Raw genomic sequence first — 230,686 nt, 5'->3', positions numbered from 1 at the left:
GCACACGGGCAAATAAGGCGTTATCGACTTTGCCAAAATAGTCTTCCAGTAATTCCTGCTCAATTTGCGGCGTAAAGAACATTTCGCCAAACCACAATGCCAGTTCATAGCAGCGATCATTATTCGAGGCATATTCAAAATCCACCAGCCGAATATCATCGCTATCATTAAGCATGAAATTACCCGCGAGGGTGTCATTCATGCAGGGCACCAAATCCAACCCTCCGCCCTCTAATGCGCGCTGCGCACGCTTGGCCTGTTTGTGCAACCAGGCGGCATCGGCGGAGAACGGTACGTTCAGCGCCGTCACCTGCTCAATGTGCTCATCCAGCATGTCGAACACGGTTTTATTCTGTTTGAGCAGCGGTTGATCGTTGAAACTCTTCAACCCCTGTAACGCACGATGGCGAATGGCCCGCTGCTGAAAATCGAGGTTCGAGGAGGCGCGCCAGCCGTCAATAAATTCAAAGATCTCAACGCCCAGGTCGCGCAGATAAGCCACCACCGGCACACCATAACCGGTTTGTGCCGCTTTCAGACTGGCTTCATGCGCGGTATCACGATTGATGAAACGTTCTGTACCTTCACCCGGAATCTTCACAAAGTAGGCACAAGGCGCACCCTCCACCGCAACGTGCCAGTTTGCGTTGGAGATCCCGCCACTGACCGGACGATAGTGCACTGCCCTACCCTGCCATTCCGGCATCGCTGCAATCGCTTGTTCAACCCGCTGCTCTTGCCAGCTCTGCGCTTCACCCAAGGATTTACTCATTTCGCCTTCTCCGCAGTCAGGTTCAACCAACGTTCAAAACGGGGATCGCTCACACTCTGGCGACAACGCAACAACTGCCATTGCCCGAGTTTGGCAAACTCCAGCCCACGCGGGCTGGTCGCGCCGTTTAGCATGCCCCACAGCGTCCAGTGATAATCATCAACGAAGGCATACAACCGGCAGCGTGCCACATCGGCTTCACTGCAACTGCCGCGCCACGTCCGGATGGCATCACGCCAGCGATCGTCAGTGGGCAGCTGTTCATGGATTAACGTGGCAATATCGTGCCAGGCATCACCTTGTGCAGCGTAATCAAAATCGAGTAAACGCCATTCGCCTTGCGGGTTCACTACCCAGTTGCTGGCGATGTTGTCCCCGTGGATCAGCACCGGCTCAAAAGGGGTGGCATTGATTGCCTGCCAGGCGAGATCGACACACTCCCCCAGCCAAAGCATCTCATCAGGCAGCACCAGCGCCGCCTGCTCCGCTAACCCGCGCAGCCGCAGCATATCTTGCTGACGAGAGTGTGAGGGCAACGGCAATCCGGATTGATGCAGTCTGTCCAGGGTGCGCGTCAACGCGGCAAAATGTTGCGGGTCACGCAATTGTTCCAGCCTGGCCCAGTGAAAATCAGTATCCAGTGCCGTAAAGATCAACACGCCTGCAGCTGAATCGACATGACATAACGTTGGCGAGATACCGAGTTCGCCTGCCTGTCGACTGATTTCAGCGCTGCGTTGAATATCAATCAGTGGCTGTTGGTCATCAAATAACACTTTGGCGTAATAGTGCTGACCGTTCGAGGTCAGACGAAATCCTGCCCACTCCGTCGCTAAACGATGCGGTGAGGCAACTCCCGCCGTTCCCGGCTGAAAATCAAACTCAAGTGCTGGCTGCCAGCCCGCCAGCGCCTGCTGCAAACGCGTCAACATGGGGTGCCCTCGCTGGTTAGACAGAGTTGACTCAACAACGCCATCAGTAAATCGAGACCCGTATGCAGGTCAGCCGTGGCGGTAAATTCGTGCTCGTTGTGGGAAAGCCCACCGGCACTGGGTACGAACAGCAGCGCACTGGGGCAGTGATAGCTGAGGCTGATAGCATCGTGCCCCGCCACCGATCGCATGGGCATTGCGCTTAACCCCAGCGCCGTTGCCTGAACAAGCACCAGTTGGCTCAAATCAGCATCCAGTTGCTGGCGCGGACGATAGTGCGCGCGGTCGAGGCTGACATCCGTTGCCGTCATCTGAGCAATCGATTGCATCCTTTGGCTAAAGCTCTCCTGCAACTGTTTTAACAACGCCTCATCAGCTGAGCGAAACTCAATAAACAGCGTGGCTCTTGACGTCACCACGTTGGGGGAATTCGGGGCAGTTTCCACTCTGCCCACCGAGGTATGCAGGATGTCGCCATAATGGTCAGCTTCGGCGCGCACAGCGACAATGGTGTGCGCGGCGGCCAACAGCGCATCACGCCGGCGATGCATTAATGCGGGGCCCGTATGGTTCTGTTCGCCACTGAAGGTGACCTGCCATTTTAGCGCCGCCCAGGTTTCGGTCACCACGCCGATCTGCTTGTGTTGCTGCTCCAGGTGCGGGCCTTGCTCGACGTGGAGTTCGAAATAGGCTGATAAGGGCAGCGCCGGTAACGGCGTACCGCAATAGCCGATGTCATGTAAGGCGGTTTGTAGTGAGATACCGTCGCCATCCACACAAGCCAAAGCCTGCTCCAGCGTCATCGCACCGGTAAATACTGAACTACCGGTCAGGCTGGGCTGAAAACGCGCACCTTCCTCATTGGTCCAGTTCACCACCGCCAGATTGCGCTGAGCAGATTGCGGGCTATCACGCAACTGGCGCACCAAAGAAGCAATGGTGGTCGCCGCACCGGTCACACCGTAGGCACCATCAAAACGGCCACCCAACGGTTGGCTGTCCAGATGAGAACCGCACAAAATCCACGGCGCGCCTTCTCGTAACGACATCAGGCCAAAAATGTTGCCAATTTCGTCGATATGAACCTGAAAACCTTGCTGCGTCAGCCAGGTACAAAAGGCATCGCGCATCTGCTTATCGGCCTCGGAGGCCGTCAGGCGATGCAAGCCTCCTGCGGGCGTCGCACCAATACGGCTACTGAGGGCAAATAGCGCATCAAATGCCTGATAATCTTGCGCTGTCATCCGCGGCATTACCGGGATGGAGGATGTTGACATGTGCGTTCTCCAGACTCGCTACAAAAGCTGCCGCTGGTGGCGCATTGGTCACTAAGGTGTCGACCGCGCTAAACGGCAGCGTATTCACAAACGTTCGCAGTCCAAATTTGCCTTCATCTGCCAGAATCACACTCTGGCGACAGTGCGTGCTCAGCACGCGCCTCAATAACGCCTCAGGCTCTTCGTAATCCATAAACCCGTTCTCCCGATCCACGGCACCAATCCCCATAAAGGCGATGTCGTAATGGAACTGTCGAGCGAACTCCAGCGTATGGGGGCCAATCAGTGCGTTATCATTTCGCCGTACGCGCCCTGGTGTTAGCGTGACAGCATTCTCGCTTTGCTGCGTTAACAGCGCGGCGATATCCATTGAGTTCGTGATCACTTTCAGACGCGAAAACCGCGTTAACTGCTGCGCCAGGGCCAGCGTCGAGGTGCCGGTATCCAGAAACAGCGCCATCCCCTCTTCCACCAACTCGCTGGCCAGTTGCCCGATGCGTACTTTGGCACGCGGCTTAATACGGCTACGGATCTGTAATGGCTGCTCCTCACTCGGCACCGGTAAAATTGCGCCACCGTGTACCCGTCGCAACACGCCTTGCTCTTCCAGATACTTCAGGTCACGGCGTATCGTCTCTTCCGATACCACGAACTTTTGCGCCAGCTCCGTCACGCGCACCCGTTTTTCGTGGCTCAAAATCCGTTTTATTTCATCGAGTCGTGGCTGATTAATCATGCTTACCTTCTGTTTATCTACGCCAAACTCGCAGTATACCTTCGTGTGGTCGCAAGCGGCTTCCTACAGAGCGGGTTGATGTTGATCCCATGGCATCAGTGCTTCCAGTGCAGCGCAGAACTGCAAGACATCGCCTTCCGCATAGCGACGGCCAATTACCTGTAATCCCACTGGCAGCCCTTCTTTGGTAAAACCACAGGGAAGGGTTGCTGCCGGATTGCCACTTAAATTGAAGGGCCAGGTGAACGGCGTCCATCGTGCCCACTCCACGCCACTGTTGCCGTTGGCTTGCGTCTCCGGTACGTGACGATCGGCCGCGAAAGGCAGAATCGGTAGCGTGGGCGTAATCAGTAAATCGATCTCATCAAAGAGCGCATGCACCTGGCCGTTAAAGGCCGCACGCTGTTTTTGTGCCGCCAGGTAATCCGCCAGGGTCAGGCTTTGTGCACGTTCGATCAGGGCAGTAAAGCCGGGATCGAGTTGGTCAAGCTGCTGTTGCAAAGCGGCACCATAGGCCACGCCACGCCCACCGCTCCATAAGGTATCGAAAGTATCAAATGGCGATGACCAGGCGAGTGGACCGTTGCTAAGCGTTACAGGCAGCGCATGCGCAATCTGTTCCACCGCCTGTTCAACGCAGGCGGCAATTTGCGCATCCACCGGCGTATTAAACAGTGTTGGGCTGAAGTGAACCCGCAATCCAGATAAGGGCTGATCGCAACGCGCCAGCCAGGATTCCGTTTTGGCGGGCAGCGCCTGATGATCGCGTGCATCCGGACCGGAAAGCAGATCAAACAGCAGCGCACTGTCGCGCACCGTACGTGTCATCGGCCCGGCGTGGCTCAGCATCTCGGTGGCGGACCACGGCCAGGTGGGAATCCGGCCCAGGGAAGCCTTGAGCGCGAAAATACCGCAAAAAGCGCCGGGTATACGTACCGAGCCGCCGCCGTCAGAACCCAGCGCCGCTGGCACCATGTGGGCAGCCACACTAATAGCCGAACCGGAACTGGAGCCGCCGCTGGTTAATGCCGGGTCCCAGGGGTTGCGGCCATGACCAAACAAGCGGGAGTAGCTCGAACCTGTCCAGCCAAACTCGGTGGTGGCGGTTTTGCCGATAATGATCGCCCCTGCCGCTTTTAACCGTTCAATAATGGGCGCGTCGCTATCCGGCACATTGTTCAATGATGTCAGTGACCCTTTGGTGGTACGCAGTCCCGCAGTGGAAAACAAATCTTTAACGCCGAAAGGCACACCATGCAGCGGTCCACGGATTTTGCCCTGCTGACGTTCGCGATCGCAGATAACCGCCTCTTCCATTGCCTTCTGGTCATACACATCACCAAAGGCATTTAATGTGGTATTGTGGGTTTTAATCTGTTTCAGGCAATGCCCAACCAGCGCTTCGCTACTGCTCTCACCCTCACGGATTTGCTGAGCTGCGCTGAGCACATCGGGAATACGCTGGGATAAATTCTGCTTAACCACCATCTTCACACCTTACTGACAGACCACACTATGAGGGTGATAGTCGCAATAGTTGATGTGTGAATCAAGACCGTCAAATGTGGCAAATGTGGGATATGTTGTATTTAGCCAAGTGGAGTAATAGGAAAAGCTGATGATTAAAAAGTCAGCAATGTGACAAGGAAGTGGCAGCTGAATGAAGGTTTAAATCCGCAAGGCGCATCAGCATTCACTTGCGGGCCAATCGGTCTTTTCACTAAACGGGGCGGTTTTTGGCGGATTCAGGCTTCACTGCGTTGCCGAATCGAACGCAGTGATAACAAAATCATTTGGAAGAAAATCCTTGTGGCTTTACAGCCAACCCGCTTTTTTCAAGCGTGACCACATCAGGCCACAAATCATCAGTGTGACAATCAGCACCACCGGATAGCCAAAATGGGTTTTCAACTCGGGCATGTCCGAGAAATTCATACCGTACATACTGAAAACAATGGTGGGCACAATCAGTACGGCCCCCCAACCAGCGAGCTTTTTGTTCACTTCACTCTGCTGAACCGAGACTAATGCCAGATTGACCTGCATGGCGCTGGTGAGCATTTCCCGCATGTCTTCGGCATCAATCATCACATGGTGTGCATGGTCCTGAATATCACGCAGGTAAGCGCGCAGGTTTTTCGGAATAATATCTTCATGGAAGCGAGCCAGCTGCGCGCAGATTTCGGTGACCGGCATGGCAGCGTTGCGCAGCGAAAGTAATTCACGCCGCAAGTGGTAAACGTTCTCCAGCGTTCTACTGTCGAAACGCGTGGTGAACATGCCGTCCTCCAAATCCCCAATGCGAGAACTGAGTGATGCGGTGATTTTGCTGTAGTTATCGACAATAAAGTCGAGGATGCAGTAAAACGCATAGCCCGGTCCCTGGCATAGCATGGTGTGATTTTTTTCGGCTTTTGCGCGAATCGCTGCATACCCTTCTGAAGAGCCGTGGCGCACCGTAATCAGAAAGTTTTTCCCGAGGAAAAAGTGAGTTTCTCCAAAGCTGATACGCTGCTGATCGTCAAGGTGAGCGGTTTTCACCACGATAAACACCGACTCGCCATACTGTTCAATCTTCGGGCGCTGATGGGCCACCAGCGCATCCTCGATTGCTAACTCATGCAGACCAAACTCTTCCTGCAAAGTCTGCATAAAAGCCGGTTCGGGCTGGTTCAGGCCCAGCCAGATGAAAGAGCTTTCCTCTTTTAACACTTCGCTGATGTCGGCGACATCGACATGTTCTTCACGTTTGCCGTGGCGATAGGCCACGCAGTTAATCACCATTTTGCTGCTGTCCATGTTGTTATTCACTCTCTTCATCATAGTGTCAGCATCATCTCGACGCAGGGAAGATCGGCTTTGGCTAACGCGGAGGGGTATAAGGCTTCTCGCACCGTGCTGAAACCGTGTCGGAGGTAAAAGCCGCTGGCATTCGGGGTAGCAGCCAGCGTCAATTGTTTGAAACCGCGCTGGCGGGCTTCGTGGATAATCGCCGTCATAATCGCACTGGCGTAGCCCTTACCGTTGCACGCGGGCAAGGTGAATATCGCCTCGACGCTGCCGCTCCTGAGGTCCAGAAAGCCTGTAGCCGCCACGCCATGTTCAGGATCGTCAATCACGAAGAACGGATTCCCTTTAATCGCTTCAAAGTACCCCGCAGGTAACGCATCGGGCGTCCACGCGGTGATCACCTCAGCGGGATACACCGACTGGCAACCATGGCGAATGGCAAGATTGCGGATGCGCCAAAGTACGGCGGCTTCGTCAGGGCGTGCTAAGCGCGGGGTCATATGTCCTTCTCTTTAGGCGATTTCCGGATGCTTCACAGTAACAAAATCGTTGCGCCGCGTTTGTTTATTTTGCTCACGGCACCCCAAAGTAGCGTAGCAAAGCCGTCATCACTGCCGCGCCGATGATCACCAGGATCAGCGGGGTACGACGCCACGCCAGGAACACGGCAAACAGCACGCCAGCAATACGCGCCACGCCGGCAAAGTGACTGCCTTCAAACAGTGCCGTGGTGACGGCAACCGCTAACAACAACACCGTAGCCGCATCCGATAGCATGTTGCGCACGCTGTCTGACATCTGTATCCGGCTGCCCAGGCGGTAACCGGCAAAACGCATCGCATAGGTGCCCACCGCCAGCAGTGCGATACCCGCAATCACTAAGTTATTGTGCATTTTTACGCTCCCGCCAGCTCAGCAAACCCAGTAAGGAGAACAGCACCGGCATTCCTGCTGGCACAAAGGGGGTGACTAACACGGACAGCGCCGTGCCCAGCGTGGCCGGAATGCGCGTACGACGCTGACGCAAAGCAGGAAAAATCAGGGCAATCAGGATCGCAGGGAACACAGCGTCGAGGCCAATGGCGGAAACATCCGGAATAAACCGCCCGATCACCGCACCGCACACCACGCTCAGTGGCCAGATGGCAAAAATCCCTAAACCACAAATCCAGTACGCCGCACGGCGCTGGCCGATTTTCTTTTGGGAAATGCCGAACACCACGCTTTCATCATTCATGATGTGGCAGCCTAGCAGGATACGACCGCCCTGCCCGACCAAATCTTTGACGGCAATACCAAAAGGCAAATGGCGCGCGTTGACCAGTAAACCGGCCGCCGCTGCGGTTAATGGGCTGCCTCCTCCGGCGACAATACCGATAAACAGGAACTCTGAAGCTCCCGCCAGCACCAGCGTGGAGAGTGCAATCGGCACCCACAGTGGAAAGCCATCCGCCGCCGCCAGCGAACCGTAAGAAAGACCGACAATGCCATCGGCCAGACAGACAAGGAAAATCGCTTTTAAAACGCCGCGATCAAGCGGAACTGCACCCAGACGCATCACAATTTGATCTCATATCGAACATGAAAGTCGTTATAATGAACGCCCCTCGGATGTTTTACAAGATGAACAAATCGTTCGATATAAAGAACAGGAGTAACTGTGACACCACCGATTGACCTTATTGCGGCCGGCTTAGTGCGTGAGCGCCAGCGTGCCGGGCTGTCACTCACGGAAGTCGCTCGTCGCGCCGGGATCGCGAAATCAACGCTGTCACAGCTTGAATCCGGCAATGGCAATCCCAGCATCGAAACCCTGTGGTCACTGTGTGTGGCGTTGAATATCCCTTTTGCGCGCCTGATGGAGCCAGAAGTGAAACGTTTGCAGGTGATCCGACGCGGCGAGGGCATGATGGTGTCGGCAGAGTTAGCGGATTACCAGGCCGCGCTGTTAGCCAGCTGTCCGCCGGGCGGTCGTCGTGATCTTTATCTGATCACCAGCCAACCCGGTGCGCCACGTGCATCGCACCCTCATCCGCCGGGTTCAGTTGAGCACATTATTATTGCCCGTGGCCGCGCACGCGTTGGACCCACGGATGCGCCTGTTGAACTGCATCCCGGTGACTATATTTGCTATCCGGCTGACGAACCGCACATCTTTGAAGCGCTGGAAGCGGACACCATGGCGGTGCAGTTGTCAGAACAGAATTAGTCATAATAATTTCCTATCGTTAAACCCGATGATCGGCGCGTAACACAGTGGCATGCTGTGTTTTTCGTATGATGATTATCAGGAACAAATGGACATTATTCCCGCTCGCCCGCATCACGCCGCCGCCATTCAGAAAATCTATGCCTGGCATGTACTTCATGGCACCGCCACCTTTGAAACGGAGCCGCCCAGCGCAAGTGAAATGGAAAACCGTATCAAGGATGTACAGCAGCGTGGTGGATTCTGGCTGGTGGCACAAGAGAATCAGCAGGTGCTGGGTTACTGCTATCTCGCGACCTATCGCCCTCGCTACGCCTATCGCTTTACGCTGGAAGATTCAATTTATCTCGATCAGCAGCAAACCGGACGCGGCATTGGCCGTGCGCTGTTGCAGAAGGCCATTGCGCTGGCGGAAGCGGCAGGGTTTCGCCAGATCATCGCTATCGTCGGTGATAGCGCCAATCAGGGATCGCTGGGATTGCACCGGGCGCTCGGCTTTGAGCACACCGGTGTAATGAAGTCCGTGGGTTTTAAACATGGCCGCTGGCTCGACACCGTGGTGATGCAACGTTCATTAGGTGCCGGAGATAGTCAGCCACCCGAACGTTAAGCCGCCTGCATCGCCAGCACGCGATGGGCGCTTTTTTCCAGCAAATCGCGATCGTGGCTCACCAGCAATACTGCACACTGCTGCTCACGCGCCATCCCGGTGATGAGTTGCAAGGTTTGTTGCTGTACCACCGGATCGAGCCGCGATGTGGGTTCATCGGCGAATAAGAACACTGGCTCAAGCAGCATCACGCGTAACAGCGAAAAACGCTGTAACTCACCGCCGGATAGTGAATCGGGGCGACGTGTGAGTAACGAGGCATCCAGCGCCAGCTGTTCCATCAGTTTATCTCTTTGCAGCCGGGCGATGCGGTGCTGTCGCAGAACATCATCCAGACTTTGCGCCAGCGTTTGCACAGGGGGAAACAGTGCAGAGGGGTCCTGATAGATCTTTTGATACTTCAACCTGTCAGCGGACGCGAGGCGTGTGATGATGCCTTGCTGCGGCTTTAATAACCCCAACAACACATCGCCAAAGCTGCTTTTACCGCTGCCGCTCGCTCCCTGTAACCCGACGATTTCACCGGCATGCAGCGTGAAATTTTCCGGTACGCCCAACGCTTTGCCGCCACGCTCCAGCCTGATGCCTTGAGCCTGAACCACCGGCTTGCTGCGAATCACCGCGGGTTGCCGTGCGGGCCAGTTGGCAGGATCAGCCGCCAGCAACTCGCGCGTGTAGCGCTGAACTGGCGTCTGCAACACCTGCTGCGCCCTGCCCTGTTCAATCACTTTACCCTTGTGCATCACCATAATGTCGCCGTCCAGCTGACGTGCCAGCGCGATATCGTGGGTGATGGTGAGTAACGTGCCGCCCTCCGCCACTTCGCGGCGCAATAAAGCAGAGACTTCATCACGCCGTGACACATCCAGCCCTTTGGTGGGTTCATCTGCGATTAAAATCTGTGCACCGCCCGCGCGAGCGGCGGCAAAGGCCGCTCGCTGCGCCATACCGCCAGAGAGTTGCCAGGGGTATTTATGCGCTGACGCTGCTAAACCGAGTTGTTCAAGGTCATCTTGCGCGGCAGCCTCGCTGCGATTGTCTGAATGCCCCCGCACGAAGCGATAGCCCTCAGCGACCTGCTGCTGGATCACCATCGTAGGGTCCAGCGCCCGCCAGGGTTCCTGTGGCAGCGACGCGAGAGTGCGCCCCCACAAGCCACGCAAGGCTGCACCGTCCTGCGGCAATTGATAGTGCTGACCGTTAATGATCAATGTGCCGCTGGCTTGTAATCCCTGCGGCAAAATCCCCATCACCGCTTGAGCCAACAGACTTTTTCCCGACCCCGTTTCACCCAGTAATGTCAGCGGCAGACCGGGTTGCAGCGTGAAATTCACCGGCTCCACCAGCGTGGCGTCGTCTGCCATGACCGTAATACCGATGGCCTGTAATCCTTTCATTTACCCTCCTTTTTCATCATCAGATTGAGGCTAATCAGCAGTAAGAACAGCGCGATAACCGGTTGGAGCAGCAACCACGGCGCTTCCCAGGCAAACGGCAACAGTTCCGTCATCATCAAACCCAGTTCAGGCGTGGGCGGACGCACACCGACGCTGATAAAGCCCAGCGCGGAGACGGCCATAATGGCGCTGCTGAACGAGAACAGCGCTACCGTTAGTAACACCGGCGCCAGCGCGGGCCATAAATGACGACGGAAGCGATACAATGGCGAGAAGCCCAGCAGTTTCGACGCTTGCATGCCCGGCGCGTCGATGATGGGGCGCAGCGTCGCCCGTGTAACGCGGAAGAACTCCACCCACAGCACCAACGAAATCCCCAGCCACAGCATCTGCGGTGAATCTGGCGCAATAGCGGCCAGCAATAGCACCAGCAGCAAACCAGGCAGTGCCAGACACATATCAGCCAGCATACCGATCACTCGGTCCAGCATGCCGCCGTATAGCGCGCTCAGCACGCCAGCCAGCACGCCGGTTATCAAAGCGCTGATCACACACAATGCGGCAAGGCCAAGGGAAAGGCGCAACGCAGCGCTTAAGCGTGGCAACATGTCGCGACCAAGATGGTCAAACCCCAACAGATTGGCATAGCTGGGAGGCTGCAACATATTCAACAGTTCCTGCTGCAAAGGATCCCCGAAGTGAAACAACGGCAGGAGAAATGCGTATCCCAGCAGCAGGACTAACAGTAAAAGGCCCGTTCGGCGTGAATTCAGTTTCATGCGCGCGTCCCTCGCGGATCGAGCCAGTGGCAACCTGCATCCACCAGCATGTTAAGCCCAACAAACAGTAAGCCAAGCGTCATCGCGCTGGCCTGAATTACCGGCACATCGCGAGCAAAGATGGCGTGTACCAGCGCATGCCCAATGCCCGGCCAGGCAAACAGGGTTTCCACCACCACCACGCCCTCAACCAGCCAGACAAACTGCATGCCAAACCAGGTGAGGACCGGCGTGCCGAGATTGCGTAACCCGTGACGACGCAACAAGGCGACAGGCGGTAAGCCTTTTTGCGCCCCCCAGCGATAATAATCAGCATTCACCACCTGGAAAGTCGCCTCACGCACCACGCGCACACCGACGGCAGTCAACGATAGCGCCAGCGTCAACGCGGGTAGCAGGAAATGACGCAGCTCGCCGTGTCCGGCGCTGGGCAGCCAATCCAGTTGCAACGCAAACACCACAATCAGCAGCATGCCAAGGGCGAAATGCGGCACAGATTTCAGCAGTGATGTCAGCCAAAACAGCAGACGATCAAGCTTGCCATTGGCGTGGCAACCGGCCCAAATACCCAATGGCAGCGTGAGGATCAGTGCCAGCAGCAGCGAACATCCCGCCAGTGCCAGTGTCTGGCTTAGCTGCCAGCGCAATTCATCCATCACCGGTTCACCTGAAACCAGAGAACGACCAAAATTGAATTGCAGCAGATCGAATAGCCACTGCAGCAGAGCACTCGCGTGATCGGTTGCGCCGCTTAACTCTTGCTGCACGCGCGCCACCGCATCGGCATCAACCCGGTCATAGCCGTAGCGTCCGCTGGCAATACGCCACGCCATATCGCCCGGCAGCGCCCGCACCAGAAACCAGGTCAGCAATCCCACCGACAGCATCACAAACAGCGCCTGCATCAGTCGCCAGCTCAGTTGTTTGATCATCACGGCTCCCAGTGCATGTTGCGCAGGCCAAAGTGACGCTCAAAAGGATCGAGTGCGACGTCTTTTAGCTGGCTGTTAATAGCTGCCGATTGCTGATACCAGGCAATGGGTATGACCGGAAGTTCCTGTTGCAGCGCTGTGGTGATCAGTACGCGTGCCTGTGCGCGTGCGGCTGAGTCCGTTGATTGGGTCAGCGTGTGGAGTGCGGCACTGAAGCCAGCGGGATGCCAGTTCATTGCGCCCCAGTCACCGCCGTTTTCCGCGTAATCCTGCAGCAATGTGCCGGTTGGGTCAGGCGTCAGTGCAAAATTGCGTGAGAACAGCGCCATTTGCAGTTGCCCGCTGTGGTGTTGAGCCGGAATTTCGCTGGCGTTGGTCGAGTTGATCTTCACCTCAATGCCGACTTTGCGCAGCTGCTGCTGGATGACCATGGCCATTAATGGCAGCTCGGGGCGATCCGGGAACGTCAGTAGCGTGACGCTCAGACGTTGGCCGTTGCGCGTTAATACACCATCAGAACCGGCCTGCCAGCCCGCTTGTTTTAAATGTTGCGCCGCCCCTTCGGGTTGATACTGCAACGGCTGCAATGCCGCGTTGTGCCACTCCCCCATATTCTGTGGAAACAGTTGTGTGGCAGCTCCAGGGTAACGCAACACCGCCATTGCCATTGCGTTGCGATCGATAGCCATGCTGATCGCCTCGCGCACGGGGAGTTCAGCCAACAGTGGGTCGCCAAGATTGAGTTTCAACATCAACGTGCGGGGAACAGGAATCGCGGGTATTTGCAGCGTAGGCTTACGCGCCAGCCGCTGACGACTGGCTGCATCGAGATTGAAAACATAATCGGCATCGCCACTGTCCGCCAACAGTGCACGCGTTTCTGCGCGTCCGGATGAGAGATAACTGGCAGCCGCGATCTGCGGTTTTTTGCCCCAGTAATCTTCAAAACGTTTTACCGCCAGCGACTGCGGCGGCTGGAAGCCCGTCAGCATAAAGGGACCTGAGCCGATAATTTGCGTGATGTTGCCCTGCTGATCCCAACTGGATAACGCCAGAATTTGCGAACGGCTCTCCGCCAACACCGAGAGTAACGGGGTAAACGGCTCACGCAGCCTGATGGTCACCACCTGCCCTTCCCCGCTGATATCACTGATTGGCGTTTTATCTAATAAGCCCGCTTTGCTGCGCGCGGTATTCAGTGATTTCACCACGGCTTGCGCATTCAGCGGTGAGCCATCATGAAAGCTCACGTTATCGCGCAACACGAATTGCCAGCGCAATCCGTCATCGGATACTTGCCAGCTCGCAGCCAACGCGGGGATCGGCTCAGCGTGTGCATCCACTTCCACCAGCGTTTCGACCACATCCATACGTAAAAGGATGTCGCCCGACAACGCCGGATCTGCGCCTTTAATCTCAAACGGTGCGGCAATGCGCACCGTGTTTTCCTGATGGGGCGCCGCCAATGAGGCGCACGAAGCCAGGCCGAGCGCCGTAGCGATCAGCAATTTTTTCATTGATTTCATTATGATTTCCGAAAAATTACACGTTAAAAACCCAGAGTGTTTACGTTATAACATAACAATACACATTTAAACACAGATCCCCTGCAGGGATAAACGGTTTGAGAGAGGTTATGACAAATTGTCGCTGCGTGAGCGGCCTTGGCTGGGTTATGCTGAAACCCGAATCTGAACCCTCAAAGGAGACACGGATATGCCAGAAATCGTTGTTTATGCTGCGGAAGGTCGCACAGTTGAGCAGAAGAAGAAGTTATTAAAAGCAGTAACCGTTGCAGTGGCGGAATCGTTCGAGATTGATGCCAACTCCGTGACGGTATCGATCATTGAAACGCCAAAACATCATAAAGCTAAAGGTGGCGTACCTTTTGATGAGCGCTGAGTGAAAGGTAAGATATCACAGGCGGCCAAAAGGCCGCCGCTACAACAGAATGCACTACTTCAATGGGGGGAAAATTCAGTATCATAACCCCACCGATTGCCTATCTCATTGAGTGTCACTGTCTGCTATGACCGATCACGCTACCCTGTTTTCGCGGCTCACCCACACGCTGGCGGAAGAGAGCCGTACGCCGCTGTATAAGCGTTTTGCCGTGGCAATCAAAGATGCAGTGCGCGATGGCACGCTGGTGAATGAAGAAATTCTGCCCAGCGAGCGCGATTTCAGTCAGTCGCTCAACATCTCACGCATTACCGTGCGCAAAGCCATGGATGAGTTGGAAAAGGAGGGTGTGGTATTTCGCTCTCGCGGTTACGGCACGCAGATCTGCAGCCAGTTTGAATATTCGCTGAAAGAGCCAAAAGGCTTGTCGCAGCAGGCGGTGCTACGCGGTAAAAAGCCGGATACCGTCTGGATTAACAAAAGTAAAATTCAGTGCAGTGCGGAGATTGGTGAGAAGCTGGGATTAGACAAAGGCAGCGATGTATACCAGCTCAAACGCATTCGCTATGTCGATCAGCAAGCGGTTTCGGTGGAAGAGTCTTGGGTGCCTGCGCACTTTATCGCAGACGCCGACGAGATTGGGATTTCGTTGTATGACTACTTCAACAAACAACACATCCTGCCGGTTAAGTCGCAAAGCAGAGTGAGTGCCCGCATGCCTGATGAAGCCCTTAAAATGCAAATTGCCCTGCCCGACAATGTGCCGGTGCTGGTGATTAAGCAACTGGCACTCGACGCGCAAGGCAATCCGCTGGAATACAGTATCAGTTACTGCCGCAGTGATATGTACGTGTTTATTGCTGAGTGATTCTTTGCTGCCAGTAAGTCTGCAACGCATCGCGATCCGGCGCGCAATCCCCCCCGCGCTGCGAAACCACATAAGAAGCCACGGCATTGCCCAGCGCAACACTCTCCGCCAGCGACCAGCCAGAAGCTAACCCTGCCAGCAGTGCCCCGGCATGGCTGTCGCCCGCGCCGATGGTATCGACCACTTTCGTGGCCAGCGCGGGCACCCACCCCTGGGCATGTGCATCGGCAAAACCCGCGCCTTCACTGTCCAGACGCACCACTATCGCGCCACCAAACTGCGATTGCCATTGCGCCATTAACTGCCTGGCATCAAAGGGTTCAGCCTGGTTCAAACGCTCACGCCACAGCAATTCCGCTTCTTGTCTGTTCACTGTAATCAGTGGTTTTCGCGCCATGATGCGGTCAAATTGCGCATCGCCGATATCCGCCAGACGCGGCCCGAAGTCCACCAGCAGCTGATAGCTTTGCTCCTGCTGCTCAAGCCAATCGATCAGGACATTGCCGCTTTTACTGGTGAGCTGATAGCCGGAAAGATAGATCCAGCGATCTTGCGGCTGCGGCACCGCGCGCAGCAGTTCCGCATCCCATAGATTTTCCACGCCACTAACGGAGAGAAACGTGCGCTCACCGTCCGGCTCCACCAGCGCCAGGCACCAGCCGTTATCACCGTTGGGCGCTTCCAGTACGCTTTCAATGCCATATTCCGTCAGCTTTTGCCGCACAATGCTGGCCCAGGTTCCGTTACCCAGCGGCAGTGCGTTGAATGATGGGATCCCGAGACGATGCAGTGCGATCGCCACATTCAGTGCGCACCCTCCCACATTGACGCCCTGCTGGTGGAGTTCAATGTCACTTCCCCGATGGGGTAAGGAATAGGCATCGGCAATCACATCGACAACCGCGGCACCAATCACGCACACCGGCAATCGCGCTTGCAGCCGATTCAGGTCATCAGGCGTCAGCATAAGCGGCCTCACGCTGCTGGCGAAAACGGATAAAGGCGCTGCTGTAGCGCGTGAAATCCAGTGCGTTCGCCGCATCCAGTTGTGCTTTGAGATCGGCATCGATGTCGTCGATACCGTGAAGCGCACCGCAGATCGCTACCGCCATCGCGCCAATGGTATCGGTATCTCCCCCTAAATTGGCGCAGAGGATCGCGCAACGATTGGGGTCAGTGGCGGCCAGTTCAACCATGGCAATAGCTGCGGGCACCGATTCGATGGTGCTGGTTCCCGTGCCGACCAGGTCATATATCTGTTGCATGGTCGATTCCACCCCCCTTCCATGCGCCACCACCGACAAGGCTAGCTCAACACGCGCAGCCATGGATGCGCTAAAGGTGGTAACGCGTTTTTCCTGTGCTGCGCGCGCAATTGATGGCAGCTCATCGCGGATCATTGTCCAGTTGGCCCCATCAATGGCGCGTGAAACCGCCCAGGCAATCACTGTCGCCCCGGCGATGGCAACATCAGATTTGTGCGTGGGACTGGATGCCAGTGCGACGGCATCAATAAAGGCACTGAGGTCACGCGCAGGCAGCAGACAGCCAAGAGGTGAAACGCGCATTGCCGCACCATTGGTCATGCCGTTATTGTCCAACTGAGCCACGGGGATACCGTTTTTCAAAGCATTGAGCGCGATCTTTGAGGTTGGCCCCAGCACGTTTTTATTGAAGGCATCAAAGGCTTCTGCCCAATGCAGAATATTGGCGCCAATGGTTTCCGCATCGATTTCACCGTGATGGGTCATAATGGCATCGGCCAGCGCCAGTGCCATCGACGTATCATCCGTAAAGGCCGCCTGACCGAAATAACAGGCGGCATTGTTTTCTGCTGGCCCCGGCAGGAAGCGATCAATCCAGCCAAAATGCTGCTTAACACGGCTACGCGGCCATAATTCTGAGGGCATACCCATGGCATCGCCCAGCGCCTGACCGTAAAACGCGCCTAAAATCCGTTTTTCCTGGAGTGTCATCGTCATCATTGCTTCTCTTATTTATGGCTGTCAGCGGTGGTTGATTGTTCAAAGGAGGTTAATTCGTCACTGCGTTTTTTACCGTCACGGAACAGTACGATGAAGGCGACAGTGATAATGATGATCATCACGCTGCCAAACATCCACATACCCGCCCAGTTAAACGTCTGTCCGTTGCGCGGTTGGTCATAAGCGAACATCTCCTGCATCAGATAGCCTCCCAGGCGATAGCCCAACAAGCTACCAATCCCCTGACAGGCGAGCGTGATCAAGCCCTGAGCGGCATTGCGCATGGCAACGGGCGCTTTTTTATCGACGTAAATGTAGGCGGTGATGAAGTAAAAGTCATAGCTGACGCCGTGCAACAGGATGCCCATAAACAGCATGCCCATGGTCAACATGTTTTGATCGCCGCCAAACACGAAGAAGATGTAGCGTAATGCAGCCGTGGTTAAGCCGAGCAACAGGACTTTGCCGATGCCGTAGCGTTTGATAAAGAACGGCAGTGCCAGCAGGAAGAAGATTTCGGATACCTGGCCAAGTGTCATCCAGCCGGTGGCATGCGGTAAGCCCACCTCTGTTAAATAGCCCTCAGCGAAGATGTAGTAAAACGCCAGCGGCATACTGAACAGGAAGGAACAGACAAAGAACACCAGGAAGCTACGATCTTTTAACAGATGCAGCGCATCAAGCCCCAGCGCCACGCGCAGGCTGAATTTTCCGGTGCTTTTGGGTTCGGTGGCGGGCAGAGTTAAAGCAAAGATCCCTAGTACCAGCGAACTGGCCGCAGTGATCAGCAGAGGAACGTTACTGGCGGAGATATCGCCTAAGCCCATCAGAGGAGGTAAGAAACCGCAGGCGATGCCTGAAGCTATCCAGCCTAACGTTCCCATCACGCGTACTCGTGGGTAATCTCGCTCTACATCGCCCACATGGGAAAAAGCGATACTGTTAGTCAACGCAATGGTTGGCATGTAAGTGAGCGCATACAACAATAGCAGTGGGAAGAAGCTACTGAAGTGGGTTTGCTGGGCGGCGAAGTACATCAGAATCGAGCCGACGATCATCAGTAACGACAGTACCTTTTGTGCCTGGAAGAAACGGTCTGCCAGCGATCCAACCAGGATCGGTGACAGGATGGCGGCAATCGAGGTACAGGCGTAGCACCAGGCGATCTCAACCGGCGAGAAGCCGTTTTTGCTGAGAAAGGCCCAGAGCGGTACAAACCATGCTCCCCAGATAAACCACTCGAGAAACATCATGAACGATAATTTTGGGATTGTTGTTTTCATTAAAAAGGACTCCCCGGTGTAGGTGAGGCCAATCTAGCACCATTAACAATACCTTTATAATACCACTGGCGGAATTTTTGAGCTGGCCCACAACAATTTTAACGGGGAATTTACAGCAGAAGAGTGGCAATGCAGAGGAAATGGGCGCGAGGTTCGCGCCCAGAGAGGTTTAGCGGCGGTTTTTCCAGACGGTCTGGATGTTACAGAATTCGTGCACGCCGAAGCTGGACAGCTCACGGCCATAACCACTTTTCTTCACTCCACCGATTGCCACACGGGGATCTGATGCACCGTTACCGTTAATAAATACCGCACCGGTTTCCAGTTTTTCCGCCAGGTCATTGGCAACGCTTTCGTTAGCGGTCCACACGGTGGCACTCAAACCAAATTCGCTGTTGTTTGCCAGTTCTAACGCATGCTGCGCATCACGAGCGACAGTGATTGCCGCAACAGGACCAAAGATCTCTTGCTGGAACGCGGCCATCTCCGGCGTCACATCGGCAAGGATCGTTGGCGCATAATAGTTACCCTCACCTTCGATCTTATGACCGCCTAAAACCAGTCGGGCACCTTGTTTCAGGGTTTCCTGCACCTGGCTATCCAGCTCATCACGCAGATCGTAACGTGCCATTGGACCAATGAAAGTCTCTTCGTTCAGTGGATCGCCGATCTTCAGTGCCTGAACCGCAGCGCTAAAACGCGCCTCAAACGCTTCTGCGACACTCTCTTCGATGATGAACCGTTTGGCCGCCATACATACCTGTCCGGTGTTCTGGTAGCGTCCTACGACCGCTGACGCCACTGCTGCGTCCAGATCGGCATCCGCCAGCACGATAAATGGATCTGCGCCGCCCAGTTCAAGCACGGTTTTCTTCAAAACAGCACCGGCTTGTGCCGCAATTGCCCCACCCGCTCTTACGCTACCGGTGACCGCTACGGCAGCGATCCGTGGATCTTTAATCGCTTGTGACACACCGTCGTTATCCACGTTGATCACCGTGAAGCCACCTTTGGGCAGATCGGTCGCATCAAACAGTTCTGTCATCAGGTGAGCGGAGCCCATTACGCTCGGTGCATGCTTCAGCACATAGGTGTTGCCCGCCAGCAGCATGCTGACTGCACCGCGCAGAACCTGCCAGTAAGGGAAGTTCCATGGCATCACGGCAAGAATGACGCCTAAAGGACGGAATGATTGCCAGGCTTGCTGATTCTCCACCAGCGAAGGCTTGTCTGCCAGAATGGCTGGACCGTGTTCTGCATACCAGTCACATAAGTTTGCGCACTTCAGCACTTCAGCGCGTGCTTGCGCGATAGGTTTACCCATTTCGAGGGTTGCCATTTTAGCGAGTTGGTCCTGACGCTGGCGAATTTGCTCTGCTAACTGACGCAACACGATCACGCGCTGCTCCATGGTGGTTGCACGCCACTGTGCAAAGGCTGCAGCACTCTGTTGCAGTGCAGTTTCTAACTCAGCGGCACTCTGCAGCGGATAGGTTGCGATGATTTCGCCCGTAGTTGGATTACGTGAGATGACGTTGTCAGTCATAAGATGCCTTCCTAAATGTTTAATAGGGTCATGTTGGATTTCACCTTACGCCTGCCAAAGGTTGATGAAAAATGAATAATAATGAGGAAGTTGTTCATCTTGAAAGAATCAGCAGGATCTTTCTCGCGCAGAACTTATGTTTATCTGTGTTAGTGAGGGTGGCTTTCAAAAGCGGCATGTTTTGACAGTTTCGACCCACAGATGTCGATTCATCATAGGGTTATGCAGTTATACAGTGAATAGATCTCTATTAAAGATCATAGAGAGATCTTAAAGAGATCCTAAGAGATCCCCGATCGTCGCAAGCCGCACCACACAAGGCCTGAGAAGGTGATCGCGTTCACTATAATCAGATAAACGCCCACTGTAGTCAGTACAATATTCACTATAGACTGTAGAATGTTCACTATAAACAGTGTTAATGTTCACTGTAATCAGAAATCGATCCTTTTCATCCACAGAATGAAGACCTCAGGCTATGGCAGATAAAGAGAGTGAAAACAAAGCGTTACTAGAACCTTTTCTGTCGGTGACAAAAAATAGTGGTGAAGTTATCCAGCTCCACCCTAATAAAAATAACACCGTACAACCGGTCGCTTTGATGCGCCTGGGACTGTTCGTTCCTACCTTGAAATCTACCGCACGCGGCAAGTCGGGTGCGATGGCCTCAACAGACGCCACCAAAGAGCTTAAGAACCTCTCGCTGGTTAAGTCGGAAGGTTATGAAAAGATTACCATTACCGGCGCGAGGCTGGATATGGATAATGATTTCAAAACCTGGGCTGGCATTATTCAGTCATTTTCGCGTTATCCCTCAAAGGGCGATACCGTCACGCTGCCATTTATCGATTTCGTTAAAATGTGCGGGATCCCTTCGGCTAACTCATCTGCAGCGCTACGGAAGCGTTTAGATGCCTCTTTGCGACGCATCGCGACCAACACCTTGTCCTTTGAAGGTAATGGCAAAGCGTACCACACCCACCTTGTGCAATCGGCGTATTACGATCGCGAAAAGGATCTGGTACGTATCCAGGCCGATCCTAAGCTGTTTGAGCTGTATAACTTTGACCACAAGGTTCTGTTGCAACTGCGTGCTATTTCCCGCCTTAAACGCAAAGAGTCGGCACAGGCACTCTACACCTATCTGGAAAGTCTGCCGACGAATCCGGCGCCTATCTCGCTAGCGCGTTTACGCATGCGTTTAAATTTGGGTTCTAAGACTACGACGCAGAACCACGTTGTCAGACGCGCGATGGAGCAGCTGAAAGAGATTGGCTATCTGGATTACTCAGAAGTTAAACGCGGTCGTTCGGTGTTCTTCATCATCCACAGCCGCACGCCAAAACTTGATGGAATGAGCAATCTTGAGAGCATCGACTCTCTAGAAGAAATTGAATTCGAAGACTGATTCTCGCATTCACTGTAATCGGAACGCCCCTGTGGCAGTGTCACTTTTTGGGCAAAAGTGACACTCGCTCTCTTCATTATGTTCACTGTAATCAGCACTCCCTTCCTCATTCACTGTAATCAGCACCATTCACTGTAAACAGTAGATCGCGCTTATCCCGGAACGCACCGCAATACTGTCCATCTATAGCTTGCCTATTTATATAGCTATTCACGATAGTAAGTACTTACCAGGTGGCTATTCCACACTCTTAAGATTTCCATGTAAGGTGGATTGCTGATTACAGTGAACATACAGGGCTCGATATCAGTCTACTGATTACAGTGAATCCCTTGAAAGAGCGGTGTGCTGACTACAGTGAATGTTTTTATTCAACTTATTGTTTATATTGAGTTTTATTCGTCTTTCTTATGACGTTCACTGTAATCAGTAAATTACCTGTAAAAGTAAACAGTAAAAGTGACAGGGTTCGTCACCTAAGCTGATTACAGTGAATGTAAGAACCTTGTACCGATTACAGTGAACATTTTACACCGCCCTCCATCGACGTATTTATCACGATCTTTGCGGACGTCACGCTGTCACTGATTACAGTGAATCTTCTGGCTCCCTCCCCTCCTCCGGCTTCTTGAATCTGATCATTACAGTGGTGCTGGGTAAGTCATTTACTGATTACAGTGAATGGTTGCTGCAACGTGATTAAGCGCTTTCTACTGATTACAGTGAATGTCTGTTGCCATGTGTTTCTGCGTGGTGAGGATGAAGCGCATATCAGCTTACTGATTACAGTGAATGCTTCAACGCAATATCTGGTTTACTCACACAAAACACACTCACTTGTGAGAGCCAACTTCAGTGGCTAAGACGCTGAGATTTACTGATTACAGTGAACGCTGTTGTGGTTGTTAACTCACCCGGATGGACCTGCCTTTGAATGCACTCACGCGCGGACCGGCAAACATCATGCAGTGTCTGCTGATTACAGTGAATGTTTTACTCGCCTGCAGAGTGGGATTTTTACTGATTACAGTGAATGTTTGCGGAAGGTGTATCCATCAATGGCCAAGAACAGAATGCGCTGCGTCCAATGAGTACTGATTACAGTGAACGTTCTCTATGACGGTTGATTTGAGTTACTGATTACAGTGAACACTCTAAGATGAAGTGTCCGGACTGACTGATGCAACGAATCTCCAGTCAGCGGGTAATGTACCGCTTTGCTGATTACAGTGAATGTTTATATCTCACCGTGAATGAGAATGTGGGGTATTCACTGATTACAGTGAATCTTTCATCTCTCGCGGTGAACAGAGGATGCGGGACGCTTACTGATTACAGTGAACGTTTGAGGTTAACGTGGGGGGCTAAAGAACTGCGTACGATGGCTCTGAGAGGTCAGTCCTGGAGAGGTTTACTGATTACAGTGAATCTTTCACATCGGACTACTGATTACAGTGAACCTTACACAGATTACAGTGAATGTTTACTGGTTATAGTGAATGTTGTGCAGATCACAGTGAATGCATGCACGATTTCAGCCGCAATGCCCTGCTCTTTTTGATGAGCTATCTTCTCATCCACTGAATACCAAACTGCTGATTACAGTGAATGTCTGCCATCCGTTGGAAAGCTGAAGGAGATCACAATTTCATCAATTTCAAACGTCTGGCTAAAATGCATTCACTGATTACAGTGAACGTTTGCATTAACTCGCTCTTACCTAACGTATTTTCTCAACACTAAATGTTCCTCATTAAATGAGATAGATTTGCCTCATGTGTAGGATTTCGGTATAAAGTCATAAATCCTACATGTGTGGAGCAAGTATGGCTAACGATGAGAAGCAAGTTCTGAAGGTCGCACAACGTTCAGAAAAGATGCTGATGAGCCTGACAGAACAAATTCAGGCACAAAAAGAAGAGTTGCAGGAAAACACGTTTTATCAGGTTTACGCAAAAGCGGCGTTAGCCAAATTGCCTAAATTAACGCGTGCGAGCGTTGATTACGCTGTAAATGAGATGGAAGAAAACGGATATCCGTTCGACAAGCGCGCGGCAGGCAGTTCAACCAAGTATGCGATGTCGATTCAAAACATCATCGATATCTACCATCACCGTGGTGTGCCTAAGTATCGCGATCGCCATCAGGATGCGTTCACGCTATTTGTGGGTAACTTGAAAGGCGGCGTGTCCAAAACGGTATCGACCGTGTCGCTGGCTCATGCTTTGCGAGCCCACCCGCATCTGCTCTATGAAGACCTGCGAATTCTGGTTATCGACCTCGATCCACAGTCTTCCGCCACCATGTTCCTTAATCACGAACGCTCGGTTGGGTTGGTAGAAGCGACCGCTGCTCAGGCGATGCTGCAAAATGTCGGGCGTGAGGAATTGCTGAACGAATTTATTGTTCCGTCAATCATCCCAGGCGTGGATGTCCTGCCAGCTTCCATTGACGACGCTTTTATCGCTTCCCGTTGGGAAGAGCTTTGCAGCGAGCATTTACCGGATCAGAACGTACATGCCGTGTTGTATGAGAACGTTGTGGCCAAACTGAAGAAAGATTATGACTTCATTTTCATCGACAGTGGTCCGCATTTGGATGCCTTCCTCAAGAACGCGATTGCCGCTTCTGACCTGTTGATGACGCCAGTTCCACCTGCACAAGTGGATTTCCACTCCACTCTGAAGTATTTGACTCGTTTACCAGAGCTGATTGGCATTATTGAGGAATCGGGCGCGTCATGCCGCTTGCAGGGCAATATCGGTTTTATGTCTAAGCTCTCCAATAAGGCCGATCATAAGCTGTGCCACAGCCTGGCGAAGGAGATCTTTGGTGGCGACATGCTGGATGCCGCATTACCCCGTCTTGATGGCTTTGAGCGCTGCGGAGAGTCGTTTGACACGGTGATTTCTGCTAACCCCTCCACCTACGTGGGTAGCACCGAAGCCTTAAAAAATGCCCGTTCGGCAGCGGAAGATTTCGCTAAAGCCGTATTTGATCGCATTGAATTTATCCGCCTGAACTGAGGTTACTATGAGCGCAAAAAGAATCACGATTGGCCGAACCTTCAGCCAAACACCTTTGCAAACTGAGGATGCTTCAGAAGGCCATTCTCAGACGTTTATCCTTTCGACCGGTAAACGTGCCCTCTTCACGCTTGAGCACATTGCGGCGAAAGAAATTGAAGAAAAAACCTATGTGGTGATGGAGACCAATGGCCGCGACCAGTCTGGCCTGACGCCTGAATCGCTACGCGATATTATTCGCACTATCAAATTGCAGCAATTTTTCCCTGCAATTGGCGTCCAGCGTGGCGACCGTATCGAAATTCTTGATGGTTCACGCCGCCGTGCAGCAGCCCTGCACTGCAAAACCGGCTTAGATGTGCTGGTCACAGAAGTGGCGATCTCTGCTGAGGAAGCGCGTCGTTTGGCGCAGGATATTCAGACTGCTCGTGAACATAATCTGCGTGAAGTGGGCATGCGCTTGTTGTCGCTAAAAGAGAGTGGCCTTTCGCAGAAAGACATCGCACAGAGTGAAGGGCTGTCACAGGCCAAGGTGACGCGCGCACTGCAAGCCGCCAGCGTTCCGCTGGAGTTGGTCACACTCTTCCCCAATCACTCTGAGTTGACCTATCCCGATTATAAAACGCTGCTGCAGGCTTATGAGAAGTTGCAGGAGACGGGCCAGACAGTCGATGCTTTGATTGATACCATCGGGATGGATGTTGATTCTGTTTGCGCACGTGATGGTCTGGCTGAAGATGAAGTGAAAAACGGTATTTTACGTCTGGTGCGCAATGGTAGTCAGACGCTGATTCAGTCTCCCGCCAAAGATAAAGTCGTGGCTACACCATTGTGGACTTTTGCGGACAAAGACCGTTATGCACGTAAGAAGACGCGTGGTCGTATGTTCAGTTACGAGTTTAACCGTCAGTCGAAAGAGTTGCAGGAAGAGTTGGATCGGGTCATCAACGAAACACTCAGCAAGTACCTTAATCAATAATCGAAATGCCGCCTCAGGGCGGTTTTTTTTCGTCCTTAACGGGGGGCTTCGCCAGCCTAATTTCATCGCTAACTGTATGAAAATTAACTGGCATGCGTTGAAATTTCAGGCTGAAATCGCCACTAATTTCATCATCCAAGTTTGTCACTGCCGCCTTCAATCGCATCCAACCAGATCGGTTGCAGCTAAAGTAACCAGCTGAATATCAAATCGCCTAAACAGCATTCTTGCGGAATTCAAGATGAAAACACGCCTACAACTCACACTGTTCGCTGTACTAATTTCACGTATAACTATATGAATTTATAGCGTTTGTTTTTAAAATTTCAGGGTGAAATCGCCATCTTTCACTAAGGCTACAACGTTTGCCAAAAGATACAAACTTGGTTTAGTCAGATGATATTCAATGATTTATCCACAGAAAAGGTGGATAACTCTCATCGTCTCTTAAGCTGTCAGCGTCAGCGAGGGAGAAAACTGCCAGACCGCATCCCGAACACGGACAGGTTTATTTATCAGACCCAAGGCATAGAAACGATCGGCGATAATCTGCTGCTCTTTTATCACTTCAAATGCCATGGCTCGGGTTCTATGACTACGGCGGCTAAGCGCCCTTTCTACAGCTGCTAATTCCAGTCCCAGCTCCTCAGCGAGCAAGCCCGCCGCTTCCTTGCGATGGCTATCAATGAACAATCCGGTTTGCTGTAAGCTTTCCACCAGCTTCTGCACCACATCATCATGCTGAAGTACGTAATCACGGCGAGCAAGATAGAACTGGTGATTACGCACGCGCCCTTCGCCATTTGCTAAAACTCGCAGTTCAGCATTGGACTCAGCTGCACTCAAAAGTGGATCCCACATCATCCAGGCATCCACCGCCAGATAATCACTGGCGGTTAAAGGGTATTTTGGCGGCGCATAAACGACTTTCACCTCATCCAACGCGATGCCGGCTTCTTCAAGCAGTTGCAGCAGAAGCCAGTGAACGTTTGAGCCTTTATTAATTGAAATGCGCTTACCGCGTAAATCCGTAAGGGTTTGAATATCACTGTCATACGGCACCACCAGACCCACGCTGTTCGGTGCGGGAGGTTCCCAGGCAATATAGGTCACGGCATTGCCCCCAACCTGAGCAAATATCGGCGGGACTTCACCGGTGGTACCAAAGTCAATTTCGTTGTTTTGCAGCGCGTGGAGTAATTGAGGTCCGGCTGGATATTCACTCCACAACACGCTGACGCCTTGCTGAGAAAAACACTGCTCAAGGCTTTGGCGTGCTTTTAACACCCCCAGGTTGCCAAATTTCTGATAACCAATACGCAGTTCACGTTCCTGACCGTTCGCAGACACAGATGTGACTGGAGCGCTGCTGGTGGTTTTTCGACGGCCTTTAATCATGCCCTGATGGGCAAGTTGAGTACGTAAGGTGTGACGACTGATGCCGAGTAAAGCCGCAGCCTGAGTCTGATTCTGATCCGTAAGTTCAAGCGCATTATTAATCAAGCTGGCAACCACACGATCAAACAGTTGATGCGGTTCTGACGAAAGTTGCTGACGCAGAAAACTGTCCAGCGTTGAGTCTGCAAAAGAGATAAATCGATGTTCACTGTAACCGGCAAGTCGCAGTTGCGCGGGAGTCAGCGTTTCCTCACGACTGAGAAGTACCGCGTTATGCAGGGTGTTTTCAAGTTCACGGATATTGCCCGGCCAGCTGTATTCGTGCAGCGCCTCAAGCGCGTCGGGAGAGAGTCGTCGTGCAGGACGCCCCAAACGTCGTGCATACAACGTCAGAAAATGTTGTGCCAGAAGAGGAATATCATCCCGGCGCTGCCGTAAAGGCGGCAACGGCACTACGGCGATGTTGAGTCGGTAAAAGAGATCTTCTCTGAATCGACGTTCACGGATCGCCTGAGCTAAGTCCACATGTGTCGCCGCAATGACGCGCACATCCACTTTAATCGCTTTACGTGAGCCGACACGGTTGATCTCTCGCTCCTGCAACACACGCAATAATTTAACCTGCAATGGCGGGCTAAGTTCACCGATTTCATCGAGGAGCAGCGTGCCACCCTGCGCGGATTCAAACCAGCCTGGATGTGCCTGCGACGCACCGGTGAAAGCCCCTTTCTCATGACCAAAGAGCTCAGCCTCCGCCAGACTCTCGGTGAGCGCTCCACAGTTGACGGCCAGAAAGGGGCCATGGCGGCGCGCGCTATGGTGATGTAGATAGCGCGCGACAACTTCCTTACCGGTGCCGGTTTCACCCACAATCAACACGGTGGCATCCGTGGGGGCAAATTTATCGAGCAGTGATTGAAAGGCAAGTGAAGCCGGGTCGACTAAACGAGGCGAATCGGTGTGGTTGGCGTAGGTGTTGAGCATGGTTTGATTTCCTTTCAGGAGCATCATCACACGCTAAACATTCAGGTTCACTGTGAACAGCAGGAAAAAAGCATAAGCAGTTGCATATGCAGCAATAGCTGTTGACGTGAAGTTGTGAATGCAACAACGCTTAACGGAGTAATCAGAGCTAAATGTCTGAAATCCCGCAAGTAAGGGCAAATACCAAACTGGCACGCTTTTCGCTAATAGCCATATAACTAAATAAACAGTCAGAAATGACCAATTTCGAATAAAGTTATATAGGAAAAGCATAATGGCCGATTCCGCTAACAACGCTATCAATGTCTTCTGGTTTCTCCCTACTCACGGCGATGGCCGCTATCTGGGCACCACCGAAGGAGGTCGCCCGGTTGATTTAGCCTACTTACAGCAGGTGGCCTTGGCTGCCGACAATCTCGGATTCTACGGTGTGCTGATTCCAACCGGTAAAAGCTGTGAAGATTCATGGCTGGTTGCGTCAGCGCTGGCACCGATTACGCGCCGTCTGCGCTACCTGGTTGCGGTGCGCCCAGGCTTGCAACCGCCAACGCTGGCGGCACGCATGGCTACCACTCTTGATCGCTTGTCTGAAGGGCGCCTGTTAATCAACGTGGTGACGGGCGGCGATCCGGTTGAGAACAAGGGCGACGGCATCTTCCTGAATCACAGTGAACGTTATGAGGTGACCAAAGAGTTCCTCGACGTCTACAGCCGCTTAATGCGCGGGGAGAAAGTCGACTATCAAGGAGAGCACATTCATGTAGAAGGGGCCGAAGTGCTGTTCCCTCCGGTACAAGAAAATGGCCCACCGCTCTACTTTGGTGGATCTTCTGAAGCGGCGATAGACGTTGCGGCACAACAAATTGATACCTACCTGACGTGGGGCGAGCCACCAGAGCAGGTGGCGGAAAAAATCGCGGTAGTGCGTGAACGTGCCGCCGCACGCGGACGCAAGCTTGAGTATGGCATTCGCTTGCACGTTATCGTGCGTGAAACCGAAGAGGAAGCGAAAGCCGCTGCAGACAAGCTGATTGGTCAACTGGATGAAGAGACCATCGCGCAGGCGCAAAAGATCTTTGCCCGCATGGACTCGGCAGGGCAGGCGCGTATGAGCGCGTTACACAAGGGTTCACGCGATAATCTCTACATTGCGCCAAACTTATGGGCGGGCGTGGGGCTGGTGCGCGGCGGTGCCGGAACGGCACTGGTGGGGAGCCCGCAGCAAGTGGCAGAACGCATCCGCGAATATCAGGCGTTGGGTGTGACCAACTTCATCTTGTCAGGCTATCCGCATCTGGAAGAGGCCCATCGTGTGGCAGAATTGTTATTACCGCTGCTGCCGTTGGCGCACGGACAACAGCAGCGAGCGCGCACGTTCAATACCGGGCCTTTTGGCGAAACCATCGGTGGCGATAAGCGTCCATCGAAGCAAACGAGCGCCAGCTAATGCAGGAGAAGGCAATGGCGATAGCACATGTGATGATTGTCGGTGGCGGCTTTAGCGGCACGGCGCTGGCTATTCATCTTGCGCGTACCGCAGCCAGCCGATTACTGATTACAGTGGTCGAGCCGCGCGATCGCCTTGGCGGCGGTGTTGCCTACTCGACGCAGGAGCCTGCGCATCGTATTAACGTGCCCGCATCGCGTATGCATTTAAGCGGCGATGAGCAGGGTGCATTTGACCGCTGGTATCGTCAGCAGCCGGAATGTTCACTGGACTCCGCAGCCCATTGCACCGACGGATCGGTCTATCCTCAGCGCGGGTTGTTTGGACGCTATCTGGCGGAACAGTTTGCGCTCGCCGCACAAGCGCATCCACTTGTGACGCTACGACACATTAAGGCCAGCGCCATCGCATGGGAGGGGCAGCAGTTGCTACTCAGTGATGGTGAAACCCTGAAGGGCGATGTGCTGGCTTTGGCGATTAGCCATCCACCGCCTTCATTGCCAAATTCATTACAGCCCCTGGCACAGCATCCGGCCTTGATCGCCAATCCCTGGCAGCAAGGCGCACTGGATGCTATCGATCCTGACGCATCGGTGGCGATTATGGGCACCGGGCTGAGTATGGCTGATGTGGTTGCCTCACTGGCCACCCGCCAGCATCGAGGCCCGTTAACGGCCTTCTCGCGCCGTGGGCAGCTCTCACGCGCTAATCTGACAGGTGAGTGGCCTGAATGGACGTTAGCGCCGCAGAACGCCGCAGAGACGCGTTTGTGGCTACACCATATTCGCGCCGAGGTCGATCGTGCTGCACAGCAGCAATTGCCCTGGCAGCGCGTACTGGATGAAGTCCGTGTACAGGGGCAACGTATCTGGCAATCATTGCCGTTACGCGAACAGCAACGGTTTGTGCGTCATCTGCGCTCCTGGTGGGATGTACACCGCTACCGCATTGCGCCTCAGGTGTCGGCGATCATCACTCAACGTCAGCAGCAGGGCAGTTTGCAGGTGCTGGCGGCCAGATTGCACGCTATCACTGCGCGCGCTCATCAGCTGGAAATCACACTGCACACTCGGCAAGGTGAAACACAGACGCAGCTACTGGACCATCTGATCGTCACTACCGGTCCAGGTCACGATGCGTTGACCCACAGCCAGCCGCTATTACTTTCGTTGAGTGAGCAAGGCCTGATACGTGCCGATGCACTCGGCTTCGGTCTGGATGTGGATGAACAATCCCATGCCCTTAATCATCAAGGCCAGTCCAATGCCCGGTTACTGGTGGTTGGCCCCGCCGCACGCGCACGCTTTGGTGAGCTGATGGGCTTGCCGCAAGTCGCCGACCATGCCGCGGCCGTGGCGCAGCAAATCCTGAAAGAACTGCATATCGTTCATGCCGAGCGATGTCCCCCTTCTGATTCTTAATCTCTCAACATCTTAAAAATTAACTGACGAACGCCGGGTCGTAGCACGATCACGGCCTCGCTATGGAGATTGCTATGCCATCGCAACGTGAAATTCGCTTGAATGCATTTGATATGAACTGTGTCGGACACCAGTCACCTGGACTGTGGGCCCACCCGCGCGACCGCTCCTGGCAGTACAAAGATCTGGAGTATTGGGTCGATTTGGCGCGCCTGTTAGAACGGGGGAAATTCGATGGGTTGTTTATTGCCGATGTGCTGGGCATCTATGATGTGCTGAATGGTAATGGCGATGCCGCCATCCGCCAGGCAACGCAGGTGCCGGTCAACGATCCGCTGGCACTGATCACACCGATGGCGCTGGTGACCGAACATCTCGGCTTTGGTCTCACCGCGTCGCTGTCATTTGAGCACCCTTATCCTTTTGCGCGACGCCTCTCCACGCTCGATCACCTCACCAAGGGACGCATTGGCTGGAACATTGTCACCTCGTATCTGGAGAGCGGCGCTCGTAATATTGGCCACCAGGCACAGACCGATCACGACAGTCGTTATGACTACGCCGATGAGTATCTGCAAGTGGTCTATAAACTGCTGGAAGGGAGCTGGGAACAGGATGCGGTTCTACGCGATCGCGAACGTCGCATCTTCAGTGACCCTCGCAAAATCCATCCGATTAATCATCAAGGCACCTTCTTCAATGTGCCCGGTATCCACCTGTGCGAACCCTCGCCGCAACGGACACCGGTGTTGTATCAGGCAGGGGCTTCAAGCCGCGGTAAGCAGTTTGCCGCTGAGCATGCAGAGTGCGTATTTGTGGCGGCACCGTCAAAGGTGCTGTTGAAGAAAACCGTGGCCGATATTCGCCGTCGTGCCGAAGAAGCAGGACGTGATCCGCGCAGCATTCTGATCTTCAACCTGCAAACGGTGATTGTCGGGGAAACCGACGCGGCGGCGCAGGCAAAGTGGAAAGAGTACCAAAGTTGGGTCAGCTACGAAGGTGCGTTGGCGCTGGTGTCTGGCTGGACCGGTATCGACTTCGGACAGTATCAGCCAGATCAAGTGTTGAAGTACCTGCACACCAATGCCATTCAATCTGCCGTGGAAACCTTCTCGACTGCCGATCCCGATCGTCAATGGACGGTCAAAGCGTTAGCGGACTGGGTAGGTATTGGCGGTTTTGGTCCGCTGATTGTCGGCAGCGCTGAAACGGTGGCGGATGAACTGCAAAGTTGGGTCGAAGATACCGATGTGGATGGCTTCAACCTGGCCTATGCGTTGACGCATGAAACCTTTGAAGATGTGGTTGAACTGCTGATTCCGGAACTGCAAAAGCGCGGCGTCTACAAAAAGGATTACGCACAAGGCACGCTGCGCGAGAAGCTGTTTGATGCGGGACCTCAGCTAACCGCACCGCATCCGGGTGCAGGCTATCGCGTGAAAAGCCGTGTGCAGCAGGAGGTCTCATGATTGAGATTGAACAGCTGAGTAAGCAGTATCGCAGCACTGATGGCCGCGTGACTGAGGTGCTGAAAGCGATAAACCTGCAGGTGCCTCAGGCCAATATCACGGCCGTGGTGGGTCCAAGCGGAGCCGGTAAATCGACGCTGGCAAAATGCATCAGCCTGCTGGAACAGCCCAGTTCCGGCAGCATTCGCGTGAACGGCAGCGATCTTTCCCGGCTGGATGGTGAGGAACTGCGCCTTGCACGTCGATCGATTGGGACGGTGTTTCAGTCATCCGCACTGTTGCAACGCAAAAGTGCGTGGGAAAATATCGCGTTGCCTTTGCGCTATCTCGGCGTGGTAGAGCGTGATATTGCCGCGCGCGTCGGTGAGTTGCTGGAGAGTGTCGGCCTGAGCCACAAAGCCAACGCCTACTCTGGGCAGCTTTCCGGTGGTCAGCGCCAACGGATCGGTATCGCGCGTGCACTGGCATTGCGTCCTTCGGTGCTGTTGGCCGATGAAGCGACCTCAGGGCTTGATCCTGAGGCAACCCTCACCGTGCTCGATCTGCTCAAAAAACTGCGTGACGACTATAAGCTGGCGATTGTGTTGATCACCCATGAAATGGATGCGGTGCGTCAGGCAGCCGATGCGGTGGCCGAGATTCGCAATGGGGAAATTGTGCAGTACGGCGTGGTGAAAGACTTACTGGCTGAACCGGATTCAGCGCTGGGGCAACGCCTCTTCCCGCTGGTGGCTAAGCCGGGTGTCGCAGAACTGATCCTGCAACTTAGCTATCGCACCGATGTGCCGGTCGCCAGCGACTGGATTTCGCGGCTTAGCCAGCAGTTTGCGCTGCGCATTGATCTGCTCGGCGCGCATATCGAACAGGTCAATGGCATTCAGGCCGGACGCTTGCAGGTCGGTATTCACTTCCAACAGGAGCGCGTGCCGCTTGCACGGTTACTGGCGCAACTAGAACAATTCGGGTTAGTCGCCAGTGTCTCTGGCAGCGTGCTGCCATTACGGGAGGCGGTATGAGCGTCTCCGTAATGAGTCAAGACACGCCATGGCTGGAAATCCCAACCTTGATGCTGCCTGCGTTGGGCGAAACCGCGTTAATGGTGGCAATCGTGATGCTGTTTGTCGTGACCTCCGGCGGCATGGTCGGTGTGGTGCTGTTCAACACCTCGGCTCGCGGGCTGTTTCCCCATCGCGGCGTGCATCGGGTGTTGAGTTGGATGGTTAACATGGGGCGCTCACTGCCGTTTCTGGTGCTGATGGCCGCGATCATTCCGTTCACCTTCTGGCTAACCGGCACCACCATCGGTATTCCCGCCGCGGTGGTGCCGATGATTGCCGCTGGCATCCCGTTCTTTGGTCGGCTGGTGGATAACGCCTTGCGCGAGCTGCCTGGCGAGGTCACTGCGGTGGGGCTGGTGTGTGGTGGCTCGCGTTGGCAAATCATCCGCTCGGCGCAACTCAGTGAAGCCTTGCCCGCCATCGTTGCCGCTATCACGCTCAACCTGATTTCGATGATTGAGTATTCGGCGATTGCCGGCACCATCGGCGCGGGCGGCATTGGCTATCTGGCCGTGGTGTACGGCTACCAGCGCTTCGACAACCACATCATGATCGCCACCATCGTAGTGTTAATCGCTCTCATCCAAACCATCCAATTTCTCGGTGACCGACTGGTTACCGCATTGCGCCATCCTCAGGGGACATCCATATGACAACACAAGAGTTTGAATTACGTAAAACCCGCCGCTGGCCATGGCTGCTACTGATTATAGTGGTCATTGCACTGGCCGCTGCGGCCTGGTTCTGGCGCAGCCAGCAGGCACAAACGGTGGTCTTTGGCAGCACCTTGCAGGTGCACTTTGAGCCAGCAATGGCCGGTGAACAGAAGTTGATTGAGTATGTCGGCGAGCATATCGCACCTGACTACGGCCTGAAGCTGCAGGCTGTGGGTGTGCAGGACCCGGTGCAAGCTGACCGTGCCGTCGCCGAAGGACAGTATGCGGCCACGGTTTATCAACATCAGTGGTGGCTGAAGCAGGTGGTCGATGCCAACGGCTTTAAACTCACTTCTGCTCTACCGCTGTTCCAGTGGGCATTTGGTATCTACTCGGACCGCTATAAATCGGTGGCCGATCTACCGCAGGGCGCTACCATCGTGGTTCCCGATGACGGCGCCAACCAAGGTCAGGCACTTTGGTTACTGGCACGTCAGGGATTGATCACGCTTGACCCCAACGTTGAACCGCGTACCGCCAAACTCAAGAATATTGTGGGCAATCCGCACGGCTTCGTTTTTAAAGAACTCGACTTGTTAACGATGCCGCGTGCGCTCAATTCTGTCGATGCCGCGATTGGCTACGTCTCACAGTTTGATGCCGGCAAAGTCCCGCGTGATAAAGGCATCCTCTTCCCGCCAGCACCGCGTACCTTTGCATCGCAGTTGGTGATTGGCACACCGTATCTGGAGCAAGAAAATATCGTCAAACTCAAGCAGGCGTTCTCCGATCCGCGCGTTCAACAGTGGTTAAAAACCACCGATGACCCGCTGGTAAAAGGTGTGCTGGTGCCTGTCTCTGCTGAGTAATCCCCCCGCTTTTAATACGCTCCCCGGACTCGCGCTGCGCGTTCGGGTTTTTGTGCTTGTTTTGATTTTATATTATTGATATATAACACATTAATATCACTATTTGTTGTTTTGGTCCTGTCAGTTAAACGTTTATAACAACCTCACCTGCATAACTAAAAATAACGTGAGGCGTTATGAGTACTCTTCCTTTAGAAAACACCCTGCCGGCTTCCGAGCCGGTGCGTTCGGTCAGTGATGTGGCAAGGCTGATCAACACCCGCAGTGACAAAAACAACTATGCGCGCATGATTGTGTTCCTCGCGCTCGGTGGCGTCTTCCTTGATGCTTACGATCTCACCACGCTCTCCTACGGCATTGATGACGTGGTACGCGAATTCCAGCTAAGCCCTTTCATTACCGGGCTGGTGACCTCTTCGATTATGGTCGGCACTATCGTCGGCAACCTGATTGGTGGCTGGCTCACCGACAAATATGGCCGCTACTCGGTGTTTATGGCCGATATGTTGTTCTTCGTCGTCTCCGCTATTGCCGCCGGATTAGCGCCCAATGTCTGGGTACTGATTGGCGCACGCTTCCTGATGGGGATTGGCGTCGGCATCGATTTGCCGGTGGCGATGTCCTATCTGGCGGAGTTTTCTAAGTTTGCGGGCAAAGGTAACAAAGCGGCGCGTCTGGCTGCCTGGTGCCCGATGTGGTACGCCGCTTCAACGGTGTGCTTCCTGCTGATCTTCGGCCTCTATTTCCTGTTACCGAAAGAACATCTCGATTGGTTATGGCGCGCTTCACTGCTGTTCGGGGCGGTCCCTGCGTTGCTGATCATCGCCGTGCGCAGCAAGTTTATGAACGAATCACCGTTGTGGGCCGCCAATCAGGGGGATCTGAAATCAGCGGTGCGCATCCTGCGGGATTCTTATGGCATTCATGCGCATGAAGCCGAGCCGGAAGCGCCACCAGCAGAAGCCGCGCCGAAGGTGAGTTTCCGCGTGCTGTTCCAGAAACCCTGGCGTGAGCGCACTATCGTGGCCGGTGTGATGAACATCTGCATCTCATTTGAGTACACGGCTATCGCGTTCTTCCTGCCCTCAATTCTGGCGCAATTCCTCGGCGCTGGTGTGTTTGAAACCATCTCTGCTTCGCTGGGCCTCAACGCCTTGTTCGCCTTTACCGGCGGTTTGTTAGGTATGCGTCTGGCATGGAAATATCCGTCACGCCACGTGGCTATCGCCGGTTTTGCCTTGCAGTTCTTTGCCCTAATCGCGCTGGCGCTGATTGGGCATCCTGAAGCCATCGCCGGGATTGTGTTCGCGATACTGATGCTGGGCTTGTGGCTGTTTGCCGAAGGTTTTGGTCCTGGCGCACAGCTGATGGTCTATCCGGCGCTCTCGTATCCCACCTCCATTCGTGCCACCGGCGTGGGCTTTAGCCGCGCACTTTCCGGTATTGGCAGTGCGCTGGCGCTGTTTATTCTGCCGATTTTGCAGTCGGCGTTGGGTACCAACATGTTCTGGGTGGTATCACTTGCCGCCATCATCCCGATCTTCTTCCTGCTGGCGGTACGTCACGAACCGACTCGCCACGACATCGACGATCTTTCTCATCAGGAGTGACCATGAGCTTACTTTCAACAGGTACTGATTACGCTGCACTGGCAGCCCATTTCCGCCCGTTGTTTGCCCGCATTGCCGAGGGCGCAGTGGCGCGCGAACGCAGCCGCACCTTGCCGCATGAAGCCCTGACGTGGCTAAAAGAGTCCGGCTTTGGCACGGTGCGTATCCCTAAAGAGAAGGGCGGTTGGGGCGCATCACTGCCGCAACTGTTCCAACTGCTGACTGAACTGGCGGAAGCGGATTCTAATCTGCCACAGGCGCTGCGTGCCCACTTCGCTTTCGTCGAAGACCGCCTGAACCAACCTGACAGTGAAGAGCGCGACCGCTGGTTCGGCCGTTTTATCGACGGCGAGCTGGTCGGCAGCGGCTGGACGGAGACTGGCGTGGTGAAACTCGGTGATGTGATCACGCGCGTCACGCCGATGGCAAACGGATGGACCCTGAGCGGAGAGAAGTTTTACAGCACTGGCACGCTGTTTGCCGACTGGATCGATGTCTATGCGCGTCGCAACGACAACCAGGGTGACGTGATTGCTCTGGTGAACACTCACCAACCGGGCGTGACGCGTGAAGACGACTGGGATGGTTTTGGCCAGCGCTTAACCGGGAGTGGCACTACACGCTTCGATAATGCACATGTTGAACAAACGCATGTGTTCGATTTCGCCACGCGCTTCCGCTACCAAACGGCGTTCTATCAGCATGTGTTACTGGCTACGCTGGCAGGAATTGGCCGTGCGGTGGCACGAGACGGCGCGCAGGTGGTTGCGGCTCGCAACCGCATTTACAGCCACAGCAACGGTGGTGCGTCACGCGACGATGTGCAGGTATTACAGGTGATAGGCGAGATCACCAGCCTGGCATTTGCTGTTGAAGCCACAGTGATCCGTGCAGCACATTCACTGCAATCAGCGTATGAAGCACACTTAAGCCACGATGAAGCGCAGCTTCTCGCCGTGAATGCGTTGGCGGAAGCGGAAGCCGGGCAGGCGCAGGTGATCGCCAGTGAACTGGTGCCACGTGCTGCTACTGAGCTGTTTAATGCGCTCGGTGCATCGGACACGCGCATCAGCAAAGCGCTGGACCGCCACTGGCGTAATGCGCGTACGGTGTCATCACACAATCCGGTGATCTATAAAGCGCGTGATATCGGTGGCTGGAAGGTGAACGGCACGCCGCCAACCGGGATTTGGCAGATTGGTCGCGGAGGCGAATAAAAGCCTGTAGGTAGAGGCGGCCTTCAGGCCGCCTGTTATGAAAAAAGCAATTTACTTCTTATCCAGCGACCAGGTCGCACTGCGCACATCCACTTTCACCGGCAGCAGTCCTACGCGGGTAAACGTATCTGCCAGCGCTTGTTGCTCGTCGAATACCTGCGGAGTCATGCGCGTGGCACCGTAAGGCAGACGTTTTAAGGTGGTTTGCCAGATGGTTTTATCCAGCCCGGTGGATTTTGATAAAATCGCGGCTGCCTCATCCTGATGCTGGTTAGCCCAGTCACTCAGTTTGCTTAACTCATCCACGACCTGTTTAGCCGTATCCGGGTGGCCTTCCGCAAACGGGCGGCTGGCGAGATAGAAGGTATAATGCGGTACTAACCCTTCGGCATTGCGAATTTCACGGGCATCGGCGTTGGCTTCCACTTCAGCCAGGAACGGATCCCAAATCACCCAGGCATCAATCGCCCCTTTCTGGAAGGCGGCACGCGCATCGGCGGGTGGCAGATAAACGGGTTTCACATCTTTGTAGTTTAAACCAGCATCTTCCAGCGCCTTAACCAGCAGATAGTTCACGTCAGAGCCTTTATTCAGGCCAACGCGTTTACCTTTCAAATCCGCCACGCTTTTAATCGGGGAATCTTTAGGCACCACAATCGCTTCGGTTTTTGGGTTAGCAGGGGAGTGGCCAAGGTAGATCAAATCGGCTTTGGCGGCTTGCGCGAATGCTGGCGGGGCATCGCCAGTGGCGGCCAAATCAATGCTGCCGACGTTCAGCCCTTCCAGCATCTGCGGACCCGCAGGGAACTCCACCCAACGCACATTGATGCCCTCTTTTTTGAAGGTTTCATCCAGCGTGCCGCGATACTTTAACAGTGCGAAAATATTGGCTTTCTGATAACCAATGGTGACGGTTTCTGGGTTGGCGGCAAAGGCATTTGCAGAGAGCAGGCCGATGCTGAGGGCCAGCGTGCTCAGAACAGGAATTTTAGTTTGCATGATGAGTCTCTCGTGGTTTTTTCTCACCATAACAAAGCGCTTATATAACCAATAAATAACTAATTTCGATCGCTTATAACCTAATTTTTGTGATCGCGATCATTCACTGTAATCAGTATGTCATCTCAATTTGCATAGATGCCCAGATAATTAGCACGGTAATAATTTGTATAACAAATCAAAATGTCATATCGATAGTCTTCTGTCAGGATAGGCACTTACGTTGCCTGCTATGGGTTGCTTTCGCTCTATGAAGTGGTTTTCACAAAGTGCAGTGTTGTTCTCTGCCAAAACATGTCTTGCTGCCTTTCTGGCTTTTTACATCGCTCTGGAACTCAATTTAGACAAACCGGCCTGGTCACTGACTACAGTGTACGTTGCCTCGCAACTCTATTCGGGGTCCACCGTTTCGAAATCGATATTTCGCTTCTTTGGCACCGTGCTTGGCGGCTTGTTTACCTTGCTGATTTATCCCACCACCGTCGAGTCACCGATGCTGTTTAGCCTGTGCATTTCACTCTGGGTGGCGGTGTGTCTTTATCTGTCCCTGCACGATCGCACACCGAAAAGCTATGTGTTTATGCTGGCAGGTTACAGCGCGGCCATCATGGGTTTTCCCGATGTCACTGCGCCCACAGAAATCACTTATACGGTGATTTCGCGCATTGAGGAGATCACGGTTGCCATCATCTGCAGTAGCCTGGTACACCGCTTGATCATGCCGGTGTCGATGCGGAATCTGCTGGAGCAAAGTGTCAGTCAGTGGTACCAAAACGCGCGCAAACTGTGCAGCGAATTAGTGACGGCAATGCCCGCTGAGAAATCGCTGGAGCGCGAAGATATCCTGGTACAAATGGCTAACTATCCGCTCAATGTCGAGACGCTGATTACCCACTGCGTGTACGAAGGCGATGCGGCACGCCGCCTGGTGCGACTGGTCAGCGTGCAGTATCAGCATCTCTCTTATCTCATTCCTACACTGACTGCCATTGAGTCACGACTCAACCTACTTGCACAGCAGCAAATCCGCTTTCCTGAGCATGTTGCAGAGGCTTTCCAGCAGTTTTTGTTATGGCTGAATGGCGATGATAGCGTGCCGGTGCGCGATATTCTGACTGTGTCACAAGCGCAGTTAAAACAAGCCTGGCAGGAAGGGCGCTTAAACAGCGAAGAGAGTATTTTGCTGATTGGCTTACTGGAACGTTTGCTTAATTTCGTGCGCATCGCGGATGCCTATCAAAGCGTCAGCGAGCGCGTGAGTGAGTGGACACCCACCGTGAAGGCGGGCAAACCTGCACGCGCGCACAAGCACGTTGATAAGGGGTTACTGCTACTGTCTTGTTTCACGGCGTTCTTTGCCACTTTCGCCACCTGCCTGTTCTGGATTGGCAGCGGCTGGAAAGATGGCTCGACGGCACCAATGATGGCGGCGGTGCTCTGTTCCTTCTTCGCAGGAATGGATAGCCCAATAGCGCCGATGAAGCTGTTCCTGAAAGGGGTGCTGATCTCTATGGCGATCAGCCTCCTCTACGTCACGGTGTTGATTCCGCAAGCGGTGACATTTGAGGCAATGGTCATATGTCTGGCTCCCGGTTTGTTTGCTTTGGGATTAGTGATTGCTAATCCTTCGACCAATCTGATTGGTTTGATCGTGGCGACACAGATTCCCGGTTTGATCGGCATGAGCCATCACTTTAAGCCAGATCTTCTGCTTATAGTGAACGCGATGATTTCGACGCTGGTAGGCATTGTTATCGCCCTGGTGCTCACGCTGCTGATCCGCAACAAGCGCCCATCCTGGACGGCGAAACGCGCGGTACGTAAAGGGATTCGCGATTTGCTGCAGTTCATCGCGGTGCTGCGACTGAATACCGTCACCATGACGGCCCGCCAGCAGTTTGTCGCGCGGACGCTGGATAAGGTCAACATCATCTTGCCGCGCAAACGCGTTGATCCGTCACCCGACCTGATATCTGGCGGGAATCTGATTGCCGAAGCCTGGTTAGGGGCTAACTGTTATGACTACTACACCCGACACAAGGCGCTGTTGACCGCAAATGGCATTGAAAGTGCGGCTATGTTCCATGAGCTAAGTGTGTTCCTGAAACAGCGTCTGAAGTCGTTGCACACGCAGCCTCAGCCCGCGCTTTTAGAGGAATTGAATCGTCTGTTACTGCGTCTGGATGCGGGTGCTCGCCAGGAGCAGGCCCTGTTCGCGCCGATGTTCCATCTGTTTAATGTTCGCTTATCGCTGTTTCCTTCAGCGCGCTGGCCAGAAATCCCGTACAGTGCAGAACAAGCTCTATAAAGGATGATGACAAATGAAAATGATTGGCTTAATCGGTGGTATGAGTTGGGAATCAACGGCGCTCTATTACCGCATTATCAATGAACAGGTAAAGCAGCAGCTCGGCGGATTGCACTCGGCGCGTAGCCTGATGTACAGCGTCGACTTTCAGGAAATTGAAAAGCTGCAGGTTGCGGGTGAGTGGCAGCAAGCCGGTGAGATTCTGGCGGATGCGGCGCGCAGTCTGGAGAAGGGTGGGGCAGATTTTATTGTGCTCTGTACCAATACCATGCACAAAGTCGCCAGTCAGATTACCGATTCGGTGGGTATTCCGCTGCTGCACATTGCGGATGTCACGGCGCAGCGCATCCGCCAGGCAGGCGTTAAACGCGTAGGGCTGCTGGCGACCGCGTTTACCATGGAGCAGGATTTCTACAAAGGTCGTCTGGCGCAGTCTGACATTGAGGTGCTGGTGCCTGCTGCCGCAGGGCGCAAAGCAGTGCACGACATCATTTATCAAGAGCTTTGCCTCGGTATTATCCGGGAGGAATCGCGAGCACGTTACCGTGAGATTATTGCTGAGCTGGTGGACCAGGGTGCCGAAGCCATCATTCTGGGCTGCACGGAAATTACTTTGCTGGTGAAGGCTGAAGATGCCAGCGTGCCGCTGTTTGATACCACATTGATCCACGCCGAAGACGCGGTGAAACTGGCTCTGGCAGGAAAATAACTATCCTGCTAATTATAATTTGTGTTATTATTTATTCATTGAAGGCACAACGTCTGACCCCACATGGTCGTACAGGGATGTGCCAGAACTGGCTGCCAGTATTAGCAGCCTTTTTTGTGGTCAGAATGCTGTTTCCAGTGAATCTGTGACGCAATATTGGTCATCCACCAGCGGCAAATAACGCCATTTATCGAACGCCGTGCAGGGATGTGAGATACCGCATCCTACCCAATCCCCCGGTTGCAGCGTTTCATCATCAGGCAACAGTAAATAAGCGTGCTGATCATTTACGTCACTGATCCTCAGGTGGGTTGCGCTGCGTGCTTCACTCCCATCAGCGTTGCGAATCCATAATGGATTAGGCAAGTCCTGATCGAAAGGCACGTCACGGCGACCAAAATCAACAAATGCCAGACCCGGTTCAGGGCGGGATAACACGCGTCCCCAAATCTCCAGCGCCGCTTCAAAATGGTGATGAGCGCCAGGTTGCGCGAACGGCGCGATACGCGCATACAAACCGCTGTCGTGCGCCATGTACGCGCCGGAGCGAATCAGTGGTGTCATCGGCAACGGCAATGCAGCTGCGGTAAAACACTCCGTCACCACATCAAACCACGCGCCGCCGCCAGCACTCAGAATGATGTGTTCACTGCTGAACAACTGTTTCTCCGCCAGCAGGGCGGCCGTGTTCACCATCATCTGGCAGTAATCTTTGACCTTTTGCATCCCCGCCGCATCACGACCTGCCCCGAGCGCGCCTTCGTAACCGGCTACACCCACCAGATTCAGCGCGGTGCTGGCCTGGATTGCCTCGGCAATCGCCAGTGCTTCCGACTGTGAACGGCATCCGGTGCGCCCACCGCTGACCGACATTTCCAGTAGCACGGAAATGCTCGCGCCACCAAGATGCTGCTCCAGCAGTTTGACGCCCTGCAGTGAATCGACGTAGCACAGGAATCCGTGATCGGGATGCTGCAGTTGCCATTGGCCTATCCAGCGTATGCCTGCCGGATCGACCAGCTCGTTGGCGAGAAACACGTTACGAATGCCGAACTGGCGCAGCGCTCGCACTTGCGCTGGCGTCGCGGCACCTAATCCCCATGCGCCACCTTCAGCAATGGCGCGGCGTAAAATGGCGGGAGACATCGAGGTTTTGCCGTGTGCCGCTAACATAACCCCCTTTTCCCGACAAAAAGCTGCCAGTTGGTGCAGGTTATTCTCCAGCGCTGACTGCTTCATGATCATCAACGGTGAGAACACCTCATCACTGCTGAAAATGTCGGTGCCCTGCGCTAATGGCGCGTTACCTGTCCCCGCGACAGATTTAAAACGCGGTGCGGATTGCGGGGCATCCAGCAATCCGTCCGCGTGCAGTGGAAATTGAATCGACATGCTCTCTCCTGTTAGTGCTCAAGCACGCGCGATAAAAATTGCTGGGTACGCGGGTTCTGCGGATTAACAAAGATCTGCTCCGGGGAACCCTGTTCAGCGATGACCCCCTGATCCATAAACACCACGCGGTCAGCGGTTTTGCGCGCAAAGCCCATCTCGTGAGTTACCACGACCATGGTCATCCCCTCGCGTGCCAGGCTGCGCATCACTTCCATCACCTCACCGACCAGTTCCGGGTCCAGCGCTGAGGTGGCTTCATCAAAGAACATAATTTTGGGTTCTACCGCCAACGCACGCGCAATGGCCACGCGCTGTTGCTGACCGCCGGAAAGCTGCACTGGATAGTGATGCGCGCGCTCGGCGAGTCCAACACGCGTCAGGGCAGCCATGCCGCGTTTGTTGGCTTCGGCTTCAGACAGCTTTTGCGCTTTAATCAACGCCAGCGTGACGTTACCTAACGCGGTTTTGTGTGGGAACAAATTGAACTGCTGGAACACCATGCCCACGTGGCCGCAAATCTCGCTGCTGCGTTTACGGTCATGCAGCGGCACTTTATTCACCCAGATTTCACCGCCGTCGGCCGTCTCCAGGCCACTCATGATGCGCAGCACGGTACTTTTACCGGAACCGGAAGCGCCAATCAGCACCAGCACTTCGCCGGGTGAAACATCGAGGCTGATCTCTTTCAGCACTTGGGTTGAGCCAAAGGATTTGGTAATGCGGCTCAGCGTAATCGCGGATTGGCTCATGATAACTGGCTCCTGGTTTGATGATGTTGAACCCAACGTGATAATGGGAAGCAAATGGCGAAGTAGAGCAGGGCCACCAGACCGTAAATCACCACCGGCTGTCCGATGCGATCGACAATCGCCTGGCCTTGATGCATCAGTTCGGACATGCCGATCATGCTGACGATCGAGGTGTCCTTAATCAGAGAAAGATACTGACCCGCCAGCGGCGGTAACACGATGCCGCGCGTTTGCGGCAGCACAACACTCATAAAGGTTTGGCGTTTGGAGAGGCCTAAAATCCACGACACTTCCCACTGTCCTTTCGGCACGGCTTCAATCCCGGCACGGAACACTTCGGCGATATAAGCGCCTTGATAAATGCTCAGGCCCAGGATCCCGGCGGCAAACAGGTTGATCTCATAACCGAAGTAGGCGACGCCAAAGTAGATAAACATCAGGGTGATCAGCACCGGCGTGCCACGAAATAGCTCGGTGTAGAGCACGGCAATCTGTTTGGCGACTGGCAACCGGCTGGTGCGCAACACCGCGGCCAGCAAACCGAGCAAGGTACTGCCGATGATCGCGGCGATGGACAGCAACAGCGTGATACCCAACCCCTTGAGCAGGATGGGGAAAGAGCTGATGATTAATTCGCTCATAACGCATTCTCCCGTTTCACTGGATTAGTCAGCCATTTTTTTGCCCACCACCAGGCGGACTTTTTTACCGGTGTCACCAGCGGCGGATGGAACATGCGCCGTCCTGCAACTGTGCCCAGCCAGGAGAACAGATTGCTCAACACCAGATACACCAGTGCGACGACGCTAAAGGTCTGGATATAAAGCAGAGTACGGGCATTGATCACCGTCGCGGTCCCGGTCAACTCTGGCAGCGCAATGGCCGAAAGCAGCGAAGTGCCGAGCAGCAATTGAATCAGGTTATTGATAATTGCGGGCCACACCGCACGTGCTGCCTGAGGTAACACCACGCTGATAAAGATCTGCCGACGCGGAATGCCGAGAATATAGGCGGCTTCCAGCTGTCCTTTTGGCACCGACTGAATCCCCGCGCGGAAGGTTTCGGACAGGTAGGCCCCGACGTTGATCCCTAGCGCCAATATGCCTGCTGTAAAAGCACTCATGGTGATACCGAGAGAGGGCAGGCCGAAGAAGATGATGAAAATCTGCAACAGCACAGGCGTATTACGGATAAATTCGACGTAGCAGTGGCTGATCCAGCGTAGTGGGGCAACAGGCGACGACTTCGCGAGTGCCGACAACAAACCCAGTGCCACCGCCAAAATGAAGGCCAGCAGCGTCACCTGTAATGTCAGCCAGGCGGCTGCCAGAAAGGTGTCAGCGTAACGCCACAGGGTTAGCCATTGATAATTCATGGTTTGACTCCTTCGAGCGGCGCGACAGCAACTGTCGCGCCGCGGCAATCAGTTAAAACTGCGGGTTCAGCGGGTAACGTGGTTTGCTGCCAAACCATTTCTGATACAGCTGGGCGTTTTCACCTGATGCGTTGATTTCAAACAGGAACTCATTCAGGTAGTTAGTCCACACCTGATCACCCTGTTTCACGCCAAAGGCGTTATATTCCAGCGGTACCAAGGCTTCGTTGGTCACCGTCAGAGTAGGGTCGAGTTTGGCCTGATAGGCGAGGAAGTTGTTATCTTCGATCATGGCATCAGCCTGGCCTTGTTTAACGGCGAGGATGGCGGCCTGCGATGAGTCGTATTCTTGAATTTTCACATCAATGCCGAGGTTGCGGACTTCATCACCGTTGGTGGAGCCTTTCACGGTGGCAATCGTCTTACCTGCCATATCGTGTGCAGATTGAATGCCGCTGTTATTACGCACCAGCATCGCTTCACTCGCCACCACATACGGGTTGGTGAAACCGATCTCTTTGGCACGTTCCAGATTGCGCGTGAAGTTACAGAACACCACATCGACTTTGTTGGTTTGCAGGTTAGGAATGCGGTTCGCGCTGGTGGTATTCACCATCTCCAGCTTCACGCCCATCTCTTTAGCCAGTGCTTTCGCGAGATCCACGTCATAACCATCCGGGTTGCCGTCTTTGTCGTAAAAGCCAAACGGGGCAAAGCTCAGGCAGTCACCCACTCGCAGCGTGCCGCGTTGCAGTACGTTCTGCAAAGCGGATTGCGGCGCGGCTCCCGCCTCTTTTTTCTCTTCAGCCGGGGTGCAGCCTGCTAAAACCAGTAACGCCAGCGCAGCCGCGCCGAATTTAAGCGATGTTGTGTTCATTTCATGCTCTCTTATAAAATTTAGACGAGACGGTTTACACCGATATTTCACAGAAAAATGAAAAGCATCAATTAATAACAGGCTGTCCTGGTGTGGGCGAAGAAATAAAAATACGCCAGCCTGTTTTAACCGTAATAATTATTTACGATCGGCGCGGAAGCACTTCATGTCGACTTCCACTTTGCAGTCGACCACTAAATCCTGCACGCTACAAATACGTGCGGGTGGGTTTCCGCTAAATATCTCACTGAATACTTTATTAAAGGAGCTGAAATAGCGCGCATCGGTTAATACCGCAGTGACGTGCACCACATCCTCCACGCGATAGCCAGCCTCACGCATGATGTTCAGGCAGTTATCGAACGCCAGCTGCGTTTGTTCAATGATGCCGCCTTCTACTACTTCACCGTCGAGCATGGGGGTCTGGCCCGAGATATACAGCCAGCCATCGGCTTCTACGGCGCGCGCGAAGGGCAGCTTTTGCCCACCGGTGCCGGTTCCGCCTTCAATGCCATAACGTTTAATCGCCATGCAATTCTGCCTCGTTTCCGTGTTGATTGGTTGTCCGGTATATCAGACTAGAATCTGCAATACCGGATAGGGCCAGATTTGCACAGGAAATTAGCTTTTGCAATATGTGACGCGCTATTTAATTTTTTGTGATGTCGGCGGGATCGCAAAATAAATCTCTTTGCATAATTTTGCTTAACAGGAGTGTGACCGTTGTCGTGATTTCCCATTTATAAAAAAGTAAGGCGTGCGCCAAAATGAGGCCCCAAAATAGATCGTCATAATATAACGGGCGTGACGACTTTTTATTTTTACGGGGATGGGTAATTGTTGCATTGGGGTGTATGATGCATCTCTTTTTTAGCGTATTCCATTCGCAGACATGCAACAGGGGAGTGAGCGTATGCCGGATGAAAAACCGTCACGGGCGCGCGGCGTTGACCGGGTTATTGATATTTTTCGTCAACTGCATATTGCCCGTCAGCCGATGGCGATGCGGGATCTGATTGATGCCACCGGCGCACCGCGTTCCAGCGTGTATGAGCTGGTAAGCTTATTGAGTGAAGCGGGTCTGGTGGAGTTAGATGCTGAAGGCGCGGTGTTCTTTGGTCGTGAAATGCACTATTACGGTGCGGATTATATGGCGCATAACGATCTGATCCGGCGCGCACATCAACTGATGGTTGAGATCGTGGCACGTCACGGCGAAACCATTCAGCTTTGCATGCTGGAAGGGGATAAATACACGGTGGTGCTGTCTGAAAGCAACGCTCACCCGTTCAAGATCAGCTCCGATATTGGTGTGCGAGTGCCGATCACCTGGACGGCAACGGGACGTTTACTGCTGAGTAACTGGTCAGACAGCGCCATTCTCGATCTGATCCCAGAAGAGGATTATCGTCTTGCCAGCGGCCAGATTCTCGATAAACAGGCCTTTCTTGATGAGATCCACCATGCGGGCAAACTGGGCTACTGCATGACGGAAGGGTTATCCGAGAGTTTTACCTGCTGCATGGCGGCACCAATCCGTTCGCGTAGTGGTCAAGCGGTGGCCGCCATCTGCTTTATGGTCAGCCGCGATACCCCGCAAGAGCGTCGCCAGATGTTGTTGCAGGAGCTGATCACCTCTGGGCAGAAGCTGTCCGATTTTACGTGATGCTGTTTTCCGGTGCGCATCAAGGTGCACCCTACGAAAACCGCGATCGATCGTCTTAGGGTTGCCATTTATGGCAACCGAAAAGCGCTTAGCCGACACGCCTTACGCCATTGATGGCGACCCTTATCATTCCCACTCTTTGTCGCATTCCGTTACAACCCATTGCCCTGACGTTTATTTTCACTGCTTAAGGTTGTGTTAAGGTAATTGATAATAATAACTATTCTTTTTACCACGGAGTTTTAGGATGAAAACGCGCCTGCTACTGGCAATGGGGTTACTGGCTTCCACCGCGGCTTCGGCCACGACTTACCCGCTCACCGTCACCGACATGGACGGTCATACGCAAACCATCAATAAAGAGCCGCAACATATCATCCTGCAGGATGGTCGCGATATTCTGACGCTGGCACTGCTGGACCGCGATGATCCTTTCAAACGCGTCGTTGCCTGGAATAACCTGCCGAAAAAACAGGACACCCAAACCTGGGATCTGCTGAAGGGCAAATGGCCGGAAGCGACCAAAATTGTCGATATGGGCTTTAGCGATCAAGGCCAGGTGAATCTGGAAAGCGTGTTGGCGCAAAAACCCGACATGATGATTGCTCAGCTACGCGCAAAACCGGCACTGGAGCAGTCTGGCGTACTGAATACGCTGAACAACCTGCATATCCCGGTGGTGTTCGTGGATTACGAACTGCATCCCGCGCAGAATACGGCACCCAGCGTGACGCTACTCGGCAAGATCCTGAACCGTGAAAGTCAGGCCAAAGCCTACACCGATTTCTACCAGCAGAAGTATGACCACATCATGAAAGGCGTGGCTGAGGTGAAGAACAAACCGACCGTCTTTATTGAGCCGATTGCGGGTAACAGCGATAACTGCTGCTTCACGCACAGTCATAACGGCTGGGGTGGGTTAGTTGAAGCGGTGGGGGGCAAGAATATTGGTTCTGAGCTGCTACCGGGCAATGCCGGATTTGTGGCACTGGAAAAAATCATCGCGATGAAACCTGATGTTTACATCATGTCAGGCTCTAAGCGTCCGAACACCAATGTGCTGCCATTTGGTTATGGCGTGCAGCCGAAAGAGATCAACGCCACTTTCCAGACGCTGCTGAAACGCACGGGTCTGGCGCAGATTGAGCCAGTAAAAAATGGTCGTGTATACGGTGTGTACCACCATTTCTATAACCATCCGTACAACATCATCGGAATGGAAATTCTGGCGAAAGACCTCTATCCGCAGCAGTTCGCCGATCTCACGCCTACCGCTGATTTCCGTACTATTGTGAAAACCTTCACCAAGTTGCCAGATCAAGCCATCGACCTGAGCTACCCAGACAACAAGTAATGCTGTTGAGCGGGAGACTGAGGGCTCAAGGCTTATCATCCCTGCGTGTTGTGGTCGCCATTCATGGCGACCCAACCACCACTAAAAAATCTCTGACAACATGACATTTATTATTGTTATGTTATAACATAACAATAAACAGGGTTGCGATCAGTTGGCTGACGCAACTGGATTGGTCATTTTGAAGGAGTTGCAATGTCATCACTATCCCCAGACTTTAAAAAATTGCCCGTCACGGTGCTCTCCGGTTTTCTTGGCGCAGGAAAAACCACGCTGCTTAACCACATTCTCAATAATCGCGAAGGTCGCCGCGTGGCGGTGATCGTCAACGATATGTCGGAAGTCAACATTGATGCAGCTCTGGTGCGAGAGGGCGGGGCAGAGCTGTCACGCACCGATGAGAAACTGGTGGAGATGAGCAACGGCTGCATCTGCTGCACACTGCGGGAAGACTTATTACTGGAAGTGGATCGTCTGGCGAAAGATGGCCGCTTCGACAATCTGGTCATTGAATCCACCGGGATTTCTGAACCTTTGCCGGTGGCAGAAACCTTCACCTTTGCCGACGAAGAGGGGCAGAGCCTGTCAGAGGTCGCGGCGCTCGACACCATGGTGACCGTGGTGGATGGCTTCAATTTCCTGCGTGATTATGAATCCAGTGAGAGCATTCAGTCGCGTGGCGAATCCATGGGTGAAGAAGACGCGCGTACCGTGGTGGATCTGCTGGTGGATCAGATTGAGTTCTGTGATGTGCTGATCCTGAATAAAACCGATCTGATTGATGAGGCGGAAAAAGCGCGCTTAATGGCGATTCTGCGTTCGCTAAATCCTCGTGCGCGCATTGTCACTTCTGAATTTGGCAAAGTGCCGCTCGATCAGGTGCTCGATACCGGTTTATTTGATTTCGAAGCGGCTTCACTCGCGCCCGGTTGGTTGCAAGAACTGCGCGGTTCACATACGCCAGAAACCGAAGAGTACGGGATTCGCAACTTCGTTTTTCGTGCGCGTCGGCCATTTCATCCCCTGCGTTTTGCTAAGGTCATCGAAGGTGATCTGCAAGGGGTGGTGCGCTCGAAAGGCTACTTCTGGCTCGCCAGCCGCCCACACCATGCCGGTTCCTGGTCACAGGCGGGCGGTGTGTCGCGTCAGGGCTTAGCGGGTTTGTGGTGGGTAAGTGCGCCAAAAGAGCGCTGGCCGCAAGACGCCGAAACGCTGGAATACATCATGGAAAACTGGGTGGAAGGCAGCGGCGATGCGCGCCAGGAGTTGGTGTTTATCGGTATTGAGATGGATGAAATGGCGCTGCGCAGCAAGCTGGAACAGGCGCTGCTCACGGACGAGGAGATGGCACAAGGAAAGGAAAAGTGGGCAGAGTATCTGGACCCGTTTGAGCCTTGGTTTCAGTGAATAAAAGCCGTTTCGGTCGCCATAAATGGCGACCCTACAATGATTGTGCGCTGTTTTCGTAGGGTGCGCATGAATGCGCACCGACATTAATATTCACTTTTTGCACTGATTACTGTGAATGTCCCAACCACATTGAGACTTCTACGCCGTCATTAAAGGGCAGAGACATATAGCCGCGTCCGCTGTGCACGCGCTCCAGATACTCGGGGCTGAAATCGGCATCGTCGGCGATAACCAGCGCGCCTGGGCGGAGATGTGGCTCGACCAGTGCCAGTATTTCTGGGTAAATCGCCTTCGCGCCATCCAGCACCAACATATCGATTACATCAGGCAGATCGCGGCTCAAGGTGTCGAGCGCATCACCAACGCGTACTTCAATCAAATCACTCACACCAGCATCGGCGAAATGGTTACGTGCCAGCGCGACTTTACCCTGCTCAAATTCACTGGTGATGATCTGCCCGCCGCCGTTATCACGCACCGCGGCCGCCAGATGCAGCGTCGAAATGCCAAATGAGGTGCCAAATTCCACAATAGATTGCGCATTGCTGCTGCGCGCCAGCATATACAGCAGTTTGCCGGTTTCACGCGATACTGCCAGCGGCACATTTTTCAGATGACCATAAAGTTCGAGGTAGTCCGTTTTGCTCTGCATCAGGCGATTTTGCTCTTCATCAGACATGACGCGAAAAGCTTCATTGGTCGGATGCGCCATGTTGTCAGCCAGTTCGAACAGATAGTTGAGCAAAGGGGCTAATGGCGCAGACGTTAAGGTATTCATGATGTTTCTCCGTGGATTTCTCTGTGCGAACAGAATACGATGAATCATTCGCATTTCACTATTCGTGTTCAGGAGCGAGCGATGGCTGAGCGTCGTAATACTAAGATTTCAGAGAGAAAAAGGCCGCAACAGGCACGCTCCAGCGAGCTGGTTTCTGCCATTTTGCAAGCCGCTACTCAGGTTCTGGAGCTGGAAGGTGCCACGCGATTCACTACGGCACGTGTCGCGGAGCGTGCGGGCGTCAGTATTGGATCGCTCTATCAATATTTCCCCAATAAAGCGGCTATCCTGTTCAGACTTCAAAGCGAGGAGTGGCAGCGAACCGGGGATTTGTTGGGATCGATTTTGCGCGATCGCAGCGTTCCGGCGCGTGAAAGGCTGCAACAGCTCACACGCGCTTTTTTGCACTCAGAGTGTGAAGAAGCGGCGATGCGTACCGCGCTCAACGATGCAGCCCCCCTGTATCGTGATGCGCCGGAAGTGGCAGCAGCGCGTGCGGCGGGAGAGAACGTGGTGGGTGATTTCTTACAGGAGTTGTTGCCGAATCTGGAGGAACAATCGCGCCTCAGGGCGGCAGATTTGATCAACAGCATATTGGGTAATGTCGGTAAGCATTTTTCCGAAACGCCGCGCTCTGATGCCGAAATTCAAGCCTATGCCAGCGATATGGCAGACATGTTCTGTGCCTGGATCAGGGAATTGGGGGCCGAATTGCAGTAAAACATGGGCCTGGAAATCTCTGAAAGCAGTAAACAATCTCATTATTCGCATTCTCATTAATCCACACCGCGAGTAAGCTTTATGAAAACCTTTTCACAGCCGGATGGAAACACGGCCAGCAGATATGGGAGAGCAAAATGGCAGTAAAAATGATTGCGGTGGATATGGATGGCACTTTTCTCGACGATAACAAGCAATACAACGCGCAGCGCTTTTCGCGTCAGTATGCGTTGCTGAAAGAGAAAGGCATCCGTTTCGTGGTCGCGAGTGGCAATCAGTATTACCAGTTACAACGCTATTTCCCTGAGATCAAAGATGAGATCGCCTTTGTTGCCGAAAATGGCGCATGGGTCTCTGACAGCAATGAAGAAATTTTCTGCGGCCAACTGGCACCCGAGCGTGTGCATCAAATCCTCGATATCCTCGCTAAAGAACCGGACATCAGCACCGTAGTATGTGGCCGTAACGGCGCGTATGTGCATACCTCGATGCCTGAAGAGGTCATTGCGATGTTAGCCAATCACTACCATCGCCTGGAAAAACGCGAAAATCTGTATGACATCGATGACACCATCTTTAAGTTTTCGCTTAACCTGGCGCACGAAGGGGTGGATGCGTTACTTGAGCGCCTGCACGCTGAGCTGGGTGCGATTGAAAACATCATGCATCCGGTCTCCAGTGGCTTTGGCTTTGTTGATTTGATCATTCCCGGCTGCCATAAGGCGCACGGCATTGCGCTGCTGCAGGAAAAATGGGGCATCGATGACTGTGAAGTGCTGGCGATCGGTGACAGCGCCAACGACCTAGAAATGCTGCGCCAGGCCTGCTACAGCTTTGCGATGGCCAACGCAGCAGAAGCTGTCACCGCCGTGTCGCGCTACAAAACCGACAGTAACAATGACGAAGGCGCATTGAACGTAATCGCCCGTTTGCTGGCACGCGAAGAGCCGTTTAGCTGAGTCAAAATTTGGTAGGCTGCTCGCCGCCACCATCGGGTTTGCCAAGGCACGGCCCTTGCAAACAACGGTAGCGGCGTGATTTATCGCGCGTTCTTCGGCCTCTAACGGTTCGAAAGTTACGCAATAAATTGCGCCGCTACGTTTATCTTGTCGCAGTCATTTATTGAAATACCCCGCTTCGCGCATATCCTGTAGCAGACCTGGCCCTGTCGGCTGCCAGTTAAAGGTTTGGCGCGTCCATTCACTGGAAGCTGGGTTATCCACGGAGGCAAAGAAGGCCATCCAGCCGAGCCACGCTTTGGCCTCTTCCTGCGTCAGGCTTTTGACTGGCAAGGATAAGCCGGTGCCAATGGTTTCGGCGATCTGGCGAAACGCGATGCCTTCCTCCTGAATTGCATGCAGAATTGCCCCGGCTTCTGCTTTCTCCGCCGCCAGACAAAACAGCTCAGCAGCATCATCACGATGCACCGCGGGCCAGCGATTGCTGCCATCACCGATATAGACCGCCGCCCCTTTCTCCTTCGCCATATTGATGATCATCGGCACAAATCCGTGGTCTCCCGCGCCATGCACGGTAGGTGGCAAGCGCACCAGCGACACGCGAACCCCTTTTTCGGCCATCGCCAGTGCAGCGATATTAGAGTCAGAGCGGGGATGGTCGCCCGATACCGGTTGAGTTTGTTCAACGGCGAGGCGGCCGGGCGACACCAGTGCGGTGCCGGTGGTGACGACCAATGGGCGGTTAGATCCGGCGAGCACCTCGCCCATGGCCAGAATCGCTTGTTGATCGATCGCCGCCGCATGATCCATACGGCTGAAGTCATGGATGTAGCCGGCATGAATCACGCCATCACTCTGTTCAACGGCGGTGCGTAAGCTGGCAATATCCTCTAAATCCCCGCGTATCACCTGTACACTCTGGTGTTGCAGTTTTTCGGCGGAAGCATCACTGCGCGCTAACCCGAGTACGTCCACGCCACGCGCCTGCAATTTTTTCACAATGGCAGAACCGATAAATCCGCTCGCGCCGGTCACAAAAAGTCGCATATTGGTACTCCTCTTTCTGGCTGTTGAAGCACTATGATAAAAGTCTGCGGCGCGGCGAAAAGTCGTGAGCTTATACAGGTATATGCACTAACAGGATAACGCCATGCCTCTGCAAGACGACAATCTGCTCGGAAACTATCTGCGTGAACGCCGCCAGCGGCTGGATGCCGGCAAACTCGGTTACCCGCTGCTGCGACGTCGCACGCCCGGATTACGCCGTGAAGAAGTGGCGGTGCGCGCGTGCGTCAGTACCACTTGGTACACCTGGCTGGAACAGGGCAGGGGAGGCGCGCCCTCAGAGGAGGTGTTGGAGCGTTTAGCCAAAGCGCTGGAGTTGAGCGCCGCCGAGCGTGACCATCTTTTTCTGCTGGCGCAAAACCGGTTGCCGGGCGTGACCTGGCAGGCGGGTGTGGATGTCTCACCCTCGTTACAGCGAGTGCTGGATAGCATGACGCACACTCCTGCGCTGGTGAAAACCGCAGAATGGCAGGTGGTGGCCTGGAACCATGCGGCAACCAAAGTGTTTGTGGATTACGCGCAACTGCCGCCAGAGCAGCGCAACATTCTGCTGATGATGTTCAGCAATGAAGAGATGAAAAAGCGGCTGCCGGATTGGCATCACGTCACGCGCGGCATGGTGGCAAACTTTCGCGCTGACGTCGCACGTACCGGCGCCAGCGAACATGTGCGGGCGCTGGTGGACGAACTCAGTGAGATGAGTGAGACCTTTCGCCTGCTGTGGCAATCGCAGGAGGTGAGCCAGCACGGTGAAGGGATCAAACAACTGTGGTTACCCGACGAAGGTGTGCTGGAGTTGGAGTACAGCACCTTCGCCGTTGAGGGTAAACCTGGTTTAAGTCTGGTGGTGTTCAATCCTCGCTTACAGAGGGATTGTGAGACGGTTGCGCGCTTGATGGCGCGTCCGTAGCGGTTCGTAAGTTGGCTTCCATGGCATCCAATGCGGCCTGATTTTCCAGCCCCCACTGATACATCTGCTCAATAGGCTTCGCGAAGGTCAGCCCCAGCGGCGTTAAGCGATAGTCTACTTTGGGGGGGATCACATCATAAACGTGGCGCGCAATCAGGCCACGCTGCTCCAGCTCTTTCAACGTTTGAAACAGCATCTTCTTGGAGATGCCCTGCAAGCTACGCTGCAGTTCGCCGGTGCGCGCTCGCTCCCCCGGCCAGTGGTAGAGCGCATGGAGTACCATGCTGCTCCATTTCAGCGAGAACAGATCCATCAGACGGCGCGGCGGCGAATCCGCGAAAAAAAACAGTTTTCCATCGACCCACGCTGGCATGGAAATCTCCTCTTATGGTTACCATTTGGTAACTACTATCATTATCGAACCAGGTTGACTATAGTCTGCCGCCTTCAATTCAATAACGCCAGCTCATGGCGGAGGCAGCATGAAAATCAACGCATTAGTGGCACAAGACGCAGCCAAACCTCTGGTATCCAGCCAGATAGCGTTGCGCCCACTGCAACCTCAGGATGTCAAAATTGATATCCTTTACTGCGGCGTATGCCACTCCGATCTGCATATGGCGCGCAATGAGTGGGCGGTCAGCCGCTATCCGCTGGTGCCCGGTCACGAGATTGTTGGTCGGGTAAGGGAAACCGGTGCTGCTGTAACAAACTTCAAAGTGGGTGATGTGGTGGGTGTCGGGGTAATGGTCGATTCCTGCCGTGAATGTCACTTCTGCCAGCAGCAGGAAGAGCAATATTGCGAAGCCGGTTTTACTGCCACCTACAACGGCATTGATAAACACACGGGTGACAGCACCTGGGGCGGCTATGCGCAGAATGTGGTGGTCGATCAACATTTTGTGGTGTCAGTGCCGCAGAAGTTGCCGCTGGCAGGCGTCGCGCCATTGCTGTGTGCGGGCGTCACCGTTTGGTCGCCGCTGCGTCACTTTAAGGTTCAGGCCGGTGATAAAGTTGGCGTGGTGGGCTTGGGTGGTTTGGGCCATATGGCGGTGAAACTAGCGAGCGCGATGGGAGCGGAAGTCACGTTATTTACCACTTCACCACAAAAGGGTGCGGATGCGAAACGTCTGGGCGCCAGCCGCGTGGTGGTATCTCGGGATGCAGAGCAGATGGCGGCAGCACAAACCTCACTCGATTTCATCATCGACTGTGTTTCAGCACCACACGATCTCGATCCTTATCTTGCCACGTTGAAAACCAATGGTCGTTTAGTGCTGGTCGGTATCCCCGATCAACCCCATCAATCCCCTGACGTGACGCCGATGGTCTTCCGTCGCCTGAGCATCAGTGGCTCTTCAATTGGCAGCATTAAAGAGACGCAGGAGATGTTGGATTTCTGTGGCGAACATAACATCACGGCGGATATCGAATTAATCGCTGGCGAAGCGGTAGAAGATGCCTTTGCACGTATGCTGAAAGGCGATGTGAAGTATCGTTTTGTGATTGATGTAGCGGCCACGCGCTGGTGATAAACGTTGGCGATTTCAGCCTGAAATCGCCATCAAAAAGCTAGCTCAGCTGCATTCCATCATGCAGTGAAAAGTGCTGCACCAGCTGCGCCGCACTGGAATTGTCGTGATGCGATAACCCCGCCGCGACAATCTCCAGTACATTCTCACCGCAGGCGATATAAAGCGGCTCTGTAGAGAGAATCGTGCCCGGCGCATGCTGATGCGGCTGGGTAATGACGCGGCTTTTCCACACGATAAAGCGCTGATCGTCTACCTCGCTGTAAGCGCCTGGCCATGGGTAGGCGACTCCCCGAATAAGCCGATGAATATCGTCCGCCGATTGCTGCCAGTGAATGTGGCCATCTTCAGGTTTTCTTTGACCAGGCTCACTGGCCAGCGCTTCATCTTGTGCGCGCTCCACAAGACTTCCGGCCTGCAAGCCACGCAGCCACGCTGGTAGCTGTTCACGCGTGGTGCGCACCAGTTTGCGATGCAGTGACAGTGCATCATCTTCGTCGGTAATGACAACACGGCTTTGCGCCAGGATCGGCCCGCCGTCAGGGATCGGGCTGATGCGATGCAGTGTCACGCCGGTTTCGCGTTCGTTACGAATAATCACCCAGTTGAGATGTGCTCTGCCGCGATAGGCCGGCAAGAGGGAAGCGTGAACATTGAACGCGCCTTTTTTTGCCGTGGCGATCAACGCAGGTGAGAGCATTTGCCGATACGATAAGGTGAGAATCGCGTCGGGCTGCAAGGAGGCGACTATCGCGATCCATTCCGGCGTGTTGATATCCTCGGGGCAATACACTGGAATCTGTTGCTGGTGGGCCAGCGCTTCAACCGATGCAAAGAAGCTGTTCTCTTGATGAGCACCGGCGTGGGTGAACACGCAAGCCACTTCGAATCCTACTTCCTGCACACTCTCTAGCGCCGCGCATCCCATTTCGTGATACGCACATAACACGACTCTCATTTTACCGCCTGCTCATGCTGATTAACGTCTGCTGCCAAGCATAGCAGGAGAAGATTATGCCTGGCTTAAACCGCTTCGATTGAAATGCGCCGATTTTCTGAGCACTACTTTGCTTGTGGCGGGAACTGGCCAATCTGCTGGAACATCGCCATCCAGTCTTCCATATGCCAGGTGGTCGTCACACGCTCGCCGTTAAGCAGGTGAAATTCATGTAGCCGCACGCTGATGCGCTTGCCGGTGGGCGCGATGCCCATAAATTCCCCTTGGTGCGTGCCGGTAATTTCAGCGCGTACCGCTATTTTTCCTGGTTCCTGTAGCATGTCGTGCACGATGATGTTGATATCGGGGAAGGCCGCGATAAAGCCTGCCAGCAACGGCTTGAAACCTTCAGGACCGGGCCCTTGTCCAGGCGCCAGCGGAATATCTTGCCAGTCGGGTGTGACCGCCAAATCCAGCAGATCCGGATTCTTATCACTGAAAGCACGATACAGATTTTCTACCGCTGCACGTTCAGCTTGCAGACGAGAAGTGGGTTGAGTCGCAGACATGTTGGACACCTTTTGATGAGTTAGCGGTGCAGTTCACCGGCTTGTGCAGTATTCCCGAAGCTGCCACTATCAATCCAACAAATGAACGGTATAGAGCATTATACAAAAAATGAATTTCGATGGTTTCGATCTCAATCTGCTGGCAGCATTCAATGCGCTTATGCTGGAGCGTAACGTCACTAAAGCGGCCGTACTGGCCGGGGTGAGCCAACCGGCGATGAGTGCCGCTTTGGGTCGCTTGCGTCGTGCGTTTGATGATCCGCTCTTTATCCGCAGCGCCGAGGGCTTGCGGCCGACCGCGAAAGCACAGGAGATCGCCATTCCGATTGCTGAGGCGTTAGGGCAGGTACGTCAACTGATGAAACCCGCTGAGGTATTTGATCCCAACGCGAAACCCCGCACTTTCACTCTGGGATTGACGGAATACCCACTGCATGTGCTGTTACCGGCATTAACACAAAAGCTCGCGGTACTCGCGCCCAACTGCACGATCCACGTGCGTTATTTTATTGACCGCGATGAAGTGGTGGCGCTGCTGGACGCCGGCAAGATTGATATGGCTGTCGGCGTCCCGCCGACCAAAGCAGAAAACCGTATTCTTTCCCAACCGCTGTTACGTGATGATTTTGTCACCATGGTGGGACGCGATCATGCGATCGCGGGTGAGAAAATGAGCCTGCAGGCATTTTTGTCGATGCGGCATATTCTGGTGTCACCCGAGGGCCAGCATTATGGATTGGTGGATCAGAAACTGCGCGAGCAGGGGCTGGCAAGAACCATCAGCCTGACGCTGCCCACCATGTTTACCGTCCCCGATCTTCTGCGAGGCACGGATTATGTGGCGACGGTGCTACGCCGAGTCGGCACCACATATGCTCGCCAGCAAGATATCATCATGTTCGAACCACCACTGACGCTGCCTTATGTTCCCTTTGATCTGCTGTGGCATCGCCGTACTCAGGATAGCGCGGCGCACCGTTGGTTGCGGCAGGTGATCGAAGAAGTGGGAAGTGGCGTATAGTGGCATCATAAAAATAATGTTTCAGGCCATTCTAACCATACAACATCAGACCAGGAGTTCACTTTCCATGCTGGGGATTATTCGTGTATTAACCCATCCGGATCAGCACTTTGTCGAAGAACATGCACGGCTGATCCATCAGGAATACGGTATCAATGCCATCAGTCGGGCGATCCCCGACCAGCACAAAGGCATTTACGATGACGCCAGTGAAGCGCTGGCAGTGCCAAAAATTGTTGCGCTGGGCCAGCAGTTTGAAGCCGATGGCTGCAACGCGCTATTTCTCAGCTGTGCGGCCGATCCGGGCCTGGCATCATTGCGTGAAGCGGTATCGATTCCGGTTATCAGCGCCGGTTCTGCCTCGGCCAGCATTGCACGCATGCTCAAGCGCCCGGTGGCGGTAATGGGCATTGGCGCGACGGCCCCGGCGCCATTCCGTCAGCTATTGGGTGAAGACGTGCGTTATGCCCGTCCTGAAGGGGTATTGAACACCATCGATCTCCTGAGTGCAGAGGGGCGGGCGAGTGCACTGGCCTGCGCAGACAGGCTGTATCGTGAAGGCATCGAAGTGATTGCTTTCTCCTGCACCGGTTTCTCCACCATTGCGTTGGGCGATAGCATTCGCCAACAGCTGGGCAAAGTGGCGGTGGATGCAGTAAGCGCCGCCGGTTTGTTTATCAGCCAACTCGCGCCTGCCACATCAAGATAAAAGCGTTGCGCCGTTGATGAACGGCGCACATCAATCAAAAAAATATTTGTGCGACGGGCAATAAACAATTCCTGCCGCGTTCCGATAACTCCTCTCGCAAGCTCAACAAAAATAACAAACGCAGGGGAAGAAACATGGGACTGGTTTCACGATTACGCAATGTGCGCATTACCCGCAAATTGTCGGCAGGGTTCGGGATTGTGCTGTTGCTGGTGGCACTCGCGACGGGAATAAGCGTGCAGCGCTTCACCGCCATTCACGATATTTATCAGAAAACCAATCTGATATATGACATCAATATTGAGGTGTTTCAGGCCAAGATTAACCGCCTTAAATATCTCTATGGCGATGATAAATCGGGCAAAGTCATGGCCGATTACGTGACGCATGCACAGCAGCTAAACCGTGAAGCTAAACAACTCAGCTGGACTGACAGCGCCCGTGCGCTGGTTGATGAGCTGGATACCCACCTCGCCAGCTTCCAGAACAGCATCGGTGCGATGACGCAGGCGACCCAACAATTAAACAGTCTGCGCACACAGCTTGATTCCCTGAGTCAGCAGGACATGACCTCACGCTACACTCAGCTGATCCGCACGCCGGTGACCAATCCCGAGCTCACCAATCAGATTTATGAGCAGCTGTTTGCCATTAGCAACGTGCGTGAAGAGGCATGGGCGCTGCGCTTCAATGTGACTGACACGCTGCGCAAAACGCTGCAAACCCATTACCAGCAGGCCGATCAAGGCATGAAAGCGCTGCTGGCTCAGCTGCCACCGGAACAACAGGGCGGATTTACCGCGCTGTGGCAGGATACCGAACGCTTTAAAGATCTCAGTCTGCAAGCCGCCGACAGCTACGGACAATTGCGTCGTTCGGAAGACACCGTCAAAGTGGCGGGTGATAAGAGCAGTGCGGTGATCAAAAAGATCATCACCATAGTGAAAGAGCGTAACGATGAGCTGGCGAACGGTTCTGCTACGCTGTCGTTGCTGATTGGTGGTCTGGCGATTCTGTTTGGCGTGTTGGTGGCGTGGTACATCATTCGCCAGATTACGCGTCCGGTGTTCCATAATCTGGAGCTGGCGGAGCGCATCGCCAGCGGCGATCTCAGCTCGCAATTCACCACTGACCGTCACGATGAACTGGGCAAACTGACATCCGCAATGGGCCGCATGAACGAACGTCTGCGCAGTATGATTGGCGATGTCCTGAGCAGCGTCAGCAGCGTGTCGCAGGCCGCCAGTGAGATCAATCAGGGCAACCTGGATTTGTCATCGCGTACTGAGCAGCAGGCGGCAGCGGTAGTGGAAACCGCTGCGAGCATGGAGCAGTTAACGGCAACGGTGAAAAATAACGCCGCGAACGCCCGTCAGGCCAGTCAGATCGCCGCAGAAGCCTCGCAAAATGCTAATAAAGGCGGTATTGCTGTGCGTGATGTCGTGAGCACCATGGGCGAAATCTCGGATAGTTCGAAGAAGATTGCTGATATCACGGCGGTGATCAATAGCATTGCCTTCCAGACCAACATTCTGGCGCTGAATGCCGCAGTTGAAGCGGCTCGTGCCGGTGAACAAGGGCGTGGATTTGCAGTCGTTGCCAGCGAAGTACGTAACCTGGCACAGCGCAGTGCGGGCGCCGCGAAAGATATTGAACAGCTGATTAGCGAATCGGTCAGCCGTATCAGCAACGGTCACCAACAGGTGGCGCGTGCCGGTGAAACCATGGATCAAATTCTTGGCAGCATTGCGCGCGTGAACGAGATTATGGAAGAGATCTCCGCCGCATCCGACGAGCAGAGCCGTGGTATTGAACAGATTGCCCGCGCGGTCGGTGAACTCGATACCACCACACAGCAAAACGCCACGCTGGTGAGCGCTTCGTCGCATTCGGCAAACTCGCTGGAAGAGCAGGCAATGATGCTGGAGCGGCTGGTGGCGCAATTCCGCTTACAGGGCGCGGGGCGGTAATTTTCCGACAATTGCAAAGGCGGCCTAATGGTCGCCTTTGTTATTTATAACGGCTTGAGATGGTCGTCTTTTTTTAACGTCAGCAGTGCAACAAAACTCACCAGCGCGGTGGCCATCACATACCAGGCGGGAATGTCGGCGTTACCGGTCTGCTTCATCAAACCCGTAATGATCAATCCGGCACAACCTGAGAACAGGGCATTAGAGAGAGAGTAGGCCAGCCCGAGACCGGTATAGCGTACGCGAGTGGGGAACATCTCCGCTAACATCGCCGGACCAGGACCCGCCAGCATCCCGACCAACGCACCCGCGACGAACACCACCACGGCTTTAATCAGCATGCCATTTTGAGGATCTTGCAGCACTTTTAGCAGTGGAAAAGCCAGCACCAGCAATAAGAACGTCGCGAACAGCATCACGGATCGGCGGCCCAGGCGATCGCTGAGAATGCCTGCAGGCAGAATCGTCGCCGCAAAGCCAAGATTAGAAATCACCGCAATCAGCAGAGCCTGATTAAAGCCTGTGTGCAGTGCAGACTGCAAATACGTCGGCATGATCACCAGATAGGTATAACCTGCCGCTGACCACACCATCAATCGACCAATCCCTAGCGTAATGGCACGCAGCGTTGCCCCCAGTGCAGCCTGCTCAACGCTCACGGACTTTACCTGTTGATACTGTGGCGACTCCTCAAGCCCAGTTCGCAGCCACAACGCGATCGCACCCAGCGGAAGGGCGAGTAAAAAAGGAATTCGCCAGCCCCAGGCCATCATCGCCGCATCGCCAAGTAGCAGGGGCAATAAGGCCACTACCGCCACGCCTGCCAGTAAGCCAAAAGCCACGGTCAATGACTGCCACGCACCGTAAAAGCCGCGTTTACCTGGTGGCGCAAATTCCGTCATCAGTGATACCGCACCACCATATTCACCTCCAGCAAACAGTCCTTGCAGGATACGCAGTGCCGTAATGATAAGAGGCGCAGCCACACCAATAGAGGCATAAACCGGCACCAGACCTATTGCGACTGTAGCAAGCGTCATCATAATCAATACGGCAATCAGCACAGGTTTGCGACCATAGCGATCCCCGAGTCTGCCGAACAGCACCGCACCTAATGGACGGAAAAAGAAAGCGACGGCGAAGGCTGCATAGGTGAGGATTAAACTGGTCAGGGCGCTTTCCCCTTCCAGTTGGAAAAAGTTTTTCGCGATCAGCGTTGCCATAAAGCCGTATACGGCAAATTCATACCATTCAATAAAGTTACCAACCGAACCGGCAATCAACACCCGCTTTTGTGCAGGTGAAATAGGGGCAGCTGAGGACATCGCATTCTCCTTGTTGTCAGTGAGTCATTAACTATCCTGTCGTTAACTTAATACAGTGACAATGATGAGCGATTGAAAATCGCTGTGGGTTCATAGTTTTAACTGATGAAAAGTCGCGTGATGCGGGCCATATTGCTGTTCTTTGCAGCGTTAAGATAAGTTTTTGCACTATTAGTTAAGCGCAAGGTAAATATTCTTAAAATAAAGCGCTGCGCTTGTCCCTTTTGCCGTTAAACTGCTTTTCTTGTCGATCAGATTTTTCCTGTGAATGAATTATTACTCGCCTGATGATAGCCACCTGAAGCGGCGTTCGGAGCGCTTCGTTCGTCGTATGTTTATCATGCGCCAGCTTGGCACAATTTTATGTTTCTTCCCGATTCTCTCTGTATTGATGGAGATGCATCGAGGCGTTGCCTTCAGCGCCTTACTGTTTGTGAATGCCTTTATCTGGCCGTGGCTGGCCTATCAGCGAGCACTTCGTGCTGAAGACCCAACCGGTACTGAGCGCCATAACCTGACCCTTGATGCTGCATTCGGGGGAATTTGGGTGGCGCTCATGGCGCTGAGTCCGCTGCCTTCATTTGTCATTATGGCGGTGCTGGCTTCAGATCGTTATGCTGCGGGCGGTGCAGCGCAGTTGATCGCCGCTATGCAGGCGTTTCTCTGCGCCTTTGTGATGGTGTGGCTGGTGGATGGCGCAGCGGTGAATCTAACATTCAGCACACAAACCGTGTGGCTGACGTTGCCGCTGGCAACCTGCTACATGTTGGTACTCAGCGTGACCTCATACAATCTGACCTGGCATCTGCGTAAACGAAATCGCGAATTAGAACGTATAGCACTGATGGATCCGGGTCTGGAAATCCCTAACCGTCGTCTGTTTGAACGCCGTCTGGAGAGTGAGTTTCTCAGCACCCGTCGCGGCGACAGTGCAGGCTATCTGTTGCTGATGGATCTGGATTACTTCAAATCGGTCAATGATACCTGGGGTCATGAAGCAGGAGATTTCCTGTTGGCCGAGATCTCAGCGTTGCTGCGCAACGTGGTGGGTTTGCAGGATATACCCGCGCGCTTCGGCGGTGATGAGCTGGGGGTGATTGTGCACCATGCCACGGATGAATCGGTGGTGGCACTGGCGGAACTGCTCAAGGATAAAATTGCCCAGGTGCGATTACCGGCATCGGCTGATTTTCGCTGCTCGGTCAGCATTGGTATTGCATCTGCTGCGGGTGCTGAATCTCTGCGCCATTGGTTGCGGCATGCGGATGAAGCGCTGTATGAAGTGAAACGCGCCGGTCGTAATGGGGTGCGTCTGTGGCAATCACCCCTCGCCGGCGCGGCATAACTATGCGAAGGTGGGTTCGCAATCTACCGGGAAATTGAGTGAATTGGCGATGAAACAAGCTTCATGCGCCTGATGATGTAATGCGCTTGCGCGGTCCGCATCTGCCGGATTGCGCAGCGTAATATGTGGCTTCAGAGTGATCTGGGTGAAACGCCCGCGCGTCCCTTCCTGCATCGTCCCTTCTGCGGCATCTTCGTAGGCTTCCACAATAATGCCCGCAACCGCACACAGATGCAGATACCACAATTTATGGCACGCCGATGCGGAGGCCAGCAGTAACTCTTCAGGATTCCAGCGTGAATCATCCCCCAGAAATGCAGGGTCCGCACTGAGTGCAACGGTGGCTTTGCCGTCTGCCAGCAACTCGCCATTGCGATCGTAAGCCGTATAAGATGAAGTGCCCTTACCGCGATTGCCGGTCCAACGTACTGTGACCTGATAATGGTGTTCCTGTGCCATGCCGAAGTTCCTTTCATTACGTAACAGGCGGACAGTCTATATCAAACAGGCTCATTGTAGCGGCGCAATTTATTGCGCATTTTCTTGCGATACCTGGTAAGAACAAGCTTGATAAATCACGCCGCTACACGCTTTTGGCAATGGTATGGTGGTAAGAAGTACAGTCATCAGGAAGAGGGTGATGGCGTGAGGGTCGCTTCACCCTGAGCGATTATTGGTTGAGTTCCTGTAGTAGCCGAGTATTCATATACAGTTTCTCGCGCCCGTAGCTTTTCTCTTCTAATACACCAATCTCGACCAGCTGTTTTAAGTAGCTGGATGCCGTCTGGCGTTTCGCGATATTGCTTTCAACCAGATTTTCAATGCGGCAGTAGGGCTGTGCGAACAGCACCTGCATCAGTTCATGGGAGTAAATTTTCGGCAACGTCTCACGGACGTACGCTGTGACTTCAGAAATCAGCGCGCGAACGATGGCAATTTTCTGCGTTGTCCAGATTGCGGTATTTTCTACGGCTTCCAGCATGAACAGAATCCAGGCTTCCCAGTCACCCTGTGCCGTTACGCCACGCAGCAGAGTGTAATAGTCGTCCCGATTTTCCAGAATGAATCGGGAGAGGTAGAGAATCGGTAACGAGAGCAAATCGGTTTGAATCAAATAAAGAATGTTCAGGATGCGGCCAGTACGGCCATTGCCGTCAGGGAAGGGGTGAATGCATTCAAACTGGTAATGCGAGATGGCCATTTTAACCAGCGGATCGATATCATCTTCTGCATGGATGAAACGCTCCCAGTTTGCCATCAAATCGCGAATAGCCGCTTCCCCAACGGGTGGCGTATAGACCGTATTATTATGTTGATCACGCAGTACCGTGCCGGGCGTTTTTCGAATATCGCTTTGCACCGCGCGCAGCTTAGTACAAAGCGCGATCGCGGTATTGGTGCACAGCGGGTAAGCATCAAGATGCGTGAACCCTTCGAACAGCGCCGTGCGGTAACGCAGCGCCTCTTTTGTCGCAGGATCCGCATTCTCTTCATGGTCGGCGTACTGGAAGAGTTGATCGCTGGTGGTGACGATGTTCTCTATACGTGACGAGTCCTTCGCTTCTAACATGGGAAGGATATTAATCAGCAACCCTTGGTCGGGAATCAGTTCTCCGGCAGTTTTCAGCTCTGCCACCGCGGCGCGAGCCGTGATGCAGGCTTTCAATACCTTACGTGTCTCTATCTTTTCAAGATCAGGCGGCAGCAAAGGCAAGGCGTTATAGGGCGTTTCTGGATTCCAGACCATATGTTTAAAAAATCCGATTTTATCGACATATGGCCATAATATGTCGATGCCATAAACATGTCACGGCCATATGTTTAAAAAAATGGATTTTATCGACATATCGCCAAAACGTGTCGATGCCATAAACATGTCACGACCATATGTTTAAAAAAATGGATTTTATCGACATATCATCAAAACGTGTCGATGCCATCAACAGGTTCACGTCTTTACATCACCCAATAGCAAATCCAGATCGTTGTCAAAAAACGGTCAACACCTGGTTGCACTGATGTCATGCCGATGTCATTAGTGTTGCACCTCTATGGCACTTTAATTCTTTCAAGCGCCACGCCTTCTTGGTTTGAATATTCACCATCTCAATGAATTAACGATGAATTTTATAAATTCTTAAACATGGCATGCATCCTGCTTTGTTAGTTACATGTCAAAACGTAGTGCAATGACAGCTCAATAACATTGAATCCACTATGAATGCGAAAACAGACTTTTTTAATGCCATCGAAGCGGCCTATTGCCATCAGACGCCCAGCGAAAAACGGGTCAGTGCCTGGCTGCTGAGCCATCGGGAGCAGATCCCGTTTGAAACAGCGGACAGCATCGCGCTGGCCACCGGGACCAGCGGTATTACCGTCGGCCGCTATCTGCGCAAGCTGGGGTTTCGCAATCTGGACGACGTCAAAAATGCGCTGCGTGAGCTGCCCAACACGCCTTACAAGCACTGGGGCGTCATTGATCGTCTGGATGCGTGGGATCAGCAACAGTCGCTGCCCGATCGGGCCAACCAGTCACTGCAAATGGAGTTGGATGCGATTCGTTACGTCTACCAACTGGCGCAGAGCGACACCTTTGCCCGCGTCAGCCAGCACATTGCGCAAGCTGATGCGGTGATCATCCTGGGGATTCAATCGACCCGCGGCATCGCCCATACCTTTTTCAGTCATCTGGAGTATCTGCGCCCGCGAGTGAGCTACGCCGATGGCAGTTCTGGCAGTTGGCTCGAATCGCTCAACTCTGAGTATGAAAAACCCTATGTGGTGCTGACTGATACGCGCGCCTACTCCACGGTGGCACGCCAGTTCTGTCGGGTGGCAAGCGAACGTCAGCTCCCCATGGCACTGGTAACCGATATCTGGTGCCCATGGGCGCGGGACTACCCGCTGGATTTACTGCAAGTGAAAACCGATACCGCCAACTTCTGGGACTCACTGGCCCCGGTGAGTTGCTTGTTTAACTTACTGCTCTCTGCCGTGGTTGAACGCCTGGGGCCGCAACTGTCTGTGCGCCTTGCAAAGAATCGCGCGCTACAGCAGGAATTTGGCCAGTTTGAGCGCTAAACAAACAGGAAATTGAACATGAATCAGGATACGCACCTTGTCGATCTGGCTGAGACATTCCCTCAGCTCAACATCGATATGAAATATGCCACCGCGGACAACATCACCGGCCAGCCGATCTACAGCGTGGCGCGCTGCTTATTGCACGTCGATGCCGCCAACGCACTGGAAAAGAGCATTGAGATCGCACGGGTAGCCGGTTTCACGCTTCAGGTACTGGACGCCTATCGGCCACAAAAAGCGCAGGCTTTGCTCTGGCTGGCCTGCCCCGATCAAAACTATGTGGTGCCTCTCTCACAGGGCTCCAATCATAGCCGGGGCACCGCCATTGACGTCACCCTGATCGATGCCGACGGCAACGCACTGGATATGGGAACCGGCTTTGATGAGATGACCGAACTTTCCCATCCGTACCATCCCGAACTGGCGGCCTCTTTCCAGCGCAACCGACTGCTGCTCAATGCCGTGATGTTCGGTGGCGGATTCTGCGGTATTGCGACGGAGTGGTGGCATTTCGAATTACCGGGAGCGGCGGCCTATCCGCTCATTGACGATGTTTTCACTTGTATTTCCCCAGCACAGACTGACGGAGTATTACCATGAAAATGAAGTTCAGCGCCTCCAAAGGCTTTCTCTCTCTTTTGATTGCAGCAGCAGTAACCACCGCCAGTGCACCCGCCTGGTCAGCCGTACCCAAAGATATGTTAGTGATTGGCAAAGCGGCCGATCCGCAGACGCTGGACCCAGCGGTGACCATTGATAACAACGACTGGACGGTGACCTATCCGGCCTATCAGCGTTTGGTGAAGTACAAAACCGAAAACGGTAAAGGTGCTACCGATGTGGAAGGCGACCTCGCCGAGAGCTGGCAGAGTGAGGATGAGGGTAAAGTGTGGACCTTCAAACTGCGCAAGGGTGAGTTTTTCGATGACGGTTCGCCGGTGACAGCGGATGCGGTAAAACTCTCTTTTGAACGCCTGATGCGCATCAAGCAAGGCCCATCAGAAGCCTATCCCGCAGGACTGAAAGTTGAGGCCGTGGACCCGCAAACGGTTCGCTTCACCCTCGATACACCTTTTGCGCCTTTCCTTTATACCCTGGCAAATGACGGTGCCTCGATCATCAACCCCGCTGTGTTGAAAGCCCATGCCACCGATGATGCACGTGCTTACCTCGCTGAGCACACGGCCGGTTCCGGCGCCTATATGTTGCAACGCTGGCAGAAGGGACAACAGTTGGTGTTGGTGCCGAACCCGCATTTTGCGGGGAACAAGCCGGCGTTTAAGCGTGTTTCGGTCAAAATCATCAGCGAAAGTTCTGCACGTCGCCTGCAACTGGAGAAGGGTGACCTGGATGTGGCGGATTCACTGCCGGTCGATCAATTTGCGGCGTTGAAGAAGCAGGGCGACGTAGCGGTGTATGACTATCCTGCCTTGCGCGTGACCTACCTCTATCTGAACAACAGCAAAGCACCATTGAACCAACCCGATTTACGCCGCGCGGTCTCCTGGGCCACAGATTACAAAGGGATGGTCTCCGGGATTCTGGGCGGCAATGGCAAGCAGATGCGCGGTCCGATCCCTGAGGGCATGTGGGGCTATGACGCAGGTGCCATGCAATACAGCTTAGATTTAGCGAAAGCGAAAGAAGCCTTCAGCAAAGTCGCAGACAAGCCGAAAACCCTGTCATTCCTTTATTCGGATAATGACCCTAACTGGGAGCCGATTGCGCTGTCGATGCAGGCCAATCTGCAAACGCTGGGCATTAACGTCAAACTGGAAAAACTGGCGAACGCCACTATGCGTGAGCGCATTGGCAAAGGCGACTATGACATCGCGATCGGCAACTGGAGTCCAGATTTCGCTGACCCGTACATGTTCATGAACTACTGGTTTGAATCCGACAAAAAAGGGCTGCCGGGCAACCGATCCTTTTACGCCAATCCGCAGGTGGATAGCTTGCTGAAGCAGGCCGTCTCTACACCGGACCAGGCGCAACGCACTCAATATTATCAGCAGGCGCAGAAGGTGGTTATCGACGAAGCCGCCTACGTCTATTTGTTCCAGAAGAACTATCAGGTAGGGATGAATAAAGCGGTTAAGGGTTATGTGTTTAACCCGATGCTGGAGCAGATCTTCAATCTTTCTGAGATGAGCAAATAGCGATTGATATTAATCCTTAATCAGCAGGGTCAATTCTGACCCTGCTAAGGCAGGCAATATGAGTTTCTGGAGTTTGATCAGACAGCGCAGCTGGGGACTGATATTGGTGGTCGCTGGCGTCTGCGTGATTACGTTTATTATTTCGCATCTGATTCCCGGCGATCCCGCGCGATTGCTGGCAGGTGACCGCGCCAGTGATGAAATTGTGCAGCATATCCGGCAGCAGCTGGGGCTGGATTTACCGCTGTGGCAACAGTTTATTCGCTATGTCGAACAACTGCTGCATGGTGATCTCGGCATGTCTATTCGCACTGGCCGCCCTGTGCTGGAAGACCTGAAGAACTTCTTCCCGGCTACGCTGGAGCTGGCTTTTTGCGCGCTCTTGATTGCTTTAGTGGTTGGCGTGCCGCTTGGCGTATTGTCGGCGGTGTACAAAAACCGCTGGCTTGACCATCTGGTGAGACTGCTGGCGCTGACCGGTATCTCAACTCCGGCCTTCTGGCTTGGTCTGGGCGTGATTGTGTTGTTCTACGGCAAACTCAATTTGCTGCCCGGCGGTGGTCGTCTGGATGACTGGCTGGATCCGCCGGCGCGGGTGACGGGTTTCTACCTGATTGATTCCTTGCTCAGTGGCGATCTGGAGGTGTTCTTCAACGCCTTGACCCACTTGATATTGCCCGCTACCACCCTGGCGTTTGTACACCTTGGGATTGTGGCGCGCCAGATCCGTTCCGCAATGCTGGAGCAGCTCAGTGAGGACTATGTGCGTACCGCGCTCGCTAGCGGGCTGAGCAAGTTCACTATCGTGGTGCGCTATGCCCTGCCTAACGCGCTGATCCCGTCTGTCACGGTGTTGGGGTTGGCATTGGGTGACCTGCTGTATGGCGCCGTGCTGACCGAAACGGTGTTTGCCTGGCCGGGGATGGGCGCGTATGTGGTCTCTTCCATCCAGGCGCTGGATTTCCCCGCGGTGATGGGCTTCGCCATTGTGGTGTCGTTTGCTTACGTGCTGGTGAACCTGTTTGTTGACCTGCTGTATCTCTGGATCGATCCGCGTATGGGTCGGGGAGCGGAGAAATGATGCTGACACAGGAACAGTCAGTAACCACCCGCGGACGTCCGTGGCTGCAGGCGTGGAAACGTCGATGCTGGTTGATCAGCCGAAGCCCGCTAACCGTAATTGGCGCGGCCATCATCGTGCTGATGATGTTATTGATGATTTTTGCTCCGTGGATTGTGCCGCAGGATCCTAATGCCATCAATCTGGCCGAACGCTTACAGGCCCCGAGCGCGCTGCATTGGTTTGGTACCGATGAAGTGGGACGCGATCTCTTCAGCCGCGTGATTGTTGGCTCACAGCAATCGGTGGCGGCGGGTCTTGCGGTTGTGTTGCTGGCAGGCGTGAGCGGTTCACTGTTGGGCTGCTTGTCGGGCGTGTTAGGCGGACGCAGCGATGCGGTGATCATGCGCTTGATGGACATCATGCTGTCGATTCCTTCACTGGTACTGACCATGGCGCTGGCCGCCGCGCTGGGACCGAGCCTGTTCAATGCGATGCTGGCGATTGCCATTGTGCGTATTCCGTTTTATGTGCGTCTGGCGCGCGGTCAAACGCTGGTGGTGAAGCAGCACACTTTTGTTGAAGCCTCTCGCACATTTGGCGCGTCGCGTTGGCACCTCATTAGCTGGCATATCCTGCGCAACGCCATGCCACCGCTGGTGGTGCAGGCGTCGTTAGATATCGGCAGCGCGATCTTAATGGCGGCAACGTTAGGATTTATTGGCCTGGGCGCGCAACAGCCCACGGCTGAATGGGGCGCAATGGTCGCGGTAGGACGTAACTATGTGCTGGACCAGTGGTGGTATTGCGCATTTCCCGGTGCTGCCATTTTAATCACCGCCGTAGGATTCAATCTGTTTGGCGACGGCGTGCAGGATTTGCTTGATCCGAAAGCGGGAGGACGCAACTGATGAGCGACAGCATCCTGACCATCGAAAATTTACGGCTGAGTTTCCCGATTTATCAGGGCGAAGTGAAAGTGCTGAATGGCGTCTCTTTACACATCAACCGCGGCGAGATTGTCGGCGTGGTTGGGGAGTCGGGTTCGGGGAAATCAGTCACGGCGATGCTGGCGATGCGCCTGATCGCGCCAGGCAGTTACCGTGTGCAGGGCGGGTCACTGGAGATACTGGGTAAAAACGTACTCACGGCCAGCGAAGCAGAGATGCGCCAACTTCGAGGTAGCAAGGTGGCGATGATATTTCAGGAACCGATGACGGCCCTCAATCCCACACGCCGCATTGGGAAGCAGATGGTGGACGTGATCCGTCAGCACCAGCCGTTATCCACGAAACAGGCTAAAGCACGCGCCATCGAACTGTTGAGCGAGATGCAGATTGCAGATCCGCAAAGCGTACTGGAGCGTTATCCCTTTGAGTTGTCCGGCGGGATGCGTCAACGCGTAATGATTGCACTGGCCTTCTCCTGCGAGCCGGATTTACTGATCGCGGATGAACCTACCACGGCGCTGGATGTGACGGTACAACGCCAGGTGTTGCGTTTACTAAAACAAAAGGCGCTCTCAACCGGCACCGCCGTCCTGTTCATCAGTCACGATATGGCGGTGGTCTCGCAGGTTTGCGATCGTCTTTATGTGATGTATGCCGGTGCGGTGATTGAGAGCGGGGCCACCGATAGCGTGCTAACGACGCCCTGTCACCCTTATTCGGCGGGGTTGCTGGCGTGTTCCCCGGACGGTAGCGAGCCACGCGCCGAGCTGACTTCGATTCCTGGTACCGTGCCGAATCTCGCCAAACTGCCCACCGGCTGTGCTTTCCGCGAACGCTGCTTCGCGGCAGGTGAAGCCTGTGGTATCACGCCCGAACTGCACACCGCAGGGCAATCCAATCGTCAGGTGGCGTGCTGGTATCCGCAACAGGAGCGCATCCATGTCTGAAGCACTGCTTGAAATCAGTAATGTGCACGTCAATTTCCCCGCCAAAACCAACTGGCGCGGCAAAGTGACCGAACGGGTGCATGCGTTGAATGGGCTCGACTTACGAGTTGAACGCGGTGAGACACTGGGCATTGTTGGCGAGTCTGGCTGTGGGAAAAGTACCTTAGCCAAACTGCTGATGGGCATGCTTAAACCCAGCACCGGCCAGCTTGAATTAACGCGCTCCCCGAATTCATGGCTGGGACGTGGCATGCAGATGGTGTTTCAGGATCCGCTCTCCTCGCTGGACCCCCGTTTACCGGTCTGGCGTTCCATCACCGAACCGGTATGGATTCAGTCCCGCAGTTCGGAAAAAGAGCGGCGCGCGTTGGCGGCAACACTTGCAGCACAGGTGGGGATTCGCCCGGAATACCTTGACCGCCCGCCGCATGCTTTTTCTGGCGGGCAGCGCCAGCGTATTGCCATTGCCCGCGCACTCTCCGGTCAACCCGACATTATGGTGCTGGATGAGCCGACCTCTGCACTGGATATCTCAGTACAGGCGCAAATTTTGAATTTGCTGGTGGAATTGCAACGGCAGCGCAATCTCACCTATGTGTTGATCTCACACAACGTGTCCGTGGTGCGCCATATGAGCGACCGCGTGGCCGTGATGTATCTCGGGCAGATCGTTGAATTGGGTGAAGCAAAGCAGGTATTAGATTCGCCAAAACACCCTTATACGCAATTGTTGATGGAGTCTGTGCCGCGCATTGGTGCAGCGCTGGACGGTGCGCCGACCAATACGGAACTGCCAGGAAATAGGGTGTTGCCGGAGGGGTGCTATTTCAGAGATCGCTGCCCGCATGCGGGTACGGGGTGTGAAAAACCTCAAACGTTGCAAAAGTTGGAGAATGGCACATCGGTTCGGTGCATTCGTGTGGAATAATTTTTAAAGAATGACATTTCAAAATGAAATACTTATTTGTAGTGGGTTTATTTTTTAAGATAATAAGTATTTCATTTATCTAATAAACTTGGCCATTAAAAGCATTACTTTCTTTAGTGCTACTAGTGTTGTCATTTTTAAAGAAGACGATTGTGCATGTCGTCTCTAACCTCACTTTCTCTCATTTATATCGATAAAATCATTACTTTCAATGTGACCTTGCTATCCTTGCAAAGGTGGATTCTTTTGAACTTTTAAAATATTTTATTTTAGGCTTAATAATCAACTCCATAAAAATTATAAAAATCCGCTTAATGATACTTTACAGTAGCTTGCAGTGAATTATACGGATCGAATAATCAGTGCCAATCATTATCATTGTTTGGTATACGGATAAAATCACTATTAACAGTGCCTTGAGTATTTTCTGGTAATTACTTAACCCTCTGCTATATTTCGTTTTGACTCGTAATTGCATCTGATTTGCACCTATAGCCAAGGGTGGGGCTTCTCTCGCTCTCCGCCGGGATCAACGATTTAACCAGGGATTTGATATGTCTGGTACGTTCATTGGTTTTATTACGCAGACTTTGCAGACAGTGCCGGGCTTAGCCATTTTTCTGGCACTGACATTAGGCTACGCCATTGGTCAAATACGTTTAGGTCCTATCCAACTTGGCGGTGTGTGTGGAACGCTGATCGCGGCATTACTTATTGGTCAACTCAATATTTCCGTTGACACTGACATCAAAAATATCTTCTTCATGTTGTTTATTTTTGCTTTGGGTTACAGCGGTGGCCCGCAGTTTTTTGCCAATTTAAACGCTAAAAATATTCAGCTGGGTATATTTTGTTTGATCGAGGTTGTCGTTGTACTGGCTCTGGTGCTCACCGCGACCGCTATCATGCATCTGGATCCCGGTACGGCTGCAGGCATGCTCGCGGGGGCGGCAACCGAGTCTGCGGTGGTAGGCACCGCGACGGATGCCATATCCCGCTTAGATTTACCCTCCGGCGAAATTCTGCGGTTGCAGGGCAACGTGGTGACGGCATACTCGATTACTTACATATGCGGACTGATCACCATCGTCATTATTACTAGCCAGATATTCCCGCTGCTCCTGCGCGTTAATTTGCAGGTGGAAGCTGAAAAGCTTTGGATTGCCATGGGCGGGCGTATCGAATCCGAAGGAAATTCAGCCCTTCCCTCGGTTGTCGGGCGAGCCTATTGGGTTGATGCCGCGGCAGGAATGACGATTGCCTCCCTCCAACAGCGTCTGACTCAGCAATGCAGCATCGTACAAGTGCAACGTTATGGTCGCATCGTTACGTTATCGCCCAACCTCAAACTGAGGCGCGGTGATAAAATTCTGCTGGTAGGGGAACGCGGTTCTTTGATTGAAAAGGCAACGTTAGTGGGGCGCGAAGTCGACGATACCTCTTCCCTGGCGATGGCGCTCGCAACCTACAATGTTGTGTTGTTGGAGCCTGAATGGGCTAACCTGACTTTACAGGCACTCCCCCTTCCGACAGGAACACATGTGGTCGCCATCCGACGCGGTGAAGCCCTTTTACCTGCACTACCCGCCACGCGCGTGCAATTAAACGACGTATTACAGATTTACGATGCCAGTTCCACGCATGGTCGCGCATCCGCTCCGTTGCTGAGTCACATCGGTAAAAGACTCCCCGACAAACTCTCAAGCAATCTTGGTATTGCTGGTGTGGCGATCGCACTGGGAACCTGGCTTGGCAGCTTCACGCTCACTGTCGGTGGTATTCCATTTTCGGCGGGAACCGGCGGTGGGGTATTAATTGTGGGCTTGGTGCTGGGCTGGTATCACGCCAAACGGGCGGATCGGCACGGAGTGAATACTGATGCGTTGTTGTTACTCAAAGACCTTGGACTGGCGGGATTCATTGCTGGAGTGGGGCTCTCATCTGGACCTCAAGCGCTGGCATTGATCATGCAGTACGGGCTGACACTTCCTTTGCTTGGCATCGCGATTGCCGTGATTCCAGCATCCATTTCGCTACTGATTGGCCATCGTTGGCTCAAGCTTAATGCGCCGGTGCTATTGGGCGCTATCGCTGGGCAACAGTGTAGTACCCCAGCACTGAGCGCCATTCAAAATGCCTGCGGCAACACCACGCCGCTGCTCGGTTACACCATTACCTATGCAATATCCAACGTCGTATTGCCCCTTATGGGGCCGTTAATCGTCGGGCTGGCCAGTTCGCTTCAGCCTGGTTAGCTGTTCGTCTTGTTCTTTCTGAACCTGAGGTGCGCACATGAACTGGTTACACGATTTGTTCCAGAAGTCACCCGAGATTGCGTTGTTTTTATCGATAGCGGCCGGTTATTACATCGGGAAAATCAAGTTCGGTAAATTTCAGTTGGGTGGTGTAGCGGGCTCGCTGCTGGTTGCGGTTTTAGTGAGTCAGGTTGGCGTAGAGATAGATGCTGGTGTGAAGTCGGTAATGTTCGCCCTGTTTATCTATGCGGTAGGTTACGAAAGCGGACCCGATTTTTTCAGGTCGCTCGGTAAACAATCGATCAAAGAGATCATCCTTGCTGCAGTACTTGCCATCACCGGATTGCTCACGGTGGTGCTGCTAGCCAAAGGTTTCGGGTTGGATAAAGGTCTGGCTGCGGGCGTTGCTGCCGGTGCACTGACACAGTCGGCGATTATTGGCACCGCAGGTGATGCTATCGCCAAACTGGGATTGGGAGCCGACGAGGTTGCGCGTTTACAAGGGAATGTGGCGATTGGTTACGCCGTGACCTACGTGTTTGGATCGTTTGGCGCGATATTGGTGTGCGTCAATTTGTTGCCCAAATTTATGGGACGCAGCATTAAAGAGGATGCCTTAAAAGCCGAAAGCGCCTTGCAGACAGGCGTACGGGTTTATGGGCCAGGTCAAGAAGCCGCGGCGCCAGAATTGGTCGGCAGGATTTTTCAGTTAACGGCCAACCCCGCTTCGACTGTCCAGGCGATTGAGAGTGCGACAGACATTCCGGTGACCATCGAGCGCGTGAAAAGGGGAAAACAGGTGATGGTGCCTACACCGGACATGCCCCTTCAGGCTGGCGATATTGTACTGGTGGTTGGCCGACGCGCTGCGGTGGTCAATGTTGCCAGTCGTTTAGGTAAGGAGTTGCAGGAAGAAGAGGGCATGGAGCTGACCATGCAAAAACGCGATGTGGTGATCACCAACAAACAACTCGATAGCCGCACTTTTGGCGATATCCGAGAGGCTGTCGCCAAAGAAGTGCGCCATGGGGTGTATGTCTCGCAAATTACCCGGCAAGGGAAGGCACTACCGCTGGCGGCTGAGACGCTCATCATGCTGGGGGATGTGGTGACGGTGTTTGGTGCAGAGAACGATGTTAAACGGGTGGTAGAGCAAGCCGGGCATGCCATTGTGCCCAGCGCGAAGACAGACTTTGTGTATATGGGGGCGGGTTTGGTGGTGGGTTTGCTGATTGGCATGCTCACCGCGAAAATTGGTTCGATTCCGCTGACGTTGGGCAGCGGAGGCGGGGCATTGCTCTCAGGTTTGTTGTTTGGCTGGTTCCGCTCTCGTCGTCAGTCTTTCGGCTACATGCCTTCTGGTGCCGTTCAGATATTAAAAGATCTCGGGCTGGCCGCCTTTGTGGTCGTTGTGGGAATTTCATCGGGTTTACAGGCGGTGCAAACCGTTGAAAGCCAAGGGCTGAAGATCCTCATCATTGGGGTGGTTGTGACCATCCTGCCGTTAGTGCTCACCATGTTATTTGGCCGATATGTTCTGCGCTATGACAACACAGCCGTCTTTGCGGGCGCTCTGAGTGGCACCCGCAGTGCTAACCCTGCGTTTGGTGAGATTCTGGATAAAGCCGAAAATACCATTCCGACGGTTCCATTCGCGATTACCTATGCATTAGCCAATGTGTTTTTAACGCTGTTGGGGCCGCTGGTCGTCGCACTGGTGTAGAGAAGTAGTGTTCACAATCTGTCGTCATCTCCGGATTAAATCGGAGTGGCAATGTGCTTTATCAATGATGCAGCAAGGAGAAGTGACATGAATTTTAACGATCCGGAAAAGGTTGCGCTGTTGAGTCCGTTTGAGCTGAAAGATGCGTTGATGCAGCAGGCGGTACAGAGTAATCAGTTGATGTTGAATGCCGGGCGCGGTAATCCAAACTTTCTCGCCACCACGCCACGACATGGTTTTTTCCAGTTTGGTTTATTTGCTATGACCGAAGCCGAACGCTCTTACCGATATATGGAGCATGTGGGCGGATTCCCGCAGCGCGAGGGAATTGAAGCCCGCTTCGAGTTATTTGCCAAACAACATGAGTCAGTAGATGGTGTGCGTTTTATCGAAGCCGCCGTCTCCTACGTACGCGATCAGATGGGACTCAATGCAGGCGATTTTATCTACGAAATGTGTGAAGCCATTTTGGGATGTAATTACCCGGTGCCAGATCGCATGCTGAAATTGAGTGAAGTGATTATCGGAAAATATATTCACTCAGAAATGATCGGCACTTATCCTTTTGTCGGTAACTTTGATATGTATGCGCTTGAAGGCGGGACGGCGGCCATGACGTATCTGTTTGCCAGCCTAAAAGCCAACCATGTGATCAGTGAAGGCGACACGATTGCCTTGGGTATGCCGATCTTCACCCCTTATATTGAGATCCCTGAACTCAGCGATTACAACCTCAAGACGATACATATTGATGCGCCACAGTCTAATAAATGGCAGTTTACCCATGCTGAGCTGGACAAATTATTAGATCCCAAAGTAAAAGCTTTTTTCCTGGTCAATCCTAGCAACCCGCCGTCGGTTAAAATTGATGACGATACCTTGCGCTATATTGCAGATATTGTGAAGAAACGCCCGGACCTGATTATTTTGACCGATGATGTGTATGCGACCTTTGCGGATAACTTCGTGTCGTTGTTTGCTATCTGCCCGTATAACACCATTTTGGTCTATTCATTCTCCAAGTATTTTGGTGCCACAGGCTGGCGTATGGGGGTGGTGGCGACGCATGAAGATAATATTATTGATGCTGCGATCGCTGATTTGCCCGAAGCGAAGAAAAAACAGCTGGATCACCGATACACCTCGATCACTACCGCCCCGCGCAGTCTGAAATTCATTGATCGCTTAGTCGCGGACAGCCGCACAGTTGCGCTTAACCACACCGCGGGACTCTCCACACCCGTCCAGGCGCAGATGACCTTGTTCTCACTCTTCTGCCTGATGGATGAACCAGCCGCCTACAAAGCCGAAATGAAGCGAATTGTGTTGCGTCGTCAAGAAGCGTTGTATCGCGAGTTGGGCTTACCGATGCCTGATGACCGCAACTCTGTCCGCTACTACCATTTGCTGGATTTAGAAGAGTTGGCAGAGGAGATGTACGGGGCCGATTTTGTGAAATGGATGATGGGCCGCATGAAACCGAATCAGGCACTGTTCCGTCTGGCTGAGGAAACCGGAGTTATCCTGTTACCCGGCAAAGGTTTCGGCACACCGCATCCATCCTGGCGTGTGTCGCTGGCAAACCTGAATGAATATGATTACGCCAATATCGGCAAGGCGATCCGTAAACTGTCACGGGAATATTATGACAAGTTTATAGAAGAAACCGGTGCCAGTGAGCCGCCACCGGCGGCTAAAGCGGCCAAGGTGGTATCCGCGGCGAAGCCCAAAGGGAAGAAGAAATCATAAGCACCAGTGCCTGTTGAATGGCGGTGGCTGAAAGGTCACTGCCCACATGCCCCATGCGCTGCTAGAAAGCGTGCAGGGCACTATCCACAACCGTTGTTAAACGGCTCTTAATCTCTTTGGTCTGGCAGTGAAATCTGAACGCATTTGTTCTGACTTAACGGTAATTTATTCAGCCTTATTCATTTTCGGAAAGTCAGTGTGATGAAAAATCTGTCGATGGTTGTGGTTACTTTAGGGCTGCTTTTGGCATTCAGCTCTCAGGCTCAAGCGGAAGGTTGTCTCAAGGGCGCGGTAGTCGGTGCCGCTGCCGGGCATGTTGCACACCACGCCGTGATGGGTGCAGTTGCGGGCTGTGCGGTGGGTCATCATATGGCCAGTAAAAAGAAGAAAGAGGATGAGGCGAAACTTCAGCAACAGAAGTAATCTCTCGCAATTCGTCTTTAAGGCCACTCACTTAAGCCTAAAATGCATTATTATCCTGGTGCGCATGAATGCGCACCTGTGCATTGTCGTGGTAGGGTCGTCATTTATGGCGACCAAAAAGGATGTTCCAGTAATGATAACCATCGAACCCGCCGATCCCTTTGCTCCTGAATCACAACACCTTATCGAACAACTCTCTGCTCAATTGGCTGCTATCACCGGGAATAACGGCAAAAGCCACTTCAGTGCTGAAGCGCTTGAGGCAGAACGTGCTGTCTGGGTGCTGGCAAAAGATGAACAGGGCAGAGCGGTGGGATGTGGTTCACTGAGACCCCTGTCGCAAGACGCAGCCGAACTGAAACGCATGTATTCAGACCGCAGCGTATCTGGCGTGGGTGCTGCGATTCTGGCGTATCTGCAAACATGGGCAGCAAAGGTGGGTTATCGAGAAATCCGGCTATCAACCCGTGTTATCAATAAGCGCGCGGTGGATTTTTATCTCAAGCATGGTTTTCAACAGGTTGAAAATTATGGCCCTTATGTTGGGCGTGTGGAATCCGTTTGTTTAGGTAAAAAAATTTAAGCGGCCGCTATCTATTTGCATCCCACAGCCTCATCACCTGCGTAATCGAGCCGTTAAGTTCTTCTATGCTGGCGCCGTCACGCGCTTGAATCGACACACCAAACAGAAAAGAACTGAACGCCGTCGCCAGTGCCTTAACATCGGTGTCCTCTCGCAATTCACCGATTTCAACGGCGCGTTGAATCGCGCCTGTCATGCCTGCACGCGTGCGGTCGCGTGAACGCAGCAGTGGCTCCACCACGTTAGCATGTTCAGGGGATGGCGCACTCATTGCGCCTAATCCCACCATGCAGCCTGTAGGATGTCCTGCTTCACACTGCATCTTTGCAGAAGAGCGCAGGGTGGTTTCCACCGCGTGACGCGGCGTTAAACTGTTATCCCAAAGATGCTCAGTGACCTGACCGTAAGAGGAGAGGTAGCGCTGTACGCATTCACGGTAAAGGGCCTCTTTGGAACCGAACGCGGCATAAAAGCTGGGCGCAGAGATGCCGTTATGAATGCCCGCCTTTAGTTGGGCGAGTGACGTCGATTCATAGCCATGTTGCCAAAAAAGCATCATGGCATCCTCAATGGCTTTATCGCGGTCAAACGTTCTTGGGCGTCCCATTGTTGCCATCTTATCCTCCGGTTTACACAGTGTGCTGATTACTATACTAAGCGATACATAATTCGTTGACAAAGATCGGATGCGTGACTAATGTATCGATCGTTATATTATTAGTTAAGTTCCCCATTTGATGGGGATTTTTTTACGCGCAAATACATATCAATCGATACATATGTAATTGAGAAGGACTTATGGACGAACAACTCACTCTCTCAAAACCAGAAGCCGCTTCACGGGATGATAAACTCCCCATCTCTGCATTACTCGCGCTGGCGATGACCGGCTTTATCTGCATCATCACCGAAACCTTACCTGCTGGATTATTGCCGCAAATAGCGGGGGGATTGGGGATCTCTAATGCGTTGGCAGGGCAGACCGTCACGGCTTATGCGTTGGGTTCGCTACTGGCTGCCATTCCGTTAACTATCGCGACACAAGGCTGGCGCCGCAGAAATGTGCTGTTACTGGCTATTGCGGGCTTCCTGGTGTTCAACTCCATCACCGCAATTTCGACGGATTACTGGCTCACGCTGACAGCACGCTTCTTTGCGGGCATGGCAGCGGGACTGTCGTGGAGTTTATTGGCGGGTTATGCACGACGCATGGTGGCGACGCACCAGCAGGGGAAAGCGATGGCGATCGCCATGGTCGGCACGCCGATTGCCCTGTCTTTAGGATTACCCCTCGGCACCTGGCTGGGTGGTGTAGTGGGTTGGCGCAGCGTATTTGTCATTATCTCAGCACTGACGGTGGTGCTGGTGGTGTGGGTGCTGGCCAAAGTACCGGATTATCCGGGTCAGTCGCGTCATGAAAGAATGCCGTTGATGCATGTACTTACTACGCCGGGAGTCCGTCCTGTGCTGAGTGTGGTGATTGGCTGGATGCTGGCACATAACATTCTCTACACCTATATCGCGCCGTTCCTGCAACTGGCCGGACTCGGCTCACAGGTGGATATCGTGCTGCTGGTGTTTGGTCTTGCCGCACTGCTGGCGATTGGCGTGACAGGCCGCTTAGTGGATCGTCACTTGCGCCGCAGCGTGTTGACTAGCTTAGCGATTTTCGCTTTGCTTTCGCTGGTATTTGTCGGTTTCTCACAGGTTGTGACCGTGGTTTATATCGGTGTTGCAGTATGGGGACTGACGTTTGGCGGTGCAGCAACGTTATTGCAAACCGCGCTGGCAGATACCGCAGGAGAGGGGGCTGACATTGCACTTTCGATGAACGTGGTGGCGTGGAATGGCGCGATTGCGGCTGGTGGTGTGACGGGCGGGATGCTGTTGAACCACTGGGGCGCGGCTTCTTTCGCCCCCGTGATGGTGGTGCTACTGGCGATAGCTTTCCTGATTACCTTGCGCGCCAGAAAAGAGGGGTTCAAAGCGGGTCTTCGTCCGGGCCAACTAAAAAGCTAAGGCAGACTCAGCAACTTAATTAAACGAGACCTGTCACTAACCAGGAATTTCCTCCGACGCCGTCAGCTCAAAAAACTGGCACAGTAACTGCCACAAATGTTGTGCCGCAGGCGTGAAGCGGTGGTCTGCGCTGCGTAACAGATGGCACTGACTTTCACGGGCGATGCGGTGGTTAACAGGGACGGCCACCAGATTGCGGGAGGCCAGGCCATCTTCCACCACTTTGGCGGTCATAAAAGCAATCCCCATCCTCGCCTGGCTTAATGCAATCGCGCTGGTAAACAGATTGCAGCTATACGCCGGGGCGAACACCAACCCTTCCTGGTTAAACATCACATTCATATAACTCTGGATGCCAAAGTCTTTATCCATGCCAATCAGCGGATACTCGGCGAGATCGGCGACATCCACCTTTTCATACAAGGCGATCGGATGTTCACGATGCACGATGGCGCAGATGGGGCCGCGATGAAAGCTATGGCATTTCACGCCCGGTGGTCCAACTGGACCAAATCCCACCGCCATATCCACTTCACCACGGGTGATCAGACTGACGGTGGTCTGCATGTCACCGGACAAAATATCGATAAACACTTCAGGATAGTTTTGCGAGAAGGGCTGAAGCACGTACTTCACCACCTCATCCACCATGCCTTGCCCGACGCGCATGGTGATTGAACCGCCGCGCTTGTGGCGTAAATCGCGTAAGCGTCTTTCCAGCTGGCTTCGGCGTTGATGTGTCTGCGCGTAGTCCTCGGCGAGCAACTTTCCCGCCTCGGTCAGTACCACATTCCGACCGCGTCGCTCCAACAGCGGTAAGCGCATCTCACGCGCCAGTTGTGAAAGCTGACGGCTAATGGCGGCGGGATCAACGTCCAGCGCCTCCGCAGCACGGCGAATGCCGCCGTGAATACCCACCTCATACAGGTATCTTATGGTTTTGTCGGAATAGAGCAGCATCGTCATAGGTTTTGGTTATCTGTTGATCTCAGGTCAACAATAATAGCGTTTAAACCCCATTTTTTAAGCCTAATTTTGTCCTCATACTCGGGATTCACTTGGTGAGGACAGAAGTAATGAAAAATATAATAAGTTATTTGCAACAGCATTCAGGCGAAATTCTCTCGGATATCAAAACCTTGGTGGCAGCAGAATCTCCGTCAATGAACAAGGCCGCAGTGGATCGCTGCGGCGAGGTACTACAGGCGATTTTTGCTGAACGTCTGGGTGTGAACGCTGAGATTGATGTACAGGAAAAGTACGGTAACCACCTGAAGTTTACCCTTGGCACGGGCAGTGAGCAGACTGTGGTGCTGGGTCATTTTGATACCGTCTGGGATGAGGGCGAGCTGGCTATTCGCGAGGAAGAGGGCAAGCTTTACGGACCTGGCGTGCTGGATATGAAAGCCGGGCTGGTGCAGGCCATCTGGGCGGTGCGTGCCTTACAACAGCAGGACCTGCTGGCAGGTAAGCGCATTGTTTTCCTGTGTGGCAGCGACGAAGAAGTGGGCAGCCCCAGCTCCAGCGACTGGCTGTCCCATCACGCTATGGGTTCAGCGCAAGTGCTGGTGGTTGAGCCTGCGGTGGCGGGCAGCGGTGCGCTGAAAGTGGCGCGTAAAGGCACCGGGCAATATCAGGTCGCCATTACTGGCTTAGCCGCGCATGCAGGTAATAACCCGGAAGAGGGTATTAGTGCGGTGCAGGAGATGGCACATCAGGTGCTGTTCTTGCATGGGCTGAATGCGCCAGATCGCGGTACTACCGTTAACGTGGGGATCGCGCAGGGCGGCAATCGCGTTAATGTGGTGGCCGATAAAGCGGTGCTGGGCATTGATACTCGCGTCACCAGCGAAGAAGAAGCACAACGTATTCATGCTGAAATTACCCAACTGCAGCCGCATCTGCCGGGCATCAAGCTCGAAGTCACGGGTGCACAGTCTCGTCCGCCGATGCGTCAGAATGCGGAGTCATTGGTGTTGATGCAGCGTGCTCAGTCCGTTGCTCAACAGCTTGGTTTCACGGTGGAAGGCAAATCGGTTGGCGGTGGCAGTGACGGTAACTTTACTGCCGCTTTAGGGATTCCAACGCTGGACGGTCTAGGCGCGACGGGCGCGGGCATTCATGCGCGTCATGAGCATATTCAGATTGCGGATATTCCTGCGCGTGCGGCGCTGGTGGCGGGTTTGATTCTGGGGGATGCCGATGTCACAGGTTAATGTAGAGAAACACGCGGGCACCCAACCCACACCCGCCAAGAGCGAGCAAAGTCCTTACCTGCTGCTGTTTATTATTCTGGTGCTGGCGGCTGTCGCCACCTGGATTATCCCGGCAGGCAAGTTTGATCACGAAACCCGCAACGGTGTGACATTTGCCATTAAGGGAAGCTTGCATGAAGTGGCGCGCACGGGTGTGTATCCCGGCGAAATCTTTATGGCTATTGTGCAGGGCGTGATTAAAGCAGCACCAATCATTTTCCTCATCCTGTTTACCGGCGGTTTGCTGGCGGTGATTGAAGCCACAGGCGCGATTGCTACCGCACTGAACTCGCTGTCACGCAGCACCAAAATCAGCGACACCCGTCTGATTCTGATCTTTGGGGTGATTTTTGCCATCCTAGGCAGTACTGGCGTGGTACAAAACTCGGTAGTGGCCTTTGTGCCGATTGGTCTGCTGGTGGCGCGTTCACTTGGTTTGCCGCCAGTGATTGGTATGGCATTGGTTTACCTGACCTGTGCGGCAGGCTTTAACGTCGCGTTCTTAGGTCCAGCGACCACGGGACTGACCCAGCATCTGGCGCAGTTGCCACTGTTCTCCGGCATGTTATTGCGCGGCATCACCAACCTGCTGTTTGTGTTGACGGTAGCGATTTATTTAATCTTTACCGTTAAGCGACTGCGCAAAAATGGCCATGTGCGCGCGGATATCCAGGTTGAAAATGCCCCGGTAATGGCGATTACCGGTCGTCATAAATTGATTCTGGCGACCTGTGCCTTAACGCTGCTGCTGTTTATGGTGGGAACGGTGCAACTGCACTGGGCGACCAATGAGATGTCAGCAATGTTCATCATTTTGTCGATTCTGGTGGGGTTGATTGGCCGTATGTCGGGTTCTGCGATTGCCAACACCTTCCTGAGTGGCTGTTCTCAGCTGGTGAAAGGCGGCTTTATCGTCGGGATGGCGGGCGCGATCTCTGTGGTGTTGCAACAGGGTAATATCCTTGATCCTATCGTCGGCTTCCTGTCTGATCTGCTGGCGCCGGTGCCACCTGCCATTGCGGCGGTGGGGATGTTTATTAGTGCTGCGCTGATGCATTTCGGCATTTCATCGGGCTCGGGCGAGTCAGCTCTGCTGATTCCGATCTTCTCACCGTTAGGCGATAATCTTGGGCTGACGCGTCAGGTCACGGTGCAAACGGTGTTGCTGGGTGAGGGAATTGTGAACTCAATTAGCCCGACGTCTGGCGTACTGATGGCGGCGCTGGCAACGGCGAATATCTCGTTCGGGAAATGGATCAAGTTCGTTGCACCCGTGGTCGCTATCTGGTTTGCGATTTGCGTGGTGACCTTGTTGATTGGCGTGGCGATTAACTGGGGTCCTTTCTAAATAACGGATGCCACAGCGGCGGCATCGAAAAATATGAAAAAGTTGGCGGCCTGACAGGTCGCCAATAAAATTTGGCTCAAAGGTTGCGGCCTAGAAATATTGTGGTATGGTAAGTTCACGATTAATTCACCGGAGTGTATGTCGCAGGCCTGAAAACAGAAGCAAGGTCTGTCACCCAATATCATAATGATGAATGCTGACTTATCGTTTTTCACCACTTACAACACCCGTCTCCGTTACGCGCGCCATTATCTCCAGCAGTAGCCTTCAACTCTCAGTTATTCCCTCTTTTATCTCTTAATTGCAGAGATATTCTGACGCCATTCATTGGCATTAAAAAATAATAAGGTTTCCATTATGACCAGGAAAAGTCTGCTTGTTGTTTCTCTCGTTGCGTTAATCAGTTCATCTGCAGTGTGTGCTGCCGAATTACCGGGCAAAGGCGTCACTGTCTCGCCGGTGCAGAGCACCTTGCCAGAAGAATCGTTTCAAACTGAATTGATTAACAGAGCGTTAGAAAATTTGGGTTATGAAGTCAAGCCCACGGAAGAGGTCGATTATAACGTGGCCTATACGGCGATTGCCTCCGGGGATGCCACCTACATGGCGGTGAACTGGGAACCGTTGCAAAAAGATATGTATAACGCAGCGGGTGGCGACGCGAAATTTTATCGTCAGGGCACCTATATCAGCGGTGCGGCGCAGGGTTATCTGATTGATAAAAAAACCGCCGATAAATACCACATCACGGACATTTCACAGCTGAAAGATCCGAAACTGGCGAAGCTGTTTGATGCGAATGGTGATGGCAAAGCCGATCTGGCCGGTTGTAATCCTGGCTGGGTATGTGGACAGGTAATTAGCGCGCAAATCACCGCCTACGGCCTGAATAATACCGTGCAGCAGAATCAGGGGAATTATTCTGCCATTATTGCTGATACCCTGACGAGATATAAAACCGGCAAGCCGGTGCTCTATTTCACCTGGACGCCTTACTGGGTCAGCGATGAATTAAAACCGGGTAGAGATGTGGTGTGGCTTACGGTTCCCTTCTCTGCCACGCCGGGTTCACAGAAAAATGAAAATACGGCCCTGCCGAATGGCAAGAATTATGGCTTTAAGCCCAACAACGAACATGTTGTCGCCAATAAAGCCTGGGCGGAAAAGAATCCGGCAGCCGCCAAATTGTTCGCAATCGTCAAACTGCCACTGGCTGACGTGAACGCGCAGAATCAACGTATGCACGCGGGTGAATCTTCGAGCGACGATATTCAGCGCCATGTCGATGGCTGGATCCACGCCCATCAGGCCACTTTCGATGGTTGGGTGAAAGAAGCGGCAGCAGCAGCCAAATAACGCTGATATGACTCACGCCCTGTGAGAGTGCAGGGCGTGACGTGTTTTTAACGCACCTCATTCACATACATAAAGTGCTCGGTACTGAATCGATGGTGCGCCAGAATCACCGGGATTGCGCTCTGGTCAAATGACACTTCATCAATCACCATAACGGCTTGCGGTAACGTCAGTTCCAGCAAGGCGGCATCTTCCTCATCAGCGAGCTGTGCGGTGATCTGTTCACGTACTGCGGCGACGCGCAAATCGTAGTGCTCAAACAGATACCGGTACAACAGCGGTGGCAACTGATCGGGGGGTGGGAAATCGGGTAGACGCGCGGCTGGCAACACCAGGCGTTCATGCATGGCAGCCATTCCTTTTACCCGACGCTGTCGTTTCAGGCGAATCACTTCATCACCCTCCACAATTTGTAGTTTCTCCGCTTCAACCTGCGTGGCTTGACCGATCTGATAATCCAGCAATGTGGTTTCAGATTGCAGCAGCCCGCCTGCCTTATCGTGCAAGCGGAAATACTGGAAGAAGTGACTGAGATTGTGCAATGGCGCCCAGCCAGTGACCACCGTGCCCGTTTTCCGTCGCCGCATCAGCATCCCTTCCGTGGTCAGCGCGGCCAGCGCTTTGCGCACCGTGCCCACCGACACACCAAACTTCGCTGCCAGGCTATTTTCGCTCGGCAAAATGGTGCCAGCGGGTAACTCACCTTGCAGGATGGATTCACTGATATGCCGCTTCACCACTTCATACAGCGGTGCGCCTTCGCCTTCACTGAGCCGAGTGAATTGCGGTGTGTCGCCTGCGTCATAGTTTTTTTGCATGTTTCTGATTACCGATTGACCTGCGTCGTTAAATTGCATTATCTATAAACTATATAGAAATACAACAGACGAACATCCTATGTTGCGAAATTCTTGCCTTAACAGTGCGATAGAAAAAATAGCGGGTGATGCCGATCAAATCACTGACGATATGCGGCGCATGTTAGCGGTGGATACCTGCTTCCCACCGGGCAACGGATACGGGCAATTTGCTGACCTGATGATGCAGTTGCTAACGCCGATGAATTTCAGTTGCCAGCGTATTTCCGTGCCCGAACATCTGTGGCAGGCACCGGATGGTAGCGCGCAGGGCGAACGAGTGAACGTCCTTGCGACACTCAACAGCGGGGCGGCAGAAAACTGCAATCTCTACTTCCATACCGATACCGTACCTGCCGGTGATGGCTGGCGTTTTCCGCCACTGGCGCTCACGGTGGCAGAAGGCAAGCTGTATGGACGTGGTGCGGCAGACATGAAAGGCACCATCGTGGCGGCGATGGCAGCGGTGCGCGCAGCGCAGGCCTGTAATCTGCCGTTGCGCTTCAACCCGGTTTTCTTGCTGTGCACCGATGAAGAGGGCGGCCTCTATCCCGGCATTCGTTACCTGGCGGAACAGCAGCTGTTCTCCGGGCACTTGCTGAGCTTCAACGGCGGTGCGGTGCCGCGCATTTGGGCGGGCTGTTTTGGCAGCATCGATCTTAAAGTGGTGATCACCGGGCGCTCAGCGCACTCCGGCGATCCGCTGCTGGGTATCAATGCTATCGAAGCGGCACTCCCCTTGATGAACGCCCTGTACCAACTCAAAGGTGAAGTGGAACAGCGCACCTCAGCGATGCCATCACCGCCGCATTATCAGGGGCAACCACTCACCTCACTGCTGACCCTGGCCTCTGCTCACGGCGGCAGCAAAGGCTCCACCATCCCGGAACGGTTTGAACTGCTGATCAATCGCCGCTATGCGCCGGAAGAAGCATTTGACGATGTCTGGCAGGAACTCACGCAGTGCATCGATCAGGCGATGGATGGCAGCCGCGCACTGGATGTCAGCTTGCAGTTGATTGGTCATCTCGCCCCGGTTGCCGATCCTTACGGCCCACACTGGCCGCGCTGGCAGGCCGCACTTACACAAGGTTTCGGCTTCCCCCGTGAGGCGTTTAAACCCTGGGGTTCATCCACCAGTTCTGACATGGGCTGGGTACAACAGGCCGGTATTCAAGAGATTTTACTCGGCGGCTTAGCCCGCCCCGATAACCGCATTCATGCCGCCGATGAGTTCACAACGATGGCAGATGTGATCGCACTTTCGCAGTCCATTTTGGCGTATCTCGCCGATGATTTTCAGCCAACCCAGGGTATTTAACTCATTAACGAGGAAGAGAAGATGTGCGCAATGAAAGGGTTAAACCGCAGACAGTTTATCGCCAGCTCAACCGCTCTGACCGGTGCAGCCATGCTGCCCTGGTCGTTCTCGGCCCATGCCGCGCAGGTCGCCAGTGCCACGCCAGGCGGCACACCGCGTAAAGGCGGCGTGCTGCGTATCAGTGTCGATCAGGCCGTCAGCGTGCTGAATCCGCATCAGGTACGCGTCAACCCGGAGTATCTGGTGGCGGAGTTGCTGTACAGCGGCCTGACCCGCCTGACACAAGAGATGAAAGCCGAAGCCGATTTGGCGCAATCTTGGCAGGCAAGTGACGATCTCAAGCAGTGGACTTTTACCCTGCGGCCCAACCTCAAATTTAGCGACGGCAGCCCCTTAACCTCTGCGGATGTGGTGGCCAGCCTGCAAGCTCTGCTTGATCCGAAAAATGCTTCACCGGCGTTACACAACATCGGCCCGATCAAAGCAGTAAGTGCCAAAGATGACAACACCGTATTGATTGAAACCGACGCTCCCTACGCGGATTTGCCGGTGATGCTGGCCTATCCCGATGCCAAAATCATCCCCGCCAGCATTGCCCAAGGGCAGTTCGATAAGTTGAGCAAAGCCTCGTTGGGCGCGGGTCCGTTCATGCTGGTTTCTTACGATCCTGAACGCAAGATTGTGGTGAAGCGTAATCCGCATTACTACGATCCGACGCGCCCGTATCTTGATGGTGTCGAAGTGGTGGTGTATCCCGATGGTATCGCAGAGAGTTCAGCACTGATCTCGGGCGATACCGATTTGATGTTGAGCGCGCAATCGAGTGAGTTCGCGCGTCTTTCCAAGTCATCCGGTGTTTTGCCACTGCGCGTTGCTTCCGGCCAGTTCCTCAACGTGAACATGGGCTGCGATCAAAAACCCTTTAACGATGTGCGCGTGCGTCAGGCTCTGGCACTTTGTGTCGATCGCCAGGCGTCGGTGGATTTTGTTGCCGATGGCCTCGGCTCACCGGGTAATGACACGCCGATCAACGCGGCTTATCCATACTTTGCCAACCTGGCAAAGAAAGCGGTGGATTACAGCAAAGCCAAAGCGCTGCTGGCCGAAGCAGGCTATCCCAACGGCCTCGACCTCACGCTGATCGCATCGGACAAACCTGCGACCCGTACGCAATTAGGTATCGCGCTGCGTGAAATGGCCAAGCAAGGCGGTTTCCGCATTGAAGTGCAAACCATGGCGCACAGCACCTATCTCGATCAGGTGTGGAAAAAGGGTAACTTCTACGTTGGCTTCTACAACATGCAGCCGACGCCAGATGCGGTGTTTTCACTGCTCTACACCTCAACCGCATCCTGGAATGAAACGCGCTGGAACAACGCCGATTTCGATAGCGCCGTGAACGCCGCACGTGAAACCCATGACGATGCGCAGCGCACCACACTGTACGGCAAGGCGCAGCAGTTGATGCATGACGAAGTGCCGTCGCTGATCCCAACCTTCTTCGATCTGCTGGCCGCCAGCCGTGATCACGTTGCGGGCTATCACTTGCATCCACGCGGTGCGGTGTTCCGCCTTGATCACACCTGGCTGACCGACAAAGCGCCAAAACGCGCTGTTTAAGGAGAGACCGTGACCGCGAGCTATCTGCTTAAACGTCTGTTGTTGATGATCTACACCTTGCTGGTGGTGTCATTGCTGGTGTTTGGCATCACGCAGCTGCTGCCAGCGGATGCCGCTGTCACCTTGCTCGGCCAAAACGCCACGCCGGAGGCACTCGCCGCTGTGCGTGAACGTTTAGGGCTGGATGCGCCCGCCTGGCTGCAGTACTGGCACTGGCTGACGCAGGCACTGCAGGGCAATTTTGGTGTTTCGATGCGCAATGGCCTGGCTGTCGGGCCAACGTTGCTGACAGCGCTTTCTCGTTCGCTGTTGCTGGCAGCCTGTGCGCTGGTGTTGATGCTGCTGATTGCTATACCGCTGGGGATCTGGGCGGCGGTGCGCCGTGGTAAGACCGCCGATGTGCTGGTCAGCGTGATCTCCTACATCGGTATCTCTTTTCCTGAATTTGTCACCGCCACGCTGGTGCTGCTGCTGTTTGCCGATGTCTGGCAGATCTTGCCTGCTACTGGCTATGTACCGTTGAGCGAGAACGTCGTCAGCGGCGTCCAGCACCTGATTCTGCCTTCGCTCACCGTGGCGTTGATTTTGGTGGCGCACGTCTCCCGCATGGTGCGTTCAGAAATGGTGGACGTGCTGCATACCGATTACATCCGCGCCGCCTGGCTGAAGGGGTTATCGCGTCGGCGCATTCTCTGGCGTCATGCACTGCGTAACGGCTTGCTGCCGACCATCACCATAGTGGCGTTAGATGTGGGCTACCTGCTCGGTGGGATTGTGGTGGTGGAAGAGATATTCGCCATTCCAGGGATTGGCCGCGAGCTGATCGTGGCGGTACAGGCGCGCGATCTGCCCACTATTCAGGCGGGCGTGATGATTCTGGCCGCGACCTATTCGGTGGTGAACTTCCTGGCAGATTTGGCCTACGTGACTTTGGATAAGCGAATTTCCTATGCCTGAGATTGTAAAACTGTTACTGCGATCGCCACAGGGTGCGATGGGCGTGCTGATTATCCTGCTGGCACTGTTGATGGTGGTGGGTGGGGCGCATATTGCTCCCTTTGATCCGGAGTCGATTTCGATTCTGACGCGCTACAAGCCGCCGAGTGCAGAGCACTGGTTTGGCACCGACCAGATGGGGCGCGATATCTTCAGCCGGGTGATGGTAGGTGCACGTTCCACGATTTTGCTGTCGCTGCTGGCGACCGCGTTAGCGATGGTGATTGGCTCGGTGCTGGGTACGGCGAGTGCCTACCTCGGCGGCAAGATCGATGAATTTATGATGCGCACCATGGATGCGGTGATGGCGATCCCCAGCCTGCTGTTCGCGTTGCTGATTGTCAGTACCCTGGGGCAGAGCAGCATGAATGCGGTGTTGGCGATCACCATTGCCTTTGTGCCGGGCATGGTGCGCATCTCTCGCAGTGTGGCACTGGCGGCGCGTCAGCAGGATTACATCAATGCGGCGATTGCCCGTGGCGAAGCCGGGCACTACATCATTCTACGCGAGATGCTGCCGAATATTCTTGCCCCCATCATCGTTGAAGCCACTATCCGCGTTGCGTTTGCCATCATGCTGTTTGCCACATTGAGTTTCCTCGGCTTAGGCGCGCAACCTCCCGAGCCGGAGTGGGGGTTGATGGTGTCAGAGGCGCGAACCTACTTCTTCAGCGCCCCGTGGATGATGATGATCCCCGGCTTAGCTATTGCGCTGGTGGCGATTGGTTTTAATTTGCTGGGTGACGGGCTGCGAGACGTGCTCAACCCAAGGAGCCACGGATGAACGTGAAACCTGCACCGGTGCTGTCGGTGGAAAATTACAGCCTGGATTACGCGTTGCAAAATGGCCAGGCACTGCCGGTACTGCGTGACATCAGCCTGCAGGTGATGCCGGGTGAAGTACTGGGTTTAGTCGGTGAATCCGGTTCCGGCAAGACCACGTTGGGCTGGGCGATCATGCGCTGGCTGGCAAGTAATGCGCAGGAAAAATGGGGCGATATTCGCCTCAACGATGAGAGCCTGCTGAGTTTGCCGGCCCCGAAACTGATGGCACTGCGTGGCGCAAAACTGGGGATGATTTTTCAGGATCCCAGCGCCTCGCTCAACCCGACGTTGACGCTCGGTGAGCAGGTGACGGAAGTGTTGCGCCGTCATCGCGGCTTAAACGCGCGAGAAGCGCAGGAGTTGGGTGAGTCACTGCTACATGATGTTGAACTAAAGCATCCGGCGCGCATGATGCGCCGTTATCCGCATCAGGTATCGGGGGGCGAGAAGCAGCGTATTTTGATCGCCACCGCTTTTGCCTGTCAGCCGGATTGCATGATTTTTGACGAGCCGACCACGGCGCTGGACGTGATCAGTTCGGCACAAATCCTCGATCTCTACGAACGTCTGCGCGAGGAGACCGGGGTGGCTTCTCTCTATATTTCTCATGATCTGGCGCTGGTGGCGAAAGTGGCCGACCGGGTCTGCGTTCTGGATAAGGGGCGCATCGTGGAGCAGGCTGATACTCACAGCCTGTTTAGCGCACCACAAAACAGCTACACCCGCAAATTGATTGCGGCGGTGCCCAATCCTCAACAGCGGCTGATCGCGGATACCGCTGGTTCGCAGCCGTTGCTGACGCTGGACAATCTCACCATCGATTACGGCCAACAGGGCTTTCTCGATCGCCTGCTGAAGCGCGAGGCCAATACCACGCGCGCGGCCAACTCGGTGGCGCTGACCGTGCATCAGGGCGAAATTTTGGGTGTGGTGGGGGAGTCGGGTTCGGGTAAGTCCTCACTGGGCAAAGCCATTACTGGGTTAGTGCCGTTCAGCGGTGAACTGGATTTCTGCGGCTACGCATTGCAGGGCCGTGCGCAGATGGATAAGGAGTATCGCCGCCGCGTGCAGATGATTTTCCAGCATCCGGATGCCTCACTCAATCCGCGCATGACCATCGGCGAGATCATTGCGCGTCCGCTGCGTTTGTACGGTCTGCCATCGGGTGAAACCGAAGCGCAAGCGGTGGCACGCTTGCTGGAAGAGGTGCGCCTGCCAGCAGAATTTGCTTCGCGCTATCCGCATGCGCTGTCGGGCGGGCAGAAACAGCGCGTGGCCATCGCGCGCGCCTTTGCTAATCCGCCGGATTTAGTCATTTGTGATGAGATCACTGCCGCGCTCGATGTGTCGGTACAGGCCACCATTATTGAGCTGCTACTGGAGCTGCGCCGCCGCTACGGCACGGCTTACCTGTTTATTACCCACGACCTCAACCTGATCCGTCAAATCGCCCATCGCGTGGCGGTGATGTATCGCGGTGATGTGGTGGAAGTGCTGCCCGGTGAGAACATGACCGCGCTGGCGCAACATCCTTACACCCGTGCTCTGCTTGAAGCGGTGCATGTTCCCGACTTATCCCAATCCGTTGCTTAACGAGAAACGCATGAATCCTGAACAGTTAATTCATCATATTGATCGCGAGTTTTGTCTCTCTTTTCTGGCGAAAATGGTGCAACACAAAAGCTATAGTGCCACTGACGGCGAGCGCGAGTTAGCCAAATATATGGCCGAGCAGATGGCTCAGTTGGGACTGGAAAGCGAATTGCAAAAGGTACCCGGCGATCGTCTTAACGCCATCGGACGGCTGGTGGGCAGCGGTGGCGGCAACAGTCTGCTGTTTAATGGGCATCTGGATACCAACCCTGTTACCGAAGGATGGACGGTCGATCCTTGGGCGGGAAAAATTGACGACCAGTTTATCTACGGTATTGGCGTCTCAAACATGAAAGCAGGCGATGCGGCCTATTTCTGTGCGTTGAAAACCTTGATTGATGCCGGTGTGAGGCTGAAAGGCGATGTGATTCTGACTTATGTGGTGGGGGAATTGCAGGGCGGTATTGGCACACTGGCGGCGATTGAGCAGGGCGTGCGTGCCGACTACTTTATCAATGCGGAACCCACCGATCTGCAGGCACTCACTATGCATGCCGGTTCGTTGATGTTCACCATTGAGTTGACGGGCGATACGCGTCATCTGTCGAAGCGTGAAGAGGCCGTGGATGCGATTAACGCCGCCGTGGAGCTGATCCCACAAATCAACGGCATGGTTTTCAGTGGTGCGAAAAGTGACGAGCACCTGAAGGTGAACCGTGGGCACATTGGTACCGTGCATGGCGCACTGGGGCGTGAACTGGAAGAGTGGCGACCACCACAGGTGGCTGACTTCGTGCGTTTGAAAGGATCGGCACGCTTTGCGCCAGGGCAAACGGTGGAAGGCGTGCTCGCGGATCTGCAAGCGCTGCTGGATACGCTCTGCCAGCGTTATCCTGGCTTGAAAGCCGAGTTGTATGATGATGGTATCCGCGACAAACCCACCATGTTGCCGTTTGAGGTCTCGCCAGAGTCACCGATTGTCAAGGCGGTCAATCGCGGCTGGAAAACCGTGCGCGGCACCGAACAACCGACGGGTGTGATCACCCCACCGGCTTTCTTTGGCACCGATGCGGCGCATTTTTATCAGCATGCGGGAATGGAAGGCATCGTCTGCGGTCCTGGCGGAAAGTACAACACCATGCCGGATGAGCGCGTTGAGATCACCGAATTCCTCGATATGGTGCGCATCTATTTACTCGCCATCCTGGAAATCTGCCAACCAGTAGAGAGCAACTGATGATGACTGCCGCGCTGAGTCGCCTGCGCGCTGCCATGCAGCAGGCCAACGTCGAGGTGATGATCGTTGATCATGGCGAGCTGCTGGCCTGGCTGACGGGCTACACCGTGTCTGAAACCCTGTATCGCGCCTGCATGGTTCCTCTGCAAGGGGAGCCTTGGATGGTGCTGCGCCAGTTGGATGAGGCACCGTGCCGCAGCCAGTCACCGCAGCTGGTGGTAGAGAGCTATCGCGACGATGCTGATCCCTGGCTGGCAGTGGCACAGAGTCTGGTGCGGCGTGGTTATCAACAGAGTCGCATTGGGGCGGATTTCCACTCCTACGGTATGACCGTGCACAGCTGGCAGCAGCTGTCACGTCATCTTCCGCAGGTAGAGTGGCGCGATCTCAACGGCGTCAGCGACCGGCTACGCAGTGTAAAATTCCCGGCAGAATTAGCGGCCTTACGTCAGGCAGCGGCAATAGCAGATGTCACGCTGGAGAGCATTGGTAACCAGGCACTTGAGGGCTGGCGCGTGCGCGATGTCGCAGCGCTGGCTGCCGGACAGTTTCTGCAATTGGGTGCCGATACCGGGGAAACGGGACCGATTGTTATCGCCAGCGGTGATAATGGTTTCCTGCACGCCACTGGGCACGAACAGCGTTTACAGCGCGGTGATGTACTGCACGTAGAGCTGATCCCCAAAGTGCAGCACTACAGTGCGCGGCTGATGCGGCCGTTTATTGTCGGAGAGATTTCGCCTCAGCGGGCGGAACTGGCGCGGTTACTGATTGCCATTCAGGACCGCCAACTGGCGGCAATGAAGCCGGGAGTGAGCGCCTGTGAAGTGGATGCGATTGCGCGTGAAGCAGTACTGAACAGCGGATTGCGTGCTGACTATCCCAACATCACCGGCTATGCGCTGGGGCTGTATACCCGCACGCCGCGCCCGAGCGATTTTTCCTGTAGCTTCCATGCGAAAGCCGAGTGGTTACTGGAGGAAGATATGGTGTTCCACATGTATATTTCCGCGCAGAGCCTGGCCTTTAGCGAAACGGTGCGCGTGACTCCACAGGGCGCAGAACGACTGACACAACTACCGCGCCAGTTGCTGTCGCTGCCGCAAAACGAATAAACACCATGACTACGCCATCGCACGATTACGCCCGCCGCGTTTTGCCTGATAAAGTGCTTTATCGGCATCCAGTTTCAACTGTTCCGCCTCACCAGGCTGGCCTGTGGAGGTCAGGGTGCTGTAGCCCGCGCTGACGGTGACCACGCCAGTCGTAAGTTCGGTGCTTTCATGCGCGATACCCGTTTCCGCAACAAGGCTCACGGCGCGTTCAGCGACTTTTTGCGCCTCCAGTGGTGAGGTGCAGGGCAGAATAATGGCGAACTCTTCACCGCCATAACGCGCCACTACATCACCGTGATAATGCACGCTGTCTTTTAATGCCAGCGCGACGTCTTGCAGGCATTCATCCCCCGCCACGTGACCATAGGTATCGTTATAGCGTTTGAAATAGTCGATATCGATCATCACCAGCGATAACGGATCGCCGGTCTTTTCCGATCGCAGCAGCGCTTGTTCCAGCAGGGCATCAAACTGACGACGGTTAGCAAGGCCGGTGAGGCCATCCACCAAGGCCAGCGACTGCAAGGTATGGTTGATGGTGGTCAGTTCGTCACGCACATGGGTCAGTTCAATCTGGTTGCGCACATTGGTGCCGACCTGGCGTAATACAAACAGGCCCATGCCAGCGATGGTAAATAGCAAAACAATATTCAGCAGCACGTTGGTGAGGTTAGCTGTTAACCACTCCATGCGCAGTCGGCTCAGGTCATAACCCGCGGTGACGATCAACGGATAGCGTTCCAGACGAGCATAGCCGAACACACGCTCCACACCATCCAGCGTTGATTTCCACGTTGCGCTGCCGCTGGAGGCGGCTTTAAGCTCCGTTTTAAACAACGGACTGGCGGAGAGAGTGCGGCCAATATAGCTGTCGGGGAAGGGGCGAATATAGAGTGCCGTGGCATCCGCGAGAATCAGCCCGAGAGCATCTTTCTCACCGAGCGTGTAATAGCTGTAATACTGACGGAAATAGTCCACCTTCACCGTTGCCAAAGCCACGCCGGCAAATTTACCCGCACTGTCGTTCAAACGAACCGATACTGGTATCACTAAGTCACCTGTTGAACGACTGCGAATCACATGGCTGATGTGAATATCCAGGCTGTCATGCGTCTGGTGCCAGATAAAATAATCGCGATCGGCATTACTGGCATTAGTCGGCACAAAGTTACCGGATGACGCCACCCAATGGCCCGCCGTGTCGTAAACAAACAGGCCGTGCAATTGCGGCAACTTACTTTGCTGATCTTTAATCTGGTGTAAAAACTGGGGTGTGGCGGCAAACTCGTTACCGTTTTGTCGTAGCTGCCGCACCGCATCTGCCAGCGTAATATCCACTTGCAGAAAGGCATCCTCCGCCTGTTTCGCCAGTGACAAGGAGAGGTTGCGCGCGTCTTCTTCTTTTTCCGTGAGATGCTGCTGCCAGGAGTGCCAGAGGGACCAGGCATTGATGGCAATCACCAGCAGGCTGACCAGCAGTAAAAATACCGCCATGCTTCTACCCAATGAGGTATTTAACAGGCGCGGCGTACTATCGGAGAGAACACTTTTACGCATTTATACTCTTATTAAATCGCTGACATCGTGGGCCTAATATAAGACCAATATTACTCGAATATTTCAGGGGTAATAAGTCTAAGAGAGGATTATTTAATACTCGGGGTAATGTTTGATTGGCCTGTCTCGCGGGGACCACGAGATGTCCGATGAGATGCAGAGAACTCAACCCCTGTTAAACAACTATAATATTGACTGAATTGCTGCCCAGAATGGGCATACAGATCACGCTGGCTGTTTCTCTTGACCACTATCATCGGTGCTTTTGCAGAAGGATGTCCCATGCGTAGTTTTCTGACCTTATTCCTTTTTACGTTGAGTTTATGGGTTTTACCCGCCGGTGCAGCTGGCACGCTAAGTGATGGCTGGGAATGGCTCAAACAGGACGTTTCACAAACCTGGGAGCAACCGCAATATACCGACCTCTATCTCCCGTTTATTAGTTGGCATGCCCGTTTTGCTTACGACAAAGAGAAAACCGACAACTACAACGAATCACCTTGGGGTGGGGGACTGGGCGTCTCACGTTACAACGAAGACGGCGAATGGAGTGCGCTCTACGCCATGGCCTTCAAAGATTCACACAATAAATGGCAGCCGATCATTGGATACGGTTGGGAGAAGGGCTGGTATCTCGATCAGGCCCGCGATTTCCGCCTGGGGCTGGGACTGACGGCGGGCGTCACCGCACGCGATGACTTTGCCAACTATGTGCCGCTGCCGATTGTTCTGCCCCTGTTCTCAGCCGGGTATAAACGCTTAAATGTGCAGTTCACCTACATTCCGGGGTCCTACAACAACGGTAATGTGCTGTTCGCCTGGTTCCGCTATGGCTTCTGACACCCTGATAAAAGGGTTTAAGCGCCTGATCGTGGGTCTTCTGGCTCTGCTGCTGATGTTTTTGCTGATACGCGGCTATCAGTCTGAACAAGGGCCGCCACTGCATCGCTGGCATACCTGGTCCGCGGATGAAATGACCGAAGACCGTATTGATCATGCCAGCTTCGCCGATTATCTGGCACAGGAAGATATCATTTTCCGCGATTTGAAAAGCGAAGTGAGCGATACACTCAGCGATGAGGAGAAAACCTCTCTTAACCGTTTTAACCCGCACAGCCCGGTTAATCCTGAAGGATTCCAGACTGACTGGAACCGCTCCTTTGTGCTGCAACCCATGGGCACGGTGAAGGGCGCGGTTGTCCTGATGCATGGCTTAACTGACTCACCTTACAGCGTGCGCTATCTGGCGCAGGCCTATCAGCAACAAGGGTTTATCGCCGTTGTACCGCGACTGCCAGGACACGGCACGGCACCGGGTTCGTTGACCAAAGTAGACTGGCAAAGCTGGCTGGCCGTGACACGATTAGCAGTGCGTGAAGCCACACGGCTGGCCGGCACGCAGGTTCCCTTGCATCTGGTGGGCTACTCGAATGGGGGGGCGCTGGCGATGAAATATGCCCTCGACAGCCAGCAGGACAGCCAGTTGCGTAAACCGCAGCAGATCGTGTTGCTGTCACCGATGATCGGCGTCACCGCCTATGCGCGCTTTGCCGGGCTGGCCGGTTGGCCCGCGGTGTTCCCGGTGTTTGCCAAGGCGGCGTGGCTGAATATCGTGCCAGAGTATAACCCTTTCAAATACAACTCTTTCCCGGTGCGGGCGGCACGCCAGTCATGGCTGTTAACCCAGGCGCTGCAGGATCAGATTGTACAGCTGTCTCGCACAGGACAATTAAGCCACTTACCCCCCATACTGACATTCCAGTCGGTGCTGGATTCCACCGTCAGCACGCGTGCGGTCGTCAACGCGCTCTACCAATATTTGCCTGACAACGGCAGCAAGCTGGTGATTTTTGATATCAATCAGGCGGCCAATTTACGCGCCTTATTCCGACCTTCACTCTACTCGGCGGTGAACACGTTGTTGCCTGCTGCCCCGCGCCACTACGCGACCACGGTGATCACCAATGCGTCAGCCACCACCTATGAGACGGTGGCGCGCACCACCGCGGCTGACCAAAGCACGGAGGTCACGCAACCCCTGCACATCGCATGGCCGCAGGATATGTATTCGCTGTCGCACATCGCGGTGCCCTTCCCGTTAACCGATTCGTTGTATGGACGCGAGCCAACAGAGAAAAACCGCTATGGCATCAGCCTGGGGACTATCTCACTGCGTGGAGAGACCTCCAGCCTAACGGTGGGGCTGGATACGCTGATGCGCAACACATCTAATCCGTTCTTTGACGTGATGATGGCGCAAATTAATGCCCGCATTGTCTGTAGTCAGCAAAGCGACCTGCTGCGCTGCCTTAAAGGGTGATGACTTTTTTAAGCCAGGAACTGGCCAGGATCAGTTGTGAGATCAGCACCGAGGCTGCGAAGGTGACGACCAGCAGCGCCAGTTTGGTTGCCAGCGAGTTGATTGGGATCCATGCCGTGATGAGATCAAAGACGGAATAGTGAAGAATGTACACGCCGGTCATGGTTTTACTGATGGTGGCGAGCACCGTCTCCTTGAACACCACATTGCGACGGAAGCGCACGCGGCTGGCGGCCACCACCAGGACCACCACCAGCAAATAGATTTGTGAACCGGTCAGAATAAAGGCATTTCGGTCGGCCTTGAACAGCGCAAAGAAAAAGTGTTGCTCGTAGAGCCAGGTAAACAGGTAGATGAAGGGCAACGCAATCGCTGCCGCACGCGTCACATTCCGCCGGTTGAGCCATTCGGCAATAACGGGCTCGCATAATAACTGCCCCGTCAGATAAAACAGCAACCAGGTCCAGATGCGATACTGCGGCTCGAGGCGAAACAGGCTGACTTCGGGATACAGTACCGCAAGCAGATCATAGCCATAAGAGAACAGCAACAGGGTCAGCACCAGACCGGCAAAGGTGATGCGATGCAGGCTGAGCCAGGCGACCAATGGGTGAAAGCTGTAAATCACGACAAAAGAAAACACAAACCAGGGCTGAATCAGGTAGCCGCGTTGATAAGGCTCCCACAAGTAATACACCGTCATCCAGAAAAGAAAAACGATCACCACATTCCTGATTTTCGTCAGTTGCCAGCGCAGGTCCTGCTCGGCGCGTGCATCCATAATGCCGGCCACCACAAAAAACAGCGGGGTGGCGATGGTGGAGATAAACGTCAGAAAGGCCAGAATCCAGTGGTAATCATAATCGTAGCGATCCCAGGTGTTATACAGGGTGAAAAAGGTCACCGCCGCCATGCAGCCCATGGTTTTAATCACATTGAGCCCGGTGACATTCATGGCGAGACGCCAGAGGTGGGTCGATGGAAGCAGGCGTAAATCACCGGCAATACCAGCAAGGTGAGCACGGTGGCAAAGCCCAGACCAAACATAATCACCACCGCCATGCTCTGGAAGAACACATCGCGCAGCAGCGGCGCAAGGCCCAGCACCGTGGTAAAGGCAGTCAGCAAAATCGGCCGTAAACGCGAGGTAGCAGCGTAGAGAATGGCTTCGTGTTGCGGTTTCGCCTGTTTCTGCTGCTCAATCTCCTCAACCAGCACAATACCGTTGCGGATCAACATACCGCTGAGGCTAAGTAAACCAATCAGGGCCATAAAGCCAAACGGAATGCCGGTGATTAAAAAGCCTGGCGTCACGCCGATCAGCGCCAGCGGCACTGTCAGCCAGATAGCAACGGCATTTTTCAGTGAGCTGAACATCAGCACTGTAATGACAAACATCACCAGATAGCCGATAGGTAATGTCGTGAATACCCCTTGCTGGGCATCGCTGGAGCTTTCTGCGTCGCCTCCCCACTCAATACTGTAACCATGTGGCAGAGGGATCTGATCAATCTGCGGCTTCACCCGCGCCAGAATGTCACCGGAAGTATCGCTGCTCAGCGGGTTAGGATCGGTCTGCACCGTCAGTACGCGACTGCGGTCGCGGCGTAAAATCAGCGGATCTTCCCACTCCAGCTTGAAGTCACTGACCACGTTGCTAAGCGGAATATAGTGCTGCTGGCTCTGGCTCCACACCAGCACATTGTTAAGATGGTTCGCATCCTGGCGTTCGCTGGCCGGTGGACGAACGATCACCGGCAACAGATCTGCGCCTTCGCGATAAAGGCCTACGCGACTGCCGGTAAAATTCATCTGCAGGGCGGTATCGATCTCTTGTTTATCCACACCCAACTCACGCCCCAGCGCGGTGTTAAACTGCGGACGAATCACTTTGCTGCGGTTTTGCCAGTCATTACGCACGCTATCGGTAGCGGGATCCTGAGACAGAATATCGCCGACCTGGCTGGCAATCAGTCTCATCCGGTCAGGATCGGGGCCTTTAATGCGCACCTCAATCGCACTGCCGCCAGAGGGGCCAAACATCACGCGCTTAGTACTGGCATTCACCTGCGGATATTGCCGGGCGATATTCGCATCAATGCTGCGTGCCAGCGCCGCAATTTTCCGCTGATCGTCCATGCGCACCATGATTTGAGCGTAGTTGCTGTACTGGCGCTGCCCGTTATAGGTAAGGATAAAGCGCATGCTGCCTTGGCCGATGGTGGTCACCGTTGACACCACGCCGGGCTGATCGGTGATCGACTTTTCAATATCGCTGGCCATTTGTTCGGTGGACTTGATGTCCGTGCCATACGGCAGCCAGAGATCAACAAAGAAGATCGGCGTGTTTGATGAGGGGAAGAAGTTTTGTCGTACTGAACCAAAGCCCCAGATCGAAAGTGCTAGCAGCACCGCCATCACGGATAACGTCAGCGTTTTTTGGCTTAACAGCGCTTTCAGTGTGCGCTGATACAGTTGATAGAAGCCGCCGTCATACGGCGATTTAGCCATTTGCGTGCTGCCATCGCTCCCGGCTTTAAACAGCCACCATTTGATCAGTACCGGCGTGATGGTGAGGGCGGAGAACCAACTCAACATTAACGAGATCAGCAACACCTGGAACAGCGATTTACAATACTCACCGGTGGAGTCTTGCGACAGGCCAATCGGCGCAAAGGCCAAAATCGCAATGATGGTGGCGCCTAACAGGGGAAAGGCAGAACGGCGGATGACAAAGTTCATCGACGAAACCAGCGATGACCCCTGCTGACGCGCAATCAGTACCCCTTCAACGATCACAATCGCATTATCCACCAGCATGCTGAGAGCGATAATCAGCGCACCGAGTGAAATACGCTGCAACTCAATGCCCCACAAGTACATGATCAACAGCGTACCCAGCACATTCAACGCCAAAGAGAGGGCGATAATGATGCCGCTGCGTACTCCCATGAAGATCAGCAGCACCCCGACCACAATCGCCAGTGCCATCAGGAAGTTGGTGATAAAGCCATTAACGGAGTGCGCCACTTCGGCGGCCTGGTCGTAGAACATATTGATCTGGATGCCAGCCGGTTTTTCGGCTGACATTTGCTGCATTTTGGCTTCCAGCGCATGCCCGACATCAATCACGTTAACGCCAGGAATGAAGGAGACGCCCATGGTGACTGCGGGTTTTCCGCTGGCGTGATAGATGCTGGTAGGCGACTCGCTGAGTCCACGTGACAGGGTGGCGATATCGCGTAAGCGGGTGGTCGCTGTTGCACCGACCGGGCTGATCAACAGATCGCTTAATTCATCGAGACTTTGAAACTCTCCAGTAGGATGCAGGCGAATCGATTCGGTGCCGGACTTGATCTCCCCGGCGCTGGAAACCACATTCAAGCGGCTCAATGCGCTGGAAAGCTGCGTCAGGGTAATGCCGCGCGCCGCCATTTTCGTCAGCGAAACATCGACATTGATCTGCTGGGGAATCACTCCGCCGAGGGTGACCTTGCCGACGCCAGGCACCAGCACCAGTTCTCGCCGAAGCTGCTCGGCGTACTGCACCAGCTCAGGATTGCTAAAATTGTCACCGGAAATGGCAAAGAAAAAGCCAAACACATCGCCAAAATCATCATTAACGAATGGGGCAGCCACGCCGGGCGGGAAGAAGCGTGCAGCATCCCCTACGCGCCGCCGGAGTTCATCCCAGATTTGTGGCAATTCATTGGAGTGGTAGCGTGAGGCAATATTCACGGTGATTTGCGACAGACCGTTGGAGGAGATGGAGCTGACGTTGTCCAGATAGGGCAACTGCTGCAGGGCATTTTCCAGCGGCAGCGTGACCTCTTCTTCCACCTGCTGCGCAGAGGCGCCAGGGTACTGTGTCACCACCACGGCGGTCTTGATGGTGAACGCCGGATCTTCCAGGCGACCAATATTCAGCAGGGCAAAAATCCCCCCGACGCCCAGCAGCAAAATCGCCAGCCAGACACGAATCGGGTTATCTATAAACTGTCGGGAAATATCCATTACAGACCCCGCTCACGCGTCCAGATGCGTACCGCTTGTTGAGCGTGTAATTCATTAACGCCCGCCGCGACCACGCGTTCGCCTGCGTGTAATCCAGAGGTGATTACCACCCCCTGATCGGTGACCTCACCGACGGAAACTTTACGATCTTCGAGATGAAATTGATCGCCGCTGCCTTGCACCACCCAAACATGGGGTTCATTCCGCTGGCTGCTGTCCGGGTTAAAGACCGCTTCTACCGGAACCACAAGTGACTCGTGATTTACGTTAGCCGGAAGATTCGCGAGATTGATGGTGACAGTGCCGCTAACGCCACCGACAGCAGGGAAGTCGGCAGGACGCGGCATGGTAAGAATCACCTGCCAGGTCAAGGTATTACTGCTACTGCTGCCGGTGTGTTCTTTGTATTCAGCCTGAAACTGGCGATCGGGCAGGGTGTTTATCCGCACCACGGGACGGTAAGCCATATTACGGATGTCGAGAGAGGTAAACAGGTTTTCCGGCACATTGAACACCACATCGAGCAGGTCAGTGCGTGTCAGGGTGGCAATGGTTTGCCCGGCAGCGACCACCTGGTGATTCCGCACATTGACCGTTGCCGCGGTGCCGCTGAACGGTGCGGTGAGCGTCATCTGACTTAACTCTTCACGCGCGATTTGCAGTGCGGCATTGGCGGCATCACGATTGGCGCGCTGCACGTCCATTTCTGCCTGAGAGATGGCCTGACGGCCTGAGAGGGTTTGAAAGCGCGCAAATTGTCGTTGCGCTAAGGTCGCCGCAGTCTGGCGTTCATTCACTCGCTGCTGCGCTTCACGTGACACCAGTCTGGCAAGCACCTGACCCCGAGTCACGCTACTACCCTGACGCACATCCAGCGCATCAATTTGTCCACCGCGCTTGAACGATACGTCAGTGGAATCACCCGACTCAATGCGGGCAGGAAAAATACGCTGTTGAGATTGACCAGAAGCCACCACCTCAACCACTTTCACCATGCGAGGCAGCGGTGCAACTTCCTGTTTTTTTTGATCGCAACCTGTTGTTATTAAAATAACAACGGCAATCAGATAAAAATAACGCATCACAGAGTTCCCCTTTGCAATAACGATGTAATTTTTTGCGTTATTATTAGCGCCTCATTTATTCGCCCAACATGGAAACCACCGCGTAAGTGAAAAGTCCGACGGCAGAACAGGTGATAATCGCTAACACAACATACAGACTTAGACGGAGCAGACTATAGTCCGGCATCGTTGCCTCCATTAACCTTGATCGCCATCAAACAGCGCCACAGTTATAAACAGAGTGAGAGGTTTATGAGATTGTTTTTGCTATGGATGAGCATAGTCGTAGAGATCAAAGTTTGTAAAGTTTGATAAGCGCAATAACGTTTCCGATATTTTTGGTGTTTTGTTCTGATTTTGTTTAATTAAGTGGTGTTTATAACCTGGTTAACGAAATAAAAACAGGTCTGGCCATGGAGGGTGAAAATGTTAACAATTCACTTTGTTTAGTTTGTTGTAAGTCAAAATAGCTTATTAATCTTTAGGTTAATAATGGCGCTTCTTTTTATTTGGTGTTTTTCTTACTGTTTTTGATTGATAGGCGAATAAGTTGAATGGCCCTGTGCTACGTTTATAACGTCTAATTTTCAACTTGATAATATGATTGTATAGATTATTCCCCTGCTCACTTGCTGTGAGTAGCGACTAATTGCATATCTTTCAGTTATAAACGGGGCTCATCTCAGGCAATTTGCGGAAGTTTGTCTTTGTATTCGACGTGGTTCTGTTAATAACGGGATATCACCGCCTTGATTTCCGAAACAGGATTTGAGGAGAAAGCGATGAATAATATGGCTAAATCGGACAGTGCGTACTATCAACTCTCGGTCGATGAAACGCTAGGGAAGACAGAGAGTTCAATTGAGGGTATTAGCAGTGCGGAGGCTGCAGCCCGCCTACTACAATATGGTGAAAATGCGCTGCCGCAGAAACCCGGCAAGCCAGCATGGCTACGTTTTCTCGCCCACTTTAACGATGTCCTAATCTATGTCCTGCTGGCTGCCGCGTTGCTGAAAGCCGTGATGGGGCAATGGGTCGATATGTCCGTGATACTGGGTGTAGCTGTGGTCAATGCTTTGATTGGCCATATCCAGGAGAGTAACGCGGCAAAGTCGCTACAAAGTATTCGCAATATGCTCTCCAGTGAAACGGTGGTGGTGCGCGCAGGCCAGCATGAAACCGTAGCCACCACGGCACTGGTGCCTGGTGATGTGGTGGTGATCCGCGCCGGTGACCGTATTCCTGCCGATTTGCGCGTTATCGAAGCCCATAATTTGCGGGTGGAGGAGGCGATCCTTACCGGGGAGTCTACGGTCGTAGAGAAAGGCACCGAGGCGTTGAGCGGCGATCTACCCTTAGGCGATCGCACCAACCTGCTGTTTTCCGGTACCACCGTGAGTTCGGGTGGGGGTAAGGGCCTGGTGGTCGCGACCGGGGGGGAAACCGAGTTAGGGCACATCAACCAGATGATGTCCGACATCGAAAAACATCGTACACCTTTGATGGTACAGATGGATAAGCTGGGTAAAGCCATTTTCGTGCTCATCCTGGTCATGATGGCAGCACTGTTCGTCTTTAGTTTGCTGTTCCGGGATATGCCGGTTTCTGAACTGATGCTCTCACTGATAAGCCTGGCAGTAGCGTCCGTTCCAGAGGGATTACCCGCGATTATCTCCATCATCCTCTCTCTCGGTGTGCAAGTCATGGCGAAGCAGAAGGCGATCATCCGTAAACTGCCGACGGTGGAAACCCTGGGTGCCATGACGGTGGTCTGCTCAGATAAAACCGGCACCCTGACCATGAATGAGATGACGGTCAAAGCGGTGATCACCGCCGATCATATCTACCGGGTTGAGGGTGACAGCTATGAACCGGTAGGGGCGATTCACAAATCAGATGATGCAGTCCCTGTTACGGTCACTGAAGACTCATTGCTGGGGCGCTATCTGCGCACCATCGATCTGTGCAATGACAGCCAACTGATTAAGGATGACAGCGGGTTCTGGAAAATCACCGGCGGCCCGACGGAAGGCGCGTTAAAAGTGTTGGCGGCCAAGGGGCAGTTGCCGGTGGTGACCACTGAACTGCGCAGTAAAATTCCGTTTGATTCGCAATACAAATACATGTCGACGCTGTATCGCATCGGTGATGAGGAGCGGATACTGATTACCGGCGCACCGGATGTTTTATTCAGGCTGTGTCAGCAGCAGCAAACGGAAGCGGGCCTGCAGCCGCTGGATCTTCCGTGGTGGGAGGCCAAAATCGAGGAATATGCGCGGGAAGGTCTGCGCATGGTGGCGGCAGCCTGGAAACCTTCCTCACCGGGGCAAACAGAGTTAGATCACGCTGACCTGCAGCAGGGGGTGATCTTGCTGGGCATCGCCGGGATGATGGACCCACCGCGCCCTGAAGCGATCACCGCGATTGGTGACTGCCTGCAAGCCGGTATCCGCGTGAAAATGATCACCGGTGACCACCCGCAAACGGCGATGAGTATTGGTCAGATGCTGGGTATCGGCAATGCCAACAGCGCCATTACCGGGCGTGAGTTAGAAGTGATGGACGATCACCAATTGAGCGAAGCGGCGCAGACCTACGATATTTTTGCCCGCACCAGCCCCGAGGATAAGTTCCGTCTGGTGCAGGCGCTGCAGAGTAGAAAAGAGGTGGTCGGGATGACCGGGGACGGCGTGAATGATGCGCCAGCGCTGAAACAAGCCGATGTTGGCGTGGCAATGGGGATTAAAGGCACCGAAGTCACTAAAGAAGCTGCCGATATGGTGTTAACCGATGATAACTTTGCCACCATTGCCAGCGCGGTGCGAGAAGGGCGTCGGGTGTACGATAACCTGAAAAAAACCATCCTGTTTATCATGCCCACTAACCTTGCACAGGGCTTGCTGATCATTATCGCGCTGTTGGCGGGGAACCTGATTCCTCTCACGCCGGTACTGATTCTGTGGATGAACATGGCGACGTCCGCCACGCTCTCCTTTGGCCTGGCTTTTGAGGCGGGAGAGAAGAACATCATGCGCCGCCCACCACGCGATCCTAAGCTGCACGTGATGGACGGTTTTGCGGTCTGGCGCGTGATTTTTGTCGGTTCGATGATCGCCGTCAGCGCCTTTGTGCTGGAAGCCTGGTTACAGCCGCGTGGCTATTCCCCTGAGTTTATCCGTACCGTGTTACTGCAAACGCTGGTGACCGCACAGTGGTTCTATATGCTCAACTGCCGCGTCTCCGATGGCTTCTCGTTGACTAAAGGCTTACTGATGAACAAAGGGATCTGGATTGTCAGTGCGGTGCTGTTAGTGCTGCAACTCCTGATCATCTACGCGCCCTTTATGCAGATGCTGTTTGGCACCACCGGACTTCCATTCCGCTATTGGGTGATCACCTTCATCATTGGATTTGTGATGTTCCTGATTGTTGAAATCGAGAAGCCGTTAACCCGCAAATTCAGAACCGCGTAAACATCAACAGCACCCGCACACGTGGGTGCTGTCCTTTTTCTGCTGGCTTGACACCTGAGCGAGCAACATCCTAGACTGCCGCTTGTTCCAAGGGGTGCCCGAGTAGCGGGCTGAGATTCTACCCGCTGGCGATTTGTCGCTGGCAACGTAGTGACCCTCCGAACCTGATCCGGCTAATACCGGCGTAGGGATGCGGGACACAGGGCACTTCCACGCCCTGATTCCATCTTTGTGCTTTGTAGCGGACAGAACATCCTCACCAGGCTTTGCCTGATAGAGACCTCGCACAATCACAGTAGGTGGAATCCATGACCGAAGCTGCACTTATCGATGCGCTACTGACCTTTCTGTCTCGTCAGGACACCAGCGATGACGATTTCAACCGTCTGGCACTCGCTATCTTTGCTTATCAGTTTGAGCACAATCCACCTTACCGCCGCTTTGCCATTAAGCGTGGACGTACACCATTCACGGTAAAACACTGGCGCGCCATCCCCGCTATCCCAATCACGGCTTTTAAAGATCTCACGCTGAGTTGCCATGCCACGGATGACGTGGAGGCGATATTTATGACCAGTGGCACCACTGGCACGGTGAAAGGGCGCAGTTATCATCCCACGCTGGATGTATGGAAATGCTCCATGACGCTCAATTTCCGCCAGCGATTTATGGCAGGCCGGGAACGTATCCGCATGGGCGTCTTATTCCCCGATAGCAGCGCATTGCCGAACTCCTCACTGGCGCATTACCTGACGCTGGCAAAACACACCTTCGGCACACCCGACAGTGCAGTGATGTTGAATGACAGTGGCATTGACTGGGCGCGTTTGTTTGCCGCACTCGATCAGGCCGAGATCTGCGGTGAGCCTTATGCTCTGCTGGGGGCCAGCTACAGCTTTGTGCATCTGATGGATGAGTTGCAACGTCAGGGGCGCTGTTTTTCCTTGCCCGAGGGCAGCCGGATACTCGACACCGGCGGATTTAAAGGGCAGTCACGCGAGGTCGAAGCCGACGATTTTTACAACGCGCTGACCAAAGCGTTGGGCGTACCGCGTGAACAGTGCATCAACATGTATGGCATGACTGAACTCAGCAGCCAGTTTTATGACAACGGCAATGTTGAATGCCCGTCGGTAAAATCAGGCCCGCACTGGATCCGTACGCGGGTGGTCAATCCACTTACGGGTGAGGATGTGCCCGAGGGGGAAATCGGGGTGCTGGTGCATCACGATCTGGCCCATTTCAATTCGGTGTCGGCTCTTCTGACTGAAGATGCAGGCGTTGCCGTAGCAGGCGGTTTCCAGTTACTGGGGCGGGTGACGGGCGCGGATGCAAAAGGGTGTTCACTGGCGATGGCCGAATTTCTCGCAGCCACGCAAGGTGCCCTGTGAAAGAGAGCGCGGGTTACCTGCCGAGCGGCTTCACATCGTCCGAGGTGCAGTGGCATACGCTGAGCTTCACCCATCATGGTAAACAGCTGGATGTCGCCGTGCCGGATCTCAACGCGGCGCAAATCGAGAAGTTGAGCGGTCATATCCGCCGCCATGCGCGTGACTATCTGAGCACACTTAGTGTGACCAGGATTGTAGCCATCGTAGGTGAAGCGATTTCGCGTCTGCTGGACCGCAACCATCCACTGCGTAGCAAAGCGGAAGCGTTACTGCCCATCGTCACCGGTTTTGATGCCGAGATGATCCGCTCCGGGCTGACTGGCTATCTCAAAACCTTTCGCCAGCCTCAGTTGAAACGGTTCCTGGCAGAGGACTTTACCGATCCGCAAATACTGGATGATTTCCAGCCGCGCCCCAGCGGTGGCTTTGCGCGCGCGTTTGGACCTGAATTATTGCTGCATATCTGGGCAGGTAATGTGCCGGGGTTGCCGCTGTGGAGTTTGATTTGCGGTTTGCTGGTCAAAGCGGGCACGGTCGGCAAACTGCCCGGCGCAGAGCCGATGATGGCGGGATGGTTTGCCCAACTGCTGGCCGACATCGACCCGCAATTGGGTGAGTGCCTGGCGGTGGTGTGGTGGAAGGGCGGCGACAGCACGGCAGAAGCAGCGTGGTTCCAGCAGCCCGATGTGGTAATGGCTTACGGCGGCAATCCAACGCTTAGAGCGATTCAGCAGCAGCTTCCGGTCACCATCCGTTTTCTGCCGCACGGCCACAAAATCAGCATTGGCTTGGTGGCGCGGTCGGCGCTGGATGTGCGGCAGGGCACGGAACTGGCGCGCCGCGCCGCATTCGACATGATGCGCTATGACCAGGCCGGATGTTATTCACCGCAAATGCTCTTTGTGGAGCGCGGTGGACGCGTCTCACCGCAGGAGTTTGCTGCTTATCTCGCCCATGAGTTGCAGGTTCTGGCACGTAAATATCCACGTCGAATACTTTCGCAGGCTGAGGCCCATCACTTCGCCACTTGGCGCAGCACCGAAGAGATCCGCGCATTGCAGGGCGATCGCACCTTGTATGGCGAAGCAACCGATAGCTGGGCTGTGGTGTGTGTGGATGTAGGTGAAGCGCTCTCACCCACGGCGCTTGGGCGAACGTTGAAAGTGATTGCCGTGGATGACATTGAAGACGCGATTCCACTGATTGCCCGGCAAAAAATCTATTTGCAGACGGCTGCAGTGGCGGCTGAACCGGATGCACTGTTTCGCTTGTCTTCGCGACTGGGGAAAGTGGGCGTAACGCGTATCACCGCCTTTGGTGCAATGACGTCGCCCGCAGCAGGCTGGCACCACGATGGGCGCTTTAGCCTGCTGGATCTTGTCACCATGACCGAAATTGAACACGCAGCGGAACAGGCGGCAGAAAAATTCGCGCCTTACGCTGACTGAAGGTGTTTTTCTACAGGAGGTAATCTATGAAATTTGCTGATCGCACGGTTTTGGTCACGGGCGCCAGCCGAGGCATTGGTGCGGCAATCGCCAAAGCCTTTGCCGCTGAGGGCGCGCTGGTGGTGGTGAATTACCTACACAGTGAGGAGGCCGCAGCCGAAGTGGTAAAAAGCTGTGAAGCCTTGGGCGGTGCGGCTGTGGCGATCCGTGCGGATGTGACGTCACCTGAGCAGGTGGCGGCGATGATGGAGAAAATCGTCAATACCACGGGGCGTCTGGATGCGGTGATCAATAATGCGTTTGCTCCTTATGTGTTTGATACCGACAATCGCCAGCGCTTTTGGGAAACCTCATGGCAGGGCTACCAGAGCCAGTTTGAGGGTGCAGTCGGGGCGGCCTATAACGTCTGCCAGGCCGCATTGCCACTTATGCGTGCGCGGGCACGCGGCAGCATCGTCAACCTGTCGAGCGATCTGGTTGCCCGTCCTTCGGTGCCGTACCACGACTATGTGACAGCCAAATCCGCCTTGATCGGGTTCAGCCGTTCGTTGGCCGCAGAGTTGGGGCCGCTCGGCATTCGCGTCAACTGTGTCGCACCGGGTTTGGTATATCCGACCGATGCCAGCCGCGCGACGCGGGAAGAGGTACGCGATTTTATCACCGCCCAAACGCCACTGCGCCGTATTGCCGAACCGGGTGATGTCGCCGGTCCGGTGCTGTTTTTAGCCTCGGACTGGAGCGAGTTTGTCACCGGGCAGACATTGTATGTAGATGGCGGGTTGGTGATGGGGTGAGACTGGCGTAGGGCGACCGTATGGTCGCCTTGCTGAGATCAGTAACTCTCCGGCACCATCATGCTCTCCGGAACCGGATGGCGCGCATAATCGGCATGATGAATACGAGAAGGCAGCGAAATGTGTTCGCCTTCGGCCGCTTCATACGGCACCTGCTGCAATAGGTGGCGGATGCAGTTCAGCCGGGCTTTTTTCTTATCCACACCTTTTACCACCCACCAGCGCGCTTCCTCAATGTTAGTACGCTCCAGCATCATCTCTTTGGCGGCGGTGTAATCCTCCCAGCGACGACGACTCTCCAGATCCATTGGACTCAGTTTCCACTGTTTTAATGGATCGTGAATACGGCTGAGGAAGCGCATCTCCTGCTCCTCATCCGTAATTGAAATCCAGTATTTGACGATTTGAATACCGCTGCGCACCAGCATGCGCTCAAATTCTGGCGCGCTGTGATAGAACTCTTCTACTTCGCTCTCGCTGCAAAACCCCATCACCTTTTCAACACCCGCACGGTTGTACCAGCTGCGATCGAACAGCACGATTTCACCGGCCGACGGCAAGTGCGACACGTAACGCTGAAAATACCATTGCGTTTTCTCTCGTTCGTTCGGGGCGGGAAGGGCGGCCACACGGCAGTAGCGCGGGTTGAGGCGCTGCATAATGCGCTTGATCACCCCACCTTTGCCAGCCGCATCGCGGCCTTCAAAAATCACTACCAAACGATGACCCGTACGGATGACCCAGTTTTGCAGTTTCACCAGTTCACCCTGCAAATGCAGCAGCTCGGTAAAATAGCGGCGTCGCCAGGCTATCTCTTGCGGATCATTATTAGCCGCAAGGCCAAACTCCATTAACTCCAGCTCCAGTGACTCTTCGTAGCTGTCGTAGCACTCCTGTAAAAAACGCGCGTCAATATTATCGTTATGGTTTATTTCGTGTGCAGACATTGTCTTATCCCTGTCAAAATGCGCGTTACAGTGACGTCATTATCCAATAGAGCGCGGCAGAGAGCAGCGCGGCGGCAGGCAGTGTGAGCACCCAAGCCAGCACCATATTGCGCAGTGTGCCGAACTGTAATCCGCTGCGATTCGCCGCCATGGTGCCCGCGATGCCAGAAGAGAGTACGTGGGTCGTTGATACCGGCAATCCAAACGCATCAGCTGCGCCAATAGTGCCCATCGCCACCATCTGAGCACTGATGCCCTGCGCATAGTTGAGTTGGCTTTTGCCAATCTTCTCTCCAAGCGTCGTGACAATACGACGCCAGCCCACCATAGTGCCCAGTCCCAGAGCGATCGCCACGGCGACTTTCACCCAGGTCGGGATAAATTGCGTGGCGCCGTTCAGGGTGATTTTCAGCGCCTGAAGGTTTTGCTGTGTTGCGACGGGTATAACCAGGGTGTGATCGGCTTGCAGTTGCTTGATGGTTTCGGCCGCCAGATACATCTGATTACGCACCTCGGGTTTCTGTTCTGCCGGGATTGATTGCAACGCGCCGAAGTGCTTCAGCGTCGCGCCAATATTCCCACTGACCTGCGCCAGTGCAGCAATCACCTTGGCATCACGCTCACCGGTGCGCAGGAAGGTGGTCAACACTTCTTCAGGTTGAGCCGGAACGGCGACCGATGTGTATTGCATTAACTGTGCCTGGCTGTTTTCCGCAAGGGTAATCAGCTGCGGAATATCAGATGGAGGCAGAGTACGATTTAGAGAGTAAGTGACGGGCAAGGCAGCCACCAGAATCAGCATCATCAATCCCATGCCTTTCTGACCATCGTTTGAACCATGTGCAAAGGAGACGCCGGTGCAGGAGAGCACCATCAGTCCACGGATCCACATCGGCGGTGCGCCTTCTTGCTGACTGGTGCTATACAGCGCTGGCTTTTTTACCATGCGCTTCATCAGAACCAGTAGCAGAGCAGCACAGACGAAGCCGACAATCGGGGAAAGAATCAAGGCATTGCCAATATTCATCGCCTGTCCCCAATTCACGCCGCTCAGTGCGCTACGTCCATGCATCACCGCATTCGCTATACCCACGCCAATAATCGCGCCAATCAAGGTATGTGAGGAGGAGGCGGGCAGACCTAACCACCATGTGGCGAGGTTCCAGATAATCGCGGAGAACAATAGCGCGTAGATCATCACAAAGCTTTCACTGCTGCCGGCTTGCATAACCAGTTCAATCGGCAGTAGGGAAATAATGCCGAAGGCCACCGCACCAGAGGAGCATAAAACGCCGAGGAAATTGAATATTCCTGACCACACCACTGCGACCGTCGGCGAGAGAGAGCGGGTATAAATCACCGTAGCAACAGCGTTAGCCGTATCGTGGAAACCATTGACGAACTCAAAACCCAAGGCTGCCAATAGGGCAATACCCAGCAGAATCAGCGGCAGCGAACTGCTGAATGCTGCTCCGGTTTGCTGAATATCGCCGAGGAGTTGGCTGGCAGCAAATAGCACGCCAGCCAGCAACACCATGCAAAAAAAGAAAAGTGGTTTTTTACTATTTTGGGTAGGGCGAGGGAGAGCAGAAGACAAGGGTGTAGCGGCAACATGTAAAGCTTGAGGCGTAACGTAATCGCTCATTAGTGAAAATTTCCTATAGATCGCTAAAGCAGCATAAGCACAACGCTTTGTGTGGCTAACATATAGAAAATTTATGAAAGTTTTATGACAGGACTGTCAAAAAATAGTCATATAAATGAAATTTTTGAGAGGTTGAAATTTAGAGTTATAATATAAATAGTTGAATGTAAAAGTATTTCTATTATTTTTCTAAGGGGCGACGATCTCGCCCTTGTTTTATTTTTGACATTTTTTTGTCATATAACGCAAGAACTGATTACCATTAATTATATTTTCAGCAGTAAATTATTATCTTGCTTATTTGCCTCAGCCCTATTGGTTGCGCGGCGATGAACAGGGGTGCCACGCTACAGGACGATTACCGACGCCTTTCCAGTTCATCCATCAGCCAGGCTTTGCTGATGGGGCCTTGACTCACCTTTTGGATCATTGCGCTCTCAGCGTAGTTCAGCAGCCATTCACCCATTTCAGCCATCCCGGCCTCGTAAGAGCCATGGACCTCAATGAACTTCTCCGACAGGACCAGCAACTCCATGCGTAGCGCGTTGCTGCGCGTCATAAATTCCATATAGCCTTCGCGGTCGGTTTCATAATCGGGAATCTTTGAAAGCACGGTTGCATCCTCTGCACGCCAATAAAGAGCGCCAGTGTAAACCTCCATCGCCCCGCTATGCAGAATAATTATGCGAATTGATTGAATATCTGAACATAACCTTCATGAGCGGCTGAAAACCACGCGCCGGTCTCTAAAGCGGGCTATCTTTGTTCGTGTTGAAGTTTTGGCATCAATCCAGATTTTCTGCAGTCACAATGCGCAGTTCCACGCGCCCGTCTTGATACAGGTCGGGAATAAACCCCTGTTCAAGATAGCGAATGAGCAGATCGGTCGCCAACACGGCATGTTGGCGTGCATTCTGATCTAATGTGTAGGCGAGGGCGCCAGTTTGCAGAAGCTGCCGGGTCACATCATACAGTTCGTGAGTGATATAACAGCAGCGCCTGGTTAACTGATGCTGATGCAATACGGCACTGATATCGCTGTTATTATCGCCTGAATTATATAATCCCACGACATTATCGGATTGATGTAATGCCTGATTGAGCAGAGCACGTATTTTATGCCGCTCATCTTCACCGGCCAACACTTCGCGTAAACGCAACCAAGGGGCACGTTGTGTTATGGCATCACGAAAGCCGGAAATACGTTGGATATGGGCACTAAAATCAAAACGGCCGCTGACCATGATGACGTCGCCTGCATTTGGCATGGTTTGGCTCATTAATAAACCGGCGGTGCGCCCCGCCTGATACTGATTTATTCCAACATGACAGAATCGATGAGAATCGGCTAAGTCGGAAACCAGCGAAATCACAGGAACACCTCTATCCTTGCAATACGCCAATGCTTCATGAATAACCGGATAGTCATGACCATAAACAATAATACCGTCCCGCAATTCACTGCTTTTTTTTATCTTTTCGGCGAGTTTATCGGGTGGGTTTTCGCTCACCAGAGTACGGAATAATTTAATTTTTCGGTAGCCAAGACGGTCGGCGATGTTGGCAAACTCATCCGCCAGTTGTTGAAAAAACCAGGTACCATTACTGCTGAGGAATACCTCTATTTGCCATGGATGCTGGGTATCATCGGGCAATAAACGCTGTAAGCCCGCCTGCCGTGCTGCGCGCAACACCTTGCGCACCGTCTCAGGACGAACACCGCCACGCTCATTCAGCACGCGATCCACTGTGGCAATCCCTACCCCGGCCAGTTCAGCAACCTTTATCAGGGTGAGCTTTTTCATTTTAAGTCAGTGCCCCAGCAAGATGTCTAATATTTAAACCACACTCAGTGCGTTTCGCATCACAGTATGGCGTTTGCGTGTGCCGTATTATGCGTAACTGCTCGTCGCTGGCAAGATGTTAATTGTTGCGAGGCGAAACGATACTCTACCGCTTCTCAGTGGATGGATGATGAAAATAAATGATGGGAAACCATCAATAAAAACCTTTTAAAGCGCAGGGGGAGTCATTACTCTTTGCTGCGTTGTTAAGATTTAATTAATTCCGTGATTTGAATGTAAAAACTTACCTCGTTGTTAATCTAATAAAAGCCCACTGGGCAACGTCCTAATTAATCCATTAATCCTTATTGATATGGCTCAATGCCAGGCACAAATACGTCTGATATTTGGCCCGGTTTGCAATGTGAAAGCAGGGAAAATATGAAACGCAGAGAATTCCTCACCTCCATGACCGCATTGGGCGTGGCTTCCTCGATCCCGACGCTGACTAAGGCTGAAGAGGTCAATGGCGGTCAGCCTTGGGAACCCGGCAAAGTCCAGACGCCACCCGCACCACCCCGCAAAGGCGGCCTGCAATATCTTACTCAACATGAATTCGACACCGTTGGTGCTATTGCCGAACGTTTTATTCCGGCCGATGAAACCAGCCTCAGTGGCAGAGAGGCCGGCTGTGCCATCTTTATCGACCGTCAGCTAGCGGGTGATTACGGCAATGCGGTCGCGATCTATCGTTTGGGTAAGTTTGTCAAAGGTACGCCAGAACAAGGGCCGCAATCTCCGCTGACGCCTGCGCAACGCTATCGCCTTGGCATTGCCGCACTGGACAACGCTATGCAGCAACACTATGGCAAAAACTTTCTGTCGCTGAGTGGCGAACAGCAGGATCAGGTACTGACCGCCATGGAGAACAACAGCCTTAATTTGGGTGAAGAGGTGGAAACCAAGGTGTTCTTTGAATTGCTGCTACAGAACGTGCGTGAAGGTTTCCTCGCTGACCCGATTTACGGCGGCAACAAAGACATGACCAGTTGGAAAATGATTGGCTTCCCCGGCGCGCGTTACGATTTCCGTGACCTGATACCGAAAAAAGGGCAAAAGCTCAACATCATCCCAACCAGCCTGATTGATAACACCCTTTAATTTTCGCCTTAGCTGAGCAATAAAAACATGAATAACGTCCGTCCAAAAGCTGATGTCGCCATTGTCGGCCTGGGTTGGTGTGGCTCTTTGATTGCCGAAGAGTTGACGCGCGCCGGTCTGAATGTCGTTGCCATTGAACGTGGCCCATGGTTTGAAACCGCCACTGATTTTCCGCCGTCGGTCGATACCGATGAACTGCGCTGGGATACGCGTCGCAGCATGCTGCTGCCCCCCGCCGTTGAAACCACCACTTTCCGAAACAACACTACGCAGACCGCTCTCCCTACCCGTGAGTGGAACCTGAATGAGCTGGGTTACAACGTAGGGGGTTCCGGTACGCACTGGGCGGGCATGGCATGGCGTTTCACCCCCTTTGATTTTGAGCCTTACACCCAGACAATAAAGCGATATGGCAAGCAGCAGATCGCCAAAGGTGTGATCCTGCAGGACTGGGGGGTGACCTATGACGAGCTGGAGCCTTTCTACGACCGCTTCGAGAAAATTGCGGGGGTGTCGGGCAAAGCAGGTAAGTTAAACGGCGAAACTGTGCCTGGCGGCAACCCGTTTGAGGGAAATCGCAGCAGCGAGTACCCCTTACCCGCGCTGGAAAGCATGCGTCTGACCGATATCTTCGCGGAAGGTGCGAAGAAGATAGGTCTCAATCCCTTTATGGTGCCCGCGGGCCAGGCGTCACGCGCCTATGTTAATCCGCTTGGTGTTCGCATGGGTCCTTGCACCTATTGCGGTTACTGCCTTTATTACGGCTGCGGTAACTTTTCCAAATCCAGTCCGAACGCCTGCGTAATCCCGGCGTTGATGCAGCGTGAGAATTTCACCGTATTAACGGATTCTGCCGTTGTCCGTGTGAATAAAGCTGAAGATGGTCAAACCGCGACCGGGGTGACCTATCTCGATAAAAACAAAAAAGAGTGGGTACAGCCTGCAGATATCGTCATCTTGTCTGCATTCCAGATGCAAAACGTACGACTGTTGCTGCTGTCGAAAATTGGGGTGCCTTACAATCCGGTGACCAAAACGGGGGTAGTGGGACGTGCCTATAGCTTCCAGACCGTCTCTGGCGCAGCGATCCACTTTAAAGATGAGAACCTGAACCAGTACATCGGCGCCGGTGCGCTCTCAACTCAGGTTGATGACTGGAATGGCGACAACTTTGACCATACTGGTCTTGGCTTTATCGGTGGTGCAGGCATTCTGGTGGTTGCGCGCGGGGCGCGTCCGATTGGTAACGCAGATGCACTGCCGCCAGGCTCTCCACGTTGGGGTAAAGACTGGAAGAAGGCCTATACCCACGCTTTCCAGAACACCACTTTTATATTCGGCCAAGGCACTAGCTACTCACACGAAGATTATTATCTCGACCTCGATCCGGAATACAAAGATGACAATGGCAATGCCTTGCTGCGCGTCACCTTTGACTATAACGATAACGACCGCAAATCAGCGAAATTTATCGAGGAGAAAAGCGTCGAGATAGGTAAAGCGATGGGGGCAGAGCTGGTGCTAGGCACAAACTCTGCCACCGGCGCGTACTCGCCTTACAACTTCGCCAGCGACCACACCATTGGTGGTGCGGTGATGGGAACCGATCCGAAAACGTCAGTGCTCAACCGCTACCAGCAGTGCTGGGATACCCACAACGTGTTTGTGCTTGGGGCCTCTTCATTCCCCAACAATGCCGGATATAACCCGACCGGCACGATTGGGGCACTGAGCTTGTGGACGGCGAAAGCCATTATTGAGCAATACCTGAAAAATCCAGGTCCGTTGGTAAAGGTGTGAGATGAAAAAGACCAAACTGATTGCGGGTGTGGCGGTGGTCGCTGCGGCTGTCGCAGCGGGTATGCTGTGGATCAACGGCGATACCTCAGCGGATAACGTCGCCAGCGACAAGATATTGACCAGCCAGCCGCCCACGGCAGCAGATAGTGCCGCTATTGAACGTGGACGCTACGTCGCCATCGCCAGCGACTGTACCGCTTGCCATACCATGCCGGAGAGCAAGTTGCCATTGGCTGGGGGTTATAAGATAAGCACCCCGTTTGGTGGCATTTATGCCAGCAACATTACGCCGGATACCGAAACCGGGATCGGCAGCTGGACAGAACGTGATTTCTTCCGCGCGGTGCGTCACGGTAAAGGTAAAGAGGGCGAACATCTTTATCCTGCCATGCCATACAACGCTTACGTGAAGCTGACCGATCAGGATATGCATGATCTGTGGATGTATATGCGTTCGGTGAAGCCAATCCATTATCAGGTGCCGGAAACGAATCTGGGCTTCCCGTATAACATTCGTCTGGCCATGATGGGCTGGAACCTGCTGTTCTTTAAAAACGCGGGATTCCAGGTGGATAACAGCCAGTCGGCGCAATGGAATCGCGGTGCGTATCTGGTGGAAGGGCCAGAACACTGCGCAGCCTGCCATACGGCGAAAAACCTGATTGGTGGCGACAGTAGCGATTATCTGCAGGGCGGCAATCTGGGCGAGTGGCATGCGCCTGATATCACGCCTAATCCACATACCGGCATCGGTAGCTGGACCGAGCAACAGGTGGTGGACTACCTCAAGCTCGGCAGTAACCACGTTGCGGTTGCGTCAGGCCCTATGGCTGAAGCGGTGACCAACTCAACGCAACACCTGACGGATGATGATCTCAAAGCGATCGCGGTATATCTGAAACAGGTGCCAGCATCTACCACCTCATTGCCTCAGCCACTCTCGCTGGATAATGCGCAGATGAAGATGGGGGAGAATGTCTACTCGGCCAACTGTACTGCCTGTCACAACAGCGACGGTAAAGGGATCCCCAATCTTGCGGCGAGCCTGGCAGGCAATCCTGGCCTGTTAGCCGATGACGCTTCTTCCATTATCACTACGGTGTTGCAGGGTGGGCGCGGCGCTGTGACGGCCGGTAACCCCACCAGTGGTGCGATGCCATCCTTCGCCTGGAAGCTCTCTGACGAGCAGGTGGCGGCGGCAGCGACGTATTTACGCAATAGCTGGGGGAACGCAGCTAAACCGGTGAGCGTTGAAGAGGTTGCCAAAGCACGTGCTCAACTGGCACTCCCGGAGCAGATGGCATCACACTGAGTGAGTTAACTGATAAAGGCTGCCATCTCTCTGGAGGTGGCAGCCTTTTTTGTTGGCTGCAGGGGAGTGCTGTTCTGCTGATTTTACTTTTGCAGTTTAGTAATTATTTAAACTACCGACACTGTAATTACCTTTAAGGTGTACAGTTTGTTGGTGTCTGTACAAATATGTTGGTTAATTATTGATTGCTTATTTAATCAGGAATTTTAAATAATCATTAATAAATAAAGAGAAAATCATTAATAAGCGAAGCGGTAATTAGTGAGAAATCGATCAAGAAATGATCGATTTTTTGATGGGTTCGATGGGAATAACTCTCCTGGCGAAGCTAATCTTGCACTTAAGCGAAGCGCTAATACACGACAGGAGAGTGTTGTGAAGAAGGTTAGCCAGACTAACCCTGTATTATCTCAGATAGCGTGTTATTTACGGCGGCTGATCTTTCCTCCTTTCCTGCCGGCCTCTACGGCACGGTTAGGATCATTTTTAAAATTGCCGCCGCTCACCTGGCCTCCCTTGCGGCCTGCTTCAGCTGCGCGTTCCTTATCCTCGGCGAAGTTCCCTGTGCCCCCACGACGTTGCGTCTTTTTCTCTTCCTCTTCAGGATGCTTGTTAGGGTCCGTCATGCGTTCTCCTCGTTATATTCATACCAACGTAAAGCAAAAATAAATGTAGTGTTGTTTTTACCATAATCAAGCCAGGATTAATCTTAAGTTTTAATATCTCGGGTTTTGTTGTTTAACTATGAGTCAATTAAAGCCTGTTTTTGATGTGCGAGATTAAGATAAATTATTGTTATCTCATTTCATAGTGCTAGTAAAGTAAGTTGTAGGGGAATATAAGCGAAGCGGTAGCTTGTCTGTTATTAATCACATAAGTAAAGCAGCTTGAGTTCGCTGGTGTGTTTACTTGTCCTCCATAGGTTAATAGGGGAGCCTACTAAGGCAGTCTTATCGCTTCGCTAAATGGGAGAAATAATTTATGCCATTCAGCAAATGCAGAAGAAGATGTCGAACGTGGTGAACATGAAAGAAGTGTTGTCACAAATTAACCAGGCCAGCACTGAACAGGCTGACGGTATCAGCCAGATTAATACCGCGATCAGCCAAATCGACATCACAACTCAGCAGAATGCCTCTCTGGTCGAGCAGTCGCTGGCAGCTTCGGCCATGTTGAGCGAGCAAGCAGCCAATATGGTGCAAAGCGTCAGCGATTTTACTCTGCGAAACACGTGATCTTGCCGTAATGCTTGTCCGTTAAGCGACTGACGATAACGCCGTCTGGGGCCGCACCGGGGCTGGCGGTCCTCGCGCCGCTACGCGGTGCCTTCACTTCACTCGTCTGCCTTACGGACCGGTGCCGATGGAACATCCATGTTCCAGCGCCACCTTTCGCCCGCGTCCTGCGGGCTCTCCTGGCATACTCGCTCAGCTCAGCGCTGCGAAATGCCAGCCCCGGTGCGGCAGTAGTGGCGGCAGAGCCCGCACAGAAAAGAAAGGCCACTTATCAATACGCACCAACATACCTATCCACTTCTCTGCTTGAATGGGCCGCATTATGCCCTTGCCGCGATAACTGAAGATCTTGAGTCGATAGCCGATAATGCCTGATGCTGCATGGAGCAGCATAATTAAGGGAAATAATAATGAAAAAGGTGTTGTTAGCTTTAGCCGTTCTAACGTTGGTGGGATGTGCCAGACCTTATGGATCAGCGGATACCATCATTAATCAGCAACTGGTGACACCGGATGCCAGTAAGAAACAAACACCAGTTACCGTCACGCGCTTAAAACAATTTATTGGCAGTGCCAGCGGCGGGACATGCAAATTTGTCGTGAATGTAGATGGTCACGATGTCGCGATGCTGCGTCAAAATCAGTTCGTCACTACCTATCTGGAAAATGGTTTGCACAAATTACGCGTCAGCAATGACTGTTCCGTGATGAGCCTGGGCATGCGCAAATCACTCGACATCATTGCAGATGGCACGCCACAGGAATACGCCACCGAAGTTGGGTTCTGGGGCCAGTATCGCATGTGGCGCACTCAATAAGTCACAAGTCGATCACCAGGTTCGCTGACTTACTGCGTGAGCAGCACAATGCAATGTACTGCTCAGCGCCGGATTTTTCGGCGTCAGACTGAACGGTATCGCGGTGATCGATCTCGCCTTCAGTGACACGCGTCAGGCACGCGCCGCACATGCCCATTTCACACGAGAGCGGCACATCGACACCGTTTTCCAGCAGCACACGGGCGATGGTTTGATCGGGAGAAACAATGCATTGCTGCCCGGTACGGGCAATCGTGACAGTGAAACCTTCATCAATAGCCATTGATGTGGGAAGCGCGGGCTTAAACGCTTCGGTGTGAATGTTCTCACTGCGCCAGCCGCGAGCCGCGGCCTGCTGCGTAACCTGCTTCATGAACTCTTGCGGACCGCACAAATAGAGATGGGTATCCTCCGCGATCGTCAGCAACTCGGCGGGAAGGTGGTCGCGTGGACTGTGGCCTTCACTGCTGTACCAGATTTCACAAAAGCCGTGCGCAAAGGACTTTGATAGCTGCGCCAGAAAGGCTTCATCGCCACGCTGTTTCACATAGTAGTGCAATACAAAGGGCACGCCAGACAACTCCAGCGCTTCCGCCATGGCATACAACGGCGTGATACCAATACCGGCGGCCATCAAAATCACTTTGCCTGCGGGTTGCAGGGGAAACAGATTGCGGGGTACCGAGATACTCAGCACCTGCCCCGGCCTCAGCGAGTCATGCACGTAACGCGATCCACCACGTGACTGACGATCGCGCGCAATACAGATTTGATAATGGCTGCGTATGCGGCTTTGACCGGTCAGCGAGTATTGACGAACCAAACCATCACGTAAATGAACATCAATATGTGCACCCGGCTGCCATTCGGGCAGTGGCTGACCATTTTCCGCGACCAGATTGACGCTCAGGTTATGACGACCCTGACGGTAGATACCATCCACTATAACCTTCAATTCTGTTTTCATGGCCGCCTCCACTACACCAGAAAGAATTCACCAAAGCCCATGCGTTTCAGGCCACGACGATAGGCGATGGAACTGCGGTCTGCCGGAATGTGCGCTTCCAGCGCCAGATCCAGTGGCAAACGTTCCGGTTTTTGCGTTTCGACCATCAAACGGTCTTCTTCAAACACCTTTAGATTGAAGGCGTGCACGTCTTCCACTGGCACGTGCAGATCGAAATTACGCGCGATGGGGGCAAACATCCGTGTTTTCCGGGCAGATACCGGAGAAGCCGCATTCATGATCACCAACCGTGATTCACCGGGAAAATGGATGGTGAGTGTGGCGGTAAAGGGCAGATGCATTTCAAAATGACGCAACCATTCAAACCCTTCAGGGGCTTGCTGCGGACTGTCGGCGGCGAAGTTGCTCACAGAGCTCCAGTAATCCACGGCAAAACCGGTGTCGGTTTCAACGGGGTTGTAAGCCGGCACGATCTGATTATTGGGATCGGCAAAGGTTTCAGTGTGCACCCACGCAAAATGTGCCACATCCAGGAAACCTTCCACCTGACGACCAGCGAACCCATCTACTTCAAAACCGGGGCAGTTAATCTGCTGAAAACCGACGTCATCCCAGTGAGGCATACTCGGCAAAGGTGACGGATTATCCGCATCGGGCGCGATGCACACCCAGATCAACCCGAAGCGCTCTTCAACTTGATAACTGATCAAATTGAGCTTGGCAGGAATCGGTTGGCCTGGACTGGAGGGAATGCGATTGCAACGCCCATCTTCACCAAAGCGCAAGCCGTGATAAGGGCAAACCACGCCCTCTTCATCATGAAAGCCGAGTGTTAATGGAACGCCGCGATGCGGGCAGACGTCCCGCGCGACCACGACTTTGCCATGAATCCGATAGACCACTAATTGTTCGTCCAGCAGGACAGCTTTACCCGGCGCGCCAGTGATATCGCAAGAACGCGCCACAGGGTGCCACTGACGCGCCAGGCGCAGCCAGTCATCGGGCTCGAACGTACAGTGTGCAGGAGGAGTCGGTGTATGCATGGTGATGTTCCTGTTTGTGGCTCACAAAAGGCCTTGCTGAAAGACTTCATTTTTGTCAGGACATTGTGAATAATTAGCCCTGTACAAATCCATCAGCAAGAATTCACTAAACTGTTGCAAAAATCAGTACAGGTGACGCATGAGTCCGTTTTCACGTTTTTCAATCTATTTTGCGGAAGTCGCGCGCAGTGGAAGTTTGCGTAAGGCCGCTGAGAAACTGCATGTCTCGGCATCGGCGATTAACCGACAGATATTGCAGGCCGAGGAGAGCTTTGGCACGCCGCTGTTTGAACGCTTGCCAGAAGGGCTGCGCATGACTACTGCCGGAGAGTTGCTGTACGATGATGTGATGCGCTGGCAGCGGGAATTTCGCGTTACGCGGCAACGCTTCGACGATATTCAGGGTTTAAAACGCGGCAATGTCAGCGCGGGTTTGGTGCAATCACTGACCAAAGGACCGGTAGCAGATGCGTTCGGTGACATTGCACGTGAGCACCAGTGGCTCCGGCTTGAACTCACCGTGGATAACAGCCATGCCATTAGTCAATTGATCCGCCAGTCGGCGATCGATTTTGGTCTCATTCTCGACCCGGCGGGGCAGAGTGGGTTGGATGTGCTGGCGTTTGCCGAACTGGAGATGGGCATAGTGATGGCACCTTCCCATCCGCTGAGCAAACAAGGTTCGCTGTCACTAAGCCAGCTGAGCACGGAACGTCACATCATTCCCGGTGATTCACTGGTGGTGCATGAGCGTGTGGCGGCGTTGTACCGAAAACAGGGCATGGCACCGGATAACAGTATCGCCTGCAATGATATTCGGTTGATTCGAAGTTTGGTGGCGCAGGGCACGGGGGTATGCGTGCTGAGTTTGTTGGATGTGATGACGGAAGTACAAGAGAAGCAGCTCTGTTTTGTGCCGCTTAAAAACAGCGTGATGCGCCCGCTGACGCTGGCACTCTGTACTGCGCCGTCGCGTCAGTTGTCACGGGCGGCGCAGAACGTGATTCAGCGCATCACGCTGGTTATTGATCAGATGGGGCGTTAAGCGTCAGTGGCCTGCTTCGGGAACTTATTACGCAATTTTTGCAGCTTTGCCGGAATGTTAATCATGCAGAAGGCGTTTTCTTGACCCTCTTTTTCCCAGAAATTCTGGTGATAATCTTCCGCCGCATACCACTCTGCCAAGGGTTCCAGGCGCGTCACCAGCGGTTTCCCGAGTTCGGCTGCTGCGCGGGCAATGCCTTGTTCTGCGGCGATGCGCTGCGCATCGCTGGTGGGGAACAAGGAGGAACGATACCGGGAGCGGACGACGCCATCTTTGATATTTTCCTGCGTCGCGTCATGGGTGGCAAAATGGATATCGAGTAAGTCGTCGTAACTGACAATCGCCGGATCAAATTCGATTTTAACCGCTTCCGCATGACCGGTGGTGTCACTGTAAACCTGGTCATAAGTCGGCGAAGGCAGATGGCCACCGATATAACCACTCTCCACGCTTAACACGCCATCAATGGACTGGAAAATCGCTTCGGTACACCAAAAACAGCCGCCGGCAAAAATAGCTTGTTCACGCATTAGCTTGAATCCCTGAACGCAGAAAATAATGGTGCGCATCTTACAAGAACACAGCGGGTAATTGTAGACGCGTCACTGTTAGCAAAGGCTTTTAAATTGCCGCGTAATCGCCTGTTCCCTCTGGCCAAGGGGTTAACAAATCAAACCCCGTTTCGGTGACAGCGACGGTGTGTTCCCACTGTGCAGACAACGAACGATCTTTGGTCACCACCGTCCAGCCATCAGACAGCACGCTGGTGCCCGCTTTGCCTGCGTTAATCATCGGTTCGATGGTGAAAATCATGCCTGCTTTCAGTTCGAGGCCGGTGCCCGGTGTACCATAGTGCAGAATTTGTGGTTCATCATGATAAACCTGACCGACACCGTGACCGCAATATTCACGAACCACCGAGAAGCCGGCTTTCTCCGCCACTTGCTGAATGGCGGCACCAATATCACCCAGCGTGGCACCGGGTTTCACCACCTTAATGCCCGCCACCATCGATTCGTAGGTGATTTCGACCAGGCGTTTCGCGCGAACGGAGGGCTCACCGACGTAATACATGCGGCTGGTGTCACCGTACCAACCGTCTTTGATAATGGCGACGTCAATATTTACGATGTCGCCTTGCTTCAGTTTTTTATCGCCAGGAATACCATGACACACCACGTGATTCACCGAGGTACAGGTGGTTCGGGTATAGCCGTGATAGCCAATGTTCGCGGGCACGACTTTCAGCTCATTAACGATATAGTCGTGGCAAATGGCGTCCAGTTCATCGGTGGTTACGCCCGGTTTGACGTGAGGGGTGATAATTTCAAGCACTTTTGCTGCGGCCTGTCCGGCGGCACGTGCCAGTTCGATTTCTGCAGCGGTGTGTATTTTGATGCTCATTGCGCGATTCCTTGCGAAGTGTAAGTAGGCTGGTCGAGCAACTGCGCTAAATCAGCGCCGCCGTCGCGTTCGACGCGCATCAGCAGGCGCGTCAACTCATGATGACTCAGATGGGGATAAAGTTCGGCCAGCATACCGATTTTCATCCAGTGTTCAGCCTGCGCATTGATCGAACGGCTCAGCGCGGTGCTGGCAACGCGGAGATTCTCATGCATCAGGTCCGATATTTTAACGATACCCATTATCCAGTCCGTATATGAAACACATATGTTTTGTATATAGGTTACGTGCATTTTTGCATTGTGCAAAGAAAAAATTGGCAGGAACAACCACGCCGAAGACATGGCAAGGTTAATAGCAAACGGGATGACGAGATTGTCAGGGGAGTTTTATTCGTTAAAAGGGAGAAGCCAGTCCTTGGCCGATAACATCCTAAAGCGCTTTATTCAGACTTCGTTGGAGGACGGCGACTTATTTTGCCTCCTTTCCGACCCGCTTCAACGGCGCGTTCAGGATCGTTTCTGAAGTTGCCTCCGCTGGCTTTGCCTCCTGCTTTGCCCGCTTCTCTCGCACGAGCAGGATCGTTAGCAAAATTCCCTGCACCGCCTCTGTAGCTCTGTTGTTTCATAGGAAGACCTCGTATCAATGTTCCAAGAGATTTGAGGACTAGCTAGTCACGCCATAATTTTAGTGTGTTGCTGCCGCTGCGCCAGTGAGCGGCAACGCAATTTTTGATTTGTAAGCTTTATCGTACAAAAAAAACGTTACTCTCCGATTTAAAAAAAACAGTGTTCACGATTTAATGTTTTTTTTACTCTTCTGATAATCATCATGAATATTTTAAATATCGATGCAAACTATTGGGCTTCGCAGGGATTATCAGCATTGCTGAATGACAAGGGGCATCAGTTACTGGCTTGTGTTTCTATTAGTGAAGCGAAGCAGGTGCTCATATATCAGCATGTTGATGCGTTAATTCTTGAACTCAAAACCGAGGTTGATGATGTAGAGGCCACTTATGTCTTCCTGCGTCTGCTACAGGCGTTGTATCCCCATGTTAACGTGGTGATTTTGACAGAAATAACGGATTCAGCCTTGCTCAACTTTTTTGCTAACGGCCTGTCTTCTGTCATTATTTTGTCTAAAGCCATTGCTTTGAAAAAAATCATTCAGGGTTTAAACCTGTCAGGTGAGGACAACGGGAATATCCGTTTTAGAGGAGGGGATTCTTCATTGTCACCGCAGGAATTCAATATGTTGAAGTGGTTTTCACAATACAGCAGTCAGCGAGAAATCGCGATGCGTCTTAATCTTAACAATAAAACCATCAGTCATTATAAACGCTCCATTTCCTTAAAGTTGCATTGCGGTAATAATGTTCAGTTTCATGATTGTTTGATGAAGTATGGTTTTAATCGGAATATTTTATAACAATCAATCTTTGGTTATGTTCTGTGCTTTTACTGATTGCCGCTCAGTCAGTGAATCCCTACCTGTGAAATAGAAAATGCTGACTCAGAATGTGCGGATACCGCGCTATGCGCGTTGAGCATAAATCCGGATCATTTGCCGTTTAACAGGTCTTTGACGGGGTGAATGTGAGGAGCTGTCCGGTAGGTGAAAAAATGGCAGTGGTGCTGCTGGATGACCATCCAATGATTCGGTTATCTTTGGAGATGGCAGTCAGTAACCAACATGATATGCAGATCGTGGGGAGTTTTGGCCATAGCCGGGACCTGTTGCACTGGTTGCAGCAGCATCAGGTTGATGTGTTGGTGCTGGATTATATTCTTGGGCACGATGAGCTGGATGGTTTATCACTGATTAAAATGATTCTCACGCATCACCCTCATTTAAATATTCTTCTCTACTCCTCTATGGAAAATCTGGCAGTGATACGTGCTGCATTTCAGCGCGGTATAAAAGGCTACCTTTCTAAGAGAGAAGACGCGAAAACCTATTTACAGGCATTGCGTGTGGTGTGTCGTGGGCAGCGCTTTATCCCGGAACACATTGGGGTCGAATTAGCCAAAATCCCAATGCGCAAATGTGATGGAACCGTATTAGATATGCCGGCAGCAGAGAAGAATGATCTTTTGATATCACGACTGGATAGCATGCTTTCTCCACGTGAAGCGGAGGTGATTCGTTGCATTCTTGATGGCATGAGAAATAGCGAAATCGCAGAAAAACTCAAGCGCAGCCGCAAGACCATTAGTGGGCACAAACAAGCAGGAATGAAAAAACTGGGTATCAACAGCGATCTGGAATTGTTTAAATATCGCGATGACCTTTTCTTTTGAAACATCTGCCGCGCACACCGTTAGTCTCATCGAGAAAAAAGCATGTATCCCTGAAGCTTGAGAATTTCCGTTCGCAGGAGGAAAATATCCTCTTTTACCAGGGCCGGGAATTGTCATGCTGATCACTTCTGAGAGCACGCGTACATTTAATACTGATATTCGTCTGGCTTGTACGCTAGCGGCGGTAGCGGGTGCGCTTAATACTGCGGCATTTGAGACGGTGGGTTTTTTCTCCGCCAACATGACCGGCAACGTCTCCTCTCTCTCCGACCATCTGGCAAAAGCAAATTTCCACGTCGGCCTGTTTTTTCTGCTGATAGTGCTGCTGTTTATTGCGGGTTCGTCGGTATCAACGATGATCATTAACTCGGGGCGGAGGCGGAAAATTCAGGGTATTTACGCCATCAATATTCTGCTGGAAGGGGTGGCACTATTAGCACTTGGCGTGGTTGAAAGCTGCTTTCGGTTCAGTGAATCTGGTGTTTTACTGATTTTAAGTCTGAGCTTTCTGATGGGATTGCAAAATGCTGTGGTAACACGCATATCCAACGCACGTGTCCGCACCACCCATGTATCCGGCACGGCAACGGATATTGGCATTGAATTGGCGATGTTGCTGGATGTGTTGCGCCGTAAGGAATCCCCTAAGGACGCACCACTCTACATTGAGCGTCTTAAGCTGCACTTTTTCACCGTGCTGGCCTTTCTCGCCGGTGGTGTGCTCGGTATTTTGCTGCTTCAGGCAATGAGTTATAAGTTCTTAATCGTTATCGGCGTATTACTCACTGCACTGGCGCTATCGGCGTTGCAGCGTGCCGGTTATTTGCTTCACTCCTGAATGAGAGTTGATGTATCTCACATTTTTCAGTGCATTTTTAAAAAACTCCTTGCTACTTTTCATTGTAGCTAAGCAAGATAGCCGGCGTTAAGGATTGTTACTGTTCGGCAGGCAAAACCTGAGGCGCGCCCTCTCTCGATGTGAGAGGGCGCGCCTCAGGTTTTTTTTTGCATGAAATTCGGGGCGTTTTGCAGGAGAAAGAGTGATGCAGTATCAGGAACTGGCAGATGACATCGTCGCAGGTGTGGGTGGCAAAGAGAATATCCTTAGTGTGATGCACTGTGCGACCCGCTTGCGTTTCAAGTTGAAAGAGAGCCAAAAAGCGCACACGGCGACGCTGAAAAACAATCCCGGCGTGATCATGGTGGTGGAAAGTGGCGGTCAGTATCAAGTGGTGATAGGCAACCAGGTGGCAGAAGTATATCGTGCGCTGACTACGCGCTATGCACTGGATAATCAACCTGATGCCGAAGATGACGCACCGCAAAACTTATTTGCCCGCTTTATCGATCTGGTTTCCGGGATCTTTACCCCGTTTATCGGGGTGATGATTGCCACGGGCATCATTAAGGGCCTGCTGGCGCTGGCGTTAGTGTTAGGTGTGATGGAGGTAAGCGGCGGCAGTTACAAAGTGCTGTTTGTCGCCAGTGATGGCCTTTTCTACTTCTTGCCGATTCTACTGGGTTACAGCGCTGGGAAAAAATTCGGCGGCAATCCTTTTGTCAGTATGGCGATCGCCGCGGCGCTGGTGCATCCGATGATTCTGGAAGCATTGCAACAGCAGCAGGCAGGTCATCCACTCACTTTTGTCGGCATTCCATTAGAGATCCTCAATTACAGCTCATCGGTGATTCCGATTATTTTCGCCGCATGGGTCTCCAGTCGGGTTGAGCGTTGGGTCCATCCGCGTTCACCGAGTGCGGTACGAAACTTCACCACGCCGCTGGTCTGCTTGCTGATCACGGTACCGTTAACCTTCCTCGCCATTGGCCCAGCCGCTACGTGGTTGAGCCGCATGCTGGCAGAAGGCTATTTATGGATTTACAGTCTCAGCCCAATGATGGCTGGCGCGGTAATGGGAGCCATCTGGCAGGTGTGCGTGATTTTTGGTCTGCATTGGGGATTGGTGCCGATCATGCTCAACAACCTGGCCAATTTTGGTCACGACACGCTGTTGCCGTTGTTGATGCCCGCGGTGTTGGGTCAGGCCGGTGCCACGCTGGGCATTTTCCTGCGCACCCGTGAGGTGAAACTCAAAGCAATGGCAGGCTCAGCTTTCACTGCCAGTATTTTCGGCATTACGGAACCCGCCGTTTATGGCGTCACTTTGCCGCGTCGTCGTCCGTTTATTTTTGGCTGTATTGGTGGGGCCTTGGGCGCTGCCATTCTCGGCTTCTGGCACACCACCATTTATTCGTTCGGCTTTCCCAGCATCTTCACCTTTATCCAGGTTGTGCCCGGCAGCGGTATTGACGCCAGCGTATTGGCAGCCTTCGGCGGCGCGACGGTTGCCCTGTTGTTTGCCTGCGTGACGACCTATCTGTTCGGATTGCAGGAGCCGATGCCGACAGTTACCGTCCCGGAACCCACCGTTTTGCCCGCGGCAACGCCACTCACGCGCCGTGAAAGCGTGCTGAGCCCGATAACGGGCGAGGTCATTCCGCTGAACAACGTAAAAGATGAAACCTTCTCCAGCGGCTTACTGGGTAAAGGCGCAGCCATCATTCCACAAGTCGGGCGCGTAGTATCACCAGTAGATGGCGTGGTGTCATCGATGTTTCGAACCGGTCATGCGATTGGTCTGACGTCCGCTCAAGGCGCAGAGGTGCTGATTCACGTTGGGCTCGATACCGTAAAACTCGACGGACAGTATTTTCATCCGCAGGTCAAAAACGATCAGCCGGTGAAAATAGGCGACGTACTGCTGGAGTTCGATATCAAGGCAATCAAAGCCGCGGGATACGATCTCACCACGCCGGTGTTGGTGAGTAACAGTGATGACTTCATTGATGTGTTGACCCTTAACAACCGAGCGGTGAGTGAAGGCTCGCCGTTGCTGGCCGTACTGAAATAACCAAGGAGCAAGAAAATGACTACACGTTTCCCAGACGCATTCTTATGGGGTGGCGCTGTTGCTGCCAATCAGGTTGAAGGTGCCTGGCAGGCGGGCGGCAAAGGGCTGTCGACCTCAGATCTGCAACCTAAAGGGATATTCGGTGCGCGCGTGGAGCGCAGCGGTGATGATTTTGGCATCAAGGACACCGCGATTGATTTTTATCATCGCTTCCCGGAAGACATTAAGCTGTTCGCTGAGATGGGTTTTACCGTGCTACGGACCTCAATCGCCTGGACGCGTATTTTCCCTCAGGGTGATGAAGCTGAGCCGAATGAAGAGGGCCTGGCATTTTACGATCGCCTGTTTGACGAGATGGCGAAATATAACATCACGCCATTGGTGACGCTGTCGCATTACGAAATGCCCTACGGATTGATCAAGCAATACGGTGGCTGGGGCAATCGCATCACTATTGATTGTTTCGAACGCTATGCGCGCGCGGTGTTTACCCGCTTCCAGCATAAAGTGAAGCTGTGGCTCACTTTTAATGAAATCAATATGTCGTTACACGCGCCGTTTACCGGCGTGGGTTTGCCGGAAGAGAGCAAACAGCAAGCTATTTATCAGGCTATTCATCATCAACTGGTGGCGAGTGGACGTGCGGTGAAAGCGTGCCACGAAATCGTCCAGGACGGAAAAATCGGCAACATGCTGCTGGGGGCATTGCTCTACCCATTGAGCTGTCGCCCGGCGGATGTGCTGGAGACGCTGCAACAGAATCGTGAATGGCTGTTCTTTGGCGATGTACAAGTGCGCGGAGCCTATCCGGCCTACATGAAACGCTTTTTTGCCGACCGCGATATTTCGATCACCATCACTGATGCCGATAAACGCGACCTGCAGAACACGGTTGATTACATCTCTTTCAGCTATTACATGACCGGTTGCGTCACGACCAATGAAGAAGAGAACCAGAAAGCGCGTGGCAATATTTTGTCCATGGTGCCCAACCCGCATCTTGCCAGTTCGGAGTGGGGCTGGCAGATCGATCCTGAAGGGCTACGTATTCTGCTGAATATTCTGTATGACCGCTACCAGAAGCCGCTGTTTATTGTGGAAAACGGGCTGGGAGCTAAAGATGAAGTCGACGCGGATGGCAGTATTAATGATGATTACCGCATTCAATATCTCAATGACCATTTAGTACAGGTGCGTGAGGCGATTGAGGATGGTGTCGAGGTGATGGGCTATACCTGCTGGGGGCCGATTGATTTAGTCAGCGCTTCCAAGGCTGAGTTCTCCAAGCGTTACGGCTTTATCTATGTCGATCGTGATGATGCCGGCAATGGCACGCTGGCGCGCTCGCGTAAGAAGAGTTTCTTCTGGTATCAGGACGTGATTCGCAGCCATGGCGAGGCCCTAAAGTAATACGATTACCGGGCGCAGCCGCGCCCGGTTTTATGCCTCATCGGCATCTTCCTGCAAGGCCAGCGTCTCTTTGCGCACGCGCTCGATATGAATCGTGAGAAACATGCGTTCTTCCGTCGACAGGGCATACAAATATTTCTGTTGGATATGTTGATCAATCTTCACTGAGCATTGGTAAGCGAGGGGATATTTATCCCTGACCACGTCATGCAAAGACTCATCTTCACTGCAGACACCGCGTTTTCCGAGCATGCGTTGGGCGAAAAACTTCAGGTGATTGACGAAGCGGTTATAACTCAGGCTGTCGGTACGGTAATCAAGCTGCAATCGATACTTCACGATGTGCAAGATTTCCTGCATGAATTGGGTGACATGTGAGACATCCGCGAAGTCGCTGCCGAGTTGCGCATTCACCAGATGCAGGGCAATAAACGCGGCTTCATCGTCAGGCAACGCCACGTCCAGGCGTGTGTTGATGAGTGCCAGCGCCTCAATGCCCAATTGATACTCTTTGGGATAGAGCGTTTTAATCTCCCACTTCAGCACATTTCGAATGGGAATACCTTGCTGATGACGCTCGATGGCGAAATGGCAGTGGTCGCACAGTGCAATGGACAGACTCTCATGCAAAGGCTGACCTAACTGCTGCCGCGCATTTGCGATTATCAGTTCGCTGGTGGTAATCACCTCCAGTGGGATATCCGAAAGTAATTCGCTTAATCGCCCGGTGAGCCCATCACTTTGCAGCGCAAACACCTTCTCAATCTGCTGGGTATCCAGCGCATCTCCCACGCGTTTTTGAAAGGCCAGTCCGCGTCCCATGACCACCTGCTCTTTGCCGTGTTCACCCAGCACGACCACGACGTTATTGTTGAGTATTTTTGCGATTTTCATTTTGTCTGCCCTGAAAAAAGAAAAAACCCGACCCACCGGGAGGACGGCGTGTCAGGTTTTGCCTGCGTTGCACGCAGTAACAATCTGCCAGGATCATAATCGGGCCAGCTTTTCCGACAAGTGTGGTGACCCTTAAATGTGAGTTACGTCATGTTTTATTAAGAGCGGACATTTTGCTGTGCAACACCGCAAACCCGCCTGCAATGCGGCTTCTGCACTGGTTTAGTGCGAAAGGTAAGGTTGTTCGTAAGGATAGTGTAAGGAAATGATCAGTTTTTATTTAAGGTTTGCCTTAAGTTGCCGATAGTACCGTAACGTCAAAATAACAGGAGTTACGTACATGGCCGGGATTTCAACATTAGGTGTGGGTTCAGGATTGGGTTTAAGCACTATTCTGGACAAGCTGACAGCGGCGGAAAAGCAGTCGCTGGCGCCCATTTCGAAGCAGCAGTCCGCCGCGACGGCGAAGCTGTCTGCCTATGGCACACTGAAAACTGCAATTCAGGCTTTCCAGACGGCGAACACCAAGTTAAAAGATGCCGCGCTGTACACGGCCACCTCGACGACTTCCAGCTCCAGCGCGTTCAGCGCCGATACCAATGGCAATGCGTTGGCCGGAAAATACACCGTCAGCGTGGCGCATCTGGCGCAGTCACAAACCCTGACCAGTGAAAAATCGAATGATGTGAAAACCGCCATCGGCAGCGATGCGGCGTCACGCACGCTAAAATTTGTCACCGAAGACGGCAAAGAGCACAGCATCACGCTTTCTAAAGAGCAGACATCACTGTCTGCACTGCGTGACACCATTAACAAGTCAAATGTCGGTATCAGCGCCAGTCTGATCAAGGTTTCCAGCACGGAGTTTCGTCTCTCTCTGACCTCTTCTGCCACTGGCACAGAGCACGCGGTGAAATCGTTAAGCGTGACCGGTGACGACACACTGCACAGTTTTATTGGTTTTGATGCGGCCGATCAGACGAACAGTGGGTTGAAGCAGAGTGTTGAGGCGCAGAATGCCAGCCTGACAGTCAATAATGTTCCGATCGAAAGCAGCAGCAACACCATCACCGATGCTGTTGAAGGCATTACGCTGAAGCTGAATGACCAAACCACCGGCAACCAGACGTTAACGGTCAGCAGCGATACCAGCAAAGCCAAAACGGCGATTACCGAATGGGTCAATGCTTACAACTCTCTGCAAGACACCATCGGCAATCTGACAAAATACACGCCGGTAGATGCAGGGAAGGATCAGGACACTAAAAACGGCGCATTGTTGGGCGACGGCACGCTGCGTAACATTCAGACGCAGCTAAAAAGTATTCTGGCGAATTCATCAGGTTCAGGCGTGTATAAAACCTTGAGTCAGGCAGGAATTACCACGGACCCGACCGACGGAAAACTGAAACTGGACGCGACTAAGCTCACCAGTGCAATGAATGTACGCCCGGATGGCGTTCGCGATATGTTTACTGGCGACGGCAAGAAAACCGGCGTGACAACTGTGCTGGACACCACCTTTACCGCGTTTCTCAGCAGCAAAGGGGTGTTGCAGGGCGCAACCGATAGCATCAGTAAGAAGCTGAATCAATTGACGGATCAGTACAACACTTCGAGTAAGCGTATTGATGACAAAATTGCTCGCTATAAAACCCAGTTCACCAATCTGGATAAGATGGTCAGTGTGTTGAATAACACCAGCACCTATCTCACCCAGCAATTCGAAAATATCAGCAACAGTAGCAAAAAATAATCTGCCAGTTCGTTAAGTTGTTGGTGCGGCCAGTAGGGCGTGACGCTGGCCAGTCGCCTGGCGGTCGCCATACATGGCGTAATGCTTGTCAGTTAAGCGACTGACGATAACGCCGTCTGCGACCGCACCGGGGCTGGCGGTCCTCGCGCCGCTACGCGGTGCCTTCACTTCACTCGTCTGCCTTACGGACCGGTGCCGATGGAACATCCATGTTCCAGCGCCACCTTTCGCCCGCGTCCTGCGGGCTCTCCTGGCCGACTCATTCCGTTCAGCGCTGCGGATGCCATCCCCGGTGCGGCCCCAGCCTGCTCATCAGCCCGGGTGCGCATTGTTAGAAAAGCATGGATATTCACTCAGGCCGAGGTTCTGGCCTTCTCAACCTGTTTTGCTCCCGCCGCGCCAGCACACACCAAAGCCAACAACACCATCACCAGTACCGGCAACATCGCCATACGCAGGCCTGCATGTTCGCCAATAAAGCCCAGTCCTGGCGGGCCTACTAAAAAGGCCAGATAGCCGAGGGTGGCGGCGAGGGTGACGCGAATGGCACTATTTTTGCCATCGCCTGCTGCTGAAACGGTCAGCGGGAAGCCAAGCGATGCGCCAACCCCCCAGAACAACACCGCTGCTGCGGCCAGCCATGAGTTGTTGGAGAAAATCACCATCGTCAGGCCCAGTGCGGCTGAAAAGGCACTGGCACGTAGCACCCAAACGCGGCCGAGGCGATCCACCACATAGCCACCCAGGAAGCGTCCCACGGTCATTCCTGCGGTGAATCCCGCGTAAACCAGCGTACTCTGCGTGTGGTTGAGATTGTGACCGTCTATCATCAGCAACGGCAGCCAGTCGTTGGCGGAGCCTTCAGCCAGAGCCATCGCCAGGATGACAACGCCAAGCACCAGCAGTTGGCGATCGCGCAGCTCATGCCATACCTGGGCGAGGAAACCGCCGCTGTGTTGATGTTCGCTTCTTTCACTGTCGCTGGTGGCGGGTAGATGAGGCAGGGCAGCAGAGATGATAAGCAGATTGACCAACAGCATCAGCGCAAAGTGCCACGTGATGCTAATATCGGCGGCCGTCATGGCGAGCCCCGACAATGCACCAATCAGCGTACCAAAGCTGAAGAAACCATGAATGGTGGTCATAATCGACTTGCCTATCAGACGTTCAAAGGCTGCCCCTTCAACGTTGATTACCACATCGACCAGTGCGGTTCCTCCGCCGAGCAGCACCAGACTGGCGAACACCGCGTAAGCATTATGCAGCAGCAGCGAACTCAGCATTACCGCAATGCCGAATAACAACAAGGCAAAGCCGTAGCGCATCACCCGGCTGGTACCAAAATGCGCAATCAACTTTCCGGCCAGCAACACGCAAAGCATAGAGCCACAGGAAAAGCCAAACAGAATCATGCCCATCATTTCCGTCGAAGCGTGGAGAATGTCGCGCATGTAAGGTGTGCGGCTAACCCAGGAAGCCCAGGTAAAACCGGGTAAAAACATCAGGCCATATATCGCCCATTTACCGCGTAACAGTTGCGCTGAAGTCACGGTTATCACTCCTCCTTGATGAAACCCAGAAGGGTAGTGCGTTATGGGCGATAAATCACCCCCCACGTTGACTACGCGGAGGGATCCCGATTAAAAGCTCTGCCAGTCGGCGTCGTTGACCACGGTTAACCGTTGCGGCCTGGGCTGCGGGGCCTTAATCAAAACGGGCTGAGCAACGTCCTGCGTATCGTTAACATGGAATTTGCTCACCAGCTGATTCAGGGTGCTGGCCTGTCCTTGCAGAGATTGTGAAGCCGAAGCCGCTTGTTCAACCAGTGCGGCGTTCTGCTGGGTTACATCATCCATCTGATTGACGGCCTGTTGCACCTGCGCAATACCCTGGCTCTGTTCCACGGCGGCTGCAGCGATCTCTCCCACCAATTGGCTCACCTGATGAATGGCGTCATTCATCACGTCCATATTGCGACCAACATCACTGGCCTGAGTGGCACCGGCCTCGGTCAAGCGGTGTGAATCCTCAATCAACAGTTTGATTTCACGTGCCGCGTTACTGGAGCGTTGCGATAGACTGCGCACTTCGCCCGCGACGACGGCAAAGCCTTTGCCATGTTCTCCCGCGCGGGCCGCTTCAACGGCGGCGTTAAGTGCCAGAATGTTGGTCTGGAAAGCGATGCCTTCAATAATCGATACGATCTCTGTGACCTTACGTGAGCTGCCACGAATCTCGTCCATGGTGGAAAGCATGGTGGTCAGCGATGCGCCGCTTTTTTCAGACAGCACGCTGGCGTTAGCGGCCAGTTGACTCGCCTGGCGAGTGTTATCTGCCGTCTGGCGCACCGTTTCACTCAGCTCCGTCATGCTGGCTGCGGTTTGCTCCAGTGAAGCCGCCTGCTGCTCTGTTCGTGCGGAAAGATCTTCATTGCCTGCTGAAATCTGAACTGAGGCACTGCTGACAGATTGTGACGCTTTACGCACCGAAGCGAGGGCGTCCGCCACGCGCTGCATCAATATATTGAACGAGTGCGCCATGTTGCCGACTTCATCGCGGCGGCTCTCATCTGCGCTCAGGGTCAAATCCAGGTTTTCGCTGGCGGTTAACATCACCTGACCTACGGCGCTCAAGCTTCGGCGAATGCGCATCACGGTAAACAGGGAGAACAGGCCAAAAATCACCACGGTAGCGGCGACGCCTGCAATGGTGGTCCACAACACAAAATGGAAGGTGCTGCGGTTGGTGGCGCGCAGTTCATCACCTACGGCAATATTCAGCGCAAGCTGTTTTTGATAATCACTGATCATCTGGCGGATTGCCGCGCCAATGCCGCTGTTCCCCTCCAACAAGCCCAGGCTAATTTCATTTTGATGTGCGCGTGAAGCGGCCAGAAAGGCCGGTAGCTGAGTGGTAACCTGTTGAATATTGTCAAAGGCGACGTTAGTCAGGCGTTTATCTTCATCATTGGAGATATCGTTGCTCATGTAGTAATCCGTCAGCGCTTTTAATCCCTTAATTTGCTGATCGATCTGTTGTTCCACCGTGGGCATATTGCTGTCGTGCAGTTGGCTCTGATGCTTATACAGCGTCAGCGCCAGTTGGTTACTTTGGTCAATGAGTTTGCCAAGGTCCTTAATCGAAGGAATGGCGTTGGTTTGCACAAATTCAAAACGGTCCTGAAATCCGGATAGCAACGAGATCGCCAGCACGGCCTGCAGGATGATGGCGCCAAATAACATGGAGAGGGTCAGCAAAAGACGCTGGGAGATGTTCATCTTATTATCCTTAATCTAAAAGCACCCCTGGTTCAGGAAAATCAGGGAGTCGGGCAGATTAATAACCATCGGCAGATTGCGAGAATTCGTTAAGGTTTTTTTATCGGCGAGTGATAGGGGTCGCATCATTCGCTGCGGAGACGTAACATTTTTAACCGTTTTGCTGGTTTTGTAGTGCCATTTATTTTGAGAGGCACCTTAAGAAAGTCGTCAATCTCGATGTTGATACGATGCCGTAACAGTTACTATAATAATCATTACGGGTTTTCGGGAGCTAAGGAATGGCGATTTATGTTCACAAACGATTTGACCGCAGTTTTAAGAAAACAGGCCTCTATGACGATGATCTGTGCCATGCGGAGGCAGAGGTTAAAAGAGGCGAGTTTGAAGCAGATCTGGGGGGTGGCGTCATCAAAAAGCGCATAGCTCTCACTGCCGGAAAGCGTGGAGGAGCGCGTTCGGTCATTTTCTTCAAACGGGGCAACACACTGTTTTTTGATGATGGCTGGTCCAAGTGTGAAATGAGCAGTAAAAGCGCCAAAGAATTTCAGGATGATGTCCTTGCCACGTATAAAATTCTTGCCAAAGGTTATTTACAGGCCAGTGCAGCAGACCTGCTAAAGCTTCAGATGAGTGGCACATTCAGAGAGGTGAATTGCGATGAAAACGACGCCAGTACCATTAAATGAAATGATCGAGGATGCCGAAGAGTTACGCGCATTAGGTTTACTCTCCGATGGGGACGTCGAGCAGATTGCAACGCGCATTTCGGCCAGTGAATATCGTCAACGCGTCGCAGCTGTACATGATATGTCTGGCCAGGAAATTAAACGCATGCGCATTCAGTATGGTCTGAGTCAGGCCTTACTGGCTTACACTTTAGGGATGAGTGTAGACAGCGTTTCTAAATGGGAGCGTGGCGAGATTAAGCCGAGTGGCCCTGCATTGCGTATCCTTAACACCCTCGCGGCTAAGGGGCCGGATGCATTTAGTTTTTAAAAGGGAAGCTGTAAACAGCTTCCCTTTAAACGTCAAGGTCGTCTAAACAGCGCCATGCTGCGGCCTTCCAGCTCAAAGTCCTTCTCTTTGGTGATGACGAGGCCCTTTTGGGCAGTGTCGGAGGTGGCGAGTTCAAGTACCCAGCCGCCTTCACCAAATTGCGGAATGCGGAAGGGCACATTGCCTTCAAACGGATTAAACAGCATCAGCACATCATGCCAGATGCCTTCCTCTTCCTGTAAATCAGCCCGGCCCAGGTAGACGCCCAGCGTCACGCCATCATCCCACTGGTCAGCCTGTTGGAAACCTCCACCGGCGTTAAACCATTTAATGTCCATGCCATCGCGCCAGCTTTCACGCCTTAGCAGCGGCTGTTTGGCTCGCAGCGCCAGTAACTGACGGGTGAACTCGCGCAGCGCATCAGCGGATTCCGGCAGATTCTCCCAGTGCAGCCACGAGATCTCGCTGTCCTGACAATATCCGTTATTGTTGCCCATCTGGCTGCGGCCAAACTCATCACCCGCCAACAGCATAGGCGTACCGTGTGAGAACAGTAAGGTGGTGAGGAAATTACGTTTTTGCCGTTCACGTACGGTGTTGATGCCCTCGTCGTCGGTGGGGCCCTCCGCACCGTAGTTATAGGAACTGTTGTCGTTATGGCCATCGTTATTGTCTTCGCCGTTGGCCTCATTATGCTTCTCGTTGTACGAAACCAGATCGTTCAGCGTGAAGCCATCGTGAGCGGTGAGGAAGTTAATGCTGGCCCACGGGCGACGGCCACGTTGATCGTAGAGATCACCTGATCCCAGCAAGCGTGCGGCAAAATCGGTCGAGACATTATCGCCTTTCCAGTATTCCCGCACCGTATCACGGTATTTGTCGTTCCACTCCGCCCAACCCGGCGGGAAACCGCCCACCTGGTAACCGCCCGGACCGATGTCCCACGGCTCGCCAATCAGTTTCAATTTGGATAGTACCGGGTCTTGCGTCATGGCATCAAAGAAGCCGCCGCGCTGGTCGAATCCTTCGGGCTCACGGCCCAGAATGGTCCCGAGATCGAAACGGAAACCATCGACGTGCATCGATTCAGCCCAGTAGCGCAGCGAGTCCATCACCATTTGCAGCACACGAGGATGTGAAGTGTTCACCGTATTGCCGGTGCCGGTATCATTGATGTAATAGCGATGCTGATCCGGCAGCGTGCGGTAGTAAGAGAAATTATCGATACCTTTAAAGGATAACGTTGGGCCAAGTTCGTTACCTTCGGCGGTGTGGTTGTAAACCACATCAAGGATCACCTCAATACCCGCATCATGGAAGGCGCGCACCATATCGCGGAAGCCCTGAATGCCGCGTGGGCCAAAGTAGCGGGACGCAGGGGCAAAAAAGGCCAGCGAGTTATAGCCCCAGAAGTTCTTCAACCCTTTATCGAGCAGATGTTGATCGTCCGGAAAACCGTGAACCGGCAACAGTTCAATCGTAGTAACGCCAAGACTCTTAATGTAGTCCACCGTGGCTTTGTTGCTCATCCCGTCATAGGTGCCGCGCATTTCAGGAGGCACAGCCGGATTAAGCTTAGTGAATCCTTTGACGTGTGCTTCGTAAATCACGGTTTGTGACCAGGGAATGATCGGGCGATTGCCATCCTGCCAGTCAAACTCGTTGGGATCGATGACGCGACATTTGGGCGTGAACGGCGCGCTGTCACGCTCGTCAAAGGTCAGGTCTTTGTCTTCATGATGCAGATCGTAGGCGAAATGCGCATCGTTCCATTCGAGTTCACCGCGTAGCTCACGCGCATAGGGATCGAGCAGTAATTTATTCGGGTTAAAGCGGTGACCATTTTCCGGATCGTACGGCCCGTGTACGCGGTAGCCATACAGCGCGCCCGCGGGTAAACCGGGCACATAGCCATGCCAGACTTCATGGGTATTTTCCGGCAGATCGAAACGGGCAATTTCGTGCTGCCCGCTCTCATCGTACAGACATAATTCAACTCGCTCAGCGTGCGCCGAGAACAGGGCGAAGTTAACCCCCGCACCATCATAGTTCGCACCCAGTTGCAGACCCGAACCGGCAGTGATTTCCAAAGGCTTACCGTTAGACATTGATTCCACTCCACCCAATGAACAGAAATGCAGATTGTTAGGCACACTTAGCTGGCGATCAGCACCAGCGGCGCGTGATACGGCACGTTTTCAAGAGAAAGTTGTTCGTTAAGCGACAGCATTTCGCCATTAAACAGATTTCGATATTGACGATGAGCCAGCGATTCAGGGAGCAACAGAGTGGCTTGCGACCAACCTGAACCTTCCAACATCAGACGCGGCACTACCACCAGCAGAGCGTGGTTGCTGTCCTGCCGCGCGTAAGCAATCACATGTTCCGCACTGGCACCGATGGCATACAGCGGCTGATAATCGCCAAAGCGGAACAGTGTCGGGATATCGCGTCGCAGCTGTAAAACTGCGGCAATAACCTGCTGCTTGAGCTTGCCGCTCAACCAATCACTCTGCTGGCTGAAATCAGGTTTACTCTGCGTATCCAGTTGCTGCTGTAAGGTGGCAAAATCGGGTTCACGGCGGTTGTCGGGATCGACCAGACTGAAATCCCAGGCTTCGCTACCTTGATAAATATCCGGTACGCCGGGAGCGGTAAGTTTGATCACCGTCTGAGTCAGACTGTTGATCATCCCGGTGGCGATCAATGGCTGAATGGATTGGCTGAAATCCTGTAAAAACGCGGGATGAGCAGGAGACAACATATGGCGTGCGTAAGCCAATACCGCCTGCTCATAGTGCTCATTCGATTCGGCCCAGTCGGTGCGAAGTTTGGCCTCACGCAGCGCTTTTTCGATAAAGGGTAAAATACGCGCCTCCAGTGCTGCCAGTCCCGTTGCATCTTGCGGTTGTAACGTCGCGGGCCAGGCCCCCAATAGTGCCTGATACAGCATCCATTCAACGGCTGGCTCGGGTGCCGGGCCATCCTGCAGTTGTACAACCTGTGACTGATTGAGCTCACGCCAGCGAGCCACGTTTTCTGCCCACGCTGCGGGGCATTCACTTAACGCATAAAGCCGTGCGCGGGCATCTTCGCCGCGTTTAGTATCGTGGGTTGAGGTGGTTGAGAGCGCGTCGGGTTGCTGCTGTAACCGGGTTTGCATCTCATGGTGAAAATGTTGCAGTGAGAAGGCGTGCGGTAACGGCTCTGCCCCCACTTCATTAATAGCCAGCAGCACGTGGTTGCGGAAAAACAGCGTGTCCTCGACTGATTTCGCCATTAATGGCCCGGTTAACTGTTGGAACCGCGAACGGAATTCCGCCGCATCTTGCTCACTGCGTTCCGACAACGCGCCAAGCAAGATGGCCTGCACAAAGCTAAGTGCCACCGGCGACGCACTGAACTTCACCGTCTCCAACACTTGCTGCAGCAATTCTTCGCCAGCCAACGGCATTCCGCTGTGACGACCGTAGGTGCGATACACCGGGAAAGCGATCAGCACTTCACGCAGCGCGACATGCAATTCTGCTTCACCGAAATTGCGTTGCTCGTCACTGGCGATGCGGGTGGCCAGCGCCAACAGACGACCAAACTCACCGGCAAAATTGCGGTCTACCATCAACTCGCGCGCCGCACGCAACCCCGCACTGACGTCGTTCCTCTCTTCCGTGGCAACTTCGTAGGCCAGGTGCAGCGCATCGATCTGTGTATCGTCAATCAACGCATGGGACAGCGAGGCAATAAATTCATAGCCAGTGGTGCCAGAAATCGGCCACTCATCGGGGATCAGTTCACCTTCTGCCAGAATTTTCTCTACCGTGATGTAGCAGTCTGGCCCGGCGGCCTGGCGCAGACGATTTAGATATCCTTGTGGATCGGCCAGCCCATCGATGTGATCGACACGCAAACCGTTCACGGCACCGCTGTGTACCAGTTCCAGAATCAGCTGATGTGACGCATCAAACACCGCTTCATCTTCTACGCGCACGCCAACCAGCCCGGTAATTTCAAAGAAACGACGATAGGAGAGGTCACGTCGCGCATCGCGCCAGTTGATCAACTGCCACGGCTGCTGCTGGTGTAACGCATCTAACGCGGCGTGGTCAGTGATCGCCAGCACCTCATCGGCGCGACCCTGCCAACTGGCGGGCGTGAGCGGATAGAAGCTATCATAGTACGCCAGCGACGGATGTCCGGTTTCGGGATGGGGCTGCACGCTTAATTCACCCTTTTCCAGCACAGTGGCAAAATCCTCGCCGAGGAACGGCAGCGTTAAGCGGCGTGACCAGTCAATATCGAAGTAGCGTGCGTAAGCGCTCTGTTCGCCATGCTCAATCACATCCCGCCACCAGGCGTTTTCCAGCGAGGCCGCCATATGATTCGGGACGATATCCAGGATCAACCCAAGATGGGCCTGTTGAAGTGCCGCGCACAAGCGATCAAATCCTGCACGACCGCCGATCGCCGGATCAATTTCATTGGCATCCGTGACGTCATAACCGTGCGTGGATTCGCCAGTAGCGGTAAAGACTGGCGAGGCATACAGATGGCTGATACCGAGTTGTTGCAGATACGGAATGAGTTCAATCGCACGATCAAAAGTCATGCCATTACGGAACTGAATGCGATAAGTGGCGGTAGGCACCATCATGCGGATTTTTCCTTTTTCAGGCGAACAACAATAGCGTGCTGGGGTAAAGATGAGCTTTCCTGTGGCCAGGCAAAGAGCGTGTCACCGGGCAAAGTCGGTAACCTGTGAGATTGTTTGCTGATATTGAACGCCATCGACAGCTCGCCTTCTGGGAACTGCCAGCTCACCGCCACAAACCCTTTGGCGGTGGTTAACACCTTGCCGCTGTGGCCGCCAGCGGTCGCCAGCAGCGGTACGATGTGTTGTTGACGGAGCTGCAACAGCTGCTGGGTGAACGTCCACCAGGATTGACCTTCCCCGCTCTGCAGTTTCTGCCAGTCGAGTTTGGATTGGATAAAGGTCTGTTCCGCGTTGGGATCGGGGACGTTGTCATCGTGTCCGGCATGGCCGGTGAATTCACGGGCGCGGCCTTCACGCACGGCTTTAGCCAGATCACCATGAAAATCGGTGAAAAACAGGAACGGATGGGTTTCGCCATATTCCTCGCCCATAAACAGCAAAGGGATGTGTGGGGACAGCAACAGCGCTGCGAGCAGCACTTTGGTGCGGTCAGACCCTGCCAGCGTAATCAACCGGTCGCCTTGCGCACGGTTGCCGACCTGATCGTGGTTCTGGATAAAATCCACGAAGGTGACCGGTGACTGTCCAGCACTGGGCACGCCACGTCTCTGGCCGCTTTGTGGCGAGATCTCACCCTGATAAGCGAAGCCTTCAGTCAGAATGCGTGCAATCAGTTTTTCCGGAACCTCGGCGAAATCCTGATAGTAAGCGTGGGTTTCGCCGGTAGCGAACACATGGATGGCATTGTGGAAGTCGTCATTCCATTCACCGGTAAACAGTGGAGCGTTACCCTGTTTATCACGCGGGTGAAGGAAAGTGACATTACGACAATCTTCTGTCGTGAGGTGAACAGGTCGATCGGTGATATCGCGACGAATGCGCTCAGCTATCTCAATCAACACATGTTTGCTGGAAGCATCTTCAATCTGGTCGATGGCATCAAACCGCAGACCATCAAGATGGTATTCCTGCAGCCAGTAGAGCGGCGCTTCAGCAATATAACGGCGAGCCGCATCGACGTCGTAAGCGATTCCCGCACCCCAAGGCGTCATGCGCTCTTGATGGAAGAAGTCCGGTGCCAGCAGCGGCAAATAGTTGCCTTCAGGACCAAAATGGTTGAGCACGATATCGAGCACCACCGATAAGCCTTGCGCATGAGCGGCATCGACCAACGCTTTAAAATCATCAGGCGACCCATAGCTGGCGTGGGGCGCATACAGCAACACACCGTCATAGCCCCAGCCGCGTAAGCCACCAAATTGCGATACCGGAAGTATCTCAATCATGGTGATACCCAATGCTTTTAAGCCCGGCAGTTTAGCGATCGCCGCCTGGAAGGTGCCTTCAGGGGTAAAGGTGCCAATATGCAGTTCATACACCACCGTCTCATGCCATTTATGACCGCGCCAATCCTGATGCTGCCATGTGTAATGGCGCGGATCGATCACCAGTGAAGGGCCGTTAACATCCGATTGTTGTGCACGGGAAGCGGGGTCGGGCACGACGGTGCCATCGGCAAGCACGTAGTGATAGGCTGTGCCGTGTGGTGTATCGTGGCGTTGCAGTTCAAACCAGCCGTCATGGATGGCATTCATAGGATGCTCGCCATCGGCAATGCGCAGGGTAATCTGTTGCTGACCAGGTGCCCACAGGCGGAACAGCACGCTGCCATCCGTCTGCATCTCCGCACCCCAGGATTTCTCAAATGATCTGAATTCCATTCAATTGCCTCGTTTAGCCCATGCAAGGGCGATGGACGACATCAAGCGGTTAGCGTTCCGTAGAAAGATCTATGGCTCAAATTGGGACGGCACGACGGGACTGAGAACAGATCATAGTCGATATTTTCGCCTTTTCTGGCGCTGCTCAGCGGGTTTAGGAAATTTTCGACGCGTCGCGCTTCGCTAATGAATGGGGAAGTGAGGAAAAAAGGCGACACAATGGTCAATACCACAGAATGCCGGTGTGCATGAATGCGCACCGGCATACAAATTTACTTTTTATGTAGTGGTAGTCACTATTAATGTGATGACCACCCGGTAACGTTAAGCAGGTTTTTGCTGTTGGGCGTTACGTCTACGCAGTTTTTCAATCAGTTTATGTGCTTCGGCTTTGGTGGCCACTGCAGGCGAGGAACCTTTCAAGGGTTTACGCGCGGTTTCACTCAGCGTTAAGACGGTAATCAAACCAATAATACCGGCTCCCATCATGTAATAGGCGGGCATCATGGCATTGTGCGTTGTATCCACCAACCACGCAGTGATTAATGGTGTCGTACCGCCAAACAACGAAACGGATAAATTGAAACCAATCGCTAAAGCACTGTAACGAATATCCGTTACAAATAGAGCAGGTAAAGTCGCCGGCATGGTGCCGCTGAAACAGGTATGTAACAGCCCAAGTACCGCAAGACCTGCAAATACCCACAGCATGTTTCCTGAACCAATTAACATAAAGCTGGGTATGGATAACAAAAGCAGACCTAAAGCACCTAAGGCAATAACCGGCTTACGCCCGATCCGATCGGTAAAATGTCCCCACATTAAGGTGAGTGGCATCATGATAAACATCACTACCATCACCAGCATCAGTCCAGATAATTCACTGAGTCCCAATACACCGGTTAAATAGCTTGGCATATACGCCGTCAGCATGTAATTAGAGACATTAAACAGTAATACCAGGCCAATACATTTCAGCAGCGGTTTACTCTGCTTGCGCAGTATCTGTGATAGACCTAACTGTGGCTTGCTATGCTCCAGTTCCTCGCGCTTATCCATGTGTTCTTTAAAAGCCGGTGTTTCTTCCAGCTTCAAACGAATATACAGGCCAAATATACCTAAGGGCGCAGCGAGGAAGAACGGAATACGCCAGCCCCAATCCATCATTGCTTGATGCGGTAATAAGGCGATCATGCCTGTCACCAAACTGGCACCCAGTAAATAACCCGCCAGGGTGCCGAATTCGAGAAAACTCCCCATAAAACCGCGACGTTTATCTGTGGAGTATTCAGCGATAAAGGTTGCTGCGCCACCGTACTCACCACCGGTGGAAAAACCCTGCACCAGACGCGCGACCAGTAATAAGATAGGTGCCGCGATGCCGATACTGGCATAACTTGGGATCAGGCCAATGCAAAACGTTCCAATCGACATCATGATCATGGTAAAAGCCAGGACTTTCTGGCGACCGAAGCGATCCCCAAGCGGACCAAATACCATGCCGCCAATCGGGCGGACTAAAAACGCAGCGGCGAAAGTACCAAATGAAGCGATTAACTGAGCGGTATTACTTGCCCCGGGAAAAAAGACCTGGCCAATAATGACAGCAAGATAGCTATACACGCCAAAATCAAACCACTCCATCGTATTGCCTAGCGCGGCAGCACTGACGGCGCGTTTGAGTAATTTGTTGTCGATAACTGTAATATCTTCAACGGATAAGTCAGATTGTTTAGGAATCGATCCGGTGCTCATAAACTCTCCATGAGTAAAATTGGAGCGATCTTATAGCTTTCGCAGCCGAACAATTAATCAATGGAAATGAAAGCTATAAGAGGCTTAAAGAAAACACCTTAGGGAATATTGTTAAAGTGTGCAAGTCAGTGACATATATCCTTGCATAAAAACGTAGTGATGAACGAATAATCTGCCAAAGTGTCACTGGCGTGAAATAATTGATTGTGTGGGGATGGGCGAGTAAGCATTTGCTCGCCATCATAATATATGGCGAGAAATGTTCAGGAAGACAAATATGCTGATTCCAGATCAGGGTTTATCTCACATGATACTTCTTACCCTCCGTCCTTTTAAGGCTGCTTAAAGCGTGTTGGGCTCAACCTTTTCATCACATCCAGTCCTCAATCAACTGCGCATATAATGTTTCAGCTTCCGCCAGACGGCTCAGCAAGCAATACTCATCCGTTTGGTGTGCCACTGAACTTCGGCCCTGGTGACCCGGCGATGTCACACCAGCCCAATGAGCATGTGTCGATTGCTGACCTGGTGGATTGCACCAAGGCGATTGCGCTGACGTTGGTGCGCTGGTGTGGGGTGAAAGAAAATGCATAGTGAGTGTATGGTTTAAACACCGTATTCCAATGCCGCGCCAAATATCGGCGCGGCACTCTCACAATAAACGGATAGTGGTGCTATAACTCACCGGATTTCCATTATCGTCAAAAACCTCGTAATCCACCTTTTCACCAGGTGATACGGCTTGATTCAACGTCACAGTGTGCGTTGCAAGCGGCGCAACCATCACATCGTTCACCGTAATGCTGTTCGCGATGTTTAGCCGCAAACTCATATACCAGCGGGTCGGGTTCTCAATGCTTAACTGCTTACCCCGCACCACAAAGCGCAGTTTTTGCACGTCATCAGGCGCGGGGGCACCTAATGTGGCAGGGCGGATGAAGACTTTGAGTCGAATACGCAGTGGCAGCACAATTTTCCGCTCTGCACTCCCGAGCTGTTGAGTCAGGGCGGGAATTTGATAAATATTCAACCAGTACAGACTTTCTCGGTCATCTGCCAGTGATTGCCGCGTCGTCAGCACCAGGCGAATAGCACGCTGCTCATCGGTTGAAAGCCGCATCATCGGGGGCATAGCAAACAACGGGGTTTTGCTGAGATCCGGTGACAGCATCAGGTCACCTTCATCACTCCAAATCTGAACCACCGTGGGGTTTTCAGGCCCATTTTTAAGATTCAACGTCTGGCTGGTTTGATTGGCGTTGAAAATGATGCGGGTCCTGTCGACATTCACCACTGCCAGAGTGTGTGCGGAAAAAAGCAGGCTGGCCAGTGCCAGTGACTTACTGAAAACTGACCACAACTTGCAACTGCGCATTCACGGTACCTGCTGTAACGGTTTGTCCACTCAACGCTTCAAGCGAAGCTGTAAAATCACCGCTGTAAATAGCGGGGCTCCCCGAAGAAACCAGCGAAGTTAAATCGCTGTAGGCATACCAGCCGCGGGTATTGCCCGTGCCAGTAGAAGACAGGTTAGGCAACAGATTGATGGCGCTGCCGTTGCTGTCATAGATTTTAATCCCTACGCCAGAGGCCACACCGCTGCTGCCATAGTGCGTATCCAGTAACCAGGTCAATCCGCCCCCGCTGGTGGTCAGGCCCAATCGGGTTGCCTGTAACACGGCATTGGATTGATTCACCAATAACCCCATTGCCACATTGGCTGAGCTGCTGGTTGAGGTGCTGGTGCTGGCTTTAGCGCCGGTTTCGCACTGTAGGGAGATGGAAAAGGGCGCCTGGCTGCTGCCCCCGCCGGTGAGCGTACCGACACTGATGGTCGGTAGTAGCACAACGGAGGGATAACTCAGCACTTCACAGAGTGCACCTCGAACATAAGTGACGTTGCGGTAGGTGCTCCATGCAGCAGGCCAGTTGCCATAAAATCCGTACCAATAGCTGGCGCTGTCCTGACCCACCACCAGACTGTTGGTATCCAGCCCCGGACCTTTGAAGGCGATATAGCCGCGCGGTTGCGTCCAGGTATCGCTGTAGCGGTTGTCACCGTTGGCGTAGTAACTGGTGGAACTGATCTTAAACATCTCATACAGCACATTACTGAAAGCGCTGGCCGGGATGTAAAGGTAAGTCCCGTCTGAATACCAATTATCCGAGGTGAACTGACGCGCTTTCCAGTAGCGACTGTAATACTCACCGGTTGTGGTGTTGGTCATGCGCACCGCGACGTTTTTCGCCACATCGTAATAGGCACCACTGACTTCGTTGCTGGCATACATTCCGGCATAAGCGCTATCGCCATTGGTGGCGTACATCTCAAACAAGCTGCTGGCATCGGCCACCGCACAGCGGTACAGGATCTGATTAGGGCTGTAGGCCACATTGCTGGCGGAAGTGAGGAATGATCCCACCGAACTGGCAATCAGCGAGCCTGCAGGCTGAAATGAAGTCCCGCTGTTAATGCTGATAACGGAAGGTAACCCCAAATTACCTGAACAGGTATCACACGCCCCTGTCCAGGAAGATGCGGTGTAACCGGCCGCCAGCGCAGCGGCAGAGAGTGAAGACGTGCTGGTGACTTTAATGCAGTTAGCCCAAAGCGTCAGAGGCAGCATCAGTAACGCAAAAAGCGTATATTTTATGTTCACGTATTAAGACTTCCTGCAAATACCATTGAGAAGGATCAGCGCCTGTTGCGTTTTTCCGGTGATTTGATAATTCACTAAGCAGCGCTGTGAATTGCCCTCCCAGCGCACCTCCAGGCTGCCCGAATCATGCGGAACTCGGGCGTACAACTGGCTACCCTGACCGACCACACCGACCACGGTGCCGGCAGCATCGCGCACTTCTGCGCCCATAGGTGGTGCACTGCCTTGTGTTGTGCTTAATGAAATCAGCACCGCATGGCCCTGTAAGGTTGAGAAATTAACTTTGCTCACTGCCCCGGCGTAAGGCACCACGCGCTGGCTCCCTCCGCTCAATTCGGCGTCGGCACGCATGTTGAGTGTGTCCAGGCTCACGGTGTTTTCACGGTAGGGCGTCAATGACGGCAGCAATGCGTAACCGTTACGGTCAATCACCGCGCCTTGCCCGTTTTGCACCACTGCACCCTGAGCGCCTTCGGCATGGATCAGCGCAAAAGTGTCGCTGGTGTAAGGCCCCGCCGTCAGGCCGCCGCTATGCAGCAACAACGTGCCAGAGGTGCCCAGTCCAAGCTGGCGATAGTGGTTCCCCTGACCGTAGTTGGCCCTTATCGCACCGAAGCGGGTGTTTTGCTGCAGGTTGCCGCCAAATGAGCTGGCCGCACCGCTGTCGCCACTGCGGTAATGCTCTGTGCCGGCATACAGTGAATAAGAGAAATCACGTTGGTCGCCAGCGGACCCCGTTAAGGAAACTGTCGATGCACGGCTCTGCTTTGACTGGTTGTAGTTGTAAGCGACCGATGAGAAACCCGAACCCCAGTTCAACGGCACAGAGACGTTGAATGACACCGTATTTTCGGTGTACTTCTGCTGACGGCTACTGTCCTGGTTATCATTGATGCTGATGTCATCCAGACGGGAGTTCCAGTAGGTACGTTGTCGCGCTACGTTGATGCCATAACTGATGGCTCGCCAGCTGTTGGTGTAGCCAAGTTGCAACTGCGTAATGCGTGATTGATTGTTGTAATAATCTGCGGTGCTGGCGCTCAGACTCACCAAACCCAATGCGTCCATTGACTGACTCAAGGTGGCAGAAAGGCGATTGCGTTGATTTAGCGAGTCAGAGAAATAATCGATCCCCGCCTGCTGCTGACGACGCACCCCTAAAACATCTTCAAGATCGCGAAAGCCGCGTGTGGAGTAGCGGTAAGCGGCCAGCACCAGGTTGGTGCCCGTCTCGAAGGTTTTGCTGTAACTCAGTTCTGCTCGCCAGCCTGAGGTGCGTTGATCGTTCTCTACTTTTGCCTGAGAGAAGGTGGTGTTGATCCCCAATGCGCCCACGTCCGTCGCCCAGACACCTCCCAGCAACCAGGCCTGATAATCTTCCGCTAAGCGCGATCCTGCGGTGGCCGTCAGATTATTACTGATGCCGTGCTGCAATACGCCTTCAAAAAATGGGTTGTTGACCGCGTAATACTGGCGCACCCGACCAAGGGCCAAAGAGTAGTGCCAGTTACCTGGACGCACCGAGTCTGGTACTGAAGCGTAAGGCACGGTGAAGGAGGCGATTTTGCCGTTGGCCTCGATCACTTCAACCTCGAAATCACCCTGACTGCGCGTGTTATAGAGGTCATCAATGATAAAAGGCCCCGGCGGAACCAGAGTTTCATACACCACGTGACTAAGTTGTTTGACTACCACACGCGCATTTGATGAGGCAATACCGTGAATCTCAGGGGCGTAGCCACGCCGTCCTTGTGGGCGCATGCGTTCATCGGAGGCAAGTTTAATGCCGTTAAATGCCAGGCTGCCAAAGAGCGATCCTTCGGTATAACTATCGCCAAGGGTGACCTGGCTATTCAGGGCTTCGATCGGTCTTTGTACCCAGGTTCTGACCGTGTTGTAGCGATAGCGGCTCTCTCCCTGGCTGTTGTTGAGATAGCGGAAGTTACCTTGATGGCGCAGTTGCCAGGTCGCCAGGTTCGTGCCTGCGGTAATGCCGCTCCATAAGTACTGATAGCGGTAGCCTGATGCGCTGTTGTCCGCCCAGGTGTAGTTGGTGTTGTGGCGCAGAAACAGCGCAGTCATACCCTGGTCCCACTGCTCGGAGGGGATGTACCCCCTAGGCGTGCGATTAAGCGCGGACATGGGCAAGATGATGTTCAAACGTAAAGCCGCGGAATCAAATTCCCAGTTCCCTTGGGGTGTCCATGCCGCCAGAGGCGCGCAACCTGCAACCGCCGTTTGGCTGGTCGCTTGTTTAATCTGCATCATTTTCACCAGCGACAGCGGCAAGCAAGGTTCTACGGCCTGCTTTCCAGCAGCAGGCAGGAATTCCAGCTTTAGGCCAGAGGAGACCAGCTTATTATTGAGATAAATATCCACCAGGTATTGCCCCGCAGGCAAAGTTCCATGATTAAATTGTTCAATGTTTTGACCAAAGGCTGACCCTTTAAACAATGACGAATCAAAATAATATTCATCACTCAGAGCCGGTGTTGAAAAAGAGAATGAACTAGTCAGCAAGAAAAAAGGTAATGTTAATTCACGGTAAGTGGATGGAGTAACGTTCACTTATTCTTGCTCCCTGATCGTTAATTGCGTCGATACGCACGGTGCCTACACCCTGTAAGCGCTGTTTGGTATTGGGAAACCAGCAAGTTTGCTGCGAAAAAGGAGCCACCATTTCGGGGTCGCAGAGATGCGTTTGCTGCCCGACCTGTAAGTTGACGGCGACCAGGGAAGCAAACCAAGGCTGCGCGTTATCAATCTCTATTCCGTTACCTCGTTGCTTATCAAACAGGCTGCGAACGGTGATTCCTTGCAAAATGTTGTCAGGTTTACCCATGCCGGCAGGGCGATAGAAAAGCTTGATGCGATTACGCAGCATCACCGTCATCGCATTCTGTTTGCCAGTGGTCGTTTTTTCTGCAGGCGGAATTTGTAGCATGTTGAACCAATACATTGATTCGCGATCCTGCGGTAATGAGCGTGATTGGCTAAACACCACACGGGCCACTTGTCCGGCTTTCGGTTGGATGCGAAATACCGGGGGCGTAATAATAAAAGGTACGCTGCTTATTTGCTGTGGTTGGGCATCAACATCTCCATCATCAAACCAGGCCTGAATCAGATAAGGGATGTTGTCGCCATTTTTGAATTGAATATCGACAGAACTGGCCGTTCCCGGATAAATAATACGGCTGCCTACTAATGTCACACTGGCATTGGCTGAATTCAGTGCGGTGCCCAGTAATAAACAAGACAAGATTTTGCGTAAAAACATAGACACTATTCCATGATACACAGTGTGGCCCTGAATAAGATGAGCCACACTGTTGCGTTATTACTGGTAGGTCACGGCATATTGAAGAGAGGCCTCTACCGTACCGGCCGTGGCAACACCGTTGGCATAATATTGCGCGTTGTAAGTCGCTGAGGCTTCGGTTTCGCCTGCGGCCAGCGTCAGGTCACCGCTACCGGTGTAACCGCCCGTTAAATTGATCACGGCATCTTTGCTATCCACCAGTTGCACCTCAACGTTAGTCGCGGTACCGGTATTGGCCAGGTTGCCATTAGCCGTCACGTTATTGCCGACAAAGACCGTTGAGATTTTGGTGGATGCGGATGCATCTCCCGTGCAGCCGGTTAATCCCACCGTGAAGGCAGTTTGCCCCGCCGTGTCACCGCTGGCTGCCAGGTCAGCCTTGCTGACGGTTGGCATCAATACCACCGGTGAGGCCGCATTACCGTTAACTGAGATCGAGCAGGTTTCATCTGCCACTTCGCCTTGGAAATTGATGGTATTGTCCGATGCTGCAAACGCAGAGGCAGAGAACAGTGCACTGGAAACAACCAGTGCGAGTAATGATTTATTTTTTTGAGTCATCATCGTGTAATCCTTTTACTTAGTGACCCGAGAGCAGCTGATTAAAGCTGGTGCCGGTTTTCCTACGAATGGAATCTTTAATGTTGTAAATCTTCTTCATGTCATGATTCATGGCGACTGAGATTGAAGAGAGAGAGTTTCCTTTGAGCGCTAAATCAAGAAAATCAACCTCTTCATGGGAGAGTGCGTTGACTCTCCGTGTTGCACCTCCTTTCAAACCATAATAAGTACTGTTGATCGTTTTCTTAATATCGACCAGTTGGTCCTCGCAATAGATAATCGAGTGGATTCCCTCTCTCTTTATCCAGTGTGCCGCTAATGCGGACAATGCCCGATCGGACACGAGCACGATCGTTAAGCCGGTCGATTTAAGGTACTCAATCCAGTTCTTATTGGTTAAATAACGTATGTTATGAATCGAAAAATCAACGAATATACATCCACGGCAAAATACACTTTCGTAGCGCCCTGCCACTAAAGACAACACACCTTTCATCAGAAAGTGATTACTGTCAGGCCAGACGGCGATTTTTTGTATTGGGCAGCGATGAAGAATATCGTTGTTTCGATCCGTTAGCTGGCAGCGATATTTGCAACTGGCGCAGCGTATGTCCTCTTTGGTTGTGTTTCTCATAACTGACTCATCCGCTCCATGAAGAGCTGCGGATATCCTGGCAGGATAGTTGTTTTCATTCAATGGGTTAAGTAAGTGTTCTGATTTTTGGCATCAGAATAGTCTTAGGTCATACGGTTAAAGTTTCACAGGAATGTCTTTGTCTTTTCTGAAGTTGGGCAATGGCATTCACTTGCATACCTATAAAGAGGTAAGATTTTTCTAATTTCTCCAGGATTAATTTTGAAAGTAACAGAGTAAGATCAAATAATTTATAGCACTTAATGCTAAATGCCTTGGTGATCCAGACGCTGTTAACCATCAAAGTAATGTGGGTAAAACGTTATAGTTCATATTCTTTTTTCCGGTATAAATTTAAATTGGTTGATGGTTTTCGAGTGAGATTATTGCTTTCTCAAGGGTTTTTCTGAATTGTCAGAATATTGTCTGCAAGGTTTCAGGAGTTATTAACCGGATTAGGATTATTCTTACATTTGATGTGTTATGACTTTGATCCGAAAATGTCCGGATTAAAGGGGGTGTTAATCCACAGAGTGGTGTGCTGCGCTGTTGTATTAGGTTTATTAACCAAATTCGATGTAAGTGGAAGCAGTAATAATCATTTAATGATGATATTCAGACGTTTTATAAATAAACCGATTAGTGATTTGTTCATCTTAAATGGTCAATTCAGCATGGATTATTTTTTCCCCGATAGGGTTATGATTATTGTTCGTTTAATAATGATTGAAACAACATTCTCATGAATCTGGCCAACGGCATTCATCGCTCATCGTTTGCGCCAGCGCCGCCGCCGCGTGGGATAAGTGGTGTTGTTTCAAACGCAGAATGCCAACGCGGCGTTCAATGGTGGGTGCCACCAATGGCACACACACCGCGCCCAGTTCCCGCATCTGCTGAATGCAAAGCGCCGGCACTGCGCTTGCACCCAAGCCGCTGGCCACCATTTTGCCTACTGTGACTAACTGATGGCTTTCATAGGCCACATCCAAACGTTTTCCCGCCTGCGCCAGAGACTGTTCCAGTAACAGTCTTACCGCCGAGGGGCGTTGCAAAGTAATGAAATCCAGTTGCAGTAATTCACGCCAGCTTAGCTGGGACTTATTTGCCAATGGACTTTCAGCGGGGACCACGGCGACAAAGCGATCGCTGCCCAACGGCGTGAAATGCAGTGAATCGGCAAGCTCAGGCTCGAACGCCACGCCCATCTCCACACGTCCTTCTTGCACCATTTCCAACACCGTTTCGTTGATCACGTCATGCACCGCAATATTGACGCCGGGATAGCGTTGACGAAATGCCTTTAGCACAGCGGGCAGTAAGTTGCCGGCGAAAGAGGGCATGGCGGCTATCGACACTTTCCCAAGTTGCAACGTAAAGCGCAGGTGCATCGCCTCTTCGGCATTTTCCCAATCCGCCAGCAGTCGCCGTGCCATGGGGAAAAAGATCTCGCCCTCCGGTGTGAGCGACACATGACGGGTGGTACGCATGAACAACGGCCCCCCCAACGCGCCTTCCAATCCACTGATCGCCAGGCTCAGGGCAGGTTGTGAAATTGCCAGTCGCTCACTGGCCTGGGCGAAGTTTAAAGTGTGAGCCACCGCTAAAAACGCGCGTAACTGCTTGATAGTCATTTTCATTTTTTAATTTGTTAACTTTATGTAAAACAACGATTAACAACCTATTAATAAAAAAAGTAAATGAAAAGTGCATAAAAACAAAATTAACAAATCATTTCTGTGACGTGAGGATGGCTTTATCCGGCGAATTCAGGAGAAGCACGGCAATGGCAGGTTTAGATAAACGCGTCACCAGTTATCAGCAAGCGCTGGCGGGGTTAGAAGACAACATGACGGTACTGGCAGGGGGGTTTGGCCTGTGCGGCATTCCAGAAAACCTTATCGCTCACATTCGCCAGCAGGGCGTGAAAGGTCTGACAGTGGTGTCGAACAACTGTGGTGTAGATGGATTTGGCCTCGGCTTACTGCTGGAAAACCAGCAAATCAAAACCATGATCGCTTCTTACGTGGGTGAAAACGCGCTGTTTGAGCAGCAGATGCTGAGTGGTGAGTTGGAAGTCATCCTGACGCCTCAGGGCACGCTGGCCGAAAAAGTCCGGGCGGGTGGGGCGGGTATTCCCGCGTTTTATACCGCCACCGGTTACGGTACCCCCGTAGCAGAAGGTAAAGAAGTGAGAGAGTTTGACGGACGCCATTACATTCTGGAGCAGGCGATTCGCGGTGATTTTGCCATCGTCAAAGGCTGGAAGGCGGACTGGTACGGCAATGTTATCTATCGCCACACGGCACAGAATTTCAATCCACTGATGGCGATGGCCGCGCGCGTCACGGTGGTGGAAGTGGAGGAGATTGTCGCACCCGGTGAGCTCGATCCGGCGGCCATTCATACGCCGGGCATCTATGTCGATCGCGTCATTCAAGGCAATTTCGAGAAACGTATCGAACAGCGCACCTTAAGAGCAGGAGGCACCGATGCTGACGCGTGAACAGATGGCGCAACGTGTGGCTCAGGAGTTGCGTGATGGTGATTACGTCAACCTCGGCATTGGCATGCCGACACTGGTCGCCAACTACGTACCTAAGGGCATGGACGTGATGATGCAGTCAGAAAACGGGTTGCTCGGCATGGGGGCTTTTCCCACTGAAGCGGAGTTGGATGCCGACATGATCAACGCTGGCAAGCAAACCGTGACAGCACGCAAAGGCGCAGCGATTTTCGACTCCGCACAATCCTTCGCCATGATTCGGGGTGGCCACGTTGACCTCACCGTGTTGGGAGCGCTGGAAGTCGATACCCAAGGCAGCATCGCATCGTGGATGATCCCTGGAAAAATGGTGAAAGGCATGGGTGGAGCAATGGATTTAGTCGCCGGGGCCGAGAACATCATCGTAATGATGACCCACGCCTCAAAGCATGGTGAATCGAAACTGCTTAGCAAATGTACCTTGCCGCTTACCGGCGTCGGTTGTATCCGCAGAGTGATCACCGAACTTGCCTGGCTGGAAATTGAAGACGGTGCCTTTGTACTGCGTGAATACGCGCCGGGTGTGAGCATCGAAGAGATTCGCGCCAAAACGGCCGGAGCACTGCGCGTGGCGGATAATGTGCGGGAAATGATCTTTACCCAGCAAAACCCGGAGGCGTTATGAATGAGTGCGTGATTGTTGCGGCGACCCGCACACCGATTGGTCGCTTTCATGGCGCGCTGGCGACGCTTTCCGCCGTTGAGTTGGGGCAAAGGGTGATCGCCGCGCTGTTGGCGCAGACCCAGGTCGATCCCGCGCAGATAGATGAAGTGATCATGGGACAAGTGTTGACTGCGGGTTGCGGGCAAAACCCAGCGCGCCAGGCTACTGTCGCGGCCGGTGTGCCCTATAGCGTACCTGCCACCACGCTAAACATGGTATGCGGTTCGGGGCTGAAAGCGGTGATTCAGGCAGCGCAAGCGATCCAGAGTGGCGCAGCCGACATCATCATTGCCGGTGGTCAAGAGAGCATGAGTCAGTCGCCCTATTTGCTGCCCGATGCACGCGGTGGATGTCGTTTAGGCCATAGCCAGTTAGTTGACAGCGTGATCCATGATGGGCTGTGGGATGCCTTTAACGATTACCACATGGGGATCACCGCCGAAAATCTGGCGGATGAGTATCACATCAGTCGTGAAGACCAGGATGCCTTTGCTTTGCAGTCGCAACAAAAGGCGGTAGCGGCACAGCAGCAAGGGCGCTTTCGCGCAGAGATCACTGCGCTCGAGGTGCCACAAGCCAAAGGCGAAGTGAAGGTGATCAGTGAAGATGAGCAGCCTCGTGCGGACAGCTCCGCAGAACGATTGGCGCGTTTGCATCCCGCATTCAAAAAAGAGGGGAGTGTTACCGCAGGCAATGCTTCCAGTCTTAACGACGGCGCAGCGGCAGTGATGCTGATGTCGGCACAGCGTGCCGCGGCGCTGGGGTTGCCGATCATGGCGCGTTTGACGGGGTGCGGTATCGCGGGGGTGGATCCTGCGGTGATGGGCATCGGCCCGGTTGCCGCCACGCAAAAAGCGCTCAAACAAGCGGGATGGACGCTGGATCAGGTGGATTTGATCGAAGCAAATGAAGGTTTTGCTGCCCAGGCGCTAGCCGTGGGGAAAGCGCTGCACTGGCGATCCGAGCGAGTCAACGTCAATGGCGGTGCGATAGCGCTTGGTCATCCGATTGGCGCATCCGGTTGCCGCATTCTGGTCACGCTGCTGCATGCGCTTGAGCAACGCCAGCTGCAGCGCGGTTTGGCCACGCTGTGCGTCGGCGGCGGCATGGGCGTGGCGTTAACGATTGAACGTTCTGAGAGATGAAAGTTGTAGCGGCGCAATTCATTGCGCATCTGCCAGCAGCGCCATCGCTGGAGTCAGCACGATCAATCGCGCCGCTACGGTAAAGAGCAATTATTTCATGATCAACCCTACAAAATAATAAGGAAGCAACATGAGTGTCGTTATTGCCCTCGCTGCGCTCGGATTGCTGATGTTAGCTGCCTATCGCGGCTATAGCGTAATTTTGTTCGCCCCGATCGCTGCGCTGTTAGCGGTGCTGTTAACTGAACCGGCTGCAGTCGCGCCGGTGTTCAGCGGTTTGTTTATGGAGAAGATGGTGGGCTTTGTGAAGCTCTACTTCCCGGTCTTTCTGCTCGGGGCCATCTTTGGCAAGCTGATTGAACTGTCGGGTTTCTCGCGTTCCATCGTCACAGCAGCGATTGCACTCTTAGGGCGTCGTCACGCGATCCCGGTGATTGTGCTGGTGTGTGCGCTACTGACCTACGGCGGTGTCTCGCTGTTTGTGGTGGCCTTTGCCGTGTATCCGTTTGCCGCGGAACTGTTCCGTCAAAGCAATATCCCCAAACGGTTGATCCCGGCAACGGTGGCATTGGGCGCATTTTCCTTCACCATGGATGCGCTGCCCGGTACGCCACAAATTCAGAACATCATTCCCGGCAGTTTCTTTGGCACCAACGCCTGGGCGGCGCCATGGCTGGGGTTGATCGGCTCGCTGTTCATTATTGTCATTGGCCTGCTGTGGCTGGATCGTCAACGCCGCCGGGCGCAGGCAAACAATGAACCTTACGGCATCAATTTAAAGAATGAGCCAGAAACGGCAGAAGATGTGCATTTACCGCACCCGCTGGTTGCTATTCTGCCGCTGATTCTGGTGGGAGTGCTGAATCTTCTCTTCACTTACTGGATCCCATCATGGTACGGCGCGCAAAGCAGCGTGACTTTGCCGGGGAATCCTATTCCTATCGTGACAGATATCAAGAAAACCACCGCGATATGGGCGGTGCAGGCAGCATTACTGAGCGGTATTTTGGTGGTGCTGATCTTCGGCTGGCGCAACATACGCGGGCGTCTGGCTGAAGGGAGCCGCACAGCCGTGGCGGGCGCGCTGCTGGCCGCGATGAACACCGCTTCCGAATATGGTTTTGGTGCGGTGATCGCCGCGCTGCCAGGATTTGTGGTGCTCTCCGGCGTGTTGCAAGCGATCCCTAATCCGCTACTGAATGAGGCGATCAGCATCACAGTCCTGGCCGGGATCACAGGCTCAGCATCGGGCGGTATGAGTATCGCGCTGGCCGCAATGGCCGAACACTTTGTGCAGGCAGCCCAGGCCACGGGTATCCCAATGGAAGTGCTGCATCGTGTCGCGGCGATGGCCAGCGGCGGGATGGATACGCTGCCGCACAACGGCGCCGTGATCACGCTGTTAGCCATTACCGGGTTGAGCCACAAAGAGGCCTATGGCGGCATCTTCGCCATCACCATCATTAAAAGTCTGGCAGTGCTGTTTGTGATTGGGGTGTTTTACCTCACCGGCATTGTCTAAAGGAGGATAATTCGATGCAGTTAACGGGAAAAGTCGCGCTGGTGACCGGTTCAACCAGCGGTATTGGTTTGGGGATTGCCGAACAGTTGGCGTTGCAAGGTGCAACAGTGATCCTTAACGGGTTTGGTGATGTGGACCAGGCTAAAGCGCTGATTGCAGCAACCGGCGCTGAAGTGGATTACCACGATGCGGATATGTCCGATCCCGAGCAGATTGCGGCGATGATCGCGTGGGTTGAATCGCGTTATGGAGCGGTGGATATTCTGGTGAACAATGCCGGGATTCAATACACCGCACCGGTTGAGCGATTCCCGGTGGAAAAATGGGATGCGATCATCGCGATTAACCTGTCCTCGGTGTTCCACACCAGCCGTGTGGTGTTGCCGGGCATGCAGGCGCGCGGTTGGGGGCGCATCATAAATATTGCCTCGGTGCATGGCCTGGTGGCATCGAAAGAGAAAGCCGCTTATGTCGCGGCAAAACATGGTGTGGTGGGTTTGACCAAAGTGATTGCGCTGGAAAACGCCACATCACCGATCACCTGCAATGCCATCTGTCCGGGCTGGGTGCTGACACCGCTGGTGCAGCAGCAGATTGATAAGCGCATTGCAGCAGGCGAAGAGCCTGAAGCGGCACGGCTCGCCTTGCTGTCCGAGAAACAGCCTGCTCAGGCGTTTGTGACGCCAGAACAGCTCGGAGCGCTGGTGCTGTTCCTCTGTAGCGAAGGCGGTGCGCAGGTGCGCGGCGCCGCCTGGAATATGGACGGCGGCTGGCTGGCACAGTAAGCCGAAGTCAGGGCCTTATCCACGCCGCAATACACTCTTTCATCACACGCAGGCGCTCATCGAGCGCCGCTTTGGCGCTGAGATCTTGCTGGTAGATGATGGATAGCGTGGACTGGTTAATCAGGTAAAAGAAACCCAGCGCCGAGATATTGATGTTGAGTTGCATCACATCAATATCTTCACGAACGCAGCCTTCTGTTCGGCCACGCGCCAGCAGTTGTTGCGTGATGCTGCTCCAACTCTGGTTAATCTGCACGGTGACATCAGACTCTTTCAGATGACGCGCTTTAAGCTGATTTTCACTGTTCAGCAGGCGGATAAATTCGGGGTTCTTAAGATAGTACTGCCAGGTAAACTCCACCAGTTGCAAGATGGCCTGATCGGCAGGCAGATGATCAAGTTTCAACGCCGCTTCCTGCTCACGGATATCTCGATAGGCTTCTTCAAGCACCCTGGTGAACAGGATATCTTTATTGGTGAAGTAGTAGTAAATCAGCTGTTTATTGGCGTGGGCGCGTTCGGCAATGCTGTCAACGCGAGCACCGTCAAATCCCTTCTCAGCGAACTCGGCGCGGGCGGCCATCAGTATCCGCACCTGCTTATCCGTCACCTCTTCAATATTGCTAGCCACGCGATTAACCAAAGCAGAATCCCCACACATCACTGTTTTTCTGAGCATTATAGTGCCTCTTTTTGCGCATAAAACAAGGGAGAAAGATTTTCAACTAACTAGTTGGTTATGTGAAACCGATCAAAGTCAGGCTGATTTTTGAACTCTATAGTGAAGTCATCAACCAGTTAGTTGATTGATTATGAATCAACGTGAGTTGAACGGTGAAAACAGATGTTGAGCATGTTACTTCCATCACAAACTACTTTGAGGTGTATTCATGGCGCAGATTCCAGTAGGCATCATCATGCACGGCGTGACCGGGCGAATGGGCAAAAACCAGCATCTCATCCGTTCTATCGTGCAGATTCGTCAGCAGGGCGGAGTCGCGCTGGCTAATGGCGACCGCCTGATGCCAGATCCGATTCTCATTGGCCGTAATGCGGAAAAAATCGCGGCGCTGGCGCGTGAGTATGGCATTGAGCGCTGGGGCACCAACATTGATGAGGCGCTTAACAATCCACATGACATCATCTTCTTTGATGCGGCCACCACCCAGGCGCGCCCGGCGCTGCTGAAAAAAGCCATCAGCAAAGGCAAACATGTCTATTCGGAAAAACCCGTGGCGATGGGACTGGATGATGCGCTGGACTTGTACCATTACGCGCGTGAAAAGGGCGTTTGTCACGGCGTGGTGCAAGACAAGCTCTGGCTTCCGGGATTGCAAAAACTGCGTCTGCTTAATGAGGCGGGCTTTTTTGGCCGCGTGTTGTCAGTGCGCGGTGAGTTTGGTTACTGGGTGTTTGAGGGCGACCAGCAACCCGCCCAACGTCCCTCCTGGAACTACCGCAGTGAAGATGGCGGCGGCATCATCCTCGATATGATCTGTCACTGGCGCTATGTCATCGACAATCTGTTTGGCGAGATCAAAAGCCTGAGCTGCATCGGAGCGACGCACATTCCGCAGCGCTGGGATGAGCAGCAACAACCCTACGTTGCCACTGCGGACGATGCGGTTTACGCCACATTCGAGCTGCATAATGGCGCGATTGTGCAGATCAATAGCTCATGGTGTGTGCGTGTGCGCCGCGATGATTTGGTGACATTCCAGGTCGATGGGGTGAAAGGTTCGGCGTTGGCTGGGCTGAGCGACTGTTTCACTCAGGCGGGTGTTAATACGCCAAAACCGGTTTGGAATCCTGACATCCGTCAAACACACAACTTTTTCGATGACTGGGCAAGCGTGCCCGACACTCAAGTCTATGACAATGCATTCAAAGTGCAGTGGGAACTGTTTCTGCGCCACGTTTGGGGAGAGGGCGTATATCGCTGGGATCTGCTGGAAGGTGCGAAAGGGCTGCAGTTGGTCGATCTGGCACTGAAAAGCTGGAAAGAGCGTCGCTGGGTTGATGTGCCATCGCTGGAACGCTGAGGAGAAGAAGATGAGCCAACCCGATCCGCATCAATTGTCTTTGAACACCGCCACCGTACGCCAGCAGTGGGATTTACGCCAAATCATTGAAGGCTGCGCCCGCCATGAGATTCGCGGCATCTCACCGTGGCGTGACCAGGTCGCAAAGCTTGGGCTGCGGGAAGCCGCACGGCTTATCCGTCATCACCATCTGGCTGTCAGTGGCTACTGTCGAGGCGGTATGTTCCCTGGCATCGATCAGCAGGCACGTCAGGCGACCTTGAGCGATAACCAGCGAGCCGTGGATGAAGCCCTGGAGTTGGGGGCGCAATGCCTGGTGCTGGTGGTGGGCGGATTACCGCCGGGATCGCGGGATTTACCCGGTGCGCGACAACAAGTGCGCGATGGGCTGAGCGCCTTACTGGAGTATGCCCGTGCCGGAGGAATGCCGCTGGCTATTGAGCCGCTCCATCCGATGTATGCCGCCGACCGTGCCTGTATCAATACTTTAAAGCAGGCCAACGATCTCTGCGACGAGTTGGGTGATGACGGGCTGGGCATTGCGGTTGATGTCTATCACACCTGGTGGGATGCCGAGTTTTATCAGCAAATCGCCCGCGCGGGCCAGAAGCGGCTGCTGGCATTTCATATTTGCGACTGGCTAAGCCCAACGCAGGACCTGCTCGAAGATCGCGGCATGATGGGCGATGGTGTGATTGATATTCGGGCGATGAGAACGGCGGTGGAAGCGCAGGGCTATCGTGGGTTGCATGAAGTGGAGATTTTCTCCCGCCTCAACTGGTGGGTTCAGGATCCGGATGAGGTGCTCAAGACCTGCAAGGCTCGCCATCTGGCGCACGGTTAACCGTATCTGACAGAGCTGAAAAGCTGTTTTCGTCGGTCTAAGAGATTGTCGAGGAAAAGATGAATACAGATACCCGAAAAATGATTTTGGTCACCGTGCTGTGCGGCCTTGGCTACATGATGTACTCGGTGGATCGCATGACGGTGTCATCCGCGATTGGCTTGATCGCCGGTGATTTTGGTCTCGGTAAAGCAGAAAGCGGCATTCTGCTCTCCTCCTTCTTTTTTGGCTTCATCCTGTTTCTGTTTATCGCGGGCATTATTGCCGACAAGTTAAGTGGCAAGCCGGTGCTCATTCTCGGTCTGATGATGTTCTCCCTTGCCACGCTCCTGACGGGCGTGGCGGGAAGTTTTACCAGCCTGATCTTCTATCGCGTCATGACCGGTATCGGTGAAGGCATCTTCTGGCCCGCTGCCTCGCTGGAAGTCGCGAACGTCACCAGTGAGAAACAACGTACCACCGTAATGTCGTTGTATTGGATGGGTTATCCAATTGGCGGCTTTCTCGGCACCTGGATGGGTGCCATGCTCGGCCCGATTTTTGGCTGGCGCGTGGTGTTTTATGTTGCGGGGGCGATGGGGATGGTAGTGGCTCTGCTCTATCTGCTGTTGGTGAAGAATGACCGCAAGCCCGCTGCGCTGATCGCGCGTCAGGCTGCGGAGCGAGTGCCGCTGAAAACTTTGTTCCGCCATGCCCCGGTATTGCTGATGGCGGCCTTCTATTTCGTGCTGTTAGCGGGCTGGTGGATTGTGTTGCTATGGGCACCCAGCTACCTGATGCAGGTGAAAAATCTGTCGATCGGCACCGCCGGAACTATCGCTAGTCTTCTGGGCATCACCGGTGCGCTGGGCGGCTTTGTGCTCGGGCGCTATTGCGATAAAGGCGATTTCAAACGTCGTCGCACCCTACTGATGAGCATCACCTTTGTCAGCGGGCTAGTGATGGCCGCAATGTCCTTCAATCTCTCCGTGCCGCTGGTCATTGTTCTGGTCTTGATGCTGGGTTTCCTCGGCTATCCCATCACCCCGATTGTGCTGTCACTGACCGCTGAACTGGTTCCGCCATCGCTACGCGGATCAGCCATTGGATTTGTCATGAATATGGGCATGGCGGCCGGCGGTATCTCACCGATTGTCGCAGGCTACTACGCGCAGCATTACAGTTTGCAACCGGTGTGGCTGGCGGCGGCGTTGGTGATTGTTTGTAGCAGCGTGGTGTTGCTGGGTGTGCGGCGCATGCCTGTAGCTACCACAAAAAATGCACAGGACGCTCTGCCGTCTGGGCATCTGGCTAAACATTGAAAGAAGGATGAGAACCATGACTGTCAGCCATAAAGTACGTTTACTGGATCGCCACGGGCAGCCTTACAGCTATGTATTGCAGGGCGAACGCAACTGGCATCTGCCAGCCAAACCCACCTTTAACCGACAAGTGTATGCGGCAGCACATGTGGTGGCCGATCCCCAACGCATGCAGAATCCGCACAGTGATATGGCGATTGACTGGGACGCCACGCTCGCCTATCGCCGTCATCTGATGTCGCTGGGATTGGGCATAGCCGAAGCGATGGATACCGCCCAGCGCGGCATGGGGCTTAACTGGACAACTGGGCTGGAACTGATCCAGCGTAGCGTGGAGCAGGCAAAAGCTTATCCGGGAGCTTTGATCGCCAGCGGCGCAGGAACCGATCATCTGACCGATTTTACCGGGTTAACCTTGCAGGATGTGATTGCCGCCTATGAACAGCAGATAGCCGCGATTGAAGCCTGCGGTGGCCGCATCATTCTGATGGCCAGTCGTGCGCTGGCAGCGATTGCCACCGGGCCGGATGATTACATCAAAGTTTATGGCACGCTGCTGCGCCAGGTAAAAGAGCCGGTGATCTTGCACTGGCTGGGCGACATGTTTGACCCCGCGCTGCGCGGATATTGGGGGGGGAATACCCTCCACGCTGCGATGGAGGTGTGTCTTGCCGTAATTCGAGAAAATGAGGCGAAGGTCGAGGGGATTAAAATCTCTTTACTGGATAAAGATCGCGAAATCGAGATGCGTCGCCAGTTGCCTGCTTCGGTGAAAATGTACACCGGGGATGACTTCAACTATCCCGAACTGATCGCGGGGGATGAACAAGGTTATTCTCACGCGTTATTAGGCATTCTGGATGGCATTGCACCGGCGGCAACCAGCGCGCTACATGCGCTAGCGCAAGGCGACCGGGCGACCTTTGACAAAATCCTGTCTCCAACTGTCCCGCTGGCACGCCATCTCTTTTCCGCTCCCACCCAATATTACAAAGCAGGGATTGTGTTCCTCGCATGGCTGAACGGCCATCAACAACACTTTACGTTGTTAGGTGGCCTGCAAAGCGCCCGCAGCTTAACGCATTACTGTGAAGCCTTCCGTTTGGCTGACCAGGCCGGATTACTGGAAAATGCTGACATCGCCTCGGAACGCATGTGGCTGTTGGCGAAACTGCACGGTATTTAAGCTGCGATACATAAGCTTCACGCGGGCGGTATCAGGCCGCTCGCTCTCTTTCAACCACGCCTTCTACCACGTTTTTTCTTCTCTGATATCAAATCACTGTCGCCATAAGAAACACCTATCATCAAGAAAATACACTAATAACAGCTACATATATTGAATTTAACAAAACTGTGACATCGCACAATATACATATAACATATTATGTTTTATAAATACTGACATAACATTACAGTTAAGGTTCTGGAGGCGTTGATGAGCACTATTCCGTCAGGAAATACCCGCAACAGCGTTGGGCAAGAAGAGCGAAAGTTCAAGCGATCGATCGGCTTGATGTCTAACTTCTCGCTGGGATTCACCTATTTATCACCCCTTACCGCCGTCTATTCTCTGTTTGCCTTAGCCATGACGCTGGCAGGCCCACCTTCTATCTGGTGGATTTTGATTGCCGCAGGTGGCCAGTTGTTGGTGGCGATGGTCTTTGGTGAGGTCGCCTCACAATACCCGATCACCGGAGGGTTATACCCATGGTCGCGTATTCTCTGGGGCAAAAAATATGCCTGGATTGCCGCTTGGATCTATCTTTGGGCGCTGGTGGTCACCATTACCTCGATTGCCGAATACAGTTCAACCTTTGTTGCCTCGCTATTAGGCTATGAACAAACCGCGATCAACTTGTTGATGACCTCGGTTGTGCTGCTATTAATGATGATGGCGATTAACCTGTCGGGCACCAAAAACCTGGCGCGTGTGGCCCGTATTGGCTTCTGGTGTGAAATTGTCAGCGTTATTGCACTCGGCATTTATCTCCTGCTGTTCCATCGTATGCAGCCGATCAGCGTGATTTTTGACTCCATGGGCGTAAGTGCCAGCGGCGGTTATACCTCCGCGTTTATGTCGGCATCCTTGTTAGGGCTGTTCATGTTCTTTGGTTTTGAAGCCTGTGGGAACGTGGCAGAAGAAGTGCAGAATGCCAGCCGTAAAATCCCGGTGGCGATGATTTTAAGTATTGTTTTTGGCGCGATCTCAGCGGTGATATCTGTACTGGGCTACCTGTTATCGTATCCAAATCTGCACGATATTGTGTCGGGTAAGATCCAGAATCCTATTCCTGAAATTTTGAATAATGCCCTTGGTCCGATGGGTGAGAAGATCTTCATTGTGGTTGCGGTGATTGCCATGCTCTCCTGCATTCTTTCGCTGCAAGCCGCGTTGAGCCGTCTGCTGTTCTCTTTCTCGCGAGACAAAATGCTGCCAGGCAGCAGTTGGATGGCGAAGATTTCGAAGCACGATGTGCCAGATAACGCCATGATTGTCAGCTGTGCCTTGCCACTGCTGGTGTGTATTTGGGTTTACTATCAACCGGATAACCTTGCACGTATTACCGCTTTTGCGGTAGTGGGTATCTATATTTCCTTCCAGATGGTGGTGCTGGCTGCTTTGCGTAAACGTCTGCAGGGTTGGAAACCTCAAGGAGAATGGAGCATTGGTCGTTGGGGGATCTGGGTGAATATCCTGGCGCTGATTTATGGTTTAGGCGGTATCTATCTGTTGGTGCAACCTGGAGAGGGCAGCTTTGTCGATAAATGGATTGTGTTAATTGGTCTGTTTATTGTTGTGGCATCGGGGGCGTTATATATGTTTATTGCGCGCCCTTACAGTCAAAAAAGTCATGAACCGCATTACGATCTGAGCGCTATCAAAGAGTAATCACACTGGGTGAGGGAAGTCTCACCCACATCTCCGCTTTGCAATACAGCTTACACTCCATCGCCGGTGCCATGGGAAGGGAGCGGCGTGTCTGAAATATTGAATGGGAATAACCATGAACCTGAATTCAAGAACCAAGACAAAGCTTTCCATCTGGCAAGTCATTATCATTGGCATCGCCTATATGACACCGATGACGGTATTTGATACGTTCGGCATTGTATCTAAATTAACCGAGGGTCGTGTGCCGCTGGCGTATTTACTTGCACTGGCAGCCGTACTATTTACCGCTGTCAGTTACGGACGCATGGTGAAACTATATCCTTGCGCAGGTTCGGCTTATACCTACGCAAAAAATGTCTGCGGCAATAATATTGGTTTTCTGGTGGGTTGGTCATCCCTGTTGGATTATATCTTCCTGCCGATGATCAATTCGTTATTAGCGGGTATCTACCTGCAAACACTGCTGCCTGAAATTCCACCGTGGTTATCCATTCTGGCCTTCACCACGCTGATTACCTATATCAACTGCTGCAACATTAAAATTCTGGCAAACGTCAATTTCCTGTTTGTCGGCATGCCGGTGATTTTAATGGGTGTGTTTGTTTACCTGGTGGTGCACGATTTAAGTAGCGCGTATGGCAGCGGACGCGTGTTGACAGTGACACCGTTGTTCAACGGAAATGCCAGCATTTTGCCTCTCATTAGCGGTGCAGCCGTCCTGTGTTTCTCATTTTTAGGCTTTGATGCAGTCACCACGCTGTCGGATGAGACTGACAAGCCAGAAAGCGTCATTCCTAAAGCGGTGTTTTATACCGCACTGTGCGGCGGTGCTATTTTCTTCCTCGCCGCATGGTTTATTCAACTCTATTATCCCGATAACGCCATGTTTAAAAATCCCATGGAAGCGATGCCAGAGATTGTTTTATACGTTGGTGGTCGTTTATTCCAGACACTCTTCCTGATGGGGATATTACTAAATACGGTCGCGTCAGCCTTGGCTTCACACGCCAGCGCCGCACGGTTGCTGCATATCATGGGTAAGAACAATCCAGTGACAGCACCGGTATTGGGCTATATTCACCCGAAAACCCGGAATCCGCTCTATTGCGTATTATTAACCGGTTTTATTTCGCTCAGTTCGATATTCTTTGATCTCGATACGGCCGTCTCGTTAATTAGCTTTGGCGCGCTGGTGGCATTCAGTGCTGTGAATCTTTCCGTTATCGTGAAGTTTGCCTTTATGGATAAGCAAGTCACCGGATTCAATGACCTGTTTAATAATGTGTTGCTGCCGCTGTGTGGATTGGCATGCGTCGCGATGATGTGGGTCAATCTTGATCATGATGCCTTTCTGTTGGGATCGATTTGGGCGGTATTAGGGATTAGCTGGATTATTTACTGCAGTATTACCCAACGTGAAGTGATGATTTCTGAGTAGTGAATGAAGTGAAACTCACAGTGAATTGACCTGTGGTGTGATTAACTGACCGAGAATAACGTATGAACAGACAGATGGATTTAATTAAACCGGAATTAATGCGTGATGCGAAATTTACCCGACCGAGTCAAACAGCCATCAATGGTGACTGGAACTGGGTGAGACAATGTGATGAAACAGAGAATATCGATCCGGGAAATCCGGCCAATTACTACGAGTCGACGCTTGCGCCATGGATGCATTTTTCTCCGTTAGGGGGAGAGAAAGTGTGTGAATTCGTAGTCATTGGCGGCGGACTTCTTGGGGCATCCACTGCGTTGCATTTGGCTGAAGCGGGCATTGAAACCGTGCTTCTGGAGAAGAATGCGATTGGTTCTGGCGCGTCAGGGCGAAACGGAGGACAACTCACCCCCGGACTGGCGCGTTGGGAAGCCGAATCGATGCTGGATAACCTCAGTACGGACGAAGCGCGACGTTTATGGCACTTCACCTCGACCGAGGCGATGTCACTGATTGATGATATTGCCAGCCGATACCATCTCGACCTCGACCGCCAGCGCGGCCATATCACGGCTGCGGTGCACCCTGGCCATATGAATGCGCTGGTGCAGGCTGCCGATGCGCGCCGTTTTCTGGGAGACAACCATGTCGCCGTGTTAGGGGGATACGAGCTGCAAGAACACATCAGATCGGAAGCCTACTACGGCGGTGTTCTGGATGATCTTGGCGGCCAGATTCATTCACTGGCGCTCAATCGTGGGCTGATATACGGCTTTGTGATGAATGGCGGACAGGTTCACGAGCAAAGTGAAGTGATCCGTATTGAGGAGTTCGGCGGCGTTACCCATGTCCATACGGCAACAGGGATGATCACTGCCACCAAGGGCGTGGTGATTGCGGTTCATGATGCCACGCATACCTTACTCAATGAAAACAACGCCACCACCATACCGTTTTATACCTACGTTGGCGTGACATCACCGGTGGCTGGCGGTACGAAAACCTTGCTCCCGACAGGCAAGCCCGTCTATGACACGCAGTTGCAAATCGATTATTACCGCCCGGTTCGCAATGAGCGTTTGCTGTTTGGCGGGCAAGGGACCGGTATGCGCTGGGATGATACCCGCACGGTGGATTACCTCACCTCGCGGTTACGCTCTGTGTTTCCTGAACATGAAGAACTGCAGCTCGATTTTGCGTGGAGCGGCACCACGGATTTAACGCTAAACGGCGCTACCGACTGCCGTAAAGGCGGGAAGAACGGCAAAATTTACTCCGTGCATGGCTGGAGCGGACACGGCATTGCGCAAACGGTACGAATTGGAAAAGCGATTCGTGATGATATCGTCAAGGCCAACAGTGATTTCTCAATGCTGACCGCGATAAAACACACACCGCTGATGATTGGACGAAAACTGGCGCCAGTGGCTATTCCTCTGGCGAAAACGTTACTCGGCATCACCGCCAAACTGGCACCGGGAAAAATGATTTCGTTTTAATCGTGACCCTGCCGCATCTGCGGCAGGGATTTACAGGAAAGTGATTTTGCAGAAATTGTTTTGCGTAGTTTGATAGGTCGCATCAATATTGACCAATGAACCGGTGCGATATTTAAGATGGCTGGAGAATATCACCCGATTATCATTATTAGTAATGATCACTTTACTGCTGGTCTGTTTAACCATCGGCAATAACGCCTCTTCTATACGACTCACTAATATGTCCACCGCTGCCACGCCGACCATATTTCCGTCAATCAGTACAGGCGACGCCGCCGTAATGGTATACGCAGACGTACAGACATAATCGACATAAGGTCCGTGTAAATAAACGTCTTCGGCATCTGGCGTATTTTTAAACCATTCAAAGGTACTGAAATCTAACCGTTGCTGTGTTGCCTGATCGAGGTCTAAACAAGATTGCTGGTTGCTTTTGGGATTTTTAAACCACCATTCCAGAAACCAGTAAGGTTGCGCGAGGTTTTCGGTTGCCAGATGGCTGGCAAATCCCGCTCCTGAGCAGTATTGGCTGTCCAGTAAAATTTTCTCAATCGCGGGATAAAGGCTTTTACGCAGGCTACTTTCGCGCTGCTTGTCAGAGGCAATACCGGCGACGGGAATCGCGGCTAAAGTATGGTTAATACTGGCCGAGAGATCTTTAGTCGACATGGTTACCGCGGCGAACAGATCTTCTAAGGTATTAACGATTCGCGTGTGGTGACTGACTTCGCTCACGGTTTTCTCCTCACATCATCTCTTTAAAGCTTATTTTATATTCGATCAACCTTGAGGTTAATTCGCTAATCAATTCACTCGCCAGATTAACCGCAGCCAGTTCATCATGCCCAAGAAAGGCGGTCAACAACTTGCGATAAATATCGACGGAGGTGTGATGAGCAACATCTGATTTATATAAAAGTGTGACCAGTGATGCCCACTCAGATTGAATGATCAGTTCCTGACTGGCAATTCTGGCCGATTGGGAGTTTGCCGCAATCGTTAACAGACAACGCATATCCGCCTGACTGCGCATTTCTGCCGTGGTGGCCTGTTCCAGCGTGTCAACGAACTGGGTCAGGGTAGTGATGTCATTAGCGGTCATGCGGGTTGCAGCCAGTTTCGCCGCATGGCAGAAAATCGCACTGTGCCATTCCCCTAAATCAGACAGATATTCAGTGCTGATCATATTGAACGGGTGCTGTGACGAAGCCTGTTTATCAATGCTGTTGGCGACGAAACTGCCGCCATTGCGCCCGCGTACCGTATAGACCAGGCCATTAGCGCGCAACGTATTCAGCGCTTCGCGAATTGTGATGTGTGAAACGCCCATCATACGGGCTAAATCCGCTTCATTAGGCAGTTGCTCATTCGCTTCGAGTAATCCTGAAACGATGGCATTCGCCAGTCGCTGCACGATCTGATCGGAACGGCTGGACTGCCCAATAGGGGAGAAAATCACTGCATGAGTAATCATATTCCTCGTGATTTCTTATTTGTGTCGGGAAGGGAGGTTGCACATTCATAACATAAAACATCCACATTGGAAACAATGAGTTGCCGTATCCCATCACAATCCAGCATGGCAAAAATCCGTGTAATCAGTCGCTTAAATAAACAGCTTGTTAAACAGGCTTTTGCTGATGATTTGCATGCCAATTATGCGAGTGCAATCAAATTAATGTGAAACAAACGTTGCCTGAATTGTGATCATAATGATAAAACCTAATATGTTATATGATTAAAGGAGCCTGTCGCATGCGTAAGATAAAACACTTTATCAATGGAGCCTTCTTTGAGGGTTCTGGCAGTGAGACTTTTGAATTGGTCAGCCCGGTGAGTGGTGAAGTTTATGCACTTTCCCCGCTAGCCAATCAAGATGACGTCAATGCGGCTTATGCTGCAGCTAAAGACGCTTTTCAAATCTGGAAACAGAGCACACCGAGTGAACGGCAGCGTGCATTGTTGCACCTGGCGGAGGCGATTGAACAACACTGCGATCGCATCGTCGATATCCAGAGCGAAGAAACGGGGCAACTCAAGCACTTCATTCGTCAGGAAGAGATTGCGGCATCCTGCGATGCGATTCGTTTCTTTGCTGGTGCTGCGCGCTGTCAGGAAGGAAAAGCTTCAGGTGAATACCTGGCGGGATTTAACTCCACTATTCGCCGTGAGCCACTAGGGATTGTTGGTCAGGTCACACCGTGGAACTATCCGTTCATGATGGCGGTGTGGAAGATCGCCCCAGCGCTGGCAGCGGGCAACACCGTGGTACTGAAACCCAGTGATACCACACCACTCAGTACGCTCTTGCTCGCTGAGTTGGCTGCCCCCTTTTTCCCGGCAGGGGCGATCAATGTGGTGCTGGGTAAAGCGGCAACCGGTTCACTGGTGGTGTCGCACGGCGATGCTTCGCTGGTATCCATCACCGGTTCTGTTCGTGCCGGAATGCAAGTGGCGGCTTCCGCTGCGGCCAATCTGACTAAAGCGCACCTTGAGTTGGGCGGTAAAGCCCCGGTTATCGTGTTTGGTGATGCCGATATCGACAAAGCGGTGAAAACCGTCTGCGCAGCAGGCTTCTTTAATGCCGGGCAGGATTGCACCGCCGCCACGCGAATTTTGGTTGAAGAGAGTCTCTATCCCGTGTTCCTCGATAAACTCGTCAACGAAGCGCGTAGCATCCGCTTTGGTCAGCCGGGGGATCAAGACGCATTCTATGGTGCGCTGAATAGTCAAAACCAGCTGGAGCAGGTGAAAGGCTTTATCGCTCGTTTGCCTGCACACGCACGTATTGAAACCGGAGGGAAAGCGGGTAGTGGTCCTGGCTTCTATTTTGAACCCACCATTATCTCGGGTCTACAACAGAACGATGAAGCCATCCAACACGAGGTATTTGGGCCGGTGATGACCATCCAGACCTTTGCCTCCGAGTCCGAAGCGCTGTCGATGGCGAACGATGTGGAATACGGTTTGGCCGCCAGCATCTGGACGCGCGACCACCGCCGCGCACAGCAATTCAGCAGCGCACTGGACTTCGGCACCGTATGGATCAACAACCACATTCCACTGTGTGCCGAAATGCCGCATGGCGGCTTTAAAAAATCCGGTTATGGCAAAGATCTCTCAGCGTATTCGTTAGAAGAGTACACGCGCATTAAACACGTAATGAGTGACTTAACGTAAAAGCGAGTATTAATGATGAAAAAAATAGCAATGGTTGCGGCGTTATTGGTTTCTTCGAGCTGTTTCGCCAGTGAAACACCGCTGGAAGTGGTGCAGCATTATATGGGCGCCTGGAATCAGCATAATGCCCATAAAGCCGGGACGTATCTGGCAAAAGATGTGACCTATTATGATGCGGCAGTGGGCACCCCCGTAACAGGAAACAGTGACGCTGAAAAGAATGTCATCAAAGCCTTAATTGATGGCGTGCCGGATTTGAAATGGCAGATGGTCGGAAAGCCGGTATATAACCACGACATTGTCGCCTTCGAGTGGGTTTTCTCAGGCGTCAACAGCGGTGAGTGGGCGGGCAGCCCAGCGACCAATAAACCGATTAAATTCCACGGTGTTTCATATATCAAAGTTAAAGATGGCAAAATTGCCTATCAAGGCGATTATTACGACTCAAAGAAACTCGATCAGCAATTAAAATAATTTCCTGTGATGTCTTCAATGCCATTAATAGATATGGCAGGCATCGTATCGTTTTAACAGAAGGTTTTTATTCATGAAAAACTCTGATTTTAATCAGCGTCGGCTGCAAGCGACACCCCGTGGTGTGGGCGTCATGTGTAATTTTTATGCGCAACAGGCAGACAATGCCACTTTAACCGACGTTGAAGGCGCGGAATATATCGATTTTGCCGCCGGTATTGCAGTATTAAATACCGGTCATCGCCATGCCAAAGTGGTAGAAGCGATTGAAAAGCAGTTGGCACAATTCACGCACACGGCCTATCAAATTGTGCCTTATGAAAGTTATGTTGGATTGGCAGAGAAGATTAACGAGCTGACGCCGATTCAAGGGGAAACCAAAACGGCATTCTTTACGACCGGCGCGGAAGCGGTGGAGAACGCCATCAAAATTGCCCGCTGTCATACGGGAAGGCCGGGGGTCATTGCCTTCGGTGGTGCTTTCCATGGCCGTACTTACATGACGATGGCGCTGACCGGCAAAGTGAAACCCTACAAAACCGGCTTTGGTCCTTTCCCTGGCTCTGTTTTCCATGCTGCTTACCCCTCAGACGCGCGCGGTATCAGCGTTCAGGAGAGTATCCGGTCGCTGGAATCGCTGTTCCAGTGCGATATCGATCCACAACAGGTGGCGGCGATTATCTTTGAACCAGTGCAAGGTGAGGGCGGATTTAATGTCGCTCCTGTCGAATTCGTGAGTACGCTGCGCGCTATATGCGATCAGCACGGTATCGTACTGATTGCGGATGAAGTGCAAAGTGGTTTTGCCCGCACTGGCAAAATGTTTGCTATGCAGCACTACGTGCATCAGGCCGATCTCATGACGATGGCAAAAAGCCTGGCGGGGGGGATGCCACTCTCGGCAGTGGCGGGTAAAGCGGCGATCATGGACAGCCCCTTGCCGGGCGGCTTGGGTGGTACCTATGCGGGCAACCCTCTTTCTATTGCTGCCGCCCATGCGGTAATTGATGTGATTAGCGAAGAACAGCTGTGTGAACGTGCGGTGCATCTGGGGGGTAAACTGCGCGCCGTACTGGAAGAGGCGCAAGAAGTGTGTTCAGCACTGGCCGATGTGCGTGGGGTCGGTTCCATGATGGCCGCGGAGTTCAGCGATCCTGCCAGCGGCAAACCTTCTGCCGAAGCGGCGCAGGCCGTGCAGAAACACGCGTTGGCGCAGGGCCTGCTGCTGTTAACTTGTGGTCAACATGGCAACATTATCCGCTTCCTCTATCCACTGACTATTCCTGAAGCGCAGTTCGATAAGGCCCTGGCTATCGTGAAAAATGCGCTCGAGAGCGTCTCTTAACAAGCGGCAGGAGAGGTTAAAGGAAAAATTGATCACTGACTGCAAATAAATCTCATTATCATCTATTATCCTATGGGGTTTGTTTGATTCATCTGCAATCAGGGAGGCAGTCAGTTATTTTGGCAATCCGCTATGTATTCTTATCCTGTCCTATACGTATTTCTTTATTAATCGCGCTTATTGTCCTGCAAGGTTTAATACCGGCACTGAATATTTTCATGACGGGACAAATTATTAATGGCCTGCAAGCGCCTGACGCCAGTAACAGCGATTTGATGAATACCATCGGCATATGGTGTCTTTCGCTATTGGGTATGCAGCTGATGCAGCCACTGGTGAATTTGCTACAGGGTGACGTGACGGAAATCGCCACGAGCTATTTTAGTGGCAGCATTATGCAACGAATGAACAGTTCTTTTTCGCTCAGCTTGTTTGACAATAAAGAACGTTATGAACAACTGGAGTTGTTAAAGAAAGAGGCCGGATATCGCCCGATCAATTTTATTATCTGCCTGATATATGCTTTCAGAGCATTGATTATGTCTGGCAGTTTACTGGTAGTGCTCATTAAATATTCGGGGTTAGGGGCGGCGATATGTGCGGTATCAGTGATACCACTTATTGTAATCAATTTACGCATCGAAAGAAAATACTGGGAGAATCTTATCCATAACTCCAAGGATTCCATCATTATGCGCTACGTCTATGGGTTGAGTATGGATAAAGGTTATCTTCAGGAAATCAGGCTTTATGGGCTGGGGAAATATCTGCTGGAAAAGTATAATCTGGCGGCAAAGCGTATGTTTCAGCGTATGCATGCGCAACGTCTTCGGGCGTTATTGTTACCCATCCCCGCCACTGTTTTAAGCCTGCTGCTGCTATTCCTGGGCGTCTATCTGTTTCTTAATACCTTACGTAGCAGTCACCTGGCTGTCAGCGGATTGGTCATGGTCTTTCAGTCTATTGTCATGATGAAGTCTCATCTCGATGAGATAGCCAACTATGGCGCGAATCTGAAAAGCACCAGTTCTTTCTTTGCCAGTTATCACTCGTTTATGACGGATGAAATTGAGCCGGTGCGCAACGGTGAAAAGAGATTATCCGACCATCAGCCTTTCGCCATTAACGTAAGGGGCCTGCGTTTTCAATATCAGGGACGCAGCACTCATGCCCTGAATAATGTCAATCTCACCATCAATGCTGGCGAGAAAGTGGCGATATTAGGCGATAATGGCAGTGGCAAAACCACCTTAATCAAGCTGCTGTTACGCATGTATGCGGCGGAAGAAGGTTCAATATCGGTGTCCGGCGTTGATCTTGAACAGTTGGATATTGAATATTATCGCCACCAAATTGCCACGGTGTTTCAGGAATATGGCAAATATGAGTTTCTGGTGGGCGAGAATATTGCGTTAAACCATTACGAGGCAGAAACGGAACGCCTTGACGCGCTGCTTAAACAAGTGAAATTTCCCTACAGCCTGAAAACCAAATTGGGGAAACAGTTTGGTGGTGATGAACTCTCGATTGGACAATGGCAAAAGCTGGCGATTGCCCGTGCTCTGTATCGAAACGCCAATCTGTTCATCTTCGATGAATTTTCATCATCATTGGATCCAGAAACCGAACATCGCCTGTTTAATGAGATATTAGCCTTAAATACCACGGTGATTGCGGTTACCCATCGGCTCGGCAACATTAAAGCGTTTGACCGTATTGTGGTGATGGCTGACGGTGCAGTTATTGAAAATGGTGACTTTACGACCCTCATCAATCAACGCGGAAAATTTTATGATATGTGGCATGCCCAGTTTAAATCGGTAATCGGCGAGGCGGTCTGATGAAAAGGATCGTCCCCGATTTTAGGAAATCGAGGACGCTGCTGCTAAGCGCGGGCCGTTAACCTGGCCCCTCACTCCCGGCAGCCAGTAAAGGCACCACCACATCACTGATCGGAGTGGCGATACCGTGTTTTTTACCGCGACGCTGTACCACGCCGTTGCGAATATCCCATTCAAGCGGGCGATTTGCCTGGCGATCGGCAAGAATTGAGGTACTTAAATCCGCGGGTGCGCGATGAAAGCCAGCCATAATTTCCTGAGGCACGCTATCACTTAAGTTTGCCCCTTCAGCTCGCGCCACGCTCAGGCACTCCTGCAGATAAGCCAGACCCAGCTCGGTAATCGTTTCGCGTTGGAACATACCTGCGCGACGATTGGCGAGCACCATCAAACCCGCTACGGCGTTTTGCAGCAGTTTGCGCCAGGCGATGGAGAGGAAATCCGTTTCCAGTTCAACTGTGCAACGGCTATCCCGCAAGGCTTGAACCACACGCTGCGCAGCGGGCACATCTGGCAAGGTTAAACGCGGTTTGGCGCGCAACCACACCGAAGCATCGGGTTCACGCTGGGCCGGAAACCAGACAACGGAAGGAAGTACCGTCGCACCATTGACCCACGGGGAGAGTTGTTCCACTTGCTCAACACCGTTTTGTAATGCACAGACCACGCTGTTTTCATCACACAATGCCGCCAGCCAAGACGCAGTTTCCGCCACCTGTGTGGTTTTCACCGCGACAAATACCAGGTCAAAGGGTTTAGCAATTTCAGCAGGGTTGCTCAATACCGGGCCGGGTATCACGATTTCCCCATCGTCATGGCGTAGCACCAATTGCTGATGTGCCGTGCGGCCACAGAGTTGCGGCGTTCGGTGCACTTCATGCAGGGCGGCTGCAACGGTAGTGCCGATGGCACCCGGCCCTACCAAGGCGATGCTTGGAAACTCAGACATGCGTGTATTCTCCTGTTAATCCTGTGCTGCCCGTCAGGTCAGCGTGAATTTGACTATTGAATCATGGCATTGTTACTCAACGATGTTCACAACAACGTAATCTGTTTCTGTTGCAACACCTGCCGCAGGGCGGCGTCAGGTTCCCCATCAACAATCAGCGTACTGGCGAGAGACAGATCGCCAATGGCAAAAGCCGATGCGGAATTGAGTTTTTCCTTTGACACCATGACCACCGTTTCTGCGGCACGGGCTGCCAACGCACGTTTTATGCCCGCCTCTTCGTAGTTGCCGGTGGTTAATCCGGCGGTTTTATGTACCCCCGTCACGCCCATGAAGAATAGATCGGCATTAATACGTGCGATGCCCTCTAACACGGCTGACCCCACGGCGACGACGGAGTGACGATAAAGCTGACCGCCAATCATGATCACTTCAACCTGTGGAAAATCCACTAACGCGACGGCGATGCTGGGACTGTGCGTCACCACGGTGAACGCCAACGCTTTCGGCAACAGTTGCACCATCTCTGCTGTGGTGGTTCCGCCATCAATCATCACCACCTGGCCGGGCTGGATGAGTTGTACCCCTTTTTGCGCAATCAAGCGTTTAGAACTTATTTGCACGTTTTTGCGTGTTTCAAAGGGAGCGATAGCCGCAGAAACCGGCAGTGCCCCGCCGTGTACCCGCTGCAGTAAACCATCGGTCGCTAACTCGCGCAGGTCGCGCCGAATGGAGTCTTCGGAAACGTTAAAGCGTTGGCTTAACTCGCTGGACATCACCTGTTGTTCTTCGGCAAGAATGGCGAGGATCTGCTGTTTACGTTGACTCGAGAGCATATTTTTAATCTTCGTGTTTTTGCTTGTATTTGCACGATTATGCATGTTAGCGTTTGTTTTGTCATCATCGGGAGGGCAAAACATGCAGCAGAAAGTGCGTAATATTCGTGAGCAGTTGTTATCCGACAACTGGTACACGTTAAAGAAATATACCTTTGAATTACAGCGTGCCGATGGTAGCTGGCAACAACAAAACCGTGAAGCTTACGATCGCGGCAATGGCGCGGTGATCCTGCTTTACAATCGCCACAAGCAAACGGTGGTGCTGACGCGGCAATTTCGTTTTCCCATTTTTATCAATGGCCATCATGGATTTTTGATTGAAGCGGCGGCAGGGCTTCTGGATAACGCGTCGCCGGAAGAGCGCATTATTGCCGAAGCGCAAGAGGAAACCGGTTATACCATCACGCACATTGAGAAAGTGATGGAAGCCTACATGAGCCCAGGATCGGTTACGGAAAAACTCTATTTCTTTATCGCTGAATATGCAGATGAAGACCGGCAGGGGGCTGGTGGCGGGGTGGAAGAGGAGGGGGAGGACATCGAAGTGTTGGAGTGGCCACTCTCGCAGGCGCTGGCGGCGATTCGCAGCGGGGAAATCATGGATGCCAAAACCATCATGCTGCTACAGCATCTGGCGTTAAACGTGCGATTTGAGGAGAACAAGCAATGATGATTTTGATTGCAGGCCCGGTTCGCAGCGGTACTAAGGAAGCGGCAGGTGCCGCTCCCACGTTATTGTCAGACCTGCGCCATCCCGCCATCGACAAACAATTCTGTCGCATTGATAAAGCTGGAGGCATCTGAAGCCAGGAAGGTGACCACGTTACCAATTTCACCGGGTTCACCTAAGCGACCCAACGGCACCTGTGCTGCAAGCGCGTCAAACAATCCCTGGCGCTGATCTTCCGGAACTAAGTCACCCAAACCAGGAGTGCGCACCGGGCCAGGGCTTACTACGTTAACGCGAATGCCGCGATCCTTCACATCCAACGCCCATGAGCGGGCAAAGTTGCGCACGGCGGCCTTGCTGGCACTGTAGACGCTGAACCCTGCGGTGCCCTGTATGGATGTGGTCGAGGCGGTCAGAATCACTGAGGCTTTATCACTCAGCAGCGGTAGCGCTTTCTGCACGGTGAACAGCACGCCGCGCACGTTGGTGCCGAAGATGCGGTCGAAGTGCTCTTCAGTGATCGCGCCGAGGGGCAACATATCGCCGCCACCGGCGTTAGCGAACAGAATGTCGAGTCGGCCTGCCTGTTTTGCAATCTGCGCATAGACCGCGTCAAGGTCACTGAGTAATGAGGCGTCGGCGCGAATGCCGGTTGCCTGTACGCCAATGCTGGCAACGGCTGCATCCAGTTCAGTCTGACGACGTCCAGTAATAAATACCTGAGCGCCTGCGGCGGCGAGCGCTTGTGCTGAAGCCAGACCAATACCGCTGGTGCCGCCAGTAACCAATGCAATTTTACCTTTCAATGATGCGTTCATGTTGTGCTCTCCAATGATTGATTAATGTGTGATGACTGCGTTGCAGTGCATGGGAGGCAATGTAACGCTGCGGCGTTTAGCGATAAATGGTGTAAAATCGAAAGGACTATTTCTGTGGGTGGATAATCAAGATGGATCAGCTGTTGGCGATACGGGCTTTTGCCCGCGTGGTGGAAGCCGGGAGTTTTACCCGTGCGGCAGATTCACTGGATATGCCGAATGCGACCTTAAGTAAACTGGTGCAAGAGCTGGAAACTCATCTCGGTATTCGCTTGTTACAGCGCACCACGCGCCGCGTTACGGTGACGCCAGAAGGGCGCGACTATTATGAAAAAGCGATGCGCATCGTGCGGGATTTGGAGGATATCGACAGTGCCTGTAACGCCGAAAGCGGCACACCACGTGGCTACTTACGCATCGACGTCGGTGGCTCGACCGCCCGTGATGTCCTGATCCCGCTGTTGCCCGATTTTGTCGCGCGTTATCCTGAGATTCGCCTGGATTTGGGCGTGTCAGATCGCGCGGTGGATTTGATCAGTGACAGCGTAGATTGTGTGATCCGCGGCGGTCCATTAAGCGATTCTTCGCTGGTGGCGCGTCATCTGGGGGATGCCGAGATGATCACCTGTGCCGCCGCCCGCTATTTGAAAACCTACGGTGTTCCCGCTTACCCGCAGGAGTTAAAAAACGGCCATCGGCTAGTGAGCTACCAATCTTCCCAAACTGGTCGGGCGTTTCCTTTTCGCTTTGCGCAGGGCAGTGAAACGATCGAGATTAAAACCGAACATCGCATCGGCATTAACGAGAGTAACGCGCATCTGGCGGCGGCTGTGGCGGGATTAGGTATCATCCAAACCTTTCGCTACGCCGCCGCTGAGGATCTCAAATCCGGCGTATTGGTGGAAATTCTCGCCGACTGGCAGCCCGCCCGCTACCCGTTCCATGTGGTCTATCCGCAAAACCGCCACCTGACACAGCGTTTGCGCCTGTTTATTGAGTGGCTGCGTGAGGTGTTTCCCTCACGGTTAAACGGGTAGCAGGCGTATAGCTAGGGATTTACCGGCGCGTTTATAGTTGCAAAGTACGTTCCGCTGTAAGGAATCGGCAGATAATCATGGAAGATTTGCTGCAAGGTTTTCTCTGGATTCACATCGGCGAACAGTTGCGGATAGAGTGTCTTGGCCATAAATTCTGTCGCGGCAATATGCCACGGGCTAAGATAGAAATTCATCCAAATCACCGCGGAATGACCATTATGCAAGGCTTTTAATTCACGCAAACCGTTCTGCTGGGAGGTTAACTGCGTGAAACTGCTCTGCACGGCATCGGGTGCCACCTCCGGACCAAGTTTGAGTAATCCCTGCGAGCTGTTGTTCGCAAAGCCGGTGGCAAAATAGTAATCAGGCTGGGCGGCTATCACCTGTTCTTCACTCAAGCGACCAAACACACCATGCTGGGTTTTACTGGCGATGTTATCACCGCCAGCGGCATTTAATAATTCGCCAAGGCTGCCGTTCACGGCCGTGACACAACACTCATTACGACGGCCTAAGTGCAATTGCAGCAGCACTGACGGTTTCACACCCTGATAACTGGCAAGCCGCTCCTGAATCACCTGCATGTGCGCCGTATAGAACTGGTTGAAGGCTTGCGCGCGCGCCTGTTGATTGAGCACTTCACCGAAAATCTCGACGCTGCGGCGCGTATTTTTCAACAAATGCACGCGCAGATCGATCTTCACCACCGGAATATGCGCGGCTTTTAACATCGTGACCAGACGCAGATCGGCATCGTCGTAGCGTGCAAGGCTGGGTAAGATCACCACGTCAGGTTTCAGTGCCAGAACCTGCTCCGGGTTAATCGCCGATGGGCCGCCGGGACCGAGCGAAGGGATTTTGAGCATCTGCGGGAACTGGCGAGCGAAGCTGCTCCACGTTTGGCTGTCATATTTTTTCAGATCTTGTGGCCACGCCACAATGTGCTGAAACGGATTACCGGGTTCCAGCAGCGCCAGGGTGTAGAGCATGCGGCTCTCCCCCAGCACAATGCGCTGAGGGCGATCGGGAATCTCGACCTGATTACCGTCAATATCGGTGACGGTTTTAGCGAATGCTGCGCTGCTTAGCACCAACAAAAAACAAGCCAGTACAAAAAACAGGGGGCCGAGCAGGGAAGGTGCGCACCGGCTGCTGCCAGTTAACGGAAAGTTGTCTTTATTGAAGAGATTGCCGGGGTTCAAATTCATCTGGGATTTTTCACCAAAACGTGAGCATTACGGGCGAATGCCATGATCAGTTGCACCTGCGCCATCGCATTGCCAGTCACGACGTGCTAAAACACGGTTATTAATGTTATTGATAATCATTCAAACATGAAAGTATGTAGTAGTAAATCAATAAAGTAATTTAGATACTACAGTGGAAAAGCGCGGGTAAGAGAGCACTAATTAAGAGGTTACTTCGCTATTATATTTAAATAAAACAGATGGTTATTTATGTTTGGTGTGTATTAAAATGCGTTAAATTAACAGTGCTTAGTATTGTTGAAATGACGATAATGCGAAATATCACTACATTACGCTTAACCGCGTTGCGCCCATAAACCCCAGAGAACACATGGCTATTAATAAACTCAGAGTCGATGTCTTAGGTGATCGCTACCGAGCGCGGGCACCTTCATTATCCTCAAGCCTTCAGTCAGTCGCACGTTATATCCATGATAATCGTGAGGCGATATTAGATGCCACGGCAATGGAAATTGCCGATGCCACGCAGACGTCGGACGCCACTGTAGTGCGCGCCGTTCAGGCGCTGGGATTTGCCGGATTACGCGATTTGAAAACCACGCTGGCAGCATGGTTTGGCCCAGCGCTGAATTCGGAAGAGAAGATGAGTGTGACCGTCAGTGAGTTGTCGTGTGACATCAATTCCGGTATTGATTTTGTACTGGGTGGGCATAAGCGTGCCTGTGATGCGTTATCGGAGCCACATAACCGTCAGGCTGTGTCGCAAGCGGTTGCCCTACTGATTGGAGCGCGTCAGGTAGCGCTGTTCGGCATCAATGCCTCTGGCATTCTGGCTGATTACAGTGCTCGCATGTTCACGCGGATTGGCATACCGGCAGTGACCCTCAATCGTTCGGGGATTGCGCTGGCTGAGCAGTTGATCACGCTGCAGCGTGGAGACGTATTGATCATGATGGCGCAGAAGTCTGCACATCGTGAAGGTCTGACCACGTTGAAAGAGGCAAAGCGCCTGGGTATGCCAGTGATTTTACTGACTCATGCCACTGATTCGGTGTTTGCTAAAGAAGCCGATGTGATCATTAATGTGCCACGCGGTGGTGAGAATGGCCGTATGCCGCTACATGGCACCGTGCTGGTGTGTCTGGAGATGCTGATTCTTTCGGTCGCTTCTGCCACATCTTCGCGTACGGTTAAAACCATGAAACGTATTCAGGATTTTAACCGTTCACTTAAACCGACCAGCAAGAAGTAAAGGTCAACGCGCTTTGCGCCACCTTTCCAGACCGTTGCTGTTAACCAGCCAGATCGAGAACACAATCAGCAGCGCAGCGCTGATAAAGCCCTGGTTAATTTGCTCACCCAGCACCAGCCATCCCCAGAAAATGCCGAAAGGGGGGATCAGGAACGTCACGGTCAGGGTGCGTAACGGGCCGATATCTGCCAGTAAGCGGAAGTAGATAATGTAGGCCAGCGCGGTGCAGATAAACCCTACTGCCAAAATGCAGGCCCAGACTTCAGGTATTTGCCAGTTGGCCGCCGGGGTTTGCGGTGCGCTAAAGGCGAAAAACGGCAGCAGAAACAGCGAAGCGCCCAGTTGGCTGCCGTAAGCCACTTTGGTGGCATCCAGTCCGCCACGCGATCCAATCCAACGTTTAGCCAGAAAACCGGCAAAACCGTAGCAGAGTGTGGCTACCAGACAGGCCAAAATACCCAGCACCAGTGCTTGCGACATCACCACTTCCCCGGTGGTGCTGATCAAGATGATGCCCGTGAAGCCTGCGACCATACCCAGCACTTTGCTGACGCTGAGCTGTTCGTTGAAGAAGGCGGCACCAATAATCACGCCCATTAATGGCGTAGTGGCATTAAGAATGGCGGAATAGCCTGCCGGCAGCACGCGCGCCGCCAGGCAATACATCAGAAAGGGTAATCCAGAGTTAATCACGCCCAGCAGCATCGCCCATCCCAGTTTGCCCTCAAAACGGCGTGGAATACGCATGACAGCCATCACTATCAATAAGCCAAACGCGCCACACAATACCCGCAGAAACGCGGTATTGATGGCTCCCAGCGCAGGCACTGCGATACGCATGAAGAGAAAACTGGCACCCCAGATAGCCGCCAGCAGTAACAGTCGCAACGAGTCCGATGTTCGCATTTTTAATATTTATTTGCAGATGAGAAGGGCTGACATCATAGCAAAGATTCTTAACTGTCGCAGGGGGCGCAGAGTGCTATGTTAATCAGGCATTGGGTACTTTTGTTGAGTGAAAACAGCGAGGGATTGTTATGCATTGGGAGTCAGAACGGCTGCTGTATCGTCCTATTGAGCGGTCAGATTTACAGGCGTTGTTTCGTATCTATGGCGATGCCAGAACTCATCAGTTTAATCCGCGTGGGCCTTACCCGAACATTAAGCATGCCCGGGAGGTGCTGCTGCGCAGAATCAAGGATCGGGCAATTCACGGGTTCGATGATTGGGTGGTGGCAGAGAAATCCGCACCGGAGAATGTGATTGGTTTTGGCGGTGTGTTTGTCAGCGAGTTTAACGGCCGCCGCACCAATAATCTCGGTTATCGTTTTGCTCCCGAAGCTTGGGGAAAGGGCTTCGCCACCGAGCTTGCACTACGCGCGATTCGATATGGTTTTGAAGAGTTGAAATTGGGCGAAATCGTCGGTGTGGTGAGAGAAGACCATGCTGTTTCACGCCGCGTGCTGGAAAAAGCCGGGTTGACGTTTCTTGAGCGAGTGTTCAACCCGCAAGACCCACCGGCACATTTGATGTTCAATATTACCCGTCAACAATGGAGAGAAAAAAATAAGGGCATGCCTGAATAAGTGTATTAGCTACTTAGCACGGGCGGCGGCCTTAAGGCCGTAATGCTTGTGAGTTAAGCGGCTGACGATAACGCCGTCTGGGGCCGCACCGGGGCTGGCGGTCCTCGCGCCGCTACGCGGTGCCTTCACTTCACTCGTCTGCCTTACGGACCGGTGCCGATGGAACATCCATGTTCCAGCGCCACCTTTCGCCCGCGTCCTGCGGGCTCTCCTGGCATACTCGCTCAGCTCAGCGCTCCGGAATGCCAGCCCCAGTGCGGCCCCAGCCTGCTTATTAGCTTCAGTGGTTGTCTGGCAGGCTACCACATAAGATTCGTTTGTCTGATGAACTTGATTGCTAAGTATTGAACCCTTAATGTAGTATTTAGGAATTAATCATTTCCTATATCGAGTTGAGCATGTCACTGCCATCTTCTCAGCCACGTGAACGCGGCCGTCCGCGTCAGTTTGACCTTGATACGGCACTGGACCGCGCCATGCTGGTATTTCGCGAAAAGGGTTATCACAGCGCGTCGATTAACGACCTGAGCGCGGCGATGGAACTCACTGCAGGCAGCATTTACAAGGCTTTCCAGGATAAACGGGGCCTGTTTTTACAGGTGTTTACCCGCTATACCTCGTTACGTAATCAACATCTAAAACGCAGGCTGGAACAACAGCCAGATGGCCGGGCACGCATCGCCGAGTTACTGCGTTTTTATCTTGAATCCGCCACGGATATTGAAGGGCGACGGGGATGTCTGGTGGTCGGCAGCGCCATTGAGTTGCAGGTTCTTGATCAGGAGCTGGCCGAATTGGTGCGAGCTGCGTTACAACGTAACTTAAAATCTATTACTTCTTTACTTGAGCTGGGTCAGCAGGATGGCTCTATCAACCGTAAACATAATGTGCAGGCGTTGAGTGGCATTCTGTTATGCCTGGTGTTGGGCATGCGAGTGGCGGGCAAAATGCAGGATTTCCCAGCACACGATAATTTGGTCGCGAATGCATTAACTCTGCTCGACTAAATTTTTTAACTAATAAGGAAATAATCATTTCCTAAATTTGCGGAGAACGAGATGAACGCTTCAGAACTCAAACCCACGGCTCGTTGGTCTGAACCGGTAACGGGTTTACCGGGGTTTTGCCACGGCTACGCGTCAGTTGACGGCGTCAGACTGCATTACGTTAGCGGCGGCAATCAACAAGGTGAAACGCTGGTGTTATTAGCCGGTTTCCCGCAAAGCTGGTTTGCGTGGCGTCAGGTGATGGCCAAGCTTGCTGAACACTACTTTATTATTGCGCCAGATTTACCCGGTCAGGGTGATTCCGATAAACCCTTTGCCGGTTACGATACGGTCTCACTGGCGACAAAGGTACAGGGCTTAATGCAACAGCTCGCCATCAATCGATTTTATCTGGCAGCGCACGATGTCGGGGCTTGGGTTGCGTGGCCGTTTGCTTCGTTGTATCAAGATCAAGTGATCAAGTTGGCGCTACTCGATGCCGGTATTCCTGGCGTGACCTTGCCCGATGCGCTGCCCGCCACGCCCGATAAAGCCTGGAAGACCTGGCATTTTGCTTTTCATTTACTGCCAGATTTGCCAGAGGCATTGATTGAAGGGCGAGAGGAGATTTATCTCGAATGGTTCCTGAAACGTAAAGCCGCCAGTCCGATGGTGTTTACTGATGAGGATATGCAGGAATATACCCGCTTATTGCGACAAACCGGGGCAATCCGTGCGGGCATGGCGGCCTATCGAGAAGTGAGTGTCTCTGCCGCGCAAAATCGAGAACGCTTGCAAGAGGAGGGCAAGCTGACCCTTCCGCTGCTGGCGGTGAGTGCCGACCAGGGATCGATTCCCGATATGGCCGTTCCGTTGCGAGAGTTTGCTGTTGATGTCACGGGCATCAAAATAGCGCACTGCGGTCACTTTATTCCAGATGAGCAACCGCAGGCGCTGGCCGAAGCGCTGCGCGCGTTTTTTAACTAAGCGCGCAGACTGGCGATCTCAACACGTTCACCGCGCGCGGAAGATTGCACCATTGCCTCTATGATTTGCTGATTTTCGAGGCCAAAGCGGAAGTCCGGGAAGCACCCGGCTTCGCTGCTGAGGCCTTTGATCAGGTCATAAATTTCAATCACTTTAACGTCGAAATAACCTAAGCCCCCTCCGGCAAAATCAAAGCCAAAGAAGCCGCCGAACTGTTCCACCTGCGAACCAGCATAAATGGTCTTGAAGCCACGATCGTGTTTGGCATCGCCATAGCGGGCGATCTTTAATTCATTAAAACGCTCACCGTCCATGATGATGGTGCCTTCGGTGCCTGATACTTCCCAGGCGATGCCGAATACTTTGCCTGCAGAGATGCGGGAAGATTCAATCACGCCGCCAGCACGATTTTCGAAAGTCACCAGCGCCTGGAACTGATCGTCGTTTTCGACTTTCAGGCGCGCGGCATCTTTATCCGCCTGAGCACCGTAGCCGGAGCCACCACCCGCTGCCGGACGCGTCTCAATAAACAGCTGTTCCTGACCGACCACGCTTTTAATCGGCCCCATCAAATATTGCGCCACGCTCACAACGTGCGAACCTAAATCACCCAGTGAACCGGAACCCGCCTGTTCCCGTGAGCAGCGCCAGCTCCATGGCAGGTTCGGATCATTAAAGAAGCCCTGATCAAACCAGCCGCGAAAACGGGTCGGCGTACCAATATCGCCACGATCAATCATCTGTTTCGCTAACTGCGCCGCCGGCGTTTTGATGTTGTTAAACGCCATGATGGTTTTCACTCCTGCACGTTCGGCTTCCTGTGTCAGGGTTTGCGCTTCTTGCAGGGAGACGGTGAGGGGCTTTTCACAGTAAACGTGCTTGCCGGCGCGGATCGCAGCCAGCGCCATATCGAAGTGCATGCTGTTGGGCGTGGTGATATCGACAATATCAATCTCAGGATTATTCACCATCGATTGCCAGTCTGCCGTGCTGTGCTGAAAACCGTAACGACGCGCGGCTTCTTCAGCCAATGCTGGCGTCGCATCGGCCAGCGTATGCAACACCGGTTGCAGTGCCAGATTGCGATATAACAAACCTGCGCGACGCCATGCATCGGCATGTGCCTGTCCCATGAAACCCGATCCAATCAGACCTACGTTGAGTGTTTTTCCAGCCATGTCGTGCTCCTTATGCGTTCGCAGGGTAAATGTGTTGTGCAACGTAGCGCTGTGCTCGCGTGACGGTAGCCAGCGGCGGGGCTTTGGCCGGATCTTGCTCGGCTTCGACCACCATCCAGCCCTGATAACCACTGTGAGCGATAAACTCCGCCAGTGGCCGATAATCAATGCCGCCGTCGCCAGGCACGGTGAACATGCCTGAAAGCACTGCCTCGTTGAAGGTCATTCCTGATGCGCGCACTTGCTGCAGGCGATCCAAACGGACATCCTTGAGGTGTATATGGCAGATGCGATCGGCAAATTCGTCAATCAGTTGGGTGTAGGAAAAACCGGCGGCGGTAGCGTGACCGGTGTCGAGCAGCAAACCTACAGAAGGAGTGCAAGCGCTGAGCAAGGCACGAATTTCGGGTAACGTTTCTGCCACCATCATCAGGTGATGGTGATAGGCGAGGTGCAATCCGTATTGCGCCAGCAGCGCATCGGAGAAAGCGGAGAGCCTGGCGGCGTAAGGTTTAACCTGATCTTCTGGCAGCAGTCGTCTGGCGTGCAGCGGCACATCCAGTGCGTTGTCCGTCATCCAGCCGCATTCACCGTAAACCATGACCCTGGCGCCGTTTTCCTGCAGCAGAGAAGCGTGGTTATGCACCGCATCCAGTTCCTGCTCCACGCTGCGCTCGGTCAGAAAACCGTCGTGCCAACCTGATACCAGCTGTAGTTGTTGCTGTGACAGCAACTGTTTTAACGCACCAGGTTCACGCGGGAAAATACGACTCAGTTCAACGCCCTGAAAGCCTGCTTGCCTTGCCTCGCTTAAGCACTGCTCGGCAGTGGTGTCCGCGCCGAGGTGGTGCAGGACTTCATTCACCCAGGAAAGTGGGCTGACACCGAGTTTCGGGGCAGGTTGCCCGCTGCGGTAAAACGTTTTTTTGATCATTGGCTTTAATTTTTGTAGGAAGAGGTAGCGAAGAAATTAGCGGATGAGAGGGTATGCAGCGAGAGGTTATTTGACGTAAAACCATCAAATATTGACGTCTTAACGTCAACAAATAATTTGTCTTTATTGGTTGTAGGGCGACTTTCAGGTCTTCTGCCTTTCAGTCGCCATAAATGGCGAGCCTACGGGAATGGATGAGGTTTGGTGCGCATTAATATTGATTTTTTGCTTAATTGAGCGGCTTTTAACCTTCAAGCCGCCCTTTTTGCTAGAACGACATGGTTACACCCGCGTAATAAGCGCGACCGGGTTCGTTATAGGTCACTGCGCCGGTCGCTTCGCGATAGATGCGTTTATCAAACAGGTTGTTGATACCGGCATTAGCACGCAAGTTTTTGGTGATGTCGTAATTTAGGTTGAGGCCAACCACTGAGTACGGCTTAATCTCTTTGGTGGTCATATTGGTCACGTCAGTATTCGTTTCTGCAAACTGGCGCGGTTTCTGACGTCCATATTGGGTCCAGTTTACGTTAGCACTGAGAGCATCCGTTGCCTGCCACTCCAGTTGTGAGTTGATGGTGAACTCAGGAATGATGGAAAGCGGATTGCCCGTATCTTTGCTCTCTGAACGGAACATATAGGTCGCATTAGTTCGCCATTCCAGGGTGTCGGTGATTAATGGAATAGTCAGGTTTCCTTCCAGCCCTTCCACAATGGCTTTACCACCGTTTTCCCAACGCAGTACGTTGTAGCCCGCAGCGGAATAGACAGGATCGGTACCGGCAACGATTTTGTTTTTATAATCGTTACGGAAGTAGGTAATACCGGCTACATACCCCTCATGACTGAACTCCAGGCCAATCTCTTTGTTGACGCTGGTTTCAGGGTCAAGATCGCCATTACCCAGCAAATAACATTGCGTCAGCCCAATCGGACAGCCGTTACCGCGAGTGGAGAGCAGATATCCCGGGGTTGATTGATACAAGTTTGGCGCTTTAAACACGCGTGCAATACCGGCTTTCAGCGTGAAGTTATCCCCTAACCCTTGAGAAATGTTAAGGCTCGGGCTCCAGTTAGCACCGAACTGATCGTGATAATCGAAACGCAGGCCCGGAATGACTTCAGTACTGTCTGTTGCGGCTATATTGTCTTCAAAGAACAGCGAACTGATAGTGGCATCGTTTTTACTACTGCGTTGCGAAGGATCGCCAGAACTACCCGGCAGCGTCACGCCTGTCGCAGTTTGCGTTAACATCGAAGCCGGATCGTTTAACTCATCGCGGTTCCATTCTGCGCCGAGGGTCACGGTTTGATCGACCAGCAGTTGGAGTGGGAAGTTAATCTCACCGCCGGCACGATAGCTCTCCAAACGGCTGGTGGCGTACTCATCGGTATTGATCATCCCTTCAGTACGGCCCGCAGTCCCTTCTTTCAGACGCGTATTGTTGGTTTTCTCGTAATTGAAATTGAGTTTAGACGTGCCCCAATCCCAGATTCCATTGTGCACAACGCCATAGCTCTGGCGGTACAAGCGGTTGGTTTCCTGGCCGTAAAGCGCTTCGACCAATCCGTCGGTGCTGGCATTGCTGTTGCTGTTTTGCGTATCACCCGCATAAATATTGCCCTGACGGCTGTAACCGTAGGAGAAATCGACGATCTGCGTTGGCGTGATTTTCCATGACAGCACACCGTTAATGTCTTTGTTACGCACGCCCTCACGACCAGCAGCATAAGAACCGTTTTCAGCCGTGTTGATGTCAAAGGCATCCGCGTCAGTACGGTTAAGGTTGCCGTACAGGCGCATGGTCAATGCTTCACCGGCCAACGGACCACTTAAGTCGAAGTTCGCGCGGCGGGTGTCACCCTCTTTGCTGTTTTCTGGCTGATTGGTGAACAGTGACAGCGAGCCGTGCCAGTCATTGGTTGGACGTTTAGTGATGATATTCACCACACCACCTGCGGCACCTGAACCGTAACGCGCGGCAGCTGGGCCACGAATCACCTCAATGCGTTCTACCATCTCCGCGGGCACCCAGTTGGTATCGCCACGGGAATCGCGTTCGCCACGCCAGCTGTAACGTACCGAGTTGCGTGAGCTCACTGGCACGCCATCAATCATCACCAGGGTATTTTCTGGGCCCATACCACGAATATCGATCTGACGGTTGTTACCACGACTGCCGCTGGCACCGTTACCCGTCAGGTTGACGCCAGGCATTTTGCGGATGATGTCAGAAAGGTCATTAACCGGAGGGTTCTTCTTAATATCTTCAGCGGTAATGGTGGAGACGCCAGGCTGCTGTTTCAGCTCCTGCTCAGCCGTGACGATCATCGATTCATCGTCAGCCAGTTTTTCCGTGGGTTCTGCGGCAAAAGCAGGTGAGGTGAGTAAACCCGCCAAAAACAGTGCAATCGGACGCTTTCTGCAATACACAGTTACATTCACTTAAATCTTCTCCCTGAAGCATTAACGTTTGTAAGCAAATGCGCATGATAATGAGAATGCTTATCATTGTATATCTAGCGTCAGGCGCTCTCCTTTATTTCTCCATGATTGGTCCATTTTGCTTGTGAAGCGTGAAGATTCGTAAAGAGAATAAAAGTGGAAGATATCTCTGAATAAGGGAAAAGCGTTATTCATAAAAGTGTCATGAAATTCTTTACATTTCAGAGTGATGAAGAATGGTGGTAACGCACGGAAATTATCGGGTTTTTAGTTTAGTTTCAGTATCGCACCGTAAATTGATGCGCTGGACGACCGATAATTAAGGAGAAAGTGTGCGCCAGATCATACAAAGCTTTACATTCACCATCCTCATTATCCTGGGCATTTCCCACGCAAATGCTGCAGAAAAGATGGATTTTTGGCTGCAACCACAACATGGCGGTAACAGCTTTAATCGACTGCCCCCGAACAATGACTACTTCAAAGCACTGCATCACTACGGTGCTTCCTGGGTGCGATTATCCTGGGACAAATGGCCGACCCAGCAACGCGATTTCCTGCTCGGTAGCGCAGACAGCTATCAGGGATTAGTAGCAGAAGACGTCGCAACGCTTAAAAGGGTACTCGATGAAGCGCAGGCAGCAGGGCTGAAGGTGGTGATCACACCGCTATCGCTGCCCGGCATGCGCTGGGCGCAGAATAATGGAGGGCAGTTTGATGACCGCCTTTGGCAGGATAAGCAGTTTTGGCAGCAGAGTGCGGACTACTGGCGCGATCTCGCGACAGTATTAAAAGATCATCCGGCGATAGCTGCCTACAACATCATTAATGAACCCGCTCCGGAAAAAATGGGTGGACTGGCTGAACATGCCTCAGCGTCAACCATGCAAAGCTGGTATCAACAGCATCAGGGTAGCGCGCGCGATTTGCCCGATTTCTATCGACGTGTTATCGCGGCCATCCGTGAAGTCGATCAGCAAACCCCCGTTATGGTCGATAGTGGCTGGTACGCGGCAGCCGATGCCTTTAGCTATTGGCCCCAACCATTAACAGATAAGCGTGTTCTCTACAGTGTGCATATGTATGAACCCTATGCGGCGACCAGCGCGCCAAATGCCAAACGGCACACACCCTGGCCCTATCCGGGTAAAGTGCCCTATGCCGGTTCATTGCAATATTGGGATGCAAAGCGGGTCGCGGAATATTTAACTCAGCCATTTAACTGGGCGAAAGCGCACGGCGTGGCGAATCATCAGTTGGTGCTGGCGGAGTTGGGTTGTGTTCGCACATTGCCCGGTTGCACAACGTATCTGGAGGATGTACTCAGCGTGCTGGATAAACATCAGGCACACTGGGCGTTTTACAGCTTCCGGGAAGACAGTTGGGACGGCATGGATTACGAACTGGGGAATAAGAAAGTGCCCTGGCAATACTGGCAAGCCGCTGAGAACAATTTGCCGGATACGGTGCCACGTCATGCCACCAAAGAGTTTGAACCTATCCGCAAACGCTTAGAACAAAAGTGACTTGCTAAGAATTAAATGATCAATAGCCACAGCAAAAGCAGGCTATTGATCCTCTTGGCAAAATCTGAATATTTCTGCTCACCCCGCGCCGGGACTGGTGCCTTTATCCCCATCCGAGAAGCTGCCAGGCGCTATTCCCGAAATATGGCAATAGATATCCGTTTTTCGCATTTGTGATCGCTGCCTATCTTACTGAGAATGGCTGCGGGACGTTAAGAGGATGAAAATTCCGTTCCGCCGTGAGGCGAGAGGGGAGAAAAATACATCGCTACCTCAACGCCTTTTCCCTGCCGGGAAACATTGAATACATCAGGAGAAAGGTTCCAGTGAAACTCGCTAAAGGTATCACCTTGCTGGCACTCGCATTGAGTGCACACACCGCGTTTGCCGCCGATCAATCCGTCCCGACTGACAGCTCAATCCATGTTCAGGCCGATCCTGCGCTGAAAAGCCTGGTGCCTGAGGATGTGCTAAAGCGCGGTTATATCGTAGCAGGAACCAACCCTAATACACCGCCAACGACCTTCTATAAAGAAGACAACAAAACGCTGGCGGGTCGTGAAATCGATATCATGAACGCCGTGGGTGAACGCTTAGGGATTCAGGTCCAGTGGCGTGATACCGGCGGTTTCGACAACATCATTCCTGGCCTGAAAACCGGCCGCTACGATGTCGCGTTATCCAACATCAATGCCACCACTGCACGTGCCAAAATCATCGATTTTGTGGGTTATTACGATGCCAGCAAACTGGCATTTATTTCGCGTAAAGCCGACAAAGTGACACCGTTTACATCCTTTGATGATGTGTGTGGCAAAGAAGTAGGCGCTGGTTCAGGTACCATGCAGGCTATCCGCCTGGATGAAGCCAGCAAAGCCTGTGTGGCGGTAGGTAAACAGCCGATCAAAGTCGCGTTGTTCCCGGATCGTCCAGCCGGTGTTCAGGCGGTAGTCAGTGGCCGTGTACCGATGTTCCTGGGTCCTTATGAAGGCTTGCTGTGGCAGGCAAAAGTGATCAAACCACTGGAACTGAGCGGCGAAGTGGCCGTAAGCGATTATCCGGTTTCCGTCGCTTTCCCGAAAGACTCTCCACTTGAGCCTGCGGTTCAGGCCGCACTTAACTCACTGATCAAAGATGGCAGCTACCAGAAGATCCTCGACAACTGGGGCATCGGTTTTGGTGCGGTGAAAGTCGCTAAACGTAATCAGGAAATCTTTCAATGAGTGATGTACGTGACCACACCGACGATCTGAAGATCGTCGGCAAACGCTACTACGGACGCTGGCTGAGTGCGCTGGTGGTGCTGTTGTGCGTCGTGGCAATGGCGCATTCAATGATTAACAACCCACGCTTCGAATGGGGCGTGATTGCGGAAAACTTTACCGGCGAATCCATTCTGCAAGGCGTGTTGATGACGCTGCAGCTCACCGCTATTTCGGTGGTGCTGGGCTTTGCGTTTGGTACGGTGCTGGCGCTGATGCGCCTCTCCTCCAACCCGGTTCTGGTAGGCGTGAGCTGGTTTTACACCTGGTTCTTCCGGGGTGTGCCGATGCTGGTGCAGCTGTTCCTGTGGTACAACATCGCCGCGCTCTATCCCACCATCGCCCTGTCGATTCCGGGATTAGGGGAGATCTGGAGCACCCAATCCAACGCGCTGGTGAGTCCATTTAGTGCAGCGGTTATCGCACTGGTTATGCATCAGTCCGCTTACGCGGCTGAAATTGTGCGTGCCGGTATCCAAAGTGTGGGCAACGGTCAGTTGGAAGCGGCGCGCGCGTTGGGCTACCGTCCGGCGCAGATTTTCCGCCACACGGTATTGCCACAGGCGATGCGTGCCATCATGCCGCCAGCCGGTAATGAAATTATTGGTCAGTTGAAAACCACTGCCGTGGTCTCGGTGATTTCACTGCAGGATGTGCTGTTCTCGGCGCAGATCATTTACCAGCGTACTTATGAAGTTATCCCGCTGCTGCTGGTGGCGACGCTGTGGTATCTGTTGATGACATCAGTGCTGTCCATTGGTCAGTTCTATGTGGAACGCTATTTTGGTCGTGGTGTGACGCGTCGTGAAAAGCGCAGCTTCTTTAAGTCATTGCCGGGACTGACTGCGCAGAAAGTTGAAAGGAGCGTGAGCAATGGCTGAAGCGATCGCCTTACGTAAAGTCACTAAACGCTTCTCGGGTGTCACCATTCTTGATGAAGTGAACCTCGATATTCCTGCCGGTTCTGTAACCGTGATCCTCGGGCCTTCGGGTTCGGGTAAATCCACGCTGCTGCGCTGCATCAACCATCTGGAAAAACTGGATGGCGGCACCATTCGTATCGGCGGCGAAATCATTGGCTATAAGCAGAAAGGCCAGGCGCTGCACGAATTAAGCAGCAGCGAGATTGCCCGCCAGCGCGCTGAGATCGGCATGGTGTTTCAGCAATTCAATCTGTTCCCGCATCGTACGGTGTTGCAGAACATCGTTGATGCGCCGATGCGAGTGAAAAAGCAGAACCGCCAACAAGCCACCAGCAAAGCCATCTCGTTGCTGAAGCAGGTGGGACTGGCGGGGCGTGAAGAGGAGTGGCCGCAAAACCTGTCAGGTGGTCAGCAACAGCGTGTCGCCATTGCCCGCGCGCTGGCGATGGACCCCGGCGTGATGCTGTTTGATGAGCCCACTTCAGCACTTGACCCGGAACTAGTGGGTGAAGTGCTACAAGTGATCAAACAGCTGGCGCACTCTGGCATCACCATGGTGATTGTGACGCACGAAATCGGCTTCGCCCGCGAGGTCGCCGACAACATTGTGTTTATGGAAGACGGCAAAATAGTCGCAGCTGGGCCGACTCAGCAAGTCCTCGACGACCCGGAAAACGGGCGTGTAAGAAACTTTATTGCAACGGTGCTTTAAGCACCGTTTTTCATTTTTGACAGCCAGGAACAGTGATGACGCAAAAACCGGTAATGCACAGCGCCCACTGGGGTGCTTTCCATGCCCAGCAATCGGGCGATCAGCTCACCATCGAACCCTTCAAAGGCGATCCGGACCCGAGCCCACTGCTACAAAACTTCCGCACCGCGCTTAACCACCCGGCTCGTGTTTCCCGACCAATGGTTCGTCGTGGTTGGCTGGAAAACGGCCCCGGCCCGGACCAACGCCGTGGCAATGATGAATATGTGGCGGTGAGTTGGGAGCAGGCTTACGAGTTGGTGGCGCGCGAGTTGAAACGTGTGGGAGACAGCTATGGTCCTGAAGGGATCTTTGGTGGCTCATATGGCTGGTCCAGCGCTGGGCGTTTTCACCATGCGCAAAGTCAGGTGCACCGTTTTCTGAACACCACTCTTGGTGGCTATGTCCGGTCGGTGAACAGCTACAGTTCCGGTTCTGCGTCCGTGCTGCTACCGCACATTGTCGGCGACATGACCGAAATCGCCCGGCGCGGCGTCAGCTGGGAAGAGATTGCCCAGCACAGTGAAATCGTACTGGCATTTGGTGGCCTGGCGCTGAAAAACTCGCAGGTGGCGAGCGGCGGATTAAGCGAACACACCGAACGCGGTTTTATGCACCAGGCAGCAAAGCGCGGCACGCGTTTCATCTCCGTTAGCCCGCTGAAAAGCGATCTGCCTGATGAAGCGCAGGGGGAGTGGCTGGCGCTCCGTCCCGGCACCGATGCCGCTTTTATCCTCGGTGTGTTATCAGTCTTGATTGAAGAAAAACTCACCGATGAAGCGTTTCTCAGTCGCTATACGGTGGGTTGGCCAGCCATGGTTGCCTACATTCGTGGCGAAGAGGATGGCACGGTGCGTGACGCGGCCTGGGCCGCTGATATCTGTGGTGCCAACGCTGCTTTTATTCGCGATTTTGCCCGCCAACTGCACGGCAAACGCGTATTGGTGACGGTCGCGCATGCCCTACAGCGTGCTGAGCACGGTGAGCAACCGGTGTGGCTCGGTTTGGTGCTGGCGGCGGCGCTCGGTCAGCCAGGATTACCCGGCGGCGGCTATACCTATGCATTGGGTGCGCTGGGGCATTACGGCAAACACCATAATCTGGTGAGTTTCCCGGCGTTGCCACAGGGCAAAAACGGCATTGATCGTCTGATCCCGGTGGCGCGAATCTCGGATATGTTACTCAATCCCGGCAAACCCTTTGACTACAACGGTCGCCGCTTAACCTATCCGCACATTCGATTAGCCTACTGGGCGGGTGGCAATCCCTTCCATCACCATCAGGACCTCGCGCGCTTACGTCAGGCATTCTGTCAGTTGGATACGCTGATTGTGCATGAGATCGCCTGGACGGCCAGTGCGCGTCATGCCGATATCGTTTTGCCCGCTACCATGACGCTGGAGCGCGAAGACATTGGCGGTGCGCCAACCGATCGCCACCTGTTCGCGATGCAACCGGTGGCGGCACCGCACGGTGAAGCCAAAGACGACTATGTGATTTTTGCCGAGCTGGCGCGGCGTCTGGGTCGTGAGGAAGCCTTTACGGAAGGCCGGGATACGCGCGGCTGGCTGAAACATCATTATGCGCAGTTGCAGGCAAAACTGGCCACGCATCAGGTGGAGATTCCTGATTTTGACCAGTTCTGGCAGCAGGGAGTGCTGGAGTTGCCGCAGTTAAAAGATGGCGGCAGGATGATCAACGCTTTTCGCGCCGACCCGGAAGCCGCGCCGCTGCCTACGCCGAGTGGAAAAATCGAAATCTACTCTGCGACTATTGCCAGCTTTGATTATGAAAACTGTCCGGGACATCCGGTGTGGCGTGAACCGCAGCAAAAGCCGGATCACCAGCACCCATTCTGGTTGATCGCCAATCAACCGGCTACGCGTCTGCACAGCCAGCTTGATTTTGGCGACTACAGTTTAAGTGGCAAACGTGATGGCCGTGAGGTGTGCAGCCTTAACCCGGCGGATGCTGCTGCGCTGGGTATCCAGCACGGTGAGATTATTGAGCTGTACAACCAGCGTGGGCATGTACTGGCCAGTGCACGTGTCACCGATACAATTATGGCGGGCGTGGTTCAGTTACCTACCGGTGCCTGGTACGACCCTGTTGATCCGCTCGCACTGCGTCCGATGTGTCGTCACGGTAATCCCAATGTGTTGACGTTAGATATTGGCACTTCATCGTTGACGCAAGGTTGCAGCGGGCAAATCACCGTGGTGCAGGTTCGAAAATACAGCGGCGAACTCACCCCGGTGCAGGCGTTTATCCCTCCTCAGGTTTAACATCCATGGGGCGGCAGGCGGCGCCCTGCATCCTTACGCCTCTTCTAACTGCAAGAACATCACACGCAGGCGATGGCCGTCTGGATCAATAGCCGTGAAGGTATAGCCAAAGTCCATCTCGGTAGGGGATTGAATGATGGTGATCTCGCGGAAAGCACCCCATTCGTTATACAAAAAATCGACGTCCTTTTTATGCTGCACTTTGAAGGTGATTTCGCCGTTGGCGTTGAATGGCTGATTGTTGACGCTGGGTAGTACCGTGTATTTCGACCACAGTCCAAACTTGAAGCCATTTTCAAACACAAACATGGCGAAGGTTGGCGAGACGTTGATGGGTCTCAGGTCAAACAGCGATGCATAGAAGTCAGCACTTTTAATGACGTTCGGTACATAAAGGATGGTCATATCAGCAGTAAACATGGTTTTTTTCTCCTTGTGGGTTTACGGCTGAATAGTACGGTGAGGTTGTGACAGAATCTGTCAGGAGCCTCAGCCACACTGGATTTTCCCCTTATCATGACTCGATGATCATGTGCGCTACGAGAACTGAGACCCGTAAATTAGGTTATGGGAATGGTGTTGGGTGTAAGGGGAACCGGAATAGGGCCAGCCTGTGTTCAGATGAAAAAATAATGTAGGAAGAGGTGTGTAGAGGTTTACTGAATTTGGCCACCTGAACAGAGGTGATATGCTCACCTCAGAACAACACAGGTGCTCCAATGAAACGAAGAAATTTTAGTCCTGAATTCAAAGGCGAAGCTAAAGGGCCTCATTGAGTGAAATGGACATCATCTGAATGTGTTCGTCATCGGCTATGACGGCTAATTAATTAAATAGACACCTTATCTTAGCGGCACACCGAAAGTTGGAGAACCTACGCACAGGGCTAGGGTCGATTAGTTACAGCCGCGAGGGCACTTCAGCCTGAGGGTTGAAAAGAGACTAGCGTGGAGCTGCATTATTAGAATGTGTCGCTCTGATTAGGTGTTATTGTTAATGAGTCGCAGCTAATCCCCTTAAGCAGCGGGGTGAAAATGGTTCTGTCAGCGTACGCTGTGTGTAATCAATCACAAGTCGGTTTGACCATTCAATGGCTTACCGGGAGGCACCCGGAGCTGCAACCTTGAACCAGCCACATCCTCTTGGTGCTCATCTATAAAGGGGTACCTAAGATGTGGTTGTTTTAAAGAGATTTAAAAATCAGGGCCGGAACTGAAAGTCTGGAAGAGCCCACGCTCGCGTCTAAAAAAAATGAGTGATGGAGAAACCGGATTAGCCAGCTTTAGCACGGTGAGGAGGGCGCTGGGACAGCAAAATTGTATTACGATCATTTTGCAATAAACAGTGTGACGTGATGATCCCCTGCGGCTTCACTTAACCGTATTTCATTTTCTGCGCACGCCTTGCCATCCAGCCATAGTTGAGAAGTGTCCTCACTGCGACGGATATCAATATGGTAGATGCCCTGTCCGACCCGATAGGTGAGTGACATTCCTGGCCAACTCGACGGCAAACGTGGCCGAAGGCGCAGCGTATTACCGTGGCGAGTGATCCCTAACAAACTCTCGCAGATCACTTGCCATGCCCAACCAGCAGAGCCGGTATACCATGTCCATCCTCCTCGACCAAGGTGATTTTCGGCGCTATAGACATCTGCTGCCATAACATAAGGCTCGACAAAATAGATGGCCACATCAGCAGGAGTTAAAGCATGATTGATCGGATTGACCATCGCCAGCAGCGACCAGGCACGTTCGATTTCTCCCATCTCGGCAAAGGCCATAATGGCCCAAAGTGCGCCGTGAGTGTATTGCCCCCCGTTTTCACGAATGCCCGGCAGGTATCCTTGAATGTATCCAGGGTTTGGCCCTGCGCCATTAAATGGCGGTGTGAGTAAATTAATGATCTGATGCTGTTCATCAACCAGGTGCTGATAAAGAGACTGCATAGCAGAGACGCATTTTTGTTTATCTCCTGCACCGGAAAGCACTGACCAACTTTGTGCGATAGCATCAATTTGACACTCGATATTATGTCGAGAACCCAGCGTTTCACCACTATCAAAAAACCCACGCAAAAACCATTCACCATCCCAGGACGTTTTGTTTAAGGCAATTTTTAATTGCTCCGCGCGATGCTGGCAGGTGCTGGCGGTATCGGCTTCGCCGGCAAGCAGAGATAACGCGGAAAAACGCGTGAGAACGGTGTAAAGGAAAAATCCTAACCATACACTTTCACCCTTACCCTCCACGCCAACCAGATTCATCCCATCATTCCAGTCGCCAGAGTGCATTAAAGGTAACCCGTGTTGCCCGAAAGTCAGAGCGTGGTTAATGGCACGATAGGCATGTTGCCATAACGTCTCACTTAATGGACTGCACCCAGGCTGGCTGTAATCTGATTCTTCATTCTCCTTAAGATTGCGAGATTCAAGATAGGGAATCTGCTGGTTCAAAATGGCGGTGTCTTCAGTGGCATTGGCATAATGGCAAAGCGCAAAGGGGAGCCACAAATAGTCGTCAGAGCAACGCGTTCTGACACCACGTCCTGAGGGGGGATGCCACCAATGCTGAACATCGCCCTCCACAAACTGGCGAGAAGCACAAAGTAAAAGTTGGTCGCGAAGGAGATGGGGGGCAATGTGTGTCAGTGCCAGCGTATCCTGAAGTTGGTCCCGAAATCCAAATGCACCTCCCGACTGATAATAACCACTGCGAGCCAGCAGGCGACTGGCCAGTGTTTGATAGAGTAACCAGCCATTAGACAGGAGGTTAACCGCACGATCGGGCGTGTCTATCTGTACTCTGTTAAGGAGATCGCGCCAATGTTGCTGCACTTTTTCCAGCTCAGCTTCAGCTTGGTCTAATACGATAAATTTAACTATTTGCGTCAATGCCGATGGGGTGTCATCAGCGATACCCAGTAAGAAAACAGTGCTGTATGTTTCGCCATCATCGAGCGTGACAAGCGTCTGTAAGGCCGCACAGGGATCCAGTCCCGCCCCTGTTTTGCCTGACAAATTGCGCGCCTTCATCATGGCGGGCCGACGTGTTGAGCCATTGCGACCCAAGCATTCGAGGCGGCTAGCACTGTATGTAATCTGGTCCCCTGATACGGCAAAAAATGCCGTTCGCTCCGATCCTGCTCCGTCATAACGATTCACTGCCAAAATTGCGCTGCCCGATATCACTGCCGCTGATGACGTTTGCACATGTCTTGTTGACTGAGTCGCCATTTCGCCCATAACCCATTCAACATAACCGGTAATGGATAGATGTCGGGCTGTACCGGATAAATTCTGTAACTCAATTAAAGCCAGCTTTATGGGGGCATCGTAAGCCACAAAAAGCGTCATCGTGCTGGCAATACCAAATTCCTGGTGCAGAAAGCGGCTGTATCCAAATCCATGCTGAGTGATGTAGTCGCCCCTACCACGTATTGGAAGTGGCATAGGGGACCACACTTGTCCACTCTCTTCATCGCGTAAGTAGAAAACTTCCCCTGAGATGTCAGAGACTGGATCATTATTCCAGGGTGTGAGTCGGAACTCGTGCGCGTTCTCATACCATGTGTATGCCTGGCCAGCTTCAGATACCACACTGCCAAACTGTTTGTTCGCGAGTACGTTACACCAGGGAGCAGGTGTCTGTTGATCCTCTTTTAACAGAATATGATACTCATTCCCCTCAATATTGTACCCACCGGTTCCGTTGAAGAATTGCAATCTGCCAGGGCTTAAATGAACCGGGGCGGTCAGGAAAGAAGAGTGAGTCGGCTGAAGAGGCGGGGGAGCAACATGTGGTTTCAACAGTACGTTGAGTTGATCGGCGAAGTTTCCGTGAGCGCCTTCCAGCACCACCACCGCAACGCTGAAAAGTAGCGTGATATCCTCTGGAGTAAGGTGCTCTTGCTGACGAATAAAGATACCTCCGGGCTTATCTTTATGCGCCAATGATTCACCCGTGGCAACGATTTTAAGGAGCTGATTCTGTAATACCTGTTGATACCCTCCCTGTTCGCCATTGATGATCATGAGATCAGCAATGAGCCCTTTATGACGCCAGTATTGTTGCGCCTTAATGACATGCTGCAGCAGGTTAAGCTGCACTTCATTATCAATCCTCACAACGACGATAGGGTAATCCCCCGATAGGGCGTGGTGCCAGAGTGCGCTCTGCCCAAGTCGATTCTGCTGCAAAGTTTTTACATCCGCTCTCATCTCAGGGCAGGGAAAAATCACGGCGCTTGCCAGTTTGTTATACAAACTGGCATCTTCAGCGTCGATATTGAGCTGACGTAATGCGACCTGACTGTGTGACCAAGCCATTTCAAACACACGGTTGGCGAAGAGATTGTCACGGTACTTCGCTATCAGCGATGTGCAGGTTTCACGCTGTGAAGCGGCACCAAAAACGAGATCGAGCGTGACGGATTGACCCGGTTTTAAACATACTTTTTGTCTGATAGCCAAAATGGGGTCAAGCACAACGCCAGCACTTCCGCTCAGGGCACGCTCAGACACCAATGCCAGTGGATTATCGACGTTATGACCGCGGCCAATAAATCGTGACCGATCCGTTTCATACTGTGTTTCGCGATCCATTTCGCCATGGACTAACATGGCGTGAAAAATCCAAACGGGGGCGGTTTTGTCATTGCGTGGGCGACGATGAGCCATGATCGCTTCCAGATCAGCATCAATTTCCGTCTGGACAAAAAGATTACTGAAGGCGGGATGAGAAATATCACTCTCAAGGGGAGCCAAAACGACTTCAGCGTAGCTTGTTATTTCGATGCCGCGTGACTGTCGGGAATGGTTGGTAATCACGATGCGGCGAATCTCAACATCATCTTCCGGCGAGATCACGACATGAGTGCGTATGTTTAGTGCCTCATTGCGCGTTTCAAACTCGGCACCCGCATCATTGAATCGAGCAACATATTTCAGTTGTGGACTACATAACGGCTGGTATGTGGCACTCGAAACTTCACCACTCAAACCGTCACGAACATAACAAAATATTCCGCTGTGATTGCTTGTACCGTCCCCACGCCAGCGGGTCAGCGCCAACCCTTTCCACATGCTGTAACCGACTCCAGCTTGAGTGATCATGACATGATAATTAGCGTTAGAAAGAAGCTGAATTTGTGGTAGGTGTGTTGCTGAACCGATGAACTCGCGCTGGGCAGTAGAATCACTGCGCGGTTTTCTGTTCGCCAGTTCGACAAATTGCCGGCGAGGGGTATAGAGTTCTATGTCATCGGGTACTCTCTCTTGTAAGAGAAGATATGATGATTGGAACATCGCACACGACATGAAGCGGGCGACCATTGGGGCCGTCAACAATAAATGGGAGAGAGCAAGTAACCCCATGCCCTGATGATGAGCCATGTAGGTTTTTACCACCGCGTAACGTTGCCCACGAGCAAGGCGATGTGATGTAAAATCAACCGCTTCATAAAATCCGTAGTCCCCACCCGCCCCCAGTTTTTTTAAGTGCTGCAGGTTATTAGTGGCCTGTCGTGGTAAGACCATGAGCGCCAGGAGGGTGGCGTAGGGGGCAACCACCTGATCTTCAATCAACCCCCGTTTCAGCCCTAATTCGGGGGTGCCAAAGGCTTTGTACTGGTAGCTCTGACTTTCGTCAAACGCGGCGTAGGCGGATTCGGATACACCCCATGGCATTTGAGCCGTCTCTCCCGAAACAATCTGCTGCTTAACCGCAGAGTGTGCCATCGTTTCAAGTAACGTATTCGGATACACCGGCATGACCAGATGCGGCATCAAATACTCAAACATGGAGCCACTCCATGACATGACCGCTGGCTGATTGTTCAACCGAGTGAACAGACGTCCTAGCGTGAACCAGCTTTTAACCGGCAGTTGATTAGCCGAGATGGCATAATAGTGAGACAGTCTGACTTCTGAAGGGAAAAGATCATAGGCTCCTCCATCCATCGTCCCGCTCTCCACGTTGTAGCCAATGCTAAGCAGTGCGGTGCTTGGGCGATAAAGGAAGCGAAAATCCATTTTTGCGTGATCTTCTAACCGTCTATCAATTTCAAGCAGTATTGCCAGTCGTTCACGGGCGGACCACACCACCAGACTCGTTTGTTGAGGATCAAGGTCAGGGATGTGATTATCCAAATCTGCCAGCCACAGTAATGAAGGCAGCGATGTCGTTAGAGTATGTTGCGGCGTGATCCAACTGAAAAACAATGCCCACTCATCGCGTATATTGGTGAGCTGAAGAATGAACAATGTAAACCAGTTAACCTGTTGTGATGGTTGGCTGAGTTGGGGCTGTAATATCTGACAACGTTGCATCAGAAGCGTTAAATCATCCAGGAGAGTGGAGGGCGTAGCCTGCATAAGTTGAGAAAATGGGCCATCAAGTTGCGCCATTGGGTGATCTGGCTGATCGCCAAATTGATCCTGAGCCAGTCTAAAGGTGTCTTGCAGCCCCTCCATCACGACAGCAAGTGAAAGTAGCGGCTGGTTTTTCCATTGCGCTAGTCCAGCCTGAAGCGTGGCAAGATGAGCGGCAAAATTGCCGCTGTCCACACTGGAAATATAGCGTGGTTGCAAAGGTTGCAAGGTCAAGGTGTCATACCAGTTGTAGAGGTGTCCTCTGAAGTGCTCCATTTTATCGAGGCTTTCTAATGTTAAAAGCGTACGAGTAATGACTTGTTTTTGCGTCACATATCCAAAGTCCCATGCGGTCAGGTTTGCAAGTAAAGACAGGCCGATATTGGTTGGTGATGTGCGATGCGCTACCGATGACTTGAGTATCTCCTGAACGTTATCAGGCGGTAAATTGTGGTGTTTTAATGTGACGAACTCATCAAACCAGGCCCATGTCTGCCGGGCGGTCTGGCGTAGAAAATGATGCTGGTCCGCAGACAATGTTTCATGTCGCGGCGAGGCGGGTTTACTAAATCGCCAAAGAAGGAAAGGAGCAGTCATCCACAGTACAGCCAGGAAAAAGGGCAACGGCAAGAACAAGGGGTTCATGAAACCCACTAACAATATCAGTGCAATGCCGGCAAAGGGATTAAACCACATAGCCGCGTAAAAATGACGCAGCAGTATTGGTTGAGAGGCGAGGGTAAAAGACGTGGTACTCCACTCATTGAGAAATTGATGACTGACATTCAACCGCCATAATGTGACCAAAATGGCTTTAACTGACCAGTAACTTTCATGAGGCAAAATGCCTAAAGTCAGTCCAGCTTTGCTTAGACGATTCAGTGCATCAGCAAACAATAATTTCAGATGAAGCCACCAGGCACGCTGCTTACTCTTTCTAAAACCATCCATCGTAAGCGCTAGCACCCCTGGTAAAAACAGGTAGGTCAGGATGCAAATCAGCCAAAAGGCAGGATGAGAAACCGCTGTGAAAGTCAGGAAAATTAACGTCAGTAATGCCGGCGTGATCACGCTCCGTCTGAGGTTATCAAATAATTTCCAACGAGATAGCGCACTAAGAGGATTAAGAGTAAGGCTGCCATCGGCCATACGCACATGACGTCGCAACCAGTTAAGCAGTTGCCAGTCGCCGCGGACCCACCTGAAACGGCGTGCGACATCGCTAAGATAGTTCTCGGGATAATGTTCATAAAGAACGACATTACTTACCACGCCTGAGCGAGCGTAACAGCCTTCTAGCAGATCGTGGCTTAATACCAAATTATCCGGGCAAGTATTGCGGGTCGCTCGAGTAAATGCGGCAACATCATAAATGCCTTTACCGACAAAAGAGCCTTCAGCAAACAGATCCTGATAAAGATCAGATGACAATGAAGAGTAAGCGTCGTTACCCGCAATACTGCTGCAGAGGCGGGCATAAATGCCCTGCCCAAATGGCGGAATTTCTTCAGCAAGGCGTGGCTGCAGGATCGCATAACCCTCTACAACACGATATTGATGCTGGTCGAATATCGGAGCATTAAGCGGGTGCGCCATGATGCCGATGAGTTTGTGCGCCGTTTCACGCGGGAGAATAGTATCACTGTCCAAAGTGATGACGTATTTAACCGAGCGCATTTGTGCCTGGCTGGCCCCCACGGTGACATTGAACATTTCTTGTTCACCCTGTAACCAGCGATTGAGGGCGTGCAGTTTTCCGCGTTTTCGTTCATAGCCCATCCAAACGCCTTGTGAAGGGTTATGCGTGCGGTTGCGATGTAACAGGGAAAATAGATCACCATCCGGCTTATCATTACTGTAGCGTCGGTTAAGCGCATCAATCCTGAGCATGGTGTAGCGCAGTAGTTCATCATCATCAGTATGATGTTCTTGAAGATTGTCTATGAAGTCGGTTAGCAGTGCAAAACAGAGGTTAGGTAAAGGGTTACCTAAATAACAGGTCTCCAGTGAGCGTAATAAAAGATCTGTGCTCTTATTGTTGCTGAGCATGCAGGGTATCACCACCAGTGTTCGGCAATGCTCTGGTATAGCTTCCTCATAATCAAGACGAGGAAGCGGAATGGGTGAACGGAAGCGAGTCGTTGCTTCACTGAGCAGTTGAATCGCCAATTGGCTGCTGAGCAAAAGTACGATGGGAAACAGAATCAGCCAAGGGGCTATCATTATGCCTGCCTGATAGGTTGCGGAAAGCGTATAAGCACTCAACGCAGCCATAATCAACGTGATGCTGCCAAGCCAGGAGACAAGAGGAGGAAAATTGAAATAATGATGTAATGTTTTTACTAAGGATCTACGGATTTGCAACTGTTGCTCAAGCTGTATAAGCCCTTTATCCAGCAGAAAATATCCAATATGCCTCTGGCGAGGCAGCAAATCCTCCTGTTGACTCAGCCCGAGCACTTTATTTGCCACACTGAGCTCATCAAACCGACTCTCGCGTGCAAGTTTTTCAATGACGTGTCGATATTGATCTCGGCTATCAAAGTGCATTTGGGGGTAAATACCCGCAGGATCCTGTATCAGTATTTCTTCCACCAGACTTAATGACTCGACCAGCTGTGGCCAGTCTATTTCATCGAGTTGCCTGAGTCCGGTAATACTGTTACTGACGGACAGTTGATTCAGGGCCAGTTGTCGATTGAAATGTTCAATCAGTTCGGGAATATTGCGTCCAGTATTAAGCAGGTGCTGCTCTAACCAAACCAATGTCAGGGAATGATTTTGATGGTTCAATCGTCGAGCAACCTCAGCAACAAATGCCCCTGAAAATATTTCATTCTTTTCAGCCATCGATGAAATGATATGTATGACTTTTGTGCTGTCCTGAGTCGAGTGAAGCATGATGTCGTCCACCCACTCAGCCGCTTCAACCCTTTCCTGATGGATGCTGGCGACACCTTCTGCAATGAGCGCAAGATTATGAATCAATGCAAATCGCAGCATAGCAGGAAGCGCCCAGAGTTCTCCGATGAGTAGGGGAGATACACTCTGATATGAATGTATAAACCTTTTTATCGCGCCAGAATCTAGCCGCCCGTCACTGTGACTTATCAACTCATCAGCAATAGCCTGAATGCGAAGAGTGTTAGCGGGTGAAATCAGCATGGGTAAACCACGGCCGAATTTCTCAGGCAAGAGTTGCCTGACCATGCGAATTTGCTCTTCAATAATGTAAAAATTATCTAAAAGCCATTCTGCAGCAGGTGTCAGATTGTGTTTGTCGCCAGCGCTTAATATTTCCGCGTTTCTGATCAGAGATTTTTCATTTTCAGCTAAACGTTGCAGCAAGTTATAGGATTTTTTCCCTTCAGAAAGACGATGAGTCCGTGACATGCGCTCGCCATAACGCTCCATTTCTGCTTCAGAAAAAATATCTTGCTGGTTATCTTGATAAGGAAATTTTTTCGCAGAAAATACGTCTTTTTCCTGAGAGACTTTACGTTGTGATTGTGTTTTGTAAACGGGTAAAGAAGTGCGATTTTTTTTCATAATGGCATCATATGTAACATAAATAACTCGCTGTGAAAATTAAGTGGCAAGATTAAAATCATGAGCCTTAGCGTGGAAATAGAAATTGTGCTTTTAAAGTATAGTGTGTCTCAGGAATTAACTCTCTCTCATTGCAATGTTTTTGATGCCGAAAAAATATATGCAACGAAAATAGAGCGTTGAGGGACTAAAGGAGCAAGTGGAGTGATTAAGACTAATGAATAGCAAATAGGCGTGCTAGAATCAAAACTCAACACCAGGAAGTGACTTATGCAATGGTCAAACCCGTTAGTGAAATTTTTTTTGAGCACTGAGGCAAAAATAAAATGCCCTGTTTGTCAAAAATATGCTGTGCAATCTCTCGAAAAACAACGGCGTGGTCAGGCGATGATCTGCCCGCATTGTAAAGTGCTTTTCGTACTGGAAGCTGAACAGAGACGATAGTTAACTGAGTCTTCATTAGTTGATGAGCTTAATATTTTTATCAGAAAGCAAACATCCGATAGGTAAAAAAATGCCTCATATACTTGAATGGATTGATATTAATATGCAAATTCCCGGGCTCAAACAGGAATGTGTTGTTCAATTTAAGTCGGGGGAAGTTCAGGGCGGCTGGCTCTATGGTGGCCAATCCCAAGGGGGCGATCACTTTTTTGTCGAAGCACATGCGGAGTATGAGATATCCTTAGATGTGACTTTCTGGATGTCGCTTCCCCCTTGTCATCAGAATACTGAATTAATTATATAGAGTAATCCTGTTGCGTGAAAAATAGTCTAATGTGTTTGTTTGTATATTACATTGCAAAGATCCAATTCCCCATCTTAAGTAATATGCTGCTGATAAATGAAGAAGATTATCTCCATGAATGGATTTTCGTTAATGTTGACAGAAGTATCTGGTTGGGAATAAGTGTTGTTATTTTATTGATTGAAGTCATTTTTGACAATTACTGATGTCTGATGAATTTATTTTTAGGGGTTTCTGTTCGTTAGCGTTATATCACTTTAAGGGACAATTATGTATACAGATGATGATAGACGCATGCTGGTTTCTGATGCCATTCATAAAGCAGTACGGAAACTTATGAACTCTGGTCATGAAGTGACAAGGAAAGCAACAATTTCGGTATTAGAAAAATTCCGCAAAAATGAAAAGGAACCATACTTATCAGATATATATAGAGATGCCTCTCTGATGGTCAGGAATGGTAGGATTTAGTTTTGTATTTAACATTCTCTTATACAAATCTTTTTCCTTTGACGCCGTACTCCATGTTGACTCACATAACCACTCTGGCGATTTCCGCTGTTGCCACTAAGCAGTCATAGCCCTTAGTCTCCCAACGACATCGGCCGCTCCCCTCCCGGCGGCAACCCAAACAATCTCCGCACCCCATTTAGAAAGGCCCCATACGGCCGCCCGAGAAACAGCATCATCAATGTGGCACCGAGTGTGCCGCGCGCTAATCCACTGCCGGATGCGCCACTAAAAGCTATAATGGCGGCATAAATTGGGACCTGAAAACTGACCAGAGCAGCACTGTCCCACAAGAGCTTCGAGACCCGGCTTGTTCCTGCGCGTTTCATCAGCCAGTCTCGCCACAGACCGTAAGGACGAGCAACCGGCACCATAAGAATTGCACCAATTAAACGTGCATGCAGTACCTGATCCCACGCCATCCCAGCGACCCATCGTTCATTGATAATGCCGGTTGTAGTGAAAAACAAAATCAGTGCAGTTGTATCTGCAACAAAAGCAGTAAGGCGTTTGCTCGGCTCCTGAGGTTTAGACAAAAGGCATTTCCTGTTTTGGCATCGAGAGGATAGGGGGAAATTTTAAGAAAGTTTAATTATGTATGTTTTATTGAATACATCTTTTTGAAGAAGCGCCAGAATTTTGACTTCAGGTGCAATTTAATCTGAGCCATTTCTCTTACCGGTCACATAACGGACATAACTGACCAGTAATGAGTGAATCGCCACGGGAACGGGGTCACTCCAGCCCGATATGACACCGGGCTTAAAAAATCAGGACTGAGGTTGACCGACGGGCCCCTGACCCTGTGGGCCACCCGGTACGGATTGCTCACTTGGTGCATGAGGACGACCATCGGGACCCACAGCAGGTCCTGGCTCCTGACAACCAGCCAGCGTCATCAGACTGGCGACAATAAACATCCCACCTAAAAAGCTCTTCATAAACTTCCTTTCTTAAGATCAGGCAACCCAGCGTTGCCCATTAAGCCTGGTCATGTCTACCTGCTTATGAAAGCGAGGCGGCAAAACTAAATCCCTTTTGCTACCAATGTGTTCGTGAGTTGCTTAATGAATCATGTTGATATGAGCGGTCAAGTGTCGATACTGTATATAAATACAGTTAAGGCAAATTAAGTGATTACCATGCCCCGTGATTATGAAATTCTGATCGCCTTCAGGCAGGCGATAAACCGTGATGCCGTTGGCCGCTATACCATCAGCACCACTGACTTTGTGAAGGAACTTGAACGCCTGAACTGGCACTACACACTACGTGCCGCTAACAAGTGGATTGAGATGCACACGACGACCTTCAGGGACATCTCACCGGAGGAGGGTGAAGAAAGGGTTTTTCAGGTATTCAATCCCAATGGTTAAGTGGATGGCATTTAGTGAAACGGGGGGAGTTCAACTTAACTTCGGTGAGGTTGAAAAAAAACACATGAACCGGCCTTGAGTCCAGTTCATGTGGAGAGTGCTGACAATCCGATATTTTTTTTATTTGCCCGCCCTGCTGATCAGTATCACCAGGGCGTGGGTCCCCAATGGGTCTGGGCCAGAAACACAATCACCAGAACCAAGACAGTGGTGACTGCAGGTATGATCAGGTATCGCATATTCAGTCTCCTGCATGTCTTATGACAAGCATTTGAATCAATGGCAACCCGCGTGCATTCTTCACTGAATTGTTTACATGACCAGATTGCTGATCGACCGCAGGTTTAGGATTTCAGAACCAGTTCAGATACTCAGATAAACCAATAACCAAAACGACAACTGCAACAATGTTCAGTACAACGACAAATCTTGGTGAAACATCCATAAGTCACCTGTATTCAGTGCGTGCTGTTATGGTGCAGAAGGGTTTGCAGTCATTGACCAGCAAACAGAGTCTTACCACCACGTTGGTGGAATAAAGCCAGCTGTCAGATCGGTCAGCCGAGTGACGTTGTCACAAATACTTGCAGTGATAGGGTGCAGTCATCATGACCTAACTAACTCAGCGCTTCGCATTACTGTTCCTGTCCCTAACACCCGATCATTTGCTCATAAAGCATAGTGCAGGTCTGTATCAACCAAAAGCGGAGCCGTGGAAGGATATAGATTAGCTTTGCCTTTACATAACGGCATTAGGTTAAATGACTCGAATAGCCTGATACCGGACGCTCAACAGTTAAAAAAAAAACCGCACAAGGCGGGCAAAATTCGTTACATGGGATAATCTCCATATAAGTTATAACGTTAGGTTATCTTGAAAGTTCGGATTTTCGTTCTATTTTTATTTTTAATTCAAACTGACGCTCACCACGGGCGGGAAAGCGATGAGAGAACACAGAGCAGGAATGATTGGCTGTGCCATTGGAACGGCTGTAATTGAACTGACCGCGAGAGGCGTGGCAATAAACAAGAAGAACATACTCTATGAGCTTGAGAGGATTGCTGCTTCGTCAAAGGACATACAGGTCAAGGCCTTTGCATTAGACGCGGCAAAGCTGTTAAGAAAGGGCGAGGAGCTGATACCAGGTTAGATTTCTGAAGGGGATTACCCCCGCCATTGTGACTGGCAGAGGTAATGTTGTTGCGATTCAAGGTTCATCTATCCGCGAAACCTTCAGGTGTGCACTCTCTCCTTTGCCGAATACTTTACCGCTGACACGCACCTTATCTTCAGCACTGTAAGTCTTCCCTTTGAAGGTGGAAGCTGGCGCATCAATGATGACTGTCCCTGAGCTGTCGCGGAACTGGTACGTGTCGCTACCCACCTTTTTAACGATGTATCCTTCAAGTGTGACGTATCCCCCCTGACGGAAATCTTTAATAAGTGAGACCGGCGTCTCGGCTGTGTCTTCTGATCCTTTGTAACCTGCATCCTCTTTTTGCTGCGGAGGAGGGGTTTTCCCCTGTTCGAACCCACCTTGTTCGGCATATGCGCCGAAACTCAGCATCAGCATAACTGCGAACCATGAGGCTTTGTTCATATCATTCTCCCTTTATGAATAACTCAGCTATAAGTCTGGCACACGATAAAAAGAATTCACCGAATCGACAGAGCCCGATGCTCTGACATCAAATGCAGCAAAGTCACATCCATCGGACATAACTGGATGTAACTTTTAAACAGTCAGGCAGGCACAGAGAGGGCTTTATGACTGCGTGACCAGATACGGTGTTCTTTCATTGCATCAATAAATGCACTGAGCACCGCACCATCTGACTGGTCTCCATCAACGATCCCTTCTTCAGCTTCATCGTCTTTCAGCGCAAACTGCGTTTTGAAACGTCTGGCTTCACCACTGAGACCAATCACTTTCAGGTGCTTGTACGCTTCAAGCAGGAAGTATCGGCTGTCACCACTCAGCAGCAACGCATCAATATTGCCGTCAGGCACAAACACAGCATCAAACGTCAGAGAAGGGAGCCCGGCAAAGGTCGCATCAACAGGTAAAACGGAACCGTCATCAGCGCGGACTTGCCCCATGTGTGAAGCCAGTAATTTTGTATGTACACCTACAGCCTTGAGCCCCTGTAATACTGCGAGCACATCAGCAGACTTGACCCCATCACTGATAAGCAAAGCAACCTGGCGACCTTTTATCTCGCCATCAGGTTTTGCGTAGAGGCTGAGGCTAAGGTCTTTATCCAGACCATTTACAGCAGGTGCTGGTGTGGTATTCAACTGCTCGTCGGTTAACGAAATCCCCAGGTTTTCGGCTACACCCTGTGCCAGAGCGATGTCTATATTCAGTAAATGATCGATAACGCGCTCACGAATATACGGGCGTGCAACTTTGCTTAACTCAAATGAGTAGGCACCGATAATATGCTCCTGCTCGACAGGTGTCTGGCTTAACCAGAATAACCGTGGCTGAGAGTAATATTCACCAAACGAAGGGCTCCGCTCGCGCACCTTATGCCCTTCAATGCGTTCCTGATAGCTGTCAAATCCACCTCCCTCAGCTGCAGGGGGCGTTTCTCGTGGCCAGTTATCGTTGATCGAGTTAGGCTCATAATTCGCTGGATTAGTATCAATGTCCTGGCGATGCATGCCCTGACGCTGGAAGTTGTGGTATGGACAAACCGGACGATTGATGGGGATCTCATGAAAATTCGGACCGCCCAGACGACTGATCTGCGTATCGGTATAAGAGAAGAGTCGGCCCTGCAGTAATGGATCGTTGGTAAAATCCAGCCCGGGAACAATGTGTCCTGGATGGAAGGCTACCTGTTCTGTCTCAGCGAAGAAATTGTCCGGATTGCGGTTCAGTACCATTTTTCCCACGATCTCCACCGGTACCAGCTCTTCCGGGATGAGTTTGGTTGCATCCAGAATATCAAAGTCAAATTTGAACTCATCCTCCTCAGGGATGAGCTGTAGACCTAATTCATATTCAGGAAAATCGCCGGCTTCTATCGCTTCCCACAGGTCCCGACGATGAAAATCCGGGTCACGTCCGGTCAGCTTCTGTGATTCATCCCAAAGCAAGGAGGCTTTACCCGCAACTGGCTTCCAGTGAAAGCGCACAAAGGTAGCTTTGCCCTCTGCATTGATGAGACGGAAGGTATGAATACCAAAACCTTCCATAGTCCGATAGCTGCGGGGGATCCCACGGTCGGACATCGCCCAGATAACGTTGTGTAGTGTTTCTGGCTGCAGCGAAACATAGTCCCAGAAAGTGTCATGCGCACTCTGACCCTGGGGGATTTCATTGTGCGGCTCGGGCTTAACGGCGTGAACAAAATCAGGGAATTTAAGCGCATCCTGAATAAAGAACACCGGCGTGTTGTTTCCGACTAAATCAAAAACACCCTCATCGGTATAGAACTTTGTGGCAAATCCGCGGATGTCTCGCACCGTATCAGCCGATCCCGCGCCGCCCTGCACAGTAGAAAAACGAACAAATACAGGCGTTACCTGATCGGTATCGGACAGGAAATGTGCCTTAGTCAGCTCCTTTAATGAGCGGTAAGGCTGAAAATATCCGTGCGCTGCTGAACCTCGCGCATGAACGATGCGTTCGGGGATGCGCTCATGATCAAAATGCGTAATTTTTTCCCGCATGATGAAGTCTTCAAGCAGGGTAGGACCACGTGCGCCAGCACGTAATGAGTTCTGGTCATTGGCGATCCGCGTTCCCTGATTTGTCGTCAGACTCTGGTCCGTGCCATTTTTACGGTGCGCCTCAAGCTGCTCAAGTTTGGCGTTCTGCGTCTCAGGTGCTTTAAGGCTGCCTGGCGATGTGGGCTGCTTTCCAGGCGGAGTAGGTTCGGACGGCGGCTGATGTGAACCATCTCCAGGTGCAAGGGAACCCATTCCCGGTTGTGAGGACTCAGGCCCCTTTAATGGAGCACGTTGCTCTAAAGCTTTTTTTGATGTTTCATTCGACATTGCCATTATCCCATTAGAGTTATCAATTCACCCTATGAAATATAGGTCAAAAAGGGAGTGGTGAAATATTTTAGGGATACTCTGTTGTTCCCGCTTTGCTTATTTTCATGTGTGTGTTGGTTGTCAATCAGAAAAGGTGGTGTATTAGATCTTTATTTAAGCGTAGCCGTAAGGCTGAAGGGTCTGGGAAAATTAATGAATCAAATGAGAGGGTGGGTTATTGAAAATAATGTTATGAAGAAAATCATTATTTTTAAGCCCTTTGATGGTAAGTGCTGTTGAAGAAGAACAGAAATTTTACGATCCGCTTATTTTTTGTGCTCCTATCTTTATCAAAATCAAAGGGAACAGAATCACAAAAACACAGCGTTCCCACCAGACAACATTTACTGTCAATGGTGGGAACGATTTATCAAAGTTGATATTCCTAAGAAATTAAAATCAATGATGCCTTTCATTTGTTAAAACAGTATGAGGTTGTGTACGTCTGCCAATGCGACCAAAAACAGCAGCCAGCAGAGCTTCGATGATTAAAATAAAGAAAGTGAACCAGCTTGCCTTGGCAGTAACAGCGGCAGCTTTTTCAGCTGCTTCGCGAGCTTTTTGCTCAGCCTGCTGCTTCAGTTGCTGAAACTGAGCAACGGCTTTCTGATAGCTGTCAGCCGTCTGGTTAACAATCTGCTCGGCTTCCTGATCGCTCTTACCCGTACGGGCTTTAATAACGTTTTTTAGTGCCTCACGGTCAGCTGCCTGAAGCGTATCTGAATGGCGATTAATGACACCCTGTATCCAGTTTACGATATCGTTGTCAGCGTTCTGAGGATTCTGAGCTGTTTCCTTAGCCTGATCCTCTGCACCGTTAGCCTCTTTACTCACGTCCTGCTGGAGCTTCTCAGGTTGCAGTTCAGGTTTACCAGTCTGACGGAGAGTGGTTTGTAATTCGTTTTGTAACTGATCGAGGTTTATATTGTTTTCCTGAAGCTTTTCCTTAGCGATGTTGCCAATGGAAGGCGCTACTGCCGAAACTCCGCTACCAACCGCACTTGCGCCCGCACCCAGAATAGAAAATGCTCCTCCGATTACACCGCTTGCCAGTGAAAACGCCAGCCATAGCGTTATGAGCGTACTGACGCCAAACATCAGCAAACCATGAAGGGCTCCTTCACGCTGAGCAAGCCGGCCCGCAACGTAACCCCCGGCAATTATGGCGAGAAGCATACTGACGCCGGTCCAAATGAGCGCACCAGTTCCGATATGATCGAGGGGATTAGATTCCTTTTGAGGATCAATAACAGATGCACCTATCGCAGTACCTAAAATACCCAGCAAAAGATGAATAATTAGCGCAGCGATTACACCAGCAATTACAGCGCTCCATGAAATTCGTTTTAGCGGAAATCCGCCAGCGGCTTCTGTTACAACAACACCATCATTAATCCAGGGTTCAGCCATGACTGTTCTCCCAAGAATCTCTTGTTAATAAAATGAAATAAAACCCAGCCGTTATTGTTTAGCGTAGTCATTAAATTAAAATGCACCAAATGCGCACCCATGTTTATTCTGATGGAGTAAGCGAGCCGTCATAGAAGGGCTGGATTAGGTAGATGAATATTTATGAAATGCAAGAGGCAGAGTGATTTACCCTGCGCTGAGAAAGAACTTTAGTGTCAATTACTCTTGCCATAGTTTCCATTTAATCTCAGTCAGGAAAGTTGGATATTACTCATCGAACGTAATTGTTGGTATGAACATACTTTGGCTATGAATGATTACCATATCCCCTATAGGAGGAAAATAAGCCAAGCGCAAAAGTGATGATATGGAACTTATCCTTTGGATACTCAAGGTGATTATTTACCATGTGTATCAGATGCAAAATCTTAACTCTTCGAGTTGAACAACATGCAGATAAAGATTTACCTCTCATTTCAGAAAAAACGCATAAAGAATTCTCACTAAATTTAGATATTCTTCTAAAATTATTTTGGATATTACAAATATTGCTATCCTTACTGGGCCACTCTAAAACAGAGTCTGTGTTGGTTCCCGCAAGGTTTGATTCTTGAATAAGATATGTAAGAGGGAAAGTCATGCCGACACTAAATTACGAATTCTATACGATAAGCGCACCGGAACACGACGGACGTTGTACGCTTCATCGTAGCCAGTGTATAAGATTACCTGCCAGAGAAAAACGACTGTTTTTAGGGTCATTTACCTCTGCCACTCAGGCATCTCAGTACGTTATGGCGCAACATCACTCATGGCATCTTTCAGAATGCGTATTCTGCCTGAATTCAAGCGATGCCATCCACAGAACATCCTCTGTAAACTAACCGCCAGACTTCCTGCTTAAGATGAATGTCATCCACTGGGGCATTCATCCATGTGCATCGAATTGCCTTCCTTCAATGAGGTGCAGTTTGATAATGACAGGTATGGTTTCTCACTGAGGATACGAAGTCCTTTCGCACCGCATCGTCATTTCAGCTATGACTGGTACCATTTTCTTTGTTCTGCTTACAGTGTCCCTGTTTCAACTCTCTAAGCGTCGGATGATGTCTTCCTGTATCAAGCTGGCGAGTTCTGGCTTCTCCAGCACTGATGTTGTTATCAGGTACTGCGAATATGAATTTTTCATACCCCTCGGTATAAGATGATCGGGCGGCATAATCCGTTGTGTCAGGGGACCGTGCTTTGTCATCAAAACCATCATGACTACCTACCAGCAGTGAAACTGCGAAGAAAGTGATTTTTAGCATGATTCTATCCTGGGTAAGTGGAGACGATTAGTCTGGAAGTGATCTGAATGAAACGCGTCTAATCCTACTCGTTGGGTGAGGAGTGCCGGAGGTATGCATCGACCGGGCAAAGGGTAATTCAGGCTGCGTTAACTTTAATGACTTTTCCATGCTCAGTAAGTCAAACGCTCATCTATCGCAAGGCTGAATGGCCCATTTTGGCGTCCGAAAATTGTCCGAACACGCAATCCTAAAAAATGGATAACTGTTTGATAGTAATGATAAGTATGCGTAGCTATTGAAAGGATTTTTCGGTGTGGTTTTAACTTATCTGACTGATATAAAACATAAAATGTCGTTTAGCATTCAAAGGATGGTCATATCAGCTGTAAACATGGTTTTTCTCCTTGTGGGTTACGGCTGAATAGTACGGGGCACTGTGACAGAATCTGTCAGGAGACGCTGCTGGACTGTAACAAAAGCAGTGCACCGCAATCTTGGATCCTGAGATTTTTGCAAATTGCCTTTCATGATTTGGCTTCAATATACTGGTGTAAGATCAAGGCTTTTAATTGAAACTGTTTTATTGACTAAATTATCTCACAGTGAAAAGAGCCAAAGTTTTAATTTCTTCTCTACCTAATATTTTTAGAACAGTAATCACTCTGAATAGAGGAAATGTAAAAAAGACATGAGTTTCATCAGGTTGCCTTTTTATGCCATTTATCATCATTTCCCTTCTCATACTTCTGTTTAACGGCTGACCAGGCAACTTTGTGTGAAACTTCTTCATGCGAGCTGTTATCCTTGCGGTCTTTTTTCTCTTTATACTCATCCCACGCACTGTTGAATGCGGCAAGATAAATATCCTGTGCATGTGCAGGAAGAACATTCTTCACGCTATCAGGTAATTCATTACGAGTTTGATAAGGCATGAGCAATCCTCTTTTTGATTTCAATTTATATCATGGTTCAAATTTGAATATTAGCAACGTAAGGTTTAAAATCTATTGAATTCATATGGTTAATGGTGTTGCTTCGTGTTGTCGATGCGATTGCTCAATGGGAAAAACTTCTCTGTTAATCATTCAAGATAGATAATGCATTGCAGGATGGTAACAATCTGGTTCATTTATGAAAATATTCCGAGGTGAGCAGAGTACATGTTCAAGGGACTGAGCCTACTCGATAATTAACTACTCAACTCGAGAGGGAGGTAATTAATACTAAACGAAGCGTAAATAGTGCCTTGACTGTCACTGGAATTATCAGATTTAAGCCAGGCGAGGCGATGTCATTAAGTGGCTGTGTCATCAAGAAGTGGCCCTTTCATTATTGTAAAAATTTACTAGCCTTAATATTGGCTAATTGATTAATACTCATATTAAAGAGGTTTTTGATGACAAACGAAGCGGTTAATAATCTTACAGACTTCCCGGTTCCTCCCTTTAAAAAGCAGCCACAATCTTCTCCTGGTCTGGCATCCCAGATGAACCCTGTGCCGGATCATGGTGAAACCAGTTACACCGGTCATGGTAGGCTTTCAGGTAAAAAGGCACTTATAACGGGTGGTGATTCAGGTATCGGTCGGGCCGCAGCGATAGCCTTTGCCAGAGAGGGAGCCGATGTTGCCATAGGATATCTTCCTGAAGAGGAAAGTGATGCACAGGAAGTCATCGAATTGATCCAGAAAGAAGGCAGAAAAGCCATTGCCTTACCCGGTGATATCAGGAGTGAAGAATTTTGCACTGAGCTGGTTGAAAGGGCGGTCGCCGAACTTGGGGGACTGGATGTTCTGGTGAATAACGCGGGCCGACAGCAATACTGCTCATCCATTCGTGACCTGACGACAGAGGCTTTTGACGCAACTTTCAAAACCAATGTTTATGCCCTGTTCTGGATTACCAAAGCGGCGTTAAGACATCTGTCAAAAGGGGCCAGTATTATCAACACCTCATCAGTGCAGGCCTATGATCCCAGTGACATTCTTCTGGACTACGCCCAGACGAAAGCCTGTATAGCAGCCTTTACTAAATCCCTCGCTAAACAGTTGGGCCCTGAAGGTATTCGTGTTAATGCCGTGGCCCCCGGTCCTTACTGGACACCGTTACAGCCTTCTGGTGGTCAGCCTCAGGAAAAACTCACTCAGTTTGGCGAAAAAGCCCCGCTAGGCCGTCCCGGACAGCCTGTTGAGATTGCGCCTCTGTATGTCTTACTGGCATCAGATGAAACGCCATTTACTTCTGGTCAGGTCTGGTGCTCCGACGGTGGGACGGGCACCCTCTGAACCTGAAGACATACTTAATCCTCATCCACGGCAAACCCCGCCATCCTCAGATGGCGGGCACAAGTTACTGGGTGATTTCAGGATGCTGATCAACTAAATTGCGGCGTTTTTTCTTCAGTTCCTCAATTCTTTCATCTATGTCTTCGATGCGTTGCTCAATACCATCGTGATGTTCCTGTAGTAACTCTTTAGCCTCTTCGAGTGATGAGGCCGCAGGGGTATCGCCATAAAGAGGTTTATTCGCTGTCTCTCTTAAAGTGAAGCCGGTGACAACCCCGATTGCTCCTACAACCATCAGATACCACGCAGGCATATAAAGGTTACCGGTTTCTTCAACCAACCACGCAGTCAGAGTAGGCGTGACGCCCGCAACCAGAATCGAAATGTTATAGGTACTGGCCAGTGCACTGTAACGTACCTCTGTCGGGAACAATGCCGGCAGTGTTGCAGCCATCACACCAATGAGACAGTTCAGTATCACAGCCTGAATAAACAGGCCAAAAAAGAGCGCAACAACACTGTGATGGGTGATCAACATGAATGATGGAATGGACAAAATGACCATGGCCACACTGCCAATAATGATAAATGGACGCCGTCCAAACTTATCACTCAGCAATCCCATGATGGGCTGTACAAACAGCATGGCCAGCATGATAACGACAATGATCAACACGCCACGGTCTTCAGAGTAATGCAAGTTGTGTGTCAGATAGCTTGGTACGTAAGTTAACAGCATGTAGTAAGCGACATTGGTGGTGATCACGATACCAATGCAGGATATAAGATTACGCCAGTGCTTTCGGGCAACTTCCTTGAACGGAACTGAAGGCCCCTCGCTCAGACCCTGTTTAGAACCCTGTTCAAGTGAATCGACGTGCTTCTGAAATGCTGGCGTTTCTTCAAGCGCATGGCGCAGATAAAGTCCAATCAGCCCCAGTGGTAATGCCATAAAGAAGGGGATACGCCAGCCCCAGTCATTAAACTTTTCCTGTCCGAGTATGGTGGTAAGCAGCACAACGACACCCGCTCCACAGACAAATCCCACCAGTGAGCCGAAATCAAGCCAGCTTCCTAAAAAACCACGCTTACGGTCGGGGGAATATTCTGCGACAAAGATTGAAGCACCGGTGTATTCCCCTCCGACTGAAAATCCCTGGACCATTTTTGCAATCAGCAGCAGAACAGGCGCCCAGAAGCCAATGGAGGCATAGGAAGGTATCAGTCCGATGCTGAAAGTGCTGAAAGTCATCAGTATGATCGTAATAGCCAGAATTTTCTGTCGGCCGTATTTATCACCCAGCACGCCAAAAAACATACCACCCAGCGGTCGGATGATGAACGGAACAGAAAACGTCCCCAGAGCCGCAATGATCTGAATACCCGGTGAGGCATCAGGGAAAAAGACTTTCCCCAAAACAGCAGCGACATAGCCGTAGACGCCGAAATCAAACCATTCCATAGCATTACCCAAGGCGGCAGCGGTAATCGCTTTTTTCAGACGGCCATCATCTATGATTGTCACGTCCTTAAGACGCATCGGTTTTACTTTTTTTCTTCTGATACTAAGCATTTCCCTTCCCTTAAAATCAATGAATTACTACAAGTACCTGGTTATAAACTAAACGGTTCGACTTCATGACATTCGAAACATGAATCATTGAACCACCTACATCATAGACATAAATTTACAATCTGCCGGGTTAGGTCAGTTGAGCGCCTTGATTACTTGATAGACTTTGAGTTCTTAAAGATTAAGTTGGAAAAGGGGGGAGCAGAGAGGGATGATGGCTGCCTGAAAATTCAGCGTCTGTTGGTGGAGGCGGAAATTTGTGTATAACTTGCCACAGGGAAATAAGTCTCTGGTGGCTAGCGATCTGCAATGTCGTCAGACCATTTAATAAGTCCACCAGTTTCCTGACAGGCAGTTATTCCAGGCTTTGGCTTTCATTTTAAAAAAACAACTATAACTATAATTCAAAATTAATATTTGTTGAGGTGTGTTTGAGCAAACTGGAGTCAGATGTTGAAATCGTTGCGGTTAAGTTGAGAAAACTTGCTGCTTTTCACCAATCGGGAATGAGCCTTACTGAAGTAAAATTGCAGGTTGATGCAACTATTCAACAAATGAAAGAAACCTTGGATAAAGACAAAACACAGCAGGCAATCAAATGGACTGAGTTGCTCAATTCACTTGAAAAGTTCAACAGAAACACAGTCCATCCGATGTGGATGGCGGTAATTAAGCATGCAAAGTTCCGCATCAAGAGTCGTATTCAAACTGCTGTCTACTGCAGGAAACACTTCAAAGGCAATGCGTATTAATTAGAATCAGCTGATACAAATTGCTAGTCATAATGTACTTCATGTTTTAAAAACTAATGAAATTGGGTGCCGTTCCCAAGAAGGAGGGAATGGTGTCAACATACCCTTCATAAAATTCATCGGAATTGTCCAGGTAATAAACGTAGTCATCCAAATTAAATTGTGACGGGATCTGATTAACATCATTAAAAGTCCTAAATATGCTCTGGTAAGATATGTTTTACCATGAGATTGAATGCGCTAGAATAAAACCTGAGGACAAAGCGTAAGCCCATATCTTCAGGAGATATCAAAATGGAAAGCATAGAAAAAATTATTGGTGAAGCGGCATATCGGATTCTGCTACGTCAGGAAAAAGTCGACGTTGCACAGTTGTACAGAGAGTTGAAAAGCATGGCCTCGGAAGAGGAGTCAGGACTTCGCCAGACCACAATCATCCATGCAATGGCGTGGCTACAGGATTACCGCCAGCCATCATCTACTGATCAACCTCCACTCGATCCCTTGCGAGGACTTCATTCGAGTGAGTTTGCCATTCGGATGGCAACATAAGATTTGGATAAAAAGTAATATTTAAAATGCACTTAAAACGTGATTTGGCGTATGTCACTACTGGCGATTTTAAATTCATGTTTATCAGGTGCAGAGGGTAGAAATAGCACTTTTTGCAACAAAAAAAGATGCGGTGGTTTTATATTCTTGTACAACTTTACTAAAACTGTACAACTAACCGGGCGGCATAACTCAACGTCCATTTGGGAGTCATACTATGCGTCAGAATGGATACACGCCAAACTCCTCGGAAGCGATTGCCCAGTACTTTTCAAGAGCGTCGTTACCGTCTCAACAAGAGACTTTGGGTCAAATTGTTGTTGAAATTCTGCGGGAAGGCCGCAACCTTAACCGGAAATCGCTTTGCACCAAACTCCTGCGCCGCATGGAGCTTTCTGGCAACGCGGAAGAAGAGCGCCACTATCACCAGTTGATTGGTCTACTGTTTGATCGTGAGAGCTAAGAGCAGTATTTGTCCAGGTTGTACAGCTTTTGTCTTACTGATGTCGCATTGGATTTGTACAACTCGTGAATGATAGATTTCATTATGGTCCTTCGCGAACCTTCAAATTGACGCACATTTCCTGAAAGACATGCAGCAATCAGAGACGAGTATGAACAGAAGTGATTTACAGAAAATAATTGATGAAATCATAGGCGAAGCTACGCTGGCGTTGCTCATCAAGGCTGGACCGATTAGCAATATCGCACTGATTAATCAGCTCAAGGTTATGCAAGAACAGGCTGAACAAGAGACCCGCCGGCAGCACATTGCGCTCGCGATCAAAGAAGTGAATGAGTGTATTGCCGTTAATCAGGGAGTTAAGCGCAAAAACAATGACGAGGATAGCGTTGTTTATCTCTTTCCTGAAAGCTACGGGGGTGGGAATCAACGTAAGCACTGAACTGACTCAGGTAAGCCGGACATTAATCGATAACAGGACAGGATAATGCAAAAGCCTCAAGACACTCTCTCAGCTATACCCGATGAAGAGCTTGCCATGCATTTTCGTGAGAACGGTGCGGTGCTTAGCGATGAGGCAGCCGTTCTGAGTATGATCATTCCCCGTCTACTGGCTACTGAAGGGCACGTTAGCAATAAGTCGATTATTCTTAGTTTGATCTCTGCGCTTGAATCCACTAATGATGAAGCCGAAATGGAAATTTTGCGCAAAACGCTCGGCATTGTCGTGGGCTACACCCCGGACGATGCGTGAATATATTTCGAATGAGGTGCTAATGCATTAACTCAGATAGTAGACGTATTATGCCTGCATATCTCACTTTTACGTCGTCATCGATTTCACGTTCCTTCAATTTATGCATTGCTTGAGAAAGTGCGTGAAGCTCGAAGGGAATTCCCTCTCTAATAAACTGCCTCACCGTTTCGCCTAACAGAGCAAGCATTTCTTGCGTAATTCGTTCATCATGCCCCACTTGACCTCCAAAATATGTATGCACATCCAGTTTGGCATATTCCTTGGAGAGTCGACACCTGTTTTTGATGTCATCGCATTTTAAATTAAATTCGTTGGTGTTTATAAGCGGTGTATGGCTTCGCTTATAAAAATATTTTCCTTCCGCAGTATTCGCTCTGATAAGTGAATTGCTATTAAAATAATAAAAAAATTGGTTTATAAGCGAAGCGTTAAATATGAGGTTTTTTATAACTCTCCAAAAAATGGTGAAAGGATCCAATGAGGTCAACGAGACTCAAAATGTCATCAGTACTCTTTTTTTTCAATGGTACCTATCGCTTTCACGCGAAATGTTCACAACAGTGGACCAACGCGAGTGGTACAGGCGATTTTACGTTGTTGCTTGGCACTGGAAAAATGGGGCATTGCCACCGCTATCGAATGGGGTGAACGGCACGGAAAATAAAGGGTCTGAAAGGGTCTGTCAGAGGCCAATTGCGAATTAATGTTCGCACTCTCCGTTATAATCCTGATAATGCACGCAGGATCGAACTTAACTGAACGCTGTAAACGGAGAGATGAAATGGTAAATGATTATTTTGCACCCGCCCCAATGGGCATGACGCCGGAACAGCACAAACGTACGATTGCCGTTGCGGCGGCGTTAGCCGTGGCAAAAGAGTCGGTGAGTGCTTCCACTTCCGCGAGCGGCTCTAAAGCTTCATGGGATTTGCAAGCCGTCGCGAATGAGATCGCCAATCTCGCCGATGCGATTCAGGATGCGCTCGAGCCTGACGAAACCATCTGATCGCTACTATCAGGACGGCCTCTACAGGCCGTCTCTGTTTTTTTAAAAATATTTTCTCCAGACTGCATCCAATTCACCTCCTTCATACGTATATCCCGATGTGAGCAAATTCTTCGCTCCCTACAACGAGGATTTATGATGAAAAAGCTATTAGCAATCACCCTGGTTTCTGGCGCTCTGTTTACCGCTACTGCTTTTGCCGCGATGGATTCCGGTTCTGTCATGGTGGGTGGCGCCGCCATGTTCCCGCAGAAAAACATCATTGAAAATGCCCTCAACTCGAAAGATCACACCACCTTAGTGGCGGCAGTGAAGGCGGCAGGTTTGGTAGAGACACTGGAAGGTAAAGGTCCATTTACCGTGTTTGCACCTACCAATGCGGCTTTCGCTAAGCTGCCTGCCGGTACGGTTGATAATCTTCTCAAACCCGAGAATAAAGCCAAGCTCACCAGCATCCTCACTTATCACGTCGTCGCCGGTAAATACGATATGAAAGCGCTGGAGATGAAAATCAAGCAGGGTGGCGGACATGCCGAACTGAAAACGGTGAACGGCCAACCGCTGTGGATTATGAATAATGGCCCGCACAACATTCAGCTCAAAGATGCACAAGGCAATATGGCCAATATCAGCACCTATGATGTGAACCAGAAAAACGGTGTCATTGATGTGATCGATACCGTCCTGATGCCTAAGTAATTGTCTATACTCGGAATAGCTTTCATCGTCTTCCGGGAAAAACATGGATAAGGATTTGGCAGAACAGCAGGTGAAATTAATGCGGGCGATTGCGCAAGGCGATCGCCGCGCATTTGAACAATTGTATCGACTGACCTCGCCCCACCTCTTTGCCATCGCGTTACGCACATTACGCCAGCGTGCCTGGGCGGAAGAGGTGCTGCACGACTGCTTCCTCACCGTGTGGAATCGTGCCGGTACCTATGACGCGACGCTTAGCGCGCCTGTGACGTGGATGACACAGATCGTGCGTAATCGCTGCATCGACTGGCTACGTAGCGGGCAAGCACGCGAGGCAAGAGAGTCACAAGAGTATGATGACCAGCATTTCGCGGAAGAGGGCAGTGAGTCAGAAGCGCAGATTGAGGACGCACAAGCTGCACGGTTACGGCACTGCTTGCAGCATCTCAGCAGTGAGCAACGGCAAAGTGTCACGCTGGCTTATTATCAAGGGATGTCTCACAGCGATATCGCAGCATGGCTGCAGCAGCCCGTCGGATCAGTAAAAAGTTGGATTCGTCGAGCAATGGAGCATCTTCGGGAGTGCGTGGGCCTATGAATACTCATCAACAGCGGGATGATGCGCTGGCATCAGAATATGTGTTGGGGACGTTACGCGGCAATGCCCGACTGCGCTTCGAAAAACGCCTGCGTGAGGAGCCTGAGCTGGCGGCCTGTGTCGCAAGCTGGCAGACGATGCTGGCAGGTCTAGACAGCCATTTGCGGCCAGAAATCCCGCCCGCGCGCGTCTGGAAAAAAATTGTGCTGGACCTGCCTCAGCAAAAAGGGGCGAGACGGCTCAATCCCTATTTAGGTTGGTTAGTCGCAGCGGGACTGGCGGCCTTCACACTGTTCTCAAATTACAGCCAACGTCCTGAAGAGTTTGCCCCGCTGGTGGTGCTTGGCGATGCGCAACAACATGGGCAATGGGTGGTCAGTCGTAGCAGCGATCTTCGCCATCTGAAGTTAACCCCCCTGAAAGCGGTGGCTGTTACCTCCGCCAACAGTTTGCAGTTATGGCTTATTCCTGCGGGTAAACAGCCTGTTTCGCTGGGGTTACTGGCAGCCAATGCACCCACGCAGGTTGAGACCAATAACAGGACGTTGCCAGCAGGTACCGCGATTGCCATCAGCCTTGAACCGCAAGGCGGCTCTCCCACCGGGCAACCCACGGGGCCAGTGCTGTTCAGTGGGGTGTTGTAAGGATATCAGCGATGTAGTGGTCTAATCATTTCGGACACCGCCAGAGGTTTTTCTGCGTTTGCCTCTCTTTTTCAGCCGGCGACAGTCCGCCGTTGAATTTGTGTGGTCGTA

General features: G+C 52.4%; 200 protein-coding genes, 1 pseudogene and 1 riboswitch (1 of these 202 cut by a window edge). Of the genes and pseudogenes, 111 read left to right on the top strand and 90 right to left on the bottom strand.

The features are described 5' to 3' along the window. From ACPUC8_RS06570 to ACPUC8_RS06530, 9 genes are all read right to left on the bottom strand, one after another. Positions 1–772, bottom strand: partial view of a phosphotransferase gene (locus tag ACPUC8_RS06570; RefSeq protein WP_494925833.1) — the 5' portion only. It extends 167 nt beyond the left edge of the window; 772 of the gene's 939 nt are visible here — the first part of the coding sequence; its start codon is at positions 770–772; its stop codon lies beyond the left edge, outside the window. Beyond that, positions 769–1,704: a phosphotransferase gene (locus tag ACPUC8_RS06565; RefSeq protein ID WP_039330256.1), complete on the bottom strand. Its 936-nt coding sequence runs from the start codon at positions 1,702–1,704 to the stop codon at positions 769–771. Before ACPUC8_RS06565 ends, ACPUC8_RS06570 begins: the two co-directional genes overlap by 4 nt. Then, positions 1,698–2,981 carry a Zn-dependent hydrolase gene (locus ACPUC8_RS06560; RefSeq protein WP_039330254.1) on the bottom strand — a complete coding sequence of 428 codons (1,284 nt, stop codon included), beginning with the start codon at positions 2,979–2,981 and terminating at the stop codon, positions 1,698–1,700. Before ACPUC8_RS06560 ends, ACPUC8_RS06565 begins: the two co-directional genes overlap by 7 nt. Further along, the gene (locus ACPUC8_RS06555; protein WP_039330253.1) at positions 2,920–3,717 is read right to left on the bottom strand and encodes a DeoR/GlpR family DNA-binding transcription regulator; all 798 of its coding nucleotides are present in this window, start codon (positions 3,715–3,717) and stop codon (positions 2,920–2,922) included. The genes ACPUC8_RS06560 and ACPUC8_RS06555 overlap by 62 nt, the downstream gene beginning before the upstream one ends. Positions 3,718–3,780: 63 nt before the next feature. After that, positions 3,781–5,205, bottom strand: coding sequence for an amidase (locus tag ACPUC8_RS06550; protein WP_494925832.1), 1,425 nt, complete (start codon positions 5,203–5,205; stop codon positions 3,781–3,783). 327 nt (positions 5,206–5,532) lie between these two features. Next, on the bottom strand, positions 5,533–6,501 hold the full coding sequence (gene corA / locus ACPUC8_RS06545) for a magnesium/cobalt transporter CorA (protein ID WP_494925855.1): 969 nt from the start codon (positions 6,499–6,501) through the stop codon (positions 5,533–5,535). Between the two features lie 35 nt (positions 6,502–6,536). After that, positions 6,537–7,007 carry a GNAT family N-acetyltransferase gene (locus ACPUC8_RS06540; RefSeq protein ID WP_039330251.1) on the bottom strand — a complete coding sequence of 157 codons (471 nt, stop codon included), beginning with the start codon at positions 7,005–7,007 and terminating at the stop codon, positions 6,537–6,539. Between the two features lie 73 nt (positions 7,008–7,080). Continuing rightward, positions 7,081–7,401: an AzlD domain-containing protein gene (locus ACPUC8_RS06535; protein ID WP_039330249.1), complete on the bottom strand. Its 321-nt coding sequence runs from the start codon at positions 7,399–7,401 to the stop codon at positions 7,081–7,083. Then, complete coding sequence (locus tag ACPUC8_RS06530) at positions 7,391–8,065, bottom strand: AzlC family ABC transporter permease (RefSeq protein WP_494925831.1); 675 nt, start codon at positions 8,063–8,065, stop codon at positions 7,391–7,393. Before ACPUC8_RS06530 ends, ACPUC8_RS06535 begins: the two co-directional genes overlap by 11 nt. A gap of 102 nt (positions 8,066–8,167) precedes the next feature. Here ACPUC8_RS06530 and ACPUC8_RS06525 point away from each other — a divergent pair, with 102 nt between their 5' ends. Together ACPUC8_RS06525 and ACPUC8_RS06520 are read left to right on the top strand one after the other, a co-directional pair. Beyond that, positions 8,168–8,716: a helix-turn-helix domain-containing protein gene (locus ACPUC8_RS06525; protein ID WP_283226068.1), complete on the top strand. Its 549-nt coding sequence runs from the start codon at positions 8,168–8,170 to the stop codon at positions 8,714–8,716. Positions 8,717–8,804: 88 nt separating this feature from the next. Next, the gene (locus ACPUC8_RS06520) at positions 8,805–9,326 is read left to right on the top strand and encodes a GNAT family N-acetyltransferase (protein ID WP_494925830.1); all 522 of its coding nucleotides are present in this window, start codon (positions 8,805–8,807) and stop codon (positions 9,324–9,326) included. Here the strand turns inward: ACPUC8_RS06520 and ACPUC8_RS06515 are convergent. The 4 genes from ACPUC8_RS06515 to ACPUC8_RS06500 are packed head-to-tail and all read right to left on the bottom strand — an operon-like array spanning position 9,323 to position 13,960. Beyond that, positions 9,323–10,723 (bottom strand): ABC transporter ATP-binding protein, encoded by a 1,401-nt coding sequence (locus ACPUC8_RS06515; RefSeq protein WP_494925829.1) that lies wholly within the window; start codon positions 10,721–10,723, stop codon positions 9,323–9,325. The genes ACPUC8_RS06520 and ACPUC8_RS06515 overlap by 4 nt on opposite strands. Further along, on the bottom strand, positions 10,720–11,502 hold the full coding sequence (locus ACPUC8_RS06510) for an ABC transporter permease (RefSeq protein WP_494925828.1): 783 nt from the start codon (positions 11,500–11,502) through the stop codon (positions 10,720–10,722). The genes ACPUC8_RS06515 and ACPUC8_RS06510 overlap by 4 nt, the downstream gene beginning before the upstream one ends. Next, positions 11,499–12,434, bottom strand: coding sequence for an ABC transporter permease (locus tag ACPUC8_RS06505; protein ID WP_494925827.1), 936 nt, complete (start codon positions 12,432–12,434; stop codon positions 11,499–11,501). Before ACPUC8_RS06505 ends, ACPUC8_RS06510 begins: the two co-directional genes overlap by 4 nt. After that, the gene (locus ACPUC8_RS06500; RefSeq protein WP_494925826.1) at positions 12,434–13,960 is read right to left on the bottom strand and encodes an ABC transporter substrate-binding protein; all 1,527 of its coding nucleotides are present in this window, start codon (positions 13,958–13,960) and stop codon (positions 12,434–12,436) included. Before ACPUC8_RS06500 ends, ACPUC8_RS06505 begins: the two co-directional genes overlap by 1 nt. 190 nt (positions 13,961–14,150) lie before the next feature. Between ACPUC8_RS06500 and ACPUC8_RS06495 the strand changes: the two genes are divergently transcribed. Further along, positions 14,151–14,336, top strand: a complete 186-nt coding sequence (locus ACPUC8_RS06495; protein ID WP_039330238.1) for a tautomerase family protein — start codon at positions 14,151–14,153, stop codon at positions 14,334–14,336. Positions 14,337–14,463: 127 nt separating this feature from the next. Then, entirely contained in the window at positions 14,464–15,204 is a 741-nt protein-coding gene (locus tag ACPUC8_RS06490; RefSeq protein ID WP_494925825.1) for a GntR family transcriptional regulator, read from the top strand. Here the strand turns inward: ACPUC8_RS06490 and ACPUC8_RS06485 are convergent. The 4 genes from ACPUC8_RS06485 to ACPUC8_RS06470 all read right to left on the bottom strand — a co-directional run bounded on the left by ACPUC8_RS06485 (position 15,191) and on the right by ACPUC8_RS06470 (position 20,018). Further along, positions 15,191–16,171 (bottom strand): PfkB family carbohydrate kinase, encoded by a 981-nt coding sequence (locus ACPUC8_RS06485; RefSeq protein WP_494925824.1) that lies wholly within the window; start codon positions 16,169–16,171, stop codon positions 15,191–15,193. The two genes, ACPUC8_RS06490 and ACPUC8_RS06485, sit on opposite strands and share 14 nt — an antisense overlap. Then, on the bottom strand, positions 16,158–17,186 hold the full coding sequence (locus tag ACPUC8_RS06480; protein WP_494925823.1) for an ADP-ribosylglycohydrolase family protein: 1,029 nt from the start codon (positions 17,184–17,186) through the stop codon (positions 16,158–16,160). The genes ACPUC8_RS06485 and ACPUC8_RS06480 overlap by 14 nt, the downstream gene beginning before the upstream one ends. 11 nt (positions 17,187–17,197) lie before the next feature. After that, complete coding sequence (locus ACPUC8_RS06475) at positions 17,198–18,472, bottom strand: nucleoside permease (RefSeq protein WP_494925822.1); 1,275 nt, start codon at positions 18,470–18,472, stop codon at positions 17,198–17,200. A 169-nt stretch (positions 18,473–18,641) separates the two neighbouring features. After that, on the bottom strand, positions 18,642–20,018 hold the full coding sequence (locus ACPUC8_RS06470) for an aldehyde dehydrogenase family protein (RefSeq protein WP_494925821.1): 1,377 nt from the start codon (positions 20,016–20,018) through the stop codon (positions 18,642–18,644). A gap of 478 nt (positions 20,019–20,496) precedes the next feature. Here ACPUC8_RS06470 and ACPUC8_RS06465 point away from each other — a divergent pair, with 478 nt between their 5' ends. The 3 genes from ACPUC8_RS06465 (at position 20,497) to ACPUC8_RS06455 (ending at position 25,431) form a co-directional block, all read left to right on the top strand. Continuing rightward, entirely contained in the window at positions 20,497–21,426 is a 930-nt protein-coding gene (locus ACPUC8_RS06465; protein ID WP_494925820.1) for a RepB family plasmid replication initiator protein, read from the top strand. A 1,826-nt stretch (positions 21,427–23,252) separates the two neighbouring features. Further along, entirely contained in the window at positions 23,253–24,452 is a 1,200-nt protein-coding gene (locus ACPUC8_RS06460; RefSeq protein WP_039330226.1) for an AAA family ATPase, read from the top strand. Between the two features lie 7 nt (positions 24,453–24,459). Then, positions 24,460–25,431 carry a ParB family protein gene (locus ACPUC8_RS06455; protein ID WP_039330223.1) on the top strand — a complete coding sequence of 324 codons (972 nt, stop codon included), beginning with the start codon at positions 24,460–24,462 and terminating at the stop codon, positions 25,429–25,431. Positions 25,432–25,878: 447 nt separating this feature from the next. On the opposite strand, the gene ACPUC8_RS06450 is transcribed toward ACPUC8_RS06455, so the two are convergent. Then, positions 25,879–27,813 carry an aliphatic sulfonate ABC transporter substrate-binding protein gene (locus tag ACPUC8_RS06450; protein ID WP_494925819.1) on the bottom strand — a complete coding sequence of 645 codons (1,935 nt, stop codon included), beginning with the start codon at positions 27,811–27,813 and terminating at the stop codon, positions 25,879–25,881. A gap of 274 nt (positions 27,814–28,087) precedes the next feature. Here ACPUC8_RS06450 and ssuD point away from each other — a divergent pair, with 274 nt between their 5' ends. From ssuD to ACPUC8_RS06410, 8 genes are all read left to right on the top strand, one after another. Continuing rightward, positions 28,088–29,260 (top strand): FMNH2-dependent alkanesulfonate monooxygenase, encoded by a 1,173-nt coding sequence (ssuD, locus tag ACPUC8_RS06445; RefSeq protein ID WP_494925818.1) that lies wholly within the window; start codon positions 28,088–28,090, stop codon positions 29,258–29,260. A gap of 14 nt (positions 29,261–29,274) precedes the next feature. Further along, positions 29,275–30,681: an FAD/NAD(P)-binding protein gene (locus tag ACPUC8_RS06440; protein WP_494925817.1), complete on the top strand. Its 1,407-nt coding sequence runs from the start codon at positions 29,275–29,277 to the stop codon at positions 30,679–30,681. Between the two features lie 74 nt (positions 30,682–30,755). After that, positions 30,756–32,150 (top strand): LLM class flavin-dependent oxidoreductase, encoded by a 1,395-nt coding sequence (locus tag ACPUC8_RS06435; protein WP_494925816.1) that lies wholly within the window; start codon positions 30,756–30,758, stop codon positions 32,148–32,150. Further along, entirely contained in the window at positions 32,147–33,166 is a 1,020-nt protein-coding gene (locus ACPUC8_RS06430) for a methionine ABC transporter ATP-binding protein (RefSeq protein WP_494925815.1), read from the top strand. Before ACPUC8_RS06435 ends, ACPUC8_RS06430 begins: the two co-directional genes overlap by 4 nt. Then, entirely contained in the window at positions 33,163–33,861 is a 699-nt protein-coding gene (locus ACPUC8_RS06425; RefSeq protein ID WP_494925814.1) for a methionine ABC transporter permease, read from the top strand. Before ACPUC8_RS06430 ends, ACPUC8_RS06425 begins: the two co-directional genes overlap by 4 nt. Further along, positions 33,858–34,733, top strand: coding sequence for a MetQ/NlpA family ABC transporter substrate-binding protein (locus tag ACPUC8_RS06420; protein ID WP_039330212.1), 876 nt, complete (start codon positions 33,858–33,860; stop codon positions 34,731–34,733). Before ACPUC8_RS06425 ends, ACPUC8_RS06420 begins: the two co-directional genes overlap by 4 nt. 176 nt (positions 34,734–34,909) lie before the next feature. Continuing rightward, positions 34,910–36,343: an MFS transporter gene (locus tag ACPUC8_RS06415; RefSeq protein ID WP_039330211.1), complete on the top strand. Its 1,434-nt coding sequence runs from the start codon at positions 34,910–34,912 to the stop codon at positions 36,341–36,343. A gap of 2 nt (positions 36,344–36,345) precedes the next feature. Continuing rightward, positions 36,346–37,560 carry an acyl-CoA dehydrogenase family protein gene (locus ACPUC8_RS06410; RefSeq protein WP_494925813.1) on the top strand — a complete coding sequence of 405 codons (1,215 nt, stop codon included), beginning with the start codon at positions 36,346–36,348 and terminating at the stop codon, positions 37,558–37,560. Between the two features lie 51 nt (positions 37,561–37,611). On the opposite strand, the gene ACPUC8_RS06405 is transcribed toward ACPUC8_RS06410, so the two are convergent. After that, positions 37,612–38,559: a sulfonate ABC transporter substrate-binding protein gene (locus ACPUC8_RS06405; RefSeq protein ID WP_494925812.1), complete on the bottom strand. Its 948-nt coding sequence runs from the start codon at positions 38,557–38,559 to the stop codon at positions 37,612–37,614. Positions 38,560–38,809: 250 nt separating this feature from the next. On the opposite strand from ACPUC8_RS06405, the gene ACPUC8_RS06400 reads away from it, so the two are divergent. Then, positions 38,810–40,867 (top strand): FUSC family protein, encoded by a 2,058-nt coding sequence (locus tag ACPUC8_RS06400; RefSeq protein WP_039330340.1) that lies wholly within the window; start codon positions 38,810–38,812, stop codon positions 40,865–40,867. 13 nt (positions 40,868–40,880) lie between these two features. Continuing rightward, positions 40,881–41,576 (top strand): aspartate/glutamate racemase family protein, encoded by a 696-nt coding sequence (locus ACPUC8_RS06395; RefSeq protein ID WP_494925811.1) that lies wholly within the window; start codon positions 40,881–40,883, stop codon positions 41,574–41,576. Positions 41,577–41,696: 120 nt separating this feature from the next. On the opposite strand, the gene ACPUC8_RS06390 is transcribed toward ACPUC8_RS06395, so the two are convergent. The 6 genes from ACPUC8_RS06390 to ACPUC8_RS06365 all read right to left on the bottom strand — a co-directional run bounded on the left by ACPUC8_RS06390 (position 41,697) and on the right by ACPUC8_RS06365 (position 46,500). After that, positions 41,697–42,968 carry an alanine racemase gene (locus ACPUC8_RS06390; RefSeq protein ID WP_494925810.1) on the bottom strand — a complete coding sequence of 424 codons (1,272 nt, stop codon included), beginning with the start codon at positions 42,966–42,968 and terminating at the stop codon, positions 41,697–41,699. A gap of 11 nt (positions 42,969–42,979) precedes the next feature. Continuing rightward, positions 42,980–43,717, bottom strand: coding sequence for an amino acid ABC transporter ATP-binding protein (locus tag ACPUC8_RS06385; RefSeq protein WP_494925809.1), 738 nt, complete (start codon positions 43,715–43,717; stop codon positions 42,980–42,982). Next, positions 43,714–44,358, bottom strand: a complete 645-nt coding sequence (locus tag ACPUC8_RS06380) for an amino acid ABC transporter permease (protein ID WP_039330205.1) — start codon at positions 44,356–44,358, stop codon at positions 43,714–43,716. The genes ACPUC8_RS06385 and ACPUC8_RS06380 overlap by 4 nt, the downstream gene beginning before the upstream one ends. Further along, on the bottom strand, positions 44,355–45,092 hold the full coding sequence (locus ACPUC8_RS06375; RefSeq protein WP_039330203.1) for an amino acid ABC transporter permease: 738 nt from the start codon (positions 45,090–45,092) through the stop codon (positions 44,355–44,357). Before ACPUC8_RS06375 ends, ACPUC8_RS06380 begins: the two co-directional genes overlap by 4 nt. 52 nt (positions 45,093–45,144) lie before the next feature. Further along, the gene (locus ACPUC8_RS06370; RefSeq protein ID WP_494925808.1) at positions 45,145–45,969 is read right to left on the bottom strand and encodes an ABC transporter substrate-binding protein; all 825 of its coding nucleotides are present in this window, start codon (positions 45,967–45,969) and stop codon (positions 45,145–45,147) included. A 138-nt stretch (positions 45,970–46,107) separates the two neighbouring features. Further along, a complete protein-coding gene (locus ACPUC8_RS06365) occupies positions 46,108–46,500 on the bottom strand; it encodes a RidA family protein (protein ID WP_039330199.1) in 393 nt (130 codons plus the stop codon). Between the two features lie 382 nt (positions 46,501–46,882). Between ACPUC8_RS06365 and ACPUC8_RS06360 the strand changes: the two genes are divergently transcribed. The 3 genes from ACPUC8_RS06360 (at position 46,883) to zigA (ending at position 50,396) form a co-directional block, all read left to right on the top strand. After that, entirely contained in the window at positions 46,883–47,635 is a 753-nt protein-coding gene (locus tag ACPUC8_RS06360) for an IclR family transcriptional regulator (RefSeq protein ID WP_039330197.1), read from the top strand. Between the two features lie 247 nt (positions 47,636–47,882). Further along, the gene (locus tag ACPUC8_RS06355) at positions 47,883–48,989 is read left to right on the top strand and encodes an ABC transporter substrate-binding protein (RefSeq protein WP_494925807.1); all 1,107 of its coding nucleotides are present in this window, start codon (positions 47,883–47,885) and stop codon (positions 48,987–48,989) included. A 195-nt stretch (positions 48,990–49,184) separates the two neighbouring features. After that, complete coding sequence (gene zigA, locus ACPUC8_RS06350) at positions 49,185–50,396, top strand: zinc metallochaperone GTPase ZigA (RefSeq protein ID WP_494925806.1); 1,212 nt, start codon at positions 49,185–49,187, stop codon at positions 50,394–50,396. Between the two features lie 109 nt (positions 50,397–50,505). Here the strand turns inward: zigA and ACPUC8_RS06345 are convergent, their stop codons facing one another. Continuing rightward, positions 50,506–51,177, bottom strand: a complete 672-nt coding sequence (locus tag ACPUC8_RS06345; protein WP_494925805.1) for an O-methyltransferase — start codon at positions 51,175–51,177, stop codon at positions 50,506–50,508. An 81-nt stretch (positions 51,178–51,258) separates the two neighbouring features. Here ACPUC8_RS06345 and ACPUC8_RS06340 point away from each other — a divergent pair, with 81 nt between their 5' ends. Both ACPUC8_RS06340 and ACPUC8_RS06335 read left to right on the top strand, forming a co-directional pair. After that, the gene (locus ACPUC8_RS06340) at positions 51,259–51,897 is read left to right on the top strand and encodes a TetR/AcrR family transcriptional regulator (RefSeq protein WP_494925804.1); all 639 of its coding nucleotides are present in this window, start codon (positions 51,259–51,261) and stop codon (positions 51,895–51,897) included. A 137-nt stretch (positions 51,898–52,034) separates the two neighbouring features. After that, positions 52,035–52,856 carry a Cof-type HAD-IIB family hydrolase gene (locus ACPUC8_RS06335; protein WP_494925803.1) on the top strand — a complete coding sequence of 274 codons (822 nt, stop codon included), beginning with the start codon at positions 52,035–52,037 and terminating at the stop codon, positions 52,854–52,856. 156 nt (positions 52,857–53,012) lie between these two features. Here the strand turns inward: ACPUC8_RS06335 and ACPUC8_RS06330 are convergent, their stop codons facing one another. Then, positions 53,013–53,903: an SDR family oxidoreductase gene (locus ACPUC8_RS06330; RefSeq protein WP_494925802.1), complete on the bottom strand. Its 891-nt coding sequence runs from the start codon at positions 53,901–53,903 to the stop codon at positions 53,013–53,015. A 103-nt stretch (positions 53,904–54,006) separates the two neighbouring features. Between ACPUC8_RS06330 and ACPUC8_RS06325 the strand changes: the two genes are divergently transcribed. Further along, positions 54,007–54,831, top strand: coding sequence for a helix-turn-helix transcriptional regulator (locus ACPUC8_RS06325; RefSeq protein WP_494925801.1), 825 nt, complete (start codon positions 54,007–54,009; stop codon positions 54,829–54,831). On the opposite strand, the gene ACPUC8_RS06320 is transcribed toward ACPUC8_RS06325, so the two are convergent. Next, entirely contained in the window at positions 54,773–55,204 is a 432-nt protein-coding gene (locus ACPUC8_RS06320; protein WP_494925800.1) for a winged helix-turn-helix transcriptional regulator, read from the bottom strand. The genes ACPUC8_RS06325 and ACPUC8_RS06320 overlap by 59 nt on opposite strands. A 109-nt stretch (positions 55,205–55,313) precedes the next feature. Here ACPUC8_RS06320 and ACPUC8_RS06315 point away from each other — a divergent pair, with 109 nt between their 5' ends. Continuing rightward, entirely contained in the window at positions 55,314–56,363 is a 1,050-nt protein-coding gene (locus ACPUC8_RS06315; protein ID WP_039330181.1) for an NAD(P)-dependent alcohol dehydrogenase, read from the top strand. Between the two features lie 40 nt (positions 56,364–56,403). Here ACPUC8_RS06315 and ACPUC8_RS06310 read toward each other — a convergent pair whose 3' ends face one another. Together ACPUC8_RS06310 and ACPUC8_RS06305 are read right to left on the bottom strand one after the other, a co-directional pair. Beyond that, positions 56,404–57,321, bottom strand: a complete 918-nt coding sequence (locus ACPUC8_RS06310; protein WP_494925799.1) for a formyltransferase family protein — start codon at positions 57,319–57,321, stop codon at positions 56,404–56,406. A 104-nt stretch (positions 57,322–57,425) separates the two neighbouring features. Next, entirely contained in the window at positions 57,426–57,869 is a 444-nt protein-coding gene (locus ACPUC8_RS06305) for an ester cyclase (RefSeq protein ID WP_494925798.1), read from the bottom strand. Between the two features lie 109 nt (positions 57,870–57,978). Between ACPUC8_RS06305 and ACPUC8_RS06300 the strand changes: the two genes are divergently transcribed. The 3 genes from ACPUC8_RS06300 (at position 57,979) to ACPUC8_RS06290 (ending at position 61,569) form a co-directional block, all read left to right on the top strand. After that, positions 57,979–58,890: a LysR family transcriptional regulator gene (locus ACPUC8_RS06300; RefSeq protein WP_494925797.1), complete on the top strand. Its 912-nt coding sequence runs from the start codon at positions 57,979–57,981 to the stop codon at positions 58,888–58,890. A 67-nt stretch (positions 58,891–58,957) separates the two neighbouring features. After that, complete coding sequence (locus ACPUC8_RS06295; protein ID WP_494925796.1) at positions 58,958–59,599, top strand: aspartate/glutamate racemase family protein; 642 nt, start codon at positions 58,958–58,960, stop codon at positions 59,597–59,599. Positions 59,600–59,733: 134 nt separating this feature from the next. Then, positions 59,734–61,569 (top strand): methyl-accepting chemotaxis protein, encoded by a 1,836-nt coding sequence (locus ACPUC8_RS06290; protein WP_494925795.1) that lies wholly within the window; start codon positions 59,734–59,736, stop codon positions 61,567–61,569. A 44-nt stretch (positions 61,570–61,613) separates the two neighbouring features. Here the strand turns inward: ACPUC8_RS06290 and ACPUC8_RS06285 are convergent, their stop codons facing one another. Further along, the gene (locus ACPUC8_RS06285; protein ID WP_494925794.1) at positions 61,614–62,894 is read right to left on the bottom strand and encodes an MFS transporter; all 1,281 of its coding nucleotides are present in this window, start codon (positions 62,892–62,894) and stop codon (positions 61,614–61,616) included. 268 nt (positions 62,895–63,162) lie between these two features. Here ACPUC8_RS06285 and ACPUC8_RS06280 point away from each other — a divergent pair, with 268 nt between their 5' ends. Then, positions 63,163–64,239, top strand: coding sequence for a diguanylate cyclase (locus ACPUC8_RS06280; protein ID WP_494925793.1), 1,077 nt, complete (start codon positions 63,163–63,165; stop codon positions 64,237–64,239). Here ACPUC8_RS06280 and ACPUC8_RS06275 read toward each other — a convergent pair whose 3' ends face one another. Together ACPUC8_RS06275 and fic are read right to left on the bottom strand one after the other, a co-directional pair. Continuing rightward, positions 64,240–64,698 carry an OsmC family protein gene (locus ACPUC8_RS06275; protein ID WP_058970479.1) on the bottom strand — a complete coding sequence of 153 codons (459 nt, stop codon included), beginning with the start codon at positions 64,696–64,698 and terminating at the stop codon, positions 64,240–64,242. A 211-nt stretch (positions 64,699–64,909) separates the two neighbouring features. Further along, entirely contained in the window at positions 64,910–65,986 is a 1,077-nt protein-coding gene (fic, locus tag ACPUC8_RS06270; protein WP_494925792.1) for a protein adenylyltransferase Fic, read from the bottom strand. Positions 65,987–66,456: 470 nt separating this feature from the next. Between fic and ACPUC8_RS06265 the strand changes: the two genes are divergently transcribed. The 12 genes from ACPUC8_RS06265 (at position 66,457) to ACPUC8_RS06210 (ending at position 80,103) form a co-directional block, all read left to right on the top strand. Further along, on the top strand, positions 66,457–67,323 hold the full coding sequence (locus ACPUC8_RS06265; protein ID WP_494925791.1) for a MurR/RpiR family transcriptional regulator: 867 nt from the start codon (positions 66,457–66,459) through the stop codon (positions 67,321–67,323). An 18-nt stretch (positions 67,324–67,341) separates the two neighbouring features. Then, positions 67,342–67,926, top strand: a complete 585-nt coding sequence (ddpX, locus tag ACPUC8_RS06260; RefSeq protein WP_039330161.1) for a D-alanyl-D-alanine dipeptidase — start codon at positions 67,342–67,344, stop codon at positions 67,924–67,926. Beyond that, the gene (locus tag ACPUC8_RS06255; RefSeq protein ID WP_494925790.1) at positions 67,923–69,485 is read left to right on the top strand and encodes an ABC transporter substrate-binding protein; all 1,563 of its coding nucleotides are present in this window, start codon (positions 67,923–67,925) and stop codon (positions 69,483–69,485) included. Before ddpX ends, ACPUC8_RS06255 begins: the two co-directional genes overlap by 4 nt. 58 nt (positions 69,486–69,543) lie before the next feature. Continuing rightward, complete coding sequence (locus ACPUC8_RS06250) at positions 69,544–70,566, top strand: ABC transporter permease (RefSeq protein ID WP_039330157.1); 1,023 nt, start codon at positions 69,544–69,546, stop codon at positions 70,564–70,566. After that, complete coding sequence (ddpC, locus tag ACPUC8_RS06245; RefSeq protein WP_494925789.1) at positions 70,563–71,456, top strand: D,D-dipeptide ABC transporter permease; 894 nt, start codon at positions 70,563–70,565, stop codon at positions 71,454–71,456. Before ACPUC8_RS06250 ends, ddpC begins: the two co-directional genes overlap by 4 nt. Continuing rightward, positions 71,456–72,442: an ABC transporter ATP-binding protein gene (locus ACPUC8_RS06240; protein ID WP_039330154.1), complete on the top strand. Its 987-nt coding sequence runs from the start codon at positions 71,456–71,458 to the stop codon at positions 72,440–72,442. Before ddpC ends, ACPUC8_RS06240 begins: the two co-directional genes overlap by 1 nt. Next, positions 72,435–73,370 carry an ABC transporter ATP-binding protein gene (locus ACPUC8_RS06235; RefSeq protein WP_494925788.1) on the top strand — a complete coding sequence of 312 codons (936 nt, stop codon included), beginning with the start codon at positions 72,435–72,437 and terminating at the stop codon, positions 73,368–73,370. The genes ACPUC8_RS06240 and ACPUC8_RS06235 overlap by 8 nt, the downstream gene beginning before the upstream one ends. Before the next feature lie 554 nt (positions 73,371–73,924). Further along, positions 73,925–75,625, top strand: a complete 1,701-nt coding sequence (locus ACPUC8_RS06230) for an aspartate-alanine antiporter-like transporter (protein ID WP_494925787.1) — start codon at positions 73,925–73,927, stop codon at positions 75,623–75,625. Between the two features lie 37 nt (positions 75,626–75,662). After that, positions 75,663–77,348 carry an aspartate-alanine antiporter gene (gene aspT / locus ACPUC8_RS06225; RefSeq protein ID WP_058972350.1) on the top strand — a complete coding sequence of 562 codons (1,686 nt, stop codon included), beginning with the start codon at positions 75,663–75,665 and terminating at the stop codon, positions 77,346–77,348. Positions 77,349–77,435: 87 nt separating this feature from the next. Then, positions 77,436–79,097 (top strand): bifunctional aspartate transaminase/aspartate 4-decarboxylase, encoded by a 1,662-nt coding sequence (locus ACPUC8_RS06220; RefSeq protein WP_494925786.1) that lies wholly within the window; start codon positions 77,436–77,438, stop codon positions 79,095–79,097. 201 nt (positions 79,098–79,298) lie between these two features. Beyond that, the gene (locus tag ACPUC8_RS06215) at positions 79,299–79,520 is read left to right on the top strand and encodes a hypothetical protein (RefSeq protein ID WP_039330142.1); all 222 of its coding nucleotides are present in this window, start codon (positions 79,299–79,301) and stop codon (positions 79,518–79,520) included. A 106-nt stretch (positions 79,521–79,626) separates the two neighbouring features. Continuing rightward, a complete protein-coding gene (locus ACPUC8_RS06210; RefSeq protein ID WP_235589215.1) occupies positions 79,627–80,103 on the top strand; it encodes a GNAT family N-acetyltransferase in 477 nt (158 codons plus the stop codon). A 7-nt stretch (positions 80,104–80,110) separates the two neighbouring features. On the opposite strand, the gene ACPUC8_RS06205 is transcribed toward ACPUC8_RS06210, so the two are convergent. Then, entirely contained in the window at positions 80,111–80,719 is a 609-nt protein-coding gene (locus ACPUC8_RS06205; protein ID WP_494925785.1) for a TetR/AcrR family transcriptional regulator, read from the bottom strand. Positions 80,720–80,901: 182 nt separating this feature from the next. On the opposite strand from ACPUC8_RS06205, the gene ACPUC8_RS06200 reads away from it, so the two are divergent. Further along, a complete protein-coding gene (locus tag ACPUC8_RS06200) occupies positions 80,902–82,122 on the top strand; it encodes an MFS transporter (protein ID WP_494925784.1) in 1,221 nt (406 codons plus the stop codon). Positions 82,123–82,158: 36 nt separating this feature from the next. Here ACPUC8_RS06200 and ACPUC8_RS06195 read toward each other — a convergent pair whose 3' ends face one another. After that, entirely contained in the window at positions 82,159–83,088 is a 930-nt protein-coding gene (locus ACPUC8_RS06195; protein ID WP_494925783.1) for a LysR family transcriptional regulator, read from the bottom strand. Between the two features lie 110 nt (positions 83,089–83,198). Here ACPUC8_RS06195 and ACPUC8_RS06190 point away from each other — a divergent pair, with 110 nt between their 5' ends. From ACPUC8_RS06190 to proX, 3 genes are all read left to right on the top strand, one after another. Beyond that, the gene (locus ACPUC8_RS06190; protein WP_039330132.1) at positions 83,199–84,338 is read left to right on the top strand and encodes a M20 family metallopeptidase; all 1,140 of its coding nucleotides are present in this window, start codon (positions 83,199–83,201) and stop codon (positions 84,336–84,338) included. Beyond that, a complete protein-coding gene (locus ACPUC8_RS06185) occupies positions 84,325–85,725 on the top strand; it encodes a YfcC family protein (RefSeq protein WP_082672305.1) in 1,401 nt (466 codons plus the stop codon). Before ACPUC8_RS06190 ends, ACPUC8_RS06185 begins: the two co-directional genes overlap by 14 nt. Before the next feature lie 357 nt (positions 85,726–86,082). After that, entirely contained in the window at positions 86,083–87,081 is a 999-nt protein-coding gene (proX, locus tag ACPUC8_RS06180) for a glycine betaine/L-proline ABC transporter substrate-binding protein ProX (protein ID WP_494925782.1), read from the top strand. Between the two features lie 47 nt (positions 87,082–87,128). On the opposite strand, the gene ACPUC8_RS06175 is transcribed toward proX, so the two are convergent. Then, the gene (locus ACPUC8_RS06175; RefSeq protein ID WP_494925781.1) at positions 87,129–87,899 is read right to left on the bottom strand and encodes a GntR family transcriptional regulator; all 771 of its coding nucleotides are present in this window, start codon (positions 87,897–87,899) and stop codon (positions 87,129–87,131) included. Between the two features lie 79 nt (positions 87,900–87,978). Here ACPUC8_RS06175 and ACPUC8_RS06170 point away from each other — a divergent pair, with 79 nt between their 5' ends. Genes ACPUC8_RS06170 through ACPUC8_RS06140 form a run of 7 tightly spaced genes read left to right on the top strand, consistent with a single transcriptional unit; the run spans position 87,979 to position 96,645 of the window. Continuing rightward, positions 87,979–89,259, top strand: coding sequence for a M20 family metallopeptidase (locus tag ACPUC8_RS06170; RefSeq protein ID WP_494925780.1), 1,281 nt, complete (start codon positions 87,979–87,981; stop codon positions 89,257–89,259). Positions 89,260–89,280: 21 nt separating this feature from the next. Beyond that, positions 89,281–90,879: an ABC transporter substrate-binding protein gene (locus tag ACPUC8_RS06165; RefSeq protein ID WP_494925779.1), complete on the top strand. Its 1,599-nt coding sequence runs from the start codon at positions 89,281–89,283 to the stop codon at positions 90,877–90,879. A 9-nt stretch (positions 90,880–90,888) separates the two neighbouring features. After that, on the top strand, positions 90,889–91,836 hold the full coding sequence (locus ACPUC8_RS06160; RefSeq protein ID WP_494925778.1) for an ABC transporter permease: 948 nt from the start codon (positions 90,889–90,891) through the stop codon (positions 91,834–91,836). Next, complete coding sequence (locus ACPUC8_RS06155; RefSeq protein WP_494925777.1) at positions 91,829–92,659, top strand: ABC transporter permease; 831 nt, start codon at positions 91,829–91,831, stop codon at positions 92,657–92,659. The genes ACPUC8_RS06160 and ACPUC8_RS06155 overlap by 8 nt, the downstream gene beginning before the upstream one ends. Then, the gene (locus ACPUC8_RS06150; protein ID WP_494925776.1) at positions 92,656–94,293 is read left to right on the top strand and encodes a dipeptide ABC transporter ATP-binding protein; all 1,638 of its coding nucleotides are present in this window, start codon (positions 92,656–92,658) and stop codon (positions 94,291–94,293) included. Before ACPUC8_RS06155 ends, ACPUC8_RS06150 begins: the two co-directional genes overlap by 4 nt. A 10-nt stretch (positions 94,294–94,303) precedes the next feature. Then, positions 94,304–95,530, top strand: coding sequence for a M20 family metallopeptidase (locus tag ACPUC8_RS06145; RefSeq protein WP_494925775.1), 1,227 nt, complete (start codon positions 94,304–94,306; stop codon positions 95,528–95,530). Further along, positions 95,530–96,645, top strand: a complete 1,116-nt coding sequence (locus ACPUC8_RS06140; protein WP_058972341.1) for a M24 family metallopeptidase — start codon at positions 95,530–95,532, stop codon at positions 96,643–96,645. Before ACPUC8_RS06145 ends, ACPUC8_RS06140 begins: the two co-directional genes overlap by 1 nt. Before the next feature lie 9 nt (positions 96,646–96,654). On the opposite strand, the gene ACPUC8_RS06135 is transcribed toward ACPUC8_RS06140, so the two are convergent. Further along, positions 96,655–98,139, bottom strand: a complete 1,485-nt coding sequence (locus tag ACPUC8_RS06135) for a sensor domain-containing diguanylate cyclase (RefSeq protein WP_052205846.1) — start codon at positions 98,137–98,139, stop codon at positions 96,655–96,657. 345 nt (positions 98,140–98,484) lie between these two features. Between ACPUC8_RS06135 and pagP the strand changes: the two genes are divergently transcribed. Further along, positions 98,485–99,042 (top strand): lipid IV(A) palmitoyltransferase PagP, encoded by a 558-nt coding sequence (gene pagP, locus ACPUC8_RS06130; RefSeq protein ID WP_494925774.1) that lies wholly within the window; start codon positions 98,485–98,487, stop codon positions 99,040–99,042. Next, the gene (locus ACPUC8_RS06125) at positions 99,032–100,522 is read left to right on the top strand and encodes an alpha/beta hydrolase (protein ID WP_494925773.1); all 1,491 of its coding nucleotides are present in this window, start codon (positions 99,032–99,034) and stop codon (positions 100,520–100,522) included. The genes pagP and ACPUC8_RS06125 overlap by 11 nt, the downstream gene beginning before the upstream one ends. On the opposite strand, the gene ACPUC8_RS06120 is transcribed toward ACPUC8_RS06125, so the two are convergent. From ACPUC8_RS06120 to ACPUC8_RS06110, 3 genes are read right to left on the bottom strand one after another with little or no spacing between them, the layout of a single operon-like run. After that, complete coding sequence (locus tag ACPUC8_RS06120) at positions 100,512–101,477, bottom strand: acyltransferase (protein ID WP_494925772.1); 966 nt, start codon at positions 101,475–101,477, stop codon at positions 100,512–100,514. The genes ACPUC8_RS06125 and ACPUC8_RS06120 overlap by 11 nt on opposite strands. Beyond that, positions 101,474–104,536, bottom strand: a complete 3,063-nt coding sequence (locus ACPUC8_RS06115) for an efflux RND transporter permease subunit (protein WP_039326894.1) — start codon at positions 104,534–104,536, stop codon at positions 101,474–101,476. The genes ACPUC8_RS06120 and ACPUC8_RS06115 overlap by 4 nt, the downstream gene beginning before the upstream one ends. Further along, the gene (locus ACPUC8_RS06110) at positions 104,536–105,621 is read right to left on the bottom strand and encodes an efflux RND transporter periplasmic adaptor subunit (RefSeq protein WP_039326897.1); all 1,086 of its coding nucleotides are present in this window, start codon (positions 105,619–105,621) and stop codon (positions 104,536–104,538) included. Before ACPUC8_RS06110 ends, ACPUC8_RS06115 begins: the two co-directional genes overlap by 1 nt. A 770-nt stretch (positions 105,622–106,391) precedes the next feature. Between ACPUC8_RS06110 and ACPUC8_RS06105 the strand changes: the two genes are divergently transcribed. The 4 genes from ACPUC8_RS06105 (at position 106,392) to ACPUC8_RS06090 (ending at position 112,706) form a co-directional block, all read left to right on the top strand. Further along, complete coding sequence (locus ACPUC8_RS06105) at positions 106,392–109,073, top strand: cation-transporting P-type ATPase (protein ID WP_494925854.1); 2,682 nt, start codon at positions 106,392–106,394, stop codon at positions 109,071–109,073. Between the two features lie 80 nt (positions 109,074–109,153). Continuing rightward, positions 109,154–109,281: riboswitch (TPP riboswitch) on the top strand. Positions 109,282–109,381: 100 nt separating this feature from the next. After that, the gene (locus ACPUC8_RS06100) at positions 109,382–110,464 is read left to right on the top strand and encodes a LuxE/PaaK family acyltransferase (protein WP_494925771.1); all 1,083 of its coding nucleotides are present in this window, start codon (positions 109,382–109,384) and stop codon (positions 110,462–110,464) included. Further along, positions 110,461–111,912, top strand: coding sequence for an acyl-CoA reductase (locus tag ACPUC8_RS06095; RefSeq protein ID WP_494925770.1), 1,452 nt, complete (start codon positions 110,461–110,463; stop codon positions 111,910–111,912). The genes ACPUC8_RS06100 and ACPUC8_RS06095 overlap by 4 nt, the downstream gene beginning before the upstream one ends. A 26-nt stretch (positions 111,913–111,938) precedes the next feature. Beyond that, complete coding sequence (locus tag ACPUC8_RS06090) at positions 111,939–112,706, top strand: 3-oxoacyl-ACP reductase (RefSeq protein ID WP_039326907.1); 768 nt, start codon at positions 111,939–111,941, stop codon at positions 112,704–112,706. Positions 112,707–112,744: 38 nt separating this feature from the next. On the opposite strand, the gene ppk2 is transcribed toward ACPUC8_RS06090, so the two are convergent. From ppk2 to ACPUC8_RS06070, 4 genes are all read right to left on the bottom strand, one after another. Continuing rightward, positions 112,745–113,653: a polyphosphate kinase 2 gene (gene ppk2, locus ACPUC8_RS06085; protein ID WP_494925769.1), complete on the bottom strand. Its 909-nt coding sequence runs from the start codon at positions 113,651–113,653 to the stop codon at positions 112,745–112,747. Between the two features lie 25 nt (positions 113,654–113,678). Further along, positions 113,679–115,298: an inorganic phosphate transporter gene (locus ACPUC8_RS06080; protein WP_494925768.1), complete on the bottom strand. Its 1,620-nt coding sequence runs from the start codon at positions 115,296–115,298 to the stop codon at positions 113,679–113,681. A 358-nt stretch (positions 115,299–115,656) separates the two neighbouring features. After that, on the bottom strand, positions 115,657–115,911 hold the full coding sequence (locus ACPUC8_RS06075; protein ID WP_156138024.1) for a hypothetical protein: 255 nt from the start codon (positions 115,909–115,911) through the stop codon (positions 115,657–115,659). A gap of 172 nt (positions 115,912–116,083) precedes the next feature. Then, positions 116,084–117,103, bottom strand: coding sequence for a LacI family DNA-binding transcriptional regulator (locus ACPUC8_RS06070; protein WP_494925767.1), 1,020 nt, complete (start codon positions 117,101–117,103; stop codon positions 116,084–116,086). 420 nt (positions 117,104–117,523) lie between these two features. On the opposite strand from ACPUC8_RS06070, the gene ACPUC8_RS06065 reads away from it, so the two are divergent. The 3 genes from ACPUC8_RS06065 to ACPUC8_RS06055 are packed head-to-tail and all read left to right on the top strand — an operon-like array spanning position 117,524 to position 121,355. Beyond that, the gene (locus ACPUC8_RS06065) at positions 117,524–118,243 is read left to right on the top strand and encodes a gluconate 2-dehydrogenase subunit 3 family protein (RefSeq protein WP_494925766.1); all 720 of its coding nucleotides are present in this window, start codon (positions 117,524–117,526) and stop codon (positions 118,241–118,243) included. A 27-nt stretch (positions 118,244–118,270) separates the two neighbouring features. Then, a complete protein-coding gene (locus ACPUC8_RS06060; protein ID WP_494925765.1) occupies positions 118,271–120,043 on the top strand; it encodes a GMC family oxidoreductase in 1,773 nt (590 codons plus the stop codon). 1 nt (position 120,044) lies between these two features. Continuing rightward, positions 120,045–121,355, top strand: a complete 1,311-nt coding sequence (locus ACPUC8_RS06055) for a c-type cytochrome (RefSeq protein WP_494925764.1) — start codon at positions 120,045–120,047, stop codon at positions 121,353–121,355. 422 nt (positions 121,356–121,777) lie between these two features. Here ACPUC8_RS06055 and ACPUC8_RS06050 read toward each other — a convergent pair whose 3' ends face one another. Further along, a complete protein-coding gene (locus ACPUC8_RS06050; protein WP_034822638.1) occupies positions 121,778–121,981 on the bottom strand; it encodes a con-10 family general stress protein in 204 nt (67 codons plus the stop codon). Positions 121,982–122,320: 339 nt separating this feature from the next. Between ACPUC8_RS06050 and ACPUC8_RS06045 the strand changes: the two genes are divergently transcribed. Both ACPUC8_RS06045 and ACPUC8_RS06040 read left to right on the top strand, forming a co-directional pair. Beyond that, positions 122,321–122,590, top strand: a complete 270-nt coding sequence (locus ACPUC8_RS06045) for a hypothetical protein (protein WP_039337490.1) — start codon at positions 122,321–122,323, stop codon at positions 122,588–122,590. Positions 122,591–123,000: 410 nt separating this feature from the next. Further along, positions 123,001–123,408 carry a hypothetical protein gene (locus tag ACPUC8_RS06040; RefSeq protein ID WP_039337206.1) on the top strand — a complete coding sequence of 136 codons (408 nt, stop codon included), beginning with the start codon at positions 123,001–123,003 and terminating at the stop codon, positions 123,406–123,408. 1 nt (position 123,409) lies between these two features. Here ACPUC8_RS06040 and ACPUC8_RS06035 read toward each other — a convergent pair whose 3' ends face one another. Continuing rightward, positions 123,410–124,375 (bottom strand): PDR/VanB family oxidoreductase, encoded by a 966-nt coding sequence (locus ACPUC8_RS06035; protein WP_039337208.1) that lies wholly within the window; start codon positions 124,373–124,375, stop codon positions 123,410–123,412. 11 nt (positions 124,376–124,386) lie between these two features. Then, positions 124,387–125,418: a molybdenum cofactor-independent xanthine hydroxylase subunit HpxD gene (gene hpxD / locus ACPUC8_RS06030; protein ID WP_039337210.1), complete on the bottom strand. Its 1,032-nt coding sequence runs from the start codon at positions 125,416–125,418 to the stop codon at positions 124,387–124,389. Positions 125,419–125,557: 139 nt separating this feature from the next. On the opposite strand from hpxD, the gene ACPUC8_RS06025 reads away from it, so the two are divergent. Next, positions 125,558–126,463 (top strand): LysR family transcriptional regulator, encoded by a 906-nt coding sequence (locus tag ACPUC8_RS06025; protein ID WP_039337212.1) that lies wholly within the window; start codon positions 125,558–125,560, stop codon positions 126,461–126,463. On the opposite strand, the gene msrA is transcribed toward ACPUC8_RS06025, so the two are convergent. The 4 genes from msrA to ACPUC8_RS06005 form a co-directional block, all read right to left on the bottom strand. Next, positions 126,460–126,993 carry a peptide-methionine (S)-S-oxide reductase MsrA gene (gene msrA / locus ACPUC8_RS06020; RefSeq protein WP_494925763.1) on the bottom strand — a complete coding sequence of 178 codons (534 nt, stop codon included), beginning with the start codon at positions 126,991–126,993 and terminating at the stop codon, positions 126,460–126,462. The two genes, ACPUC8_RS06025 and msrA, sit on opposite strands and share 4 nt — an antisense overlap. A gap of 91 nt (positions 126,994–127,084) precedes the next feature. Then, positions 127,085–127,867 carry a type I methionyl aminopeptidase gene (map, locus tag ACPUC8_RS06015; RefSeq protein ID WP_494925762.1) on the bottom strand — a complete coding sequence of 261 codons (783 nt, stop codon included), beginning with the start codon at positions 127,865–127,867 and terminating at the stop codon, positions 127,085–127,087. Next, positions 127,864–128,109, bottom strand: a complete 246-nt coding sequence (locus ACPUC8_RS06010; protein WP_039337220.1) for a ParD-like family protein — start codon at positions 128,107–128,109, stop codon at positions 127,864–127,866. The genes map and ACPUC8_RS06010 overlap by 4 nt, the downstream gene beginning before the upstream one ends. 200 nt (positions 128,110–128,309) lie before the next feature. Then, positions 128,310–128,495, bottom strand: coding sequence for a con-10 family general stress protein (locus tag ACPUC8_RS06005; RefSeq protein WP_072016973.1), 186 nt, complete (start codon positions 128,493–128,495; stop codon positions 128,310–128,312). A gap of 203 nt (positions 128,496–128,698) precedes the next feature. Between ACPUC8_RS06005 and ACPUC8_RS06000 the strand changes: the two genes are divergently transcribed. From ACPUC8_RS06000 to ACPUC8_RS05980, 5 genes are all read left to right on the top strand, one after another. After that, positions 128,699–129,298, top strand: a complete 600-nt coding sequence (locus tag ACPUC8_RS06000) for a helix-turn-helix transcriptional regulator (protein WP_039337226.1) — start codon at positions 128,699–128,701, stop codon at positions 129,296–129,298. A gap of 194 nt (positions 129,299–129,492) precedes the next feature. Continuing rightward, complete coding sequence (locus ACPUC8_RS05995) at positions 129,493–130,170, top strand: response regulator (protein WP_494925761.1); 678 nt, start codon at positions 129,493–129,495, stop codon at positions 130,168–130,170. Positions 130,171–130,285: 115 nt separating this feature from the next. After that, positions 130,286–131,008 (top strand): YoaK family protein, encoded by a 723-nt coding sequence (locus tag ACPUC8_RS05990; RefSeq protein WP_494925760.1) that lies wholly within the window; start codon positions 130,286–130,288, stop codon positions 131,006–131,008. A 205-nt stretch (positions 131,009–131,213) separates the two neighbouring features. Continuing rightward, the gene (gene bglF, locus ACPUC8_RS05985; RefSeq protein ID WP_039331934.1) at positions 131,214–133,082 is read left to right on the top strand and encodes a PTS beta-glucoside transporter subunit IIABC; all 1,869 of its coding nucleotides are present in this window, start codon (positions 131,214–131,216) and stop codon (positions 133,080–133,082) included. A gap of 15 nt (positions 133,083–133,097) precedes the next feature. Continuing rightward, positions 133,098–134,492, top strand: coding sequence for a glycoside hydrolase family 1 protein (locus ACPUC8_RS05980; protein WP_039331936.1), 1,395 nt, complete (start codon positions 133,098–133,100; stop codon positions 134,490–134,492). 30 nt (positions 134,493–134,522) lie between these two features. Here ACPUC8_RS05980 and licT read toward each other — a convergent pair whose 3' ends face one another. Beyond that, positions 134,523–135,386 carry a BglG family transcription antiterminator LicT gene (gene licT / locus ACPUC8_RS05975; RefSeq protein ID WP_039331938.1) on the bottom strand — a complete coding sequence of 288 codons (864 nt, stop codon included), beginning with the start codon at positions 135,384–135,386 and terminating at the stop codon, positions 134,523–134,525. Positions 135,387–135,726: 340 nt separating this feature from the next. Here licT and fliD point away from each other — a divergent pair, with 340 nt between their 5' ends. Then, positions 135,727–137,142 carry a flagellar filament capping protein FliD gene (fliD, locus tag ACPUC8_RS05970; protein ID WP_039331940.1) on the top strand — a complete coding sequence of 472 codons (1,416 nt, stop codon included), beginning with the start codon at positions 135,727–135,729 and terminating at the stop codon, positions 137,140–137,142. A 12-nt stretch (positions 137,143–137,154) separates the two neighbouring features. Here the strand turns inward: fliD and ACPUC8_RS05965 are convergent, their stop codons facing one another. The 3 genes from ACPUC8_RS05965 to ACPUC8_RS05955 all read right to left on the bottom strand — a co-directional run bounded on the left by ACPUC8_RS05965 (position 137,155) and on the right by ACPUC8_RS05955 (position 140,420). Then, a complete protein-coding gene (locus tag ACPUC8_RS05965; RefSeq protein WP_494925759.1) occupies positions 137,155–137,310 on the bottom strand; it encodes a hypothetical protein in 156 nt (51 codons plus the stop codon). 185 nt (positions 137,311–137,495) lie between these two features. Then, the gene (locus ACPUC8_RS05960; RefSeq protein WP_494925853.1) at positions 137,496–138,644 is read right to left on the bottom strand and encodes an MFS transporter; all 1,149 of its coding nucleotides are present in this window, start codon (positions 138,642–138,644) and stop codon (positions 137,496–137,498) included. A 138-nt stretch (positions 138,645–138,782) separates the two neighbouring features. Then, positions 138,783–140,420: a methyl-accepting chemotaxis protein gene (locus ACPUC8_RS05955; protein WP_039331944.1), complete on the bottom strand. Its 1,638-nt coding sequence runs from the start codon at positions 140,418–140,420 to the stop codon at positions 138,783–138,785. A 281-nt stretch (positions 140,421–140,701) separates the two neighbouring features. On the opposite strand from ACPUC8_RS05955, the gene ACPUC8_RS05950 reads away from it, so the two are divergent. Next, positions 140,702–141,109: a type II toxin-antitoxin system RelE/ParE family toxin gene (locus tag ACPUC8_RS05950; protein ID WP_494925758.1), complete on the top strand. Its 408-nt coding sequence runs from the start codon at positions 140,702–140,704 to the stop codon at positions 141,107–141,109. Beyond that, entirely contained in the window at positions 141,081–141,419 is a 339-nt protein-coding gene (locus ACPUC8_RS05945; protein ID WP_039331946.1) for a helix-turn-helix domain-containing protein, read from the top strand. The genes ACPUC8_RS05950 and ACPUC8_RS05945 overlap by 29 nt, the downstream gene beginning before the upstream one ends. A 32-nt stretch (positions 141,420–141,451) precedes the next feature. On the opposite strand, the gene glgX is transcribed toward ACPUC8_RS05945, so the two are convergent. From glgX to ACPUC8_RS05885, 12 genes and pseudogenes are all read right to left on the bottom strand, one after another. Beyond that, complete coding sequence (glgX, locus tag ACPUC8_RS05940; RefSeq protein WP_494925757.1) at positions 141,452–143,527, bottom strand: glycogen debranching protein GlgX; 2,076 nt, start codon at positions 143,525–143,527, stop codon at positions 141,452–141,454. Between the two features lie 47 nt (positions 143,528–143,574). Then, a complete protein-coding gene (gene treY, locus ACPUC8_RS05935; RefSeq protein WP_494925756.1) occupies positions 143,575–146,070 on the bottom strand; it encodes a malto-oligosyltrehalose synthase in 2,496 nt (831 codons plus the stop codon). Then, positions 146,067–147,851 (bottom strand): malto-oligosyltrehalose trehalohydrolase, encoded by a 1,785-nt coding sequence (treZ, locus tag ACPUC8_RS05930; RefSeq protein ID WP_494925755.1) that lies wholly within the window; start codon positions 147,849–147,851, stop codon positions 146,067–146,069. The genes treY and treZ overlap by 4 nt, the downstream gene beginning before the upstream one ends. 324 nt (positions 147,852–148,175) lie before the next feature. After that, a complete protein-coding gene (proP, locus tag ACPUC8_RS05925) occupies positions 148,176–149,606 on the bottom strand; it encodes a glycine betaine/L-proline transporter ProP (protein WP_039331955.1) in 1,431 nt (476 codons plus the stop codon). A gap of 370 nt (positions 149,607–149,976) precedes the next feature. Beyond that, positions 149,977–150,078: pseudogene (locus ACPUC8_RS05920) on the bottom strand (hypothetical protein); the annotation flags it as partial. A gap of 180 nt (positions 150,079–150,258) precedes the next feature. Further along, a complete protein-coding gene (locus tag ACPUC8_RS05915; RefSeq protein ID WP_494925754.1) occupies positions 150,259–150,981 on the bottom strand; it encodes a fimbrial assembly chaperone in 723 nt (240 codons plus the stop codon). After that, on the bottom strand, positions 150,947–152,233 hold the full coding sequence (gene stbD / locus ACPUC8_RS05910; protein ID WP_494925852.1) for a fimbrial usher protein StbD: 1,287 nt from the start codon (positions 152,231–152,233) through the stop codon (positions 150,947–150,949). Before stbD ends, ACPUC8_RS05915 begins: the two co-directional genes overlap by 35 nt. Positions 152,234–152,269: 36 nt before the next feature. Next, positions 152,270–154,786 carry a fimbrial outer membrane usher protein gene (locus ACPUC8_RS05905; RefSeq protein ID WP_494925851.1) on the bottom strand — a complete coding sequence of 839 codons (2,517 nt, stop codon included), beginning with the start codon at positions 154,784–154,786 and terminating at the stop codon, positions 152,270–152,272. 19 nt (positions 154,787–154,805) lie between these two features. Further along, positions 154,806–155,546, bottom strand: coding sequence for a fimbria/pilus periplasmic chaperone (locus ACPUC8_RS05900; protein WP_052206059.1), 741 nt, complete (start codon positions 155,544–155,546; stop codon positions 154,806–154,808). Between the two features lie 60 nt (positions 155,547–155,606). After that, positions 155,607–156,152: a fimbrial protein gene (locus ACPUC8_RS05895; RefSeq protein ID WP_039331966.1), complete on the bottom strand. Its 546-nt coding sequence runs from the start codon at positions 156,150–156,152 to the stop codon at positions 155,607–155,609. 16 nt (positions 156,153–156,168) lie between these two features. Beyond that, positions 156,169–156,783 carry a hypothetical protein gene (locus tag ACPUC8_RS05890; protein WP_039331968.1) on the bottom strand — a complete coding sequence of 205 codons (615 nt, stop codon included), beginning with the start codon at positions 156,781–156,783 and terminating at the stop codon, positions 156,169–156,171. 740 nt (positions 156,784–157,523) lie between these two features. Then, positions 157,524–158,423, bottom strand: a complete 900-nt coding sequence (locus ACPUC8_RS05885; RefSeq protein WP_494925753.1) for a LysR family transcriptional regulator — start codon at positions 158,421–158,423, stop codon at positions 157,524–157,526. Positions 158,424–158,569: 146 nt separating this feature from the next. On the opposite strand from ACPUC8_RS05885, the gene ACPUC8_RS05880 reads away from it, so the two are divergent. The 5 genes from ACPUC8_RS05880 to ACPUC8_RS05860 all read left to right on the top strand — a co-directional run bounded on the left by ACPUC8_RS05880 (position 158,570) and on the right by ACPUC8_RS05860 (position 163,444). Next, a complete protein-coding gene (locus tag ACPUC8_RS05880) occupies positions 158,570–159,289 on the top strand; it encodes a CoA transferase subunit A (protein ID WP_058973233.1) in 720 nt (239 codons plus the stop codon). Further along, complete coding sequence (locus ACPUC8_RS05875; protein WP_039337389.1) at positions 159,276–159,953, top strand: CoA transferase subunit B; 678 nt, start codon at positions 159,276–159,278, stop codon at positions 159,951–159,953. The genes ACPUC8_RS05880 and ACPUC8_RS05875 overlap by 14 nt, the downstream gene beginning before the upstream one ends. Then, on the top strand, positions 159,950–161,137 hold the full coding sequence (locus tag ACPUC8_RS05870) for an acetyl-CoA C-acetyltransferase (RefSeq protein ID WP_494925752.1): 1,188 nt from the start codon (positions 159,950–159,952) through the stop codon (positions 161,135–161,137). Before ACPUC8_RS05875 ends, ACPUC8_RS05870 begins: the two co-directional genes overlap by 4 nt. Positions 161,138–161,267: 130 nt before the next feature. Continuing rightward, complete coding sequence (locus ACPUC8_RS05865) at positions 161,268–162,659, top strand: GntP family permease (protein ID WP_058973230.1); 1,392 nt, start codon at positions 161,268–161,270, stop codon at positions 162,657–162,659. A gap of 14 nt (positions 162,660–162,673) precedes the next feature. Next, the gene (locus ACPUC8_RS05860; protein ID WP_494925751.1) at positions 162,674–163,444 is read left to right on the top strand and encodes a 3-hydroxybutyrate dehydrogenase; all 771 of its coding nucleotides are present in this window, start codon (positions 162,674–162,676) and stop codon (positions 163,442–163,444) included. A 7-nt stretch (positions 163,445–163,451) separates the two neighbouring features. On the opposite strand, the gene ACPUC8_RS05855 is transcribed toward ACPUC8_RS05860, so the two are convergent. Further along, positions 163,452–164,123, bottom strand: a complete 672-nt coding sequence (locus ACPUC8_RS05855) for a TetR/AcrR family transcriptional regulator (protein ID WP_494925750.1) — start codon at positions 164,121–164,123, stop codon at positions 163,452–163,454. 211 nt (positions 164,124–164,334) lie between these two features. Here ACPUC8_RS05855 and ACPUC8_RS05850 point away from each other — a divergent pair, with 211 nt between their 5' ends. The 7 genes from ACPUC8_RS05850 to ACPUC8_RS05820 all read left to right on the top strand — a co-directional run bounded on the left by ACPUC8_RS05850 (position 164,335) and on the right by ACPUC8_RS05820 (position 173,464). Next, positions 164,335–165,486 carry a Gfo/Idh/MocA family protein gene (locus tag ACPUC8_RS05850; RefSeq protein WP_494925749.1) on the top strand — a complete coding sequence of 384 codons (1,152 nt, stop codon included), beginning with the start codon at positions 164,335–164,337 and terminating at the stop codon, positions 165,484–165,486. Between the two features lie 10 nt (positions 165,487–165,496). Next, positions 165,497–166,330, top strand: coding sequence for a sugar phosphate isomerase/epimerase family protein (locus tag ACPUC8_RS05845; RefSeq protein ID WP_494925748.1), 834 nt, complete (start codon positions 165,497–165,499; stop codon positions 166,328–166,330). Between the two features lie 59 nt (positions 166,331–166,389). Continuing rightward, complete coding sequence (locus ACPUC8_RS05840; protein ID WP_494925747.1) at positions 166,390–167,631, top strand: MFS transporter; 1,242 nt, start codon at positions 166,390–166,392, stop codon at positions 167,629–167,631. A 16-nt stretch (positions 167,632–167,647) separates the two neighbouring features. Further along, a complete protein-coding gene (locus ACPUC8_RS05835) occupies positions 167,648–168,817 on the top strand; it encodes a dihydrodipicolinate synthase family protein (RefSeq protein WP_494925746.1) in 1,170 nt (389 codons plus the stop codon). 252 nt (positions 168,818–169,069) lie between these two features. Next, a complete protein-coding gene (locus ACPUC8_RS05830; RefSeq protein WP_494925745.1) occupies positions 169,070–170,524 on the top strand; it encodes an APC family permease in 1,455 nt (484 codons plus the stop codon). Positions 170,525–170,639: 115 nt separating this feature from the next. Next, the gene (locus ACPUC8_RS05825) at positions 170,640–171,965 is read left to right on the top strand and encodes an APC family permease (RefSeq protein ID WP_039333285.1); all 1,326 of its coding nucleotides are present in this window, start codon (positions 170,640–170,642) and stop codon (positions 171,963–171,965) included. A 62-nt stretch (positions 171,966–172,027) separates the two neighbouring features. After that, complete coding sequence (locus ACPUC8_RS05820; protein WP_494925744.1) at positions 172,028–173,464, top strand: NAD(P)/FAD-dependent oxidoreductase; 1,437 nt, start codon at positions 172,028–172,030, stop codon at positions 173,462–173,464. A 30-nt stretch (positions 173,465–173,494) separates the two neighbouring features. Here the strand turns inward: ACPUC8_RS05820 and ACPUC8_RS05815 are convergent, their stop codons facing one another. Both ACPUC8_RS05815 and ACPUC8_RS05810 read right to left on the bottom strand, forming a co-directional pair. Further along, positions 173,495–174,199: a cache domain-containing protein gene (locus ACPUC8_RS05815; RefSeq protein WP_494925743.1), complete on the bottom strand. Its 705-nt coding sequence runs from the start codon at positions 174,197–174,199 to the stop codon at positions 173,495–173,497. Between the two features lie 10 nt (positions 174,200–174,209). After that, complete coding sequence (locus ACPUC8_RS05810) at positions 174,210–174,938, bottom strand: FadR/GntR family transcriptional regulator (RefSeq protein WP_494925742.1); 729 nt, start codon at positions 174,936–174,938, stop codon at positions 174,210–174,212. A 281-nt stretch (positions 174,939–175,219) separates the two neighbouring features. Here ACPUC8_RS05810 and ACPUC8_RS05805 point away from each other — a divergent pair, with 281 nt between their 5' ends. The 4 genes from ACPUC8_RS05805 (at position 175,220) to ACPUC8_RS05790 (ending at position 180,304) form a co-directional block, all read left to right on the top strand. After that, positions 175,220–176,644, top strand: coding sequence for a gamma-aminobutyraldehyde dehydrogenase (locus ACPUC8_RS05805; protein ID WP_494925741.1), 1,425 nt, complete (start codon positions 175,220–175,222; stop codon positions 176,642–176,644). A gap of 12 nt (positions 176,645–176,656) precedes the next feature. Further along, positions 176,657–177,118: an ester cyclase gene (locus tag ACPUC8_RS05800; protein WP_494925740.1), complete on the top strand. Its 462-nt coding sequence runs from the start codon at positions 176,657–176,659 to the stop codon at positions 177,116–177,118. A gap of 73 nt (positions 177,119–177,191) precedes the next feature. Beyond that, positions 177,192–178,463 (top strand): 4-aminobutyrate transaminase, encoded by a 1,272-nt coding sequence (gene puuE / locus ACPUC8_RS05795; RefSeq protein WP_494925739.1) that lies wholly within the window; start codon positions 177,192–177,194, stop codon positions 178,461–178,463. 83 nt (positions 178,464–178,546) lie between these two features. Further along, positions 178,547–180,304, top strand: a complete 1,758-nt coding sequence (locus ACPUC8_RS05790; protein ID WP_494925738.1) for an ATP-binding cassette domain-containing protein — start codon at positions 178,547–178,549, stop codon at positions 180,302–180,304. A gap of 58 nt (positions 180,305–180,362) precedes the next feature. On the opposite strand, the gene ACPUC8_RS05785 is transcribed toward ACPUC8_RS05790, so the two are convergent. Together ACPUC8_RS05785 and ACPUC8_RS05780 are read right to left on the bottom strand one after the other, a co-directional pair. After that, complete coding sequence (locus ACPUC8_RS05785; protein ID WP_494925737.1) at positions 180,363–181,253, bottom strand: oxidoreductase; 891 nt, start codon at positions 181,251–181,253, stop codon at positions 180,363–180,365. 86 nt (positions 181,254–181,339) lie between these two features. Further along, complete coding sequence (locus ACPUC8_RS05780; RefSeq protein ID WP_494925736.1) at positions 181,340–182,089, bottom strand: DeoR/GlpR family DNA-binding transcription regulator; 750 nt, start codon at positions 182,087–182,089, stop codon at positions 181,340–181,342. An 82-nt stretch (positions 182,090–182,171) separates the two neighbouring features. Here ACPUC8_RS05780 and ACPUC8_RS05775 point away from each other — a divergent pair, with 82 nt between their 5' ends. Continuing rightward, a complete protein-coding gene (locus tag ACPUC8_RS05775) occupies positions 182,172–182,762 on the top strand; it encodes an NUDIX domain-containing protein (protein WP_039333299.1) in 591 nt (196 codons plus the stop codon). Between the two features lie 68 nt (positions 182,763–182,830). Here the strand turns inward: ACPUC8_RS05775 and ACPUC8_RS05770 are convergent, their stop codons facing one another. Continuing rightward, positions 182,831–183,580 (bottom strand): SDR family oxidoreductase, encoded by a 750-nt coding sequence (locus tag ACPUC8_RS05770; protein ID WP_039333303.1) that lies wholly within the window; start codon positions 183,578–183,580, stop codon positions 182,831–182,833. 131 nt (positions 183,581–183,711) lie between these two features. Here ACPUC8_RS05770 and ACPUC8_RS05765 point away from each other — a divergent pair, with 131 nt between their 5' ends. Continuing rightward, complete coding sequence (locus tag ACPUC8_RS05765; protein ID WP_039333305.1) at positions 183,712–184,617, top strand: LysR family transcriptional regulator; 906 nt, start codon at positions 183,712–183,714, stop codon at positions 184,615–184,617. A gap of 11 nt (positions 184,618–184,628) precedes the next feature. Here the strand turns inward: ACPUC8_RS05765 and ACPUC8_RS05760 are convergent, their stop codons facing one another. After that, the gene (locus ACPUC8_RS05760) at positions 184,629–185,825 is read right to left on the bottom strand and encodes an ABC transporter substrate-binding protein (protein ID WP_081998111.1); all 1,197 of its coding nucleotides are present in this window, start codon (positions 185,823–185,825) and stop codon (positions 184,629–184,631) included. A gap of 370 nt (positions 185,826–186,195) precedes the next feature. Here ACPUC8_RS05760 and ACPUC8_RS05755 point away from each other — a divergent pair, with 370 nt between their 5' ends. Further along, positions 186,196–187,077 carry a MurR/RpiR family transcriptional regulator gene (locus ACPUC8_RS05755; RefSeq protein WP_039333307.1) on the top strand — a complete coding sequence of 294 codons (882 nt, stop codon included), beginning with the start codon at positions 186,196–186,198 and terminating at the stop codon, positions 187,075–187,077. A gap of 3 nt (positions 187,078–187,080) precedes the next feature. Here ACPUC8_RS05755 and ACPUC8_RS05750 read toward each other — a convergent pair whose 3' ends face one another. Next, positions 187,081–187,983: a DMT family transporter gene (locus tag ACPUC8_RS05750; RefSeq protein ID WP_039333309.1), complete on the bottom strand. Its 903-nt coding sequence runs from the start codon at positions 187,981–187,983 to the stop codon at positions 187,081–187,083. Positions 187,984–188,114: 131 nt separating this feature from the next. On the opposite strand from ACPUC8_RS05750, the gene ACPUC8_RS05745 reads away from it, so the two are divergent. From ACPUC8_RS05745 to ACPUC8_RS05735, 3 genes are all read left to right on the top strand, one after another. Further along, positions 188,115–188,663, top strand: a complete 549-nt coding sequence (locus ACPUC8_RS05745) for a GNAT family N-acetyltransferase (RefSeq protein ID WP_039333311.1) — start codon at positions 188,115–188,117, stop codon at positions 188,661–188,663. Positions 188,664–189,061: 398 nt separating this feature from the next. Continuing rightward, positions 189,062–189,670 carry a TetR/AcrR family transcriptional regulator gene (locus ACPUC8_RS05740; RefSeq protein WP_039327922.1) on the top strand — a complete coding sequence of 203 codons (609 nt, stop codon included), beginning with the start codon at positions 189,062–189,064 and terminating at the stop codon, positions 189,668–189,670. A 51-nt stretch (positions 189,671–189,721) separates the two neighbouring features. Then, positions 189,722–190,636, top strand: a complete 915-nt coding sequence (locus tag ACPUC8_RS05735) for an alpha/beta fold hydrolase (RefSeq protein ID WP_039327925.1) — start codon at positions 189,722–189,724, stop codon at positions 190,634–190,636. On the opposite strand, the gene ACPUC8_RS05730 is transcribed toward ACPUC8_RS05735, so the two are convergent. The 3 genes from ACPUC8_RS05730 to ACPUC8_RS05720 form a co-directional block, all read right to left on the bottom strand. Continuing rightward, complete coding sequence (locus ACPUC8_RS05730) at positions 190,633–191,814, bottom strand: Gfo/Idh/MocA family protein (protein ID WP_039327927.1); 1,182 nt, start codon at positions 191,812–191,814, stop codon at positions 190,633–190,635. The genes ACPUC8_RS05735 and ACPUC8_RS05730 overlap by 4 nt on opposite strands. Positions 191,815–191,824: 10 nt before the next feature. Next, the gene (iolE, locus tag ACPUC8_RS05725; RefSeq protein ID WP_039327929.1) at positions 191,825–192,748 is read right to left on the bottom strand and encodes a myo-inosose-2 dehydratase; all 924 of its coding nucleotides are present in this window, start codon (positions 192,746–192,748) and stop codon (positions 191,825–191,827) included. Positions 192,749–193,016: 268 nt separating this feature from the next. After that, the gene (locus ACPUC8_RS05720; RefSeq protein WP_494925850.1) at positions 193,017–195,182 is read right to left on the bottom strand and encodes a TonB-dependent siderophore receptor; all 2,166 of its coding nucleotides are present in this window, start codon (positions 195,180–195,182) and stop codon (positions 193,017–193,019) included. 344 nt (positions 195,183–195,526) lie between these two features. Between ACPUC8_RS05720 and ACPUC8_RS05715 the strand changes: the two genes are divergently transcribed. The 5 genes from ACPUC8_RS05715 (at position 195,527) to ACPUC8_RS05695 (ending at position 201,941) form a co-directional block, all read left to right on the top strand. Then, positions 195,527–196,720, top strand: a complete 1,194-nt coding sequence (locus ACPUC8_RS05715; RefSeq protein ID WP_231568820.1) for a glycoside hydrolase family 5 protein — start codon at positions 195,527–195,529, stop codon at positions 196,718–196,720. Between the two features lie 326 nt (positions 196,721–197,046). After that, positions 197,047–197,943 (top strand): ABC transporter substrate-binding protein, encoded by an 897-nt coding sequence (locus ACPUC8_RS05710; RefSeq protein ID WP_494925735.1) that lies wholly within the window; start codon positions 197,047–197,049, stop codon positions 197,941–197,943. Beyond that, positions 197,940–198,863 carry an amino acid ABC transporter permease gene (locus ACPUC8_RS05705; protein ID WP_039327935.1) on the top strand — a complete coding sequence of 308 codons (924 nt, stop codon included), beginning with the start codon at positions 197,940–197,942 and terminating at the stop codon, positions 198,861–198,863. Before ACPUC8_RS05710 ends, ACPUC8_RS05705 begins: the two co-directional genes overlap by 4 nt. Continuing rightward, entirely contained in the window at positions 198,856–199,617 is a 762-nt protein-coding gene (locus ACPUC8_RS05700) for an amino acid ABC transporter ATP-binding protein (RefSeq protein ID WP_039327937.1), read from the top strand. Before ACPUC8_RS05705 ends, ACPUC8_RS05700 begins: the two co-directional genes overlap by 8 nt. Positions 199,618–199,652: 35 nt before the next feature. Beyond that, positions 199,653–201,941, top strand: a complete 2,289-nt coding sequence (locus ACPUC8_RS05695) for a molybdopterin-dependent oxidoreductase (RefSeq protein WP_494925734.1) — start codon at positions 199,653–199,655, stop codon at positions 201,939–201,941. A gap of 33 nt (positions 201,942–201,974) precedes the next feature. On the opposite strand, the gene ACPUC8_RS05690 is transcribed toward ACPUC8_RS05695, so the two are convergent. Both ACPUC8_RS05690 and ACPUC8_RS05685 read right to left on the bottom strand, forming a co-directional pair. Continuing rightward, the gene (locus tag ACPUC8_RS05690) at positions 201,975–202,361 is read right to left on the bottom strand and encodes a VOC family protein (protein ID WP_494925733.1); all 387 of its coding nucleotides are present in this window, start codon (positions 202,359–202,361) and stop codon (positions 201,975–201,977) included. Positions 202,362–203,268: 907 nt separating this feature from the next. After that, positions 203,269–211,860 (bottom strand): glycoside hydrolase family 94 protein, encoded by an 8,592-nt coding sequence (locus ACPUC8_RS05685; RefSeq protein ID WP_494925732.1) that lies wholly within the window; start codon positions 211,858–211,860, stop codon positions 203,269–203,271. A 270-nt stretch (positions 211,861–212,130) separates the two neighbouring features. Here ACPUC8_RS05685 and ACPUC8_RS05680 point away from each other — a divergent pair, with 270 nt between their 5' ends. After that, on the top strand, positions 212,131–212,304 hold the full coding sequence (locus tag ACPUC8_RS05680; protein WP_494925731.1) for a YnfU family zinc-binding protein: 174 nt from the start codon (positions 212,131–212,133) through the stop codon (positions 212,302–212,304). 888 nt (positions 212,305–213,192) lie between these two features. On the opposite strand, the gene alaE is transcribed toward ACPUC8_RS05680, so the two are convergent. Both alaE and ACPUC8_RS05670 read right to left on the bottom strand, forming a co-directional pair. Further along, complete coding sequence (gene alaE / locus ACPUC8_RS05675) at positions 213,193–213,654, bottom strand: L-alanine exporter AlaE (protein ID WP_494925730.1); 462 nt, start codon at positions 213,652–213,654, stop codon at positions 213,193–213,195. 234 nt (positions 213,655–213,888) lie between these two features. Beyond that, complete coding sequence (locus ACPUC8_RS05670; RefSeq protein ID WP_283228206.1) at positions 213,889–214,059, bottom strand: hypothetical protein; 171 nt, start codon at positions 214,057–214,059, stop codon at positions 213,889–213,891. A 201-nt stretch (positions 214,060–214,260) separates the two neighbouring features. Here ACPUC8_RS05670 and ACPUC8_RS05665 point away from each other — a divergent pair, with 201 nt between their 5' ends. Next, positions 214,261–214,494 (top strand): DNA polymerase V, encoded by a 234-nt coding sequence (locus tag ACPUC8_RS05665; protein ID WP_494925849.1) that lies wholly within the window; start codon positions 214,261–214,263, stop codon positions 214,492–214,494. Between the two features lie 352 nt (positions 214,495–214,846). Here ACPUC8_RS05665 and ACPUC8_RS05660 read toward each other — a convergent pair whose 3' ends face one another. After that, complete coding sequence (locus tag ACPUC8_RS05660) at positions 214,847–214,939, bottom strand: hypothetical protein (protein WP_494925729.1); 93 nt, start codon at positions 214,937–214,939, stop codon at positions 214,847–214,849. A 499-nt stretch (positions 214,940–215,438) separates the two neighbouring features. On the opposite strand from ACPUC8_RS05660, the gene ACPUC8_RS05655 reads away from it, so the two are divergent. After that, a complete protein-coding gene (locus tag ACPUC8_RS05655) occupies positions 215,439–215,645 on the top strand; it encodes a hypothetical protein (protein ID WP_494925728.1) in 207 nt (68 codons plus the stop codon). Positions 215,646–215,702: 57 nt separating this feature from the next. Here ACPUC8_RS05655 and ACPUC8_RS05650 read toward each other — a convergent pair whose 3' ends face one another. The 5 genes from ACPUC8_RS05650 to chaB form a co-directional block, all read right to left on the bottom strand. Further along, positions 215,703–216,095, bottom strand: coding sequence for a YgiW/YdeI family stress tolerance OB fold protein (locus ACPUC8_RS05650; RefSeq protein ID WP_494925727.1), 393 nt, complete (start codon positions 216,093–216,095; stop codon positions 215,703–215,705). A 143-nt stretch (positions 216,096–216,238) separates the two neighbouring features. After that, the gene (gene katE, locus ACPUC8_RS05645; protein WP_494925726.1) at positions 216,239–218,503 is read right to left on the bottom strand and encodes a catalase HPII; all 2,265 of its coding nucleotides are present in this window, start codon (positions 218,501–218,503) and stop codon (positions 216,239–216,241) included. Between the two features lie 441 nt (positions 218,504–218,944). Continuing rightward, entirely contained in the window at positions 218,945–219,955 is a 1,011-nt protein-coding gene (locus tag ACPUC8_RS05640; protein ID WP_494925725.1) for a hypothetical protein, read from the bottom strand. A gap of 1,034 nt (positions 219,956–220,989) precedes the next feature. Continuing rightward, entirely contained in the window at positions 220,990–221,265 is a 276-nt protein-coding gene (locus tag ACPUC8_RS05635; protein ID WP_494925724.1) for a hypothetical protein, read from the bottom strand. A 680-nt stretch (positions 221,266–221,945) separates the two neighbouring features. Then, positions 221,946–222,179, bottom strand: a complete 234-nt coding sequence (gene chaB, locus ACPUC8_RS05630; RefSeq protein WP_039332800.1) for a putative cation transport regulator ChaB — start codon at positions 222,177–222,179, stop codon at positions 221,946–221,948. Positions 222,180–222,643: 464 nt separating this feature from the next. Here chaB and ACPUC8_RS05625 point away from each other — a divergent pair, with 464 nt between their 5' ends. Continuing rightward, positions 222,644–223,531 carry an SDR family oxidoreductase gene (locus ACPUC8_RS05625; RefSeq protein WP_494925723.1) on the top strand — a complete coding sequence of 296 codons (888 nt, stop codon included), beginning with the start codon at positions 222,644–222,646 and terminating at the stop codon, positions 223,529–223,531. A gap of 64 nt (positions 223,532–223,595) precedes the next feature. On the opposite strand, the gene proP (ACPUC8_RS05620) is transcribed toward ACPUC8_RS05625, so the two are convergent. After that, positions 223,596–225,104 (bottom strand): glycine betaine/L-proline transporter ProP, encoded by a 1,509-nt coding sequence (proP, locus tag ACPUC8_RS05620; RefSeq protein WP_494925722.1) that lies wholly within the window; start codon positions 225,102–225,104, stop codon positions 223,596–223,598. Positions 225,105–225,535: 431 nt separating this feature from the next. Here proP (ACPUC8_RS05620) and ACPUC8_RS05615 point away from each other — a divergent pair, with 431 nt between their 5' ends. The 5 genes from ACPUC8_RS05615 to ACPUC8_RS05595 all read left to right on the top strand — a co-directional run bounded on the left by ACPUC8_RS05615 (position 225,536) and on the right by ACPUC8_RS05595 (position 227,625). Further along, positions 225,536–225,856, top strand: a complete 321-nt coding sequence (locus tag ACPUC8_RS05615; protein WP_494925721.1) for a hypothetical protein — start codon at positions 225,536–225,538, stop codon at positions 225,854–225,856. Positions 225,857–226,150: 294 nt separating this feature from the next. Then, positions 226,151–226,408, top strand: a complete 258-nt coding sequence (locus tag ACPUC8_RS05610; protein WP_039332806.1) for a hypothetical protein — start codon at positions 226,151–226,153, stop codon at positions 226,406–226,408. A gap of 217 nt (positions 226,409–226,625) precedes the next feature. Continuing rightward, positions 226,626–226,871: a regulatory protein YcgZ gene (gene ycgZ, locus ACPUC8_RS05605; protein ID WP_039332809.1), complete on the top strand. Its 246-nt coding sequence runs from the start codon at positions 226,626–226,628 to the stop codon at positions 226,869–226,871. A gap of 151 nt (positions 226,872–227,022) precedes the next feature. Next, positions 227,023–227,313 carry a hypothetical protein gene (locus tag ACPUC8_RS05600; protein WP_039332854.1) on the top strand — a complete coding sequence of 97 codons (291 nt, stop codon included), beginning with the start codon at positions 227,023–227,025 and terminating at the stop codon, positions 227,311–227,313. 45 nt (positions 227,314–227,358) lie between these two features. After that, complete coding sequence (locus ACPUC8_RS05595) at positions 227,359–227,625, top strand: biofilm development regulator YmgB/AriR family protein (RefSeq protein ID WP_494925720.1); 267 nt, start codon at positions 227,359–227,361, stop codon at positions 227,623–227,625. Between the two features lie 19 nt (positions 227,626–227,644). Here ACPUC8_RS05595 and ACPUC8_RS05590 read toward each other — a convergent pair whose 3' ends face one another. After that, on the bottom strand, positions 227,645–228,115 hold the full coding sequence (locus ACPUC8_RS05590) for a hypothetical protein (RefSeq protein ID WP_494925719.1): 471 nt from the start codon (positions 228,113–228,115) through the stop codon (positions 227,645–227,647). A gap of 294 nt (positions 228,116–228,409) precedes the next feature. On the opposite strand from ACPUC8_RS05590, the gene ACPUC8_RS05585 reads away from it, so the two are divergent. From ACPUC8_RS05585 to ACPUC8_RS05570, 4 genes are all read left to right on the top strand, one after another. After that, positions 228,410–228,634, top strand: a complete 225-nt coding sequence (locus ACPUC8_RS05585) for a hypothetical protein (protein ID WP_039332815.1) — start codon at positions 228,410–228,412, stop codon at positions 228,632–228,634. Between the two features lie 138 nt (positions 228,635–228,772). After that, a complete protein-coding gene (locus ACPUC8_RS05580; protein WP_039332818.1) occupies positions 228,773–229,333 on the top strand; it encodes a fasciclin domain-containing protein in 561 nt (186 codons plus the stop codon). A 43-nt stretch (positions 229,334–229,376) separates the two neighbouring features. Continuing rightward, a complete protein-coding gene (locus tag ACPUC8_RS05575) occupies positions 229,377–229,931 on the top strand; it encodes an RNA polymerase sigma factor (RefSeq protein WP_058973566.1) in 555 nt (184 codons plus the stop codon). Then, complete coding sequence (locus tag ACPUC8_RS05570) at positions 229,928–230,575, top strand: anti-sigma factor (RefSeq protein ID WP_494925718.1); 648 nt, start codon at positions 229,928–229,930, stop codon at positions 230,573–230,575. The genes ACPUC8_RS05575 and ACPUC8_RS05570 overlap by 4 nt, the downstream gene beginning before the upstream one ends. Positions 230,576–230,686: the final 111 nt, after the last annotated feature.

Source organism: Pantoea sp. CFCC18177 (assembly GCF_059412425.1).
This window is presented reverse-complemented; position numbering and strand designations above follow the sequence as displayed.

What these genes read in the sequence shown, in the direction of transcription:
- ACPUC8_RS05665 (WP_494925849.1), top strand. Translation starts at nt 214,261, where the DNA reads ATGCCCCGTGATTATGAAATTCTGATCGCCTTCAGGCAGGCGATAAAC.
- ACPUC8_RS05705 (WP_039327935.1), top strand. Translation starts at nt 197,940, where the DNA reads ATGAGTGATGTACGTGACCACACCGACGATCTGAAGATCGTCGGCAAA.
- ACPUC8_RS06310 (WP_494925799.1), bottom strand. Translation starts at nt 57,321, where the DNA reads ATGAGAGTCGTGTTATGTGCGTATCACGAAATGGGATGCGCGGCGCTA.
- corA (WP_494925855.1), bottom strand. Translation starts at nt 6,501, where the DNA reads ATGGTGATTAACTGCGTGGCCTATCGCCACGGCAAACGTGAAGAACAT.
- ACPUC8_RS06495 (WP_039330238.1), top strand. Translation starts at nt 14,151, where the DNA reads ATGCCAGAAATCGTTGTTTATGCTGCGGAAGGTCGCACAGTTGAGCAG.
- ACPUC8_RS05895 (WP_039331966.1), bottom strand. Translation starts at nt 156,152, where the DNA reads ATGATGACTCAAAAAAATAAATCATTACTCGCACTGGTTGTTTCCAGT.
- ACPUC8_RS05730 (WP_039327927.1), bottom strand. Translation starts at nt 191,814, where the DNA reads ATGGCTGGAAAAACACTCAACGTAGGTCTGATTGGATCGGGTTTCATG.
- ACPUC8_RS06365 (WP_039330199.1), bottom strand. Translation starts at nt 46,500, where the DNA reads ATGGCGATTAAACGTTATGGCATTGAAGGCGGAACCGGCACCGGTGGG.
- ACPUC8_RS06415 (WP_039330211.1), top strand. Translation starts at nt 34,910, where the DNA reads ATGAGTACTCTTCCTTTAGAAAACACCCTGCCGGCTTCCGAGCCGGTG.
- ACPUC8_RS06395 (WP_494925811.1), top strand. Translation starts at nt 40,881, where the DNA reads ATGAAAATGATTGGCTTAATCGGTGGTATGAGTTGGGAATCAACGGCG.
- ACPUC8_RS05640 (WP_494925725.1), bottom strand. Translation starts at nt 219,955, where the DNA reads ATGGCTGAACCCTGGATTAATGATGGTGTTGTTGTAACAGAAGCCGCT.
- ssuD (WP_494925818.1), top strand. Translation starts at nt 28,088, where the DNA reads ATGGCCGATTCCGCTAACAACGCTATCAATGTCTTCTGGTTTCTCCCT.
- ddpX (WP_039330161.1), top strand. Translation starts at nt 67,342, where the DNA reads ATGAATCAGGATACGCACCTTGTCGATCTGGCTGAGACATTCCCTCAG.
- ACPUC8_RS06200 (WP_494925784.1), top strand. Translation starts at nt 80,902, where the DNA reads ATGGACGAACAACTCACTCTCTCAAAACCAGAAGCCGCTTCACGGGAT.
- ACPUC8_RS05580 (WP_039332818.1), top strand. Translation starts at nt 228,773, where the DNA reads ATGAAAAAGCTATTAGCAATCACCCTGGTTTCTGGCGCTCTGTTTACC.
- ACPUC8_RS05635 (WP_494925724.1), bottom strand. Translation starts at nt 221,265, where the DNA reads ATGCTAAAAATCACTTTCTTCGCAGTTTCACTGCTGGTAGGTAGTCAT.
- ACPUC8_RS06275 (WP_058970479.1), bottom strand. Translation starts at nt 64,698, where the DNA reads ATGGCACAGGAACACCATTATCAGGTCACAGTACGTTGGACCGGCAAT.
- ACPUC8_RS06010 (WP_039337220.1), bottom strand. Translation starts at nt 128,109, where the DNA reads ATGGGTATCGTTAAAATATCGGACCTGATGCATGAGAATCTCCGCGTT.
- ACPUC8_RS05760 (WP_081998111.1), bottom strand. Translation starts at nt 185,825, where the DNA reads ATGAATTTGAACCCCGGCAATCTCTTCAATAAAGACAACTTTCCGTTA.
- ACPUC8_RS05625 (WP_494925723.1), top strand. Translation starts at nt 222,644, where the DNA reads ATGACAAACGAAGCGGTTAATAATCTTACAGACTTCCCGGTTCCTCCC.
- proP (WP_039331955.1), bottom strand. Translation starts at nt 149,606, where the DNA reads ATGAGCACCGGATCGATTCCTAAACAATCTGACTTATCCGTTGAAGAT.
- ACPUC8_RS05900 (WP_052206059.1), bottom strand. Translation starts at nt 155,546, where the DNA reads ATGTTTTTACGCAAAATCTTGTCTTGTTTATTACTGGGCACCGCACTG.
- ACPUC8_RS05980 (WP_039331936.1), top strand. Translation starts at nt 133,098, where the DNA reads ATGACTACACGTTTCCCAGACGCATTCTTATGGGGTGGCGCTGTTGCT.
- ACPUC8_RS06465 (WP_494925820.1), top strand. Translation starts at nt 20,497, where the DNA reads ATGGCAGATAAAGAGAGTGAAAACAAAGCGTTACTAGAACCTTTTCTG.
- ACPUC8_RS05955 (WP_039331944.1), bottom strand. Translation starts at nt 140,420, where the DNA reads ATGAACATCTCCCAGCGTCTTTTGCTGACCCTCTCCATGTTATTTGGC.
- ACPUC8_RS06165 (WP_494925779.1), top strand. Translation starts at nt 89,281, where the DNA reads ATGTGCGCAATGAAAGGGTTAAACCGCAGACAGTTTATCGCCAGCTCA.
- ACPUC8_RS05735 (WP_039327925.1), top strand. Translation starts at nt 189,722, where the DNA reads ATGAACGCTTCAGAACTCAAACCCACGGCTCGTTGGTCTGAACCGGTA.
- ACPUC8_RS05765 (WP_039333305.1), top strand. Translation starts at nt 183,712, where the DNA reads ATGGATCAGCTGTTGGCGATACGGGCTTTTGCCCGCGTGGTGGAAGCC.
- ACPUC8_RS06510 (WP_494925828.1), bottom strand. Translation starts at nt 11,502, where the DNA reads ATGAAACTGAATTCACGCCGAACGGGCCTTTTACTGTTAGTCCTGCTG.
- ACPUC8_RS05600 (WP_039332854.1), top strand. Translation starts at nt 227,023, where the DNA reads ATGAACAGAAGTGATTTACAGAAAATAATTGATGAAATCATAGGCGAA.
- msrA (WP_494925763.1), bottom strand. Translation starts at nt 126,993, where the DNA reads ATGCGTGAACAAGCTATTTTTGCCGGCGGCTGTTTTTGGTGTACCGAA.
- ACPUC8_RS06565 (WP_039330256.1), bottom strand. Translation starts at nt 1,704, where the DNA reads ATGTTGACGCGTTTGCAGCAGGCGCTGGCGGGCTGGCAGCCAGCACTT.
- ACPUC8_RS06145 (WP_494925775.1), top strand. Translation starts at nt 94,304, where the DNA reads ATGAATCCTGAACAGTTAATTCATCATATTGATCGCGAGTTTTGTCTC.
- pagP (WP_494925774.1), top strand. Translation starts at nt 98,485, where the DNA reads ATGCGTAGTTTTCTGACCTTATTCCTTTTTACGTTGAGTTTATGGGTT.
- ACPUC8_RS06115 (WP_039326894.1), bottom strand. Translation starts at nt 104,536, where the DNA reads ATGGATATTTCCCGACAGTTTATAGATAACCCGATTCGTGTCTGGCTG.
- ACPUC8_RS06555 (WP_039330253.1), bottom strand. Translation starts at nt 3,717, where the DNA reads ATGATTAATCAGCCACGACTCGATGAAATAAAACGGATTTTGAGCCAC.
- ACPUC8_RS06345 (WP_494925805.1), bottom strand. Translation starts at nt 51,177, where the DNA reads ATGAATACCTTAACGTCTGCGCCATTAGCCCCTTTGCTCAACTATCTG.
- ACPUC8_RS06470 (WP_494925821.1), bottom strand. Translation starts at nt 20,018, where the DNA reads ATGACTGACAACGTCATCTCACGTAATCCAACTACGGGCGAAATCATC.
- ACPUC8_RS06430 (WP_494925815.1), top strand. Translation starts at nt 32,147, where the DNA reads ATGATTGAGATTGAACAGCTGAGTAAGCAGTATCGCAGCACTGATGGC.
- ACPUC8_RS06235 (WP_494925788.1), top strand. Translation starts at nt 72,435, where the DNA reads ATGTCTGAAGCACTGCTTGAAATCAGTAATGTGCACGTCAATTTCCCC.
- ACPUC8_RS05745 (WP_039333311.1), top strand. Translation starts at nt 188,115, where the DNA reads ATGCATTGGGAGTCAGAACGGCTGCTGTATCGTCCTATTGAGCGGTCA.
- ACPUC8_RS05995 (WP_494925761.1), top strand. Translation starts at nt 129,493, where the DNA reads ATGGCAGTGGTGCTGCTGGATGACCATCCAATGATTCGGTTATCTTTG.
- ACPUC8_RS05855 (WP_494925750.1), bottom strand. Translation starts at nt 164,123, where the DNA reads ATGCTCAGAAAAACAGTGATGTGTGGGGATTCTGCTTTGGTTAATCGC.
- ACPUC8_RS06210 (WP_235589215.1), top strand. Translation starts at nt 79,627, where the DNA reads ATGGCGACCAAAAAGGATGTTCCAGTAATGATAACCATCGAACCCGCC.
- ACPUC8_RS05650 (WP_494925727.1), bottom strand. Translation starts at nt 216,095, where the DNA reads ATGAACAAAGCCTCATGGTTCGCAGTTATGCTGATGCTGAGTTTCGGC.
- ACPUC8_RS06380 (WP_039330205.1), bottom strand. Translation starts at nt 44,358, where the DNA reads ATGAGCGAATTAATCATCAGCTCTTTCCCCATCCTGCTCAAGGGGTTG.
- iolE (WP_039327929.1), bottom strand. Translation starts at nt 192,748, where the DNA reads ATGATCAAAAAAACGTTTTACCGCAGCGGGCAACCTGCCCCGAAACTC.
- ACPUC8_RS05740 (WP_039327922.1), top strand. Translation starts at nt 189,062, where the DNA reads ATGTCACTGCCATCTTCTCAGCCACGTGAACGCGGCCGTCCGCGTCAG.
- ACPUC8_RS05840 (WP_494925747.1), top strand. Translation starts at nt 166,390, where the DNA reads ATGAATACAGATACCCGAAAAATGATTTTGGTCACCGTGCTGTGCGGC.
- licT (WP_039331938.1), bottom strand. Translation starts at nt 135,386, where the DNA reads ATGAAAATCGCAAAAATACTCAACAATAACGTCGTGGTCGTGCTGGGT.
- ACPUC8_RS05865 (WP_058973230.1), top strand. Translation starts at nt 161,268, where the DNA reads ATGAGTGTCGTTATTGCCCTCGCTGCGCTCGGATTGCTGATGTTAGCT.
- proX (WP_494925782.1), top strand. Translation starts at nt 86,083, where the DNA reads ATGACCAGGAAAAGTCTGCTTGTTGTTTCTCTCGTTGCGTTAATCAGT.
- ACPUC8_RS06240 (WP_039330154.1), top strand. Translation starts at nt 71,456, where the DNA reads ATGAGCGACAGCATCCTGACCATCGAAAATTTACGGCTGAGTTTCCCG.
- ACPUC8_RS06295 (WP_494925796.1), top strand. Translation starts at nt 58,958, where the DNA reads ATGCTGGGGATTATTCGTGTATTAACCCATCCGGATCAGCACTTTGTC.
- ddpC (WP_494925789.1), top strand. Translation starts at nt 70,563, where the DNA reads ATGATGCTGACACAGGAACAGTCAGTAACCACCCGCGGACGTCCGTGG.
- ACPUC8_RS06005 (WP_072016973.1), bottom strand. Translation starts at nt 128,495, where the DNA reads ATGAAACAACAGAGCTACAGAGGCGGTGCAGGGAATTTTGCTAACGAT.
- ACPUC8_RS05595 (WP_494925720.1), top strand. Translation starts at nt 227,359, where the DNA reads ATGCAAAAGCCTCAAGACACTCTCTCAGCTATACCCGATGAAGAGCTT.
- ACPUC8_RS06490 (WP_494925825.1), top strand. Translation starts at nt 14,464, where the DNA reads ATGACCGATCACGCTACCCTGTTTTCGCGGCTCACCCACACGCTGGCG.
- ACPUC8_RS06230 (WP_494925787.1), top strand. Translation starts at nt 73,925, where the DNA reads ATGTCTGGTACGTTCATTGGTTTTATTACGCAGACTTTGCAGACAGTG.
- ACPUC8_RS06135 (WP_052205846.1), bottom strand. Translation starts at nt 98,139, where the DNA reads ATGGCGGTATTTTTACTGCTGGTCAGCCTGCTGGTGATTGCCATCAAT.
- ACPUC8_RS06195 (WP_494925783.1), bottom strand. Translation starts at nt 83,088, where the DNA reads ATGACGATGCTGCTCTATTCCGACAAAACCATAAGATACCTGTATGAG.
- ACPUC8_RS05785 (WP_494925737.1), bottom strand. Translation starts at nt 181,253, where the DNA reads ATGTCTGAGTTTCCAAGCATCGCCTTGGTAGGGCCGGGTGCCATCGGC.
- aspT (WP_058972350.1), top strand. Translation starts at nt 75,663, where the DNA reads ATGAACTGGTTACACGATTTGTTCCAGAAGTCACCCGAGATTGCGTTG.
- ACPUC8_RS06435 (WP_494925816.1), top strand. Translation starts at nt 30,756, where the DNA reads ATGCCATCGCAACGTGAAATTCGCTTGAATGCATTTGATATGAACTGT.
- ACPUC8_RS06055 (WP_494925764.1), top strand. Translation starts at nt 120,045, where the DNA reads ATGAAAAAGACCAAACTGATTGCGGGTGTGGCGGTGGTCGCTGCGGCT.
- ACPUC8_RS06550 (WP_494925832.1), bottom strand. Translation starts at nt 5,205, where the DNA reads ATGGTGGTTAAGCAGAATTTATCCCAGCGTATTCCCGATGTGCTCAGC.
- ACPUC8_RS05845 (WP_494925748.1), top strand. Translation starts at nt 165,497, where the DNA reads ATGAGCCAACCCGATCCGCATCAATTGTCTTTGAACACCGCCACCGTA.
- ACPUC8_RS05700 (WP_039327937.1), top strand. Translation starts at nt 198,856, where the DNA reads ATGGCTGAAGCGATCGCCTTACGTAAAGTCACTAAACGCTTCTCGGGT.
- ACPUC8_RS06475 (WP_494925822.1), bottom strand. Translation starts at nt 18,472, where the DNA reads ATGAAAACAACAATCCCAAAATTATCGTTCATGATGTTTCTCGAGTGG.
- ACPUC8_RS06480 (WP_494925823.1), bottom strand. Translation starts at nt 17,186, where the DNA reads ATGACGATGACACTCCAGGAAAAACGGATTTTAGGCGCGTTTTACGGT.
- ACPUC8_RS05830 (WP_494925745.1), top strand. Translation starts at nt 169,070, where the DNA reads ATGAGCACTATTCCGTCAGGAAATACCCGCAACAGCGTTGGGCAAGAA.
- ACPUC8_RS06285 (WP_494925794.1), bottom strand. Translation starts at nt 62,894, where the DNA reads ATGTCCTCAGCTGCCCCTATTTCACCTGCACAAAAGCGGGTGTTGATT.
- ACPUC8_RS05685 (WP_494925732.1), bottom strand. Translation starts at nt 211,860, where the DNA reads ATGAAAAAAAATCGCACTTCTTTACCCGTTTACAAAACACAATCACAA.
- ACPUC8_RS06315 (WP_039330181.1), top strand. Translation starts at nt 55,314, where the DNA reads ATGAAAATCAACGCATTAGTGGCACAAGACGCAGCCAAACCTCTGGTA.
- ACPUC8_RS06500 (WP_494925826.1), bottom strand. Translation starts at nt 13,960, where the DNA reads ATGAAATCAATGAAAAAATTGCTGATCGCTACGGCGCTCGGCCTGGCT.
- ACPUC8_RS06290 (WP_494925795.1), top strand. Translation starts at nt 59,734, where the DNA reads ATGGGACTGGTTTCACGATTACGCAATGTGCGCATTACCCGCAAATTG.
- ACPUC8_RS06420 (WP_039330212.1), top strand. Translation starts at nt 33,858, where the DNA reads ATGACAACACAAGAGTTTGAATTACGTAAAACCCGCCGCTGGCCATGG.
- fic (WP_494925792.1), bottom strand. Translation starts at nt 65,986, where the DNA reads ATGGTCTGGAATCCAGAAACGCCCTATAACGCCTTGCCTTTGCTGCCG.
- ACPUC8_RS06090 (WP_039326907.1), top strand. Translation starts at nt 111,939, where the DNA reads ATGAAATTTGCTGATCGCACGGTTTTGGTCACGGGCGCCAGCCGAGGC.
- ACPUC8_RS06250 (WP_039330157.1), top strand. Translation starts at nt 69,544, where the DNA reads ATGAGTTTCTGGAGTTTGATCAGACAGCGCAGCTGGGGACTGATATTG.
- ACPUC8_RS05860 (WP_494925751.1), top strand. Translation starts at nt 162,674, where the DNA reads ATGCAGTTAACGGGAAAAGTCGCGCTGGTGACCGGTTCAACCAGCGGT.
- ACPUC8_RS05870 (WP_494925752.1), top strand. Translation starts at nt 159,950, where the DNA reads ATGAATGAGTGCGTGATTGTTGCGGCGACCCGCACACCGATTGGTCGC.
- ACPUC8_RS06520 (WP_494925830.1), top strand. Translation starts at nt 8,805, where the DNA reads ATGGACATTATTCCCGCTCGCCCGCATCACGCCGCCGCCATTCAGAAA.
- zigA (WP_494925806.1), top strand. Translation starts at nt 49,185, where the DNA reads ATGTCATCACTATCCCCAGACTTTAAAAAATTGCCCGTCACGGTGCTC.
- ACPUC8_RS06325 (WP_494925801.1), top strand. Translation starts at nt 54,007, where the DNA reads ATGCCTCTGCAAGACGACAATCTGCTCGGAAACTATCTGCGTGAACGC.
- ACPUC8_RS06440 (WP_494925817.1), top strand. Translation starts at nt 29,275, where the DNA reads ATGGCGATAGCACATGTGATGATTGTCGGTGGCGGCTTTAGCGGCACG.
- ACPUC8_RS06450 (WP_494925819.1), bottom strand. Translation starts at nt 27,813, where the DNA reads ATGCTCAACACCTACGCCAACCACACCGATTCGCCTCGTTTAGTCGAC.
- ACPUC8_RS06330 (WP_494925802.1), bottom strand. Translation starts at nt 53,903, where the DNA reads ATGCGACTTTTTGTGACCGGCGCGAGCGGATTTATCGGTTCTGCCATT.
- ACPUC8_RS06040 (WP_039337206.1), top strand. Translation starts at nt 123,001, where the DNA reads ATGAAAAAGGTGTTGTTAGCTTTAGCCGTTCTAACGTTGGTGGGATGT.
- ACPUC8_RS06215 (WP_039330142.1), top strand. Translation starts at nt 79,299, where the DNA reads ATGAAAAATCTGTCGATGGTTGTGGTTACTTTAGGGCTGCTTTTGGCA.
- ACPUC8_RS05775 (WP_039333299.1), top strand. Translation starts at nt 182,172, where the DNA reads ATGCAGCAGAAAGTGCGTAATATTCGTGAGCAGTTGTTATCCGACAAC.
- ACPUC8_RS05655 (WP_494925728.1), top strand. Translation starts at nt 215,439, where the DNA reads ATGAGAGAACACAGAGCAGGAATGATTGGCTGTGCCATTGGAACGGCT.
- ACPUC8_RS05915 (WP_494925754.1), bottom strand. Translation starts at nt 150,981, where the DNA reads ATGCGCAGTTGCAAGTTGTGGTCAGTTTTCAGTAAGTCACTGGCACTG.
- ACPUC8_RS06265 (WP_494925791.1), top strand. Translation starts at nt 66,457, where the DNA reads ATGAATGCGAAAACAGACTTTTTTAATGCCATCGAAGCGGCCTATTGC.
- ACPUC8_RS06485 (WP_494925824.1), bottom strand. Translation starts at nt 16,171, where the DNA reads ATGCTGACGCCTGATGACCTGAATCGGCTGCAAGCGCGATTGCCGGTG.
- ACPUC8_RS05880 (WP_058973233.1), top strand. Translation starts at nt 158,570, where the DNA reads ATGGCAGGTTTAGATAAACGCGTCACCAGTTATCAGCAAGCGCTGGCG.
- ACPUC8_RS06100 (WP_494925771.1), top strand. Translation starts at nt 109,382, where the DNA reads ATGACCGAAGCTGCACTTATCGATGCGCTACTGACCTTTCTGTCTCGT.
- ACPUC8_RS06300 (WP_494925797.1), top strand. Translation starts at nt 57,979, where the DNA reads ATGAATTTCGATGGTTTCGATCTCAATCTGCTGGCAGCATTCAATGCG.
- ACPUC8_RS06530 (WP_494925831.1), bottom strand. Translation starts at nt 8,065, where the DNA reads ATGCGTCTGGGTGCAGTTCCGCTTGATCGCGGCGTTTTAAAAGCGATT.
- puuE (WP_494925739.1), top strand. Translation starts at nt 177,192, where the DNA reads ATGAAAAACTCTGATTTTAATCAGCGTCGGCTGCAAGCGACACCCCGT.
- ACPUC8_RS06120 (WP_494925772.1), bottom strand. Translation starts at nt 101,477, where the DNA reads ATGAATGTCACCGGGCTCAATGTGATTAAAACCATGGGCTGCATGGCG.
- ACPUC8_RS05670 (WP_283228206.1), bottom strand. Translation starts at nt 214,059, where the DNA reads ATGAAGAGCTTTTTAGGTGGGATGTTTATTGTCGCCAGTCTGATGACG.
- ACPUC8_RS05835 (WP_494925746.1), top strand. Translation starts at nt 167,648, where the DNA reads ATGACTGTCAGCCATAAAGTACGTTTACTGGATCGCCACGGGCAGCCT.
- ACPUC8_RS06280 (WP_494925793.1), top strand. Translation starts at nt 63,163, where the DNA reads ATGAATTATTACTCGCCTGATGATAGCCACCTGAAGCGGCGTTCGGAG.
- ACPUC8_RS05885 (WP_494925753.1), bottom strand. Translation starts at nt 158,423, where the DNA reads ATGAAAATGACTATCAAGCAGTTACGCGCGTTTTTAGCGGTGGCTCAC.
- proP (WP_494925722.1), bottom strand. Translation starts at nt 225,104, where the DNA reads ATGCTTAGTATCAGAAGAAAAAAAGTAAAACCGATGCGTCTTAAGGAC.
- ACPUC8_RS06140 (WP_058972341.1), top strand. Translation starts at nt 95,530, where the DNA reads ATGATGACTGCCGCGCTGAGTCGCCTGCGCGCTGCCATGCAGCAGGCC.
- ycgZ (WP_039332809.1), top strand. Translation starts at nt 226,626, where the DNA reads ATGCGTCAGAATGGATACACGCCAAACTCCTCGGAAGCGATTGCCCAG.
- ACPUC8_RS06405 (WP_494925812.1), bottom strand. Translation starts at nt 38,559, where the DNA reads ATGCAAACTAAAATTCCTGTTCTGAGCACGCTGGCCCTCAGCATCGGC.
- ACPUC8_RS05890 (WP_039331968.1), bottom strand. Translation starts at nt 156,783, where the DNA reads ATGAGAAACACAACCAAAGAGGACATACGCTGCGCCAGTTGCAAATAT.
- ACPUC8_RS06305 (WP_494925798.1), bottom strand. Translation starts at nt 57,869, where the DNA reads ATGTCTGCGACTCAACCCACTTCTCGTCTGCAAGCTGAACGTGCAGCG.
- ACPUC8_RS05810 (WP_494925742.1), bottom strand. Translation starts at nt 174,938, where the DNA reads ATGATTACTCATGCAGTGATTTTCTCCCCTATTGGGCAGTCCAGCCGT.
- ACPUC8_RS05610 (WP_039332806.1), top strand. Translation starts at nt 226,151, where the DNA reads ATGGAAAGCATAGAAAAAATTATTGGTGAAGCGGCATATCGGATTCTG.
- ACPUC8_RS06370 (WP_494925808.1), bottom strand. Translation starts at nt 45,969, where the DNA reads ATGAACACAACATCGCTTAAATTCGGCGCGGCTGCGCTGGCGTTACTG.
- treZ (WP_494925755.1), bottom strand. Translation starts at nt 147,851, where the DNA reads ATGGAATTCAGATCATTTGAGAAATCCTGGGGTGCGGAGATGCAGACG.
- katE (WP_494925726.1), bottom strand. Translation starts at nt 218,503, where the DNA reads ATGTCGAATGAAACATCAAAAAAAGCTTTAGAGCAACGTGCTCCATTA.
- ACPUC8_RS06190 (WP_039330132.1), top strand. Translation starts at nt 83,199, where the DNA reads ATGAAAAATATAATAAGTTATTTGCAACAGCATTCAGGCGAAATTCTC.
- map (WP_494925762.1), bottom strand. Translation starts at nt 127,867, where the DNA reads ATGAGCATCAAAATACACACCGCTGCAGAAATCGAACTGGCACGTGCC.
- ACPUC8_RS05800 (WP_494925740.1), top strand. Translation starts at nt 176,657, where the DNA reads ATGATGAAAAAAATAGCAATGGTTGCGGCGTTATTGGTTTCTTCGAGC.
- ACPUC8_RS05990 (WP_494925760.1), top strand. Translation starts at nt 130,286, where the DNA reads ATGCTGATCACTTCTGAGAGCACGCGTACATTTAATACTGATATTCGT.
- ACPUC8_RS05945 (WP_039331946.1), top strand. Translation starts at nt 141,081, where the DNA reads ATGAAAACGACGCCAGTACCATTAAATGAAATGATCGAGGATGCCGAA.
- ACPUC8_RS06540 (WP_039330251.1), bottom strand. Translation starts at nt 7,007, where the DNA reads ATGACCCCGCGCTTAGCACGCCCTGACGAAGCCGCCGTACTTTGGCGC.
- ACPUC8_RS05570 (WP_494925718.1), top strand. Translation starts at nt 229,928, where the DNA reads ATGAATACTCATCAACAGCGGGATGATGCGCTGGCATCAGAATATGTG.
- stbD (WP_494925852.1), bottom strand. Translation starts at nt 152,233, where the DNA reads ATGCTGCCTCTGACGCTTTGGGCTAACTGCATTAAAGTCACCAGCACG.
- ACPUC8_RS06535 (WP_039330249.1), bottom strand. Translation starts at nt 7,401, where the DNA reads ATGCACAATAACTTAGTGATTGCGGGTATCGCACTGCTGGCGGTGGGC.
- ACPUC8_RS06515 (WP_494925829.1), bottom strand. Translation starts at nt 10,723, where the DNA reads ATGAAAGGATTACAGGCCATCGGTATTACGGTCATGGCAGACGACGCC.
- ACPUC8_RS06155 (WP_494925777.1), top strand. Translation starts at nt 91,829, where the DNA reads ATGCCTGAGATTGTAAAACTGTTACTGCGATCGCCACAGGGTGCGATG.
- ACPUC8_RS06400 (WP_039330340.1), top strand. Translation starts at nt 38,810, where the DNA reads ATGAAGTGGTTTTCACAAAGTGCAGTGTTGTTCTCTGCCAAAACATGT.
- ACPUC8_RS06385 (WP_494925809.1), bottom strand. Translation starts at nt 43,717, where the DNA reads ATGAGCCAATCCGCGATTACGCTGAGCCGCATTACCAAATCCTTTGGC.
- ACPUC8_RS05850 (WP_494925749.1), top strand. Translation starts at nt 164,335, where the DNA reads ATGGCGCAGATTCCAGTAGGCATCATCATGCACGGCGTGACCGGGCGA.
- ACPUC8_RS06375 (WP_039330203.1), bottom strand. Translation starts at nt 45,092, where the DNA reads ATGAATTATCAATGGCTAACCCTGTGGCGTTACGCTGACACCTTTCTG.
- ACPUC8_RS06460 (WP_039330226.1), top strand. Translation starts at nt 23,253, where the DNA reads ATGGCTAACGATGAGAAGCAAGTTCTGAAGGTCGCACAACGTTCAGAA.
- ACPUC8_RS05695 (WP_494925734.1), top strand. Translation starts at nt 199,653, where the DNA reads ATGACGCAAAAACCGGTAATGCACAGCGCCCACTGGGGTGCTTTCCAT.
- ACPUC8_RS06425 (WP_494925814.1), top strand. Translation starts at nt 33,163, where the DNA reads ATGAGCGTCTCCGTAATGAGTCAAGACACGCCATGGCTGGAAATCCCA.
- ACPUC8_RS06170 (WP_494925780.1), top strand. Translation starts at nt 87,979, where the DNA reads ATGTTGCGAAATTCTTGCCTTAACAGTGCGATAGAAAAAATAGCGGGT.
- ACPUC8_RS06025 (WP_039337212.1), top strand. Translation starts at nt 125,558, where the DNA reads ATGAGTCCGTTTTCACGTTTTTCAATCTATTTTGCGGAAGTCGCGCGC.
- ACPUC8_RS06390 (WP_494925810.1), bottom strand. Translation starts at nt 42,968, where the DNA reads ATGTCGATTCAATTTCCACTGCACGCGGACGGATTGCTGGATGCCCCG.
- ACPUC8_RS06355 (WP_494925807.1), top strand. Translation starts at nt 47,883, where the DNA reads ATGAAAACGCGCCTGCTACTGGCAATGGGGTTACTGGCTTCCACCGCG.
- ACPUC8_RS05585 (WP_039332815.1), top strand. Translation starts at nt 228,410, where the DNA reads ATGGTAAATGATTATTTTGCACCCGCCCCAATGGGCATGACGCCGGAA.
- ACPUC8_RS05770 (WP_039333303.1), bottom strand. Translation starts at nt 183,580, where the DNA reads ATGAACGCATCATTGAAAGGTAAAATTGCATTGGTTACTGGCGGCACC.
- ACPUC8_RS06220 (WP_494925786.1), top strand. Translation starts at nt 77,436, where the DNA reads ATGAATTTTAACGATCCGGAAAAGGTTGCGCTGTTGAGTCCGTTTGAG.
- ACPUC8_RS05575 (WP_058973566.1), top strand. Translation starts at nt 229,377, where the DNA reads ATGGATAAGGATTTGGCAGAACAGCAGGTGAAATTAATGCGGGCGATT.
- ACPUC8_RS06255 (WP_494925790.1), top strand. Translation starts at nt 67,923, where the DNA reads ATGAAAATGAAGTTCAGCGCCTCCAAAGGCTTTCTCTCTCTTTTGATT.
- glgX (WP_494925757.1), bottom strand. Translation starts at nt 143,527, where the DNA reads ATGTCTAACGGTAAGCCTTTGGAAATCACTGCCGGTTCGGGTCTGCAA.
- ACPUC8_RS06360 (WP_039330197.1), top strand. Translation starts at nt 46,883, where the DNA reads ATGCCGGATGAAAAACCGTCACGGGCGCGCGGCGTTGACCGGGTTATT.
- treY (WP_494925756.1), bottom strand. Translation starts at nt 146,070, where the DNA reads ATGATGGTGCCTACCGCCACTTATCGCATTCAGTTCCGTAATGGCATG.
- ACPUC8_RS06035 (WP_039337208.1), bottom strand. Translation starts at nt 124,375, where the DNA reads ATGAAAACAGAATTGAAGGTTATAGTGGATGGTATCTACCGTCAGGGT.
- ACPUC8_RS05750 (WP_039333309.1), bottom strand. Translation starts at nt 187,983, where the DNA reads ATGCGAACATCGGACTCGTTGCGACTGTTACTGCTGGCGGCTATCTGG.
- hpxD (WP_039337210.1), bottom strand. Translation starts at nt 125,418, where the DNA reads ATGCATACACCGACTCCTCCTGCACACTGTACGTTCGAGCCCGATGAC.
- ACPUC8_RS06080 (WP_494925768.1), bottom strand. Translation starts at nt 115,298, where the DNA reads ATGAGCGATTACGTTACGCCTCAAGCTTTACATGTTGCCGCTACACCC.
- ACPUC8_RS06125 (WP_494925773.1), top strand. Translation starts at nt 99,032, where the DNA reads ATGGCTTCTGACACCCTGATAAAAGGGTTTAAGCGCCTGATCGTGGGT.
- ACPUC8_RS06065 (WP_494925766.1), top strand. Translation starts at nt 117,524, where the DNA reads ATGAAACGCAGAGAATTCCTCACCTCCATGACCGCATTGGGCGTGGCT.
- ACPUC8_RS06150 (WP_494925776.1), top strand. Translation starts at nt 92,656, where the DNA reads ATGAACGTGAAACCTGCACCGGTGCTGTCGGTGGAAAATTACAGCCTG.
- ACPUC8_RS06335 (WP_494925803.1), top strand. Translation starts at nt 52,035, where the DNA reads ATGGCAGTAAAAATGATTGCGGTGGATATGGATGGCACTTTTCTCGAC.
- ACPUC8_RS05825 (WP_039333285.1), top strand. Translation starts at nt 170,640, where the DNA reads ATGAACCTGAATTCAAGAACCAAGACAAAGCTTTCCATCTGGCAAGTC.
- ACPUC8_RS06320 (WP_494925800.1), bottom strand. Translation starts at nt 55,204, where the DNA reads ATGCCAGCGTGGGTCGATGGAAAACTGTTTTTTTTCGCGGATTCGCCG.
- ACPUC8_RS05680 (WP_494925731.1), top strand. Translation starts at nt 212,131, where the DNA reads ATGCAATGGTCAAACCCGTTAGTGAAATTTTTTTTGAGCACTGAGGCA.
- ACPUC8_RS06045 (WP_039337490.1), top strand. Translation starts at nt 122,321, where the DNA reads ATGGGAGAAATAATTTATGCCATTCAGCAAATGCAGAAGAAGATGTCG.
- ACPUC8_RS06105 (WP_494925854.1), top strand. Translation starts at nt 106,392, where the DNA reads ATGGCTAAATCGGACAGTGCGTACTATCAACTCTCGGTCGATGAAACG.
- ACPUC8_RS06505 (WP_494925827.1), bottom strand. Translation starts at nt 12,434, where the DNA reads ATGATCAAACAACTGAGCTGGCGACTGATGCAGGCGCTGTTTGTGATG.
- ACPUC8_RS06205 (WP_494925785.1), bottom strand. Translation starts at nt 80,719, where the DNA reads ATGGCAACAATGGGACGCCCAAGAACGTTTGACCGCGATAAAGCCATT.
- chaB (WP_039332800.1), bottom strand. Translation starts at nt 222,179, where the DNA reads ATGCCTTATCAAACTCGTAATGAATTACCTGATAGCGTGAAGAATGTT.
- ACPUC8_RS06340 (WP_494925804.1), top strand. Translation starts at nt 51,259, where the DNA reads ATGGCTGAGCGTCGTAATACTAAGATTTCAGAGAGAAAAAGGCCGCAA.
- ACPUC8_RS05755 (WP_039333307.1), top strand. Translation starts at nt 186,196, where the DNA reads ATGGCTATTAATAAACTCAGAGTCGATGTCTTAGGTGATCGCTACCGA.
- ACPUC8_RS05780 (WP_494925736.1), bottom strand. Translation starts at nt 182,089, where the DNA reads ATGCTCTCGAGTCAACGTAAACAGCAGATCCTCGCCATTCTTGCCGAA.
- ACPUC8_RS05805 (WP_494925741.1), top strand. Translation starts at nt 175,220, where the DNA reads ATGCGTAAGATAAAACACTTTATCAATGGAGCCTTCTTTGAGGGTTCT.
- ACPUC8_RS06185 (WP_082672305.1), top strand. Translation starts at nt 84,325, where the DNA reads ATGTCACAGGTTAATGTAGAGAAACACGCGGGCACCCAACCCACACCC.
- ACPUC8_RS06050 (WP_034822638.1), bottom strand. Translation starts at nt 121,981, where the DNA reads ATGACGGACCCTAACAAGCATCCTGAAGAGGAAGAGAAAAAGACGCAA.
- ACPUC8_RS05820 (WP_494925744.1), top strand. Translation starts at nt 172,028, where the DNA reads ATGAACAGACAGATGGATTTAATTAAACCGGAATTAATGCGTGATGCG.
- ACPUC8_RS06175 (WP_494925781.1), bottom strand. Translation starts at nt 87,899, where the DNA reads ATGCAAAAAAACTATGACGCAGGCGACACACCGCAATTCACTCGGCTC.
- ppk2 (WP_494925769.1), bottom strand. Translation starts at nt 113,653, where the DNA reads ATGTCTGCACACGAAATAAACCATAACGATAATATTGACGCGCGTTTT.
- ACPUC8_RS05875 (WP_039337389.1), top strand. Translation starts at nt 159,276, where the DNA reads ATGCTGACGCGTGAACAGATGGCGCAACGTGTGGCTCAGGAGTTGCGT.
- ACPUC8_RS06000 (WP_039337226.1), top strand. Translation starts at nt 128,699, where the DNA reads ATGAATATTTTAAATATCGATGCAAACTATTGGGCTTCGCAGGGATTA.
- ACPUC8_RS05660 (WP_494925729.1), bottom strand. Translation starts at nt 214,939, where the DNA reads ATGGATGTTTCACCAAGATTTGTCGTTGTACTGAACATTGTTGCAGTT.
- bglF (WP_039331934.1), top strand. Translation starts at nt 131,214, where the DNA reads ATGCAGTATCAGGAACTGGCAGATGACATCGTCGCAGGTGTGGGTGGC.
- ACPUC8_RS06070 (WP_494925767.1), bottom strand. Translation starts at nt 117,103, where the DNA reads ATGAAAAAGCTCACCCTGATAAAGGTTGCTGAACTGGCCGGGGTAGGG.
- ACPUC8_RS06060 (WP_494925765.1), top strand. Translation starts at nt 118,271, where the DNA reads ATGAATAACGTCCGTCCAAAAGCTGATGTCGCCATTGTCGGCCTGGGT.
- ACPUC8_RS05690 (WP_494925733.1), bottom strand. Translation starts at nt 202,361, where the DNA reads ATGTTTACTGCTGATATGACCATCCTTTATGTACCGAACGTCATTAAA.
- fliD (WP_039331940.1), top strand. Translation starts at nt 135,727, where the DNA reads ATGGCCGGGATTTCAACATTAGGTGTGGGTTCAGGATTGGGTTTAAGC.
- ACPUC8_RS06560 (WP_039330254.1), bottom strand. Translation starts at nt 2,981, where the DNA reads ATGTCAACATCCTCCATCCCGGTAATGCCGCGGATGACAGCGCAAGAT.
- ACPUC8_RS05960 (WP_494925853.1), bottom strand. Translation starts at nt 138,644, where the DNA reads ATGTTTTTACCCGGTTTTACCTGGGCTTCCTGGGTTAGCCGCACACCT.
- ACPUC8_RS05950 (WP_494925758.1), top strand. Translation starts at nt 140,702, where the DNA reads ATGGCGATTTATGTTCACAAACGATTTGACCGCAGTTTTAAGAAAACA.
- ACPUC8_RS06455 (WP_039330223.1), top strand. Translation starts at nt 24,460, where the DNA reads ATGAGCGCAAAAAGAATCACGATTGGCCGAACCTTCAGCCAAACACCT.
- ACPUC8_RS06410 (WP_494925813.1), top strand. Translation starts at nt 36,346, where the DNA reads ATGAGCTTACTTTCAACAGGTACTGATTACGCTGCACTGGCAGCCCAT.